At 55.9% G+C, this 230,686-nt stretch carries 195 protein-coding genes, 1 tRNA gene, 1 pseudogene, 1 riboswitch and 2 other annotated features (2 of these 200 running past the window's edge); of the genes and pseudogenes, 149 read left to right on the forward strand and 48 right to left on the reverse strand.

What is annotated here, in order from left to right:
- Positions 1–891, reverse strand: partial view of an aminofutalosine synthase MqnE gene (gene mqnE, locus NNL35_RS09450; protein WP_006676070.1) — the 5' portion only. Its footprint begins 216 nt before the window's first position; 891 of the gene's 1,107 nt are visible here — the first part of the coding sequence; it begins with the start codon at positions 889–891; the stop codon falls past the left edge of the window.
- 400 nt (positions 892–1,291) lie between these two features.
- Here mqnE and NNL35_RS09455 point away from each other — a divergent pair, with 400 nt between their 5' ends.
- Positions 1,292–1,651 (forward strand): HesB/IscA family protein, encoded by a 360-nt coding sequence (locus NNL35_RS09455; RefSeq protein ID WP_006676068.1) that lies wholly within the window; start codon positions 1,292–1,294, stop codon positions 1,649–1,651.
- Between the two features lie 518 nt (positions 1,652–2,169).
- Here the strand turns inward: NNL35_RS09455 and NNL35_RS09460 are convergent.
- The 4 genes from NNL35_RS09460 to NNL35_RS09475 form a co-directional block, all read right to left on the reverse strand.
- On the reverse strand, positions 2,170–2,580 hold the full coding sequence (locus NNL35_RS09460; RefSeq protein ID WP_006676067.1) for a DUF2871 family protein: 411 nt from the start codon (positions 2,578–2,580) through the stop codon (positions 2,170–2,172).
- A gap of 300 nt (positions 2,581–2,880) precedes the next feature.
- Positions 2,881–4,281: a sensor histidine kinase gene (locus NNL35_RS09465; RefSeq protein ID WP_006676066.1), complete on the reverse strand. Its 1,401-nt coding sequence runs from the start codon at positions 4,279–4,281 to the stop codon at positions 2,881–2,883.
- Entirely contained in the window at positions 4,278–4,958 is a 681-nt protein-coding gene (locus NNL35_RS09470) for a response regulator transcription factor (protein ID WP_006676065.1), read from the reverse strand. The genes NNL35_RS09465 and NNL35_RS09470 overlap by 4 nt, the downstream gene beginning before the upstream one ends.
- A gap of 111 nt (positions 4,959–5,069) precedes the next feature.
- Positions 5,070–5,276: a hypothetical protein gene (locus tag NNL35_RS09475; RefSeq protein ID WP_006676064.1), complete on the reverse strand. Its 207-nt coding sequence runs from the start codon at positions 5,274–5,276 to the stop codon at positions 5,070–5,072.
- Between the two features lie 251 nt (positions 5,277–5,527).
- Here NNL35_RS09475 and NNL35_RS09480 point away from each other — a divergent pair, with 251 nt between their 5' ends.
- On the forward strand, positions 5,528–6,190 hold the full coding sequence (locus tag NNL35_RS09480) for a YheC/YheD family protein (protein ID WP_006676063.1): 663 nt from the start codon (positions 5,528–5,530) through the stop codon (positions 6,188–6,190).
- 293 nt (positions 6,191–6,483) lie between these two features.
- Positions 6,484–6,633: a sporulation histidine kinase inhibitor Sda gene (sda, locus tag NNL35_RS09485; RefSeq protein ID WP_006676062.1), complete on the forward strand. Its 150-nt coding sequence runs from the start codon at positions 6,484–6,486 to the stop codon at positions 6,631–6,633.
- Between the two features lie 400 nt (positions 6,634–7,033).
- Here sda and NNL35_RS09490 read toward each other — a convergent pair whose 3' ends face one another.
- Complete coding sequence (locus NNL35_RS09490; protein WP_006676061.1) at positions 7,034–8,041, reverse strand: NAD(P)/FAD-dependent oxidoreductase; 1,008 nt, start codon at positions 8,039–8,041, stop codon at positions 7,034–7,036.
- 521 nt (positions 8,042–8,562) lie between these two features.
- Here NNL35_RS09490 and NNL35_RS09495 point away from each other — a divergent pair.
- From NNL35_RS09495 to NNL35_RS09505, 3 genes are all read left to right on the forward strand, one after another.
- On the forward strand, positions 8,563–9,759 hold the full coding sequence (locus NNL35_RS09495) for an NAD(P)/FAD-dependent oxidoreductase (protein ID WP_006676060.1): 1,197 nt from the start codon (positions 8,563–8,565) through the stop codon (positions 9,757–9,759).
- Between the two features lie 3 nt (positions 9,760–9,762).
- Positions 9,763–10,005, forward strand: coding sequence for a hypothetical protein (locus NNL35_RS09500; RefSeq protein ID WP_006676059.1), 243 nt, complete (start codon positions 9,763–9,765; stop codon positions 10,003–10,005).
- A gap of 212 nt (positions 10,006–10,217) precedes the next feature.
- Positions 10,218–11,636 (forward strand): MFS transporter, encoded by a 1,419-nt coding sequence (locus NNL35_RS09505; RefSeq protein ID WP_006676058.1) that lies wholly within the window; start codon positions 10,218–10,220, stop codon positions 11,634–11,636.
- A 43-nt stretch (positions 11,637–11,679) separates the two neighbouring features.
- Here NNL35_RS09505 and NNL35_RS09510 read toward each other — a convergent pair whose 3' ends face one another.
- The gene (locus NNL35_RS09510) at positions 11,680–12,558 is read right to left on the reverse strand and encodes a LysR family transcriptional regulator (protein ID WP_006676057.1); all 879 of its coding nucleotides are present in this window, start codon (positions 12,556–12,558) and stop codon (positions 11,680–11,682) included.
- A 142-nt stretch (positions 12,559–12,700) separates the two neighbouring features.
- Between NNL35_RS09510 and NNL35_RS09515 the strand changes: the two genes are divergently transcribed.
- Positions 12,701–13,867: a 2-methylaconitate cis-trans isomerase PrpF family protein gene (locus tag NNL35_RS09515; protein ID WP_006676056.1), complete on the forward strand. Its 1,167-nt coding sequence runs from the start codon at positions 12,701–12,703 to the stop codon at positions 13,865–13,867.
- Between the two features lie 76 nt (positions 13,868–13,943).
- Here NNL35_RS09515 and hemQ read toward each other — a convergent pair whose 3' ends face one another.
- A complete protein-coding gene (gene hemQ, locus NNL35_RS09520) occupies positions 13,944–14,696 on the reverse strand; it encodes a hydrogen peroxide-dependent heme synthase (protein ID WP_006676055.1) in 753 nt (250 codons plus the stop codon).
- 248 nt (positions 14,697–14,944) lie between these two features.
- On the opposite strand from hemQ, the gene NNL35_RS09525 reads away from it, so the two are divergent.
- Both NNL35_RS09525 and NNL35_RS09530 read left to right on the forward strand, forming a co-directional pair.
- Complete coding sequence (locus tag NNL35_RS09525) at positions 14,945–15,238, forward strand: YuiB family protein (protein WP_040730647.1); 294 nt, start codon at positions 14,945–14,947, stop codon at positions 15,236–15,238.
- Positions 15,239–16,450: 1,212 nt separating this feature from the next.
- Positions 16,451–19,612, forward strand: a complete 3,162-nt coding sequence (locus NNL35_RS09530) for a chitinase (protein WP_006676053.1) — start codon at positions 16,451–16,453, stop codon at positions 19,610–19,612.
- Between the two features lie 286 nt (positions 19,613–19,898).
- Here NNL35_RS09530 and NNL35_RS30350 read toward each other — a convergent pair whose 3' ends face one another.
- On the reverse strand, positions 19,899–20,024 hold the full coding sequence (locus NNL35_RS30350) for a hypothetical protein (protein ID WP_274380368.1): 126 nt from the start codon (positions 20,022–20,024) through the stop codon (positions 19,899–19,901).
- Positions 20,025–20,067: 43 nt separating this feature from the next.
- On the opposite strand from NNL35_RS30350, the gene abc-f reads away from it, so the two are divergent.
- The 5 genes from abc-f to NNL35_RS09555 all read left to right on the forward strand — a co-directional run bounded on the left by abc-f (position 20,068) and on the right by NNL35_RS09555 (position 26,580).
- A complete protein-coding gene (gene abc-f, locus NNL35_RS09535) occupies positions 20,068–21,798 on the forward strand; it encodes a ribosomal protection-like ABC-F family protein (protein WP_006676052.1) in 1,731 nt (576 codons plus the stop codon).
- A 160-nt stretch (positions 21,799–21,958) separates the two neighbouring features.
- The gene (locus NNL35_RS09540; RefSeq protein WP_040730612.1) at positions 21,959–23,470 is read left to right on the forward strand and encodes a DnaD domain protein; all 1,512 of its coding nucleotides are present in this window, start codon (positions 21,959–21,961) and stop codon (positions 23,468–23,470) included.
- Positions 23,471–23,540: 70 nt separating this feature from the next.
- Positions 23,541–24,497, forward strand: a complete 957-nt coding sequence (gene dnaI / locus NNL35_RS09545) for a primosomal protein DnaI (protein WP_006676050.1) — start codon at positions 23,541–23,543, stop codon at positions 24,495–24,497.
- 96 nt (positions 24,498–24,593) lie between these two features.
- Positions 24,594–25,019, forward strand: coding sequence for a MarR family winged helix-turn-helix transcriptional regulator (locus NNL35_RS09550; protein ID WP_006676049.1), 426 nt, complete (start codon positions 24,594–24,596; stop codon positions 25,017–25,019).
- Between the two features lie 169 nt (positions 25,020–25,188).
- Positions 25,189–26,580, forward strand: a complete 1,392-nt coding sequence (locus tag NNL35_RS09555) for an MFS transporter (protein ID WP_006676048.1) — start codon at positions 25,189–25,191, stop codon at positions 26,578–26,580.
- Positions 26,581–26,791: 211 nt separating this feature from the next.
- Here NNL35_RS09555 and NNL35_RS09560 read toward each other — a convergent pair whose 3' ends face one another.
- Entirely contained in the window at positions 26,792–26,941 is a 150-nt protein-coding gene (locus NNL35_RS09560; RefSeq protein WP_006676047.1) for a hypothetical protein, read from the reverse strand.
- A gap of 250 nt (positions 26,942–27,191) precedes the next feature.
- On the opposite strand from NNL35_RS09560, the gene trxA reads away from it, so the two are divergent.
- The 5 genes from trxA to NNL35_RS09585 all read left to right on the forward strand — a co-directional run bounded on the left by trxA (position 27,192) and on the right by NNL35_RS09585 (position 34,181).
- Positions 27,192–27,512 carry a thioredoxin gene (gene trxA, locus NNL35_RS09565; protein WP_006676046.1) on the forward strand — a complete coding sequence of 107 codons (321 nt, stop codon included), beginning with the start codon at positions 27,192–27,194 and terminating at the stop codon, positions 27,510–27,512.
- A 187-nt stretch (positions 27,513–27,699) separates the two neighbouring features.
- On the forward strand, positions 27,700–29,877 hold the full coding sequence (gene uvrC, locus NNL35_RS09570; protein ID WP_006676045.1) for an excinuclease ABC subunit UvrC: 2,178 nt from the start codon (positions 27,700–27,702) through the stop codon (positions 29,875–29,877).
- 935 nt (positions 29,878–30,812) lie between these two features.
- A complete protein-coding gene (locus tag NNL35_RS09575; protein ID WP_006676044.1) occupies positions 30,813–32,012 on the forward strand; it encodes a phosphoenolpyruvate hydrolase family protein in 1,200 nt (399 codons plus the stop codon).
- A gap of 106 nt (positions 32,013–32,118) precedes the next feature.
- Positions 32,119–33,351: a Tm-1-like ATP-binding domain-containing protein gene (locus NNL35_RS09580; protein WP_006676043.1), complete on the forward strand. Its 1,233-nt coding sequence runs from the start codon at positions 32,119–32,121 to the stop codon at positions 33,349–33,351.
- Entirely contained in the window at positions 33,348–34,181 is an 834-nt protein-coding gene (locus tag NNL35_RS09585) for a phosphoenolpyruvate hydrolase family protein (protein ID WP_006676042.1), read from the forward strand. Before NNL35_RS09580 ends, NNL35_RS09585 begins: the two co-directional genes overlap by 4 nt.
- A 106-nt stretch (positions 34,182–34,287) precedes the next feature.
- On the opposite strand, the gene NNL35_RS09590 is transcribed toward NNL35_RS09585, so the two are convergent.
- The gene (locus tag NNL35_RS09590) at positions 34,288–35,928 is read right to left on the reverse strand and encodes a CPBP family intramembrane glutamic endopeptidase (protein ID WP_006676041.1); all 1,641 of its coding nucleotides are present in this window, start codon (positions 35,926–35,928) and stop codon (positions 34,288–34,290) included.
- 244 nt (positions 35,929–36,172) lie between these two features.
- Positions 36,173–36,328: riboswitch (cyclic di-AMP (ydaO/yuaA leader) on the forward strand.
- Between the two features lie 57 nt (positions 36,329–36,385).
- Here NNL35_RS09590 and NNL35_RS09595 point away from each other — a divergent pair.
- Both NNL35_RS09595 and NNL35_RS09600 read left to right on the forward strand, forming a co-directional pair.
- Positions 36,386–37,744 carry a TrkH family potassium uptake protein gene (locus tag NNL35_RS09595; protein ID WP_006676040.1) on the forward strand — a complete coding sequence of 453 codons (1,359 nt, stop codon included), beginning with the start codon at positions 36,386–36,388 and terminating at the stop codon, positions 37,742–37,744.
- A gap of 61 nt (positions 37,745–37,805) precedes the next feature.
- Positions 37,806–38,474 (forward strand): potassium channel family protein, encoded by a 669-nt coding sequence (locus tag NNL35_RS09600; protein ID WP_006676039.1) that lies wholly within the window; start codon positions 37,806–37,808, stop codon positions 38,472–38,474.
- Positions 38,475–38,532: 58 nt separating this feature from the next.
- On the opposite strand, the gene NNL35_RS09605 is transcribed toward NNL35_RS09600, so the two are convergent.
- Together NNL35_RS09605 and NNL35_RS09610 are read right to left on the reverse strand one after the other, a co-directional pair.
- Positions 38,533–39,324: a hypothetical protein gene (locus NNL35_RS09605; RefSeq protein ID WP_254553317.1), complete on the reverse strand. Its 792-nt coding sequence runs from the start codon at positions 39,322–39,324 to the stop codon at positions 38,533–38,535.
- A 94-nt stretch (positions 39,325–39,418) separates the two neighbouring features.
- On the reverse strand, positions 39,419–40,333 hold the full coding sequence (locus NNL35_RS09610; protein WP_006676037.1) for a LysR family transcriptional regulator: 915 nt from the start codon (positions 40,331–40,333) through the stop codon (positions 39,419–39,421).
- A 332-nt stretch (positions 40,334–40,665) separates the two neighbouring features.
- Between NNL35_RS09610 and NNL35_RS09615 the strand changes: the two genes are divergently transcribed.
- The 4 genes from NNL35_RS09615 (at position 40,666) to NNL35_RS09630 (ending at position 45,007) form a co-directional block, all read left to right on the forward strand.
- Positions 40,666–41,340, forward strand: a complete 675-nt coding sequence (locus NNL35_RS09615) for a succinate dehydrogenase cytochrome b558 subunit (protein WP_006676036.1) — start codon at positions 40,666–40,668, stop codon at positions 41,338–41,340.
- A 15-nt stretch (positions 41,341–41,355) separates the two neighbouring features.
- The gene (gene sdhA, locus NNL35_RS09620; protein WP_006676035.1) at positions 41,356–43,122 is read left to right on the forward strand and encodes a succinate dehydrogenase flavoprotein subunit; all 1,767 of its coding nucleotides are present in this window, start codon (positions 41,356–41,358) and stop codon (positions 43,120–43,122) included.
- 2 nt (positions 43,123–43,124) lie between these two features.
- Positions 43,125–43,889 carry a succinate dehydrogenase iron-sulfur subunit gene (gene sdhB / locus NNL35_RS09625; RefSeq protein WP_006676034.1) on the forward strand — a complete coding sequence of 255 codons (765 nt, stop codon included), beginning with the start codon at positions 43,125–43,127 and terminating at the stop codon, positions 43,887–43,889.
- A gap of 728 nt (positions 43,890–44,617) precedes the next feature.
- Positions 44,618–45,007 (forward strand): hypothetical protein, encoded by a 390-nt coding sequence (locus tag NNL35_RS09630; RefSeq protein WP_006676033.1) that lies wholly within the window; start codon positions 44,618–44,620, stop codon positions 45,005–45,007.
- A 114-nt stretch (positions 45,008–45,121) separates the two neighbouring features.
- Here the strand turns inward: NNL35_RS09630 and NNL35_RS09635 are convergent, their stop codons facing one another.
- Entirely contained in the window at positions 45,122–46,489 is a 1,368-nt protein-coding gene (locus NNL35_RS09635; RefSeq protein ID WP_006676032.1) for an aldehyde dehydrogenase, read from the reverse strand.
- Positions 46,490–46,873: 384 nt separating this feature from the next.
- On the opposite strand from NNL35_RS09635, the gene NNL35_RS09640 reads away from it, so the two are divergent.
- From NNL35_RS09640 to NNL35_RS09650, 3 genes are all read left to right on the forward strand, one after another.
- A complete protein-coding gene (locus NNL35_RS09640) occupies positions 46,874–47,626 on the forward strand; it encodes a metallophosphoesterase family protein (protein WP_006676031.1) in 753 nt (250 codons plus the stop codon).
- A gap of 143 nt (positions 47,627–47,769) precedes the next feature.
- Positions 47,770–48,597, forward strand: a complete 828-nt coding sequence (locus tag NNL35_RS09645) for a MerR family transcriptional regulator (protein WP_040730608.1) — start codon at positions 47,770–47,772, stop codon at positions 48,595–48,597.
- Positions 48,598–48,692: 95 nt separating this feature from the next.
- Positions 48,693–49,178: an SAM-dependent methyltransferase gene (locus NNL35_RS09650; RefSeq protein WP_006676029.1), complete on the forward strand. Its 486-nt coding sequence runs from the start codon at positions 48,693–48,695 to the stop codon at positions 49,176–49,178.
- A gap of 232 nt (positions 49,179–49,410) precedes the next feature.
- Here the strand turns inward: NNL35_RS09650 and NNL35_RS09655 are convergent, their stop codons facing one another.
- From NNL35_RS09655 to NNL35_RS09665, 3 genes are all read right to left on the reverse strand, one after another.
- Positions 49,411–50,223: a histidinol-phosphatase gene (locus NNL35_RS09655; protein WP_006676028.1), complete on the reverse strand. Its 813-nt coding sequence runs from the start codon at positions 50,221–50,223 to the stop codon at positions 49,411–49,413.
- A gap of 12 nt (positions 50,224–50,235) precedes the next feature.
- Positions 50,236–51,138, reverse strand: a complete 903-nt coding sequence (locus NNL35_RS09660; protein ID WP_006676027.1) for a LysR family transcriptional regulator — start codon at positions 51,136–51,138, stop codon at positions 50,236–50,238.
- A 331-nt stretch (positions 51,139–51,469) separates the two neighbouring features.
- Complete coding sequence (locus tag NNL35_RS09665; protein ID WP_006676026.1) at positions 51,470–53,176, reverse strand: DUF4127 family protein; 1,707 nt, start codon at positions 53,174–53,176, stop codon at positions 51,470–51,472.
- A gap of 268 nt (positions 53,177–53,444) precedes the next feature.
- On the opposite strand from NNL35_RS09665, the gene NNL35_RS09670 reads away from it, so the two are divergent.
- Positions 53,445–54,764 carry an MFS transporter gene (locus NNL35_RS09670; protein ID WP_006676025.1) on the forward strand — a complete coding sequence of 440 codons (1,320 nt, stop codon included), beginning with the start codon at positions 53,445–53,447 and terminating at the stop codon, positions 54,762–54,764.
- A gap of 169 nt (positions 54,765–54,933) precedes the next feature.
- Here NNL35_RS09670 and NNL35_RS09675 read toward each other — a convergent pair whose 3' ends face one another.
- Together NNL35_RS09675 and NNL35_RS09680 are read right to left on the reverse strand one after the other, a co-directional pair.
- Complete coding sequence (locus NNL35_RS09675) at positions 54,934–57,630, reverse strand: calcium-translocating P-type ATPase, SERCA-type (protein ID WP_006676024.1); 2,697 nt, start codon at positions 57,628–57,630, stop codon at positions 54,934–54,936.
- A 65-nt stretch (positions 57,631–57,695) separates the two neighbouring features.
- The gene (locus tag NNL35_RS09680; protein WP_006676023.1) at positions 57,696–58,676 is read right to left on the reverse strand and encodes a zinc dependent phospholipase C family protein; all 981 of its coding nucleotides are present in this window, start codon (positions 58,674–58,676) and stop codon (positions 57,696–57,698) included.
- A gap of 77 nt (positions 58,677–58,753) precedes the next feature.
- Here NNL35_RS09680 and NNL35_RS09685 point away from each other — a divergent pair, with 77 nt between their 5' ends.
- From NNL35_RS09685 to NNL35_RS09715, 7 genes are all read left to right on the forward strand, one after another.
- Positions 58,754–60,580, forward strand: coding sequence for a cache domain-containing sensor histidine kinase (locus NNL35_RS09685; protein WP_006676022.1), 1,827 nt, complete (start codon positions 58,754–58,756; stop codon positions 60,578–60,580).
- The gene (locus NNL35_RS09690) at positions 60,577–62,193 is read left to right on the forward strand and encodes a response regulator transcription factor (RefSeq protein WP_006676021.1); all 1,617 of its coding nucleotides are present in this window, start codon (positions 60,577–60,579) and stop codon (positions 62,191–62,193) included. Before NNL35_RS09685 ends, NNL35_RS09690 begins: the two co-directional genes overlap by 4 nt.
- 242 nt (positions 62,194–62,435) lie before the next feature.
- Complete coding sequence (locus tag NNL35_RS09695; RefSeq protein ID WP_006676020.1) at positions 62,436–63,764, forward strand: extracellular solute-binding protein; 1,329 nt, start codon at positions 62,436–62,438, stop codon at positions 63,762–63,764.
- Positions 63,765–63,914: 150 nt separating this feature from the next.
- A complete protein-coding gene (locus tag NNL35_RS09700) occupies positions 63,915–64,799 on the forward strand; it encodes a carbohydrate ABC transporter permease (protein ID WP_006676019.1) in 885 nt (294 codons plus the stop codon).
- A complete protein-coding gene (locus tag NNL35_RS09705) occupies positions 64,792–65,625 on the forward strand; it encodes a carbohydrate ABC transporter permease (protein WP_006676018.1) in 834 nt (277 codons plus the stop codon). Before NNL35_RS09700 ends, NNL35_RS09705 begins: the two co-directional genes overlap by 8 nt.
- Positions 65,626–65,672: 47 nt before the next feature.
- The gene (locus NNL35_RS09710; RefSeq protein WP_006676017.1) at positions 65,673–67,052 is read left to right on the forward strand and encodes a sulfatase family protein; all 1,380 of its coding nucleotides are present in this window, start codon (positions 65,673–65,675) and stop codon (positions 67,050–67,052) included.
- A gap of 164 nt (positions 67,053–67,216) precedes the next feature.
- A complete protein-coding gene (locus NNL35_RS09715; RefSeq protein ID WP_006676016.1) occupies positions 67,217–68,542 on the forward strand; it encodes a glycoside hydrolase family 125 protein in 1,326 nt (441 codons plus the stop codon).
- Between the two features lie 322 nt (positions 68,543–68,864).
- Here the strand turns inward: NNL35_RS09715 and NNL35_RS09720 are convergent, their stop codons facing one another.
- A complete protein-coding gene (locus NNL35_RS09720; RefSeq protein WP_276540147.1) occupies positions 68,865–69,785 on the reverse strand; it encodes an IS3 family transposase in 921 nt (306 codons plus the stop codon).
- A gap of 11 nt (positions 69,786–69,796) precedes the next feature.
- Positions 69,797–70,117: a transposase gene (locus tag NNL35_RS09725; RefSeq protein WP_254552909.1), complete on the reverse strand. Its 321-nt coding sequence runs from the start codon at positions 70,115–70,117 to the stop codon at positions 69,797–69,799.
- A gap of 291 nt (positions 70,118–70,408) precedes the next feature.
- On the opposite strand from NNL35_RS09725, the gene NNL35_RS30355 reads away from it, so the two are divergent.
- Both NNL35_RS30355 and NNL35_RS30630 read left to right on the forward strand, forming a co-directional pair.
- Positions 70,409–70,543 carry a hypothetical protein gene (locus tag NNL35_RS30355; protein ID WP_276540127.1) on the forward strand — a complete coding sequence of 45 codons (135 nt, stop codon included), beginning with the start codon at positions 70,409–70,411 and terminating at the stop codon, positions 70,541–70,543.
- Between the two features lie 188 nt (positions 70,544–70,731).
- Positions 70,732–71,086: pseudogene (locus NNL35_RS30630) on the forward strand (transposase); the annotation flags it as partial.
- Here NNL35_RS30630 and NNL35_RS09735 read toward each other — a convergent pair.
- On the reverse strand, positions 71,083–73,044 hold the full coding sequence (locus NNL35_RS09735; protein ID WP_254553318.1) for a methyl-accepting chemotaxis protein: 1,962 nt from the start codon (positions 73,042–73,044) through the stop codon (positions 71,083–71,085). The pseudogene NNL35_RS30630 and the gene NNL35_RS09735 overlap by 4 nt on opposite strands.
- A 561-nt stretch (positions 73,045–73,605) precedes the next feature.
- Here NNL35_RS09735 and NNL35_RS09740 point away from each other — a divergent pair.
- Both NNL35_RS09740 and NNL35_RS09745 read left to right on the forward strand, forming a co-directional pair.
- The gene (locus NNL35_RS09740) at positions 73,606–74,082 is read left to right on the forward strand and encodes a chemotaxis protein CheX (RefSeq protein ID WP_006678813.1); all 477 of its coding nucleotides are present in this window, start codon (positions 73,606–73,608) and stop codon (positions 74,080–74,082) included.
- 82 nt (positions 74,083–74,164) lie between these two features.
- A complete protein-coding gene (locus NNL35_RS09745; RefSeq protein ID WP_006678814.1) occupies positions 74,165–74,941 on the forward strand; it encodes an SDR family NAD(P)-dependent oxidoreductase in 777 nt (258 codons plus the stop codon).
- 126 nt (positions 74,942–75,067) lie between these two features.
- Here NNL35_RS09745 and NNL35_RS09750 read toward each other — a convergent pair whose 3' ends face one another.
- Positions 75,068–75,322, reverse strand: coding sequence for a DUF2573 family protein (locus NNL35_RS09750; protein ID WP_006678815.1), 255 nt, complete (start codon positions 75,320–75,322; stop codon positions 75,068–75,070).
- Positions 75,323–75,667: 345 nt separating this feature from the next.
- Between NNL35_RS09750 and NNL35_RS09755 the strand changes: the two genes are divergently transcribed.
- From NNL35_RS09755 to NNL35_RS09815, 13 genes are all read left to right on the forward strand, one after another.
- Positions 75,668–76,951 carry a DEAD/DEAH box helicase gene (locus tag NNL35_RS09755; protein WP_006678816.1) on the forward strand — a complete coding sequence of 428 codons (1,284 nt, stop codon included), beginning with the start codon at positions 75,668–75,670 and terminating at the stop codon, positions 76,949–76,951.
- 183 nt (positions 76,952–77,134) lie between these two features.
- Positions 77,135–78,625 carry an ABC transporter substrate-binding protein gene (locus NNL35_RS09760; protein WP_006678817.1) on the forward strand — a complete coding sequence of 497 codons (1,491 nt, stop codon included), beginning with the start codon at positions 77,135–77,137 and terminating at the stop codon, positions 78,623–78,625.
- An 82-nt stretch (positions 78,626–78,707) separates the two neighbouring features.
- Complete coding sequence (locus tag NNL35_RS09765) at positions 78,708–80,201, forward strand: extracellular solute-binding protein (protein WP_006678818.1); 1,494 nt, start codon at positions 78,708–78,710, stop codon at positions 80,199–80,201.
- An 80-nt stretch (positions 80,202–80,281) separates the two neighbouring features.
- Complete coding sequence (locus NNL35_RS09770; protein ID WP_006678819.1) at positions 80,282–81,775, forward strand: ABC transporter substrate-binding protein; 1,494 nt, start codon at positions 80,282–80,284, stop codon at positions 81,773–81,775.
- A gap of 150 nt (positions 81,776–81,925) precedes the next feature.
- Positions 81,926–83,335, forward strand: a complete 1,410-nt coding sequence (locus tag NNL35_RS09775) for an ABC transporter substrate-binding protein (protein WP_006678820.1) — start codon at positions 81,926–81,928, stop codon at positions 83,333–83,335.
- A gap of 236 nt (positions 83,336–83,571) precedes the next feature.
- Positions 83,572–84,972, forward strand: coding sequence for an ABC transporter substrate-binding protein (locus NNL35_RS09780; RefSeq protein ID WP_006678821.1), 1,401 nt, complete (start codon positions 83,572–83,574; stop codon positions 84,970–84,972).
- A 207-nt stretch (positions 84,973–85,179) separates the two neighbouring features.
- Complete coding sequence (locus NNL35_RS09785; RefSeq protein ID WP_254553319.1) at positions 85,180–86,628, forward strand: ABC transporter substrate-binding protein; 1,449 nt, start codon at positions 85,180–85,182, stop codon at positions 86,626–86,628.
- Between the two features lie 207 nt (positions 86,629–86,835).
- The gene (locus NNL35_RS09790) at positions 86,836–88,239 is read left to right on the forward strand and encodes an ABC transporter substrate-binding protein (protein ID WP_040733516.1); all 1,404 of its coding nucleotides are present in this window, start codon (positions 86,836–86,838) and stop codon (positions 88,237–88,239) included.
- Positions 88,240–88,425: 186 nt separating this feature from the next.
- Positions 88,426–89,832 carry an ABC transporter substrate-binding protein gene (locus tag NNL35_RS09795; protein WP_040733520.1) on the forward strand — a complete coding sequence of 469 codons (1,407 nt, stop codon included), beginning with the start codon at positions 88,426–88,428 and terminating at the stop codon, positions 89,830–89,832.
- Positions 89,833–89,981: 149 nt separating this feature from the next.
- Complete coding sequence (locus NNL35_RS09800) at positions 89,982–91,388, forward strand: ABC transporter substrate-binding protein (protein WP_006678825.1); 1,407 nt, start codon at positions 89,982–89,984, stop codon at positions 91,386–91,388.
- 45 nt (positions 91,389–91,433) lie between these two features.
- Positions 91,434–92,897 (forward strand): ABC transporter substrate-binding protein, encoded by a 1,464-nt coding sequence (locus NNL35_RS09805; RefSeq protein ID WP_006678826.1) that lies wholly within the window; start codon positions 91,434–91,436, stop codon positions 92,895–92,897.
- 187 nt (positions 92,898–93,084) lie between these two features.
- Positions 93,085–93,870 carry an ABC transporter ATP-binding protein gene (locus NNL35_RS09810; RefSeq protein ID WP_006678827.1) on the forward strand — a complete coding sequence of 262 codons (786 nt, stop codon included), beginning with the start codon at positions 93,085–93,087 and terminating at the stop codon, positions 93,868–93,870.
- Positions 93,858–95,108 (forward strand): ABC transporter permease, encoded by a 1,251-nt coding sequence (locus NNL35_RS09815; protein ID WP_006678828.1) that lies wholly within the window; start codon positions 93,858–93,860, stop codon positions 95,106–95,108. The genes NNL35_RS09810 and NNL35_RS09815 overlap by 13 nt, the downstream gene beginning before the upstream one ends.
- Positions 95,109–95,188: 80 nt before the next feature.
- Here the strand turns inward: NNL35_RS09815 and glpX are convergent, their stop codons facing one another.
- On the reverse strand, positions 95,189–96,208 hold the full coding sequence (gene glpX / locus NNL35_RS09820; RefSeq protein ID WP_040733522.1) for a class II fructose-bisphosphatase: 1,020 nt from the start codon (positions 96,206–96,208) through the stop codon (positions 95,189–95,191).
- A 253-nt stretch (positions 96,209–96,461) separates the two neighbouring features.
- Between glpX and NNL35_RS09825 the strand changes: the two genes are divergently transcribed.
- The 6 genes from NNL35_RS09825 (at position 96,462) to NNL35_RS09850 (ending at position 101,371) form a co-directional block, all read left to right on the forward strand.
- Positions 96,462–96,635, forward strand: coding sequence for a GapA-binding peptide SR1P (locus tag NNL35_RS09825; RefSeq protein ID WP_085982260.1), 174 nt, complete (start codon positions 96,462–96,464; stop codon positions 96,633–96,635).
- Complete coding sequence (locus tag NNL35_RS09830) at positions 96,625–97,521, forward strand: hypothetical protein (RefSeq protein ID WP_006678830.1); 897 nt, start codon at positions 96,625–96,627, stop codon at positions 97,519–97,521. The genes NNL35_RS09825 and NNL35_RS09830 overlap by 11 nt, the downstream gene beginning before the upstream one ends.
- Positions 97,522–97,636: 115 nt before the next feature.
- Positions 97,637–98,290 (forward strand): helix-turn-helix transcriptional regulator, encoded by a 654-nt coding sequence (locus NNL35_RS09835; RefSeq protein WP_006678831.1) that lies wholly within the window; start codon positions 97,637–97,639, stop codon positions 98,288–98,290.
- A 24-nt stretch (positions 98,291–98,314) separates the two neighbouring features.
- The gene (locus NNL35_RS09840; protein WP_006678832.1) at positions 98,315–99,136 is read left to right on the forward strand and encodes a pyruvate, water dikinase regulatory protein; all 822 of its coding nucleotides are present in this window, start codon (positions 98,315–98,317) and stop codon (positions 99,134–99,136) included.
- A 525-nt stretch (positions 99,137–99,661) separates the two neighbouring features.
- On the forward strand, positions 99,662–101,107 hold the full coding sequence (locus NNL35_RS09845) for a transposase (protein WP_254553320.1): 1,446 nt from the start codon (positions 99,662–99,664) through the stop codon (positions 101,105–101,107).
- A gap of 96 nt (positions 101,108–101,203) precedes the next feature.
- Positions 101,204–101,371, forward strand: a complete 168-nt coding sequence (locus tag NNL35_RS09850; RefSeq protein ID WP_254553321.1) for a hypothetical protein — start codon at positions 101,204–101,206, stop codon at positions 101,369–101,371.
- Positions 101,372–101,669: 298 nt separating this feature from the next.
- Here NNL35_RS09850 and NNL35_RS09855 read toward each other — a convergent pair whose 3' ends face one another.
- Together NNL35_RS09855 and NNL35_RS09860 are read right to left on the reverse strand one after the other, a co-directional pair.
- Positions 101,670–102,617 (reverse strand): Gfo/Idh/MocA family protein, encoded by a 948-nt coding sequence (locus NNL35_RS09855; RefSeq protein ID WP_006679312.1) that lies wholly within the window; start codon positions 102,615–102,617, stop codon positions 101,670–101,672.
- An 86-nt stretch (positions 102,618–102,703) separates the two neighbouring features.
- Positions 102,704–103,999 carry an aminotransferase class I/II-fold pyridoxal phosphate-dependent enzyme gene (locus NNL35_RS09860; RefSeq protein WP_006679313.1) on the reverse strand — a complete coding sequence of 432 codons (1,296 nt, stop codon included), beginning with the start codon at positions 103,997–103,999 and terminating at the stop codon, positions 102,704–102,706.
- Positions 104,000–104,247: 248 nt separating this feature from the next.
- On the opposite strand from NNL35_RS09860, the gene NNL35_RS09865 reads away from it, so the two are divergent.
- Positions 104,248–105,033, forward strand: a complete 786-nt coding sequence (locus NNL35_RS09865; RefSeq protein WP_006679314.1) for a helix-turn-helix domain-containing protein — start codon at positions 104,248–104,250, stop codon at positions 105,031–105,033.
- Positions 105,034–105,110: 77 nt separating this feature from the next.
- On the opposite strand, the gene asd is transcribed toward NNL35_RS09865, so the two are convergent.
- The gene (asd, locus tag NNL35_RS09870; protein ID WP_006679315.1) at positions 105,111–105,929 is read right to left on the reverse strand and encodes an archaetidylserine decarboxylase; all 819 of its coding nucleotides are present in this window, start codon (positions 105,927–105,929) and stop codon (positions 105,111–105,113) included.
- A 162-nt stretch (positions 105,930–106,091) separates the two neighbouring features.
- Positions 106,092–107,180 (reverse strand): YheC/YheD family endospore coat-associated protein, encoded by a 1,089-nt coding sequence (locus NNL35_RS09875; RefSeq protein WP_006679316.1) that lies wholly within the window; start codon positions 107,178–107,180, stop codon positions 106,092–106,094.
- Between NNL35_RS09875 and NNL35_RS09880 the strand changes: the two genes are divergently transcribed.
- The 19 genes from NNL35_RS09880 to NNL35_RS09970 all read left to right on the forward strand — a co-directional run bounded on the left by NNL35_RS09880 (position 107,179) and on the right by NNL35_RS09970 (position 134,426).
- Positions 107,179–107,364, forward strand: coding sequence for a hypothetical protein (locus NNL35_RS09880; RefSeq protein ID WP_138985672.1), 186 nt, complete (start codon positions 107,179–107,181; stop codon positions 107,362–107,364). The genes NNL35_RS09875 and NNL35_RS09880 overlap by 2 nt on opposite strands.
- Positions 107,365–107,379: 15 nt before the next feature.
- Positions 107,380–108,528, forward strand: a complete 1,149-nt coding sequence (locus NNL35_RS09885) for a glycosyltransferase family 4 protein (protein WP_006679317.1) — start codon at positions 107,380–107,382, stop codon at positions 108,526–108,528.
- Between the two features lie 141 nt (positions 108,529–108,669).
- Positions 108,670–119,121, forward strand: coding sequence for a WIAG-tail domain (locus NNL35_RS09890; RefSeq protein ID WP_254553322.1), 10,452 nt, complete (start codon positions 108,670–108,672; stop codon positions 119,119–119,121).
- Between the two features lie 192 nt (positions 119,122–119,313).
- Positions 119,314–120,123 carry a glycosyltransferase family 2 protein gene (locus tag NNL35_RS09895; protein WP_040733653.1) on the forward strand — a complete coding sequence of 270 codons (810 nt, stop codon included), beginning with the start codon at positions 119,314–119,316 and terminating at the stop codon, positions 120,121–120,123.
- A gap of 127 nt (positions 120,124–120,250) precedes the next feature.
- A complete protein-coding gene (locus NNL35_RS09900) occupies positions 120,251–121,327 on the forward strand; it encodes a glycosyltransferase family 2 protein (RefSeq protein WP_006678943.1) in 1,077 nt (358 codons plus the stop codon).
- Positions 121,328–121,429: 102 nt separating this feature from the next.
- Positions 121,430–122,161 (forward strand): sugar phosphate nucleotidyltransferase, encoded by a 732-nt coding sequence (locus NNL35_RS09905; RefSeq protein ID WP_006678942.1) that lies wholly within the window; start codon positions 121,430–121,432, stop codon positions 122,159–122,161.
- Positions 122,158–123,150 (forward strand): dTDP-glucose 4,6-dehydratase, encoded by a 993-nt coding sequence (rfbB, locus tag NNL35_RS09910; RefSeq protein WP_006678941.1) that lies wholly within the window; start codon positions 122,158–122,160, stop codon positions 123,148–123,150. Before NNL35_RS09905 ends, rfbB begins: the two co-directional genes overlap by 4 nt.
- Positions 123,151–123,215: 65 nt before the next feature.
- Entirely contained in the window at positions 123,216–124,262 is a 1,047-nt protein-coding gene (locus tag NNL35_RS09915) for a GT-D fold domain-containing glycosyltransferase (protein WP_006678940.1), read from the forward strand.
- Positions 124,263–124,286: 24 nt separating this feature from the next.
- Positions 124,287–125,663, forward strand: a complete 1,377-nt coding sequence (locus NNL35_RS09920) for a glycosyltransferase family 2 protein (protein WP_100226428.1) — start codon at positions 124,287–124,289, stop codon at positions 125,661–125,663.
- A 161-nt stretch (positions 125,664–125,824) separates the two neighbouring features.
- Complete coding sequence (locus NNL35_RS09925; RefSeq protein WP_006678938.1) at positions 125,825–126,112, forward strand: hypothetical protein; 288 nt, start codon at positions 125,825–125,827, stop codon at positions 126,110–126,112.
- Between the two features lie 20 nt (positions 126,113–126,132).
- Positions 126,133–126,471: an alpha-helical endospore appendage domain-containing protein gene (locus NNL35_RS09930; protein ID WP_006678937.1), complete on the forward strand. Its 339-nt coding sequence runs from the start codon at positions 126,133–126,135 to the stop codon at positions 126,469–126,471.
- 6 nt (positions 126,472–126,477) lie between these two features.
- Positions 126,478–126,777: a hypothetical protein gene (locus NNL35_RS09935; RefSeq protein WP_006678936.1), complete on the forward strand. Its 300-nt coding sequence runs from the start codon at positions 126,478–126,480 to the stop codon at positions 126,775–126,777.
- Positions 126,774–127,070 carry a hypothetical protein gene (locus tag NNL35_RS09940; RefSeq protein ID WP_006678935.1) on the forward strand — a complete coding sequence of 99 codons (297 nt, stop codon included), beginning with the start codon at positions 126,774–126,776 and terminating at the stop codon, positions 127,068–127,070. The genes NNL35_RS09935 and NNL35_RS09940 overlap by 4 nt, the downstream gene beginning before the upstream one ends.
- A gap of 259 nt (positions 127,071–127,329) precedes the next feature.
- Positions 127,330–128,424, forward strand: coding sequence for a CgeB family protein (locus NNL35_RS09945; RefSeq protein ID WP_006678934.1), 1,095 nt, complete (start codon positions 127,330–127,332; stop codon positions 128,422–128,424).
- A 124-nt stretch (positions 128,425–128,548) separates the two neighbouring features.
- Complete coding sequence (locus NNL35_RS09950) at positions 128,549–130,033, forward strand: glycosyltransferase family 4 protein (protein WP_138985666.1); 1,485 nt, start codon at positions 128,549–128,551, stop codon at positions 130,031–130,033.
- Between the two features lie 153 nt (positions 130,034–130,186).
- Positions 130,187–131,344, forward strand: a complete 1,158-nt coding sequence (locus tag NNL35_RS09955) for an ABC transporter ATP-binding protein (RefSeq protein WP_006678932.1) — start codon at positions 130,187–130,189, stop codon at positions 131,342–131,344.
- Entirely contained in the window at positions 131,337–132,050 is a 714-nt protein-coding gene (locus NNL35_RS09960) for an ABC transporter permease (RefSeq protein WP_006678931.1), read from the forward strand. The genes NNL35_RS09955 and NNL35_RS09960 overlap by 8 nt, the downstream gene beginning before the upstream one ends.
- A 7-nt stretch (positions 132,051–132,057) precedes the next feature.
- Complete coding sequence (locus tag NNL35_RS09965; RefSeq protein WP_006678930.1) at positions 132,058–133,440, forward strand: GldG family protein; 1,383 nt, start codon at positions 132,058–132,060, stop codon at positions 133,438–133,440.
- The gene (locus NNL35_RS09970) at positions 133,437–134,426 is read left to right on the forward strand and encodes a DUF4340 domain-containing protein (protein ID WP_006678929.1); all 990 of its coding nucleotides are present in this window, start codon (positions 133,437–133,439) and stop codon (positions 134,424–134,426) included. Before NNL35_RS09965 ends, NNL35_RS09970 begins: the two co-directional genes overlap by 4 nt.
- 51 nt (positions 134,427–134,477) lie before the next feature.
- On the opposite strand, the gene NNL35_RS09975 is transcribed toward NNL35_RS09970, so the two are convergent.
- The gene (locus NNL35_RS09975) at positions 134,478–135,476 is read right to left on the reverse strand and encodes a ketoacyl-ACP synthase III (RefSeq protein ID WP_006678928.1); all 999 of its coding nucleotides are present in this window, start codon (positions 135,474–135,476) and stop codon (positions 134,478–134,480) included.
- A 154-nt stretch (positions 135,477–135,630) separates the two neighbouring features.
- Here NNL35_RS09975 and NNL35_RS09980 point away from each other — a divergent pair, with 154 nt between their 5' ends.
- Complete coding sequence (locus NNL35_RS09980) at positions 135,631–136,935, forward strand: YhcN/YlaJ family sporulation lipoprotein (RefSeq protein ID WP_254553323.1); 1,305 nt, start codon at positions 135,631–135,633, stop codon at positions 136,933–136,935.
- Positions 136,936–137,169: 234 nt separating this feature from the next.
- A complete protein-coding gene (locus tag NNL35_RS09985; RefSeq protein WP_006288225.1) occupies positions 137,170–137,394 on the forward strand; it encodes a helix-turn-helix domain-containing protein in 225 nt (74 codons plus the stop codon).
- 247 nt (positions 137,395–137,641) lie between these two features.
- On the opposite strand, the gene NNL35_RS09990 is transcribed toward NNL35_RS09985, so the two are convergent.
- The 6 genes from NNL35_RS09990 to NNL35_RS10015 all read right to left on the reverse strand — a co-directional run bounded on the left by NNL35_RS09990 (position 137,642) and on the right by NNL35_RS10015 (position 142,334).
- Positions 137,642–138,031: a retropepsin-like aspartic protease gene (locus NNL35_RS09990; RefSeq protein WP_006680121.1), complete on the reverse strand. Its 390-nt coding sequence runs from the start codon at positions 138,029–138,031 to the stop codon at positions 137,642–137,644.
- Positions 138,028–138,288, reverse strand: coding sequence for a hypothetical protein (locus NNL35_RS09995; RefSeq protein ID WP_006680120.1), 261 nt, complete (start codon positions 138,286–138,288; stop codon positions 138,028–138,030). Before NNL35_RS09995 ends, NNL35_RS09990 begins: the two co-directional genes overlap by 4 nt.
- A 147-nt stretch (positions 138,289–138,435) precedes the next feature.
- Positions 138,436–139,620 (reverse strand): N-acetylglucosamine-6-phosphate deacetylase, encoded by a 1,185-nt coding sequence (nagA, locus tag NNL35_RS10000; RefSeq protein WP_006680119.1) that lies wholly within the window; start codon positions 139,618–139,620, stop codon positions 138,436–138,438.
- A complete protein-coding gene (nagB, locus tag NNL35_RS10005; protein WP_006680118.1) occupies positions 139,613–140,341 on the reverse strand; it encodes a glucosamine-6-phosphate deaminase in 729 nt (242 codons plus the stop codon). Before nagB ends, nagA begins: the two co-directional genes overlap by 8 nt.
- Positions 140,342–140,351: 10 nt before the next feature.
- Positions 140,352–141,209, reverse strand: coding sequence for a MurR/RpiR family transcriptional regulator (locus tag NNL35_RS10010; protein ID WP_040734594.1), 858 nt, complete (start codon positions 141,207–141,209; stop codon positions 140,352–140,354).
- 267 nt (positions 141,210–141,476) lie between these two features.
- Complete coding sequence (locus NNL35_RS10015) at positions 141,477–142,334, reverse strand: AraC family transcriptional regulator (protein WP_006680116.1); 858 nt, start codon at positions 142,332–142,334, stop codon at positions 141,477–141,479.
- Positions 142,335–142,543: 209 nt separating this feature from the next.
- On the opposite strand from NNL35_RS10015, the gene NNL35_RS10020 reads away from it, so the two are divergent.
- From NNL35_RS10020 to NNL35_RS10045, 6 genes are all read left to right on the forward strand, one after another.
- A complete protein-coding gene (locus tag NNL35_RS10020) occupies positions 142,544–143,302 on the forward strand; it encodes a sugar phosphate isomerase/epimerase family protein (protein WP_006680115.1) in 759 nt (252 codons plus the stop codon).
- Positions 143,303–143,386: 84 nt separating this feature from the next.
- Complete coding sequence (locus NNL35_RS10025) at positions 143,387–144,469, forward strand: Gfo/Idh/MocA family protein (RefSeq protein WP_006680114.1); 1,083 nt, start codon at positions 143,387–143,389, stop codon at positions 144,467–144,469.
- Positions 144,470–144,530: 61 nt separating this feature from the next.
- A complete protein-coding gene (locus NNL35_RS10030; RefSeq protein ID WP_006680113.1) occupies positions 144,531–145,499 on the forward strand; it encodes a sugar phosphate isomerase/epimerase family protein in 969 nt (322 codons plus the stop codon).
- 119 nt (positions 145,500–145,618) lie between these two features.
- On the forward strand, positions 145,619–146,344 hold the full coding sequence (locus tag NNL35_RS10035) for a ThuA domain-containing protein (RefSeq protein ID WP_040734600.1): 726 nt from the start codon (positions 145,619–145,621) through the stop codon (positions 146,342–146,344).
- A 257-nt stretch (positions 146,345–146,601) separates the two neighbouring features.
- On the forward strand, positions 146,602–147,336 hold the full coding sequence (locus tag NNL35_RS10040; protein WP_006680111.1) for a class I SAM-dependent methyltransferase: 735 nt from the start codon (positions 146,602–146,604) through the stop codon (positions 147,334–147,336).
- Between the two features lie 142 nt (positions 147,337–147,478).
- On the forward strand, positions 147,479–148,492 hold the full coding sequence (locus NNL35_RS10045; RefSeq protein WP_006680110.1) for an MBL fold metallo-hydrolase: 1,014 nt from the start codon (positions 147,479–147,481) through the stop codon (positions 148,490–148,492).
- A gap of 462 nt (positions 148,493–148,954) precedes the next feature.
- Here NNL35_RS10045 and NNL35_RS10050 read toward each other — a convergent pair whose 3' ends face one another.
- Both NNL35_RS10050 and NNL35_RS10055 read right to left on the reverse strand, forming a co-directional pair.
- The gene (locus NNL35_RS10050; RefSeq protein WP_254553324.1) at positions 148,955–149,122 is read right to left on the reverse strand and encodes a hypothetical protein; all 168 of its coding nucleotides are present in this window, start codon (positions 149,120–149,122) and stop codon (positions 148,955–148,957) included.
- Between the two features lie 585 nt (positions 149,123–149,707).
- Entirely contained in the window at positions 149,708–150,277 is a 570-nt protein-coding gene (locus NNL35_RS10055; RefSeq protein WP_006678541.1) for a phosphatidylglycerophosphatase A family protein, read from the reverse strand.
- 302 nt (positions 150,278–150,579) lie between these two features.
- Between NNL35_RS10055 and NNL35_RS10060 the strand changes: the two genes are divergently transcribed.
- The 4 genes from NNL35_RS10060 to NNL35_RS10075 all read left to right on the forward strand — a co-directional run bounded on the left by NNL35_RS10060 (position 150,580) and on the right by NNL35_RS10075 (position 154,582).
- Entirely contained in the window at positions 150,580–151,587 is a 1,008-nt protein-coding gene (locus NNL35_RS10060) for a GerMN domain-containing protein (RefSeq protein ID WP_254553325.1), read from the forward strand.
- A gap of 85 nt (positions 151,588–151,672) precedes the next feature.
- The gene (gene rph, locus NNL35_RS10065; RefSeq protein ID WP_006678543.1) at positions 151,673–152,446 is read left to right on the forward strand and encodes a ribonuclease PH; all 774 of its coding nucleotides are present in this window, start codon (positions 151,673–151,675) and stop codon (positions 152,444–152,446) included.
- A complete protein-coding gene (locus NNL35_RS10070; protein WP_006678544.1) occupies positions 152,443–153,108 on the forward strand; it encodes an XTP/dITP diphosphatase in 666 nt (221 codons plus the stop codon). Before rph ends, NNL35_RS10070 begins: the two co-directional genes overlap by 4 nt.
- 178 nt (positions 153,109–153,286) lie before the next feature.
- Entirely contained in the window at positions 153,287–154,582 is a 1,296-nt protein-coding gene (locus NNL35_RS10075; protein WP_006678545.1) for a homocysteine synthase, read from the forward strand.
- Positions 154,583–154,720: 138 nt separating this feature from the next.
- Here the strand turns inward: NNL35_RS10075 and asnB are convergent, their stop codons facing one another.
- Positions 154,721–156,568, reverse strand: a complete 1,848-nt coding sequence (gene asnB, locus NNL35_RS10080) for an asparagine synthase (glutamine-hydrolyzing) (RefSeq protein WP_006678546.1) — start codon at positions 156,566–156,568, stop codon at positions 154,721–154,723.
- A 207-nt stretch (positions 156,569–156,775) separates the two neighbouring features.
- Here asnB and NNL35_RS10085 point away from each other — a divergent pair, with 207 nt between their 5' ends.
- The 3 genes from NNL35_RS10085 to NNL35_RS10095 all read left to right on the forward strand — a co-directional run bounded on the left by NNL35_RS10085 (position 156,776) and on the right by NNL35_RS10095 (position 157,672).
- Positions 156,776–157,078 carry a hypothetical protein gene (locus NNL35_RS10085; protein WP_006678547.1) on the forward strand — a complete coding sequence of 101 codons (303 nt, stop codon included), beginning with the start codon at positions 156,776–156,778 and terminating at the stop codon, positions 157,076–157,078.
- 29 nt (positions 157,079–157,107) lie between these two features.
- Entirely contained in the window at positions 157,108–157,455 is a 348-nt protein-coding gene (locus NNL35_RS10090) for a hypothetical protein (protein WP_006678548.1), read from the forward strand.
- Between the two features lie 76 nt (positions 157,456–157,531).
- On the forward strand, positions 157,532–157,672 hold the full coding sequence (locus NNL35_RS10095; protein ID WP_165980001.1) for a hypothetical protein: 141 nt from the start codon (positions 157,532–157,534) through the stop codon (positions 157,670–157,672).
- A 66-nt stretch (positions 157,673–157,738) separates the two neighbouring features.
- On the opposite strand, the gene NNL35_RS10100 is transcribed toward NNL35_RS10095, so the two are convergent.
- Entirely contained in the window at positions 157,739–158,041 is a 303-nt protein-coding gene (locus NNL35_RS10100; RefSeq protein WP_006678549.1) for a magnetosome magnetite crystal formation protein family, read from the reverse strand.
- 231 nt (positions 158,042–158,272) lie between these two features.
- On the opposite strand from NNL35_RS10100, the gene NNL35_RS10105 reads away from it, so the two are divergent.
- Positions 158,273–158,839 (forward strand): hypothetical protein, encoded by a 567-nt coding sequence (locus NNL35_RS10105; RefSeq protein ID WP_006678550.1) that lies wholly within the window; start codon positions 158,273–158,275, stop codon positions 158,837–158,839.
- A 131-nt stretch (positions 158,840–158,970) separates the two neighbouring features.
- Here the strand turns inward: NNL35_RS10105 and NNL35_RS10110 are convergent.
- Positions 158,971–159,047 (reverse strand) — tRNA-Arg (locus tag NNL35_RS10110).
- A 501-nt stretch (positions 159,048–159,548) separates the two neighbouring features.
- Between NNL35_RS10110 and NNL35_RS10115 the strand changes: the two genes are divergently transcribed.
- The 5 genes from NNL35_RS10115 (at position 159,549) to ispG (ending at position 165,307) form a co-directional block, all read left to right on the forward strand.
- Positions 159,549–160,496 carry a hypothetical protein gene (locus NNL35_RS10115; RefSeq protein WP_006678551.1) on the forward strand — a complete coding sequence of 316 codons (948 nt, stop codon included), beginning with the start codon at positions 159,549–159,551 and terminating at the stop codon, positions 160,494–160,496.
- Between the two features lie 198 nt (positions 160,497–160,694).
- A complete protein-coding gene (gene tig / locus NNL35_RS10120; protein WP_006678552.1) occupies positions 160,695–161,978 on the forward strand; it encodes a trigger factor in 1,284 nt (427 codons plus the stop codon).
- 333 nt (positions 161,979–162,311) lie between these two features.
- A complete protein-coding gene (clpP, locus tag NNL35_RS10125; RefSeq protein WP_006678553.1) occupies positions 162,312–162,908 on the forward strand; it encodes an ATP-dependent Clp endopeptidase proteolytic subunit ClpP in 597 nt (198 codons plus the stop codon).
- Positions 162,909–162,920: 12 nt separating this feature from the next.
- Entirely contained in the window at positions 162,921–164,168 is a 1,248-nt protein-coding gene (clpX, locus tag NNL35_RS10130; protein ID WP_006678554.1) for an ATP-dependent protease ATP-binding subunit ClpX, read from the forward strand.
- A 41-nt stretch (positions 164,169–164,209) separates the two neighbouring features.
- On the forward strand, positions 164,210–165,307 hold the full coding sequence (gene ispG, locus NNL35_RS10135) for a flavodoxin-dependent (E)-4-hydroxy-3-methylbut-2-enyl-diphosphate synthase (RefSeq protein WP_006678555.1): 1,098 nt from the start codon (positions 164,210–164,212) through the stop codon (positions 165,305–165,307).
- Between the two features lie 62 nt (positions 165,308–165,369).
- On the opposite strand, the gene NNL35_RS10140 is transcribed toward ispG, so the two are convergent.
- Positions 165,370–165,789 carry a bactofilin family protein gene (locus NNL35_RS10140; RefSeq protein WP_006678556.1) on the reverse strand — a complete coding sequence of 140 codons (420 nt, stop codon included), beginning with the start codon at positions 165,787–165,789 and terminating at the stop codon, positions 165,370–165,372.
- Positions 165,790–165,822: 33 nt separating this feature from the next.
- Positions 165,823–166,839 carry a M23 family metallopeptidase gene (locus NNL35_RS30360; protein ID WP_006678557.1) on the reverse strand — a complete coding sequence of 339 codons (1,017 nt, stop codon included), beginning with the start codon at positions 166,837–166,839 and terminating at the stop codon, positions 165,823–165,825.
- A 280-nt stretch (positions 166,840–167,119) separates the two neighbouring features.
- Between NNL35_RS30360 and lonB the strand changes: the two genes are divergently transcribed.
- The 19 genes from lonB (at position 167,120) to hemB (ending at position 194,054) form a co-directional block, all read left to right on the forward strand.
- Positions 167,120–168,850, forward strand: coding sequence for an ATP-dependent protease LonB (gene lonB, locus NNL35_RS10150; protein ID WP_006678558.1), 1,731 nt, complete (start codon positions 167,120–167,122; stop codon positions 168,848–168,850).
- Between the two features lie 89 nt (positions 168,851–168,939).
- A complete protein-coding gene (gene lon, locus NNL35_RS10155; RefSeq protein WP_006678559.1) occupies positions 168,940–171,267 on the forward strand; it encodes an endopeptidase La in 2,328 nt (775 codons plus the stop codon).
- A 206-nt stretch (positions 171,268–171,473) separates the two neighbouring features.
- Positions 171,474–172,781: a hypothetical protein gene (locus NNL35_RS10160; protein WP_254553326.1), complete on the forward strand. Its 1,308-nt coding sequence runs from the start codon at positions 171,474–171,476 to the stop codon at positions 172,779–172,781.
- A gap of 836 nt (positions 172,782–173,617) precedes the next feature.
- Positions 173,618–174,241 carry a ribosome biogenesis GTP-binding protein YihA/YsxC gene (gene yihA, locus NNL35_RS10165; protein WP_006676659.1) on the forward strand — a complete coding sequence of 208 codons (624 nt, stop codon included), beginning with the start codon at positions 173,618–173,620 and terminating at the stop codon, positions 174,239–174,241.
- Positions 174,242–174,480: 239 nt separating this feature from the next.
- Positions 174,481–175,062 carry a hypothetical protein gene (locus tag NNL35_RS10170; RefSeq protein WP_006676660.1) on the forward strand — a complete coding sequence of 194 codons (582 nt, stop codon included), beginning with the start codon at positions 174,481–174,483 and terminating at the stop codon, positions 175,060–175,062.
- 303 nt (positions 175,063–175,365) lie between these two features.
- The gene (gene speD / locus NNL35_RS10175; protein WP_006676661.1) at positions 175,366–175,764 is read left to right on the forward strand and encodes an adenosylmethionine decarboxylase; all 399 of its coding nucleotides are present in this window, start codon (positions 175,366–175,368) and stop codon (positions 175,762–175,764) included.
- A 277-nt stretch (positions 175,765–176,041) separates the two neighbouring features.
- Positions 176,042–178,489 (forward strand): DUF4855 domain-containing protein, encoded by a 2,448-nt coding sequence (locus NNL35_RS10180; protein WP_006676662.1) that lies wholly within the window; start codon positions 176,042–176,044, stop codon positions 178,487–178,489.
- 31 nt (positions 178,490–178,520) lie between these two features.
- Positions 178,521–180,122 (forward strand): type 2 periplasmic-binding domain-containing protein, encoded by a 1,602-nt coding sequence (locus NNL35_RS10185; RefSeq protein ID WP_006676663.1) that lies wholly within the window; start codon positions 178,521–178,523, stop codon positions 180,120–180,122.
- A 92-nt stretch (positions 180,123–180,214) separates the two neighbouring features.
- Positions 180,215–181,156: an ABC transporter permease gene (locus NNL35_RS10190; protein WP_006676664.1), complete on the forward strand. Its 942-nt coding sequence runs from the start codon at positions 180,215–180,217 to the stop codon at positions 181,154–181,156.
- 11 nt (positions 181,157–181,167) lie between these two features.
- Positions 181,168–182,064 (forward strand): carbohydrate ABC transporter permease, encoded by an 897-nt coding sequence (locus tag NNL35_RS10195; RefSeq protein ID WP_006676665.1) that lies wholly within the window; start codon positions 181,168–181,170, stop codon positions 182,062–182,064.
- A gap of 16 nt (positions 182,065–182,080) precedes the next feature.
- Positions 182,081–185,221, forward strand: a complete 3,141-nt coding sequence (locus tag NNL35_RS10200; RefSeq protein ID WP_158000446.1) for a heparinase II/III domain-containing protein — start codon at positions 182,081–182,083, stop codon at positions 185,219–185,221.
- An 8-nt stretch (positions 185,222–185,229) separates the two neighbouring features.
- Entirely contained in the window at positions 185,230–186,591 is a 1,362-nt protein-coding gene (locus NNL35_RS10205; RefSeq protein ID WP_238535326.1) for a hypothetical protein, read from the forward strand.
- A 148-nt stretch (positions 186,592–186,739) separates the two neighbouring features.
- Positions 186,740–187,279 (forward strand): hypothetical protein, encoded by a 540-nt coding sequence (locus NNL35_RS10210; RefSeq protein WP_006676668.1) that lies wholly within the window; start codon positions 186,740–186,742, stop codon positions 187,277–187,279.
- Between the two features lie 188 nt (positions 187,280–187,467).
- Positions 187,468–188,853: a glutamyl-tRNA reductase gene (hemA, locus tag NNL35_RS10215; protein WP_006676669.1), complete on the forward strand. Its 1,386-nt coding sequence runs from the start codon at positions 187,468–187,470 to the stop codon at positions 188,851–188,853.
- A gap of 27 nt (positions 188,854–188,880) precedes the next feature.
- Entirely contained in the window at positions 188,881–189,696 is an 816-nt protein-coding gene (locus NNL35_RS10220) for a cytochrome C assembly family protein (protein ID WP_006676670.1), read from the forward strand.
- A 15-nt stretch (positions 189,697–189,711) separates the two neighbouring features.
- Positions 189,712–190,452 (forward strand): precorrin-2 dehydrogenase/sirohydrochlorin ferrochelatase family protein, encoded by a 741-nt coding sequence (locus NNL35_RS10225; protein WP_006676671.1) that lies wholly within the window; start codon positions 189,712–189,714, stop codon positions 190,450–190,452.
- A gap of 58 nt (positions 190,453–190,510) precedes the next feature.
- Positions 190,511–191,431: a hydroxymethylbilane synthase gene (hemC, locus tag NNL35_RS10230; protein WP_006676672.1), complete on the forward strand. Its 921-nt coding sequence runs from the start codon at positions 190,511–190,513 to the stop codon at positions 191,429–191,431.
- A gap of 15 nt (positions 191,432–191,446) precedes the next feature.
- Positions 191,447–193,015: a uroporphyrinogen-III C-methyltransferase gene (gene cobA, locus NNL35_RS10235; protein ID WP_006676673.1), complete on the forward strand. Its 1,569-nt coding sequence runs from the start codon at positions 191,447–191,449 to the stop codon at positions 193,013–193,015.
- A gap of 34 nt (positions 193,016–193,049) precedes the next feature.
- A complete protein-coding gene (gene hemB / locus NNL35_RS10240; protein WP_006676674.1) occupies positions 193,050–194,054 on the forward strand; it encodes a porphobilinogen synthase in 1,005 nt (334 codons plus the stop codon).
- A gap of 85 nt (positions 194,055–194,139) precedes the next feature.
- Here hemB and NNL35_RS10245 read toward each other — a convergent pair whose 3' ends face one another.
- On the reverse strand, positions 194,140–194,817 hold the full coding sequence (locus tag NNL35_RS10245) for a Crp/Fnr family transcriptional regulator (RefSeq protein WP_006676675.1): 678 nt from the start codon (positions 194,815–194,817) through the stop codon (positions 194,140–194,142).
- 81 nt (positions 194,818–194,898) lie between these two features.
- On the opposite strand from NNL35_RS10245, the gene hemL reads away from it, so the two are divergent.
- The 3 genes from hemL (at position 194,899) to NNL35_RS10260 (ending at position 199,151) form a co-directional block, all read left to right on the forward strand.
- Positions 194,899–196,200, forward strand: a complete 1,302-nt coding sequence (gene hemL / locus NNL35_RS10250; RefSeq protein WP_006676676.1) for a glutamate-1-semialdehyde 2,1-aminomutase — start codon at positions 194,899–194,901, stop codon at positions 196,198–196,200.
- Between the two features lie 156 nt (positions 196,201–196,356).
- A complete protein-coding gene (locus NNL35_RS10255; protein ID WP_006676677.1) occupies positions 196,357–197,244 on the forward strand; it encodes an RluA family pseudouridine synthase in 888 nt (295 codons plus the stop codon).
- 143 nt (positions 197,245–197,387) lie between these two features.
- Entirely contained in the window at positions 197,388–199,151 is a 1,764-nt protein-coding gene (locus tag NNL35_RS10260) for a LysM peptidoglycan-binding domain-containing protein (RefSeq protein WP_006676678.1), read from the forward strand.
- 86 nt (positions 199,152–199,237) lie between these two features.
- Here NNL35_RS10260 and NNL35_RS10265 read toward each other — a convergent pair whose 3' ends face one another.
- Complete coding sequence (locus tag NNL35_RS10265) at positions 199,238–199,402, reverse strand: hypothetical protein (protein WP_167539899.1); 165 nt, start codon at positions 199,400–199,402, stop codon at positions 199,238–199,240.
- A gap of 157 nt (positions 199,403–199,559) precedes the next feature.
- Positions 199,560–199,845 (forward strand) — a binding site (T-box leader).
- A gap of 35 nt (positions 199,846–199,880) precedes the next feature.
- Between NNL35_RS10265 and NNL35_RS10270 the strand changes: the two genes are divergently transcribed.
- The 4 genes from NNL35_RS10270 to NNL35_RS10285 all read left to right on the forward strand — a co-directional run bounded on the left by NNL35_RS10270 (position 199,881) and on the right by NNL35_RS10285 (position 207,042).
- Positions 199,881–202,550, forward strand: a complete 2,670-nt coding sequence (locus NNL35_RS10270) for a valine--tRNA ligase (RefSeq protein ID WP_040731093.1) — start codon at positions 199,881–199,883, stop codon at positions 202,548–202,550.
- A 91-nt stretch (positions 202,551–202,641) separates the two neighbouring features.
- Complete coding sequence (locus NNL35_RS10275; protein ID WP_006676680.1) at positions 202,642–204,027, forward strand: bifunctional folylpolyglutamate synthase/dihydrofolate synthase; 1,386 nt, start codon at positions 202,642–202,644, stop codon at positions 204,025–204,027.
- A 6-nt stretch (positions 204,028–204,033) separates the two neighbouring features.
- Positions 204,034–205,410: a UDP-N-acetylmuramate--L-alanine ligase gene (gene murC / locus NNL35_RS10280; RefSeq protein WP_006676681.1), complete on the forward strand. Its 1,377-nt coding sequence runs from the start codon at positions 204,034–204,036 to the stop codon at positions 205,408–205,410.
- A 312-nt stretch (positions 205,411–205,722) separates the two neighbouring features.
- Complete coding sequence (locus NNL35_RS10285) at positions 205,723–207,042, forward strand: SPOR domain-containing protein (RefSeq protein WP_006676682.1); 1,320 nt, start codon at positions 205,723–205,725, stop codon at positions 207,040–207,042.
- 72 nt (positions 207,043–207,114) lie between these two features.
- Here NNL35_RS10285 and NNL35_RS10290 read toward each other — a convergent pair whose 3' ends face one another.
- Together NNL35_RS10290 and NNL35_RS10295 are read right to left on the reverse strand one after the other, a co-directional pair.
- Positions 207,115–208,065 (reverse strand): aldo/keto reductase family protein, encoded by a 951-nt coding sequence (locus NNL35_RS10290; protein ID WP_006676683.1) that lies wholly within the window; start codon positions 208,063–208,065, stop codon positions 207,115–207,117.
- A 50-nt stretch (positions 208,066–208,115) separates the two neighbouring features.
- Entirely contained in the window at positions 208,116–208,307 is a 192-nt protein-coding gene (locus tag NNL35_RS10295) for a hypothetical protein (protein ID WP_254553327.1), read from the reverse strand.
- A gap of 88 nt (positions 208,308–208,395) precedes the next feature.
- On the opposite strand from NNL35_RS10295, the gene NNL35_RS10300 reads away from it, so the two are divergent.
- From NNL35_RS10300 to NNL35_RS10335, 8 genes are all read left to right on the forward strand, one after another.
- Positions 208,396–208,998, forward strand: a complete 603-nt coding sequence (locus NNL35_RS10300; RefSeq protein WP_040731107.1) for a Maf family protein — start codon at positions 208,396–208,398, stop codon at positions 208,996–208,998.
- A gap of 73 nt (positions 208,999–209,071) precedes the next feature.
- Entirely contained in the window at positions 209,072–209,758 is a 687-nt protein-coding gene (gene radC, locus NNL35_RS10305; protein WP_006676685.1) for a RadC family protein, read from the forward strand.
- Positions 209,759–209,800: 42 nt separating this feature from the next.
- Positions 209,801–210,835 carry a rod shape-determining protein gene (locus tag NNL35_RS10310; protein ID WP_006676686.1) on the forward strand — a complete coding sequence of 345 codons (1,035 nt, stop codon included), beginning with the start codon at positions 209,801–209,803 and terminating at the stop codon, positions 210,833–210,835.
- A gap of 84 nt (positions 210,836–210,919) precedes the next feature.
- The gene (gene mreC / locus NNL35_RS10315; protein WP_040731095.1) at positions 210,920–211,822 is read left to right on the forward strand and encodes a rod shape-determining protein MreC; all 903 of its coding nucleotides are present in this window, start codon (positions 210,920–210,922) and stop codon (positions 211,820–211,822) included.
- Complete coding sequence (gene mreD, locus NNL35_RS10320; protein WP_006676688.1) at positions 211,822–212,343, forward strand: rod shape-determining protein MreD; 522 nt, start codon at positions 211,822–211,824, stop codon at positions 212,341–212,343. Before mreC ends, mreD begins: the two co-directional genes overlap by 1 nt.
- Before the next feature lie 219 nt (positions 212,344–212,562).
- Positions 212,563–213,219, forward strand: coding sequence for a septum site-determining protein MinC (minC, locus tag NNL35_RS10325; RefSeq protein ID WP_006676690.1), 657 nt, complete (start codon positions 212,563–212,565; stop codon positions 213,217–213,219).
- Positions 213,220–213,226: 7 nt separating this feature from the next.
- Complete coding sequence (gene minD / locus NNL35_RS10330; RefSeq protein WP_006676691.1) at positions 213,227–214,021, forward strand: septum site-determining protein MinD; 795 nt, start codon at positions 213,227–213,229, stop codon at positions 214,019–214,021.
- A 6-nt stretch (positions 214,022–214,027) separates the two neighbouring features.
- A complete protein-coding gene (locus NNL35_RS10335) occupies positions 214,028–215,179 on the forward strand; it encodes an FtsW/RodA/SpoVE family cell cycle protein (protein ID WP_006676692.1) in 1,152 nt (383 codons plus the stop codon).
- Positions 215,180–215,857: 678 nt separating this feature from the next.
- Here the strand turns inward: NNL35_RS10335 and NNL35_RS10340 are convergent.
- Entirely contained in the window at positions 215,858–216,775 is a 918-nt protein-coding gene (locus tag NNL35_RS10340) for a transposase (RefSeq protein ID WP_006676693.1), read from the reverse strand.
- Between the two features lie 647 nt (positions 216,776–217,422).
- Here NNL35_RS10340 and NNL35_RS30365 point away from each other — a divergent pair.
- The 9 genes from NNL35_RS30365 to obgE all read left to right on the forward strand — a co-directional run bounded on the left by NNL35_RS30365 (position 217,423) and on the right by obgE (position 224,123).
- Entirely contained in the window at positions 217,423–217,545 is a 123-nt protein-coding gene (locus NNL35_RS30365; RefSeq protein WP_276540128.1) for a hypothetical protein, read from the forward strand.
- Positions 217,542–218,495, forward strand: coding sequence for a M23 family metallopeptidase (locus tag NNL35_RS10350; protein ID WP_006676694.1), 954 nt, complete (start codon positions 217,542–217,544; stop codon positions 218,493–218,495). Before NNL35_RS30365 ends, NNL35_RS10350 begins: the two co-directional genes overlap by 4 nt.
- Positions 218,488–219,348, forward strand: a complete 861-nt coding sequence (locus tag NNL35_RS10355; protein ID WP_006676695.1) for a M50 family metallopeptidase — start codon at positions 218,488–218,490, stop codon at positions 219,346–219,348. Before NNL35_RS10350 ends, NNL35_RS10355 begins: the two co-directional genes overlap by 8 nt.
- A 135-nt stretch (positions 219,349–219,483) precedes the next feature.
- A complete protein-coding gene (locus NNL35_RS10360; RefSeq protein WP_006676696.1) occupies positions 219,484–220,731 on the forward strand; it encodes an Rne/Rng family ribonuclease in 1,248 nt (415 codons plus the stop codon).
- Between the two features lie 73 nt (positions 220,732–220,804).
- Positions 220,805–220,890: a sequence feature (ribosomal protein L21 leader region), on the forward strand.
- Between the two features lie 13 nt (positions 220,891–220,903).
- Positions 220,904–221,215: a 50S ribosomal protein L21 gene (rplU, locus tag NNL35_RS10365; RefSeq protein ID WP_006676697.1), complete on the forward strand. Its 312-nt coding sequence runs from the start codon at positions 220,904–220,906 to the stop codon at positions 221,213–221,215.
- A gap of 10 nt (positions 221,216–221,225) precedes the next feature.
- Complete coding sequence (locus NNL35_RS10370; protein ID WP_006676698.1) at positions 221,226–221,561, forward strand: ribosomal-processing cysteine protease Prp; 336 nt, start codon at positions 221,226–221,228, stop codon at positions 221,559–221,561.
- A 14-nt stretch (positions 221,562–221,575) separates the two neighbouring features.
- A complete protein-coding gene (gene rpmA, locus NNL35_RS10375) occupies positions 221,576–221,887 on the forward strand; it encodes a 50S ribosomal protein L27 (RefSeq protein WP_006284685.1) in 312 nt (103 codons plus the stop codon).
- Between the two features lie 154 nt (positions 221,888–222,041).
- Positions 222,042–222,797, forward strand: a complete 756-nt coding sequence (locus tag NNL35_RS10380; protein WP_006676699.1) for a Spo0B domain-containing protein — start codon at positions 222,042–222,044, stop codon at positions 222,795–222,797.
- A gap of 12 nt (positions 222,798–222,809) precedes the next feature.
- A complete protein-coding gene (gene obgE, locus NNL35_RS10385) occupies positions 222,810–224,123 on the forward strand; it encodes a GTPase ObgE (RefSeq protein WP_006676700.1) in 1,314 nt (437 codons plus the stop codon).
- Positions 224,124–224,180: 57 nt separating this feature from the next.
- Here the strand turns inward: obgE and NNL35_RS10390 are convergent, their stop codons facing one another.
- Positions 224,181–225,035, reverse strand: coding sequence for an aldo/keto reductase (locus NNL35_RS10390; RefSeq protein WP_006676701.1), 855 nt, complete (start codon positions 225,033–225,035; stop codon positions 224,181–224,183).
- Positions 225,036–225,283: 248 nt separating this feature from the next.
- Between NNL35_RS10390 and NNL35_RS10395 the strand changes: the two genes are divergently transcribed.
- From NNL35_RS10395 to pheA, 6 genes are all read left to right on the forward strand, one after another.
- Complete coding sequence (locus tag NNL35_RS10395) at positions 225,284–226,423, forward strand: GntR family transcriptional regulator (RefSeq protein WP_006676702.1); 1,140 nt, start codon at positions 225,284–225,286, stop codon at positions 226,421–226,423.
- Positions 226,424–226,755: 332 nt separating this feature from the next.
- Complete coding sequence (locus NNL35_RS10400) at positions 226,756–227,193, forward strand: ACT domain-containing protein (RefSeq protein ID WP_006676703.1); 438 nt, start codon at positions 226,756–226,758, stop codon at positions 227,191–227,193.
- Between the two features lie 66 nt (positions 227,194–227,259).
- Positions 227,260–228,546, forward strand: coding sequence for a homoserine dehydrogenase (locus NNL35_RS10405; protein WP_006676704.1), 1,287 nt, complete (start codon positions 227,260–227,262; stop codon positions 228,544–228,546).
- A 54-nt stretch (positions 228,547–228,600) separates the two neighbouring features.
- Positions 228,601–229,668, forward strand: a complete 1,068-nt coding sequence (gene thrC, locus NNL35_RS10410) for a threonine synthase (protein WP_006676705.1) — start codon at positions 228,601–228,603, stop codon at positions 229,666–229,668.
- On the forward strand, positions 229,668–230,633 hold the full coding sequence (gene thrB / locus NNL35_RS10415) for a homoserine kinase (RefSeq protein ID WP_006676706.1): 966 nt from the start codon (positions 229,668–229,670) through the stop codon (positions 230,631–230,633). Before thrC ends, thrB begins: the two co-directional genes overlap by 1 nt.
- A 16-nt stretch (positions 230,634–230,649) precedes the next feature.
- A protein-coding gene (pheA, locus tag NNL35_RS10420) for a prephenate dehydratase (RefSeq protein WP_006676707.1) crosses the window boundary here: on the forward strand, positions 230,650–230,686 show its 5' end (the start). It continues 824 nt past the right edge of the window; only the first 37 of its 861 coding nucleotides appear in the window; it begins with the start codon at positions 230,650–230,652; the stop codon falls past the right edge of the window.

The raw sequence follows: 230,686 nt of genomic DNA on the forward strand, positions 1-230,686 counted from the left end.
ATACGCCTTGATATGCTGAATATTGTCCAGCATGAGACGGCTGATCGCGATCGTCTTCAAGTCCTCGTACGCGGAGTTGCGCCGCTTGATGCTTGCTTTCGGACTCTTCGGCTGCATCGAGAGTGGTATGAATACCTGGAAACCGTTCGTCTCGTCCTGCAATTCACGAATACTCATCATGTGGCGCACCCGATCCTCATGCGATTCGATCGCGCCGTAGAGCATCGTGGTGTGCGTCTTCATGCCCAACTGGTGCGCCGTGCGGTGCACCTCCAGATACCGGTCGACGCCGGCCTTCTCCACGCGCATCTTCTTGCGGTATTCATCCGATAGAATCTCCGCGCCGCCCCCCGTCAGCGACTCCAGACCGGCGTCCATCAGCTGGCGCAGCACTTCTTCGATGCTCAAGCCGCTGATGCGGGTGAAGAAGTCGATTTCGGCAGCCGTATACGCTTTGAGCGTGACTTGCGGATATTTCTCCTTCAGCACGCGCAAGGAATCGACATAGTATTGGAACGGCACATGCGGGTTATGGCCGCCCACGATGTGGAATTCCCTTACACCCGGATGAATGTGCTGGTCGACATAATCGATCATTTCCTGCCCCGACAGCGTGTACGATCCTTCTTCTCCCTGATCCTTGCGGAAATTGCAGAAGGCGCAGTGCGCTTCGCAGACGTTGGTAAAATAGAGAGACATATTCTCGATGAAATATACTTTCTTCCCATTCTTGCGCAAATTCGCGAGATTCGCCAATTGACCCAAGGTCAACAAGTCGTCCGTCTCATACAAATATACACCGTCTTCCAGCGTCAAGCGTTCCCCACGCTCGACCTTGTCCACTATTTCGGCCATGCGGGTATCCGCATGACGGGCGATGACCGTTGTCATGCACAGGCCTCCTTCTCATTCATCTGCTCCTGGCCATCACTGGCATTCGGATGCGGGCACTGCATTCGGCGCTTGCGCGAACGCAGGAGCGGCGCATCGGATCCGATAGGCCGGTTACCGCCAGACGTTCGGCACGCGTCCGCCTTGCCCGGCCGAGCAGTCGTGCGCCAGCCGGTGGGCCGGCGCGGTCCATTTCCGAACAAAATAAAAACTCCTCGGCGAAATGTTGATTCCGTCGGAGGATTCAGTGAAACATATCACAGCTTCCGTAGTCACCTTCATTATACTCTTGCCTTCCAGAAGGGGCAATACATGATACGGGATAGCGGGAAACGGGAGATCGTTCTCTTGTAACGATCCGATGGGATGGGTATACTTAATACTACAAGGAGGGATTAGAATGATTACAATCAGCGATCAAGCGGTTGAGAAAATAGAGGAAATGATGGCCCAGGAGGAGAATCCGGCTTTGTTCCTGCGCATCGGCGTGCATGCCGGCGGCTGCAGCGGCTTCTCTTACGGCATGGGGCTGGACGATCAGGAGAGCGCCGATGACGTGCATATGACCTTCGGCCAGGTGAAGGTCGTCGTCGACAAAGAGAGCATCCCTTTCTTGAACGGACTCGTTATTGACTATAAGGAGTCGGGAATGTCCGGCGGCTTCACGATCGACAACCCGAACGCCATCGCCACCTGCGGCTGCGGCGCGAGCTTCCGTACCGCCCTTGCTCAGGGCAAGGCGGAGAAGTGTGACGATTGACGCCACGTCGTATTAGTACGGTTAATCACGGCCTCTCTAGCGGTAGATTCGTTACATTACCGTTACGGGAGGTTTTTGTTTGCTGATGTTCTGCCTATTTTGCGATATACCTGCATAAAAGAAATAGACCGCCCTCAGAAAAGGTTAATGGTCTATTCCTTTACTACTTTTCACAGCCACCGCCTTTGAAGCGGCTATTGCACTGGAGTCGTGTTACCGCACGGCTCCTTTTCTATTTATACGATAACATAGCGGTTTGTATACGCCACCCGTCGGGAACGTTTCCAATCGTTATGATCGTATACCATCACTATCGAACATCAACTTCACTTTCGGATACGGTATCCACAAAACGAAGCGAGTCGCTTGAAAAATGAAAAGGAAAAAGTTGCTCTTAGCCTTCCGTGGGGGCAATGCCTGCGCCTAGGGAGTTTTCTTATAAAAAACCTCCAGTTCCCGTGAAAAGGGCTGGAGGTTCTTCGCATCGTGTCGGCCCAGAATTGGGGAAGGGGAGAGCGCTATTGCCGCGCAGGCTCCTTGAGCGTCTTGCCGAGCAGGACCATGAGCCAGATGATGGCGGCGCCCACAATCGCATGCCCCAGTCCGGCCATATGGTTCAGGCCGTTCATGTCCCGGCCGAGCACCTGCAGGATGCCGCGCGTTGTCATCGTGCCGATCGTCATCAGCATGCCGGCATTGTACACATAGTACCACGCTGTGAACGAGCGGACTTCGTGCACGCGGAACAGGCGCGCCAGGATGAGGAGCACGAGGAAGAAGAGGAAGCCGAGCACGAGCAGATGGGTATGCAGCGGCTTCAGCATCGTATAGTCCGTAAAACCGTTCAACTTGGTGAACTCTCTGAAAAAAACACCGGCTAATAGCCCGAGCACAGCATAAATAAATGATGTCACATACAGCTTTTTCATGGTGCATTACCTCTCTCCATGTCATTTTGGGGGAGCTGCTTGCTGCCCGGCATCAGATTGCCCAGGGCAGCGGCCGAGGCGGGAGCAAGCTGCCGGAGCTCCTATCGACTCTGCGTTCGCGCTGTTCTGACGGGAGGGCAGCAGGCTCCGTCCCCTGCTTGTATTTTCGCGTCTCTACCAGACATTGTAACTGCCTCGTATGAACGGAATATGAACGGAAGGTAACAAAATCGGGGGCTCGGAGCCGCGGCGCCGCCGTATGGAATGCTGCCTGCGAGGATCCGGACAGGCCATGCCTCGCTAGGCGGAAGCGCCGGAAGGCTTGGCCGGCAGCAGAACGGTGAACGCCGTCCCTTCCCCGACGGCGCTCGCGGCGCGAATCGATCCGCCGTGCAAGTGAACGATGCGCTCGGCGATGGAGAGACCGAGGCCGGTTCCGCTCTGCGATCCCCGCTCCGGAGAGCTTGATTTGTAGAAGCGGTCGAAAATATAGGGAAGATCCTCCGCGGCGATGCCTTTGCCGGTATCGCGAATGACCACCTCGGCGCTTCCATGCTCATTTATTCCACATTGTACATAAAGGCCTCCGCCCGTATCTGTAAACTTGATCGCATTGGCCAGCAGGTTCATCCACACTTGATGGAGCAGGCCGGCATCGCCGGACATCTCCGTCTTCTCAAGCTCGAGATGGAGCTCCAGCTCCTTCTCCGACCATTGGGGCTCGAGCGTAATCAACAGCTCCCGGAGCTGCTCATCAAGCCGGAACGCTACCCTCTTGAGCGCCTCCTGGCCGCGATCAAGCGAGGCGAGCGTCAGCAGCTGCCGGCTGAGCCCGGACAAGCGATCGCTCTCCACCGCGATAATATGGAGATAGTTGCGTTCCTCTTCCGGAGGCAGCGGATGTTCGAGCAATTGGACGGCCAGCCCGCGAATTGACGTAAGCGGGGACTGAATCTCATGGGACACGTTGGCGACGAACTGCTTCCGCATCGTGTCCGCCTGCTCGATCGATTGGGCCATTCGCGTGAACCGGCGGGCCAGTTCTCCGATCTCGTCCTGGCGGTGGACGTCAAGCCGCACATCATATTGGCCGCGCTCGAGCTCGGTGGTTGCCTTCGCCAGCCGGTTGACCGGGCGGACGATGTACCGGGACTTGATGGCGATAAGCACGAGGCTGAAGCCGAAGGTTACGGCCAGCAGCACGGCCAGCAGCAGGCGGATCTCCTCTGTCTGCTGCACCATATCCGGGCGGATGAACAGCGCATGGCGGCCGGCCTGCGCTTCCAGCAGGAGACCGTAACTGAACTCCAACTTGTTCTCGAAAATATTCGGGATGAACCACCGCTGCTTGTTCTCCAGCAGTCCCTTGTATACTTGGCCGTCAAGCACGCGCCGCACGACTCCCTCCGGCAAGGAGGCATCCTTGAAGGCGCGGCCGAATGCGGCCGCTTGCCCGTCCTCGTTGAACACATAGAGCTGGTACCCCATCCCGGAGAGATGCTCCATATAGGATGCGAGCTTGTCCGGGGGCGATTCCTTGGCGAAAAAGGTGATGGAACGCCCGATATCCTGCATCTTCTCCTCATAATGGAGATTGAGCGTATGGCTGTAAGCCAGATTGGCCGTCAGGAGGCCAACCGCGAAGCTGAGCAGCACAATGACGACGGAGCTGGTCACAATCGTCGCATATAAGGATCTCATGCGTCGCGAACCTCCAGCTTATAGCCGAGTCCCCGGATGGTGACGATGCGGAAGTCATCTGTTGCCTCATGCAGCCGCTCCCGCAGACGCTTAATATGGACATCGATGGTCCGGCTGTCGCCGGTGAAGTCGGCGCCCCAGATCTGATCGAGCAGCTGGTCGCGCGTGAACAATCTTCCGGGATGGCCGGCCAGCTGCGCCAGCAGCTCGAATTCCTTGCGGGGCAAGGTCCATTCCTGCCCGCCGGTCGTCACCAGATAGCTCGCTCTGTCGATGATCGTGCCGTGGAAGCGGATCGTTGAGGCCGAGACGAGCTGATAGCGCCGCAGGAGCGCCTTCATCCGGAACAGAAGCTCCTTCGGCTCGAACGGCTTTACCAGATAATCGTCGGTACCGGCTTCATAGCCGGCGGCCTTATCCTCCAGCTCTCCGCGGGCCGTGAGCAAAATGACCGGAATATCGTAATGCCGGCGGATATCGGCGCAGAGCGTCCAACCGTCCACGCCGGGCATCATGACATCGACAACGGCGATATGCACCGTTTCTTTTTCCAACAGTAGAGAAGCCTTCAGGCCGTCAGCCGCCTCAACTACCTCATATTGCTCCCGTTCGAGAATCAAGCGCAGCAGCGCGCGAATATGCGGATCGTCGTCCGCGACAAGCACTCGAATGCGCATCCGTAGGCACCACCTTGAATGTAATTATTTTCACATAATACGGAGACGACGGCTCTCCATATAGCAAATCCTTGGAACCGCGAATGGCGGCTCCAAGGATCTCGTTGTTCGCTACAAAAACGTTTTGTCGATCATTAACGCAATCAAATAAAAGCAAAATAAGGAAAATAACCAGCATCCTGTCCCAAGCAAGCGATGTTGCTTTTTCCAAAATTGAAAACCGAGTGCCAATATTCCGGCATTGGCCAGAATCAGCACCACGGACATGCCTACAATGGCAATCCAATACAGCACTTCAAATACGGCGGCCGTCGTCATGGAAAGTCGCTCCCATCTTCATTATTGCAATCCCTCTCAACCTTATCCATACGATACCATCCCGCATGCGGCAATGACAAGCCGATGAGACGGCGAAATGTGTCGATGTGAAGCGCTTCGGACGAACGAAGCGGAAGCGGAGAGGGCATGTTCCCAAAATAAGGCGCGCGCCGTGGACAATCATCCAAGAATCATCAGGCGACATTGAGTATGTATAAACGAGAAGCACGTAGACGAAAGGGGATAGACGCATGGAAGGACGGCAGTTGGCCAGCAAATGGCTGAAGACGGAAGCGCTGCTTGGACATTCGCAGGTTGCGGATCATATCCCGGCCACGAGGGTGTACAACACCTCCAATTTGCATCAAATGTTGAACCAATACGGATTTGTCGTCATCAAGCCGGTCGTGGGCGGCGGCGGAACCGGCGTCATCAAAGTCACCCTGGAAGACGGAAATTATGCGTACACCTATATGTCGAAGACGCGCTCCTTTACCGGGTTCGATGCGATGGTCCGCTCGCTCTCCACGGTGAAGAAGAAGCGCAGGTACATTATTCAGCGCGGCATCCGGCTAGCTTCGATTAGCGGGAGACCGATCGATTACCGGGTCAAATTCGTGAAGACGAGGGGAAGATGGATCTGCCGGGGCGTCGTCGGCAGGCTCGCGCGCCATGGCCTCTTCGTGACGAATCTATGCAGAGGCGGGACGCAGCTCAGCGGGGCTGATGGCATTCGCCGCTCCTTGTCCGGCCGGATGGTCCGATCGAAGAAGCGGGAGATGATGCATATTTCGCGGATGTGCACCCGCATATTGGAGGGGAAGTATCCTGGCATTAGCCAGCTCGGCTATGATTACGGGATCGACAAATCCGGACATATCTGGATCTTTGAAGTGAATACGCGCCCGCAATAGCGAACATTCGCGAAGCGGGCGGCTTCCGCGCTTACGGCCAATAGAGTGATAGATTTCATTTAGGATGAACAAGATTATGATTAAAGATTTTTATCCAAAATTCAACAAAAATAGATGTGAATAAAGCTATCCACATCATCCCCAATGATTCAAGTCCTTTTTCGACGGTTATCAACAAGTTAAACACATATCTTCCACAGGTGGCTGTGGATAACGGAACGCTTGTTCCTGAGAAATCACCATGATATGATGATGGGGCATTAAGGAAACTTTTAGGAAAGGTTGTGATTAGGATGGCTTTGCTCTCCGATGAATTGCTTATGGATTCCTATGAGCAGGCAATCAAGCTAGGTCTAGATGATGACTTCATCGCGCTGCTGCTTGCCGAAATTCAGAAACGCCGCCTGCATCCGACCCTCTTCCATAAACCGGTGCGCAGATAGAATAGCCGGTTATTCGTGATCCTTACTCCCAAGACAGGCCATTGACGGTTGAGGACGTATTACAGTGCTCACAATATAAGATATGCACGCACAGCCGTCTGCTAGAACGATCCTTGATATGGATCGGGAGCGTCTCATGGTCGTCCTCCGCTTGGAAATAAGGAGAGTAAGGTCCATAATAATCTTCCAGTTTGCCGCTGTCGACGGCTGGGTTCAAACAGTTCGGACATTGAAAAAGCATGTGACTGGTTATGCCGTTGCATAGTGGACAAACATGAAACAAGGGTATCCTCCTCCGTTACATACAGAATAGGAGTAGGATACCCTTTCTTTCCTTTTCTCATGACAAGCCGTAATGAGTACGCGATCTGCGAGGTTATGCCGCCGTCAGGCCGGCAGCTTACATCTTCATGTTGCTGCTGTGGCCCGGGGACAGCTTGGCCGTCGGATCGATATACACCTTCGCGTTGTTCACCGCTGTTGGCGCTTCGCCGAAGCCGACCGCAATCAATTTCAGCTTGCCGGGATATGTCGTAATATCGCCTGCCGAGAATATGCCTGGAATGTTGGTCTCCATCCGGGTATCGACGATAATCGATCCGCCTTCAATGTTCAATCCCCATTCGGCAATCGGCCCCAACGAGGATACGAATCCGAAGTTAACGATGACCGCATCGACATCGATATCCATCGAGCCCTTGCTCTTCGTATCGGTGATGGTCACCCGTTCCACGCGTCCCGCGTTTCCGTGCAGGGCGGTAATCTCCTTCGGCGTCAGCACTTGCACCTTGGAGTTCATCAATTGCTCGACGCTGTGCTCATGGGCGCGGAATTTGTCGCGGCGGTGAATCAAGGTCACCTGCTCCGCGATCGGCTCCAGCATCAAGGCCCAGTCTACGGCGGAATCGCCGCCGCCGCTGATCAGCACGCGCTGACCTTTGTACTGATGCAGATCGCTGACGAAATAGTGCAGGTTCGACTTCTCGTACTGCGCGGCTTCCGGCAGTTCGAGCCGGCGCGGTTCGAAGGCGCCCACGCCCGCGGTGATGATCACGGCCTTGGCGTGATGGACCTGCTTATCCGTCGTAATCGCGAAGAGGCGCTCGTCGAGCTTCTCGACCTTAAGCACTTTCTCTTCCAAGCGCACATCAGGGTGGAAATGATCCATCTGCTGCTTGAGCTGATTGACGAGTTCCTGAGCCGTAACCTTCGGGAATCCGGCTACGTCGTAAATGTATTTCTCGGGGTACAGGGCTGCTAACTGTCCTCCTAATTGAGGCATGCTCTCAAGCAGCCGCACGGATGCTTGGCGCATGCCGCCGTAGAAGGCGGCAAACATTCCGGCAGGACCGCCACCAATAATAAGAATATCTACAATATCTTGTTGTGAAGCTGGCTGTGTATCCAAGGCAGAGCACCTCCAAAATGACGATGTCTGACCACGTGATCATGGTCATTGTGCAATCCGGCACATTATCCATTATAAACCTAGTACGGAGAGAAGGAAACAATGCATTTGAAAATGTTTCAAGTCATGTCAGCGGTTTTCACAAATGAAATGTGGTACAATATAGGAAAGAAGGAAGAACACGAAAATTCCGACCCATTAATTGACAGTCCAAAAAAAACAAACATATAAAACGCTTTCATTTAGGAATAAGTAAAAATGATGCTTGTATTTTAGCTGGAAACTCGATATCATTGCATGTGGATTGTATACAAAGTTCGATAAATTGTCGATGATGCAATTCACAGCGGCGCTTCTTTTATACAACATCGCGCAGGCAATCGTTTGTTTTTTTTTGTGGGGATTTTCACATTTCCACTACAACTTATTATAAATGGGCGTCGAAGCACAGCCGATTCTTTTCCTGCGGGTCCACAGAGTCGGCTCAAGTTGATTTACCCGACTGGAAGGAGCAAATTACGATGAGCAACATACCTAAAATCGTCATTTTAGGCGCGGGTTACGGTGGCATCATGGCAGCTCAGCGGCTGCAAAAAGAATTGAATTACAATGAAGCGGATGTAACGCTGGTCAACAAACATGACTACCATTACTTCACGACTCATTTGCATATGCCTGCTGCCGGTACAGACTCCTATGATAATGCGCGCGTATCGATTTCCAAGCTGATCGACGAGTTCAAGATTGATTTCGTCAAATCGACCGTCAAAGAAATCCGCGTGCAAGACAAGAAGGTCATTTTGGAAGACGGAACGCTATCCTTTGATTACTTGGTCATCGGCCTGGGAGGCGAGCCGGAGACATTTGGCATTCCGGGTCTGGGCGAGTATGCGTTCAGCATTCGCAGCATCAACTCGGTTCGCGTCATCCGCGAGCATATTGAGCATCAATTCGCTCTGTTCAAGCAGGATGAGAGCAAGAAGGAGCGCCTGAACTTCATCGTCGGCGGAGCGGGCTTCACCGGCATTGAGTTCGTAGGCGAATTGTCCGATCGCGTTCCGCAGTTGTGCAAGCAGTTCGATGTCGATCCGCAGCTGGTCCATATTTATAACATTGAAGCGGCGCCAACAGCGCTCCCTGGCTTCGATCCGGAGCTGGTCGAATACGCGATGGACGTGCTGAAGAAGAAGGGCGTAACCTTCAAGCTGGCGACCGCAATCAAGGAATGCACGCCGGATGGCGTCGTGCTCGCGACCGGCGAAGAGATCAAGGCGTCCACCGTCGTATGGACCGGGGGCATCCGCGGCAACCGTCTCATCGAGCAAGCCGGCTTCGAAGCGATGCGCGGCCGTGTCAAGGTGGATGAATATTTGAGAGCGCCTGGCCATGACAACATCTTTATTATCGGAGACAACTCGCTGATGATTAACCCGGCGAACGATCGTCCATTCCCGCCGACGGCGCAAATGGCGATGCAGCAAGGTCCGGTATGTACAAGCAATATCGTGGCTTCCATTCGCAATCAACCGCTCAAGAAATTCGAGTTCCATAATAAAGGAACGGTAGCATCCTTGGGCAAAGGCGAAGCGATCGGTGTCGTCGGCTCGAAGAAGCTGAAAGGCTTCTGGGCGGCACAGCTGAAAAAAGTGATCGATATTCGCTGGCTGTTCATCATCGGCGGCATTTCCTTGGCGCTTCGCAAAGGAAAGTTCTTCTAAGCGATGCGTCATTGCAGCGTGCAGGTGCGCGGGCTGCTGACCCGCCCCGAATTGGATCGCTACAACGCCTTGATGGAGGTCGGATCATATCTGGAGCAGCAGAACCGCCACGATCTGGCCTATACGGTTCAAAAAGAAGTCGATCTGCTCATTCAACCGGCGATCGAACGGCTGAAGGAAAAAGGCCGCATGCGGGATCGCATGACGGCGGAATATTTGGCTTCTTTGCAGGATGAAGAAGATTGATTCAAGATGGGACACCGTCGCCGCAGTTCGATGCGGCGGCGTTTTTTTTATCCAGACATAAATATTTTTGATTGATAATGATTTAAAACAACTATTTTTTTTGATATCAATGGTCCGTGCTATAGTGTAACCAATCAGCTGATGCCTATGAGCTCATCCTTATCTGTTCGATTGCCCATGAGGCGGAAATCCTATTCGGAGGTGGAAGCAGTTTGCGTATTACGCCAAATGAAAGCGGTGCCAACTTATCTGGACGCCTGGATCGGCTGCCTGTCAGTTCGATTCATCGCAAGACGTTAGTGACGCTGGCCATCATTTATTTTTTTGAATATGCGGATTTGAATACGTTTTCTTTCGTTGCCCCGGTTTTGAAAAAGGAGTGGGGGATGTCCGTCACCGAGATCGGCTGGATTACATCCAGCTCTTTTCTCGGGATGTTCATCGGTTCGGTATTTGGCGGATGGTTCGCGGACCGATACGGAAGAAAGCGGGCCATTATGATGATGACCTTATTTTTTTCCGTGTTCTCTATGCTTACGGCTGTGGCATGGAATCCGGTAATCCTCGGAATCTTCCGCTTCTTGACCGGCATGGGCGTGTCGGCTGCCTTGATCAATTCGAGCACATATATCAGCGAGTTTTTCCCTTCCGCTTCCCGAGGCAAATATCAGGGCATCGCGCTCGTCGTCGGCTTGCTGGGCATTCCGGTTACCGGCTGGGTGTCGACCTTGCTTATCGGGTTGGGCCCCTTCGGATGGAAATTCGTCTTCATCTGGGGCGGGATGGGTATCGTTGGCGTATGGTTTCTGCGCCAGCTACATGAAATTCCGCGCTGGCATGTCGCCCGGGGAGAAACGGCAAAAGCGGAGGCGATTGTCCGGCAGGTGGAAGAGCAGGTGCGGCGCGAGAAAGGGGAGCTTCCTCCCGTCCCGGAGCCTGCCTATCGGCCGCAAGCGCATAGGGAAGCCAAGGGCTACCGCGAATTGTTCAAGGGGAAATACCGCAACCGGACGCTCATCCTCGCCATGGCCTGGATTTTCCAGACACTCGGCTTCTATGGCTTCGGATCCTGGGTTCCGACGCTGCTCGTTCAGAACGGGATTATGCTCGATAAATCGCTGTTGTACAGCACGTTGATTACGATCGGTGCCCCGCTTGGAGCTTTGCTGGGCGCGATGATCTCCGACCGCTATGAACGAAAGTGGAACTTGGTTGCCTCATCACTCTTTATCGCGATTTCCGTATTCTTGTACGGCATGACCGTCAATCCGCTGTTCCTGATCGCGTTCGGCTTCCTCGTGAACCTGATCGAGCGAACCTATTCCTCCAATTTATACACGTATACGTCTGAAATGTATCCGACATCGATTCGCGGGACGGGCTACGGGTTAACGTACGGGTTGGGGCGGTTCTCCAATGTGCTCGGGCCGATGCTGATCAGCTTGCTGCTGATTGAGTTCGGAAGCTTCAGCGTATTCGCCTTCATCTCGCTGTGCTGGATCGGTTCGGCGCTTGCCTTGAGCTTCGGTCCCGCCACCAACCGGCGCAGTCTGGATGAGTTAGAGAGCGGCGAAGAGTTCAGACCGTACGAGCGAACCCGGGCGGTAACGGCGATGGCCAAGAACGATTGAGCAGGAAGCGAAGAAGATAGAGAGAGGCCGCGCAGGTTTCGCTCTATCTTCTTTTTGGCGTTTCCAAGTCTCTGCTTTTCATAAAATCCACGAATTCCTTAATGAGCGTCAAGTTAAGCGACTCTTTCCGGTAAATCATCCACGACTTCCGCTTCCATGGCTCGCCATGCTTTGAGGTCAAATTAATTGTGTATAAATCCTCCTGACCGCCGAGCACGATAGTCGGCAATATGGCATATCCGAGCCCGTTCAACACCATTTCTTTGCCGGTCTCCATCTTGTCCACCTCCATCGCGATGTTCGGAGGCAGCGAATACCGCTCCTTCCACCACAGTTCGATCGTATTTTGCAGGGAAGGCTCTGTTTTATAATTGATTCGCGGGAGGCTGGGCAGGTCCTGAAGATGAATTTCGTGCTTGGAGACGATGCAAATGTTCTCCTCCATCATTAAATGCTTCTCGTCCGGCCAATCATAATCGCCCCGAAGCATGCCGATATGGACATGCTGGCTGTAGACGGAATGAACGAGATTCGAGCTCCAGTCCGTCATGACCCTCACTTCCACGTCCGGGTACTGCTCCAGAAATTGCTTCAGAATGGAGGGGAGAATATAGGTCGCAATATTACTGGCTACACCCAAGCGAAGAATTCCCGTGACCTTATTATCCATATTGCGCAAAAATTCCTTCGTCTGACGAAGCTGCAGGCGCATATCTTTGGCGTATTTGACGAGATGCTCCCCCTGAGGCGTAAATTGAATGCCTCTTCTTCCCCGGTTGACGATTTTAACGCCGAATTCTTTTTCCAGCTGTTGTATCCGGTACGTTAGTGCCGGCTGAGAAATATAAAGCTTCTCCGCGGCCTTGGTAATGTTCTGCTCGTGGTGCAGCGTCTCCAAAATGATCCAATCTTTATCCTCCATTATATTCTCCTCGCTTCAGACATCGAAAAAACTTATCGAAAATAATAAAAGTTCGATATTTCATTTATTGCAAATACAGTAATACACTGAAATTAAAAAGTCAATTGAATCGACTGCAGCGACAGACAAGGAGTGAGGGGCAATGTATGGCTTTGGACAAGTGGTCGGCATACCGGCGGTGATGATGCGGGGAGGAACAAGCAAAGGGCTTATATTGCGGACATGCGATCTTCCGTCCGATCGCGCGCTGCGGGATCAGGTCATTTTGCGCATGTTCGGCAGTCCGGACAGCAATCAGATCGACGGGCTCGGAGGAGGCAGCAGCCTGACCAGCAAGCTGGCCTTGGTCGGCCCGCCTTCCATTCCAGAGGCGCATATCGATTATACCTTCGGCCAAGTCAGCCTCGACAAGAACGTCATCGATTATAAAGTCACGTGCGGCAATCTGACGGCGGCGGTCGGGCTGTATGCCGCGGAAGAAGGTTACGTCGCCTTGACCGAACCGATCACGGAAGTGAGGATATACAATACCAACATCGATAAACTAATTATTGCCGAGATTCCGGTGGAGAACGGGGCCATCCAATATGAAGGCCGGTTCTCGATCGCCGGCGTTCCGGGCGAATCGTCCAAGATTATGCTGAATTTCCCCGATGCGGGCGGCACGTTTACGGGCAAAACGCTGCCGACCGGGAATGCTGTCGACGCGGTGCAGGTGAGCGGCGGGCGGCGGATCGAGATCAGTATCGTGGACTGCGTCAACACGATTGTCTTTGTCCACGCGCGGGATGTCGGGCTTGCGGGCACGGAGCTTCGGGAGGGCATCAACGGCAATGCGGCGCTGCTGGACACGCTGGAGCAGGTTCGCGTCGGGGGCGGCATTCTCGCCGGTCTGATCCGGCCGGACGAACCGGTCGGCCCGGGAACCCATTCGCTCCCCAAGCTCGTCCTCGTCGCGGAGCCGGCCGATTATGTCACGTCGGCTCATGAGATGATCCGGGCGGCGGACATCGATATTTTATCGCGCTATATTTCGATGGGAGGCCTTCATAAGGCGCATGCCGTCGGCGGGGCGTTGGCGCTTGCGGCCGCCTGCCAAATACCGGGGACGATCCCCAACCGGTTGGCTGCCTCCTCCGGTTCGGCCGTGCGCATCGGCCATCCGTCAGGCACGATGTATGCGGAAGCCGCCGTCGCCCGGACCGCTTCGGATTGGCTTGTCACGCGGGCGGCTTGCGGCCGAACCGCCCGCAGATTAATGGCCGGCGACGCCTATATTCCGGCAGCCGTGCTGGCCTCCGCTACCTGAGCGGCTCATGGAATAAAAAAACGGGAAGCCCCTGCGGGCTTCCCGGTCTGCGTTTATACGGCTAGCGCAGGCAACGTTATACCTTCATGATGTCGTTCAGCTTCTCCGGCGTGAGCAGGTTCCCGACGTAGAAGGAGCCGAATTCGCCGAAGCGGGCGCTCACTTCATCGAAGCGCATCTCGTAGACCAGCTTTTTGAATTGCAGCGCGTCGTCGCTGAACAGCGTGACGCCCCATTCCCAATCGTCCAGGCCGACGGATCCGGTAATGATCTGCTTCACCTTGCCGGCATAGCTGCGGCCGATCATGCCGTGGCTTCGCATCATGGCGCGGCGATCGTCCATCGACAGCATATACCAGTTGTCGGCGAGATCGCGCTTCTTGTTCATCGGATAGAAGCAGATATGCTTGCTCTTCGGCAGCGTCGGCTTCAGGCGGGCCGCCACTTCCGGATTATCCATCGGATCGCCGGTCGCCCCCGGCTTCGCCATATAATTGCTGAGCTCGACAATGCTCACGTACGAATAAGTCGGAATCGTATATTGTGCGAAGGAGGTTTTATTGAAGGCATGCTCCATCGCGTTCAATTCTTCCAAGGTCTCGCGCAGATGGAATTGAACGAGATCGGCCTTCTGCCCGACGATGCTGTATACAGCGGTGCTTCCCCGCTTCTCTTCCTCAGCCTTAGTCCAATCGGACCAGAGCGATTGCAGTTCGTCCAGCGCATGTGCCCGCTCCTCGTCATCCGCCTTGTTCCACTTCGTCCAGTCGATTAAGCGAAAATCATGGAGCGCATACCAGCCTTCCAATGTTAATGCGGCTTCATTCATGTCGTGAACCTCCAATGCTTTATTATATGAAAATGTCTTCATCATCGAACATGCACAAGGCCATTGTAGCTTATCTGTCGGCCCAGGAGCAACTTGAAGGTGATAAATGTCACTGAATGTTCGTTGATTTTTGGCTTCTGTGCCAGTACACTAATACTAATCAAGGCAAATTAGTGAATTTTGGATATGCGGCAGGCCGTCGGAGTATCCATGTGGAGATAGGTTACAGGGGGATGATGATAGACATGATGGGATGGATTATGGTCATCATTTTGATGATGCTGTTCTTCGTCATGATGTTCGGGATCGGGTTTATTTTGAACATGCTGATGAAGACGACCTGGTTCCCAATCGGATTTTATATCGTTATTGTGCTGCCGGCGACCATTTGGATGCTGTGGAAGAGCGATCTGACCTTTATCGGCAATATCGGAAGCTATGGTCTTGTCGATTATTTGACGGCATTGGCGGGACTGGCAGGAGCCTTCGTCAGCGGCAAGACGATAGACTTGCTTCGCAAGAGCGGCTACAAAATGTTTTGACTTGGTTTACTGGGCGTGGAACGGGGTTCCGCGCCTTTTTGGATCGGAGTGGAGCCGCGAGGGTGCGAAGCGCTGAAGCCCGAGGGTTCAACCGCTGAAGGGGAGGCTACAGCGGTTTTTTGCGGCATCATGATGGCGCTTATGGGGCGCGCTCTCGCGCATCCGGATGCAGTTCGGCGGCGGTAGATGCCCGCCAGCATCATCATATCCGCCTGTGCGCAGAGCTCGCCTGTACCCTTGTCCACCTGCACACCCTCATGCCTTTATGAAGCACGGACAGCGCCGGATGAGGCACAAATGGAAAAAATCCTGCGAAAGCGCAGTAATTTTGGTGTTTAAAGGGGGAAATTACAGAAATTCCTGCAAAAGTGCAGGAATCCGCCCCTCTCACTCCATTTGAGCCCGTTATCAGCCGAAATTGATGTATATTTGCAGGATCTTCTATTTCGAATAAGCGCCTCGGTAAGAATACTGCATTGTTGCAGTATTTCCATAGAACCGCAATGACAGAAAGCACGACCTTACAGTGCCGGGGTCAGCAAAACAACAAGCACAATCCGTTGAAGGAAGCAAGAACGTATATTTCTCCGGACGCATTCTCTCTCAAAGCAGTTTTCCGAACTAGCTATCTCGATAGCTGCAATTTTCAAAGCAGTTCTCCGAACTAGCTATCTCGATAGCTGGAATTTTCAAAGCAGTTATCTCCGAACTAGCTATCTCCAAAGCTGCAATCTCAGAACAGTTATCTCCAAAAGCATCCATTACAAATGGAGCAAACTCCAAAGAACCTATCTCGAATGCATTAATCTCCAATGCAGTTATCTCTAGAGCGGCAATCTTTCAAGTAGTTATCTCTAACTGCAGCAATCTATAAAGCAGAAATTTTTAAAGTGATGATCTTTTTGAATTGATCTCTTCTAAGTTGTTCTCATCAAAGTCTTTCCCCCGCAGGGTAGAGTTCCTCTCCAGCGCCGTTATCCCGAATATAGAATAGTATCCCTGTGTGTAGATATTTATCCTTGTAGCCGGCCCGCATAGGGTGTTTTATTGGAATTATAGAGCTCCTGGGAATATTTTGCTCGGTATTGCTCGGTGGTAACAGAGACTGCAGCGGCCAGGAGGGGACGAAGTTGGAGGTGATGCAGCGAAGACGGAGACGTTGGCCTTCCCGAAGGCTTGATTCATGTTGATAAAAAGGAGGAATGTAATGAAATGAGGGCAGCGAACCGCAAAGCTCTGGTTTTTCTATTCGTGCTCGCCTTGCTCTGTTCCGTATTCCCCGCAAGCGTATTTGCGGCGCCGTCATGGGCGCCGAATACCGATTATCGGGCTGGCGATGTCGTCACCTACGGCGGCGCCGACTACAAGTGCATCCAGCCGCACACCTCGCTAAGCGGATGGGAGCCGCCGAATGCGCCGGCGCTTTGGACTCCTCATGCAGGCCCCGGACCGGACCCAGATCCGGATCCGGATACCGAGCCGCCGACGGCTCCAGCGAATCTGGCCGTGACTGGCTTCACGTCCACGGCCGTGTCGTTAAGCTGGGACGCAGCGAGCGATAATGTCGGCGTCACCGGCTATGAGGTGTACCGGAACGGAACGCTCGCGGGAACGACCGCGATCACGTCGTATACCGTGACGGGACTGACGCCGGACACGTCGTATTCGTTCACCGTGAAGGCGAAGGATGCGGCTGGCAATGCTTCTGCTCCGAGCGCGGCCGTGACCGCCACGACCGCGCCGGGAGGGCCTGGCCCGAACCCGGCTCCCGGCAAGCTGCTGATTGGCTACTGGCATAACTTCGACAACGGCTCGACCGCCCTGAAGCTGCGCGACGTATCGCCGCAGTATGACGTCATTCATGTCGCCTTCGCCGAGACGGTAGGGGGAGACCGCTCGACCTTGAGCTTCACGCCATACAACGCCACGGTCGAGGAATTCCGTTCGGATGTCGCCTATTTGCACAGCCAGGGGAAGAAGGTGCTGATCTCCATCGGCGGGCAGAACGGCTCGGTTGAGCTTCACAGCAATCAGGACGTCCAAAATTTCGTCAATTCATTGGCAAGCATCATCCAGACCTATGGCTTTGACGGACTGGATATCGATTTGGAGGGCGGCTCCGTCTCGCTGGGCGCCGGGGATACGGATTACCGCCATCCGACGACGCCGAAAATCGTGAATCTCATCGCCGCCGTCCGGCAGCTCAGCGATCGCGTCGGCCCGGGCTTCATGCTGACGATGGCGCCGGAGATCGCCTACGTCCAGGGCGGCATCGTCGCCTACGCCGGTCCATGGGGCGCTTACCTGCCTGTCATTCACGGGCTGCGCGACAAGCTGGATTTCATTCATGTCCAGCATTATAACGCCGGCGGCAACGAGGCGCTGGACGGCCGCGTCTACACGCAGGGGACGGCCGATTTCCAGGTGGCCATGGCGGAAATGCTGCTGCGGGGCTTCCCGATCGGACGCAACCCGAACAATCTGTTCCAGCCGCTGCGGGAAGATCAGGTCGCAATCGGCCTCCCGGCCGTGCCTAGCGCCGCTCCTTCGGGCGGCTACACCTCGGGGGCGGATATCGCGAAGGCACTCCGCTATATAGTGAAGGGCACATCCTACGGCGGTGCGTATACGCTGCAGCAAGCCGGGGGCTATCCGAACTTCCGCGGCGTGATGACATGGTCGGTCAATTGGGACGCTACGAGCGGCTATGCCTTTGCCAATCAGGTCCGATCGGCCTTCAACGGATTAAGCAGCGCCTCCGGTCTTGCCGCTGGCCCGGAGCAGGCGGTCCGCATTCTGTCGTCGCCGTCAGCAATCGCCGAAGCGTCGCTATCAGCAGTCGTAAAAGCGCCGCCGGCTGCTGACGGTGCTCTCGCCGCTGCCGCCTGGGCTCCGGGGGTGAGCTACGCCGCCGACGATCTCGTCTCGTATCAAGGGAAGATATACCGCTGCCGGCAGCCGCATACGTCCCTGGCGGGCTGGGAGCCGCCCAACGTGCCGGCGCTCTGGAGCTACGTCAGCGAGGGGGAAGAGCCGGAGGATAACGAACCACCCAGCGCTCCGGCCGATCTGAGGCTGATCGGCAAGACGGCGACCAGCGTGTCGCTCGCCTGGAGCCCGGCGACAGACAATATCGGAGTAACGGGATATGAGGTGTACCGGGATCAGACGTTGGCCACCACGACGAGCGGCACTACCGCGAATGTCACCGGATTGGCGCCGGAGACGGCGTATTCCTTTGCGGTGAAGGCGAAGGATGCGGCGGGCAATGTGTCACCGCCCAGCGCCGCCTTGAGCGTGACGACCTCCGCTGCCGGCGGGCCGGGTCCGCTGCCCGGCAAAGTATTGGTCGGCTACTGGCATAACTTCGTGAACGGTGCGGGCTTCCTTTCGCTGCGGGAGGTCTCCGCCAATTTCGATGTTATCCATGTCGCATTTGCCGAGCCGGCGGACAACAGCGGGAACATTGAATTCACGCCTTACCAATATACCGATGCCGCCTTCAAGGAAGATGTCGCTTACTTGCAGAGTCTAGGCAAAAAAGTGACCATCTCGATCGGCGGCCAGAACGGCCACGTCGAATTGACGACTCCCGCCGCTCGCGACCGGTTCGTCCAATCGATGATCGCGATTATCGAGAAGTACGGCTTCGACGGATTGGACATTGATTTCGAAGGGCAATCGCTTTATTTGAACCAGGGGGACACCGACCTCGAGCGCCCGACGACACCGGCTGTTATCCATCTGATTGAGGCGCTGCGCGCCATTCATGATCATTTCGGATCGGATTTCCTGCTGACGATGGCGCCGGAGACGTTTTTCGTCCAGGTCGGGTATACGAATTATGGCGCCGGCCAATGGGGCGGCGATCGGCGCGCCGGGGCATACTTGCCCGTCATCCATGCCTTGCGCGACATCATCGCTTGGGTGCAGGTGCAGCATTACAATTCCGGACCGGTGACCGGCCTGGACAATCGGTATTATACGATGGGCAGTGCCGACTTCCATGTGGCGATGGCCGACATGCTGGTGACGGGCTTCCCGCTCGCCAAAGATCCGAACCGGGTCTTCCCGGGGCTGCGCCCGGATCAGGTCGTCATCGGCCTGCCTGCTGACAGCCAGGCGGGCAACGGCTATACGGGCGTCGCAGAAGTGCATAAGGCGCTCGATTATCTCATCAAGGGGCGAGCGTTCGGGGGCAGCTATACGCTGCGGAACCCGGCCGGTTATCCCGAGCTCCGCGGCTTGATGACGTGGTCGATCAATTGGGACCGCTTCAATCGATTCGGCTTCTCCAATCCGCATCGCGCTTATCTGGACCAGTTGAATGGATTGTCCTCCGGAAGAGGAGGGCCGAACGGAGGGGACTTTTGACAGAAGGCGGCCGCATCGCATACAATGAAGATATGCCTGCCGCAGCGAGACGGGCGGGCAAAACATTCGAAGGAAAGGGAAAGGTACATCGCCGATGATTAATTAATCCGAACTGAAGCGAATCATTTTGACTATATCGATCTCAAAATGTACGTTCAGAGAGGATAGATCTGCCTGCTGGCGGATTGTCACCGGCTATGTCTTGACCGAAATTCAAGGATATGATTGCTGCTGCGCGCTTCGGCGCAGTGAGACCCTGCGCTGACACGCGCGGAGGACTGGCTGCCTAAGCGGTGCAGGCGCTGCAAGATGCAGGCGGCTTCGGCCGCTTGCGAAGAGACGCTGCCTCTGGGGCACGCGCCGTCTTGCGGCTTGCCGGCAGCATGGCCAGCGGCCAGACATCCTTGAGCATTGCCGTAACATCTATCCTCTCTGGAATCCAGGGAGGTTTTTTTATGAATTCAATCAGACATACCGAAGGCAGGCAGATGCCGCCTGCCGGCAAGCTTGTATTAGAGGCGAGCGGCCTGGCCGCCGAGGCCGGAGACCGCCGCCTGTTCACGATTCCCGAGACGCTGCGCGTCTATTCCGGCGAACGGATCGGACTGATCGGGGCAAACGGCGCTGGCAAGACGACGCTGATCCGGATATTGGCCGGGCTGCTGGAGCCCGCGCAAGGGAGTGTGCGGCAAATGGCGTCCTGCGCCTTCGTGCCCCAGCTCGACGATATTCGTGATGAAGTCTCGGCCGAGGCAACGCTTAGCGGCGGAGAACGGACGAAGCAGCGGCTCGAACAGGCGCTGCAGGGCGGCGCCGAGCTGCTGCTGCTCGACGAGCCGACCAGCCATCTCGATATGGAGCAGATGAAGCGGATGGAAGACCGGCTGCTCGATTTCTCACGGACGGGCACGCTGCTGCTTATCTCGCATGACCGGACGCTCCTGAACCGGGTCTGCACGAAAATATGGGAGATGGAGAACGGGACCCTCCATATTTATGCCGGCGGCTACGACGATTACTGCGTAGAGAAGGAACGGCTGCGTACGGAGCGCCAGCGCGAGTATGACCAGTACATCGCGGAGCGGGACCGGCTGCAGGAGATGATCGTCCAGACGAGGGTCATGGCGCAGGGCGTCGGCACCCCGCGTCCGCGCAAAGGATTGACCAGCAAGGAGATTCGTTCTGCGCGGCCCCACTTCAACCGCAAGCAGGGAAAGATGGACAAACGGGTCAAGGCGATGGAGACGCGGCTGGAGAAGCTGCCGCAGGTGGAGCGCCCGTTCGAGCTTCCGCCCGTCGCCTTCGATGCGGAATGCCATCGGCCGCTCCGGAGCAAGAGCGCGCTTGAGGTCAAGGAGCTGCGGCTGTGCGCCGGGGAGCGGGAACTGGTGCGGGACGGCAGCTTCCGCATCCGTCCGCAGATGAAGGTGGCCTTGCTCGGGCCGAACGGATCGGGGAAAACGACGCTGCTGCGGCTGCTGAAGCAGAGAAGCGAAGCGCTGGACGGCGGGCCGGAAGAGGGCGCTTCATCCGCTATGATCCGGTTCGCGCCGAATGCGCGCGTCGCCTATTTCGATCAGAAGCTGTACTCGCTTGACCTGCAGGAGAGCGCCTTGGCGAATGTGCAGAAGTCAAGCGCCTACGACCAGACCGCCATTCGCACGGCGCTGGCCCGGCTGCGGCTCCGCCGGGACGAGGCGTTGAAGCCGGTCTGGCAGCTGAGCGGCGGAGAGAAGGTCAAGACGCAGCTCGTCAAGCTGTTCTTGAGCGAAGCCAATGTGCTGCTGCTGGATGAGCCGACGAATTACCTCGACATCGAGGCGCGCGAGGAGCTGGAGCGGGTGCTGGCCGCCTATCCGGGGACGCTACTGTTCGCGACCCATGACCGTATGCTGCTGGAACGGACGGCCACGCATGTCCTCCGCTTCAGCGGACAGTCGCTGGAGCTGCTGCCGATCGAGATGCTGCATGCCGAGAAGAAGTCGCCGCAACAGCCAGAGCCGCAAGCCGAAGGCTCCGCCCGAGAGGAAGCGGCCTGGACGGAGGAGCAGCGGATGATGGTCGAGCTGGAATGGTCCGAGCTGCTGTCCCGGCTGTCCCAGCCGGTTCGCCAGGACGAGGCCGAGAAGGAGCGGCTGGAGCGGCGTTATGCCGAATTGCTGGAGCTGCGCCGGGCGATGCGATGAGCGGGAGATCCGAACCGGCTGCCGCGGCTGCGGCGGCCGGACTGGACTTGTGCACGGGGCATCCCCAATAGCGGAACACCGGATTTTTCCCCGGACGGTTCGTCTCAAGTATGTTACAATAGGTGAACGTGACGTGCACGGATGAAAAGGAGAGAGTGTCATGCGAATGTCCAACATGCATCATTTTACAGAGCACCATCGGTATGTGGCTTACCGGGAATTCAGCCTCAGCGAGCTGGATCGGAAGATGCTGTCCCACGTCTATCAGCCGATGGTCGGAGCATTCGCGATTGGGTTATATCATTTATTGTACCAGCATGCGCCTGCGGACCGTGTCGGCTACTCGGGCGTCGATGCGCAGCGCCGGCTGTTTCTGCTGCTTGGGCTGGAGCCAAGCGAGAAGGGACGGACCTATTTCGTCGAACAGACCTCGAAGCTGGAGGCGGTCGGATTGCTGCAGACGTCGCGGATGCTGCTTCCGGACATGGAGGAGCATATGTACGAATACGAGCTTCAGCCTCCGCTTTCGCCTCATGAATTTTTCCGGACACAGCATCTGACCCTGCTGCTGCGCGATTTCGTCGGCAAGTACGCCGTGCTGAATCTGAGGGAGCAATTCAGTACGGGCGAGCCGTTCGATGCGACGGTGAAGGAGGCGGATCGTGAAAATATTTCGATTCCGTTCTATGAACTGTTCCGCTTGAATACGCAGGTGATCGACGTTGAGCTGGAGCAGGCGCTGGATGAAGTGGCGCCGAGCCGGGCAACCGTCCGCCCTCCGGCGGTGAGCGAGGAATCGGAGACGCCGGCCTTGAACTATGCCGACATTATTATCCGCTTCCCGAAGCAGTCGGTTAACCGCAGTTTCGTCGAACGGCTGCGCTATGACCAGGAAGGGATCGGCGTCATCAATTATGTCGTCCGCAAGTTCGGGCTCACGCTGCAGGAGACGGTCCGGCTTCTCGATGAAGACGGCATCTTTGCGCAGGACGGCCGCATCGTCATCGATGAGCTGCAGCACCGGGCGCATCTGCACTTCCGTCAGAACAAGCGCCGCGGGGAATGGCAGGAGCGGGAGCAGCAGCGCATCGGCCATCTCGGGGAGGAATCCGCGGCCCCGCAAGAGGAGGTCGCGGTCGAGATGGAGTTCTATGTTGACGTGCCCCCCCAGTTCAGCGGCAAATGCGATATTCACCAATACAATATGATGCTTCGCAATACGCCGTACACCCAGCTGCTGGAGCGGTTTTTCCCGGGCGCGGTGCCGGACTCTTTTCTGGATATGTTCACCAAGATGGATATCAATTATAAGCTGCCGGATGAAGTCATTAACGTACTCATTCATTATTTGATGACCATGCTCGCACAGGGGGCTGAGCAGCGGTTGAACCGCAACTTCGTCGAAGCGATTGTGTCCAATATGCTGGTGAAGCAGGTCAACACTTACGAGCAAGCGGTAATGTATATCCGCCAGCAATCCCAGGTGCAGGAGGCGGGCGCGGCCCGTTCGGGCGGGAAGGCCGCTTCGCAGCGGACGCGCAGCCGCTACGGGAAATCGGCGAAGCCGGCGATTCCGATCGTGACCCGCTCGCAGGATGCCCCCTCCTCGCTGTCACAGGAGGAGATCGACGCCGCACGGGCGCTCGCCCGCAGATTGGACGGACAAGCCTAAGGCCGGCAGGCATGCTTGCAGGCTTCCCACACGATGAATATCGAAGACAGAAGATAAGGAGGGCTCCCGCATGGAATCGATAGGCGAACTGTTGAAGCAGCTGCCGCTTGGCAGCCGGCGCGCGCAAGCGGAGCAGAAGATGGCCGAGCTGATGAACCATCCGCTCGTCGCCGAATTCCGCAGCTCCCACCCCGAGCTGGACGAGCGCAGCCTTCGCATGAATATGAACAAATTGTACCAGTACGTGAAGGAGGCGGGGCATTGCAGCCAATGCCCGGGCCTGGAGCAGTGCCCGAACGATTTCCACGGGCATTACACCCGGCTGAGCGCGGAGGAGGTCAACGGTCAGGCGTTCATTTATGACCGCAAGGTCCCGTGCCAGAAGTGGCTTGCACATGAGCGCCAGCAGTCGATCCATAACCGCGTCCGTTCCTTTTATGTGGATGAGACGGCTCTCAAGCAGGGATATTCCGCCCGGGAGATGCTGGAGATCGACATGGAGCGTGTGCCTGCGGTCAAAAAGGTGATGGAATATGTGATGCAGGCGAAGGAATCCGGGCTGACGCCGCATGGATTGTACCTGGTCGGACCGTTCGGGACCGGGAAGACCTTCCTGATGAGCTATGTGCTGTACGAGCTGGCCCGCGCCGGATATACCGGGGTCATCGTCTACATGCCGGAATTCGTCGAGGAGCTCAAATCGATGTTCCAGGAGCCGCAGAAGCTGCGGGAGACGATCGAGCTGATGAAGGAGACCGACCTGCTCGTATTTGACGATATCGGAGCGGAGAACATGTCGGCCTGGGTGCGCGATCATGTGCTCGGCTCGATTTTGAACTACCGGATGAACCGGAAGCCGACCTTCTATACGTCGAATTATGACACCAACTCGCTGCTGAAGCATTTCAGCTACACGCGCGACGGGGAAGATATTTATAAGGCGGAGCGCCTGATGGACCGGATTAAGCCGTTTACGGACATCGTCCATGTGAATGGGCGCAACAAACGGGGAATGGAAGACACGTGATGAGCGTGTCTTTTTTTATGCTGCGTTGACAGGATGAGCAAGACGAAATTATAATGGTCATAGCAACTATCGTCACATCAATAATGGAGGCCCGCTTTGGAATTAGAAAAATATATTGGCGTCATCGTGAGCCGTGCAGATTTGAAGTTGAGCAATTATTATCAAAAAGTAGTCAGCCCGTTCGGCATCACCGTCGATCAATGGGAGATTCTTGTCGTGCTGTGGGAGCAGGAGGGCATCACGCAAAAGGAGCTTGCCGAGCGCTTGTACAAGGATCAGACGAACATTGCGCGAATGTTGTTCAAGCTGGAGAAAAAGGGTTTTATCCATCGTGTCACCCATGAGACGGACAGAAGAGCTTTGCGCGTCTATTTAACCTCCAAAGGACGGGATATCAAGGACGAGATTATGGAGCCTTCGATTGAAGCCTATAAAAAAACGATAGCCGGTTTAACTGAAGAGGAGGTAGACAACTTCAGACGGACGCTTGCGGTGATGTACAACAATGTCAAGGATCTGTAGCTTGCTTGTCTGGGCGAGGTCCTTCGTTTTATGGACAAATAGTTGCTATGACCATTATCATCACAACAAATAGATAGGCGGAGGTGAGGGCTGTTATTTTCAATTGAGCGGGAGATCCGATTATTTTTTTGGAAAATTAATTGCTATAGCAATTAAGGATGTGACAAGTATGGTGGGTACACAGGTGGACACGGAATCGAAAAAGGCAGGGATCCTCGATGCTCCCTACCGGGCGTTAACCATCGGCATCGTTTTGATCGTTACGACGATGGCGTTTGAAGGGCTGGCCATCACGACCATTGCCCCCAAATTGGCGCAGCATTTAGAGGGCATCCATTTATATGGGTGGATATTCAGCGCCTTTCTGTTATCTCAAATTATCGGCACGATGATCATGGGGCAGCAGATTGACAGGAGGGGAGTCACTCGCTCCTTTATGGCGGCCATTATCATGTTTGTTATCGGCATTGCCGTCGCGGCATCAGCGGTCAATATGTATATGCTTATTGCCGGGAGAGCGCTTCAAGGCTTTGGCGCGGGCGCCAGCATCACTTGCGTGTATTACAGCATCACGCTGCGCTATCCTGATGCCCTGCGGACCAAAATCCTTGCGGCATTTTCCGGGGCCTATATCCTTCCTGCATTAATCGGTCCTTATCTGGCAGGAGTTATCGCCGAGCTCGCCTCGTGGAGATTTGTATTCTGGTTTGTGCTCCCTTTCGTTGTGCTGGCCGTGATTTTGACGATTCCCTCCTTTCGGCACATGCAGCAGACCGGGCGCACGTCATCGGGACAACGCCATCATAAAGAAATCTATGCCCTCATTTTGACGCTGGGCACGGGGCTGCTGCTGACCGGCTTAGGTTCTATATCCGAGTGGGGCGGCATCGCGTTGACGGTGGCGGGCATTATTCTGTTGGTGCATCCTTTGCGCAAGCTGCTCCCTTCCGGGTCCTTTCTTCTTCGCAAAGGCTTGCCTGCCACCATTGTATCCAGAGGGTTCTATGTTGCCTGTTATGTCGCTACGGAGAGCTACGTTGTCTTGGCCTTGATCGAGGTGAAGGGTCTGTCTGCGGACATTGCCGGCTTAATTGTGGCTGCCGGAGCGTTGAGCTGGTCCACCGCGGCTTGGCTGCAATCCAAGCTTGACGAACGGGATGCCGGCAAGGGCAGGAAAAAGAGAGTGGTCACCGGGGTCGCCATGATGGTTAGCGGAGTGATGTGCGTAATGGCGGTAATCGGGCTGCCTGGCGGCATCATTGCCTTGGCGATTCTCTCCCAAATATGCACCGGATTCGGCATCGGGCTGGCCAACCCGACCACGGGAGCCATTGCGCTGCAGCATGCAGAGCCCGGCCAGGAAGGCGAGGTGTCGTCCCAGCTCCAATTCGTCGATGCGTTCGGGCCCGGATTAAGCGTAGGCATTGGCGGGGCGCTGATCGCCATCAGCGATTCGCTGCAATTGGGAATCTTTGCGGGCGTCATGCTTGCCTTAACCGCCCAGTTGTTGTTCATCGTTATCAGCTTGGCCGCCGCCTGCCGCATTGCGGTCAAACGTTGAAGCTAACCATTCGCCTTTGTCCGTTCGCATCGCGATGGATGCTGGAATGGCTTCGATAGCAGCAAAAAAAGCATGCATCGCTGCATGCTTTACCGGTATTGTTACTTGTGCAAGAACGGGTTGAACGGTTCGGACGCTTCCGCTTGACGCGGTTCCCGGCAGGCGGAACCAATCCGGACCTGCCCGCGGAACGACGTATGGCGATTGGATGTTACGATATCATGAACTTAATGATCACCATACCGAAGAAGACGACGAACATAAACCCGAACATGGCGTTGAACCCGAACAACACGTCTGAAAAATCATTTCTCGGCTCTTCGTTGACATGTTCGCGAGGATCCATCGTATTGGCTTCCATTAGCGCGTCCTCCCATCTGTCCGTCACGTTGCAATGATTCAGATCACAACATAGACAGGTAGTAAAACCCATTTTAACGCCTCTAGTATATCGAACGGCGGCGGAACTGTAAAGTCCGGGCTTTCTTATCCTGTGACAAATTCCTAACAAAATGCATCCCGCTCTGATTTCACATAAAAGTCCGACTTGTGGTATACTTTACTTGTTGACTCAGATATTCTGTTTTTCACGATAAAGGAGGTTCTCTAACATGGCTATCGTAAATGTGTCCGACCAGTCGTTCAAGACCGAGGTAGAAGGTCAGCAGGGCGTTGTATTGGTCGACTTTTGGGCGCCTTGGTGCGGCCCTTGCAAGAGATTGGCTCCGATTCTTGAAGAATTGGACGGAGAAGTAAGCGGTCAAGCCACGATCGCGAAGGTGAACGTGGATGAGAATCCGGAATCCGCTTCCCGCTTCGGCGTGATGAGCATTCCGACGATCATCGTGTTCAAGGACGGCCAGCCAGTGGACAAAGTGGTCGGCCTGAACTCCAAGGATGCGCTCAAAGGCTTGATTGGCAAGCATCAATAAGCATCCGTGCGGATGAGCATGCGATAGAAGAGAAGCCTTCCTGTTTCAGGAAGGCTTCTTTGCGTTGAGCAGAAGCGCAGCGCCCTCTTTTTTGATAAAATAGAAGAGTCATGCATCTAAAGTGAACGGCGTGAGCCTTCACGCAGGGTGCCGAGGCAGGAACAATGATGGTAAGGAGGGAGCTCGCGTGAGCGACTCGGACAAGAACCGCCCGAACTGGCGCGCAGAGCGGTGGAAGGCCCGCTGGAATGAACGCTATGCCCCGGAACAGGAAGACGAACTGGATGCCGAAGCGTTGGCCGAACGCGCCCAGGCGCTGGAGAAGATTCACCACAAGCTCGCCTTGCTGCCCGATGCGCCAGGCTGCTATTTGATGAAGAACAGAGAGGGCACAATTATTTATGTCGGCAAGGCCAAGGTGCTCAAGAACCGTGTCCGCTCCTATTTCTCGGGCAGCCATGACGGCAAAACCCAACGACTTGTAGCGGAAATCCGCGATTTTGAATATATCGTCACCGGCAGCAATATGGAAGCCCTCATCTTGGAATGCAATCTTATTAAGAAGCATCACCCGCGTTACAATGTGCTGCTGAAGGATGACAAGACGTTCCCTTATATCAAAATAACAAATGAACGCCACCCGCGGCTGGAGGTGACGCGCCGGGTGCTGAAGGATAAGGCGAAATATTTCGGCCCTTATCCGAACGGCTTCGCTGCCCAGCAGACGAAGAAGCTGCTCGATCGCCTCTACCCGCTGCGCAAATGCTCCACGCTGCCGGACCGGGTCTGCTTGTATTATCATATTGGCCAGTGCTTGGCGCCGTGTGAATACGAGGTGACCGAGTCCGAATACGAAAACATGGTGCAGGAGATATCCAAATTTCTCAGCGGCGGACATGAAGAGATTAAACGCGAGCTGCAGCGGAAGATGGAGGAGGCGGCCGAAGAGCTGCAATTCGAGCGGGCCAAGGAATATCGCGACCAACTGATGGCGATCGCGGCGATTATGGAGAAGCAGAACATCAATACATCCGATCAGGTCGATCGGGATGTGTTCGGGTTCGCGGTGGACAAAGGCTGGATGTGCGTGCAGATTCTATATATCCGTCAAGGAAAAATGATCGAGCGCCATACGACCCAATTCCCGTTCTATGGGGAGCCTTATGCCGACTTCATGTCATTCGTGACGCAATATTACAGCGAGAATCCGGCGGTGCCGAAGGAGATTCTGCTCCCGGATCCGGACGGATTGGCTGCGCTGGCGGCAGACGCGGCCGCTGAAGCCGCTCTGGCGGCGGTGGAGGCCCGGCAAGAGACGGACGGAGATTCGGATGAATCCGCCCGCATTCCGGATGCAGGCCAACCGGAGGATTCGACAGACGGCGACGACGCGGAAGAGGGGGCTAATCCGAAGGGTCTGGACGCCGTTCCGCATGCCGAAGAGAGCTTGGCGACGACAGAAGCGCTGCAGCAATGGCTGAAGGTGAAGGTCATCCTGCCGAAGCGCGGGTTGAAGAAGCAGATGATCTCGATGGCGATGGAAAATGCGCGCGTTGCCCTGGAAGAGAAGTTCAAGCTGGTCGAGCGGAGCGAGGAGCGGACGCAGCGGGCAGCCCAACGGCTCGGGGATGCGCTCGGGATCGGTGCGCTTCGCCGGATCGAAGCGTTCGACAACTCCAATATCCAGGGGGCCGACCCGGTCTCTGCGATGGTCGTCTTCACCGACGGCAAGCCGGACAAGAAGGAGTACCGGAAATACAAAGTGCGCACCGTCGTCGGCCCGGATGATTACGAGACGATGCGCGAAGTCATCCGCCGCCGCTATGAACGGGTGCTGAAGGAGCAGCTGGATATGCCGGATCTCATTATCGTGGACGGCGGCCGCGGTCAGATGTCGGCGGCGCTGGATGTGCTCGAGAATGAGCTTGGCCTCGACATCCCGGTATGCGGGCTTGTCAAGGACAACAAGCATAAGACGGCGCAGCTGATGGCCGGATTCCCGCCCGCCATCGTGCCGCTTGCGCGGGACAGCCAGGAGTTCTACCTGCTGCAGCGAATTCAGGATGAGGTTCACCGCTTCGCGATCTCGTTCCACCGCGAACGGCGGGCCAAATCGATGGTGACGTCGGCGCTCGATTCCATTCCGGGCATTGGCGAGAAGCGGCGGAAGCTGCTGCTGAAGCACTTCGGCTCCTTGAAGAAAATCCGGGAAGCATCGGTCGAGGATTTCCGGGAGATCGGGATCGGCGAGAAGCTGGCGACTACGATCTTGGCCTCGCTCCGGCAAGAGAAGGAACCGCACGAAGCGGAGCAGGATGCCCCGGACATGGAGGCTGCCGATGTGGACAACGATAACGATGAATAACAAGACTCAAGCGAAGCTTTGCAGGCTGTTCCTGCAAAGCTTCTTTTTTGGGGACGGTTCCGGTTGAAACGTACTTGCTTCCGCTTGGCCGTAGAACCGGGTTGACTCGGTCCCTCTTCGCAAGGGTTCGGAGTTCCTTATAAGCAATCTCCCCTCCGCTCAGAATCGAAGCTCGGCACGACTTGCTTCCTGTTAGCACCTTGCCGCTTCAACCTTGTTGATATGGGTGAAGATGCCGAAGACTCTGGCCTAGGGAAATGGGAAGGGGAGGCGGGAACCGAGGACTATAGCTGCCCCGAACCAGCTGAAGCTGATGGAATCGGATCCGCAGGAATCTGGAAGAGGAGCCTCCTGAATAGATGGGATAGGTTCCGAAGAAGTGAAGAGCGGGAAGCCTTCTGACTGGATGGGATAGGACCCTAAGGAATGCGGAGCGCGAAGCATTTCTGACTGGATGGGATGGTCACCCTAAGGAATGCAGAACGGGAAGCCATCTGACTAGATGGGATAATCGCCCTAAGGAATGCAGAACGGGAAGCCTTCTGACTGGATGGGATAACCGCCCTAAGGAATGCAGAGCGGGAAGCCTCCTGACTGGATGGGATAGCTACCCTAAGGAATGCGGAGCGGGAAGCCTTTCTGAGTGGATGGGATAGCTACCCTAAGGAATGCAGAGCAGGTAGCCTCCTGACGAGATGGGAGAGTGCGCAAAAGGAAGCGGAAAGGCCCCCCGGGACGGAAACTGAGCCAAGGGGAGAATGTCTCTAAGGATAAAAGATGGGATGAACCTAACCTTGGGGAAAGAAAAGAAGGCAGAGAGGCGGTGCTGCTCTCTAGCGGTCAGCGCGGCCTTTCACGTTTATAGACCGTTCATCCGGGGAATGTTATGATGTTGGTCAAGAAATAAGCATTGAGCCGGTAAAGGGTGTGTTGTCGTGTATTTCGACCGCGGGACGATAAGAACGAAGCTGCAATCACAGATCCAGGCGAACGGGCATATTATTGGCGTAGCAGCCGGGGCGGGCATCACCGCGAAATATGCGGTAAAGGGCGGAGCGGATTTCATTTTAGCCTTAAATTCAGGCCGGTTCCGGCAGATGGGATTGAGCTCGCTTGGCGGGCTGCTTCCCTTTTCGAACAGCAACGATCTCGTGATGGAATTCGGAACGAGGGAAATTATCCCTATCGTCAGAGATGTTCCCGTTATCTTCGGGCTGTGCGCGACGGATCCGACTATTGAGTTAGAGCCATATATTGAATCGATTCGGGAACAGGGCTTTTCTGGAATAAATAACTATCCGACCGTCGGATTAATGGGTGGTCTTTTTGGTGAGGCTTTGAAGGAAGAAGGGACTTGCTTCGACATCGAAATCGAGGCGATTCAGATAGCGCATGAGAAAGGCTTGTTTACGATCGCGTTCGTGTTCGAAGAAGAGCAGGCTCGGCGTATGGCCAATGCCGGAGCGGATATCGTGTGCGCGCATTTGGGCTTTACGAAGGGCGGCGTTCTCGGCGCCAAAAAGGTATTGTCGCTCAAAGCGGCGGCGGAGCTGGCAAAAGCTATTTTTAAAGCCTGCGATGAGGTCAATCCCGGCGTTATGAAAATGGTCTACGGCGGGCCGGTCAACACGCCTTCCGACGTGGAGTATATGTACGACAATACCGGAGCCGTGGGCTATTTGGGCGGATCGTCCTTCGAGCGAATCCCTTCCGAAGCGGCGATTACGCAGACGGCCAGCGAGTTCAAGGAGGCGGGGCTGACCGAGCAGGACAAGCTCCTTCGCCATATGCTGGAGGGCGTGGCCAAGCATTATGATTATGTGCAGTTCGTGAAGGAGTATGTGGCCGCGAATTACATGAATGAGATTTCGTTTACGGAACTCGCTTTGGTAGCCCATATTTCGCGTACGCATTTAAGCTATTTGTTCAAAAAAGAGGTGGGGTGCACGTTCCCCGAATACGTGACGAGATTCCGAATCAACAAGGCCATGGAGTTCATGAAGCAGGACCATATCGAGCTGTCCGAGGTGTCGGCGCTGGCCGGATATAATGACTACGCCCATTTCAGCAAAACATTCAAAAAACTGACGGGGCTGTCCCCGCGAGAATATCGACGTCAGTACAAAAACACATAAACGCCGTACAAATTCACATGAATTGCCCCTTTGAAAGCTCTATACTTGAATTGTAAGCAAGTTCAGCAATCTTGAATACTTCCACTTTACCGAGGAGGTTATGCCATTGAAAACAGTCGCGATAGTCGGAACGTTTGATTCCAAAGGTACCGAGTTTTCTTTTGTCAGAGATATGCTTCAAGGTCTTGGGCTGAATACGCTTATGATCCATAGCGGAGTGTTCGAGCCTATGTTCGTCCCGGACGTCTCGAATGAGGAAGTAGCGAGGGAAGCTGGAGCGGATATTCGTGAAATCGCCTCCAAACGGGACCGATCGTTAGCAACGGAAGTACTTGCGAAGGGCATGGAAAAGCTGGTTCCGAGACTGTACGCGGAAGGGAAATTCGATGGAATCATCTCCTTCGGCGGCAGCGGCGGCACATCTATCGTTACGCCCGGAATGAGAGCGCTCCCAATCGGCGTGCCGAAGATAATGGTGTCGACCGTCGCTTCCGGGAACGTCTCGCAATATGTCGGGACGAGCGATATTATGATGTATCCATCTATCGTCGACGTGTCGGGCCTGAACTCGATTTCGACCAAAATATTTACGAACGCGGCCCTGGCGATAGCCGGCATGCTGAAGTTCGAGGTGGAGCATGCCGTGGAGAAAAAGCCGCTCATCGCCGCGACGATGTTCGGGCTGACGACGCCTTGCGTCAATCAAGCCCGCGAGTATTTGGAGGAACAAGGCTATGAAGTCGTCGTGTTCCATGCCACCGGCGCCGGCGGCAAGACGATGGAACGGTTGATCGATTCCGGATTCTTCGATGGCGTTCTCGATATCACCACTACGGAGTGGTGCGACGAGCTGGTCGGCGGCGTGCTCAATGCGGGACCGAATCGGCTCGAAGCAGCCGTGCGGGCGCGCGTGCCTCAAGTGGTCTCGACAGGAGCATTGGACATGGTGAACTTCGGCCCGTTCGAGACGGTGCCGGAGAAGTTCGCGAATCGAACGTTCTACAAGCATAATCCGACCGTCACGTTGATGAGAACAACCGTGGAGGAAAATACAGAGCTCGGCAAAATTATCGCCGGGAAGTTGAATGAGGCGATCGCCCCGACCGCGCTCATGCTGCCCTTGAAGGGCGTATCCGGTCTGGATGTGGAAGGGCAGCCATTCTACGGACCGGAAGAGGATCGGGCGTTGTTCGATACGCTTAGACAGGAGATTGACCGCAATGCCATAGAGCTCATCGAACTGGATGCGGACATCAATGACAAGAGCTTTGCGCTGGCCGCAGCCCGGAAGCTGGTCGAACTGATGCGGAAGCACACACAAGAGGAGGATGCAAAATGAAACAAACTCGTCAGGAAATCATCAGCCAACTGAAAGCGCAAGTCGCCAAAGGCGACATGATCTTGGGCGCCGGAGCGGGAACCGGCATCTCCGCCAAGAGCGGCGAAGCGGGCGGCGTCGATTTGATCATCATTTACAACTCGGGAAGATATAGAATGGCCGGCCGGGGCTCGCTGGCGGGATTGATGCCTTACGGGGATGCCAACCAGATCGTGGTCGATATGGGGGCGGAAGTATTGCCGGTCGTGAAGCGCGCTCCGGTGCTGGCGGGCGTGTGCGGCACCGATCCGTTCCGCATCATGGATGTGTTCCTGAAGCAGTTGAAGGAACAAGGCTTCGCGGGCGTGCAGAACTTCCCGACCGTCGGCTTGATCGACGGCGTCTTCCGGGCGAATCTGGAGGAGACAGGCATGGGCTATGATCTGGAAGTAGACATGATTCGCAAGGCCCATGAGCTTGATCTGCTCACGACGCCGTATGTGTTCGACGAAGAGCAGGCGATCAAGATGGCCAAGGCGGGCGCGGATATTTTGGTCGCGCATATGGGCTTGACGACCAAAGGGACGATCGGCGCGAAGACCGCGCTCACTCTTGACGATTGCGCCAAGAGAATTCAGGCCATCGCCGATGCGGGCCGTTCGGTGAATCCGGATATTTTGGTCATCTGCCACGGCGGTCCGATTGCGGAGCCGGAGGATGCCCGCTATATTTTCGAGCATACGACCGGCATTGATGGATTTTTCGGCGCTTCCAGCATCGAGCGGTTCGCCGCCGAGGTTGGCATCCGCCAGCAAGCCGAAGCGTTCAAACATGTTAAATTGAAATCGTAAATAAAGAAAAACAGCATTGCTGGGCCTGTCCCGCAACGCTGTTATAAATAAGACGTGTACACGGATAACCCCGCCGCAAGGAGGTTACGCCGTACACGTCTTTTTTTCATAGCAGCCTTGTTCTATACCGATGGAGACGGCGTATGCCGTACACGATCAATACCGGCAGCGCCAGATAGAATACGCCGAGCCCGAGGCCGGCTGCCGTTCCCTCCAGCAGGTAAGAGATGCTCATCAGCACGTTGTCGAGCATGAGATGGGCGAACATGGCGGTCCAGAAGCCATGGCGCAGCATGATCGCGAGGAACAGGAAGCCGATAATGAGCAGCTCCACCGGCCGTGAATAGTACGGGTATATCGGATACGTCACATGGCCGAAAGCCCACACCAAGGTCGGGATGACGCCGGCTGCCCATGGGTTCCGAATCCAGCGGTTCAGCAGGCCGGTCCCGAACCAGCGGAATACGCCTTCCTCCGAAATCGCCGCCATCCAGGCGAGGAGCGGATAGAGGGCAGGCACGGTCAGATTGAGCGGCGACATGGAGGCGTCGGTAGCCGACCAGGCGCCGAAGCCCGTCTCCAGCGTCAGGAAGATGACGCTCTGTATGCCGAGCAGTACGCCCGCGTACAGTGTTCCGAGGCGGAAGGACCCGGTCAAGACCGTGCCGAAGGACGGATCGCGCCAAGTCGGCAGCAGATCGGTTCGCCCCTCCTCTCTCCACAAATAGGAGCCTGATACAAGCGAAAAATAGAGGAACAGCCCTTGGGTGACCATAATGGCCCCTTGCAGCACGAGCGCCGCAGTCAGGTTCAGTTCCGTACGGGGCACTCCGAACTGCAGGACGACCAGCCCGGGCATCATATTCCACATATGGAGCACAGAGATCGCGCACGACAGGATCGACAACGCGATCAGCGTTCCTGAGCTGAAGCGGATCCGCCGCCGGTAATAGATGCAGGCCCAGAGGGCGAGCATGCTGAGCATGATCGACATCCACCGGTAGCCGAAGCGGTATACGGAGCCGGCGGTCTCGATCTGTGTCTGGTCAAGTGCCTGATAGTCGGGCGGAACGCTCCAGACGGGATGCAGCGCAACGACGCGATCTGAGCGCATGCGCACGACCAGTTCGAGCCGGGCCGCTCCGATCTCGCCCTGCTTGACGGTATAGCGCAGTTCATCTGGCCGGGACGGGTGAACGTTCTGCAGCACCAGCTTGGAAGGGTCCCAGCCGAGCGCGCTCAGCTCGCGGGCGGCAATCGGCCGTGCCTTCTCTTCTGCGAGCGCGGGCAGCTCCGATTGTGGCCTCCCCGGCATCGCGGCTAATTCATACCCCACCACGCTGCCGCTTGTCATATGTACGTCAATCTTCAAAATGTCCTTCCCGTCGGGTGTCGTGACGCCGAGCAGGACTTGATAAATGTCAATCGGGGCCTGGCTGTCCCAGTCAGCATAGCTTGCGGCCAATCTTTCCCGGTTCATATAGCCTGCCGCCAGCCTGTCGGTCTTGTAGACGACCGTCGGCTCCTGTTCCGACACCATCATGAGGCTTCTCCACGGCTCGCGACTCACAAATTCAAGTGCCCGTTCGGCAGCCTGTCGCTTCGTCAGAAGCGTTCGCTCCTGCTCTGGCCCGGTCCGGTTCGCTTCCTGAAGCGAGGGAATAACAATCTGCAGGAGCACAAACACTATAAATCCAATGATCGAAGCCAGCAATAAACGTTTCGTTGAATGATGGGACACAGGCATAGCGCTACCTCCGTTATCCATTCCGGTGCTTTTCATTATTGTATCCACTCTCTTGGCGGAAAGTCCAGGCATGCAAATTATGGAAGAAAACAGCTACACGTTGAAATAGTAAGCGTGAAAGACACAGTGGGAGATTAGGATAGGATGTAAGCGCTATTTGAAGTCTTTTTCCTGTATTTTTTGTTTATTTTGTGGCTGCATCGACTTTGTGCCCTTGTCATGAAACGTATATAATCTCGTTATGAATTGAATACAGCCGAATTTCGTGAATACGAAAGCGGGGGACCCGATCATTGGGGTGAATTTTGCGCCGATCCGCGTTAAGGATCGACGCAAATAGGGCGGCCTGGACGCGCCCGAATCCGTCAGCTAACCTCGTAGGCATTGAACGTCAGGATACCAGCGTTAGCATTGGATTTCCAGTGCTTTTTTTCGTGCTGAAAATGAGGTGATTTCGATGAAATCCATTAAAAAAGCATCCCGGTGGCAGCTCACCCCGCCGCAAATTCTGGTGATGGGGTTCGGGACGATTATTCTCATCGGGGCGCTGCTGCTGATGCTTCCGATAGCCAATTCGGATGGTCAGCCTCTCCCCTTCATCGATGCGCTGTTCACAGCCACGTCGGCAACTTGCGTAACGGGGCTTGTCGTGGTGGATACGGGCACGCATTTCACCTTGTTCGGGCAGATCGTCATTATTACGCTGATTCAGGTTGGCGGACTCGGCTTCATGACGATGGCGACGCTGTTCGCTCTTGCTTTTCGCAAGCGTATTTCGTTGAAGGAACGGCTCATTTTGCAGGAAGCGCTGAATCAAGGCAGCATGGAGGGCATCGTCCGCCTGATTCGCAAGGTGCTGCTGTACGCGTTCTGCATCGAAGGGGCAGCAGCGGTCCTGTTCACGCTGCGCTGGGCCTTTGACCTGCCGTTCGGCAAGGCACTGTACTACGGCATTTTTCACGCAATCTCGCTATTCAATAACGCCGGCTTCGATCTGTTCGGCTCCGTCTCGGGACCGTTCAGCAGCCTGACCCTGTATGTTGGCGACCCGATCGTGAATATCGTCGCGATACTGCTTATCGTGCTGGGCGGAATCGGGTTCATCGTCCTGTCCGATGTGGCGGATTACCGGCGCACCCGCAGGCTATCGCTGCATTCCAAGGTCGTGTTGACGATGACGGGCTTGCTCATCGTATTGGGCGCCATCGTCATTCTCGTCTTCGAATTCACGAATCCGGCGACGCTGGGCGGTCTGAACGGCTGGCAGAAGATGTGGGCGGCGCTCTTCCAATCGGTCAGCCCGCGTACAGCCGGAGCGAACACCGTCGACATCGGAGCAATGCGGCAGGCAACGCAGTTCTTCATTGTCGTGCTGATGTTCATCGGCGCCTCTCCCGGTTCGACGGGCGGCGGAATCAAGACGACGACGTTCGCCATTCTTATCGGCGCCGTCATCACGATGATTCGCGGGAAGGAGGACATCGTCATCTTCCGTCATCGGCTGGGCAAAGACCGGATATTTAAGGCGGTCACGATCACGTTGATGGCCTTGTTCATGGTAATCGGGGTAACGATGGTATTGTCCACGACCGAGGATCATCCTTTTTTGATGATATTGTTCGAGACGACCTCGGCCTTCGGCACCGTCGGATTGACTGCGGGCCTGACGAGCGATTTGACCGTGGTCGGCAAATTATTGATCTGTCTGATGATGTTCGCGGGGCGGCTCGGTCCGATCACGCTGGCCTATGCCTTAGGTCCGAAAAGCGAACGTGAGCTATACAAGCACCCGGAAGGCAAAATTACGATTGGATAATCGGTGTGCATTCCGGGGTTACCTATAAAAGAAGAGTAATGGGCGAAGGAGCAATACGAACATGGAGTTACAGCAATTTGCAGTCGTGGGGATGGGCAGATTCGGGTCGAGTCTGGCGCAGGAGCTGGTCGAGCTTGGCCATCAGGTGCTGGGGATCGACAAGGATGAAGAGGTTGTGTCGGAGATGAACAACGTCTTGACGCACGCCGTCGTTGCCGATGCGGCGGATGAGGATGTGCTTCGTTCGCTCGGCATCCGGAATTTCGATTGCGCGATTGTCGCGATCGGGAATGATCTGCAGACGAGCATTCTCGTCAGTATCCAGATGAAGGAGCTTGGCGTCAAAAAAGTGGTGGCCAAAGCCGTCTCGGAGCTGCACGGGCGCGTGCTGGAGCGAATCGGCGTCGACCGGGTCATCTACCCGGAACGGGATATGGGGATCCGGGTGGCCCACCAGCTGGTGTCGCCGAACCTGCTGGATTATATCGAGCTGTCCAAGGATTACACGATTGCGGAGCTGAGTGTTCCCGGCACCTTGAGCGGCAAGACGCTCAAGGATGTCAACCCGAGAGCCCGGTACGGCTGCAGCATCGTGGCCTTGCATAAGCCGAACGGCGTTATTATTGCTCCGTCGGCTGAGGATGTCCTTCAGGATGATGACGTCATGGTCGTCATCGGGACGAATGCCCAGATTGATCAATTCGAAGATTCGATTGGGAAGCGCAGATAGATAGAACAAAGCCCTCCAGGCCATTCCGGCGGAGGGCTTTGTTGTATGCAGAACGGGATTAGAACAAAATTTTGGTCATGATCAATAAGAGCAGGAAGTAGCCGCTGAGGCTGGCCAGCACGTATACGAAGCGGTTGTTCCGTGACACTTGGGCTTGCTCCAGCGATTCATAGATGGTCATCATGATCGATACGAGCCAGGCGAGGCCGGCGATGGAGAGCGCCAAGGAATAGAATGACAGCAGCGTGATGATTCCGGCGATCGCATAGATTGGCCCGTAAGGCATTTGCATCGCGGCTAATTGCACGAAGAAGGTCTTGGCGTCGAGCTTCCGACCGCCTTTCCAGCGGTTCACGAAGTAGAGTGAGCCGAAGAGGGCGGCCAAGGCAACGAGATGGAGCAGCATCAGCTGCAGAAAATACGAAAACGGCGGAGCCGTGCTGCCCAGTCCGATCGGCAGGGAGCCGAACAGAAACTTCGCGAATTGGTTCAGGAATAGATACCCGAAGAGCGCAAATCCGATCGCAGACGCGGCAGCCCCGATCACGCCGTACAAATAATCGGCTCCCGTCGTCATATAGCTTGCCGCCTGCGGCTCTTTCATGAGGCGGACGACGCGCGCCATGTCGATATTCGGCGTCGATGTCTTCGGCGAGCCATAACCCGGCGCCGGCGGCTGTACAGGTTCCTGCGCGGGGCGGATCGGGAACGGCTGCTCCGCCGCAGCGGCAGTCTCCCGCCGATCCGGCGAGGACGCCGGGTCTTCGTCTGCCGGCCGTCCGTCATGAACCCGGCACGTATGTACTTCGTGGTCCTGCAGCGGTTCGCCGCATCGATTGCATACTTTCATCTTATCTACCTCCTAGATTTCCCCCATCATGCATGAACATATCGGGTTTCGTTTCTCTGTATGTGTAACAAAATTAGATTCGACACATCCTCTCCTATTCCTGCTTCGATTGGATATTCCATCCGGAGGCAGCCCGGGCCGTCTCTTCAATGAACCGCCTTGCGGTCAGACTGAGGGCGGCTTGCTTCGCATAGACAAGGGAGGTGATTCGCTCCGTCTGCACCAGCTCCTTCAGATGAATGGCCACGAGCCCGTTGTCGTCCAGCCATTCGGAGCGCAAGTACGATTTGGGGAGCAGCGCTGCGGCATGGCAGGGGGACAGCAGGCGGACGATCGCTTCGAAGGAGTCGATCTCCATCCGGATGTCGGGCACGATGTGGTGGCGCCGGAACAGATCGTCAATCAGCTTGCGGTACCAGGTGCCTTTGGAGAACAGCAGCATCGGAAGACCGTTCAGCCGGGCGATCGAACCATGAACGCCGGAGGCCAGCTCATGCTCCCGCGGCACGACCAGTTCCAAGTGGTCGGAGAACAGAGGGAGGCAGACGAGGCTCGGATCGCGGATCGCGTCGGCGACCAATCCGACATCGACCTTCTGATCCCGGATGAAGGAAATGATCTCGTGTGTCTTCCCGGTTACGGTTTTCAATTGCGCTTCCGGATATTTTTCTACAAATAAAGAAACAAACAGCGGCAGCGTCGTCTGGAGCGTCGTCAAGCTCGCCCCGATCGTAACGGAGGCATGGCCTTCGATCTTGTAATCCGCGATCGACTTCAAGAAGTCAAGCTGCCGATTGCGGATGTCGAGCGCGAACTCATACGTAATCTGACCGACCCGGGTGAGCTCCAGCCGCTTGCCGTTCCGGATGAACAGATCGACGCCGAGCTCGCTCTCCAGCTTCGCGATCTGGCGGGAGAGCGCGGGCTGAGACAGATTGAGACGCTTGGACGCCTGATTCAAGGTTGATAACTCAACGACGGTAGCGAATGATTCCAGCAAATCGAGCACCGGGATTCCTCCTCATGTCACGTAATAAAATGATAGAATTCCAGATAAATGAATTTGATATGCATAAAAGTTATTAAAATTATAAAAACATTGCAATACCATTATAAGAGAAAAAGAGGTAACATGAGAAGTGTCACAACTTAGTCACAAGTATGGAGAGCGGTTACATCGGCATCACCCTAGAGATTCCGTCGTATGGCATAATGTGGATCGCCTCCGATTTCGCAAAAATGACAAAATGTTGACGCTTTCGACAGGCACGAGTAAAATGAGGGTTGTTTCAATTACCAAAATCTACTGGTACGTACATGGAAAGGGGAAACGGCACGCTTATGAAACGAGGTTATTTTTACTCGCGGAAGTTGCATTCGCTTCTCGGGATTATCCCGCTCGGCTTCTTTCTTGTGGAGCATATGCTGACCAACTTCGCGGCATTTGACGGCGGGAAGGAAGCGTTTCAGAGCAGCGTCAAGATGTTGAATGATCTGCCGCTCATATTCTTCCTCGAGCTGTTCGGCATCTGGCTTCCGCTTCTGTATCATGGAGTGTATGGCCTCTATATCGCCTACACGGCGCGGAACAATGTAGGGAATTTCAATTATGGGCGCAACGTGGCATTTCTATGGCAGCGGATTACGGGGGTCATCACGTTTATTTTCGTCACATGGCATGTGTTCGAGACGCGCTTCCAGATTACGCTCGGCAATGTGACGCATGAAGAGCTGGGCACCCATATGAACAGCATCGTGTCTCAGCCGCTCATGTTCGCCGTCTATACGATCGGGGTCATCTCCGCGTCGTACCATTTCACGAACGGACTGTGGGCCTTCCTCGTCAGCTGGGGAATCACGATTGGCCCGCGCGCGCAGAAGGTGTCGGCCAAGATTTGCATGGGCTTGTTCGTGATTATGTCCGTCTTGTTCGTCTTGTCGCTGATCGGCTTCCGCGGAGAAGAGTTCCAGGCGGCTTCCGTTATGATGGATACAGTGAAATCGGTTATTGGTTAAGGGGGAGGACGCATAATGGCTAAGCAGAAAATCATCGTCGTCGGCGGCGGTCTCGCCGGTCTGATGGCTGTCGTAAAAGCAGCGGAGGCAGGCGTGCACGTTGACCTGTTCTCTCTGGTTCCCGTCAAGCGGTCCCACTCCGTATGCGCTCAGGGCGGAATCAACGGGGCGGTCAACACGAAGGGGGAAGGCGACTCGCCATGGGAGCATTTTGACGATACGGTATACGGCGGGGACTTCCTCGCGAACCAGCCTCCGGTCAAGGCAATGTGCGAAGCGGCGCCCGGCATCATCCATTTGATGGACCGGATGGGCGTCATGTTCAGCCGCACGCCGGAAGGGCTGCTTGATTTCCGCCGCTTCGGCGGCACGCAGTATCACCGGACAGCGTTCGCCGGAGCAACGACCGGCCAGCAACTGTTGTATGCACTTGACGAGCAGGTGCGCCGTTGGGAAGCCGCCGGTCTCGTCACGAAGTATGAGCATTGGGAATTCCTGTCGGCCGTTATCGATGAGGATGAAGTGTGCCGCGGCATCACGGCGCAGGATCTCCGCTCGATGGAGGTCAAGTCGTTCGCGGCCGATGCGGTCATTCTCGCGACTGGCGGTCCCGGCATTATTTTCGGCAAGACGACGAACTCGGTCATCAATACCGGCACGGCAGCCAGCGCCGTCTACCAGCAGGGCGTCCGCTATGCGAACGGGGAATTCATTCAGATTCACCCGACGGCCATTCCGGGAGACGACAAGCTGCGCCTCATGTCCGAATCGGCGCGCGGCGAAGGCGGGCGGATCTGGACCTACAAGGACGGCAAGCCATGGTATTTCCTCGAGGAGAAGTACCCGGCATACGGGAACCTCGTGCCGCGTGATATCGCGACTCGGGAGATTTTCCATGTCTGCGTCGATTTGAAGCTCGGCGTCAACGGCGAGAACATGGTCTACCTCGATCTGTCGCATAAGGATCCGAAGGAGCTTGACGTCAAGCTCGGCGGCATTATCGAGATTTACGAGAAGTTCATGGGGGACGACCCGCGCAAGATTCCGATGAAGATCTTCCCGGCGGTCCACTATTCGATGGGCGGCATGTGGGTCGACTACAACCAGATGACGAATATCAAAGGCCTGTTCGCTGCAGGGGAATGCGAATACCAGTATCACGGGGCGAACCGTCTCGGCGCCAATTCCCTCCTGTCGGCCATTTTCGGCGGCATGGTCGCGGGGCCGAAGGCCGTGGAATATATTCGCGGACTGGATAAGTCCGTTGAGGATATCTCCTCCAGCGTATTCGACCGTGAAGTCAAGCTGAGAGCGGACCGGTACGATAATCTGCTCAAGATGGACGGCAGCGAGAATGCCTATGTTCTCCATAAAGAGCTGGGCGAGTGGATGACGAACAATATGACCGTCGTCCGCTACAATTCGAAGCTGGAAGAGACCGTCGTGAAGATTAAAGAGCTGAAGCAGCGCTATGCGAACATTAATATGTCGGATACGGCACGCTGGAACAACCAGGCCGCCAGCTTCACCCGCCAGCTGTGGAACATGCTCGAGCTGGCCGAAGCGATGACGAAGAGCGCCCTGCTTCGCAACGAGAGCCGCGGCGCTCACTACAAGCCGGACTTCCCGGAGCGGAACGATGAGGACTTCCTCAAGACGACGATTGCCGCCTGGACGCCGGAAGGACCGGAGATCAGCTACGAAGAGGTAGACGTATCGCTTATTCAACCGCGGAAGCGCGATTATACGACGGATAAAAAAAGTAAAAAGAAAGGAGAATAACGATGGCGGAAGCAGTGGCATCATCCAAGAAGATTAAGTTCATTGTGACGCGTCAGGATTCGCCTGATGCGGCTCCTTATACCGAAGAGTTCGAAATTCCGTATCGTCCGAACATGAACGTCATCAGCGCCCTGATGGAGATTCAGCGGAATCCCGTCAACGCATCGGGCAAAGAGACGGCCCCGGTCTGCTGGGAGTCGAACTGCCTGGAAGAAGTGTGCGGGGCCTGCTCGATGGTGATCAACGGCAAGCCGCGCCAAGCCTGCTCGGCCTTGATCGACAAGCTGGAGCAGCCGATTCGCCTCGCTCCGATGAAGACGTTCCCGATCGTTCGCGACCTGGTCATCAACCGGGAGCGGATGTTCAATGCGCTCAAGCGCGTCAAGGCCTGGATTCCGATTGACGGCACGTATGATCTGGGGCCGGGGCCGCGCATGGCGGAGACGAAGCGGCAGTGGGCGTATGAGCTGTCCAAGTGCATGACCTGCGGCGTATGTCTCGAAGCTTGCCCGAACGTGAATGACAAGACAAGCTTCATCGGACCGGCGCCGATATCGCAAGTCCGTCTGTTCAACGCGCATCCGACGGGCGAGATGAACAAGGATGAGCGCCTGGAAGCGCTGCTGGACGATGGCGGCATTGAAGGCTGCGGCAACTCGCAGAACTGCGTCCGCTCCTGTCCGAAGGAGATTCCATTGACCACATCCATCGCGGAAATGAATAAAGACACGACCAAACTGATGTTCAAGCGCTGGTTCAAAATGTAACCAAGGCTGCGTCAGGCCACAGGGCGTCCCGGGAGCGGGGCGCTCTTTTTTGTTCCGTGCCTCGGTATGCGGGCCTTGGTGGTCATAAGTTTTCCCTCCGCCTCGTGCTGTGATAGGCCGCCACGCGATAGGCCGGCACCGCGAACTGCGTGCCGTGGATAGGCCGCCACGCGATAGGCCGGCACCGCGAACTGCGTGCCGTGGATAGGCCGCCACGCGATAGGCCGCCACCGCGAACTGCGTGCCGTGATAGGCCGCCAACGCGATATGGTGAGGCATGCGATATAGGAGGGGACGATGCTGTCAATCCGATCCCCGTCGGGCAAAATGGTAATCGGCGAGGCAAGAACGGGTGAATCCTGCAAATCTGCAGTATTTTTCTCCTTTGGAAGCTGGTTTCGATGAAATTGCTGCAAATATACATCTTTTCGCCCGTCGAATCTCAAATCCAAGCCTAAAAGCATAAAATTGATGCGCTTTTGCAGGAATCTATTTTTCAAAATAGAGCTTCACCGGGAATGCTGTATTTCTGCAGTATTGGCCCGGGGATCGCAAGCTGCGCGGAGCAATATGCTTCCGGCCGCAGCAATAATTTTGACGAATTCGTGAATTTCATATTTCCGTAAACAGCAATTTCCTTTATAGTAATGGTAAATATAAGCAGCACCTTTGCAGCACCTCTGCATCACCTTGAGTCTGGAACAGACAGGATAGAGGAGGGATTCTCATTGCGTGAATCATTTGCGAACTGCGAAAGCGCAGCTACGGCGTGCTCCCGGTTGTTCTTCCCGCACATTAAGGAAGCGGTTGATCGGTGGGATCCTATCGGCCTGCTGTCCCTGGGCGCGCCGTCTGACGAGTATGACAGCTTGTCGCTGCATATTACGCTGCTGTACGCAAAGCGTCCGGAGCCGGATGGCATGGCTGCGCAATTGGAGCGATACATGGAGGAGCAATTCGGCCTCGGTCCGGCAGCCATGCCGCGAGAGCGAGGGGAAGCGTGGACGCGAAGCATTCGGACATTTTGTCAGCGCTTACTTCAGGATGAACGGCTGTTCGAGCGGTATGAGCATTGGCAGCTTCACCGCGGGCGCTGCCATACGACCGAGGTATGCTGACAGCTGACGGCTGCAGGCCAGCCTGTCTGGAAATGAAGAAAGCACTCTGCCCTCCCGGCCGGATATCGGCATCGGGTAGGGCAGGGCTTGCATGCCGTTGCCGCGGCTGTCCGGTTAACGGAACAGCCGCTTGATGATATCCAGCCTCCGGGCGGCACCCGGATAGCGGAAGGAGAAATCAAAAGCCGTCGTCTGATAGAGGACGCTCTTCCGATGGCTGAACGTATTGAAGCTGTGAACGCCGTGATAGCTGCCGATTCCGCTCTCGCCCACCCCGCCGAACGGGAGATAAGGCGTAGCCAGATGCATGAGCGTATCATTGATGCAGCCGCCGCCGAAGGACAGCTGCCGGACGACGCGCTGCTGCAAGGCCCGATCGGCCGTGAACAGATAGAGCGCGAGCGGCTTCGGCCGATCGAGGATCGCTTGCTCGGCTTCCTCGTACGACTCGTAAGTGAGAATGGGCAGGATCGGGCCGAATATCTCCTCCTGCATGACCGGCGACGACCAGTCCGCTTCCGTCATGACGGTCGGGGCCAAGCGGAGCCGCTTCCGGTCGGATTCGCCGCCGAAGGCGATGCGGCCGTTGTCCAGGAAGCCGTGCAGCCGCTCCCAATGCCGCTCGCTGACGATGGATGCGTACTCTTCGCTGTCGAGCGGCGGTGGCCCGAAGAATTGGCCAACCGTCCGCTCCAGCTCGCGGATTAGCTCATCGCGGCGGGATTGATGGACATATACGTAATCCGGCGCGACACAGGTCTGCCCGGCATTCGTCCATTTGCCGAAGGCGATCCGCCTGGCCGCGAGCTTCATATCGGCGTCATGATGGACGATGCAGGGGCTCTTGCCGCCAAGCTCCAGCGTGACCGGAATCAGGCGGGAGGCCGCCGCCTCCATGACAAGCTTGCCGACCGGGACGCTGCCGGTGAAGAAAATATAATCGAACGGCCAGGCCAACAGCTGCCGGGCCGTCTCGGCGTCCCCTTGCACGACGGTGACATGACCCGGATCGAACGTCTCCCGAACGAGCCGTTCCAGCACCGCGCCGGTGTGCGGCGTCAGCTCCGACGGCTTCAGCACCGCTGTATTGCCGGCGGCAATCGCGCCGATAAGCGGGGCAAGGGCCAACTGGAACGGATAATTCCAGGGCGCGATGATGAGCGCGCTGCCGTACGGCTCGGGCACGATCATGCCCCGGCTTCCCAGATGGGTGAGCGCCGTCTTGGCACGGCGCGGCTTCGCCCAGCGGCTGACCCGCCGAGCAGCCAGCCGCGCTTCCTCCAGCACGATGCCGATCTCGGTCATGTACGCTTCCGACGCGCTCTTCCCCAAGTCCTGCCGAAGCGCGGCGGTAATATCCTGCTCCATCCCGCGCACACGGTCAGCGAGGCGGATAAGGGCTGCGCGCCGCTCCTTCACGTCACGGGTGCGCCCTTCACGGTAATACGTTTTTTGCATTTCCAACAGAGCCGGATCTGCCATGGATGACGCCTCCTCTTCCCAATCGCAATGCTTCATGACCTCATTACATCATATTTTATTGCGGTTTGCATTGAACTTCTTGCTGATTCATAATAAAAGTACATAATTCAATGATATTTCGATTATTTTTTCCTGGCGATTGCGGCACGCATGGCGATTGCGGCACGGTTATGGAATGCGGGAGGGGAATGTCGATCGCCCAGCTTCGCTGCCCAATCGGAACCAAATGCGCGTCGGCCTAGCCGCCGCCGATTCGCTTGTTCTGTCCTCCGGAATGGGCGCTGCTTACTTTGACAAGAGAAAGGGTATCATAACTCGGATTGCCCGCGCATAACACAGAACAAGACACCGACATTCATAGTCTAGAGAGGAGACAATAACATTATGCAATCCATCGCTATCATTTCAGATATACATGGGAATTTGCAGGCATTGGAAGCGGTGCTGCAGGATGTGGAGCGCCAAGGCGCCGACCGGATCTACTGTCTTGGCGATGTCGTCGGGAAGGGCCCGAATCCGGCCGAGGCTGTCGATCTCATCTGGGAGCATTGCGATGTGATCGTGCGCGGCAATTGGGATGAACTTGTCCTGCGGATGGAAGAGGACATTCAATTCCGCTGGCATGCCGAACGGCTGGGCGAGAAGCGCCGGAGCATGCTGGCCGCGCTGCCGTTCTCTCATGACTTCATCATGAGCGGCCGGCATATCCGTCTCGTCCATGCGTCTCCGCAGAGCGTCTATCATCGGGTACAGCCGTGGGATGCGGAGGAGAGAAGACTCGGCATGTTCGAATTCACCTCCTCCCTGAACGAGCCTCTTCATCCGTGCCAATCGCCGGATGTTGTTATATACGGGGATATTCATAATGCTTATTTACAGCATCTTCAGGGCCGTACGCTGGTCAATTGCGGCAGCGTGGGCAATCCGCTCGACATTACTCAGGCGTCCTATATTATGCTGCAAGGCAGCTTGGGCCAGGTGACGACAAGCGAATTTTCGATTCATTTTCACCGGGTGCCCTATGATATCGAACGGGCCGTCAGGGCTGCCCAGGAGGCGGATATCCCGGGCCTCCAGCCGTATGTGCGGGAGCTGCGCACCGGAGTATACCGGGGGCTTCAGAGCGGAGAAGCATAGACTCGGAAGCGCGGCATCACCTGACATGCGAGCCTGAGCGGACGATGAGGACAGCCCGGAACGGTCTGTCCTGTTTGTCATGCGGCGGCCGAAGTCATGGACTCCTTTTCCATATCATGCTATGCTGTGTAGCGGTGATATCGATGTTCCGAATCGGAGAATTTTCAAAATTAACGCAAGTGTCCATCCGAATGCTGCGATATTATGATGAAGTCGGTCTGTTGAAGCCGGCCCGGGTTGACAAGCTTACAGGCTATCGGCTCTATTCCGTTGACCAAATACCCGTGATACAGCAAATTATCCTTTTGCGGGATATGGAATTCAATGTTTCTGAAATCGCTTACGCCCTTGCCAACTGGGACGAGTCCTTCATTATCGGGCTATTGGAGAATAAAAAGAAAGAAATACAAACGGCGATCCGGCGGGAATTAGAGCACATCGCCAAAATCGACGTCGCGATAAAAGATATCCGGGAGGAGAATCTGGCGGTTCATCACAATGTAACGGTAAAAAACATACCGAGCTATAAAATATTGTCCCTGCGAAAAGTCATTCCCAACTATGATCGGGAGGGCGAGTTGTGGAAGGAGCTATTTGCATTTATTGAAGAAGAACGGATTGATATACCAAAAGGAGCGGGCAATATCGCTATTTTTCATGATTCGGATCGTAAGGATGCCGATGTGGATGTGGAAGTAGGCGTGATCGTCAATCAACTGGGCGAGAATAAAGGCGGATTCGAGTACAGGGAGACCGAAGCGGTCGATACGATGGCTTGCGTCATGGTATATGGCCCGTTCGACAACATTGCCCGCGCGTATCATTCCTTCGCTCATTGGCTTGAACAGCACCAGCAGTACCAATTGGCAGGATTGACCCGTCAAATTTCCCATAAAGGTCCCTTTAACGAATCCGATCCCGCATATTATCTCACGGAAGTTCAAACGCCTGTCTTGCGCAATACGAAATAGATTTTCTTGCTCTAACCGGCGATATTTCAGGATTGACTCTCACACGATGTGAGGGCATAACGTAAAATGGCATCATAAAACGAGGAGGACATGCTATGAAGCCATTGATGTTGAATCCGATTGGAAAAATCCGTATCGGCCGTGAGGGGATGAGGATCGAAGTCGAGCAGAAGTATACCCCGGCATTAAAGGAACTGGATGGATTCAGCCATCTTCAAGTGCTGTGGTGGTTCGACGGCTGCGACAACGCAAGTGCCAGAAATACGCTGGAAACGGAAAAGCCCTATAAAAAAGGGCCTGACACGCTTGGAATCTTTGCGACCCGCTCCCCGTACAGACCGAATCCAATCGGCCTGTCGACCGCTCGAATCCTAGCGATTGACGAGGAGAACGGGATCATTCAGCTTGCGTATCTTGACGCGCATGAAGGCAGCCCGGTCCTTGATCTGAAGCCTTATACTCCTAGCCTCGACAGGGTGGAAATCCCGCATGTGCCGGAGTGGTGCGCCCACTGGCCACAAAGCCTGGAGGAATCGGCCTCGTTCGATTGGTCCAATGAGTTTCGCTGGAGCGATGAATGAGAGAGCGTCAATTGGACGCCACAGACTACGAAAAGCGATTCGATCATCGAATTTTCATCATTTGTTACACAACGGTAATATTTCTGTTAACGGAGGTTAATGTTGAGAGGGTATATTGATAACAAGACCCCCTTTTGATGAATATATATCCCTTGAGTCGGACCTGAATGTTCAGGTCCTCTTTTTTTTGCCTCCTGACGGTCAGGAGCGGCCGGAAGGACCCCACGCCGCTCTATGCGAGCGGCACTTCTTGTCTCTTTTTCTGTTTGTAGTAGACCCAGGACGTGAAGCCGATCTCCAGGAGCCGCTTGCGAACTTGCTCCCATTCGTCGCCGACGCGGAACGGCTTGTGGGCATCGGAGCCGAACGTGACATCGACGCCGAAGTGAAGGGCCCGTTCGAGAATATCGTCGGATGGATACCAGCCGCCGCTCAGCTTCGTCTTGCCTGATGTATTGATCTCAATCGCCACGCCGCAATCGGCGATGACGGACAGCGTCTCATCGATCGCCTCGGCGGCCACGATATCCGAGAATTCTGGATAGTTGCCTTTCATCGCGTCGATGTGGCCCAGAATCTGGAACATGCCGGTGCGGGCCGAATCGCGGATGAGTTCATAATACGTAATCTTCTGGGCGACGCGTTCTTCCTCGGACAGCTTTTTCCACCGGTTCTTGTTGAAAATGCTGATCCCGTTCGTATAATGAACGGATCCGATAATATAATCGAACGGATACCGGTCGAGCATCTGCCGGTATGTCTCGGCATGCGGGGGAAAATAGTCGGACTCGATGCCGAGCAGCACGTCGATGCGTCCTTCATATTCCCGCTTCAGATCCAGCACTTCGTTCACGTAATTCTCGAAGTCGCTCTTGGCCATCGCGATATTGGGAAAGGCCTGATCTTCCTCTCTGCCGAAGTACGGGGTATGATCGGAAATGCCGATCACATCCAGCCCGTTCGCGATCCCGGCTTCGATATAATCCCGGATATTCCCGTCCGCATGCCCGCAGCGGAAATGATGTGTATGCAAGTCGAATTTCATCTTCTCTTCCTCCTATTCTGACCCGATGAATTGCGTTTCCGGCATGCCTTTCAGGTCATTCAGGAACTGCTGCATCGCGGAATTCAAATATCGGCCCGTACGGTACATGACGCCGACCGGGTGGGCGATCTCCAATTCATGGATATGTACAATCTGAAGGGTTCCCCGCCTCAGCTCGTTGCTGACGGACAGCTTCGAGATGATAGCGGCCCCAAGATTCAGCTCCACCATCCGCTTCACCTCCTCGCTGCTGTTCAATTCCATCACAATATGAGGCTGAATGCCGTGACGGCGGAATGTCTCGTCCGCGAACCGGCGGCCGAGCGTGTCGGTGGACAGCATGATGAGAGGGATATCCCGGAGCAGTTCCATGGTGCCGTGCTTATGCTCGGCTAGCGGATGGTTCGGATTGACAACCAGTTCGAACGTGTCGTAGTAGAGAACGGATGAGACAAGATTCGGATTCTGCTCATTCAAATACCCGATTCCGATATCCACGGTGCCGTTTTCGATCTGGCTCATGACTTGGGTTGAGGACATGGACAAGATGGTGGTCTTGATGAGCGGGAACTGATCCTGGAAATAGGAAAGCACCCGCGGGAGAATTTGAATGGCAATCGATGTCGTCGTTCCGAGCACGATATGTCCCTGCGGAATTTGCTGCAAGTCGGTCAGCTTCTGCTTCAAATCATCGACGATTTGGAGGATGCGCTCGGCATGTTCAAGAAACAATCGGCCGCTGTCGGTCAGCGTGACCGGCTGATTTCGATCAATGAGAATGGTTTTGAACTCATCTTCCAAGCTTTTGATTTGCGCGGATACGGCGGGCTGAGTCAGGTTCAGCAATTCGCCGGCTTTGCGGAAACTCATTGTCTTGGAGATCGTGATGAGCGTTTCCAATTGGCTCAAATTCATTGAAGCTCTCCTTTCCCGTGCAATGAAATGAATCATAAATGCCGGAATTATAAAAATTTTTATCAATAATAACATAGCAATAAATTTGTTTTGTCATTATATCTTAGATTATAGAGGAAGCCGCTGGCCGGAGCAATGTTTGCTCCTGTTTCCATGCTGCCGCAAGAAGGCATGTCCGAATTTTTCCCCATAACGCGCGATATGATTCCACCGGAAATTTTTGGCCGGACAAACGCTCCTGCCTAACGCCTTCCCTTTTGCACCGGCTTGGACGGCGAGCATCAAAAACAGCCCGTTCCAGTCAACGGAACGGGCTGCTGCGGTTCTAGGGTCAATGCAGTGCTATGGCAGGATACAAGGTGATTTCGAAGGCGCGCCCCCACAGGAAGTCCGGGTTGTCATAGTCTAGCGACGCATGGGCATAGGCCGCCAGCGACCAGAAAGCTCCGCGAATTTGTCGTATATTATGCGAAGCCCCCGGGCAGCCGATCCCAAATGCGTTTTTGCCGGCAAGTACGGCGCTATGCGTCTGCATCCGCTTGCGGAGCATCGCCAGGAGACAGGCATAATCGGCCCCCGTGTTGAAGAGGATCATGTTTTGGTCAGCCATTGCCGCCACATTGGAATACATGCAGCGGTCTCTCGAATAAGTTCGGATTTCGCCGATTGCGGTTGCTTTATAATAATAGTCTTTCAAGAAACGCTTGAAGAGCAGCGAGCCATGCGCATTGACGGCCCGGGCGAGGGCGGCCGGACGCCTCTCTGTAACGAGGAAGGCATAGCGCGCTTGCCCCATGCCGAGCGCAATCCCGATTTTATTCCCCGGAGTGTTCCATGCGCTGTAGCCAAGCAGGCATCCCGTATCCGGGCTGTCCAGCAGCGCTTCGGTCACGGCCGCGTTGGCCGGGCCACGTCCCACGAAATCGATGGCGACCGTCGGAACGCGGTTCGACACATTCGCCTCCATCCGGCTTACGGCGGCGGACACCTGCTCTGAAGCGGTAATGGCAATGATCTCGATGTCAGGTGAACCAGGGACAAGCTGGCCGCCGATAATATCGATATGGCGACGGATATTGTCATCTACATTCATATATTCGTAGGGGTTCGTGATGGTGGAGCCGTCAGGCCCGTAATATTGCACCGCGTAGCGCGGCTTGGCCCCGCCACGATACAATTGGTTCGCCATGCGGGCCATCAGCGCATGCCCCAGTCCGTCCGCATCCGGAAGAATAATGGCGCGGTCGGGATTTTGACCGCTGGCTCCGCCGCCCAGCCAAGCATTGATACGCCCTTCGACGAATCGGATCTCGTTGAGCTGCACGCCTTGCGTATAAGCATCATCCACGCCAATCGCCAGGAAGTCGATATAACCTGACCGGGCAAGCTGCTCCAGAATATAATAGTTCGTTTTGAATTTATGCCGGCGTGCATTGTAATACTGTTCCTTGTCGAAATGGACGGTGCTTCCGTACGACCCGTCAGGGGACAGGTCATAACCCTGCACAATATCGTCAAACTCGGTAAAGCTTCTTCGGGGCTGCTGCATGAAGCTGCGCGCCTCCGTATAAGCCTCGTAGGTCAGACCATCCACGAATGTCGTCGTCGCCAACCGCATGATGGTGTCGAGAACATAGACCGGCTTGCGCGGATATGATTGCTTCACGAGGCGAATCACGTCCAGCAGCTTCGCAGCAGCGGGATCGTAGTAAGGGTACATGCCGCCCCCGCACGCTCTTAACCGCCGGCTGCCGATTAATCCCCCATAGACGAGCATGTCTGCGGAGATAATGAAGCCGTCAACCGCTCCTGCCTGATGGAGAATAAAGCGCCGAATGTTGTTCGGATTGCCGACGGCCGGGGAAGACGTGCTTTCCAGGATGCCGTCCGCTGCTGTTTTTTCCGAGTCCAGCCGGTTGCGAATATCGCTTAGGCACGGGGTGATGACGTTGAGACCTGCCGAGCGCCCTTGCATCATCACATCATCCACATTGACGGGCCGGTCGTCGAGCGGCACATACAGAACGGTTTTCATCATTTGATCAGCTCCCTGACATTGATAGGCTGCGCCCAATTTCATTATCTTGGCCTATGTGTGCTCATGCCTTCACTTATATAGGCAATGCAGGAACAACCAATACAACCAATCGGGCAAAAAAATATTGGGAAGACGCGGGCCCGGTTCGTTGCGAAAACTTAATATTTGAAACAGTTGACCCGCCAGCCTGCGATGCCTCACAATAAATGAAGACGCTCTCATCGGAGCGGAATGCGGAGATGATAAGTTGAATTTAGGGGGACACGCAATGCGTACGAAAGAAGTTCGCAGCTGGATGATGTACGATTGGGCGAATTCCGCTTTTGCGACCACGATGCTGGCGGCGGTGCTGCCGATTTTTTACCAGACGGTCGCCGCCTCGAATCTGCCCGGACATCAGGCGACAAGCTACTGGGCCTTCACCCAGACGGCAGGCATGATTCTCGTCGCGGTGCTCTCGCCGATACTGGGGGCGATGGCCGATCTGTCGCAGCGGAAGATGGCGTTCCTCCGCGTATTTGCCTGGATGGGAGCCTTGGCCTGCATCCTGATGGTGTTCGCGGGCGAGGGAGACTGGCTCTATGTATCGGTGCTGTTCGTCTTCGCGACGCTCGGCTTTTCCGGCGGCAATACATTCTATGACTCGCTCCTTCCGGATATCGCTCCGCCTGAAGCACGGGACGAGATTTCTGCCAAAGGCTATATGTACGGCTATATCGGCGGCGGGGCCCTGCTGGCCGTCAATATTGTGATGCTGGAAATGTGGGAGACGTTCGGCTTCGCCAGCAAGGTGGCGGCGACCCAGGCGGTGTTCCTCACGGTCGGCGTCTGGTGGCTTCTGTTCTCGCTGCCGTTGTTCCGCACCCTGCGCGACCCGGCCCGAATCGAACGGCGATCGGTGGTTTATTACACGAAGCATGGGTTCGGCCGTATTTTCTACACCTTGAAGCGGGTGAAGCATTATCCGGAGCTGTTGAAATATATTTTGTCCTTCTGGTTCTTCAATGACGGGATATCGACCATCATCGCCATGTCGGCCATCTATGGAGCCGAGATCGGCATCAAGACGAGCCATCTCATTATTGCCCTGCTCATTACGCAGTTCGTGGGCATTCCGTTCACGTTCCTGTTCGCGAAGTTCGCCAGACAGCTCGGCTCGAAGCGATCGCTCTATATTTCGCTCAGCACGTATATCGTAATCGTGTTCCTCGGCTACTTCATGATGTCAGCGCTTCATTTTTATATTCTGGCCTTCCTCGTCGGCATGGTTCAAGGGGGCAGCCAGGCCGTGGCCCGCTCCGTCTTCAGCCAGATGGTGCCGCGCAGCCGGGCGTCCGAGTTCTTCGGCTTCCTGAGCCTGTCGAGCAAAGTGTCGGCCTCCATCGGTCCGGCCGTATTCGGGATGGTCGGCCTGTTGACCGGATCCACCCGGTTGGCGATCTTATCGATTCTCGCCTTCTTCATTATCGGTATTCTGCTCCTCGTCTTCGTCGATATCGAGAAGGGGCGCAGAGAGGCGGAACAGGAAGAGAGTCGGTTCACGGGAGGCTCGATCAACTCGCCAGCCCCCGGCGTTCCGGTGAAATGAGGCGGAGCGGGCGGGATCCTTAGTTGAATGGAAGAAAGAGCAGGGCGTCATCCCGCGATTGCGGTATGACGCCCTTGGTGCCGTTCCTGAAGCCAGGCCGCCACGTCCTGCCGGCTTGGCGGTGTGAGGCTGTCAGTCGAATCGGACGACGGAGATTGCTGCTGCCGTATTACTCCCGGTTCGTTCTGACTGCCCGTCTGCGGGAGAACAGCTTCACGATCTCCACGATTGGAATCATGGACAGCGATGCGGCGACGACGATGAGCCACTGCTCGCGGTTCAACGCCACGACACTGAACAGATCGCGCAGGAACGGAAGCGCGATGACGAGCACGATAAGCAGCCCGGACACAATCACGGCGAAATTCAGCTTCCGGTTCGTGAACCATCCGATTTGGAACAGCGACTGCTTGCTGGAACGGACATTGAACGCATGCGTAAGCTGGATCAAACCTAATGTGGCGAAGGCCATCGTAATGGCTACATCCTCGGAATAATGCGTATGTCCCCAGTAGTAGGTGATCAGCGTCAGCAAGGCTTCAAGCAGCCCCTGATAGACGAGGCTGACGCCGATTCCGCCGGCGAAGATGCTGGCCGAGGCTTGGCGCGGCTCCTGCTTCATCAGGTCTTCCTCGGCCCGTTCGAAGCCGAGTGCCAGCGCGGGCAGCGTGTCGGTGACGAGATTGACCCATAAAATATGGATCGGAAAGAGAATTTTCCAGTTCAGCATCGTCGCCACGAACAGGGTGACAACTTCACCGAGATTGGCAGACAGCAAATATTGAATCGTCTTGCGGATGTTGCTGTAGACCTTCCGCCCTTCCTCGACGGCGAGAACGATCGTCGAGAAATTGTCGTCCGCCAGCACCATATCCGAAGCGCCCTTCGCCACATCCGTGCCGGTAATGCCCATTCCGACACCGATATCGGCCGCCTTCAAGGCCGGAGCATCATTCACTCCGTCCCCCGTCATGGCTACGATTCTGCCTTTCTTCTTCCACGCCTTCACGATCCGCACCTTATGCTCAGGCGACACGCGCGCATAGACGGAGTATTGCTCCACCTTCGCTTCGAATTCTGCGTCATCGAGGCGGCTCAGCTCCGCTCCAGTCAGCACGGCGCCTTCCTGGTCGATGATGCCCAACTCCATCGCGATCGCGGCGGCCGTGTCCCCGTGATCGCCCGTAATCATCACCGGACGAATGCCGGCCAGCTTGCAGATGCGCACCGCTTCCTTCACCTCTTCGCGCGGCGGATCGATCATGCCGACGAGGCCGGCGAAGACGAGATCGTTCTCAAGCGCATCTACCGTCAGGCTGTCCGGTACCCGCTCCGCATCCCGGTAGGCGAGCGCCAGCACACGCAGCGCCTTGTCGGCCATCGCTTTATTGGCGGCGGCGATGTTCCGGAGGTGCTCCTCTGTCATCGGCTCAACGCGGCCGTCCCGGAGAATATGGGTGCACCGGGCCGTCAGCACGTCAGGCGCGCCCTTCGTCATGATGCGGCATCGGCTCCCGTCCTCCCCGTTCTCTTCAGCGGGAAGCTGATGAACGGTCGTCATCCGCTTGCGGTCCGAATCGAACGGCAGCTCGGCGATGCGCGGCAAGCGGCGTTCGGCCTCGCGCTTGTCGATGCCGTTCAACAGCGCATAGTCGATCAGCGCCGTCTCGGTCGGATCGCCGATCGCTCCGGCAGTCTGCCCGCCGGCGGCTTCTGCCAGCCGGGCGTCATTGCATAGCACCATTACTTGCATGAGCCGTTCGGCCGCGGGAGTCCGGATCCAATCATCTCCGGATGGGCGGAGGGTGTTCTCGGCGTAGATCTCCTTGACGGTCATCCGGTTCTGCGTCAAGGTTCCCGTCTTGTCCGAGCAGATAATATCCGTGCTGCCGAGCGTCTCCACCGCAGGCAGCTTGCGGATAATCGCTTTGCGTCGGGCCATCGTCTGCACGCCAAGCGCCAAAATAATCGTGACGATGGCAGGCAAGCCTTCCGGAATGGCCGCGACCGCAAGCGAGATGGAGGTGAGCAGCATGTCGAACAGCTCCCTGCCTTCGATAAGCCCGACGGTGAACATAACGAGCGCCACAGCCACGATAATGATGGTGAACGTTTTGCCCAGCTCGTTCAGCTTGCGCTGAAGCGGCGTCACCTCATCCTCTTCCTGCGACAAAAATCCCGCGATCGAACCGACCTCGGTGGCTCCTCCGGTGGCCGTAACGACACCGAGGCCCCGGCCGTAAGAGATTTGGCTCGTCATATACGCCATATTGATGCGATCCCCGATCACGAGATCGGCCTCGTCTAACGGCTCCGTCCTTTTTTCAACCGGGACCGATTCTCCGGTCAAGGCCGCCTCTTCAATCTTCAGCGAGGCGGATTCGATAAGTCGCAGATCGGCAGGCACGACATTGCCGGCCTCCAGCAGGACGATGTCGCCGGGGACAAGCTCTTCGGCCTTGATGTCGCGCGCCTGCCCCTCGCGCATGACGCGGGCATGGGGCGTGGACATCTCCTTCAGGGCGCTCAACGCCTGCTCCGCCTTATACTCCTGAATGACGCCAAGCACGGCGTTCAGGACGACGACAACGAGAATGATGACAGAGTCGGTCCATTCGCCCAACAGGCCGGAGACGATGGCGGCGGCAAGCAGGATGAGAATCATGACGTCTTTGAATTGGGCGAGCAGCTTCGCCAGCAGGGACGGGCCGGCGGCTTCCTGAAGCGCATTGCGCCCATATTGCTGCTGCCGCTGCTCCGCTTCCTGCCCGGTCAGGCCTTCCCGTCGCGAGCCAAGCCGCTGTATAGCCGCTTCGGCGGTCAATGTATGAAAAGCGGCCGGTTGATGTTCTTGTTCCTTCTTCATGTTCCTCAGCTCCTATCAAGGCTAGTGTGAGAGAACATGCGGTAAAATATGTATGCGATCGCCCCTCATCTGCGGGCGGCGTCATCCCATATCGGATCCTCGACGGTAATGGCCCGGTTCCGATCCAGCGGCAGCCCGGTCTCATAGGAGCGGTTGCCGATAGCTGCCGTCAACGCGGCATCGGCCTGGCGCGCGCCGGCGCTGTCGGCGCCCTCCGTCCTGCGGGCGTGCCAATAGTTCTTCACGGCCTCCAAGGCGACGGCCGCATCCGTCCGGGCGGCTTCCCACATCTCCCATACCGTCGTCGCGAAGCGCTCGCCGCTTCCCGTCGGGTCAAGCCATGGACGGCGGGCGAGATTCATTACATCGTAAGGCGGCGTGACCTTGCGGTAGACGAACGGATCGAGGTGCTTGCCGGCGAGACGGAGCTTCATGCCAGTCGGATCATGGAATAGCTTCTGCGCGCGAATCATCGCCCGGTAAGCGGCATTCCACGAAGATGGCGCGACGCCTGCGGCCAGCTTCGGATAATAGGTCCGCGACAGCGCGGACAGATGGCCAATGACATCCGCCGGCAAGGTAGGGCCTGCGTGGATCTCCTTCCATACGGGAATCTTCCACGAGGGGATGCCCCTCTTTTCCCGCAGCACATGCGTATCCATCAACACTTCGAACCGCTGATGATCCCACTTCCGGAATCCGGAGCGGGAGAACACGTACGGGTGCATATTCCGATCCAACACATGATGAAGCAGGAAGCCGAGCGCGTATAAGCGGCTGTCCTCCCCGGCTGTGAGGTCCGGGCTTGCCGCGCGGATCAGACCGGTAAGGAACGGCCCGCAATGCTCATTATGCATTGCGCTTCCCAACTCGTTCATGACGCTCGCAGGCTGCCACGGGAAAAAATGATGGTAAAATAAAAAATCAGGCCCCTGGCAGCCGAGATTGAACAGCCGCCGGCTCCGGTCCTCTTCAATGGAACGGCCAAGGCCCGCCGCGGCGAGCGCCTCCTGGCCGAACAGCAAATGCGTCCACACATTCGGCATCGATATATCTCCTTTGTCAGTTCAGCGTTAAGTTCAAGATGACGCTTTCTAGGCAAAGTTGTCAACCTTTTTGTATAATGGGAACCGTTGATGTATATGCCGGGCCGCAGAAGAAGGATACGGCCTCGCGTGCAAGCTTGGAAAAGGAGACGATGCATATGGGGCGCATCAGGCCCTTTGTCAGTCTGCAGTCGAAAATATTGAGATTTACCGTCTTGCTCGTCTGTATTCCCATTCTGCTCATCGGCCTGTTCTCTTATTGGAAATCATCCGAGATCGTAGAGCAAAAAGTATCGGCGTCCGATCTGAATGCCGTTACCCAGGTCGGGTTGAATATTCAGTTCATGACGGACTATGTGCATGATACATCGCTGTTCCTGATTCAATCGGATGAGGTGCGCCGCTTCCTGCTCAGCGGAACTCAGTCGCAGGACAATATCGCGAAGGAGCAGGCGGTCATGGAACGCTTTTTTCTCCATCTTATCAATATGAAAGATTTCATTCATTCCATCTATTTGCGAGGGGAGAACGGCATGACCTTCTCTACCTCGCCCGAAGCCGTCGGCTTGGACGGCCTGATGCTCGATGAGGTGAAGCGGCTGCGCGGCAAGCCGCTCTGGTTCGTGCAGAGGCGGGGCGGGCATGAGACGCTGTCCTTCATACGCGAGATCCGGGATGTGAATAATGTTGGCCGCCGGCTGGGCATGGTTCAGATCAACATCGACCTGCCGTATGTGCGCGATCTGATGAAGCAGCAGCGTATCGGTACGCAGGATAACTATTATTTGCTCAATGAAGAGAGACTCGTGCTGGCCTCGACCGGGGACGCACATGTCTATTCCCGGCTCCCGGCGGCGCTGGACTACGATAATGAGGCCGAGGGCGGGCACGGATATTATACGGTCGCGATGGGCGGTCAACGCTATCTGGTAACCTACGCCGGCATGGGCAAGTCCGGATGGCAGATCGTCCATGCGGTGCCGCTGAATGAAGTGCTTCAGGAGAATAGCGCGATCCCGCAGCTGATGCTGCTGGCGATGGTGATCTCCTTCGTCTTATGCGTCATTACCGCGCTTCTGTTCTCCCGCCGCATTATTCGCCCGATTAGGCAGCTGCGCAGCATGATGCTGAAGGTCGAGCGGGGCCAGTTCCAGGGACGGGTTGAAATCGGCAGCAACGATGAGATTACACAGCTCGGCCGCAGCTTCAACCGGATGAACGAGCGGCTGCATCAGATGATCAAGCTCGTCTATGAGGCGGAGCTGAAGAAAAAGGAAGCGGAGCTCAAGGCGTTCCAGGCGCAGATTAACCCGCATTTTCTCTATAATACGCTCGATACGATCTACTGGATGAGCCGCATGGAGAAGGCGTACGATACGGCGCAGCTCGTCGAGGCGCTCTCCAAGCTGTTCCGCCTCAGCCTGAACAGCGGCAAGGAGCTGACGACGGTGCGGGATGAAGTGAATCACGTAACGAATTATATGATTATTCAACGCAAGCGCTATGAAGAATTAATTGATTTCGCGCTTGAGGTCGATGAAGAAGATACACTGAACGGAATGACAGTGAAGCTCATTTTGCAGCCGTTCGTGGAGAACGCAATCGTTCATGGCATCGAGAAGCTGGGCGAACCGGGAACAATCCGCGTTCGCATCTTCCGGCGGGACGAACAGCTCGTCTTCCGGATCGAGGATACGGGCACGGGGGTCGATATCGCGGAGATGGAACGGCTGATGCGCGAGAGCGGCGGCAATAACCGAGGGTTCGCGATCAAGAATGTGAACGATCGCATCCAGCTCAATTACGGTCAGGAGTATGGGGTAAGCTTCATGAACAGGAAGGAAGGCGGGACGATCGCAGAAATCATCCAGCCTTGGCGCTACGGGGAGGGCAAGCCAGCATGAACAGGGACAGGATCAAAGTATTGATCGTTGACGATGAGTTGATTATCCGCAAAGGGATACGAACGTCCATCGATTGGGAGCAGCTCGGCATCGAGATCGTCGGCGAGGCGAAGAATGGGCAGGAGGCGTTGGAGCTGTCCAGCCGTCTGGAGCCTGATATCGTCATGACAGATATCCGGATGCCGGTCATGGACGGACTCGCCTTGGCCGGGGCGCTGCGCGAACGGCAGGCGCAAGTCAAGATTATCATCGTATCGGGCTATGATGATTTTGACTATGCGCGGCAGGCGCTCAAAATCGGCGTCAGCGAATATTTGACCAAGCCGGTCGGCGCCGAGGAGTTAACGAAGCTGATGCTCAAGCTGGGCGATCAGATTCACGAGGAACGGGATCGTTCTTACGACGAGCGGAATAAGGGCATGCTGCTGCGCGAGAGCCTGCCGTTCATCCAGAGCAAATGGCTGCTCCGTCTCCTGCAAGGAGAGGCGAAGCTCGATGAGGAGATGCTGGACCGGGCGCGCCAGCTTCAGATTACGCTCGAAGGCCCGGAATATGCCGTCGCCGTCGTCGATATGGACGATTACTTGCTCCTGATGGGCCAGGCGTCCGACCGGGAAAAGGAGCTGCTTATGTTCGCACTATATAATGTGGCGGACGAGCTGTTAACGGAACGGTATCCAAGCGCCCTCTGCCAAATGGATGAAAGCTCGATCGCGATTCTTCTCAACGTCAATATAATGAACAGGCACCGGATCCTGTCCGTGTGCGAGGAACTGAGCGACTGCATCCGCCGCTACGTCAAAGTCTCCGTCACCATCGGCATCGGAAGCGTCGTTCCTTCGCTCCATCAGGTGAACGAGAGCATGAACGAAGCGCTTAGCGCCCTCTCGGGCAAAGCATATCGCGGCAAAGGGCAGGTTATCCCCTTCCAGCCGGGGGAGCATGCGGATAATGATGAACCGGTGTTCGTATCCGCCAAGGAGGAAGCCGAGCTGCTTCAATGTCTGACGGCGTTGGATACTGCCGGCATACAGGAGCGGCTCAACACCTGGTTCCGGCATTTTGCGGAAGCGGGCGCATCCTATCCGCATGTGCGGTCGCTGTGCGTGAAGCTGATCGTGCTAGCGACGAATCATGTGGAGCAGATGGGGGTGCAGCGCAGCGAGCTGGAGCCGGTGCTGCTGCGGCCCTACGAGGAGGTTCACAAGTACGAGACGATCTTCGATCTGCGAAGCTGGGTCGGCCGTATCTTCGATTCGTTCGTCGATCATCTTACCCGCCACAAGACCGGGCGTTACCGCAATATCGTCGCGGTGGCGATCCAGTATATGCAGGAACACTATGCCCAGGATCTGAAGCTGGAGGACGTGGCCGGACAGGTGTATGTTACCCCGAATTATTTCAGCCGTGTATTCAAGGAAGAGACCGGGGAGCATTTCTCGGAATGGTTGAACAAGCTCCGGGTGGAGAAGGCGAAGCAGCTGCTGAAGGATGTCGGGCTCAAGGTATACGAGGTCGCCGAGCGAGTAGGTTATAATGACTATAAATATTTCGCGCATATCTTCAAAAAATATACCGGCATCACTCCAAAGCAGTACCGCAATGAATTGTAGAGGCAGGAGAAATGATGCGGCCGATGGGGCAGAATACAATAAGGCAAGGCTGGCGGCGGCGCCGGCTTTGCCTTATTTGCGTCTTCCTACTTCGCCGCAGTTCCGCATGAGGCGGGAAGAAGGTTAAAAAATCGGATAATTTGATATAATCCTCTACTTACGAGCCGGGTCCGATTACCTATACTTAAGATTGTAAACGGTCGCACACATAATGATTGCACAACTTAAAGGGGTGTACACAAATGAAAAAAGGCATCAAACGTTGGACCTCGATTCTGCTGATCAGCTGTCTGGCGGTAGCGGTCGCTGGCTGCGGCTCGTCCAAGCCGGCTGCAGAGACGGGCAAGGACAAAGGCCCGTCCGATCCGATTACGTTCATGCACATGTTCGACAAGAACGCCGAAGGCGGGGGGCTCCATCAAGCGGAGCTGCTCGACAAGTTCACGGCGGATAATCCGGACCTTAAGCTGGATCAAGAGATTCAGTCGCATGACAACTATGAGACGAAGATTAAGACGCTGGCCGCTGCCAACGAACTGCCGGACGTATTCTTGATGAAGAGCTCGATGGTAACGACCTTCGTCGAGAACGGATTGGTAAGACCGGTAGACGATCTGCTGGATAAAGATCCGGATTGGAAGAACGGCTTCGTAGACGGGGCGCTGGATACGTACCAAGTCGACGGCCAAACATACGGCATTCAATTTTCGGGCGGACCGACCCATGTCATTTATTACAACAAAGATTTGGTTGCCAAAGCCGGCTTCTCCGAATTCCCGAAAACATGGGATGACTTCCTGAAGCTGATCGACAACCTGAAAGCCGAGAACATTACGCCGATTGCCTTCGGCAACAAAGGCAAATGGCTTGCGAACTCGAGCTACATGTCGACGCTGGGCGACCGCTTCACCGGAACGCAATGGTTCGAGAGCCTCGCGAACCACAAGGGCGCCAAGTTCACCGATAAGGAGTTCGTGCAAGCGATGGCATTGTTCCAGGATCTGGCCAAGCGCGGAGCGTTCAACAACGACATGAACTCGATCGACAACAATCAGATGAAGACGCTCTACTATAACGGCAAGGCGGCGATGTTCATCGAAGGCGCCTGGGCGAGCAACGCGGTGGAGACCGGCGGCCCGCAAGAGATTTTGGACAAGACGGAATTGGCTGTCTTCCCGGCTATCGACGGCGCCAAGGGCGACCAGAACGGCGTGTCCGGCGGCGGCGGATGGGCCTATGCCATCAATGCCAACATCGACGAGTCGAAGCTCGACGATATCGCCAAGCTGATGAAGACCTTGTCCGACAAGGAAGCAGCCAAAGTCATTCTGAAATATGGCGACATTCCTTCCAGCAAGGTGGACAATATCAACGAGCTGGATCTGTCTCCGCTCACCAAAAAAATGGTGAAGCTGCTTGAAACGACGAAATATGTTCCTATCTACGATTCCCGTCTGTCCCCAGGTCTGACGGAAGCGATGAATTCCGCGATGCAGGAAATGCTCATCGGGCAGCTGACGCCGGAAAAAGCGGCCGAAGTGATGCAAAAGGAATACGAGAACGAAATGTAATCCCGGCTTGGCAGGCAAGCTGGCTTATAACCAAGATAGAGATGCAACAGTTGGATAGAAGACGGACGGACCCTTCTCCTGAACGCCATGTTCGGGAGGAGTCTGTCTTGTCTGTCGTTCTGCATGTGCAAAAGAGAGGAGAGAGCCGTGATGAATAACTCCGCGATTCGGCCCAAGCGCTGGACATTTTTCGCCTATTTGCTGCCGAGCGTGCTGCTGTACGCGTTCATGGTCCTTGTTCCGTTGGTGCTCGCCTTGCGATACAGCTTCTATAAATGGTCGGGCGGACCGAAGATGGAATGGATCGGGCTCCGCAACTATGAGGTGCTTCTTCAAGATGCGAAATTTTGGGGCGCTTTTCTCAATAACTTAATTATTGTCGGCTTCAGTGTCGTCGGCCAGATCGGGATCGCGTTCATCATCGCGGTCTTCCTGATGAACAAGTGGGTGAAGTGGCGCGAATTCCATCGGACCGTCATCTTTATCCCCGTCGTCCTGTCCTCGGTCGTCATCGGCTTCCTGTGGTCCATGATCTTCAACAATGACGCGGGACTGCTGAACTGGCTGCTGACTTCCCTGGGACTCGAATCCTGGATCAAGCCGTGGCTGGACGATCCGAACGTCGTCATGTACTCCGTAACAGCACCGATTGTGTGGCAATATATCGGTTTCTACCTGATTATATTTATGGCTTCGATGCAAAGCATCAACGGGGAAGTGTACGAGATGGCGGAGATCGATGGAGCCACCGGCTTCAAGAAGACGATGTACATTACGCTGCCCCTGCTTAAGGATACGATGAAAATTGCCGTGATGCTCTGTATTGCGGGGAACATGAAGGCGTTCGACAGCATCTTCGTCATGACGGGAGGCGGACCGGGCAATTCCTCCACAGTCATGGCGCAATATGCATATGACACGTCGTTCAAAGCGTTCAAGCTTGGATACGGCAGTGCGATCTCCATCGGCATTATGGTGCTCAGCGTCTTCCTTATCCTGTTGAGCCGCCTGATTGGAGGGAAGAACAATGACTAAAGCGATGCGGTTCATTCCGCGGTTCTTGATTAACCTGTTCCTGTGGGTCATGTCGTTGTCCTGCATATTCCCGGTCATCTGGATGATCTATTCCTCGCTGAAAACCCAGCAGGAATTCAATCTGAATATTATTTCATTGCCAACGTCGCTGAATTTCCAGAACTATATTGACGCCTTCCGCATCGGGAAGATGGATACGTATTTCGTGAACAGCGTATTCGTCACCGTGCTGACGGTTATCTTCACGGTCGTATTGAGCTTCCTGGCCGCCTATATTTTGGCGCGCTTCGACTTCCCGGGGCGCAATCTGGTCTACTTCATGTTCCTGGCAGGAATGCTCATTCCGATTCACGGGCTGCTTATCCCGGTCTTCGTCGAGTTCAAGGCGCTGGGGCTGCTCGATCAGCGGATAACGCTCGTGCTGCCGTACGTCGCCTTCAACCTGTCGATGGGGATATTCCTGTTCGAGAACTTCATCAAATCGGTTCCGCTCGAGGTCGAGGAAGCGGCGGCGATTGACGGAAGCAGCACGACGCGGCGGGTGCTTACGATCGTGCTCCCGATGTGTCTTCCGGTCATCTCGACGGCCATCATCCTGTACTTCCTGGGCGCCTGGAACGAGTTCCCGTTCGCGCTCGTGCTGATTAAGAGCCCGGAGCTGCGGACGCTTCCGGTCGGTCTGACGAATTTCAACGGACAGTTCACCGTGAACTATCCGCAAATGATGGCAGCGATGGTCATCGTCGTATTGCCGGTCATTTTGACTTATCTCGCATTCTATAAGAAAATTATGCAAGGAATGACGGCGGGGGCCGTCAAAGGCTAACGGACTCCCGTCTATTGACATAATGAGCAGATAGGGGCGGATGAATGATGGATAAGCATTCTGCGCGGCGGCCGAATGTGATCGTGCTCGTCGCCGATGACCACCGGTATGAGTCGATTCGGGCGCACGGCAACCCCGAGGTGCTGACTCCGACGCTGGACCGATTGGCCGAGCGCGGCGTCAGCTACCAGAGCACGAACATCATTGGCGGGATGGACGGAGCGGTATGCTCGCCATGCCGGGCCTGCCTGAACACCGGCTCCTCGATATTCGGGGCGACGGTGAAGCAGGAGCTGGGCGACACGGTGGAGAAGATGACGCTGTCTCCGGAGAAGCGCACCTTGGGCGAGACGTTCCAACAGCATGGTTACTATGCGTATGCGGTCGGGAAGTGGCATAATGACACCGCCAGCTTCAACCGCAGCTTTGCCGGCGGCAACCGCATCTTCTTCGGCGGAATGAGCCATCATCGGGAGGTCCCTGTCTATGCCTATGATCCGGCGGGAACTTATTCGTCCTCCCAGCGCACCGTCGAGAGCACGTTCTCGACCGAGCTGTTCACGGATGAAGCGGAGTCGTTCATCCGGAGATATGACCGGGAGGATCCGTTTTTCCTCTATGTCGCCTATACTTCTCCTCATGATCCGCGGACGGCGCCCGAGCCGTATGCGTCGCATTATGAGGGCGACCGCGTCACCGTGCCCGGCAATTTTTTGCCGGAGCATCCTTTTGACAATGGAGAGATGCATATCCGGGATGAAGGGCTCGCGGGCCTGCCGCGCACGAGGGATGAGGTTCGGCGCCATATCGCCGATTATTACGCGATGATCACCCATATGGATGCGCAGATGGGGCGGTTAATGCAAGCGCTGGAGGAGACCGGACGAATGGACGACACGATCGTCGTCTATACGTCTGACCACGGGCTCGCCGTCGGGCAGCATGGCTTGATGGGCAAGCAAAATTTGTACGAGCACAGTATCCGCATTCCATGGCTGATGGCAGGGCCTGGCGTGCCGGCCAAGGGGCCGATACGCGGGCAAGTGTATCAGATGGATATTTATCCGACCTTATGCGAGCTGGCTGGCATTCCAGTTCCGGCGTCCGTGGAAGGACGCAGCATGGCAGGCCTGATGCGCGGAGAAGCCGGCGCGGAGGAGCGGAATACCGTCTATGCGCTGTACAAGGACACGCAGCGGATGGTGAAGGACGGCCGCTACAAGCTCATTCGCTACCGGAAGTCCGGCGTAACCGGCGAAGGTACGGACATGGTGCAGCTGTTCGACCTGCTTGAAGATCCCTTGGAGCTGCGCAATCTGGCGCAGGAACCGGAGATGCAGCAGCATATCCGCCGCTTGGACGAGGCGATGCAGGCGTGGATGAGGCAGGTCGGCGACCCGTTCGCGGATTCATTTGCGATAAGCTGATGAAGTTCCGGCGCAGAGGGTAGCGATAACCTGCGTTTGCATGTAAACTAAGAAGAGCCGCGGGCAGGATAAGGCAGAGGAGCGGCTTCGCTCTTCCCGCTGTCCGTGCCGGCGCATATCATCCCAATATATACATCAAGTGGAACAGGTGGAGGATACCCAAGATGGAACAATTCCGATTGCCCAAAATCGACGTGCCGAAGTTCGAGCTTCCCCAAGCGGTGAAGCAGGTGCTGGCGGAGGCAGAGCAGAAGCTGGCGCATCGCCCGAAGCTGTTGAAGCAGTTCAAGAACTGCTTCCCGAATACGCTGGAGACGACGACGAAGCTGCTGGAGGACGGCACGACCTTCGTGCTGACCGGAGACATTCCGGCTATGTGGCTGCGCGACTCGGTGGAGCAAGTCATTCACTATGTCCCGTTCGCCAAGGATGACGCCGATTTGCAGCGCATCATCGGCGGCCTGATTAAGCGCCATATGTTCTATATCAATATCGATCCGTATGCGAACGCATTCAATGAAGGCCCGAACGACTGGCACTGGGATGCGAATGACCAGACCGACATGTCCCCATGGGTATGGGAGCGCAAATATGAGCTCGATTCGATGTGCTTCACGATTCGTCTTGCTTATATGTATTGGAAAGAGACGGGGCGCACCGATATTTTCGATACGAACTTCAAATCCGCCATGCGCAAAATCGTCGACGTCTGGAAGACGGAGCAGCGCCATTTCGAGCAATCGCCGTACCGCTTCATGCGCGAGAATTGCCCGGATATCGATACGCTGCGCAACGACGGCCTTGGCATGCCGGTCAACTATACGGGGATGACGTGGTCCGGCTTCCGTCCGAGCGACGATGCCTGCGACTTCCATTATAATATTCCTTCCAACATGTTCGCGGCCGTCTCGCTGCGCCAGATGCAGGAGATTGCGAAATACGGCTTCCGCGATGAAGCGTTCGTGAAGGAAATGCACAAGCTCGAAAAAGAAATCGAGCACGGCATCCAGCTGTACGGCACCTACAATCACCCGGCCTACGGCAAAATGTACGTGTACGAGACGGACGGCTTCGGCAACTTCTGTCTGATGGACGATGCGGGGACGCCGAGTCTGATGTCGATTCCGTATCTCGGCTATACGGACGCTGCAGATCCGATCTACCAGAATACGCGCCGCTTCATCCTGAGCAAGGAGAATCCGTACTACTTCGAAGGCAAGGCCGCCTCGGGAATCGGCAGCCCGCATACGCCGGACGGCTATATATGGCATATGGCGCTCTCGATGCAGGGCTTGACGGCGATCAGCGATGAGGAGATCGTGTCGCTCATCGCCACGTTGGAAGCGACCGATGCCGATACCGGCTTCATGCATGAAGGCTTCCACGCGGACGATCCGGCCATCTTCACCCGCCCTTGGTTCGCTTGGTCGAACAGTCTGTTCTCCCAGCTCGTGTGGAAAGCGATGCAGCGGGGATTGCTGGACAAATAAAGGACAAGCCGAAGTTCCTGAGATACGAACAAGGCGGAGCAGGTTTACTGCTCCGCCTAAGACTGTCGACAAAGTCCTGTCGACAGTCTTTTTTTCTTAGGAAGGGCGGGGCCGGGGGAGGCAGGACAGGTTATGTTATGGCAAGCAGGTCCGCGCATGAAGCAAGCTAGTCCCCGCTTGAAAATGCTGCACAGGCGCAGCATTTTTAACCTCAAGAGGCTAAATTCCGAGAAAATCCTGCAAAATCGGCTAGGCCCCTCATATCTGGGGTCATGCCCACCAAAAAATATGCGTTCTTAGAATTGCTTCCTATTTCGCGTGATTACATGGCCCGATGATATTTTGATCGGTCTTCCAGCGTCATGACCCACTTCGAGAATTGCGATGGTGACATGCTCTTTAGGCTACCATGCATTCTGCGGTTGTTGTAGAAATCCATATAACGATCAAGTGCTTCATAGGCCTCTTCAAATGTCATAAATTCCGTCAGGCTGAACAGATCACGTTCGAGTATGCTATGAAATGACTCAATGTACGCGTTCATATTCGGGCTACGCGGCGGGATCCGTTCATGGACGATCTCCAGACTCTCGCACGTATCACCAAACAGCTTGCTGACAAACTGAGGCCCGTTGTCGGTGCGGATGGTAGGTAAGTCATCGCCGGGATTCAGACGTTCTTGCAGCGCACGGCATAGTGTCTGCACGACGTGCTTGGCCTCACAGACGGAACCCCGGTATTGTCCGACGACGACGCGGTCAAATACGTCGATGATACTGAGCACGAAAAAGAATCGCTGACGCCCAACCACGTACCCATATTTAATGTCAATTTGCCATAGCTGATTCACCCCGGTTACCGTTCGGTTTCTCGGTACTCTGCGAGGATGTTTGCTTGTTTTCTTTCGTTGTTTCTGAAGAATTCCTAACTCCTTGCAAATGCGGTACGCCTTTTTCTTGTTTAGGATCAAGCCACGTTGTCTGCGGAGGCACAGCGCCAAATTCTTGTACCCATACACGTGCTCTTCTCCTTCCAGGAGTTCGAGCATCCATTCTTTAATCTGTTCATCTGCAACTTTCCGGCCCGTGTTCGTAGAGGAAAATCCAGGTACAGGACGCCCTTTTAGGCCGCATGAAGCACGTTCTTCGGTGTTGGATGCCTCTCGTTTCTTCCGGCCATAGTACGTCGATTCGTGAACTTTTAGGATACGCAGAACCTTAGCTGTTGCATGCCCCCGCTTAATAAACGATTCTGCTACTTCAAGTCTTTCAGATAAGCGGGGTTCTTCTTTTTTACGAGTTCTCGCAGGATTTCGATCTCAAGTTCTTTTTCACCCAGGAGCTTTTTTGCCTGTTCGAACTTGGCCTCCACCTCTTGAAGTCGACGGAGTTCTTGCAGATGCTCGTCTGCTGCAGGTATCTCCTCTTGACTAATTTCGTCACGGTGGTCTCTAACCCAAACACGTATAGTCTCCGGATGTACACCGTACATTCGGGCGAGAGTTCCCACCTTAATGCCGGCCAGTGCTTCCTTTACGATTTCCAAGCGTATTTCTTTGCTAAAGTGCTTTCCCATACTTATTACCCCCTCTGATAACAGCTTATAATATTGGGGCCAAGAGCTCCAGTTTAATTAGGGGGCCTAGGAGAAATTACATTATTTCGCCATTTTGAACGCTATATATGCTTTGCCGTAGGGGAATTGCTGTATTTTTGCAGCAATCTTATTTTCGCAACCTCGTGTCAATGAAATTGCTGCATTTTTACAGTATTGGCGGAGCAGGTGCATAGAGTGTCGGGAGATAATGCAGCTTTGGCGGAGCAGGTGAATAGACTGGCGGGAGATAATACAGCTTTGGCGGAGCAGATGAAAAAGCCATCGGCCACCGATTTTGCGTTCAATTCATCCAGCGCGCTGAGGATCATCAATCCGTATTTGCAGCGCAGCCAATCGCTTGGTGCAGCGGATGATGATATTCTCGCGGCGGGAGAGTACGCCTGAGAAGTGGACCTCTCCGTCCCCGGCGAGCCGAGCCGGCATACGTGGAAGCCGTTGATCACGATCGGCAAAGCCAAGGAGGCTTGCATGCCGATGTTCAGGATCAACTGCGGCATGTGGAGAGGGTGTGCCCCTTTCGCTATTTGCGAGCTCATAGCATCTTCGACGATGAGATGATGGTATACGATGAAGACGAGGCGGATCACCTTCGCCATAGAGAAGAAAACAAACGGATTTATGCGCAGAGGAAAGAAACAATAGGGCGGGTTTTTGCTGATTTAAAGGAGAAGCATGGGATGCGGTGGACGACCTTACGCGGGTTAAAAAGAATGTCTGTGCAAGCGATGCTTGTTTTTGCTGCCATGAACTTCAAAAAAATGGCGACCTGGCTCTGGAAGACCGGTCGCACCTCTCCTGAGTTCTCTTTCGTATTTGTAAATATGGATAAAAAACGTAAAGAACTCCCGCGGTTGCAGTATTTCGCGGGAGTTTGTCTTCGATCTGGGCGGAGCTGGTTTCCTGCTCCCCCTTGCTGCGTTCTCTTAAATTTTATACCGGCTTATCATCTCGTTCAGCGTTTGCGCCATTTGATTCAATTGCTCCGCGTTCTTCAACAGTGTGCCCATATCGAGCAGCTGCTGATCCGTGAACTTCACCAGCTTCGTGGCATGCTCCGCGTTCTTTTCGGCGATGTGCGCAATCTCATTCACGGAAGCAAGCACTTCCTCGGAGCCGGCGGACATTTCTTCCGTCACGGCCGACGTGTCCTGAATCTGGCCTGCAATATCCGTAATGTCCGTTAAGATGCGTTCGAAGGTCGCGCCCGAATTTTGCACTTTTTCAATGCCGTCGGCGACGCTATCCCGCACGAGATCCATCGATTCCACGGCTTTGCGGGCATCGTGTCTCGTCTCCTCGATCAGATCGGAGATTTCACGGGCCGATTCGGCCGAGCGCTCCGCCAGCTTCCTGACTTCATGGGCGACGACGGCGAAGCCTTGGCCATGTTCTCCGGCCCGGGATGCTTCAATCGCCGCATTGAGGGCAAGCAGGTTCGTCTGCGATGCGATCTGGGTGATGACATCGACGATATGGGCCATCTGCTCCGACCGCTCGCCGAGAGTCTGCACCAATCCTCCCGAATGCTTCACCGATTCATCGATCGTATTCATCTGCCGCACCGCTTCCTGGAGCAGCATATTGCCCTGCTTCGCCTGGTCGGTCGTATCGATGGACGTCTCGGATATGTTGGTTGTGCTTTCCGCGATGCGCTGAATGCCGATGGCCATCTCTTCCATCGCCTTGGCTCCTTCCTCCGTGCCCCGCATTTGCGTCTCGGCGCCGCTCGCGACGATCTTGACAATGGAATCGACTTCCTGAATCTGAGCCGTGCTTGCCGCCGTATGGGCTGACAACTGCTCCGAAGATGCGGCCAATGTATTCGCGGCGCTGCGTATCTCTCCGACGAGATGGCGGATGGAGGCTTGCATCACTTGGAGCGATTGTCCCAGCACGCCGACTTCATCCTTTTTCCGCTGAATAGAGGCAGGGACCTCGCCTGTGAAATCCCCGGCGCTGATTTCCTTCAGATTGGCGACGACGGTCTGAATCGGCTTCGTAATGTTCGATGCCACTCCAAGCGCCAGCAGCACGGATAAGAGGGCGCATATCGAGCTGGTGATCAGATTGATCATTCCGATCTTGTCGGCTTCTTGTGTCAGCTCGCTTTTTTCAACGATAGACAAGTATTTCCACCCGGTCGTCTGTGACGTATACAAGTTGGTCATATAGTCTGTGCCATCGACTTGAATCTCGAAATGATCCGCCGTTTTTTCTTTGATATCCGCAAATTGAGGGACGCCGATGTCCGCAATGTTTTTGGAGATCAGCTCCGGGTTGCGGGGATGCGCGAGAATCGTTCCGTCTTTGGAGAGCAGAACGACATAGCCGGTCTCCCGGATTTTGATGCTCTGGAGCTGTTCGGCCAGCTTGCTGAGGCTCGTATCCATCCCGAGTACGCCCAGCGGCTTGCCGTTATCGTCGTGGACGACCGCTACGCTGCTCATATTCAAGTCGCCGGTTACTGAATCGACATACGGATCGGTAATCGTCACTTGGTCCGGCTTCGCCATCGCGTTCGTATACCAAGGACGGGTGCGCGGGTCATACTTGGCGGCCATTTCTTTTTCCGGCCACTGCACGTAACCGCCATGATTAGCGGCCAAAAATACGGTAGAGGTGTTTGGATGCGTCTGGGCAAAGCGTTCAAATTCCTTATAAATTTGACTTTCAATGCCGCCATTTTGCGCAAATGTCGATTTTTTGTTCTCCGTTTGCTTCATGTATGAGGTGATGCTGTCATCGGCTTGATTGATAATCGGGCTGTCCGCCAGAAACTTGACATTCTCTTTTACCGTGTCGAAAAAAAGCGACATTCTGCCGTCCACCTGCGCGACTTCGTTGGTCGTCGACGTCACGAATGCGGAGGTGATTTCTTTGATCATACTATTATTAACAATAATGCCAATAATAGAAATTGGAATCAGGATCGTAACTAAAAAGGCAAGAACCAGTTTCATTTTAATGCTTTTTAACATAGCTGCCCCTCCTCTAAGATGTTTGCACAAACAGATTCGACATTAATTAAGGAAATTCGACATCCTCTCTATTCTATTTATCGCCCAAAAAAAGGTCTTTCTTAATACCTATTATAAGTAGAAGGGAGTTTTCTCCTGAATAATTTTGCATTTCATATTTTGCTTGAAGATTAGGTCTTTGGTCATGATAGACAGCTTGATGGAAACAGCGGCAATCTTTTCGGAGCAGCGTCATCCGCGATTGCATAGGCAAAAGCGATTGGTTGTCCAGCAATATAAAGCTGGAGGAATCGTTCTTTATGCTCGGAAATATATAAATATACAAAATTAATGAAATTGAGATAAATGTTTTAGTGATCGATGCGAGTGTTTTTAGTATAATAGTCATATAAAAGTGGGTATGTAGGACGTTCGAATGAGGTTCGGACATTACTCCCTTACTGTCGGAAAGGGGCGAAAGATACAAAGATGAAAGCCGAGTGGATTCATCCTTTTTTGCAATCGGCGTGCACGGTCATTGAGCAAGTCGTGCAAGTCCGTCCGGAACGGGGAGAACTTGAGATGCTATCTTGGAGCGGGTCTCATGATTTTCGTATCCAGATAGGGATGACAGGGCAATTATCGGGCCATGTGGCGTTCGGATTAAATGAAGATGTTGCGATTAAGATGGCTTCTGCGATGATGGGAGGCTTCCCGCTGGAAGCGCTAGACGCCATTGGAGAAAGCGCGATTTCGGAGCTGGGGAATATGATTAGCGGCAATGCGACGACGTTGATGTACAATCAAGGGCTGCGCGTTGATATTACGCCCCCTCAATTGCTGGTCTCCTCCAACTCGGGACCGATTCAACAGGCGATGGCGGTGCCGCTCATTATTGGAGACATCGGACGGTTTGATGTGCTCATGCATATCGGATATAGTGATAAGGTCAGTGTTGTATCCTGACGCATGATGCAAGGTCTGCGGCGAGCTGCAGCGCCAGGAATGGCGGACTGCAGGCGAGGCAGCGCCAAAGGAGCAGCAGGAAATGGATTTGAAAGGGAAAATTGTGCTCATCACAGGAGCATCGAGCGGCATCGGGGCTCTGACCGCCCAGGCCGTAGCGGCAAAAGGTGCTATTCCGGTGTTGACGGGACGTTCGCGGAAGAAGCTGGAGGCTGCCGTTCTGGGCATAACAGCGGAGCATGCCGTCTATACGATGGACGTGACGAGCGACGATGATGTGGAACATGTCGTAACCGATGTCATGGAGCGGTTCGGACGTATCGACATCCTGCTCAACAATGCGGGATATGGGGAATTCGAGCGCGTTACGGACATGAGCGTGGCCCGATTCGCCGGCATGATGGACGTTAATTATATGGGGGTTGTGCGCTGCACGAAGGCGGTGCTCCCGCATATGCTGGCACGCCGCGACGGACATATCGTAAATATTGCCTCTATGGCAGGCAAGATCGGATCTCCCAAGTCGGCCGGCTACAGCGCGACGAAGCATGCCGTGCTCGGGTTCACGAATGCGCTGCGGATGGAGCTGGCGGGGACTGGCGTGGCCGTATCGGCCGTCAATCCGGGACCTGTCGATACGCCCTTCTTCGAACTGGCCGATCCGTCAGGCCAGTATGTTCATAATGTCCGCTGGTTCATAATGCCGCCGGAGAAGGTGGTGCGCCACCTGCTTCGCATCATGGAGACGCGCAGACAGGAAGTGGACCTGCCGTGGCTGGGAGCCATGGGAATGCGCCTCTATTCTCTCTTTCCCCGCATATCCAATCGAATCGCAGCCAGATTGCTGAACAAAAAATAAGCGCCGCTATGGGCGCTGGACGAATGTTATCGGCTCGGGGAGGACTGCAGCCGGTCCGCTCATACTATGCCGCAACCGAATGCGGTATCGCGGGAGCGGACTTGCCGCGGCAGCCGGCACATAGCGTCAGGAACTGGAGCCGCCCTGACGATGCGCCTCGTTCATTTGCTTAATCTCCTCGAAGAGCGCCCGTATTTCCGCCTTTCCTTCCGGATGGGCATCGTTCCAATGCCGAGTCAGGTTCGGCATCGTCTTATGCATCTGATTATACAGGGCCCACCGCTTCACCTTGTCGACGGTGGCCGGATCGGAATGTCCCGTCAGCAGCTCGGCATATTTTTCAACTAACCGTTCGAATGCGGGTTGCGCAGCTTCACTCATAGTAGGTCCTCCTTTTTCTTGTTACGCTCATGATCAATGCCTCACCATTACGTTCCGCGTTTTGCGGCCGCTTCGATTGCTTCGATATTTCCACTTTATATTCCAGCATGTCACGAAATATGGACGATGATGCATCACGATGGCTTGGGCCAACTTCGGGAGCTGCCCTGTTTTTGCGCAGAATCTGCATATATGGTTAATTGTACCACATTTCACCGCCAAGACGGGCCGGTCAAGGACGAAAAGTTTGGTGACCGCGCTTCTTTTCGTTATAATAGAGCCATGGATGCCGAAGTTGAGCTAGATATACATACATGAACGGATGTCATGTCATAGAGAGGAACGATGCAGTTGAGCACCACGTTTGCTTCCTTGTCGATTACCGAGGAATTGTTAGCCAAGCTTCAAGCGAAAGACATTACCGCTCCGTCGCCCGTACAGGCGGAAGCGATTCCGGCAGCGCTGGAGGGCCGTGATATTCTGGCCCAGTCGCAGACCGGAACGGGCAAGACACTGGCTTACCTCTTGCCGGTATTGATGAAAATAGACGCCTCGTATCGAGGCACGCAGGCGGTTGTGATTGCCCCGACGCAGGAGCTGGCTATGCAGATCGTGCGCGAGGCGGAGTACTACGGCGAGGGAAGCGGCATTCACGTTGCTGCGCTCATTGGCGGAGCCGCGCTGAACCGCCAGGTGGAGCGGCTGCGCGACAAGCCGCAGCTGGTTGTCGGCACGCCCGGCCGAATCCGGGAACTGATTGAAATGCGCAAGCTGAAGATGCATGAGGTCCGCATGATCGTCGTGGATGAAGTCGATCATTTGCTGCAGAAGGGCGGAGCCCACGATACGGATATGGCGATACGCAGCGCTCTGCGCGATCGGCAGCTTCTCTTCTTCTCGGCGACTCTCCCTCAGGAGGTTCGGGAACTGGCCGGCCGCTTCATGCAGACGCCTGCGGAGATCGGAATCGAGCCGGACAAGCGGATGGCGGACACGATCCAGCATTTATATGTGGCCGTTGAACGCGACAAGATCGATATGGTCCGCCGTCTCATTCGGCTGTGGAACCCGAAGCGGGCGATCGCGTTCGTCAATGACACGAACCGCATCGGGGAATGGGAGGCGAAGCTGGCCTATGTTGGCCTGTCGGTTGCTTCCCTGTACGGCGATGCGCCGAAGCAGGAGCGGGCAGCTGTGCTGCGGCGCTTCCGCGAAGGCCAGGTCCAGGTGCTCCTGGCGACCGATGTCGCGGCCCGAGGATTGGATATCCCGGATCTGCCGCTCGTCATTAGCATTGAGCCGGCGCTGGATGCGGAGCATTATATCCATCGCGCCGGCCGGACCGGCCGGATGGGCCGCCGAGGCCTGTCCGTCAATCTGATTACGCCGCAAGAGCGGTTCATTATGCGCAAGTTCGAACGCGAGCTTGGAATTACGATCGCCGAGCGCGTGTTCTACGAAGGGCGCCTGCATGACCCGAACGGGAACCGGGGCAGCAAGCCGAACCGCAAGCCGCCCGGCACGCGCGATTCCGCAGTCTCCGCTAAGAAGGCGGAGTCCAAGTCGGAGCGCCACCGGGAGCGGAAGGACAAAGGCGCGCCGAAGTGGCTCAAGGACAAACGAACGTAATGATGAGGAAAAGGCCGAGCACCGCTGAATGGACATCATTCGGCGGTGCTTTTGCATTTGCAAGGAATTGGAAACTAGTCTAGCAAAAACATAACAAAAACATAAAGTTTCCTGTATATGGTTGAACCCGGCTATGTCAACCGATATACTGGATTTGGAATGGGAAAAGGAGGAGAACGGACTGTGGTAAGGAAATGGAAGATTGCTCTGCTATTGACTCTGGTCGTTGCCATGCTCAGCGGCTGCTTCGGCGAGAAGCCGGTGCTTGAGGAGCTGGGGAAGGACGGCAAGGGGAAAATTAAAGTTGTCTATTATAGCGAAGAAGGCTTTTACTCGGAGTATGGCAATAGTTTTAATGTGAAATATCCGGATATTGAATTTGAAGTGATCGATCAGCAAGAAATGTACCGGGAATTGCAGAATAATGAAGATGCCGATTATCGGGAAGAAACGCGGAAGTTCCTGGACAAGCATAAGCCGGACGTATTGATGGTTGATTTGTCCACGATGGAGAAGATGGCCCAGGAAGGCAAGCTCTATAATCTGGACGCCGTTATCGCTCAGGAGCAATTCGATTTGGACGGATTTATGCCGGGCCTCATCGATATGATTCGAGCCAAGGGAGGCGGTTCGCTCTACGGACTGGCCCCTAATTTCTTCACGAGTGTGATCTACTATAATGCCGGGTTGTTCCGGGAGCATAATATCGAACCGCCGCGCAATAAAATGACTTGGCAGGAGCTGATCGATCTGTCGAGCCGCTTCTCGGGCATCGGATCGGGCGAGAATCAAATTTATGGCTATTACGAACGATATGGCACTGTGGACCAACTGCTGAATAAAATAGCGCAAGCCTCCTCGCTGCGCCTGTTCGACGCCAAAGGGGAAAAGCTCGTCTTCAATACGGATGGGTGGAAGCAAGCGATGAAGCTGGCTTCAGACGCGATCCGGAACAAGTCGATCTATACCCAACCAATGGATGAAGGCAATGAACGTGTATTTATGGGCGACGACGATCTCTTTTTCAAAGGCAAGGCAGCGATGATTATCGATGGACCTTGGATGGTATCCCAATTCAAGAATCGCATGATGTGGGATAAAGAAGCAAAGGAAATCGACTGGGGCATGGTGACCGCGCCTGTCGATCCGGCGAATCCGGATGAATCATCGTATTCGAGTCTGAACGAAGTATTCGCTATCGCGGCGGATTCCCCGAACAAGCGGGCGGCGTGGGAGTTCGTCAAATTCGTGAACGGGACGGAAATGGCCAAGGCGGCCTCCCGCTCTTCGCGGGGATATCTGCCGACACGGAACCAGTTCATGAAGGAAATTGAGGGCAAAAGCACGGAGCCGTTCTATTTGCTGCGGCCGAAGGCGGACTACGAGTCGATGTGGGGCGGAGCAAATGTGAAAATGCCGCGAGAATTCTACGAAGACTTCACTAAGATTCTGGCCAAAGAAATGAAAGCCGTGGTCGACAACAAGAAGTCGGTGGAGGAAGCCGCTGCCGCCATACAGGCGGAAGGCGAGGCAGCGCTGCAAAAGGGCAGAGAAGCGGAAAAAGCGCGCAAAGCGGCCCAAAAGGGCGCAGAAGGCGACAGCGGAAAAGCCGCGGAGGATAACAAAACCGAGGATTCAGGCAGTGCGGAGGCAACTACATCCGAAGGGAATTGACTAGCATAGAGTGCAAGACATGAGTTATGGCCGCTGACACAAGTTGGCGGCCTTTTCATTTTGTAAAGGAGGAGAATCTATTTTGCTTAAAAAATGGAAAATTGCTTTGCTTCTTACTACGGTCGTTGCCATGCTTGGCGGCTGCTTCGGCGAGAAGCCCGTGCTTGACGAGCTGGGGAAGGACGGCAAGGGGAAAATCAAAGTTGTCTATTATGATGAAGATAGCTTTTATCGGCAATACGGCAATCTTTTCAATGTGAAATATCCGGATATTGAATTCGAAATCGTGAATCAACAAGAGATGTACCGGGACCTGCAGGGCAAAGAAGATGTCGATTATGAAGAAGAGCGAATGAAGTTTCTGGACAAGCATAAGCCGGACGTGTTGATGATCGATTTGGAAATGATGGAGAAGCTGGTCCAAGAAGGCAAGCTGTATAATCTGGATTCCGTCATCGCCCAGGAAAAATTCGATTTGGAAGGGTACATGCCGGGACTCGTCGACATGATTCGTGAAGGTGGCGGCGGTTCGCTGTACGGACTGGCTCCGTATTTCTATACGAGTGTTATTTATTATAATGCCGAGCTGTTCCGGGAGCATAACATCGAACCGCCTCGCAATAAAATGACCTGGCAGGAGGTGCTCGACCTGTCGATCCGCTTCGCCGGCGTCGGCTCGGGCGAAAATCAAGTCTATGGCTACTATCAGCGCTTTGGAGGAGATCCTCAGGAACTGCTTTTAGATGTGGCGAACACTTCCTCGCTGCGGTTTTTCGACGCCAAAGGGGAGAAGCTCGTATTTAATACGGACGGGTGGAAGCAGATGGTGAAGCTGATAACGGACTCGATCCGGAACAAGGGGGTATATACCCAACCGAGGGATGAGGGGAACGCTCGAACATTTTCGTCAGATGACGATCTCTTCTTCAAAGGCAGGGCGGCGATGATCATGGAGGGCCCATGGTTCATATCCCAAATCAAGAACCGTGCCATGTGGGATAAAGATTCCAAGAACATCGACTGGGGTATGGTATCCGCGCCTGTCGATCCGGCATCTCCTGACGAGTCTTCTTACGCCGGTCTGAGCGAAATCTATGCCATCGCGGCGGATTCCCCGAACAAGCGGGCGGCGTGGGAGTTCGTCAAGTTCGTGAACGGGCCCGAGATGGCGAAGGCAGCCTCCCGTTCGATGGACGGCAACCTTCCGACAAGGAACCAATTCATGAAGGAAATCGACGGCAAAAGTACAGAGGCCTTCTACTCGCTGCGGCCGAAGGCGAAGTACGATTCGATATGGGGCGGACCGGATGTGGAGGTGCCGTCCGAATTCTATAGGGACTTCCGACCGATCCTAGACAAGGAACTGAAAGCCGTGATAGACAACAAGAAGACGGTGGATGAAGCCGTCGCCGCGATCCAGGCAGAAGGGGAAGTTGCCCTGCAGAAGGGCCGGGAAGCGGACAAAGCGCGCAAAGAGGCTGAACAGAAAGCGAAAGGCGAGAGCGGCAAAGCAGAAGAAGAGAACAAAACAGAAGGCTCTGGCAGCGCGGAGGCTGGAACAGCAGAAGGAGATTGACCAGCATAGAATTCAAGACATGACATTGGCCGCTGACACAAGTTGGCGGTCGTTTCGTTTATAGAGGAGGAGAATCTATTTTGGTTAAAAAATGGAAAATTGCTTTGCTTCTTACTACGGTCGTTGCCATGCTCAGCGGCTGCTTCGGCGAGAAGCCCGTATTGGACGAGCTGGGAAAGGATGGCAAGGGGACAATTAAAGTTGTCTATTATGATGAGGATAACTTTTATCGGCAATACGGCAATTATTTCAATGTGAAATATCCGGATATTGAATTCGAGATCGTAAGTATGCAGGAAATGTACCGGGATCTGCAAGACAAAGAAAATGTCGATTATGAAGAAGAGCGGTTGAAGTTTCTGGAGAAGCACAAGCCGGATGTACTGATGGTTGATTTGTCGATAATGGAGAAGCTGGCCAAGGAAGGGAAGCTGTATAATCTGGATTCGATCATTACTCAGGAAAAATTCGATTTAGAAGGGTATATGCCGGGCCTTGTCGACATGATTCGGGAACATGGCGGCGGTTCGCTGTACGGACTGGCTCCGTATTTCTATACGAGTGCCATTTATTATAATGCCGAGCTGTTCCGGGAGCATAACATCGAACCGCCGCGCAATAAAATGACCTGGCAGGAGGTGCTTGATCTATCGAGCCGATTCGCAAGTGTCGGCTCAGGCGAGAATCAAGTCTATGGCTACTATCAGCGCTATGGAGGAGGACCTCAAGATCTCTTTTTGGATGTTGCACACGGATCCTCGATGCGGTTTTTCGACGCCAAAGGGGAGAAGCTCGTCTTCAATACGGACGGTTGGAAGCAGTTGGTGAGGCTCACAACGGACGCGATCCGGAACAAGGGAGTATACACGCAACCGAGGGAGGAGGGGAACGCTCGAACATTTTCGTCAGATGACGATCTCTTCTTCAAAGGCAGGGCGGCGATGATCATGGGGGACTCATGGTTCATCTCTCAAATCAAGAACCGTATCATGTGGGATAAAGAGGCCAAGCCAATCGACTGGGAAATGGTATCCGTACCTGTCGATCCGGCTTCTCCTGACGAGTCTTCGTACGCGAGTCTGCACGAAGTCTATGCCATCGCGGCGGATTCGCCGAACAAGCGGGCGGCGTGGGAGTTCGTCAAATTCGTGAACGGGCCGGAAATGGCCAAGGCAGCCTCCCGTTCGATGGAGGGCAACCTTCCGACGAGGAACCAATTCATGAAGGAAATCGACGGTAAAAGCACGGAGGCATTCTACTCGCTGCGGCCGAAGGCGAAGTACGATTCGATATGGGGCGGACCGGATGTGGAGGTGCCGTCCGAATTCTATAGGGACTTCCGAACGCTCCTGGATAAGGAACTGAAGGCTGTAATAGACAACAAAAAGACGGTCGATGAAGCCGCCGCCGCCATCCAGGCGGAGGGCGAAGCAGCCCTGCAGAAGGGCCGGGAAGCGGATAAAGCGCGCAAAGAGGCTGAACAGAAAGCGAAAGGCGAGAGCGGCAAAGCAGCGGAAGATAACGAAACAGAAGGCTCAGGCAGTGCGGAGGCAGGCGCATCCGAAGGGGAGTGACCTGCGTACGCGAACTCAGGGATTTATGGCCGCTGACATAAGTTGGCGGTCTTTTTTTACAAAGGTTAGAATATGTCTACTTTTTCATATAGGAATTGCCGATATTACTCTTTTACTACTCTTTGTATAGGAAGAAGGAGGAGAACGCAATTGGGAGGAAAATCGAAGCTTGCTCTGCTTCTGACTACAGTCGTTGCCCTGCTTAGTGGCTGCTTCGGCGAGAAGCCCGTGCTGGATGAGCTGGGTAAAGACGGCAAGGGGAAGATCAAAGTTGTTTATTACAATGAAGAAAGCTTCTATTCGCAATACGGCAATTATTTTAACGTGAAATACCCGGATATCGAATTTGAAGTCGTAAATTTACAAGAAATGAACCGGGAGCTGCAAGACAAAGAAAATGTCGATTATGAAGCTGAGCGGTTGAAGTTTCTGGACAAGCATAAGCCGGATGTGCTGATGGTTGATTTGCCTATGATGGAGAAGCTGGTCCAGGAAGGCGAGCTGTATAATCTGGATGCCGTCATCGCTCAGGAAAAATTTGATGTGGAAGGGTTTATGCCCGGCCTTATCGACATGATTCGGGAAAGGGGCGGCGGTTCGCTGTACGGGCTGGCTCCTATTTTTTATACCAATGTCATTTACTATAACGCCGAGCTGTTCCGGGAGCATCATATCGAACTGCCGCGCAATAAAATGAGCTGGCAGGAGGTGCTCGAGCTGTCGGGCCGCTTCGCTGGCATCGGCTCAGGCGAGGATCAGCTCTATGGATACTACCAGCGATTCGGAGCGTCTGAGCAGATGGTGTTCGATATGGCGAACGCTTCGTCGCTGCGATTGTTCGATGCCAAGGGGGAGAAGCTGGTCTTCCATACGGATGGCTGGAAGCAGGCGGTGAAACTGGCAACGGAATCGATCCGGAACAAGGCGGTCTACACCCGATCGATGGATGAGGGGGACTCCCCCCAGGAATTTTCGTCGGATGACGATCTCTTTTTCAAAGGCAGGGCGGCTATGATCATGGATGGCCCATGGTTCCTGTCCCAATTGAAGAACCGTGCCATGTGGGATAAAGATTCAAAGAAAATTGACTGGGGCATGGTGACAGTGCCCGTCGATCCGGCTTCTCCAGATGAGTCTTGGTACGTGCGACTGAACCAAGTGTATGCCATCGCGGCGGATTCCCCGAACAAGCGGGCGGCGTGGGAGTTCGTCAAATTCGTGAACGGGCCGGAGATGGCCAAGGCAGCCTCCCGATCGATAGACGGCCATCTGCCGACACGGAACCAGTTCATGAAGGAAATTGACGGCAAAAGCACAGAGGCATTCTATTCGCTGCGTCCGAAGGGGCAGAACGAATCGATGTGGGGCGGACCGAATGCGGATGTCCCGCAGCAATTTTACTCGGAGTTCAGAACGATCCTGAGGCAGGAACTGAAAGCCGTTATCGACAACAAAAAGACGGTAGATGAAGCTGTCGCCGCGGTGCAGGCGGAAGGCGAAGCAGCCCTGCAGAAGGGCCGGGAAGCGGATAAAGCGCGCGAAGCAGCCGAAAGGAATTGAGAAGGCACAGCCTAAACGAACGGAGCCGATATTCAGGGCCGCTGACTTATGTCAGCGGCCTGTTCCGTTGGAACGGGCATCCTTGCAGCGATATCTCTCAATGTCACATCTAAGGCTAACGGTTCGTTATACCAGGATAGAGAGCGTTGATGGCATGAGACCAACAACAAAGCATCCGCGCACGGCCGCGAAATCTAGAAAGAGAGGCGAAGATTTTGAGAAGGAAGTGGAGGTATATGACGCTGCTGGTGATTACCGCTGCCATGCTCAGCGGCTGCTTCGGAGAGAAGCCGGTGCTGGAAGAACTGGGGGCAGACGGCGCCGGGACGCTGAAAGTAGTCTATGCCGATGAGAAAAGCTTCTACTCCAGATACGGAAATGCTTTTCAAGTCAAATATCCGGGCATTGAAATCGAAGTGGTGAGCTGGGGCGAGATGCACCGTGAACTGAGAGACAAGGATGATGCCGATATGAAGGCGGAACGGCTGGAGTTTCTCCGCAAGCATAATCCCGATGTGGTCATCGTGAGTCTGGATGAAATGGGGGAGATGGCGCAGGAAGGCAAGCTGTATAATTTGGATGCCGTCATTGCGCAGGAAAAATTCGATCTGGAAGGGTATATGCCGGGTCTTATCGATATGATTCGGGGCAAAGGAAGCGGTTCTTTATATGGATTGGCCCCTGAATTCAGCACGAGCGCCATCTATTACAACGCTGATCTGTTCCGGGAGCATCATATCGATCCGCCGCGCCATCAGATGACCTGGGAAGAGCTGTTGGAGCTGTCAAGCCGGTTCAAGGGCCTCGGTTCGCGCGAGAACCAGATTGCCGGCTACTACGAACGGCATGGGAAGCCGGATCAACTGCTGCTGAGGATGGCGGACGCTTATGCGCTGCGCCTGTTCGACGCGAAGGGAGAGAAGCTCATGTTCGAGACCGATGGCTGGAAGCGGGCGATGAAGCTGGCGGCCGATTCGATCCGCAATCAATCGGCCTATATGCAGCCGCCGATCGAAGACGAGCAGGGCAACCTGTTATGGGGCTCCGATTCTCTCTTTTTTCAAGGCAAGGCGGCAATGATCATGGAGGAGACATGGTTCATGTCCGACCTCAAACATCGCCCTGCGTGGGATAAGGAAGCGAAGTCCTTCGATTGGGGCATCGTCACGGCCCCTGTCGATCCGGCCTCGCCCGACTCGTCTCCGTACGTAAGGCTGCACCAAGTATTCGCCATTGCGGCAGATTCTCCGAACAAGCGGGCGGCATGGGAGCTCGTCAAATTCGTGAACGGGCCAGACAGGGCCAAGGCCAACTCCCGCAAGACAAAGGAAACTTTGCCGACAAGAATCCATTTGGTAGAGGAAATCGAAGGCAAAAGTCTGGAAGCCTTCTATTTGCTGCGGCCGCGGGCACAGTCCAAATCCATCTGGGACAACTTCTTCAACATCGGGATTCCCCATGAGTTCTTCTGGGAATTCAGAACGATATTGTCGCGGGAGATGGAGGCTGTGATCGGCAAGATGAAGACAGTGGAGGAAGCCGCCGCTGCGGTGCAGGCGGAAGGAGACGCCGTTCTTCGCAAGATTAGGGAAGAGGAGAAGGCGCGCCGTCTCACGACAGAGGACAGCAGTCAATAGGATAGAACACTTGAACGACCGTCGGCCGGATAAGCCGGCGGTCTATTTTTCGGCAGGCAAGGACATTCCTACAGGGCGCAGGAACATGTGGAGATTCTTAATATTCTTAACATTCTCTGATCGATTCGCTTAACTTTTCCTTTATCTGGTTGAAGGGTCAGGGAACGGCCGCTATACTTGGTCTGGAATAAAAGGGAGGAGAGCGGATTGAGACAGAAATGGAAGGCGGCCATTTTGCTCCTTGCGGTGATTTCTATGCTGGGGGGCTGCTTCGCCGAGAAGCCGGTGCTCGAAGAGCTTGGACCGGAGGGCAAGGGGAAAATCAAAGTGCTCTATTATGACGAGGACAGTTTCTTTAAGGAATTTGGCAACCAATTTAATTTGAGCTACCCCAATATTGAGTTGGAGGTGGTAAGCACCGTTCCAATCGGCCGGGAAATGCAGGTGAACGGCACCACCTACGAGGAAGAATATATAAAATTTATCGAGAAGAACAAGCCGGATGTTCTGATTGTGAGCAGACGAGACCTGTTCGATAAGCTGGCGGAGGAGGGCAAGCTGTACAATTTGGAGGCGATTATCGAACAGGAGAAGTTCGATCTTGACGGCTATTTGCCCGGGTTCGTCGATTTGCTGCGGGAACGCGGGAGCGGCTCGCTCTACGGCCTGGCGCCGTACTTTTGGACCTCGGTCATTTTCTATAATGCCGATCTGTTCCGGGAGCATCACATTGAACTGCCGCGCAACAGGATGAGCTGGAAGGAGCTGATCGAACTGGCGAGCCGGTTTGGGGAAGGCGGTTCCGAAGACGATCCGATCTATGGTTTGGTGAATCAAGACGGACGAGCCGACAGCATTTTTTTTGGTGTGGCCGAGAGCATGTCGTTGCGGCTGTTTGATGCGAAAGGGGAAAAAATCGCGTTTAATACGGACGCCTGGAAGGAAGCGATGGAGCTGACGGCCAATGCGATACGCGACCAAGCGGTTTTTTCGACGCTGTTGGATCCGGGCTTCCGCTATGGTGAGGTTGAAGTTGTACAGAGCCAGAATTTTTTCAAAGGCAAGGTCGCGATGGTGCTCGGAACGCCCTGGTTCATGCATGAGCTTAGGGACTATCCGAACTATGATAAAGAAGCAAAGCCAATCGATTGGGGCATCGTGACCGCGCCTGTCGATCCGGGGAATCCGGATGAATCACAATATGTGTCTCTTCACGAAGAATTCGCTATCCTGGCCGATTCCCCGAACAAGCGGGCCGCTTGGGAATTCGTAAAGTATGTGAACGGTCCGGAGAGGGCGAAGGCCGATTCCCGTTCCTTGCGGGACTTGCGGGACGAGCTCCCGACAAGAGGGGATCACGTCAGAGATCTGGACGGCATAAGCCTGGAGCCTTTCTTTATGCTGAGACCGAAGGCATCGAGCGGAACGGTATGGGGCGGACCGAACGGGAAGATCCCTCCAGGCTTCTACTGGAACTTCGCGAACCTGATTAAGCAGGAATTGAGAGACATGATCGAGAACAATAAACCGGCCGAAGCCGCCGTTGTCAAGATCGACGAAGAAGGCAACGCAATCCTGAAGCAAGAGCGGGAGAGAGAGAAGGCGGAGGCAGAGGAGATGCGGAGGAAGGCGCTAGAGAATGCCGCGAAGAAGTAAGAGATGGAGAAGCTTGATCGGAGGCCGCTGACTTAAGTCGGCGGTCTTTTTTTCGGCAGATAAGGACCCTTAAGAGAGCGAAAAGGAGTGGAGATTCTTAATAATCTTAACATTCACGTTGTGATTCGCTTAAGATTTCCTTTATCTGGTTGAATGGTCTGGGAGCGGCCGATATACTTGCTCTGGAATGAAAGGGAGGAGAAGGAATTGAGACAGAAATGGAAGGCAGCCATTCTGCTGCTAACGGTAATCTCTTTGCTGGGAGGCTGTTTTGCCGAGAAGCCGGTGCTCGAAGAGCTGGAACCGGAGCGCAAGGTGAAAATTAAAGTCATGTACCACAACGATGAAAGCTTTTATAGGGATTATGGCAATGGCTTTGATGCGATCTTTAATGAGAAATATCCCAACCTTGAGTTCGAATTCATCAGCCTCATTGAAATGTACCCGGATATCGAGAAGAATGGGACGAGCTTTGAGGAAGAGTATCTCAAGTTGATTGAGAAGAACAAACCGGATATCCTGTTTTTCACCAAAACCGACCTGTTCGAGAAGATGGCGCAGGAAGGCAAGCTGTACAATCTGGACCCGATCATCGCACAGGAGAAATTCGATGTTGACAGTTACATGCCCGGACTTATCGATATGATGCGGCATTATGGGGACGGCTCGCTATACGGCTTGGCTCCGTCCTTTTATACGAACAACCTCTACTATAACGCCGAGCTGTTCCGGGAATATCAGATTGATCCGCCGCGCAATCAGATGAGCTGGAAAGAGGTGCTGGAGTTATCGCAACGCTTCGCCGGCTTGGGCTCCAAGGATAAGCCCATTTATGGGCTGACGGAGGATTTCGGCCGGGTGGAAGAGCTTCTGTTCGGGATAGCGGCGACCTCGTCGCTGCGCGCGCTCGACCCGAAGGGAGAGAAGCTGGCATTTAACACGGAGGGCTGGAAGGAAGCGATGGAGCTGGTGGCCGATGCGGTTCGCAGCAGAGCGGTATTTGCGTCTCAAGAAGACGTGAGATATTTGCAGACTGAGCCGCTTCTCAGGGGTGAAGTCGCGATGGTGCTCGGGTCAGGCATGTTCCTGAATCAAATGTTGGAAGGTCCGATGCAGGATGATGGGAAGAAGATGGAGTGGAACATGGTCACGGTTCCCGTCGATCCGGCATCACCGGACGAATCGCCATTCGTGGAATTGAACGGCATCTATGCAATTGCGGCTGATTCCGCGAACAAGCGGGCGGCGTGGGAATTCATGAAGTACGTGAACAGCCCGGAAATGGCGAAGGCCCTATCCCGCTCTCCGCATGCTGGCCTGCAGACAAGATCCGGCTTCACCAAAGAAGTCGCGGGCAAAAGCACGGAAAGCTTCTACCTGCTGCGGCCGAAGGCCGGGGGCGGTTCAATCTGGGGAGGCTCGAACGTGAACCGGCCGGATGAGTTCAGATTTGGCTTCCCGAGTCTGGTGGAAAAGCAATTGTACGAAATGATCGAGAACGGGAAGTCTGCCGAAGCGGCGGCGGCTGCCATCGAGAGCGAGGGCAACGCGCTCCTCGAGCAGGCGCGGGCGGCGCAGAAGGCGAAGAAGGCGAATGCCGGCACGAAGTAGCATACAGAAGCGCGGAGAGCCCGATTCCAATGGAAGTCGGCCATTGGATAAGGCTTCTCATTGAACTCAGAGTCTGCGGCCGTCGACGCAAGTTGGCGGCCGTTCCTTGTATTGCGTCACGAAGAGCGTCATTCCAAAGGGGAGCGGCCGATATATTTGCTCTGGAATGAAAGGGAGGAGAAGGAATTGAGACAGAAATGGAAAGCAGCCATTCTGCTGCTGATTGTGATTACTTTGCTCGGGGGCTGCTTTGCCGAGAAGCCGGCGCTTGAAGAGCTGGGGGCGGATGGTGAAGGTAAAATTAAAGTGCTCTATTATGATGAGGGCTACTTTTATAGGGAATATGGAAACACCTTCAATGCGAAGTATCCCAATATTGAATTCGAAGTCATTACCACCCTCTCCATCCAAAAGGATATGAAAGAAAACGGAACGACCTATGAGGAAGAGTATCTCAAATTGGTGGAGAAACATAAGCCGGATGTCATTATGGTCGGTTCGGCCAGCTTCGAGAAGCTGGCGCGGGAGGGCAAGCTGTACAATCTGGATCCGGTGATTGAGCAGGACAGCTTCGATCTTGACGGATATTTGCCCGGGCTCATCGATATGCTTCGGGAGCCCGGTGGCGGTTCATTATACGGCTTGGCTCCGAACTTCAATACCTCGGTTGTCTACTATAACGCCGATCTGTTCCGGGAGCATCATATTGACCCGCCGCGCAATCAGATGAGCTGGACAGAATTGCTCGAATTGTCGAGCCGCTTCGCTGGCCTCGGTTCCGGGGACGATCGGATTTATGGTCTCTCGGATGAATACGGCTTTGCCGACGACTTGCTTTTTACGTTGGCAAGGAGCTCATCGTTACGAGTGCTGGACGCGAAGGGGGAGAAGATCAACTTCAATACGGAGAGCTGGAAGGAGGCGTTGGAGGTGACAGCCAACGCAATTCTCGGCCACACGGTCTATACGGTTCCTCTGAAGCCGATCGGTGAAGGCACGATCCTTCATTCGCAGACAGAGCAGTTTTTCCAAGGCAAACTGGCGATGATGATCGGATCGTCCTCGCTCATCGGCGATCTCCGCAATCGATCGAAGGATAAAAACGGAACAGAAGTCAATTGGAGCTTCGTTACGGCGCCCGTCGATCCGGCTGCCCCGGAGGAATCCGGTTTCGCGTACGTGTACGATATTTATGCGATCGCGGCCGATTCTCCGAACACGCGGGCTACCTGGGAATTCGTGAAATATATGAACGGTCCGGAAATGGCGAAGGCCAAGTCCCGTTCCTTCCGGGGCGACCTGCCGACAAGGGTGGACTACATGAAAGAGGTGGACGGCAAAAGCATGGAGCCTTTCTATATGCTGCGGCCTAAGGCATTGAGCGCGCACTTATGGCGGGGGCTCGACCGTGAATTCATGTCCGGCTTCCGTACGAAATTTTCGAATCTGGTCCTCAAGGAATTGAAGGAGATGGTCGAGAACGGGAAGTCCGCGGAGGAAGCTGCGGCCGCGATCGAGATCGAGGGCAACGCGCTCCTCAAGCAGGCGCGGGAAGCGGTCAAGGCGGAGAAGGAGAAGGCCGGGAAGAAGTAGGCGCGATCCAGGACGGAGCGGAAGGCTTCCCGTTTTCTTAATAGTTCTTAACATCCCCTATCGATTTGATTAAGATTCCCTTTATTTGGTTGAATGATGCGGGAACTGCCGATATACTTGCTTCTTGTAACGAAAAGGAGGAGAACGGAATGAAAAAGAAATGGAAGGTTTCCATACTGCTGCTTGCTGTCATTTCTTTGCTGGGAGGCTGCTTCGGCGGGAAGCCCGCGCTTGAAGAGCTGGACTCCGAGGGCAAGGGGAAAATTAAAGTGCTCTATTATGACGAGGGCAGCTTTTATAGCGATTACGGGAACAACTTCAATGTGAAGTATCCCAATATTGAGTTCGAGGTCATCAGCACGGGGACAATCTATCAGGATATGCAGGAAAACGGGACGAGCTATGAGGAGGAATATCTCAAATTTATCGAGAAGCACAAGCCGGATGTCATTATGACGAGTTCGGACAGCTTCGAGAAGCTGGTGGAGGAAGGGAAGCTGTACAATCTGGACACGGTAATCGAGCAGGAGAAATTCGATCTGGACGGTTTTATGCCCGGATCCGTCGATATGCTTCGGGAACGCGGCGGCGGCTCGCTATACGGCTTGGCTCCGTACTTTCATGCCTCGGTCATCTACTATAATCCCGATATGTTCCGAGAACATCATATTGACCCGCCGCGCAATCAGATGAGCTGGAAAGAATTGCTCGAATTGTCGAGCCGCTTCGCGGGCCTCGGTTCCGGGGACGATCAGATTTATGGTTTGGCTGATGAGTTCGGCCAAGCCGACGGCATGCTTTTTAATGTGGCACTCAGTTCGTCGCTCCGGGTGTTCGACGCGAAGGGAGAGAAGATCACCTTCAACACGGACGGCTGGAAGGAAGCGATGGAACTGACAGCCAAGGCGATTCGCGACAAGGGGATCTATACGGCTTCTCTGGAGCCGGAAAAAGAAAATACGATGTATTATTTGCAGACCGAGCAGTTCTTCAAAGGCAAAGTCGCGATGATACTCGGATCGAGCTGGCTCATGAGCAATCTTCGGAATCAGGCGGTGTATGCCAGCGACAGTGAAGAGATCAATTGGGATTTTGTGACGGCGCCCGTCGATCCGGCTGCGCCGGAGGAGTCCGCCTTTACCATGTTGAGTTCCATCTATGCGATCGCGGCCGATTCCCCGAACAAGCGGGCGGCTTGGGAGTTCGTGAAGTTCGTGAACGGTCCGGAAATGGCGAAGGCCGCTTCCCGTTCCTTCCGGGGCGAACTGCCGACTAGGGCGGACGCGATGACAGAAGTGGACGGCAAAAGCATGGAACCCTTCTATATGCTGCGGCCGAAGGCATCGAGCGGTTCCTTATGGGGGGGGACGAGCGTCAATATCCCGGACGGATTCCGCATGACCTTCTCGAACATTATCATTAAGGAATTGAAGGCGATGGTCGAGAACGGAAAGAGCGCGGAGGAGGCCGTGGCCGTGATCGAGACAGAGGGGAATGCAGCCCTCCAGCAGGCGCGGGAGGCGGCCAAAGCGAAGGAGCAGGCCGGGAAGAAATAAGCTGCCGCTTAGCAAAGGGCGAATGACAGAAGGAGAGAAGGCGGAGTGACAGACAAATGGAGGTCCGTCCTGCTGCTAGCGGTGATTGCTATGCTGGGCGGGTGCATGGGCAAGGCTCCCGTACTGGAGGAGCTAGGGGAAGACGGCGCGGGGAAGCTGAAGGTCATGTCTTACAGCGAAGCGTTATTTTATGAAGAATACGGCAATTCGTTTCATATGAAGTATCCCAATATTCAGTTCGAAGTCGCGAGCATCCAGGAGATCTATAAGGATATGGATGAGCTGTCTCTCAGCTATCAGGATGCGTTCATGAGGTTCGTCGAAAAAAACAAGCCGGATGTCATTATGTGCGAATACGGCCAATTCGAGCAGTTGATTCAGGAGGATAAGCTGTATAATTTGGATACGATTATCGCCGAGGAGACATTCGATCTCGATGGGTACTTGCCCGGGGTCATCGATGTGCTTCGGGAGTCCGGCGGCGGATCGGTATACGGGCTCGCCCCGACGCTGGATACCGCAGCGGTCTTCTATAACGCCGAGCTGTTCCGGGCGCATCATATCGAGCTTCCGCGGAATAAGATGACCTGGCAAGAGCTGTTCGAACTGTCGGAGCGCTTCGCGGCGCTCGATTCCGGAGAGGAGAGCTTGTATGGCTTGTCCGAGCAGCACGCCTCGCCCGTCATGTTGTTCTATGAGATCGCGGAGACATCGTCGCTGCGTCTCGTCGATGCGAAGGGAGAAAAGGTTATCTTCAACACGGAGGGGTGGAAGGAAGTGCTGGAGATGGTGAGCGGGGCCATCCGGAGCCACGCTCTGCATGCCCCGTCTCCGAAGCCGGACTCGGATACATCCGTTTCTATGCTCACGGATTCACCGTTCTTTCGCGGCAAAGCCGCGATGGTCATCGGCAACTTCTTCTTCTTCACGGATCTGCGCAACCGGCCGCAATATGATAAGGACGCGCAAAAAATCGATTGGGGCGTCGTGACCGTCCCCGTCGATCCGCAATTCCCGGATGTATCGCCTCATATTCGTCCGGCCGCCATCTTCGCGATTTCTGCCGATTCCCCGAACAAGCGGGCGGCCTGGGAATTCGTGAAGCATGTCAACGACCCGGAAAAGGCGAAGAAGGAATCGCGGACGCTGGGCAAGGGACTTCCGGCAAGAAGCGAGTTCTTCACCGAAGTCGACGGAAAGAACGTCGAGGCATTATATATGCTGAAGCCAAAAGGAAAATGGGGGCTCTGGGGGGAATCGGCCCGGAACATCCCAAGTTCGTTCCTTCCTTCCATGCACGACCTGCTGGAGCGAGAAATTATGGCGGTAGCCGACGGCAAGAAAACGGTCGAAGAAGCGGCCGCCTCTATCGAAAGCGAAGGCAACGAGGCGCTCAAGCAAGCGCGGAAGGCGGCGGAGATGAAGCGGGAGGCCGCGAAGCAGAAGAGCGGCCAAGACGCAGGCTCGGCGCCGCAAGAGGACCAGGAAGGGGCGGCCGAAGGCGTGTAAGGAGCCAGGCAGCGGGATGTCGTGGCATCCCCGCGCTAAAGAGCGTGTCCCGAGCCGAAGCTCCTGGCTAAAGAATCGTGCCCCGAGCCGAAGCTGCAGACGAAGCTTCTGTCAGCGCCCGGATGATCCCCGTTCCATTCGCATCCCCTCTCCGTGTTCGGTATAATAGGCGGTGAGGTGACGATATATGGAATCTTTATTACATATTGAAAGGTTGACCGGCGGCTACAGTGTCGGCAGACCCGTTCTCCACGATATTAACTTCACGGTCGAAGCCGGCCAGATGATCGGATTGATCGGGCTGAACGGCGCCGGGAAGAGCACGACGATGAAGCATATTCTCGGGCTGCTTGAGCCGCAGTCCGGCAAGGTAACGCTGCAGGGACGTACGCTGGCGGAAGCGCCGGAGCAGTACCGGGCGGCATTGGCGTACGTTCCCGAGACCCCGCTGCTGTATGACGCCTTGACCGTGCGTGAGCATCTGGTCTGGACGGCCACCGCTTATGGGGTGGACAAGGCCCGATTCGAGCAGCGGGTGGCCGAGCTCGCGCAGTTGTTCCAGATGGAGCCGCATCTGGATAAGGCGGCTCAGCATCTATCCAAGGGCATGAAGCAGAAGACGATGCTGATGTGCGCATTTGCGGTTCGCCCTCCGCTCTATATCATTGACGAGCCGTTCCTTGGCCTTGATCCGCTAGGCATCCGTTCGCTGCTTCAATATATGAAGAGCGTCAAGGAAGAAGGGGCGGCGCTGCTCGTCAGCTCGCATATTTTGTCCACGATCGAGCAATATTGCGACGGCTTCGTCCTCCTGCACCAAGGAAGAGTGCTGGGCGCGGGCAGCCAGGAGGAGCTGCGGAAGCAGTGGAGCGGCCACTCCGGCCGGCCTGCCGAAGAACGGCTGGAGGATCTCTTCTATACGTGGGTGACCGACGTGCAGCAGGGGGGCGGTGATCGTCCATGGAACGGATAACCCGGGAAGCGGACGGAACCGCGACGTTCGACGCCGGCCGGTTATGGAGGGAGCGCCGGCAACGGTTCTGGAGGCAAGTGCTCCCTTATTTAGGCTATGTTGCACAGAGCGGCCTGGCCATTGTGCTCGTTTTAGGATTTATAACCGGGACGGCTTTTTACGCCAACTTTTTAGATCAAATCCCGTCCGACTTCCCGGTCCGCGAGCTGGTGCTGCTTCTGGTCGCGCCGGCGACGGCTTACATGACCTACCGCACGTTCCTGGAGCCGCCGGATCTGGTCTTCCTGCTGCGGGTGGAAGGGAGGTTGGCCGATTACATGAAGCGGAGCATCCGCTACAGTCTCATCCCGAGAATGCTGCTGCCGCTGGCGGTATGGACCGTGCTATGGCCGTTATATCACCGGGCGGACCCGCAGCCGAAGCATTATGGTCTGATGCTGGCCGTCATCATCCTGCTAAAGTGCGTCGCTGCCGTCGGCAGTTGGAGCGAACGGCAGATGAGCGACCCGTCCATCCGCGGAACGAGCCGATGGCTGCGCTATGCTTGGGTCTGGGGAGCGACGGCGAGCTGGCTGTGGCTGAGTGTTCCGGCGGCAGCGCTGATTACGGGAGCTGCAGGACTAGGCTACATCGGCTGGACGGTTACCCGGAGCAGGCTCCGTTTTCCATGGGAGCGCCACATCGAGACGGAGCGGGTTCATGCGAGCCGGGTATTTCTGCTCCTCTCGAACTTCGTCGACATCGCCGTCACGGAAGAGCGCCGGTATATGAGGCCTTGGCTGAAGCGGTTCGGCGACCGCCATGCCTACCGTCCTCAAGCGGCTTACCGCTATTTGCTGGCGAAGACATTCGCCCGCAGCGAACTGCTGGGCATTCTGGTGCGGCTCACCGTCATCGGCCTGCTCGCCTTATTGTGGGTCCGGGATTCCGTCTGGAGCGCAGCGGCCTACGGGCTGATCCTGCTCGTTATCGGAGCCCAGCTCCATACTTTGTTCACGTATCACCGGCATGACGTCATGCGAAGCATTTACCCGCTGCCGCCTCACGCCCGCCATGAGGCCGCGCTGCGAATGAGCACTGCCATCCATCTAAGCTGCGCCGTCATCCTGCTGATCCCGCTCTTGCTGGGCGCGACGGCTTGGAGCTTCAAGGGAGCCGCCGCGGCGGGCGGATTCGCGCTTGTGCTCTTGTTCCGGCTCAAGCGCGCCAAGCGGCGGGCAGATGATGATGAAGCCTAGAGACAGCAAGAAGGGAATCCGGTGCTTGAGGGCGCAGGGATACCCTTCTTCGTTATTTTGCGGCGGAGGAGCGCCGCCATCTATATCACATCGAAGCGTCTGTCTGCCGAGGCAGACGCGACCTCCGGGATAACGGCATCCGGCTGCAGGGAGCAGGGATCCATCGCGTGCAGCGTTCGGACGAAGCGCAGAGTTCCGGTCTTCGAGCGCAGCACGAGCGAATGCGTCTCCGCGTAATTGCCCGATGTGTTCCGCACCCCTTGCAGCACATCCCCCGGCGTGATCCCGGTCGCCGCGAAGATGACGTCTCCGCGCCCGCATAGATCCTCCGTATGCAGCAGCCGATCGGGAGGATGAACTCCCATCGCCAGGCACCGGTTCCATTCTTCTTCGCCGGCCGGCATAAGGCGAGCCTGCATCTCTCCGCCCATGCAGCGCAGCGCGGCTGCGGCCAGCACGCCTTCCGGGGCGCCGCCCGAGCCGACATACAGATCGACGCCGGACTCCGTGAAGGCCGTGGCCAGCGCGCCTGCGACATCGCCCGCCTCGAGCAGCTTCAGCCTGACGCCGGCACGCCGCAGGGCGGCGATCTCGGCAGCATGGCGTTCCCGATCGAGAATGGACACCGTCAACTCCGATACATCTCGCCCCAATACGGTGGCAGCCTTCCGCACCGTCCATTCGAGCGGATCATCCAGATGGAGATGGCCTCTGAGCCGCGGTCCGCAGGCAAGCTTGCGCATATACATATCGGGTGCATGAAGCAGCTGCCCCCGGTCCGCTATCGCGATGACGGACAACGCTCCGTTCAATCCTTTGGCTACCAATTCCGTACCTTCGACGGGGTCTACCGCGACATCCGCCTCCGAGCCTTCGCCGGATCCAACCGATTCTCCGATGGAGAGCATCGGCGCCTCGTCCATTTCGCCTTCCCCGATGACGACCGTACCTTGAATCGGAACCGAAGCGAACATGCTGCGCATCATGCGGGTCGCCGCGTCATCCGCCTCATCGGAACGCCCCCTGCCAATCCATTGCGCCGATGCCAAGGCAGCCGCTTCGGTCACGCGAACACATTCCAAACTTAATTGTCGATCCATATTCATTCACCACTCCTGATTATGACGTATTAAATAATTAAATATTGTGTGTTATTAAATAATATGATATATAATATGGAAAAGCAATCCGTTATTTTGTCCAGTCAAACGAATTGTTGCAAGAATATGATGGATTATGCCGTCATATTTATAGGGTATCAGCCAGAAGCTTCCGCGATCACCGTCATTAATGACACCATAATGCATCGCGTTAGGATACCCGTCACGATGACTGAGGAGAGGTGGATGTGTGATGGAACAAACCCAATGCAAGCCGTTATTGGGCGCCATTCTATGCAAACAATGCAACCGGTTTATCGCAGAACAAGATACGGAGCGGGTAACAGTCTACTACATGGACTGCAAATCACATGGCTGTCACGAGGATGCGGCACCGGAAAGAGAGGTACAGCACATTGAAGTCTAGTGCGCAGCCGGCATGGCATCAGGAAGCGGAATGGAGCGAGGGCGGGCAGGCAACGTATTTTCGCCTCATCCGCCGTACCGGTTCCGCATGGGGACATATATGGGATGAAGACAGGTTAGGGCAGAGAGCAGCGTTCAGCCGTACGGTTATGCGCTGCAGCAAGCGTTCAGACATTCATGCTGCTCTCAGCCAAGAAGCGGCCCACATCTTGCTCAATGCGGGCGCAGAACCGCTCTTGACGACGGAACGAATCCGGCTAGTGAGGGAGATGCTGCAGGCGGTCCATGCGCCTGAGCGAGACGCCGCTCTTAATAAGCTGGTTCCGTTCATGACGTCAGAATATGAGTCTTTCATCAAGGCAGCCGCATCATCCCGCCCCGTGCATCTCTATATGATACTGGCGGATGCCCGCTTGAAGGAAGCGCTGCCCAGCCTGACGGATATCGAGCAGCGGATGGAAGTGCTGCAGCGCCTGGCCGCAGAATCAGAGGGGCGCAGTCTTGACAAGCTGAATCAGCAGTGGTTCATGATGCGCCGCTGGAAGGAATGGCTTCTTGCCGATGAGGACCGGACGCCGGCGTTCATCTCGGACGCCGTGCCGGATTGGATAGACATGCAGGCGGAGGCGCTGTTCCGGGCGGTCGATCGTTGTTACCGGACCGGGAGCAAAGCTCATGTCACCGTCATGCTCCCCTATCACCCGGAGGCATGGGAGAAGCATGTCCGCATGGCCCGCTCCGCCGCCGAGCAGATTATGGGCGAGACGGCCAAGCGAAGCGGCCCGTTAGTCGGCCTCTGGATTACGGGCGATGAAGCGGGGGTAGATGAAGATGAGCGGATTGCGGATGCGGATATCGTATGGAGATGTTCATTCTCCCCTTATTGAGCCTGGAGACGATCTTCCTGCCCGTCGGCGAAGATCGTCTCTTCTGTTGGGCATTGATGGAAGCCGCCGAATTGCAGTACAATGTAGGGAACGAAGATGCGCATGAACATGAATCATGTCCAAGGAAAAGGGGGGATGCGCCATTCAACTTACGCCGCGCCAATCAGAAATTGTACAGCTCGTGCAACGGTCCGCGCCGATTACCGGCGAGCAGATCGCAGAGCAGCTCGGGATCAGCCGGCCGACGATTCGCTCCGATCTTTCCGTGCTTGTTATGCTGGGGTATTTGGATGCCAAGCCGAAGGTCGGTTATTTCCCGGGAAACATAACGGCAGGCGCTCCTAGCGAGCCATTGAACATTCGAGTACAGGACGTCCAGAGCATGCCCATCATCGTCCGGGACACTTCCACTGTTCATGATGCCGTAGTCGCGTTATTTTTGGAGAATGTAGGAAGTCTGATTGTAGCTGATGATGAGGGGATGCTGCTTGGCGTCGTCTCGAGAAAAGACTTGTTGAAGGTTACGCTCGGCAATGCGGTGGCAGGGACGATGCCCGTCAGCTTCGTGATGACGCGAACGCCGCTGATTACCGTGAAGCCGGAGGATTCGATTATCGAGGCCGCCAAAAAGCTGGACGAGCATGATATCGATACGCTGCCTGTCGTTGTACAGCGTGGAGATGCCGCCAACGACAAATGGGAGGTCGTTGGACGGATATCCAAGACGACGATCTTGAAAGTATTTCTTCGCCAGGTGAAGGGCAGGTAAAGGAAGGGAAGGGGAAGCGCAAGCATGGGAGAATCGAGCCAACAATCTCCATACATTGTGACGGTATGCTCCGATTCGCTGGGAGATACCGCTGAATCCGTCGTACGGGCGGCAGCACGACAATTCCATGGACAGGAAATTATGATTCAACGGAAGAGCCATGTGAAGCAAGAGGATGAAATCAGAGCGTTGATGGAGCAGGTGAGCCGCGAAGGCGGCTTCGTCGCCTATACGCTGGTGCAGCCCGAGCTTCGGGAAATGATGAAGGAAGAAGCGATTCGGCTCGGCGTGCGGGCGGTCGATATTATGGGGCCGATGATGCAAGCATTCATCGATACGTTCAACGACTCTCCGATACGTCAGCCTGGATTGCTTCATACGATGGATGACGATTATTTTCGCCGCATGGAGGCCATCGAATTCACGGTCAAATGCGATGACGGGAAGGATACGACGGCGATTGCCGAAGCGGATATCGTGCTGATCGGCCCTTCCCGCACCTCGAAGACGCCGTTGAGCGTCTTCTTGAGCCACAAGGGCTACAAAGTCGCCAATATTCCGTTATCGCCGGAAGTGAAGCCGCCGCAGGAAATATACCGAATGCCCGGCGAGCGCATCTTCATGCTGACGATGCCGGCTGAGCGGCTGCTTCGCATCCGGGAAGAGAGGCTGAAGAATCTGGGCCTTCCGCACAGCTCTATGTATTGCTCCGCCGAGCGGATACAGGAGGAGCTGGATTATGCGGCCATGCTGGCCGACAAATGGAATTGCCATGTATTCGATGTATCCGACAAAGCGATTGAAGAGACGGCGAACGCCATTATCCGGCTGCTTCCGTCTTCGTAATAGAAGGGGTTGTCTCATCAGTAGTTTGTAGCTCCAGTGAGACAGCCCCATCCTGCTTTTTACCGCAAGCGGTTGAAATCACGCAAATTCCTGCACAATTCAGGCTGTTGGAACCCCCCTGTTTTTTACGAAGGGGTGGAGATGTCCATTTACCTAATCAAAACTTGGCACTCAAAGCGTTTTAAGTCGTTTTTTTCTACTGAGAGACGAGATCCACCATATAAAAAATGAAGTGGAGAAAATCCCCACAGACTTCTCAACGGCCTGATTTTACGGGATCCAAGAGACCGCGTCGGATCCTGGGGGCATCATCGCCTCCAGGAGGTATCATCGCCTCGTTGCCTTCAGGAGGCATCGTTGCCTCTCGGGGCTTGAACGTGTGGAGGGAATTGCTGCTATTTAAGTCAATTTCATAATTCGAAACCCTTGCGGTTGCTGGAGTTTTAGGCACAGAAAAAAGGAGTACCTCCCCATTTTCTCGAAGTTATAGGTGACTAAACCAAAAACTGAGAAAGGAGTACTCCCATGTATCATATTCGACAAGAAGAGCTATTTTCCTTTGAGGAAATGATGAAAATGGCGCCTTCCCCTAAAGCGGATTTCGTTTTAGAACATCTGCCGATCGGAAAAATTCTTCACGCCATTAGCAGCTACAATCGTCGGGGCCGTCCTGAAAGTTTAAATACAAGAGCGATGATATACTCACTCGTCATCGGCAAAATGGAGCACATCCGCTTTACCAAGGATTTGGTCAGCCGTTTGAAGGAAAGTCTTGAATTTCGTACTCGCTGCCGTTTTACCGGTTCCGATCGAGTGCCCAGCGAAGCAGCCTATTCCCGGCTCACTACAAAGCTCAGTCAATGCGGTTTCTTTCGAACGACACAGGAGGACCTTGTAAACCAGGCGATCACGGAAGGGTTTCTTGAGGGAAATGTACTGGCCATAGATTCTTCTCACATCGAGTCCTTTGATCGCAATCCCCATTTGGACGCCGGTAAATCATTACCGAAGCTCACGCCCGAAACCGATGAACCTACTTTTCTGGACGAGTCTGCCAGCAAGGCACAAGAGAAACCTAAACCAGAGAAACCCAAGCGTGCAAAGCGTGGACGCGTTCCGAAAGCCGAAGAAGCGGCTTGGCGTGCCGAAGTTGAAGCGTACGAGGCCTCGCTCAGCCTATTTGAACGGGAGGTCGCCGATATGTTGCCCGCCACTTACGAGCAGCTTCTCGCTGATATGCCGCAACACGCAAGTGTAGGTGCAAAGGGTGACCCACGGGGAGGGCGGCGCCGGGTGAAATATTGGCATGGCTACAAACAGAATCTCTTGGTGGATTGCCAAAGCCAGTACATTGTGGCCGGAGTGACCTGTTCTGCTCATGTGAACGATCAGCGAGCGGCGATTGTTCTTCTGAAATATATGAAGGAGCGATTTCCCTCTCTCAAACCAAACTATGTGCTAGCTGATAAGGGGTATGACAGCGAACCGGTTTACCGCCAAATCCGGGATATTGGTGCGTTACCGATCATCCCGCTTATCCATCGTAGCAAGCTACCTGAAGGGGTGGATAAGCACTTTCGCCCGACTTGCAAGCAAGGTCATGCGTACGTCTACGACAGCTACGATGCCAAGCGAGATACCATAAAATTCACAAGGCCAAAGGAATGTGCCTCCTGCCCGTTTCAAGCGGACGGCTGCCAGAAAGTTTTCAAATTTCGCATTGATGAAGATGTTCGGAAATACACTGCACCCGGACGTGGAAGCAAAAAGTTTACTGAACTATTCAAGCAGCGAGTAGCGATTGAACGTGTTTTTGCCTATTTGAAGCTGTACATGGAATTGGGCTCAAGCAGAAAACTTAAGAAACGTGCTTTTGTCGATCTAGACTTGAGTTGTCTGACATACACCCTATGCAAACTTGCGTTAGACCGCCTAAACAAAAGCATCCTTGGAGCTAAGAAGGTTGCGTAATATTCAAAAAAAATGAATCTGCAATTTTGGCCTGGTCCAACCCCTTTGAACGAAAGGAATTATGAAATTGACTTATTTTACAGGAATTTCGGCTCAATGAGTCCACATCCCGAGGAATTGCTGCAAATCTACATCATTTATGGCCCTTTTGCTTCAAGTCGAAGCGACACGGGTGAAATTCCTGCAGTTTTGCAGGATTCCCTTTCTGGTAAAGTCGTCCATATCGAATTGCTGTATTTGCGCAGGATTTCGCTTACCGAATAAGCGTAGAAATCGTGCAGTTTTGCAGATTTCGCTTACCGGATAGACGTGTCTGGAGAAATCGTGTAGGTTTGCGGATTTCGCCTACCGGATAGACGTGTCTAGGGAAATGGTGCAGGAATTGCAGGCTTCGCGCCCCATCCATCTTCCTCTGCTTTGCCCGCCTCCACATTCGCTGTTGACCCGTCTTGTCCTGCATCATCTTGCAATGCCTATAGGATAGTTCCTTCTATGTTCCCCCATCGGGCAAGGGATCGGCCGGCAATCAGGCTATTGGAAGCCCCTTAATGGAAGCATGCTGTCACTCCTCGTCTGCGATGACCGCTTCCGCAGCCAGGGCGTGGACAAGCGCCTGGGTCTCGCAGGCTTCCCGGCCATCGGTAAGCGGCCGGCCGCCGTGGGTGATGCAGCCGATAAAGTGGAGTACCGCATCCTCGAAGCCTCTAATCTTCGCCACGGAAGTCCATGAACCCGCGGATTCGATGCGGCTTGCTCCGTTCTCCTCCACCGTCAGTTCCGTCAGATTGCGCACCCGGTGGGTCGATACGGGGCCGATCCGTTCGGCCAGCTCCATATCGATGCCAGCGTGGCGGTGCATGGCTGCAAATATGGACGGGCCTTTGCCGGCGGCAGGCGCGAACAGATGATGGACATCGAGCAAATGCCCTTGGGAATTAATATGAACCCGTCCTGTCCAACGCAGCCCATCGCCGGATGCGCGGCTGAAATGGCGCACCAGATCGATGACGTGGATATAATCGTCCAGCAGCGTGTCCAGGTAAGGCACAGGCTTCACCTTGCCGGCGCGGTGCTTCTCGATGCGGATCCAGGAGGCTTGCGCAGCTTCCGATGCCAGCGCTTCATAGCGCGGGGCGAATCTGCGGTTGAAGCCGACCATCAACGTGCGTCCCAGCTTTTCGCTCAGCTCAGCGAGTGTCTCCGCCTGCTCCAGCGTGGCGGCAAGCGGCTTGTCGACATAGACATCGATGCCGCGCCGGAGCAGCTCGGCGACAATCTCGTAATGGGAAGCCGTCGAGCTGTGAACGAACATGGCGTCGCAATCTTCGGCGAGGCGCCCGATGCTCGTATACGGCGTTATTCGATGCTGGGCGCATACGGCGAGACGCTTCACTTCGTTGGGCGTGTACGCGCCGACGAGCGTCCATTCCTCGGCGCGGCTGAGCACCGGCAAATAGGCCTTTTGCGCAATGCTTCCCAAGCCGACGATGCCAATCCGGGGCACTCTCATATTGATCCTCCTCCCTGTCATGTCGAAGCCGGCAGCATATCGGGCTGCCGGCTTCTTTGTCATCTGCGCGCAGGTCACGCAGTTATTTATTGGCTAATATCAAGCACGCCTTGATAAATGGTGTCGAACAGCTTCTCGAGATCCGCTTCCTCGATGCAAGAGAAGGCAACCCGCAGGTCGGTGTCGCCAAGCGCGATCGTCCCGACGCCATACGCGTCAAGCAAATGGGTGCGAAGCTGCTCCGCAGGCACGGTGTTCAGCTTGAGGCACATGAAGTATCCGGAATTGAACGGATAGTAGCTCCATACATCCCCGTATTTCCCGCTGTCGAGCAGCGCTTTGACCTTGTTGGCCCGCGCCTTCATGATGCGGTACTTCTCCTGCTTCTGCGCTTCGAATTCCGGTGATTGCAGGGCTCGCAGGATGAAGGTCTGGGAAGGATGGGGACCGCTGGAAATCGTCGCGCGAATGATGCCCATCGTCTTCTGCTCCAACGCCGCGAGCAGCGCTTCCGATTCTGCCGCATAGGTGATGAACCCGACACGGAAGCCCCATACATACTCTTCCTTGGTCGCTCCATCGACTTTGACCGGCAGCACATTCGGATGCAGGGAAGCGAGAGATGAGAAGAGGGACTCATGCATCGAATCCTCGAAGAACAAGCCGAAATACGCGTCATCCGTGACGACAACGAGGCGCATGCCGGCTTCCGCCGCCTCAAGAATGGCCTTGACGATCGCCTGGCCCTCTTCCCGGCCCGGCGTATATCCGGTCGGATTGTTCGGGAAGTTCAGCACGACGATGGCTTTGCCTTTGTCGCGATGGGCGAACAGCGCTTCGCGAAGTCCGGCGCTATTGAACATCCAGTTATCGTCGTACAACGGATAGTAGACCATCTCGGCCCCGCGGCGGATGCTGAAGGTCAACTCGTAGTTCTCCCAATTTTTATCCGGCATAATGACGACGTCGCCTTCCTCGGCGAACAAATCGGCGACAATGCTTAACCCGTGCGTCAACGCATTGGTCGCGATCGGCATGCTGGTATGCTTGTCAGCAAGCGACGGATTCTCCTTGAGCATCTTCTCTTTCCACAGCTTGCGCAGCTCCGGCTTGCCTGCCGGCGGCGCATACGGGTAGATATCCTTCGGGTTGTAGGCCGACAGCGTCTCCTGGATAACGTCCAGGTGCATCGGGATGCCGCCTTCCGTCGCGATGCCAATCGTCGCATTGAATTGCTTCGCCTTGCTCCCCGCTTCTGCGGATTGGCTTAATATGCCTTCCTTCGGGAAATAGATCTGGCGGCCGAGGCGCGAAAGCATGGCGTGAATGTTCGGGTTGTCTCTTTGAATCGTGTCATTCAATTGCTGAGCCAGTGGGTTCATTTCGTCCATCCTTCCAACATCATTCTAACTTGATTTTTCCTATTATATCATCAAATTTCCGCTTTCGTCACGGGGGTGGAGCGAAGATGTCCAAATCAAAACGACAGATCCGCGGTCGGCATGATTGTGTTCAGGAAGCGATTTGTAGTAGAATAGTGCAAATGATAACAGGCGTTGAATGAGGTGCCGTATATTTACTACGATAGAGAATTCCCGAATGGAATCCGGGAAGGAGGGAGGAACCATCCGTGTTGAACGCCGAACCGAACCGATATGTTATTAAGCCAGCCTGCGCGAAGATTACATGTGAGCCGAACTGGAAATGGCATAAGCGCGAGAAGGCGATGCCGAATTATGATCTCTTTTATGTATGGAACGGAGAAGGAGAACTGCAGTTGAATGATGTATCGTATCATCTCAGCAAAGGCAGCTGCTTCCTCTTCCGGCCAGGCGACAATACGGTCGCTTCCCACAATGCCCAGAAGCCGCTGACGCTGACGTATATCCATTTTGACGTGGAAGATCCTGTCGACGAGATACCCGAACCATATCGTATTCTGGAGGAGACCGTCGATTTTGAGCATCTGCTGGCCCGTTACGTCCGCTTGTTCCTGTCCCGATCCTATGGGGCGGAGGAAGAGGCGAAGCTGGTCCTCAAGCAGCTGATGATTCATCTGCTCCGCATCGATCGCGAAGGAACCGGAGAACGGAAGACAAGCTATCATCTGTCCGAGGCGATTCATGAGATTGCCAACTATATCCGGCAAAATCCGGGAGCCAGTCACCGCATTCAGGATTTGGCGCAGCGCGCCCAATTGTCGCCGCGTTATTTCTCGGTCAAATTCAAAGAGCTGATCGGTACCTCAGTGCAAACCTATATTATCCGCTCCCGTATTGAACGGGCGGAGCATCTGCTGCACCATGCGGGGATGAATGTAACGGAAGTCGCGGATGCGCTTGGATACCGGGATATCTTTTTTTTCAGCAGACAGTTCAAGCAGTACACCGGGCGAAGCCCTTCCGAAATACGTTGACGGAATAGAAAAAAGGCCGCTTATCGTGAACGTTCCTCTGTTCTTCGATAAGCGACCTTGATTCGGTTGCGGGGATATCAAGCTTCCCCTGTTCGCGGACGGGTCGGTACGGCTTGAAGCCGGCCCAAGCCTTCTCCCATCTTCACGACGGATTCGAGAGCCAAATCGCTCCGCGGCTCAAATGTGCCGTTCTCCATCAATAGAACAACGGTCGATCCAAATGCGAAATAGGCGAGTTCCTGCCCCCGCTCGTATGCGGGAAGCGGCGCTCCGTCTGTATAGTGGATGCTGCTTACGTTCAGCGCTCCGACCTTCACGACCGCCACTTCACCATGCGCATGGCGAAGATACGTAATCAACCGCTCGTTGCGGCTCAGTACGCGGGGCATGTGGCGCAGTCCGAAGTCATTCACCGGATATACCCGGCCCGGCACGTGCTCGCTCTCTACCAGCTTCCCGGTGACCGGCGAATGAATGCGATGATAGTCAGTAGGGCTTAGATAGAGCACGAAATAGTAGCCATGCATGTATTTCTGCTGGTAAGGCGAACGGTGCAGCAGTTCATCCAACGTGTAATCTTGCCCCTTGACGTTGAGAATCGTGCCTTGCTGGATCGGACCCATTCCGGTAATCAATGCGTCCACCGGGCTAAGCAAAATATCGTCGCCGGCGGCAAGCGGCCTCATCCCCGGCTTCAGGCGGCGGGTGAAGAATTCGTTCAGCGTTCGGTATTCAGACATCGGCTTCTCCGCCTCGTCTACTTGTATGTTATAGGCCTTGGCAAAGGAAGGAATCCATCGCCGGCTCCATCCCGAGCTTGCCGCACGGCCGGCTGTACGCGATACCCATTTGCGCGAGGACAATTCGGTCAGCAGGCGCATCCATCGTTTCTTCATGATTGTTCATCACCTAGTGGCAGGTGCCATTTCTCCCGGGAGCGGGACAGGCGTCCTGTATATTTGTATTCCGCAGAAGAGAGCGCAAACCGCTCTTCTGTGGACTATCTTGACACAGAATGCCTGTTTTTTCAATATGATAATCCATACGCCGCCGCCTGGCTAACTCTGCAGGAAAGAGGCCCCGTAAGCGATGGGATTGAAGTAGGTGGCCTCCCAAATGTCGTACAGTCCGGCTTCGCGGAAGCTGTAGCGTTGGTCGCGCCCGTTGCATTCAATGAATAACGGCTTGCCGTCGGACGTCAACCCGATATCGAGTCCGACATCAGCCATATGGCTCAAGCTGTGGGAAAGCCGATTCACGATATGAAGAGAGAATGCGCTGACGCGCTCCACCACCTCCGCGACGGAGCAATGCGGTAAAGCGGCGGCAACAAGCTCTTCGAGCCGATGAACCGTCCCTCCCTGCGCAACGTTGGTAACGAAGGTATGCTGAGGCGCGACCCGGCCGACGATTCCGGTGATTTGCCACTCTCTGCTTCCGTCGCGTTGAACAGAGACCCGCAAATCAAAGGGACGATCGTGGTACCGGGCGAGTGGAAGCAGCTCCTGCACAAGATAGGGAGTCCGCCGCAGTTGGGCAAGCACGAATCGCGGCAGCCTGCCGCCCGGGAGATTCGCCTTCCTCCACTTTCTCGCTCCGCCGGCTGTTCGTCTGGAATAGACAATGGTCCAGCCGGTGCTGCTGCGTTCCAGCTTCATAATGCCGCGTCCGACACTGTTGTTGTCCGGCTTCAGCACGACAGCGCCGCAGTTGTCCATCATCGCCGCGACGGTGCCCTTCCGGGCAGGCGCAGTAACCGGCAAATGAGGCACGAGCGCGGGATCTTGCTGGAGCAGAACGTGGAGCTTCCATTTTCCGTATCGATTCACCTGATTGAAAATAACCGTGCCGCGGTTCACCATCGACTGGACTCGTGCATGCGCTCCGGAACGGAAATAGATAGCCCGGTTATGAATGACGGACGGGACGGGAATGCGCCGTCTCGCGTAGCCCGTACCGTCTCTTATATAGGCAACGGCCTCCATCTTCCTCACATTCACATCTTCCACGCGCATGAAGCAGGGAATAACGCCGTGGCGCCTCCCGGCTTCCTCGTAGAAGGCAATGGCTTCATGCCCTGTCTTGTTCCGCAGCAATCCCCGCAACATGTTCGAATTGAACAGGATGCCGATGCGGTTGTCTGCCATGGAAGCACCTCCTCTGAACTACTGGTCCACTGACTCTCTCTCGCTGCTGTATTGTATGAACGCCCCTTGGGACGCGCATGGACGAGTGCAGACGGATGTTAGTCCAAATTACGGCTCCAGCTTGACCGGTGTCGTCTGGCAGACCTGTCCTGCCGCAAGCCGGCATGTCCGGCAAGGCAATTAGAAAGGAGAAAGCTTTATGCACAAGGTTGCAATCCTAACGCCAGGATCCTATCCTTATCCGTCAGGTTCCAGCAGTTCGGTGGAGCGAGTCGTCGAGAATGTCGCTGGTCTCGTGTCGTCCCGTGCGGACATTCGCGTGTACGGCCGGAGATGGCCGGGGCAGGCTGAGTCGGAATCGGTGCGCGGCGTCAAAGTCGAACGGGTCGGACCGGTTTCCTTGCGGTTTTATGTGTATGAAGCGATGCGGCGCATAGCTCAGTTCCAGCCCGATATTATCCAGATTGAGAACCGGCCCCGATACATTCCGCTAATGAAGCGGCATTTTCCGCACGCGCACATCTGGCTGCAGCTTCATTCCACCACCTTTATGCACAGACAGGCGATCTCGCCAGCCGGGCTTCGGCGGGCGCTGTCTGCTGCCGACCAGATATTTGTGAACAGCCGCTATTTGGAAAGGCGGGTGACACGGGCATATCCTGGATGCAGGGAGAAGACGGCCATCAATTTGCTAGGCGTGGACGTCGAGCGCTTCCCGTCACGCTGGACAGAAGAAGGGATCCAACGTTATACGGAAGGGAAACGGGCCCGCGGATGGGAAGGGCGGGACATTGTTCTGTATGTCGGTCGCCTCATCCCGCAAAAAGGCGTCTGGGAGCTGCTGCAGGCTGTACCGCGCGTCATCCGCGAGCATCCGCGGGCGCTGTTCGTCATTGTCGGGGGCGCTTCTTACGGATTGAACCGGAAGACGGCGTACGTGCGCCGCCTGGAACGGTTCGCGAGCAAGTACCCGCATCATATTCGGATGGTCCCTTTTGTCCCGCATGAGGAAGTTCCGGCTTGGTACGCGCTGGCCGATCTTCTTGCCGTCCCGTCGCTTCGCCGGGAAGCGTTCGGTCTGGTCAATCTGGAGGCGATGGCTTCAGGAGTCCCGGTCGTGGCATCCAGGGTAGGAGGAATTCAGGAGGTCGTCCGGGACGGAGAGACCGGGCTGCTCGTCCCGCCGTACCGTCTGCCTGTCCGGTTGGCCTCGGCCCTTGTCCGGCTGCTTCGGGATCGGGAAGCGCTGCGGCAGATGGGAGAGACCGCTGACCGGCATGTACGCAGCACGTTCACCTGGAAGCAGACGGCGGAGCGCTGGGCCAGCTTCATTGACGGCCTCGGCTGATTCAAGCCTTGCCCGTGGAATCGCTGTGTGTGTTGTCCGCTCCTAGTCATGTCAATCCCTCAATATAGGCGAGTGACGATATGAGCCTATAACGCATATGATGCTCTATATGTTGGGCATAGAACGGAAAGGAGAGAGCACATGAAAAGGAAAAATGAAAAGCGGACAACCAAGGGACAGAAGCCAATAAAGAAATCGTCCAGAAAGCCGCTATACTTTGTCGACAATCCGAACCAGTCGGAGTTATCGCTGCTGGACCGTCTTAGTTCAACGAAGAAGCCGCCGGAAGATTCCCCAAAAGCAAGCGTCAATGCGCTGGCTGCCCTTGAAGCCATAGAGCCGGAGCAGGAGAATTCGATGCCGCCGATCACGGCAGTATCCGAGCGAGACCCTGACGACGGGATCGGGGAGGAGTTGGAAGCAATGACGGAGGCGGCAGAGGCCAAAGAGGAACCGCTGCCTCCCGAGAACCCGACCGCTGCGGTTGAGCCGGAAGAAGTCGAAGGGGCAGATGATCTTATACCGCCGGGAAGGCCAACGTCCCGTCAAGCAGGGAGCAGCCGCCGCAATGAGCGAACTGCGAAGCGGCATGCTGGTACGGAACGTTCCCGATCAGGAGAAGAGGAACGTCCATCGCCTAAGGAAAGCAAAGAAGATCATCCGACCTATACGTCGGCATTCAACATGCCGGGGACGTTGCCGACTGGACCTGCAGCGCGCGATGCTGCCGCACGGCCAGGCTCGGACGAACCGGCCGCACCGACTCCCCCGCCGGCTGCTCAGCCTGAAGTCAATGCCGCCGATGCCCGCAAGGCGAAGGAGAAGCTGCTGGCAGAGAAGCGGAGTTCGGCACGATCGACCGCCTTTATCTATACCGATGATATCGCGGATGAAGCGGTGACGGAGGAGAAGCTGGCCGCCTATTCGATCAGCGGATCGAAGCTGCGGCGCGAGAGCATTGGCACCGACATGCTGATTGACTATGCCGTTACATCCTTGAAAATTGCGGAGGAGGCGGTAACTGGCTCTAAAATTGCTCCCAACTCGATCGCCGGGGAGCATTTAATCCGCAACGCCGTGTCCGGCGGCAAGCTTCGCGACCGCTCGGTTACGGGGGAGAAAATTAAGGACGGCAGCATCACTTCCGAGAAGCTGGCGGACAAAACGATCGATTCGTCCAAGATCGCGGAAGGATCGATTCAAGCGAAGCATCTGAGCGAGCTGCTGATTTCGGGCAATCTGATTCAAGATCAAGCGATTACCGCGGAGAAAATCCGCAGCGGTGCCATTCGCACGGAAAATCTGGCGAACGAATCGGTTGACGCCTCCAAGCTGGCGCCTGAGTCGGTTACGAACTCCAAGCTGCGCGCCGGGGCGATTACCGGCGACAAGCTGGCGCCAGGGAGCATCGACGCCCGTCATTTCAGCGAAGGGGCTGTTGAAGGCCGTGCTATCGGAATGCAGGCGGTGGAGGGCCGCCATATCGGCCCCGGGCAGATCGACAGCACTCATATCGCGCTCGGCACGCTCTCCGGAGCGATGCTTGAAGCGAAGAGCATCACCAGCGAGCCGCTAGCTGACGAGGCGGTGCAATCCCGTCATCTGGCAGAAGATAGTATTCGCGAGGGGCATATCGGCCCAGGACAGATCAGCGGCCGCCATCTGGCCGACAGAGTCATTACCACCGCCAAGCTGGCGGATCAATCCGTCAGCACGATGAAGCTTGTCGAACACGCGGTCACCTCCTCCAAGCTGGCGGATCAAAGCGTGCTGTCGACGAAGCTGGCGGATGAAGCGGTCCGTTCCCGGCACCTCGGCAAGCAATCGGTCGACGGGCAGCATTTGGCCCTTCAGGCCGTAGAGTCCCTTCACATCGCTGAGGAGGCCGTCAATGAGATACACATCGCCGCCGGTGCTGTAAATGGAATTCATCTTATGCCGGAAGCGGTTCATGGCGCGCATCTTGCCGATGAAGCGGTGGAAAGCCGGCATGTAGGCTACCAGGCGATCGAGAGCCGGCATCTTGGCGATGAAGCGGTAACCACCGCCAAGTTGGCTCCGGCCGCCGTATCGTCCGATCAACTGGCGGATGAAGCGGTTATAGCCCGGAAGCTGGGTGCTGCCAGCGTCACGCCGGAGAAGCTGGCCTATGCCAGTGTGCAGCAGCATCATTTGGCGGAAGGAGCGGTTGGCCCGGAAGCGATCGGCCCGCATGCGGTGCAGGAGGAGCATATTGCCATTGGAGCGATCCGGTCGGGACATATTTATCCGCAGTCTATCCAGTCTACCGAGCTGGCTCCGGAGGCCGTCACGAGCGAGAAGCTGTCGGTGAATGCCGTCTGTGAGCGCCATATCGGAACGGGAGTCATCTATTCCCATCATCTGGCCGACCATATTATTACATCTTTGAAATTGTCTCCGGAGAGCGTATCGACCGATAAACTAAGCGATTTGTCCGTCACGACCGCCAAGCTGACGAACGGTAGCGTAACCGCAGACAAACTGGCGGAGAACAGCGTGACAACTGCACATCTCGTCGCTGGAGCCGTCACGTCCGACACTCTGGCTGACGAGAGCGTCCAGGCGCAGCATCTCGCACCGAATTCGGTAGGGGCGGGGCAACTGCAGCCGGATTCGGTCTCAGGGGCGACGATTCAAGAATCAGCGATTCGCGCGGAGCATGTGCATCCCGGCAGCATCGGCTCGGTTCAGCTTGATGCAGCCAGCGTAGGCAGCGAGCACGTGATTGAGGGAACCATTCACGCCCAGCATATCGCAGGCGGGAGCATCGGGTCCGAGCATCTCGTCGATGCGGCCGTTACAGGAGATAAATTGGCAGATGACAGCGTCGGGGCCCGGAATCTCCAAGCGGCAAGTGTAGATACCGATCATCTGGCGGAGGAAGCCGTCACCGGTTTGAAGCTGGCTCCCGGTTCGATCGGCTCTCACCATGTACGGGAAGGAGCGATCCGGTCCGTCCATCTGGCATCGCATTCTGTCGGCGAGGATCAGCTTCAGCCGAAATCGATATCTTCAGGAATGCTGCAGGAGGACAGCATAACTGCGGCCAGTATCGCTCCCCAGTCTATCACGGAGAAGCATGTGGCGCTGGAAGCGATATCCGGCAAGCATCTGCAAGCAGAATCGATTCAGGGGTACCATTTGCGCAAAGGAACGATTACGATGGCGCATTTGGGCTCCGATGTGCTCTCCAGCGATATTATCCCGGAGGGCAGTCTGGCCGGGAGCAAGCTTCAACCTCGGGCCGTGACGAGCGGACATATGGCGGATGCCGCCATCCAAGCCAGCCATCTGGCCGACGATGCGGTTCACTCCCGCCATATTGCGGTTCAAGCGATCCGTGCGGAGCATCTTTCCGCCAGCTCGGTGTCCGGCGAGCATCTTGCTTCCGACTCGGTCGGCGGCGAGGCGATAGCGGAAGGCGCTGTCAGCAGCGGCCATCTCTCGGCAGGCGCGGTGCAAAGCCAGCATGTCGCTTCCGGAGCGATTCAAGCAGAGCATTTGCAGAAGAACGCGATTACAGGCGAGCATATCCGGCAGACAGCGATCGGCAGTCATCATTTGCAGCCGGGATTGATTGACAGCCAGCATCTCCAGCCCGGCGTGATTGTATCCGCTCATTTAAGCGAAGGGGCTGTGCTTCCGCATCATTTGCGGGAGCAGACAATCGGAGAGCAGCATCTGCAGGCCGCAAGCATCCGTGCGGATATGCTTCAGGATGGTGCCGTGACGGAACGGAGCCTGAGTGACGGCTGTGTGACGAGCGGCAAGCTGGACGTGGGCAGCATCGCGCGTGAGCATGTGCAACCGGGAGCTATTGGCAGCACGGAGCTGGCAGGCGGCACGGTTCATTCGTCCCATGTGCAGCATGGTGCCATTGGCAGCGCCCATATTGAGACAAATGCGATCGGAAGCGAGCAATTGGCAGAAGGAACGGTCGGCTTGTCGCATCTGAATGAAGAAGTAATGGAACTGTTAACCTCGGCGACAACGCCGAAGCCGGCGGAGGCCGTTGTGATTGAGGAAGAATCGATCGCAACGGAGATGCTGCATTCCGGGGCCGTTACGGCAGAGAAGCTGGCTCAACAGAGTGTCGGATCGATTCATCTGCAGGAGCAGGCGATCAATTCCTCGCATTTGGAGGAAGCGGCGGTGGAGGGGCGGCATATCCGCCCGCAAGCAATCACCAGTGAGCATATCGGCACGGGTGCCGTCCAGTCCGAGCAAATCGCGAGCGGAGCCGTGCTTGGCAGCCATCTGGCTGCAGGCGAAGTAACGGGGCACCATATTGCCGAAGGGCAGGTAGCCGGCCAGCATATGGGAGCGGGCGTAGTCACCGGCCATCATATCGCTAAGGGCGAAGTAGCCGGTTGGCATATTGGTTCGGGTGAAGTAAAAGGCCGCCATATCGCCGAAGGCGAAGTAGCGGGATCGCATATCGGAGCGGGCGTAGTCACCGGCCATCATATCGCTGAAGGCGAGGTAGCCGGCGAGCATATCGGGGCTGGGCAAGTTACCGGCCGTCATATCGCCGAGGGCGAGGTAGCCGGTCATCATATCGGAGCGGCTGAAGTCACAGGCCGTCATATCGCGGAAGGCGAGGTAGCCGGCGATCATATCGGAGCAGGAGAAGTCAGAGGCATCCATATCGGAACGGGCGAAGTTACCGGCCGTCATATCGCTGAAGGCGAGATAGCCGGTGATCATATCGGAGCAGGAGAAGTCACCGGCCGTCATATCGCCGAGGGTGAAGTAGCCGGTCACCATATCGGAACGGGTGAAGTCAGAGGCCGTCATATCGCCGAAGGCGAGGTAGCGGGTCGCCATATCGGAACGGGGGAAGTTACCGGCCGCAACATCGCTGAAGGCGAGGTAGCCGGCGAGCATATCAGAGCAGGAGAAGTGACCGGCCGTCATATCGCCGAGGGTGAAGTAGCCGGTCGCCATATCGGCACGAGTGAAGTCAGAGGCAGCCATATCGCCGAAGGCGAGGTAGCGGGCTATCATATCGGAGAAGGAGAAGTCACAGGCCGTCATATCGCTGAAGGCGAGGTAAGTGGCTATCATATCGGAGCGGGCGAAATCACCGGCCGCCATATCGTGGAAGGAGAAGTAGCCGGTCATCATATTGGAACAGAGGAAGTCACCGGCCGTCACATCGCCGAGGGCCAGGTAGCCGGCCGTCATATCGGGGCAGGAGAAGTCACCGGCCGTCATATCGCAGAAGGCGAGGTAGCCGGTGAGCATATCGGAGCAGGTGAAGTCACCGGCCGTCATATCGCCGAAGGCGAGGTAGCTGGTGATCATATCGGAGCAGGAGAGGTCACAGGCCATCATATCGGCGAGGGCGAGGTATCTGGCCGTCATATCGGAGCAGGAGAAGTAACGGGCCGTCATATCGCCGAGGGCGAGGTATCAGGATGGCATATCGGTGCCGGCGAAATAACGGACCGCCATATCGCTGAAGGCGAAGTCGCGGGTTATCATATTGGCAAGGGCGAAATAGCCGGTGAGCATATCGGGGCCGGAGAAGTAAAAGGCCGCCATATCGCCGAGGGCGAAGTAGGAGGCCAGCATATTGGAACGGGAGAAGTAAAAGGCCGTCATATCGGCGAGGGCCAGGTAACGGGCTTTCATATCGGAACGGGCCAACTCACCGGCCGTCATATCGCCGAGGGCGAGATCGCGGACTATCATATCGGAGCAGGGAAAGTCACCGGCCGTCATATCGCTGAAGGCGAGATAGCAAGTGAGCATATCGGAGCAGGCAAAGTTACCGGCCGTCATCTCGCTGAGGGTGAGGTAGCGGGTCGTCATATCGGAGCAGGTGAAGTCACCGGCCATCATATCGCCGAGGTTGAGATAGCCGGCCGTCATATCGGAGCGGGCGAAATCACCGGCTGTCATATCGCCGAGGGCGAAGTAGCAGGCCATCATATCGGAGCAGGAGAAGTCACCGGCCGTCATATCGCCGAGGGCGAAGTAGCAGGCCATCATATCGGAACGGGCGAACTCACAGGTCGCCATATCGCCGAAGGCGAGGTTGGAGGGCATCATATCGGAGAGGCAGAAATAACGGGCCGCCATATCGCCGAGAGTGAGGTAGCGAGTCGTCATATCGGAGCAGGAGAAGTCACCGGCCGTCATATCGCCGAGGGCGAAGTAACGGGCCATCATATCGGAACGGGCGAACTCACAGGTCGCCATATCGCCGAAGGCGAGGTTGGAGGGCATCATATCGGAGAGGCAGAAATAATGGGCCGCCATATCGCCGAGAGTGAGGTAGCGAGTCGTCATATCGGAACGGGAGAAGTCACCGGCCGCCATATCGCCGAGGGCGAGGTAGCGGGCTATCATATCGGAACGGACGAAATCACTGGTCGTCATATAGCCGAAGGCGAGATAGCGGACCATCATATCGGAGCAGGGAAAGTCACCGGCCGTCATATCGCCGAAAGTGAGGTAGCGGGTCGTCATATCGGAACGGGAGAAGTCACCGGTCGTCATATCGCCGAGGGCGAGGTAGCGGGCTATCATATCGGAGAGGCAGAAATAACGGGCCGCCATATCGGCGAATGCGAGATTCTGGGCCATCATCTTGGAGCAGGAGAAGTCACCGGCCGCCACATTGCTGAAGGCGAGGTCGTGGGCCATCATATCGGAACGGGCCAAGTAACGGACCGTCATATCGGTGAGGGTCAGATCACCGCTCATCATATCGGTTCGGAAGAAGTGAATGGCCGCCATATTGCCAAAGGTGAGGTAGGCAGTCATCATATCAGAACGGGCGGAGTAACGGGCCGTCATATCGGAGAAGGAGCGGTCGCTGACCATCACATCGGTTCGGGGGAAGTGACCGGCCGCCATATCGGCGAAGGCGAGGTAGCGGGCCGTCACATTGGTTCGGGTGAAGTAACGGGCCATCATATCGGCGAAGGCGAGGTAGCGGGCCGTCACATTGGTTCGGGTGAAGTAACGGGCCATCATATCGGTGAAGGCGAAGTAGCCGGCCGCCACATTGGTTCGGGTGAAGTAACGGGCCATCATATCGGTGAAGGCGAGGTAGCCGGCCGCCATATTGGTTCGGGTGAAGTAACGGGCCATCATATCGGCGAAGGCGAGGTAGCGGGCCGTCATATTGGTTGGGGCGAAGTAACGGGCCATCATATCGGCGAAGGCGAGGTAGCCGGCCGCCATATCGGAACGGGCGAAGTAACGGGCCGCCATATCGGCGAAGGCGAGGTCACCGCCCAACATATCGGTTCGGGTGAAGTAACGGGCCGCCATATCAGCGAAGGCGAGGTGACCGCCCAACATATCGGTTCGGGTGAAGTAACGGGCCGCCATATCAGCGAAGGAGAAGTAGCCGGCCAACATATCGGGGCAGGCGAAGTAACGGGCCGCCATATCGGCGAGGGTGAGGTTAGAGGCCAGCATATCGGAGAGGCAGAAATAACGGGCCGCCATATTGCCGAGAGTGAGGTAGCGCGTCGTCATATCGGAACGGGCGAAATCACCGGCCGTCATATCGCCGAGGGCGAGGTAGCGGGCTATCATATCGGAACGGGCGAAATCACCGGCCGTCATATTGCCGAGGGCGAGGTAGCGGCCTATCATATCGGAACGGGCGAACTCACAGGTCGCCATATCGCCGAAGGTGAGGTTGGGGGCCAGCATATCGGAGAGGCAGAAATAACGGGCCGCCATATTGCCGAGAGTGAGGTAGCGGGTCGTCATATCGGAACTAGCGAAATCACCGGTCGTCATATCGCCGAGGACGAGGTAGCGGGCTATCATATCGGATCGGGTCAACTCACAGCTCGCCATATCGCCGAAGGCGAGGTTAGGGGCCAGCATATCGGAGAGGCAGAAATAACGGGCCGCCATATTGCCGAGAGTGAGGTAGCGGGTCGTCATATCGGAACTAGCGAAATCACCGGTCGTCATATCGCCGAGGACGAGGTAGCGGGCTATCATATCGGATCGGGTCAACTCACAGCTCGCCATATCGCCGAAGGCGAGGTTAGGGGCCAGCATATCGGAGAGGCAGAAATAACGGGCCGCCATATTGCCGAGAGTGAGGTAGCGCGTCGTCATATCGGAACGGGCGAAATCACCGGCCGTCATATTGCCGAGGGCGAGGTAGCGGCCTATCATATCGGAACGGGCGAACTCACAGGTCGCCATATCGCCGAAGGCGAGGTTGGGGGCCAGCATATCGGAGAGGCAGAAATAATGGGCCGCCATATTGCCGAGAGTGAGGTAGCGGGTCGTCATATCGGAACTAGCGAAATCACCGGCCGTCATATCGCCGAGGGCGAGGTAGCGGGCTATCATATCGGAACGGGCGAACTCACAGGTCGCCATATCGCCGAAGGCGAGGTTAGGGGCCAGCATATCGGAGAGGCAGAAATAATGGGCCGCCATATTGCCGAGAGTGAGGTAGCGGGTCGTCATATCGGAACGGGCGAAATCACCGGCCGTCATATTGCCGAGGGCGAGGTAGCGGCCTATCATATCGGAACGGGCGAACTCACAGGTCGCCATATCGCCGAAGGTGAGGTTGGGGGCCAGCATATCGGAGAGGCAGAAATAATGGGCCGCCATATTGCCGAGAGTGAGGTAGCGCGTCGTCATATCGGAACGGGCGAAATCACCGGCCGTCATATCGCTGAGGGCGAGGTAGCGGGCTATCATATCGGAACGGGCGAAATCACCGGCCGCCATATTGCCGAGAGTGAGGTAGCGGGTCGTCATATCGGAACGGGTGAACTCACAGGTCGCCATATCGCCGAAGGCGAGGTTGGGGGCCAGCATATCGGAGAGGCAGAAATAATGGGCCGCCATATTGCCGAGAGTGAGGTAACGCGTCGTCATATCGGAACGGGCGAAATCACCGGCCGTCATATCGGCGAAGGAGCGGTAGCCGGCCAGCACATTGGAGAGGCAGAAATAACGGGGCGCCATATCGCGGAATGCGAGATTATGGGCCACCATCTTGGAGCAGGAGAAGTTACCGGCCGCCACATTGCTGAAGGTGAAGTAGGGGGCCATCATATCGGAACAGGCGAAGTAACGGACCGTCATATCGGTGAAGGTCAGGTCACCGCTCATCATATCGGTTCGGAAGAAGTGAATGGCCGCCATATTGCCAAAGGTGAGGTAGGCGGTCATCATATCAGAACGGGCGGAGTAACGGGCCGTCATATCGGCGAAGGAGCGGTCGCTGACCATCATATCGGTTCGGGCGAAGTGACCGGCCGTCATATCGCCGAGGGCGAGGTAGTCGGCCGTCACATTGGTTCGGGCGAAGTAACTGGCCGTCATATCGCCGAAGGCGAGGTAGCCGGCCATCATATCGGAGCAGGAGAAGTCACCGGCCGCCACATTGCTGAAGGTGAAGTAGTGGGCCATCATATCGGAGCAGGCGAAGTAAAGGGCCGCCATATCGGCGAAGGAGCGGTCGCTGACCATCATATCGGTTCGGGCGAAGTGACCGGTCGCCATATCGGCGAAGGCGAGGTAGCCGGTCATCATATCGGAGCAGGAGAAGTCACCGGCCGCCACATTGCTGAAGGTGAAGTAGTGGGCCATCATATCGGAGCAGGAGAAGTCACCGGCCGCCACATTGCTGAAGGTGAAGTAGTGGGCCATCATATCGGAACAGGAGAAGTCACCAGCCGTCATATCGGTGAAGGTCAGGTCACCGCTCATCATATCGGTTCGGAAGAAGTGAATGGCCGCCATATCGCCAAAGGTGAGGTAGGCGGTCAGCATATCAGAACGGGCGAGGTAACGGGCAGTCATATCGCCGAAGGCGTAGTAGCCGGCCAACATATCGGAGCAGGCGAAGTAAAGGGCCGCCATATCGGCGAAGGTGAGGTCACCGCCCAACATATCGGTTCGGGCGAAGTAACGGGCCGTCATATCGGCGAGGGCGAGGTAGCCGGCCGTCATATTGGTTCAGGCGAAGTAAAGGGCCGCCATATCGGCGAAGGTGAGGTCACCGCCCAACATATCGGTTCGGGCGAGGTAACGGGCAGTCATATCGCCGAAGGCGTAGTAGCCGGCCAACATATCGGAGCAGGCGAAGTAACGAGCCGCCATATCGGGGAAGGCGAGGTCACCGGCCAGCATATCGGAGCAGGTGAAATAACGAGCCGCCATATTGGCGAAAGAGAAGTCACTGGCCAACATATCGCAGCGGGGAGCATCCGGGCCGAGCACCTGGAAGAGGAAGTCTTAAATTCGATTGTGCTCCAGCCCGGAACGGTTACACCGGAATCCTGTTCCTTCGTCCCAGTTCGAACCTCGATGCCGCGCGCCGGAGCGCTGCAGCAATTCGGGATGAGCGCATTTCTGCTTCAGGGGGCGACAGACCGGGTAGACGTTCGCATTGCCTTCGATGAGCCGTTCCCGAATAATCAATATGTTCTTGTCGCGATGACCAACCACCCGGAATGCCATGCGGTGCTGAAATCGCAAGCAACGCACAGCGCCGTTCTGGAAATACACCGCAAAGATCCGCAGTCACAGCCTTTCGGCTGCGTATCCTGGATTGCGATCGGCTAGCTTGCGGCCGATACGCCGGTGAAGCAAGGAAGCCGCCAGATGCCAACTGGCGGCTTTTTACACATCTGAGGCGATCCGTCGGGTTATGGAAGAAAGCGGGCCGAATGTGTACATGAGCCGTTGCACTCTGGACTATGCCTCATACAATGGGATGTAAATACATGTGCAATTTGCCCGGGAGGGAGACGTGCAATGGCTCATTCCAAAAGATATCGTTCTGCGCGAACACGTACCCGCCGGCAGGTACGACGATATCGAATCCATAGTTCTTCCGATCCCTTTGTGTCGGTCATCATCCCGGTTTTGAATGAACGGCGGACATTGGCTCGTGTCATTGAACGGGCGGCACAGGTGCATCCGGCCACTGAGGTCATTGTTGTAGCGAACGGAACGACCGACGGCTCAGACCGCATCGCGGCAGAGATGGGAGCCCGCGTTCTTCGTTATGCGATCCCGCTTGGCCACGATAAGGGCAGAGCCGTTGGAGCCGAGGCCGCGGCGGGACGCATTCTGCTGTTCATCGACGCCGATATGGTGCTGTCTGCTGCAGATTTGCGCCCGTTCATACATGCGGTGAACAATGGCGTTGATGTCGCTCTCAATAATTATCAGGGGCCTGTCCGGAAGCATGATGTACACGGAGTTGTCCTGGCAAAGCACGCATTGAATGCCATGCTGTCCCGGCAGGATCTGGGGGGAGCCTCCATGACTGCCGTTCCGCATGCATTGAGCCGTCGGGCGCTTGCTCTGATCGGTGCGGACGCGCTGTCCGTCCCCCCGCTTGCGCATACGATGGCCGTCGTATACGGGCTGGATATCCGCGCAGTGCACACGATTAATGTCGGGCGCATGAATCGGATACGTGTTCGGGGGCTGCGCGAGGATCCGCTGGAGCCGTTGATATGCCAAGATCATTTGCAAGCGATACGCTGGCTGATGGAACAGCGGGGCCCTCGGGGCGGCCACTCGGATTTGACCAGACAACGGGAGCGGGTGACATGATGCCATGAGAAGGAAACGATCCTTCCGCAGAACAAAGAACGTTATCCGGGGGCTTCGCAGATCATCACGTCGCCGCCAGTCGAGCCGGGGAAGAAGAAGAGGCTACCGCCGCCTGCGGGCTGGCCGCATGACAAGACGCAGCCGGCTCCGGCAACGCGGACATAAGCAGCTTCCGCATAGGAAGCGCCAGCTGCATGAGCCGCAGACAAGAGGAGCGTGGCGCCATGCTGCACAGGATGCGGGAAGGCGGCATGGCGACGAATATGCCGCATTGGGCGGACAGGAAACGTACAAGGACATCGTCCGCTTCATGCAAAGCCGGTTCACCGAGTTCCTCGCGCCATATCGGCTTGCTCCCTTATCCTACTCGCAAATCAGAGAGTTGGCGGAAGCGTACAGAGCTGGATTTACGAGAGGAAGGTATCAGAACGGGAGGGAAGCCGTACTGATTCCGACCACAAGGCCGATCGATGCAATCGTGTGCGCCCAAAATGAAGAAGATAGCATCGCAGGAGTGTTGAAGGAGCTCGGACGCCTGCCGCTGTCGCGCACCATCGTCGTGGTGAACGGCTCCTCGGATGGGAGCTTGCAGGCGGTGCATGAAGCTTCGGAGGACGCCTGCATCGTTCACTACCCGGAAGCGCTTGGCCATGACGTTGGCCGCGCTATCGGGGCGACTCTGTCTCAAGCGGAGATTCTGTTGTTCGTGGATGCCGATATCCCGATTGCCGCTGAGGAGCTCGGCGCTTTTATATGGGCATGCGACAATGGCATCGATGTGGCGCTCAACGACATCAGTCCGTTCCTGGGACCCTTCTTCAACCGTGATGGAATTACGCACTGCAAGGAGTGGCTGAACCGCAGTCTGGGCCGCGCCGACTTGCATGCCAATTCACTGACCGCTGTCCCTCATGCCATTACCCGCCACGCGCTGGAGACCGTAGGCGTGCAGAATTTGATCGTTCCTCCCAAATTCCAGACGCTTGCCTTGGCCCGGGGCTTGCGCACGGAAGCGGTGCATGCGGTCGACGTTATCGGAAGGAATCGGATACGCCGCACGAACGTAGGCGCATTGAATCCGGTTGCCGAGCTTATCATCGGGGATCATGTGGAGGCATTTCATTCCCTGTGGGAGGAAAATGCATCATTTTTCAGCGAGACGCACCAACGTGAGCAGATTGCCGAGAGGAGGAACGGAGGATGATATCCATCTTCCGCCCGACAGGTGACGCATTAGGAATGTTTTTGTGTAAGCCATACCGCTCACAGAGCGGCTTTACTAACTTGGCTAGAAGGAGGGAATCGAGTGAAAGGAATTATTTTGGCGGGAGGCACAGGCACCCGTCTATATCCGTTGACGAAGCTGATGAATAAGCATTTGCTGCCCGTTGGCCGGCATCCGATGGTCAGCTATGGCATCGAACGTCTGCGTGCGGCGGGCATTACGGATATTATTATGGTTATTGGGAAAATGTCAGCATCTTTGTTTACCGGCTATTTCGGGAGCGGGCAGTCCTGCGGCGTTCATCTGACCTTTGCCATCCAGGAGGAAGCAGGCGGCATCGCCCAAGCACTCTCGCTGGCGAAGCCGTATATTGCTCCTGGCGAGAAATTCGTCGTACTGCTCGGCGATAATTTGTTCCGCGACGATCTGGCTCCATATGTAGCGGCATTCGGCGATCAGAGGCCAGGCGAAGCACGCGTTCTGCTGCGGAAAGTGCCCGACCCGGAGCGATATGGAGTGCCTGTCTTCGACAGCGCCGATCGGAAGCGGATAGTCCGTATTGAAGAGAAGCCCGAGCATCCGTCGTCTTCGTATTGCGTAACAGGCATTTATATGTATGATACCGATGTCTTTCATCATATTGAGGCAATTGTACCATCCGAGCGCGGGGAATTGGAGATTACGGATGTCAACAACCGGTACGCGGCCGCAGGCAAGCTGCACTACGATGTGCTTCGATCATGGTGGACGGATGCGGGAACGTTCGAGTCGCTGCATGAAGCAGCTCATGAGTTGAAGGAGGTTGAGTTATGAACCGGCTTCTCGTAACCGGAGGCATGGGGTTCATTGGCAGTAACTTCATTCTCTATATGCTGGCCCGTCGCCCGGAAATCCACATTACGAATCTGGATGCGCTCACTTATGCAGGCAATCCGGATAATTTGCAGCATATTGCCGATAGCGGAGCCTACCGCTTCGTACGGGCTGATATAACGGATGCGGGGGCTGTGGAACAGATTATGGAGGAGGGAGCATTCGATGCGATCGTGCACTTTGCAGCCGAATCCCATGTCGACCGCAGCATTGCGGATCCGGAGTCATTCGTCCGCACGAATGTGCTGGGCACGTTCCGATTGCTGGAATCGGCACGGCGCCACAGCATTTCCCGCTTTATTCACGTGTCGACCGACGAAGTGTACGGGACGTTAGGATCGACCGGCTTTTTTACGGAAGACTCCCCGCTCATGCCGAACAGCCCCTATTCTGCCAGCAAGGCCGGATCGGATATGTTGGCACGTTCGTATGCCCGCACGTATGGCCTGCCTGTCATTATTACCCGCTGCTCGAACAATTACGGTCCGCGCCAATTTCCGGAGAAGCTTATCCCTACAATTATTACGCAAGCGATTCAAGATCGGCCGATTCCCGTATATGGGGACGGTTCCCATGTGCGAGACTGGCTCTACGTCGATGATCATTGCGCAGCGATTGACGCAGCGCTGCGGCATGGGCAGCCTGGCGAGGTCTATAATATCGGCGGCCACCAGGAGCGCACGAATCTGGAGGTTGTCCGGATGGTGCTGAATCAGTTGGGGAAGCCGGAGTCGCTGATTGCCTTCGTTGCTGATCGCCCGGGTCATGATCTGCGTTATGCGATCGATCCCGGCAAGACCGAACGCGAGCTCGGCTGGACTCCGAGCGTAAGCTTGTCCGAAGGAATGAAGCAGACGATATCCTGGTATGTGAACAACCGCGCATGGTGGGAACGTGTCCTGTCCGGGGCGTATTTGCACGGTAGATAGTCTGATCCCGAAGCCGCCTCGCCATCATCGCCATGCAGATGAAGCCAGGAAGGGAGGAGACACGTATGGCAAAAATTACGGTTCGCCGCCGGCGCGCTTCCTTTGTACGGAAGATGCGGGCTAGCCGTAAGGGACGCCTGTCCCGCAGAGCAGGACGTCTGTATCGCAAGCGGCAGCAGGCGCTCGGGGAGAGGGCGGCACGGGAGATGAAGCGCAAGCATCGGCCTGCTGCTGAGCCGGCTGCCAGCACGAAGCAGGAGACGCCGCCTGACGTGGAGACCGAACGGCGGCTCAGTTATGAGGACGGGTTCCGCAAAGGAAAGTATGAGGGAGGAGAACGCATCGTGGCCCGGCTCCTACCCGTCATGACCCTGCTTCCGGATATGTCGGTGGAGCAGGTCATCTCTTTGGGAGTGGAGCAGGTCCGCCATTTGCTGAAGCCGCTGATGGGAGTGGCGGAAGTGTTCCAGGAGCTGGAGACGGCACTGCAGGAGAGGACCCCGTGCTCGCTCGTGCGGCTGGGCGACGGCGAACTGTTGGCATTGGCGCACGATACCGTGCTGAGCGCGGAATTAGTCCGGAGAGAGGGCGCCTTCCTCGAATATTCAGGCATGAGTATTCCGGATCACGTCCACCGGGATCAATTGGCGGAGGCCGTACGGAGAGCATCGATCATCGGCGTTCCGGTTGCCCCGGAGCCGAACTTCCAGGGGCTGCTGTCCCCCGTCTTTCAAGCGCACGGCATCGAAATCGCGCCACGGCGGTTTACTTTTTCTACCATTAACTATTCGTTGGCTGAGGAAGGCTACTTGCTTCGGATGATCCAAGGCCGGCGTGCGCTCGTCATCGGCAATATGGCCCATTCGCTTGCCACGGCTCTTGCAGGCAAAGGAGCTGTCATCGCTGGCGCGATCTCCCCGGTTAAAGGCATCCATGACATTCCTGCCGTTCTGCAGGAGGCCGCCGAGCATGATTATGATTTGGCCGTTGTCGCTGCAGGCATTCCTGCAGTCATCCTGGTTCAGCGCCTTGCCGAACAGTTCGGCAAGGTCGCCATTGATTTCGGACATTTGGCGAATCGCATAGTAAACGGCAATATCCAATTATCTTAACTCGAATGAAGGAGGTGCGCCGAGATGCCACGAATGCGTTCCCGCCGCAACATTCGCCGTGTGCGCGCAGGCAAGCGGCGCGTCCCCGCATCTTCCATGCGGGCTGCATCCGGACGGAGCAGACAACAACGATACGATCGGGGTTATGCCTGCGGCTATGCGGAAGGATTGCGTGTCGGGCAGGCCCAATACGAAGTTCCCTTCGATGGCACGAGCATCATCATCCCGACGTATAACAAGGCCGAACTGTTAGAGCAGTGTATTGCCAGCATTGAGGCCCATACGCCCATCCCCCATGAAATCATCGTCGTCGACAACGCCTCGACAGACGGCACCACTGCCTATCTCCTCCGGAATACCGGGAAGCTTCGCTTCCATATCCATGAGCATAACCGCGGCTTCGCTGGAGCAGTCAATACGGGGCTGATGATGGCGAAGGGGCGTACGATCTGCATACTGAACAACGATATTCTCGTAACTCCGAACTGGCTCAAGAACCTTCTTAACTGCCTTCAGAGCGATGACACTATCGGAATGGTCGGGCCGGTGACGAATTTCATCAGCGGAGAACAGCAGATTGAAGTTCCTTATCACAGCATTAAGGATATGTATTCGTTCGCAGCGGCACATAATGTGCCGAATGCGGGAAAATGGCAAGGAACGGATCGGATTGTCGGGTTTTGCCTCGTATTCCGCCGGGAACTGTTCGAGACGACCGGCTATTTCGACGAAGGCTTCGAGATTGGCAATTTCGAAGATGAAGATTATGTGCTGCGCGTGCGCCTGAATGGACGCAAGCTCGTGGTTGCTCGGGATACGTTCATCCATCATTACGGCAGCGTAACGATGAGGGAGCTCGGGGACCAGTTTTTGGACATCAATGAAAAAAACGCGGCATTTTTCCGTGCCAAATGGGGAAATTCATTCAACTTGGTGCAGCGCGCGAGAGAAGCGAGCAGGGGCTCGAACCTTACCCGCTGCCATGATTTCTACCCGACGCATGTAGCGGTTACCGGATTGACAGATACGGTGTATTGGGTCGAGCACGGTACGAAATATCCGCTTGTCGGTCATATCGGCGTTCCGATCGTATCCGTCCCGCAAATCGATCTGCGGGGCTGGCCGACAGGGCCAGCCATGGATGCGGGGACTGCCCGCGACAAGTGGCATCGACAATCCGAGCCGAACGGGGTTATCGCAGACGGGGCCGTCTTCGCGACCGAAGCAGGAAAATGGTACCAGCGTCAAGGAGAGGAATACCGCGAAATCATCAGCGAGCATGCCCTTCGCAGATGGCAGCTGGAGAATCGGGTCCAGCCGCGAACGGATAAAGAGAGACGCGAATTGAAAGAGGGGCTTCCGATCATTCCAGCGCCGGTTATTGCCTCCTTTCACTTGTAAACTTTGACCGCCTCGATGAGGCCGGCCGCAGAAATGGCTGGGTTGAGGGCAGTTTTGGGCGTATGGCCCGTATACGCTCGCCTGTGGCCCGCATATGTTAAGACAAGGAAGCGGAGTTAACACCTGTGCGCGATCCGTTATTTTGCCGGGGAGGAAGAAGCATGCATAACGTCGTGGACGAAATTATTATCCATATGTCCCATACGCATCAGCATATGGCCCGCGTTCTGGACGCGGAACGTCAGGTTGCGGTCCGGATGGCACAGCTCATTCACGCCCTGCCGGACGTTAACCCCGATTTTGCCGGCCTGAGCGGACTGAAGGAGCAATCCGCTGCGTTAACGAAAAATATCGTCGCTTACTTGAACGGAATCGCGGAGCTGGAAGAGGCATTGGCCGAGCAGCTTGAACATGTTATCAAAGAATTGAACGACGATGGCGAAGAATGAATCGATAGGGGGGAGACGGGTTGAGCAGAGAGCGCTCCTATCATCTTATATTGGATGCCATAGCCAAGATGCAGTGGAACGTCGCCATGATTTTGGAAGCCAAAGCGGTGGAAGCAGAAAAAACGCGAAATTGGATGCTAAATCATTTGACGGAGACCGCTTTTGTCAACCATAAAGAGCAAATCAGCGATCCGTTGGAGATTCATAACCAAGTTGTTGAAGTCCTTGACGGATTGACCAAAATCCAGCTCAGTCTCGCCCGGAACATGAAAGTCGTCCTTGACCGGGGAGAATCGGGTTCGATGGGAGACGGACTAGGAGACGGATCTTTCAGCGGAGAATATGATTTGGGGAGATAAACGGTCATGATGCATAGATCGCAGGAGGATGAAGTCAAGCTTGAAATGATCCAGGCCATCGTCCGCAGCCAGTCTGCTCTGGCCCGGATGTTGGAGCACCTTGCGGATGTGACCGAGCATGCGGAAGGCTCCGTCAAAGGAATTAAAGAGGATATCCGGCTGCTGTCGAACTATCAGCTGGCGCTATGCGGCATGATCACCGGCTGGCGTTCCCGTCACAAGACAACCGGAACTCCTGCAACGCCCTGGTTCAATCCAGCTTATTTCGACAGAGCCGTACTTGACCCGAGGAGTACAGGAGAGTGAATCAATTGAAAAAGCGTTCACCTACACCGAAACTGGGGCGCAAGACCGTACGCAGCGGCCCCATTCGCGCCCGCAAAGGGGCGCGGCGCGAGGGAGTGAGCCGGCGTCTGTCCCGGCGTTCCCGCAAGCTGCAGAAACGCGGGCTGCGAATCGCCCGCCGGAGGAGGAGAAGAGGCTCTCCTCAAGCCTATAAGAAGGGCTATGACGAATCTTATCAAGCAGGATTCAATGCCGGCTTTGCCAAAGGCTTCGAGGACGGTCACCAGTTGGCCTATTCCGAACATGCCGGTTAAGGCTTATGAACAGTCAGATGCACGCCGCAAGCGGCGGACGCTGGCTGTTTTTTGTCTGTCCGGAAGCCCTTTTTGACCATGGATGGATAACCGTCCATGATGCACCTGACGGAGCGGCATATGATGAATGGATGCTAGACCATGCAGCATTTGCGAGGCCGTGTCTACCGGATCGTGGCATGCCAACGAGAAACGAATGTAAAAAAGGAGCGATTCCATGCGTACCTCACGCTCACGAAGGCAGCAAGCCCGAATTCATATGAATCATCAATTCCGATACAACGCCCTTCATCAAGGACGCATCGCAGGGTTCAATGAAGGATTCCAGGAAGGTTATTTACGCGGACGGGCGGATGTCATTATGAAGACGCCGAGGGAGCCGATACCGATGCGGCCGCTCCATATCTGCTATGTGACAACCGGCAAAGGGTATCCTTATGTCCCGATGGATGAAGGCATGCGTAACACATGGAAGGAGTTGGTCGCAAAAGTGTCGGTCTGCGGGCCGCGGGATGGCGTTGCCGCCGTCGCCGGCCAACAGCGGCCCGATTTGGTTTTTGCCCTGGACGGCATGGACCTTCCGGTGGAGCAAGTCGATGCCGTGCGGGCGCTGGGGATTCGCACCGCTCTATGGATTACGGATGATCCCTATTACACCGATATAATGAGCTCCATAGTGACGCATTATGACTATGTTTTCACTCTGGAAGCGAACACCGTCCAGTATTACCGTTCGCTTGGGGCGAACGTGCACTTTTTGCCGTTTGGCGTCTATCATGGCCATTTCCGGCCTCTTCGCAGCCCAGCCAAGGTGCGAAGGGGGATCAGCTTCATCGGATCCGCCTATTGGAACCGGATTCGGATGATAGAGCCGATTCTGCCTGAACTGATGAAGCGAGGCTTGATCCTGACCGGCTTATGGTGGGAACGGCTGCCTCAATATCCTCAATACGCCCATCAGATCGAACTGAACCGCTGGATGGATCCGTACGAGACGTCGGAGGCGTACAACGGCAGCAAGATTGTCATTAATTTGCACCGCGACCATGACGAGTCGATCAACCAGAACCGGGTCAATATTACGGCCGATTCCCCGAACCCGCGCACTTTCGAAATCTGTGCCTGCGGAACGCTGCAGCTGACGGACGTTCGTTCGGATATCTCCCAATTCTATACTCCCGGCGAGGAAATAGAGACCTATTCTTCCCCGGAAGAGATGCTGGCCAAGATCGACTATTATTTAGGCCATGAACAAGAACGGCGGGACATCGCGCTCCGCGCTTTGGCCCGGACGATGCGCGAACATACGTATGCGCACCGTTTGAACCAGGTGCTGGCTACCATATTCGGGTAGAGCGGCACAATCTCAGGACGGCGTCATCCTATGCCATTCCACTGCATCTGGAGGTGAAGGCTTACGTACCTCTTACGAGGAACGGGCCACGAAAATGAGACCGACTATGATGTTATTTTCGCATATGTGCAACCAAGATTATATTACCGGGGCGGAGAAGCATCTTCTTTTTCTCGCTCATGAGTTAAGCATCTGGTATGAATGCATTATCATCGTGCCGCAGGAAGGTCGATTATCGGCTCTGGCCAGGGCTGCCGGCATTCGAAGCGAGATTATGCCCTGCCCGCTCATGTACTCTCTCATCCGGCCGGACGCCGATCTCCCGGAGGAGTGGGAGCGTTGGAAGCGGGCTCCCGAATTCGAGGCCATCGTCGAGCTGCTGAGGCATATGCAGCCCGACATCGTCTTGACGAATACGGCGATCCACCCGCTTCCGGCCGCCGCAGCCGCATCGCTGGGAATTCCAGCCCTGTGGGTCATCAATGAGACCATCGCCGACACTCCGCACACTTCCCTCGCGGCGGCGCTTATCAGCTCGCATGCCGATGGCATTATCGGTACATCGGAAACGACGCTTCAACCGATCCGCCCTGCGGCGGCCCCAATCTATTTGCTGCCTCCATCCTGGCACCCGAACTCGCTTCAGATCCGATCCTGGCCCCACTTCCGCCGCAGCAAAAGAAAAGAACTGGGGATAGCGGCGGGACATGTGCTGATTGGATATATAGCGGCTGCCATCTATCCCGAAAAAGGGCTGGACCATTTTGTCCGAATGGCGCTTCAAGTAGCCAATCAGAGGCCGTTCGCCCGCTTCGTCATCATCGGAGAGCCGACGGATCACGGTTATTATGACGCCTGTCTCGGGATGATTGCGAATTCTCCTTACGCCGATCGGTTCCGGGTCATTCGCTTCGAGGCGTCGGTGCAGCATGTGTACCCGGCGATGGATATTGTCGTGGTGCCCAGCTTGCTTCCGGAAGGCTTTGGATTAACGGCGCTGGAAGGAATGATATTCGGTAAGGCGGTGATTACGTACGCGTCAGGCGGATTGGCCGAAATACAAGCGGCGACGAGGAACTCTGCTTACTCGATAGAGACCGGGAACGTGGGGAGACTGGCACAGGCCGTTGTTGATGCGACCCGCAGCCCTTTGGTATGGAAAAAGGCGGGCATTCGCAACCGGAAGAACGCTGCCCGGGTGTATGGGCATACCGTGTTCCGTGATCGGCTGAAGAAGTTGCTGGTTAGCCATGTCCTTCACCATCGGCCAAAATACCAAGTCATCCAAGGGGATGCTCCCGATGTGTTCGTCGCCGATTCGGATAGCGGAACGTACCGCCGCGTTGCTCCCGGCATGCCGGAATATGAATCACTGCTGCCCCAGGCACGGCGGATTCCCGCCGACATCCTGTACGGCGTCATTTCTTCCGAAGGCTCGCCGGGCGACAAACTGCGGCGTCCCTTGTCCCGTCACCCTCATCTGCGCGGCAGGCGGAGGACGAAGCGGGGCCGGCGCCATTCGCCCCGGGCCATACGATCCGGCAGGAGGAAGAGAACGGGGCTCCATCGTTCCCGGATACGCCGAAGCAAGCGTCTTCGAAAAAAATGATGTTCGTTCACAAAATAGACATATTATTTTAAGTTTCGTTTCATTTCCGTTTAATCTTGCTTTAGATATCGCGGCTTATGATCGGGAGAGAGACTGCGGCGCGCCGCCGGCAGGCGGTGCGTCCGTTATCGTAAATGAAACGGGAGGTCTACGATGTTAGAAGTGAACAACGTCAGCAAATGGTATGACGACCGCCGGGGCGTGGAGGATCTTCAATTCGCCATCGAGCAGGGCGAGATAGTCGGCTTCCTGGGGCCCAACGGGGCAGGCAAGACGACGACGATGCGCATGATTACCGGGTATTTGAACCCGACTCGCGGGAGCATCTCGATCGGCGGCTTGACGATGGCGGAGCACGGCGCCCAGGCAAGAAGCAAGATCGGCTACTTGCCCGAGACGCCGCCCCTCTACCCTGACATGTCGGTGAAGGCGTATTTATCGTTTATCGCCGATCTGCGGGGAGTCCCTGTACGGGAGCAGAAGCAGCGCATCGCGGAAATGCTGGACAAGCTGGGGCTGCGAGGAAGAGAAAAGCAGATCATTCGCAGTCTGTCCAAAGGGTACAAGCAGCGGCTCGGCTTGGCGCAAGCGATTATGCATAAGCCTGATCTGCTCGTGCTGGACGAGCCGACGTCCGGGCTGGACCCGAACCAGATTATCGAGATACGCGAGCTGATCCGCGAATTGGGAGAGCAGCATACCGTTCTGCTCAGCACTCATATTTTGCCTGAGGTGAATACGTTGTGCAATCGGGTCCTTATCATCCATCAGGGACGTCTTGTGTTGGATGAACGGCAGGACCGGCTTGGGTTAGTGATGGGCCAGACCTCCTCGCTGCAGCTGGAAGTGAAGGGACGGGAGTCCGAGATCATTTCCATTTTGACAGCCCTTCCCGAGGTAGCGTCCGTCGATGTCCTTGCTGAGGCCGAAGAGCCTGGAGCCGGAATCGGGACGGATCAGGAGAGAGAGACTGACGATGAAGAGACTGAATCCCGTGCCGGCGCATTCTCTGTCAGCCCAGGCGCGGAGGCGGGAGCAGAATCCGGGATCACGGCGGAACAGGCGGGCGCGGATGAAGCTGGCGTCGTTCCAGAAGCAGGGGAAGAGCAGACCGGAGCGGCGCAGCCGGATTCCGGCGCCCAGATCGTTGCGCTTCGGGTCATTCCGGCGGAACAGTCGGATGCACGGGAGTCTATTTTTTTCGCACTTGCGAAGGCGGGTTATCCGATTCTCGAGATGAAGCGGGATGGTACCAGCCTCGAGGACGTGTTTATTCGGCTTACGACCGAGGAGGAGGTGCAAGATGCGTAGATTTCGAGCGATCTTTCGCAAGGAGCTGCAAGCTTATTTCACCTCGCCTGCCTCTTATGCGGCGTTTGCAGTCTATGTGCTGATTTCCAGCATGATGTTTTATTTGAATTTCGTGATGTTCCAGCCTAGTATCATCGATTTCCGTCTCGTCTCGGGCAACGCGGTATTCATGTATGTGTTCGTCATTCCGCTGTTGACGATGCGGCTGCTGGCGGACGAATTCCGCCAAGGCACGGATGAGCTGCTGTTGACCTCACCGGCCCGGCTGAGCCACATCGTGCTCGGCAAATATGCGGCGGCGCTTGTCGTCATGGTGCTGCTGGTCTGTCTCAGCCTGCTGTACCCGCTTATCATGTCGTTCTTCGGCCCGCTGGATTGGCCGGTGCTGCTTACTTCCGTTCTCGGGATGCTGATGTTAAGCGCAACGATGGCTGCCGTCGGCTTGTTCGCGTCCAGTCTGTCGCAGCACCAGATGGTGGCGGCGATAGCGGGCGTGGTCATGCTCCTTGCCTTCTGGCTGCTCGATATGCCCGCATCCACCTCCCCGGAATGGGGAAGCTGGCTTGCGCCATTTGCGATGAATCTTCGTCTGGAGTCATTCATGAAGGGTGTGATCAGCGCGGCGGACATACTCTTTTTTGTGACGCTGTCCGCCGTATTTATCGTGCTGAGTATTCAAGTGTTGGACAGAAAGCGGTGGAGGTAACATGAAGATGAAAACATGGCTGCGTCGTGGCAATGCGGCAATGATCTCGGCCGCGGTAGTAGGGATTTTCGTGCTGATTACTTATATATTCCAATCCTTCTCGGGATGGCAGTGGGACGTGACGAAGAACAAATCCTTCACGCTGTCGGAGCAGACGTTATCGGCGTTGGCTTCCATCGAGAAGCCAATCGCTATCAAGCTGTTCACGACCCCGAACGATGATGAAGTGCTGGTTCGGGAGGTTGCCGACATGGCAGAGGAATATGCGAAGCGCAACCGGAATATTTCATTCAAGCGGTATGATCTGCTGAAGGAGCCTTCGCTTGCGGAGCAGTACAAGCTGACGGCAAGCTCGATCGTATTCGAGCAGGGAACCCAGCGGAAAACGGTTGGCTTATTTGAAATGTTCCAGGCCGGGCAGGGGTATTCGTATCAGTTCAGCGGTGAAGAAAAAATGACACAGGCGCTGCGAAGCCTGGCGTCAGATAAAAAATCAAAGGCTTACGTTCTTAGCGGCCACCAGGAATTGCCGCTGGCGCAAATGAATGTGCTCCGGACAAGCTTGGGAGAAGATAATGTGGAGCTTGAGGAGCTGAACCTGCTGCAGAAGGGCAGCGTGCCGGAGGATGCCGATCTTGTTATGCTAATCGGTATGAAGCAGGATGTGAGCGATAAGGAAGCGGAACTGCTGCAGAAGTATGTGGAAGGCAAAGGAAAGCTGTACATTGCGCTTGGGTTCGATGAAAAGATGGCCACAGAATGGCCGAATATTCATGGGCTGCTGAAGTCTCTCGGCGTCGAAAGCACGAACTCGGTCGCCGTGGAGCCGTCCGAAGGCTTGCTGTACGATCCGTTCACGATTATGCCTGATTATAACGAGCACGAGATGACAGACAAGCTTATTCAGTACCGGATGATGATGACCTTGTCGTTAAGCATTCCGCTGAAGATTAGCGAGAATGATACGTATGAAGCGCAAGAAATATTGCACACGACGGAACAAGCGTATGGTGAGACGGATATCCCGCGCTTGGTTCAAGAAGGAAGCGAACGGGATGACAAGGATATCGCAGGTCCCCTGACACTCGGAGCGGTCGTCCAGTCGAAGGATGGGCAGCCGAAAGCTGTCGTCATCGGCGGTTCCAGCTTTATGGCGGATGCTTATATTTATACCCAGGGCAATCGGGACTTCGCGTTGAACAGCATCCACTGGCTGGAGGAGAATCAGGATCAGGTTACAATCCGGCCGCGCGAGAAGGCCGCCTACCAGCTTGCGTATTTGACCCCGGCTCAGGGAAAAACGATTTTGTGGGTGACCGTCATCGGATTCCCGGCCGTGCTGCTCTTTATTGGAGCGGGACTGTGGTGGAGAAGGAGACATGCGTCATGAAAAAGCTGATGCCGGCCGCTCTGCTGGTTATTGTGTTCGGCATACTGTATTGGTATGCATCGTCCAACCATTTCTTTATCGAGTCGGACAAGGAAGCGGAAGTCGCGCCTGCCCTCGTGAAGGCGGAAGCGGAACAAGTGGACGCCATTGAATTGGATACCGATGGCAAGCCGTTGAAGCTGGTTAAGGTGAAGGATGATTGGAAGGTGCAGGGAAATGAGGATTATCCGGTAAGCTCTTATGCGGTTACCGATTGGATTACGACGTTTACCGGCGTGGCGGGGCAAGCCGTGGTCGAAGAGGAGGCGGCGGATATGGCCAAATATGGCCTTGATCATCCCGCTGCCGTGTACTCCATTCGTGAAGGCGGGAATGTTCACCGGATTGAAGTCGGAGGGAACACTCCGGTTCCCGGAACGGTCTACGCCCGGACAGATGGTACGAAGACGGTCTATCAAGTAGCCGAATCCGGCTTGTCGGGCCTCAAGCGCTCTGCCTTTGATTTTGCCCGGAAGGAACCGTTGACATTTGCGTTAGAGGAAGTCCGGGAATTCAAGTGGTCATGGGATGGACAGTCCTATGATCTGAAAAAGCAGCCCACAAAGGAAAATTCGGCTGATAAAGCGGAGAATTGGAGCTTGAACGGCGGGAAAGTTACGCAAGAGAAAGCGTCCTCGCTTATCAATGCCTTCCGCTTCCTGATGATTGATCGCGAGCCGGAACGGGCTGACGCCCTGTCGGGATCCGGAGCGAAGCAGGACTGGTCGCTGACGATTACGCTGCAGCCGAAAGCCATTGACCCGGGACAGCCGCAAGAAAAAGCGGTAACGAAGCGATATGGCGGTTACATGAAGAAGGAGCATATGTGGATCATCCCGGATGGTGAGGGATGGGCCTATCCGGTCGATGAATCCTCCTTCCATGAAGCGGTTCAGACATGGCAGGATGACGAGAAGCAGGATGAACCTGAATCCAATCAAAAGTAAAATGAGACACGGCTCCCGTTCGCGGGAAGCCGTGTCTTCTTGTTGCTCTCATTACAATTCAGGCCAACGAAGCAGAAGCGCCGCTTGAGAGAAGCCTCCTCCGAAGCCGTACAGGAGCGTCATGTCGCCGGGCTTCAGCTTCCCTTCGGCCAAGGCAAGGGAGATGGCCAGCGGAATGCTTGCCGCCGATGTATTGCCATAATAGGTCACGCTCGTTAATGTCCGTTCCATTGGAATGCCGCTTCGTTCACTAATCGCTTCAATCATTCGGAGATTGGCGCTATGCGGAATGAACCAGTCCACTGCATCCGCATTCATTTGAAGCAGGGAGAGGATGTTCCCGACGCCGACAGGGATTTGCTGCAGCGCCCATTTATATAGTACGCGGCCGTTCTGCACCAATTTGCCATCTTCCCGGAGTTCCACTTCTCCAATCCGGTCGGCGGTGGCGCGACGGTATAAGACCGCCTCCGTATCCCCCGTCGTGGCCGATAAGGAGGCCATAAAGCTGTCTCTTCGCTCATCCGCCTCGAGCAGCATCGCTCCGGCGCCATCGCCGAACAGTATGCAGGTGCTGCGATCGGTGTAGTCTACGGTCCGGCTCAACACTTCTGTTCCGATAACGAGGACGCGCTGATGCATGCCTGCCTCGATTAAGCCAATCCCCACCTGAAGTCCGCTGACGAAGCCTGCGCAGGCATTGGAAATATCGAGAGCCAGCGCATCACGCATTCCGAGCCGAGCCTGGACAAGAGCCGCCGTATTCGGGAAAAAAGCATCCGGAGTGGACGTGGCAACCAATACCGCATCCACCTGCCGCAAGTCAATTCCGTGACGCTCCGCCAGATCATTGGCGGCCTTCACCGCCAGATCGGAGGCGTAGACGCCCGGATCGGCGATCCGGCGTTCCTTCATTCCGGTACGGGTAACGATCCATTCATCATTCGTGTCCACCATCGCGGCCAGATCATCATTGGTCAATCGACGCTCGGGGACAAAGGAGCCAAAAGCGGTAATGCGGGCTTTCGTATGCAAACGTGTTATTGGCATAAGTTTCCCTCCGGTATGCTAATATTAGTACCTGGTACTAAATAATAATGCTCCGATGTACCGTTGTCAACGAAAAGGTATGTCGGCAATCCAGGCGGTCCTATAAATGAAGCGCTCCTGCCTTGCTGCGGAAAATTGCAAAGGGGAGAAAGGAGTGGCAGGGGCGGTAAAACCTATCGGCATAACATCCCGGCCTCGGCGCATGCTAAGTGTGGTGATAATCCAATTGAAATCATCTACACAAGGAGGAAAAGCGATGCGTAAAAAGATGGTCCTGCTCACGTTGGCAGCGGCAATGGTCCTGTCCATGGGGTTGACGGGCTGCGCGACGAATCCCGATAACGTGACAACGAGAGGCGCCCAAAACAACATGCGTACCCGTACCGCTCAGGACGGAATCTATCCGCTCGGCATGAACCCGAATTTGGATACGAACGCGAACAGATATAACGGCGACCGCTACGGAACACGAGGCAATGGAGTAGACGGAGTTCGCGGTTATGGCGTTGACGGTATCGGAACTCGCGGCACGACTCGCGGGAATGGTCTCGATGGTTTCGGTACTCGCGGCACGACTCGTGGAACCGGCATGAACGGGCTTGGCCGGAATGGATTCGGAATCAACGACGACCTGACCGGCTTGGGCACGAATGGCAACCGCTTTGGCATGAATGGGTTAGGCACGAATGGCAACGGCTTTGGCATGAATGGGTTAGGCACGAATGGCAACGGCTTTGGCATGAATGGGTTAGGCACGAATGGCAACCGCTTTGGCATGAATGGCTATGGCACATACGGCTATGGAATGAATGGCCTGAATGGCTTTGGGACTTACGGTACCGGAAATTATGGCATGAACAACTTCACGGGTTTTGGCGTTGACGGCAACCGGCTGAACGGTAACGGAACAGGCTATGGCAACGCGCATTCCATGACGAATATGCAGATGAGCAAAAAAATTGCCGACAAGATCGCCCGAATGAAAGGCGTGAAAACGGCAAACGTAATGCTTACCAATAATAACGCCTACGTTGCGGTAACAACCGATACGCAAGGTAACGCCAAAGGAACGACACGCGGCAACGGCATGAACAAAAGCATGGGACGCGCAGGCGGTACCGGTAATCTGGATGCCCGCTCCAAGAGCCATGCACTCAATAACAGCGCGGATATGAGCGCCAATGGAGTATCTTCGGATCTGAAGGGACGAATCGCCCAAATCGTCAAAAAAGATGCGCCACAATGCGATCAAGTATACGTGTCAGCCAACCCTGACTTCGTCCAACGGATGAATCAGTTCATGAAGAGCTCGAGAGAGGGCCGTCCGTTATCCGGATTTGCTAATGAATTCCAAGAAATGGTTTATCGTATCTTCCCGACACAAGAATATGGAACCACGAGACAAATGACCAATACTCATCCGAGACGACTGAACAATATGGCTCCCGGGTTGAGATAACAACGGGAAGGAACCGCGTTCTGCGCTATTGGCAGACAGGCGCGGTCCTTTTCGCTACATACGATTTATCGTGCAGCATTTAGCCCGAATTTATGCAATAGTGACGGGGAGCGCAGAGGACAGGCCCATTTTTGAGAAGCACCGCACCAAGTTAGAATGCCCTTCATACTATAACTTTGACTGTATCCCTTAACCTTGTTAAATAACAAAAATTCGGGCAAGGAGGGGTGACACTTGAAGGGTAGCGATCACAAAAGCAAGTTCCTGTTGACGAACCGTGAACGCGAAGTCTTTGAATTGCTTGTTCAAGACAAAACGACCCGCGACATCGCGCAACTGCTGTTCATTAGCGAGAAGACCGTCCGAAACCACATCTCCAACGTCATGCAAAAATTAAATGTGAAAGGTCGGTCGCAAGCGGTTGTCGAACTGATCAAGCTTGGGGAGTTAAAAATCTGATGATAAGCCCATCGCCCTGACCATTGTAAACTTCTGCTCCTGCGGCAGACCCTTACCCAAGGACAGAAGTTCTTGAATGAGCAAGTCCTTACGGCTTGCATTCAATAGATCACAGCGTCGTCTGCCGGCTGCCCTTATACAGGGTCTGGCAGTTAGACGCTAATTTTTTTGCCATGTCCCGTAACGGAGAAGTTGTTCCTGGCATTCGGCGATTCTTACTAACTTCGGTTTGGAGTTTTCTTGAAGGCTATGATGAGTAAAATATCTGCAATGATTCAAAATCGGCTTTTAGTTTTGCCCTTAACATAAAATCGATGCCCAATATGCCGTCAAAGCCATACGGTTCTTGAATGGAACCTAGCTGTATAGGAAACGAAGTAAATTGAATAGTATCAATCTTTAGATTAGGAATAATTTGTTCGTAACATATTTCGCTTGTGCCGCCAATACCATACATTCTTTTAGCCTTACCGTTCATAAAATCAATCTGAATTCCGATTCGGGAAAGTAAATCCGTATCAAATACCGTTGCTGCACAGCCTGTGTCGAACAGAACATTCGTTAAATGGATGGATTTCTGATCTTGTTTCAAGGTCATAGAGACGATAGGCAGCCCATTTTGAATCTGAATCCTCATGATGGCCGCCTTATCCCCGAGAAAAATTCTTCAACGATTTCTACATCGGTCCGGCTGGTATGAAAGACATATAATTCACGCGACGGGTGCAGTTTGTGAAAATGTTTATAACCATTCCAAGCTTCCTGAGGGTTATCATAATCTTGAATTACCGCTAAATCTTCTAGATAGCGCATTTGATTATTTGAAGTAGCCTTAATCGCTTCGACCAAAACAAAGCGATCTGGAAGTGTTTCCGTAATTTCTCCCCATTTCATCAGCTTCACCTCACCCTTTAACTGCTTAGATTAAGTATACCATAATCAATGGGACGAATTGGAATGAGGGGAGAATCTGCGTAAAGACAGAGAAAGCCCATGCTGCAGGAGCACGGGCCTTGATCATAGCGTGAATGTGATGCGGGTTTAGGCTTGCTGCATATGGCTGCGGCCCTTGACCCAGACTTGCCGGATATTCAGATCGCGGTCGGTCCAGACGAGATCGGCTTGCTTGCCGACTTCGATGCTGCCGGTCACGTCATCGATGCGAAGCTGCTTCGCCGGATTGATGCTCGCGAGACGGGACGCTTCCACGAGGGACAGGCCTACCTGCTCGATGACGAAGCGGACGGCGCCGATCATCGTCAGCGTGCTGCCTGCCAGCGAATTGCCTTCCGTCAGCCGGGCCACTCCGTCCATTACAGTCACGGGAAGACCGCCCAGCTCGTAAGCTCCGTTCGGCATGCCCGCCGCGGACATCGCGTCGGTGATGAGCACAAGCTTGCCCGGCGCCTTGGAGCGGGCGAGCAGCTTGATGCATGCGGGATGCACGTGATGGCCGTCCGCAATGACTTCGGCCGTAATCCGATCGTCGGTGAGGACCGCACCGGCGACGCCCGGATTGCGGTGATGAACCGGGGACATCGCGTTGAACGTGTGCACCGCCTGGTTCAGGCCGGCATTGACCGCCTCGGTCACCTGCTCGAACGTCGCATCGGTATGGGCGGCCGCCACGTTGATGCCGTGAGCCCGCGACCAACGGATCGCTTCGATGGCTTGCTCCCGTTCCGGAGCGAGGCTCAACTGCTTCATGACTCCCGGATGGTTCTTATCCCATGCTTCCAGCCACTCGATTTGCGGATCGAGCATATAGGCTTCGTTCTGCGCCCCTTTGTACTTCGGATTGACGAACGGCCCTTCGAGATGGAGGCCCGCCAGCTGCGCATAGGGCATATCCTGCTTCATATAGGCGTCGACGGCAGCGACCACTTTGTCCAGCGCTTCGCGGGACTGGGTCATGGACGTGGCGAGCATCGCCGTCGTGCCATGCTCCATGTGGAAGCGCGTGATCGTATCGTAGGCTTCCGCTGTCGCGTCCATGAAGTCGGCGCCGAAGCCGCCGTGCACGTGCACATCGATGAACCCGGGCAGCACATACCCGCCTTCGGCATCGATGGCCTCGTCAAGCCATCCATGATCCTTGTCCGATAGTTGTTCTGGTGTGCCGATGAAGACGATGCGCCCTTCCTCAACGCGGATGACGCCATCCGCCAGGATGCCGTTCGGCGTTACGACGTGCGCCTGCTTCACCGTAAATGCTGACTTATTCATGGAAATGTTTTGCCGCCTCCTTGTCGAGTAATACGACGACGTTCGGGTGAGTCTGAAGAAGAGAAGCCGGAATATCCGTCGTAATCGGGCCGGTCAGCGCGCGGTGAACGATATCTGCCTTGTCCGCGCCGCGGACGACGAGCATGATCATCTTGGCCTTCAGGATGGATCCTACGCCCATCGTAATCGCCTGTGTAGGCACTTCGTCAATCGAGTTGAAAAAGCGTTTGTTCGCCTGGCGCGTCTCTTCCTTAAGCGTGACGACATGGGTTCCGCTCTGCAGGTGGCGGTCCGGCTCGTTGAAACCGATGTGGCCGTTATGGCCCAGACCCAGCAGCTGCAGGTCGATGGAGGCGTCGAAGAGCATTTGGTCGTAGCGCTTGCTCTCTGCCTGCAGATCGGCTGCGTTGCCGTTGGGCACATGCGTATTCGCTTTATCAATGTCAATGTGATCAAATAATTGCTTGTTCATGAACGTGCGGTATGTCTCCGAATGATCGGCAGGCAGACCGACATATTCATCCAGATTGTACGAGGTGACCTGCTTGAAGCTGACATAACCTTTCCCGCAGAGCCGGATCAGCTCCTGGTAGATGCCGATTGGCGTGCTTCCCGTAGCGAGGCCGAGCACGGCATGAGGCTTCGTCTGCACGAGGCTCGCAATAATGCTGGCCCCGTTCTGGTTCAATTCTTCATTGGTCTCGAACGTCAAAATATTCATTGTGTTCGTGTTACCTCCCTTTAGCTTTGCGATACTTCCGTACCATGCGGTACGAGTGTTCCAGCATCGGAATACGCTCGTGGAACTGCTCACTCGTCATGCCCGCGAACAGGATATCGATGATATGCAGCTGCGCGATACGCGATGCCATATCCCCGCGCCGGATGCCCTCCTCCAACGAGGAAGCGAAAAGCCGGATGTCCGCCAGCGAGGCGAGACGGCTCGCTCCGACCTTCGTCAAGGAAATGGTGGTCGCTCCCTGCTCCTTCGCGCACAGCAGCGCCTCGATCGTCTCCGGCGTCTCGCCGGAATAGGAGATGGCGAAGGCGACATCCCCCGGTCCGAGCCGGGAAGCCGATGTAATCTGCATGTGCGGGTCGGAGAAGCAGGATGCCTGCTTGCCGATGCGAATGAGCTTCTGATAAAAATCCAACGCCACGATTCCGGAAGTGGCCATGCCGTAAAGATCGGTTTGCCGGGCGTGAAGAAGCGCATGCAGGGCCTGCTCCAACGTCTCCAGATCCAACAATCCGGTCGTATCGGAGATCGAGCGGATATGGTTGGTCTCGATAGCGGCTATGATGTCTGGCAGCGGGTTGCCTGCAATGATGTCTTGGTAGGTGAGCGGAACGCTCTGTTGGGCCAGGTCGGCAGCGAGCTTCGTCTTGAAATCGGGATATCCCCGGAAGAGGAGCGATTTGCAGAATCTCGTTACCGTCGCGGGCGAGGTGCCTGACTGTTCGGCCAGGTCCGTAATGCCCATCGTCACTACATTTCCCGGAAATTGCAAAATGTAATCGGCTACCTTTCGCTCCTGCGGGTGATATTCTTCGAATTTTTGCCGGATCGCCTGCAATATTGTGGACAAACCAATCATCCTTTTACGGTCAGATAGAATGAAAAAAATTTTGATAGATTCATGCTCTGACATGAAAATTATTTCACTATTATCATAGTCAATCGGCAAGGAGAATACAAGGCGAACGGTTGGAAATACACAAATATATCGGTTTTTGCTCGAATTCGTAATGGGGGTTCGGAAAAGGCGTTCCAACGCCCTAGCGAAAGAGGGGGTAAGAAAGAGCGGAAGACTCGATCTTCCGCTCGTGCGGCTGCCGGCGGGAGGGGCAGTTCCTCAGGATTCGGCGGACAGCTGGCGCTGATCCCGGAATTGGCGCGGGGACAAGCCCATCCGATTCTTGAAGGTGCGGTAGAAATAGGTGTAGCTCTGGAAGCCGCACATCTCGGCAATCTGCTCCAGCGGCATATAGCCGTGCAGTATTCGTTCGCAGGCGAGCGTAATCCGAACCTGGATCGCATAATCCATAATCGATTGCTGGAAGGTCTCCTTGAACACATGGGACGCCCGCGATACGCTCAGTTGAACCGAATCGGCTGCATCCTGAAGCGAGAACGGCTCGGTTGCATGCACTTCGACATATTGCTTGATGCTATGGGCAAGCTGCGCCGTCCGGTTCATGTTCAAGAAGGACGGATGCGTCCGTTCCGTCAGTGTCCGCCCCAGCATGCCGAAGAAGGCGAAGGTGAGATGCTTAACAATATCGTTCACCTTGATCGAGCCGAAGAGGCGCTGCTCCTGCATAATCTCGCGCCAGAGCGACAACAGATGGTCGTCGATGCCGATCGCAGACTTGCCGGGGCGCTCCTGCTTCGCCCACCATTGTTCGACCCAGGGACCGTTGAGAATCATATAATAATCCAGACTGTGCACTTTGCGAAGCGGATCGGATGCGTCCGGATTGCGGTAGCCAATCTTCAGATCATAATACTCGCCCGGGGCGAGCATCAGGAGATCGCCGGGCTTCAACTCCTGGTACCCTCCGTCCAGCCAGGCGTGGCCGCTGCCCTCCAGCTGGATCCGGACCAGGTAGTGCTTCAGATCGGGAATGACGAGCGTCATCGCTTTGCTGTGCCGGGCATGTCCGGCGAAGAGCAAGGAGATGTCCTGCCGCGGTTCACTGGACTGAGACATGTGAATCCCCCTATTTTCTATGTTGTCGTACACCTCGATTATAGCAGACAATAGCAAGATTGTTCATGTAAAAATGATATCCTTCATTCACAGCCCGGATGCAATGTGGCACAATGAATGAAGTCCGATGTAAACCTTTTCAGAGGAATGCTCGGCGAATACAAAAAGGCAGCCTGTCCAATATTGAATTTAAAAGAGGTGCTTGGTCCATGAAAATCGGAGTGCAGCTTTATACGGTGAGAGACGAGACCGCAAAGAACTTCATCGGCACGCTGGAAAAAATCGCGGAGATGGGCTACGAAGGTGTGGAATTTGCCGGCTATGGCGGATTGAAGGCGCAAGAACTGGCGGACGCACTCAAGCGTCTGAATCTTGCTGCCGCAGGTTCCCATGTCAGCATCGAGCAGCTTGTCGATCATCTCGACGAGCAGATCGAGATGAACACGGCGATCGGCAACCGGTACATTGCGTGCCCGGGGATTCAGGAATCGCGCTACAACTCTCTCGAAGCGCTGCTGCATACGGCAGAGCAGCTGGCGAATGCATCCGACCGGCTCGCTGAGCATGGAATTAAGCTTGGCTATCATAACCATGATTTCGAATTTACGAGAAAACTCGGAGACGATACGGTATTCGATACATTGTTCCGGTTAGTTCCCGCAGAGAAGCTTTTCACCGAGCTCGATGTTTGCTGGGTGCAGTATGCCGGGTACGATCCGCTTAGCGTCATTGCAAGCTACAAGGGACGAATTCCGTTGGTCCACTACAAAGATCTGCGGCGCGATGAGCAGGGACGCCCGCTTACCGTCGAACTGGGAGAGGGCGAGCTCGATCTTGTTTCCATTGCCCGCGCGTCGAAGGAAGCTGGTGCGGAGTGGCTCATTGTCGAGCAGGATGAATGCCAGCGTCCAAGCCTGGAGAGCATCCGCAACAGCAGACAATGGATTAAGAACAATCTGGGCCAATAAGACTGCCGCATACAATCAGTTCATGAAAATGGCCATACCAACCAGTTAATTATACTGAACAATGCCTATAGGAGGAAAATGAATATGTCTAACATCTACAAGATCGCAATTATCGGCTGCGGGGGAATCGCGAACGGCAAGCATATGCCAAGCCTCAAGAAGCTGGACAACGTGCAAATGGTCGCATTCTGCGATATTATCCCGGAGCGTGCGGAAGAAGCCAAGGCGAAATACGGCACGGAAGACGCGAAAGTATACAGCGACTATAAGGAGCTGCTGAAGGACGGCAGCATCGATATCGTTCACGTCTGTACCCCGAACGACTCCCATGCGGAGATTACGATTGCCGCCTTGGAGAGCGGCAAGCATGTCATGAGCGAGAAGCCGATGGCGAAGACGGCAGTGGATGCGCGCCGCATGGTAGAGGCTGCGAAGCGCACGGGCAAGAAGCTGACGGTCGGGTACAACAACCGCTTCCGCTCGGACAGCCAATATTTGAAGCAGCTGTGCGAGGACGGAACGTTGGGCGACATTTATTATGCCAAAGCTCATGCGATCCGCCGCCGCGCCGTTCCAACCTGGGGCGTGTTCCTGGACGAAGAGAAGCAAGGCGGAGGCCCGCTTATCGATATCGGCACACATGCGCTTGATTTGACGCTGTGGATGATGAACAACTACGAGCCTAAGATTGTGCTCGGATCTTCCTTCCACAAGCTCGGCAGCCGTCCGAACGCGGCGAACGCATGGGGATCCTGGGATCCGGAGAAATTCAAGGTCGAAGATTCCGCCTTCGGCATGATCGTCATGAAAAATGGCGCCACGATCGTACTTGAATCGAGCTGGGCGCTGAACGTGGCGCAGTCCGGAGAAGCGAAGTGCACGCTGTGCGGCACCGAGGCCGGGGCCGACATGTGGAACGGCCTCAACATCAACGGCGAGAAGTACGGCCGCCTGTATGATCAGAAGATCGAATTGACCGCCGGCGGGGTCGACTTCTATGACGGAGAGGCCGAGAACGCTCCTGACCTGGAGATGCGTCTCTGGATCGATGCGATCGAGCAGGACAAGGAGCCTGTCGTTACGCCGGAGCAGGCCTGCGTCGTCTCGGAAATTTTGGAGGCCATTTACGAATCGTCCCGTACGGGCAAAGCCATCTATTTCGACTAAGCCATAGATTAGACAGCGAAGACATTCATGAGGAAGCAGCATAACTGAAGGAGGCAGCGACGTGAAATTAGGCGTATTTTTGGTACTGTATGGACAACTGTCATTGGAAGAGGCGCTCGATACGGTAGCGGCCAAAGGGGTCGAAGCGGTAGAGATCGGAACAGGAGGCTACCCGGGCAACAAGCATTGCAATCCGCACGAGCTGCTGGCTGACGAAGCGAAGCAGCGGGCATTCAAGGAAGCGGTCGAGTCCCGGGGCTTGATCATCAGCGCGCTGAGCTGCCACGGCAACCCGCTGCATCCGCAGAAGGATATCGCCAAGGCATACCATGACGATTTCATGGCGACGATCGATCTGGCAGCGAAGCTGGGCGTGCCGGTCGTCAACGGCTTCTCCGGGTGTCCGGGAGATCACGAGGGCGCGAAGTACCCGAACTGGCCTGTAGCGCCATGGCCGAACGATTACCAGGAGATTCTGGACTGGCAATGGAACGAGAAGATCATCCCTTATTGGAAGGAAGTCGGCAAGTATGCCCAGGATCGGGGCATCAAGATCGGCCTGGAGCTGCACGGCGGGTTCTCCGTGCATTCCCCGGGCACGATGCTTCGCCTGCGCGAAGCGACTTGCGACGCGATTGGGGCGAACCTGGATCCGAGCCATATGTGGTGGCAGGGCATCGACCCGGTACAGGCCGTCCGCATTCTCGGCAAGGAAAATGCGATTCATCACTTCCATGCGAAGGATACGACCATCGATCCGATCAATGTGAACAAGCATGGGGTTACGGATATGCAGTCGTATACGATGATGCTCGATCGGGCATGGCAGTTCCGTACCGTAGGTTATGGACATGACGTGAAAACGTGGGCGGATATCGTCAGCGCGCTTCGTCTCGTCGGCTACGATTATGTCGTCAGCATCGAGCATGAAGACGGCTTGATGTCCATCGACGAAGGCTTCACCAAAGCGGTGCAAAACCTGCAGCCGCTGCTGATGAAGGAGCCGCTCGGCGAGATGTGGTGGGTGTAACCCGCCAGTAGTCAGCGCAACGGAGTATCCCAACATACAAGATGGAAGGCGCGATCCGCAAGCCCGTCATCAACCCGATGCATGGCGGGCGCTGCGGGACGCGAAAGGAGCAGACAACGATGACACAGCGACGCAAAGTAACGATTTGGAATGAGTACCGGCACGAGCAGAACAATCCCAAAGTCGCCGAAGTGTACCCGAAGGGCATTCATCAAGCGATTGGCGAGGGGTTGGGCTCGGGTTGCGATATCCGATACGCGACTCTCGACATGCCGGAGCACGGCCTCACCGAAGAGGTGCTGAACGATACCGATGTCCTTATCTGGTGGGGCCATATGGCTCACCACGAGGTGGATGACGCCATCGTGGAGCGCGTGCACCAGCGGGTGCTGCACGGCATGGGGCTTATCGTTCTGCACTCGGGCCATTTCTCCAAAATCTTCAAAAAGCTGATGGGAACAGGCTGCGATTTGAAATGGCGCGAAGCGAATGATAAGGAGCGGCTATGGGTCGTAGCTCCGAACCATCCGATTGCCGAAGGAATCGGGGAATACTTCGAGCTGGAGCGGGAGGAAATGTACGGCGAGCACTTCGACATCCCTCAGCCGGACGAATTGGTATTCGTCAGCTGGTTCACGGGCGGCGAGGTATTCCGCAGCGGCTGCTGTTATCACCGCGGCATGGGCAAAGTGTTCTACTTCCGCCCGGGCCATGAAACGTATCCTACGTATTACAACGAGAACGTGAAGCGGGTCATCGCCAACGCGGTGGAATGGGCGGCGCCGACGAAGCGGGCCTATCCGGTGTACGGCAATGCGAAGCCGCTGGAACCGATGAATGAATAGCAGGACAATACCATTTTGGCACGCAATGAATGCCTTGGGCAGTGAGAAGGACGAGCTCCGTTCTTTCCGCCCAGGGCTTTTTTTGCTGATCCGGGGAAGTAAAAATATGGAGGTGATTCCAAAGTTGTTCTATGTTCTGAGATACATCGTCGTTATCCCGAACGGTCAGGACAGTCCGGCGCACGAGTAGCTGCCACACCTATGCAAAAGCGGATGCAGCCGTTACAATGAGGTAGAGAATAGATGAGGTGATTGCTGTGACAGAATGGTATGAACGAAGCTTCGGCCGCGATTATTTGCTCGTATACCGCCACCGGGATTTTCAGGGCGCGACGCAGGAAGTGCACGGGATGATGGAGTGGCTTCGGCTTCCGGCGTCCGCATCGATCCTCGATTTGTGCTGCGGCATGGGCCGGCATGCGCTGGCTCTGGCGGAAGCGGGCTACCGGGTCACCGGGGTCGATTTGTCCGAGGTGCTGCTGGAGGAGGCGATGGCGCACGACACCCGCGGCCAGGTGAAGTTTCTCCGCGGCGATATGAGAGAGCTGCCTGTAGACGGACCGTTTGATGCCGTCGTGAATTTATTTACGTCTTTTGGCTATTTTACAGACAATGAGGACAATGCCCGCGTCTTCCAGGAGATCCATCGCGTCTTGAAGCCGCAGGGCCGCTTTATCGTCGATTTCCTGAATCCGTCCTATGTCCGGCAGCATCTGGTGCCGCATTCGGAACGGGTGGACGGCGGGACGCGCATCGAGGAGCGGCGCCGCATCGAGAACGGCTTCGTCAAGAAGGCGATCACGCTGACGGATGCTTCCGGCGGGGAGCAGCGGGAATATGAAGAGCGTGTCCGGCTGTATGAATTGGCGGATTTCCGGAACATGATGGATGAGGCCGGGCTTGTCATCGATCAGGTCCATGGCAGCTATGACGGGGCCGCCTATGACGAGGAACAGTCCAAGCGCATGATTATGGTTGGACACCGGCCATAGCGAGCCGTTCGTCTGCGGACACCGGACCCCACTTCCGTCGTCTAGCCGGCGGCGATGGTTCATATGGAAGAGGGTTTTGCCGGATACTTCCGTAGAGCGCTGCTGGAGGCAAACTTCGGGCAGGAAAGCGAGGTATACATAGATGAACGATATCCGACATACGCAGGGGGAAGGAGCCGATCCGGTCCAGCTGCACCAGCCGGCCGACGGCGTGCTGCAGGCGCGCATTCCGGTTCCGTACTCCCTTCGCTGGGTGAACAGCTATCTGTTGACAGGGCCGGAAGGGTATACGATTGTCGATCCGGGCTTGGGAACTGAAGAGGCGGAAGCCTGCTGGGCGTCGCTGCTGAGCGAACTGGAAGGGCCTGTCGCCCGCATTGTCCTGACCCATTACCATCCAGATCATCTCGGGATGGCCGGCCGGCTGCAGCGGCAGTTGGACATCCCGGTATCGATCTCGGAGACCGGGTGGGAGCATGCGCTGCGCATGTGGGGGCCGGGGCAGCGGATGTCCGAAGCGATGATGGCTTTGTTCGCGCAGCATGGCGTTCCGGCCCCGATCGTCGCGTCCATCGAGGCGCATATGGACGGCTTCCTTCCGCTCGTCGCGCCGCTGCCTGAGGTGGAGTTCCTTCGCGACGGCGAGCAGGCGGCGTTCGGCGGACGGACCTGGGACGTGCTGGAGACGGCCGGTCATGCCCCCGGGCATCTCAGCTTCTATCATGCGGCCAGCGGCTTGATGCTGGCAGGGGATCATGTGCTGCCGCAGATTTCGCCGAATGTGAGCTATATGCCCGGGAGCGACCCGCAGCCGCTCCAATCGTATTTGGAGGGCCTCACGAGGCTGAGGAGCTGCCGAGTGGAGCTGGCGCTGCCGGGCCACCGCCACCCGTTCCGCCATTATGCGGCCCGCATCGATGAGCTGCTGCGCCACCATGAGGAGCGGCTGGCAGCCATTGCATCGCTGCTGGCGGAATCGCCTACCGCTTACGACGTATGCGTGCGATGCTTCGGCAGTCCGGAACGCCTCACCATCCATCAATTCCGCTTCGCGATGGGAGAAGCGCTCGCACATCTGCTGGAGTTGGAGCGGAGGGGACTAGCGCGGCGAACTCCGCCGTCCGCATCCGCGCCTATCCGCTTCCGAACCGGCTGACGCGATGTGGGTGCCTCATAGGCATTGCCAAAAGTTTGGGGCGGCGAGCGAACAGAGATTGTGAAGGCGGAATAACGGCGGCGGGCAGACCAAGATTGTGCAGGCGGGAAAAAGGGCGGCGCATAAATCGGTTGAAAATGGATGAGGCAGTGAAATCCTGCGTGGATGCAGCAATTTTCGCTCTTTTGGCCGCACTTTAATGAAATTCCTGCAAAAGTCAGGCTGTTGAGAAAGTCAAGGGATTTTTTGGCACTTCATTTTTTATGTGGTGGATCTCGTCTCTCCGTAGAAAAAATCGATTTAAAACGCTGTGCGTGCCAAGTTTTGAGTAGGAAAATGGACAATCTCCACCCCTTCGAAAAAAACAGGGGGTTTCCAACGACCTGAAAACTGCACCATTTCCCTAGACACGTCTATCCGGTAGGCGAAATCCGCAAAACTACACGATTTCTCCAGACACTTCTATTCGGTAAGCGAAATCCTGCGCAAATACAGCAATTCGATATGGACGACTTTACCAGAAAGCGAATCCTGCAAAACTGCAGGAATTTCACCCGTTTTGCTTCGACTTGAAGCAAGAGGGCCATAAATGATGTAGATTTGCAGCAATTCCTCGGGATGTGGACTCATTGAGCCGAAATTCCTGTAAAATAGCAGCAATTCCCTCCACACGTTCAAGCCCCGAGAGGCAACGAGGTGATGATACCTCCTGGAGGCGATGATGCCCCCAGGATCCGACGTGGTCTCTTGGATCCCGTAAAATCAGGCCGTTGAGAAGTCTGTGGGAATTTTCTCCACTTCATTTTTTATATGGTGGATCTCGTCTCTCACTAGAAAAAATCGATTGAAAACGCTCTGAGGGCCAAGTTTTGATTAGGAAAATGGACAATCTCCACCCCTTCGCAAAAAACAGGGGTTTTCCAACAGCCTGAAAAGTACAGTATTTTCATTGATCTTTGTCCCTAATCTATGGAATAGTCCAAAATTGATGAAGTTTTGCAGCAACTCCTGTAACCGAGCACACGTCATATAGAAATGCTGCAGATTTACAGCAATATCTGTAGGGTCGGCCGCGAGTAACAGGGGCAGGGCTGTCTCGTTGCGTGCTGAAAACGGCTTGCGGGAGCTTCTGCCGTGCAAGTCCTCAAGCCCGGTTCATAGGAACCGGGCTCTGTTCGCGTGCCCAGCGTTCCTAGAACGCCCGGAACGGCGGGGTTACGGCTCCAGCGCCTTCATCTCTTCCTCGCGCTCCGCCTGCTTGCGGTGGGCGATGCGGCTGCTGGCCGCCGCGGCGATGGCTCCGACGATATCATCCAAGAACGTATGGATTTGACCGTCGCTTTTGTCGTTCAGCTTCTGCAGAATGCCCGGCTTCATTTTGTCCACATATCCGTAGTTGGTGAAGCCGATGCTGCCGTACACGTTCACGATGGAGAAGGCCAACACTTCATCGACGCCGTACAGGCTCTCGTCGTTCTCGATCATTTCCTGCAGGGCCGGAATGAGCTTGCCCTCCTCCGCCAAAATATCGAGCTGGATGCCGGTCAGCACGGCATTCTGCACTTCCCGCTTCAGAAGCACCTGCTCGACGTTATATTTGCAATATTCTATCGTCAGCTCCGGGAAGTACTGCCGCTGCAAAAACATGACCAGCTCGGCAATCTGGTCCACCGTAATACCCCGCTTTTGGAGCCATTCGCGAGTGGCCTTCTCGATTTTATCACTGTCCAGACTATAAGGCTTTTTGGCCTCGGCGGGCACGTTCATATCTGTCGGTTGATTCATCGTTGAGCACCTCTTTTTTGTTCATTTCCATAGCGTGTGGATTCGTCACATCACTTATGTATTCGACACCGAGTACCCATAACCTTCCTTCCCCGCCATGAAAAACGCGGGCGAATGCCCGCAACCGAAATCCGGCCCAACAACTTGTCATGAAGCGGACAGCCTGCTCGTATACATAGGACAAACGGGGGGAGACTTCACCGTCTCCTGCAACGAACTTGAAGGAGGTTGTATCGCTCATGAGGCGGACAAGTGGTTGGCGGCAAGGAAGTCTGGCGGTAATACTGACACTCCCTTTACTATTGAGTGCCTGCGGAGGCGGCGATGGGGCCATTGACGCGCCTCCGTCCGATATTGAAGCAAGGATGATGGCGGAAGCGGAAGGCGGATTGGGTTCCCCCGGCACGAGTCTGACTGGGCAGGAGGATGCGCAGACGGACGCCAACATGACGGTCTATCTGCGGGACCGGAACGGCTATCTGGCCCCGATCTCCTACCAGTGGGATGCGGCGGACGGGAAGGGCCTCGCGCAGGCCTCGCTGGAGCTGCTCGTGAAGCAGGGCTTGCACAGCGCCAAGCTTCCTGCCGGATTCGAGGCGGTGCTGCCCCAAGGGACAGGCGTTACGAATGTGACGTTGAAGCCGGAGCAGAAGCTCGCGATTGTAGAGCTGTCGAAGGAGTTCGCCAATTATGAGCCGGCAGAGGAACGGCAGATGCTAGAAGCGATAACGTGGACGCTGACCTCGCTGCCGGACGTGGAGAACGTCCAGCTGTGGATGGATTCGCATAAATTGAACGAAATGCCGAAAAACGGCACGCCATTGGATATCCCGTTGAACCGCCAGTTCGGAATCAATGTGGAGAAATCCGATTCGGTTAATTATTTGCGCTCGATGCCGGTGACCCTTTATTTCTCCAGCTACAGCGAGGAGGGCAAGTCCTATTTCGTGCCCGTCACCCGGCTCGTCGAGCCGTCGAGTAATCCGATTGAAGCGACACTGGAGCAAATTATTGCGGGGCCGCTCAATCCGAAGAGGCTGGAGCGGGTCGCTTCGGACGAGACAACCGTCAGCGCGATTGCCCAGGAGGGCGATACGCTGACCGTCGATCTGGCCGATACAATGTTCGAGGCGGGCGAGCCGGTGCCGGCCGAGCTGTTGAAGGCCGTCGTTCTGTCGCTGACCGAGCGGGAAGGCATTGCCAAGGTGAGAATAAAGATGAACGGCAACGCGGATATTCAAGGTACCGATAAGAAAAACTATTCGGAGCCTGTGGCGCGGCCGGTCATTAATCCGGCCTGGAAAGGGTAGAACAGGTGATTTTCGCCAAGGTCTTTGATAGAATAAGAAAATGTTCCCTATCGGACGACAGAGCAATGTCAGGAGGCATAAATTCATGAGAAGCAACGGACGACAGGCGGATGAACTCCGCCCGATTACGATTCGGACGAATACGAATAAATACGCGGAGGGCTCGGTCCTCATCGAAGTGGGCGACACGAGGGTCATGTGCACGGCATCGATTGACGAGAAGGTTCCCCCGTTCATGAAAGGGCAGGGGAAGGGCTGGATTACGGCCGAATACTCGATGCTGCCCCGGGCGACGCAGGTTCGCAATCAGCGTGAATCGGCCCGCGGCAAGCTGACGGGACGCACAATGGAGATACAACGGCTGATCGGCCGCGCGCTCCGCTCCGTCGTTGATCTGCATGCGCTGGGCGAGCGCACCATCACGCTCGATTGCGACGTGCTGCAGGCGGACGGAGGCACGCGTACGACATCGATCACCGGATCGTTCGTTGCGATGGCGATGGCGGTCAACAAGATCGCAACCCAGCACAATCTGTCCAAGTTCCCGATTACCGATTTTTTGGGCTCGGTCAGTGTAGGCATCCTGCAAGGGAAGACGCTCCTCGACTTGAACTATGATGAGGATTCGACGGCCAAGGTCGATATGAACGTCGTCATGACCGGCAGCGGCAAGTTCGTGGAGGTGCAGGGCACCGGCGAGGAGAGCCCGTTCTCGCGTCAAGAGCTGAACGATCTTCTTGCCGTGGCGGAGAAGGGCATATTGGATATCGTCAAGCTGCAGAAGGAAGCGCTCGGACCGATTGCCGACAAAATTTCCGCTCAAGCCGAAGCAGCCGAAGGAGAGACAGCGAAGCCATGAACACAGGGGAAGCCATGATACCGCAGCAAGATACGATTATTATCGCGACACAGAACAAGGGCAAGCTGAAGGAATTTCAGCTTGCCTTCCAATCGCTCGGCAAGCGTGTGCTGAGCATGGCCGATTATCCGCAGCTTCCCGACATTGAGGAGGATGGCGACACGTTCACGGCCAATGCGCTGAAGAAGGCGAAGACAATGGCCGAGGCGCTGAATCTGCCGGTGCTGGCCGATGATTCCGGCCTATGCGTCGATCGGCTGGACGGGGCGCCAGGCGTCTACTCCGCCCGATACGCGGGCGGGCATGGGGATGACCAGGCCAACAACGCGAAGCTGCTGACGGAGCTCGGGAAGCTTCCTCCGCTGGAAGCGAACGCGGAAGCTCCGGCCGGCTGCCGTATTCTGAGCCCGGCCCGGTTCGTCTGCGTCCTCGTCTTGTATGATCCGGCGCGGCAGTCCTTCGTCGAGGCCGCCGGCACCGCTGACGGCTATATTATCGACCAGCCCCGGGGCAATCATGGATTCGGCTATGATCCCCTCTTCTATCTTCCGGAGCTGGGACGCACGATGGCCGAGTTGACGCCGGAGGAGAAGGAGCGCATCAGCCATCGCGGCGCAGCCATCCGCCTGATGCTGGATAAGCTTCGCTCCGGGACAGCCTGACGGCTTCGGGCGGGGAAGGAACCGGCGGAGACCGCATTTTTTGGACCGCATCGCTTGCTGCGATGCGGTTTTTTATTTAATTTTATATTTTTGATAAGAATACTATGGATTAATACTAGGCAACGAACGGAAAATATGAGAAAATACGGTCAACACATGTTGAGGAGGATGGTTGACGATGACGGATACACCCCGCTCTTATGGATTGGAGACCTTGGCAGTTCATGCCGGACAGGAGGTTGACCCGACAACCCTGTCGCGCGCGGTGCCTTTGTATCAGACGACGTCGTACGCGTTCCGTGATCCGGATCATGCGGGCGATCTGTTCGCGCTGAAGGAGTTTGGCAATATTTATACTCGTATTATGAACCCGACGACAGATGTGTTCGAGAAGCGGGTTGCCGCCCTCGAAGGGGGAGCCGGCGCATTGGCTACCGCTTCCGGGCAGGCGGCCATCACCTACGCGATCCTCAATATTGCCGGAGCCGGCGACGAGATCGTATCGGCCTCCAGCCTATATGGCGGAACGTACAATCTGTTCTCGACAACGCTGAAGAAGCTCGGCATTACCGTCCGCTTCGTCGATCCAAGCGATCCGGACAATTTCCGCAAGGCGATTACCGACAAGACGAAGGCGCTATACGCCGAGAGCATCGGCAATCCGAAGGGCGACCTGCTCGATATTGAGGCGGTCGCTGCCATAGCTCACGAGCATGGCTTGCCGCTCATCGTGGACAATACGTTCCCGAGCCCGTTCCTGCTCCGCCCGATCGAGCATGGCGCCGATATCGTCGTGCATTCCGCGACGAAGTTCATCGGCGGACATGGCACCTCTATCGCCGGCGTTATCGTGGACAGCGGCAAGTTCGATTGGGCCGGAGGCAAGTTCCCGGGCCTTACCGAACCGGATCCGAGCTATAACGGCATTATCTACACGGAAGCGGTCGGATCGGTCGCCTACATCACGAAGGCGCGGGTTCAACTGCTGCGCGATATGGGAGCCACGCTGTCGCCGTTCAACGCGTTCCTGCTCCTTCAAGGGCTGGAGACGCTGCATCTGCGCATGGAGCGCCACAGCGAGAACGCGCTGCGCGTAGCGCAGTTCCTCGAGGCGCATGATGCCGTCGCTTCGGTCAGCTATTGCGGTCTGCCTAGCCATCCTTCCTACGAACTGGCCAAGAAGTATTTGCCAAAGGGCCAGGGCGCGATTCTGACCTTCGAGATTAAAGGCGGCGTCGAGGCGGGCCGCCGCGTCATCAATCATGTGAAGCTGCTGTCGCATCTGGCAAACGTCGGCGATTCCAAGTCGCTCATCATCCATCCGGCCAGCACGACGCATCTTCAGCTGAGCGAGGAAGAGCAGCTTGCGGCCGGAGTTACGCCAGGCCTCATCCGGTTGTCTATCGGCACGGAATCGATCGATGATATTTTGAACGATCTGGATCAGGCGATCCGGGCAAGCCAATCGAAATAAGCCGGATACCCGGATAGCAGGCGCTGTCTGTCCGGGATTCGGGCCACACAAAGACACACGCCGCGGGGCGAGGAACCCGTTGGCGTGTGTTTTTGGCTTCTTGCCGGGGAGCATGGAGGGTGCCGTTGAGACATGCCGTTACCACGCGACCCTGATATTGTACTCGCGGAGCCAGCTGTCCACTTGAAGCAAATAAGCGAACAGCTGCGGGCCAGACATCAGCTGCCCGAACCAAGGAAGATGAGAGCTCGCTTCTTCGGAGGCGGCGATCTCGCGGATTCGATCCGGTTGAACGAACTGATGCAGCGGCGAGGCCGGATCGTCGAGCCGCGCCAGGGCTTGGCGACGCACCGCCTGCAAATAATTCGGATTATGCGTTTTCGGGAACGGGCTCTTTTTCCGGTACAGCACCTCCTCCGGCAGAACACCTTCCAGCGCTTTGCGGAGCAGTCCTTTTTCCCGGCCGCCATACATCTTGATGCTCCACGGAATATTGTAGACGTACTCGACAAGCCGATGATCGGTATACGGGACGCGCACCTCCAGCCCTACCCCCATGCTCATCCGGTCCTTGCGGTCGAGCAGGGTCGGCATGAAGCGGGTAATATTGAGATAGGACATCACCCGCATTTTGGCCGCCTGCGCCTCTTCTCCCGGCAGGGGCACCACTTCCCGCACAGCGTCGGCATACCGGTCCGCGACATATTCTTCGGCGCGAATCTGCTTCGCCACTTCCGGATGAAGAAGGCTGGCGCGGAGCGGAGTCGCCAGCGCCCAAGGGAAGGTGTCGGCGTTCAATGCATCCTCCCTGTGGAACCACGGATAGCCGCCGAACACTTCATCCGCCGCTTCGCCGGACAGAGCGACCGTGGCGCCTTTCTTAATCTCCTCACAGAAGAGCAGCAGGGAGCCGTCGATATCGGCCATTCCGGGCATATCCCGCACGCGTACCGCCTGCTGCAGCGAGTTGACCAGCTCCGGCGTATCGAACTGTATCCAATGATGGGCTGTGCCGAGCGTCTCGACCATGCGTTCAATCCATGGCGCGTCTGCATTCGGTTGAAACGCGTGAGCCTTGAAAAATTTATCATTATCCACATAATCGACGGAATACGTATGGAGAGGGCCTAATCCGTGACGTTCATAGTGACGGATAGTCAAGGCCGTCAACGCGCTGGAATCCAGGCCTCCGGAGAGGAAGGTGCAGACAGGCACGTCGGAGACGAGCTGACGCTCTACGGTGTCCTCCAGCAGTTCGCGAACCCGCTGCGCCGTCTCCTCCGCGGTTGCTTCATGCGGCATGCTCTGCAGCGTCCAGTACGCCTGAATGCGGACGCCGTTGCGGTCATAGCGGAGCGTATGTCCCGGGCGAAGCTCCGCCAGATCGCGATATACCCCGTGTCCGGGTGTCCGGGCGGGGCCAATCATCCATACTTCAGCGACGCCTTCCGCATTGACCACCGGCTCGATATCCGGATGGGCGAGCATCGCCTTCGGCTCTGAACCGAACAGGAGGAATCCATTCCCGCGGGCATAGAAGAGCGGCTTCACCCCGAGCCGATCCCGGGCCATGAACAGACGCTGTTCCGCCTCATCCCATATCGCGAACGCGAAGATGCCGTTCATCCGCTCAACGCAGCTGTCCTTCCATTCCTGATAAGCGAGAAGGAGCACTTCCGTATCGCATTGGGTCCGGAAGCGGTAACCGCGGCTGGCCAGTTCATCTCTTAGCTCCTTCGTATTGTACAATTCCCCGTTATACGTAATGGCATAGGTCCCTCGTTCCGTATGGCGAATCATCGGCTGAGCGCCATTTTCCGGATCAATGACGGACAATCTGCGGTGGCCAAGCGCGCACGGACCGGAGATCCATGTTCCTTTGGCATCCGGTCCGCGTGCGGATAACGTTTCGGTCATATGCTCCAAGACGCTGGAATACTGCGTCAAGTCCCTTTTCCAATCGATCCATCCAGTAATTCCACACATGTAACGTTCATCCTCTCCGCACCAATCTCTCCCCGGAAGAATGATGAACCGGGTTCATCGGAAGATTGAGATAATAACATGGTTATGCGAAAAACAGCATAAGATGTATGTCCATCGGGAGAAGATAAAGAAAAACTCCTGCCTGTGCCGGACGAAGGGCATGAATCGAACGCCCGGTCGGGCGGTGGGAAAAAAGGAGGGGTGACGATGGAACGCCGTCCGATGTATGTATCCGTGCAACGGCGGACCATATTTTCCGACCCGGAAGCGGAAAGCTATGAGTTCAAGGTGGACGCCAACGAGGAGGAGATTCAGCATCTTCAGGGCTTGATGGATCAGCTTGGCGAAGCGGAAACCGATGTCTTTCACAACGTCTTGGCCCTTACTCCGACCGGGACGGAGGAGAAGTTGAACATGCCTTATAAGCAGCGGTTGAATGCTGTCTATATGTGTATTCATAAATTGGGCACGGCAGATACGAAGCGATTTATCGAGCAAATGCTTGATTAAAAGATGAGACACGACAGGAGGAAGCACTCATGACATGGAAAGCAACCAAATTCCGGCGTCCGGTTGAAATCGACGGTCGGCTGTGCGCCGAAATCGGCATGATTCCTGCGGATGAAAAGGCCACGCCGATCCTCGCTTATATTGCGCCCGTACGCAACGGAGGCTATGAGCTGGTCCGGGCCGTGCGCAACGATGCGAACTATGAGACGGATTGGTACGACAATCCGATGCATACTGCTTTTGAGGAATTCGCCGCCGAGGATTTCGGGGCAGACACGCTGGGCGCGGAAGTGAACGGCAAGGATATGCTGCTGGATGCCGCACTCGGCTCGACAGAGGTCAGGGATGCCGTCGACCATCTGTTCCAGATGGATTAACGGGCCGATCCCGGATCGGACGAAGCGGAAAGCCCAGTCCGAGGGCGAGGACTTGAGAAGGGGAGGTGACAAGAAGATGGCAGGTTCCAAGGATAACAAAGGCAATAAGTATGAGCAGCAGCCGAATCATGCCGATGCGGTGATCAAGGCCAACCCGAAGCATCCGGCTCAGAAAAACCCGTGGGATGACAGCGGCCGAAAATCCGGCTACGAATAAGGAGCACGCGCGCCCGGACCCGGCACGCATGGCGTGCGGACCCGGGCGTCCATTTCCGTTTGTCCTTTAGAATACACGGCCTTCGCGCAGCACGCGTATCCCCATATATACATTCCACACGACGAGAATGAGCGCGATCGCTCCCAGCAGCAAAATGATCCCGATGCTGAAAAACGGATGTACCGCAAATAAGCTGAATAACCCTACGACCAAAAAGAAGTACGGCAAAATATGCGAAATAAGCGCCCGCCCTGCATGCTTTCTTACATAATCATCATTCGTTACGAGCAGGATGATGAGCGGCAGGATCACCCCGGCAAAAAAGATGCTGAAATAGCTCAGAGAAGCTAAAATATAGCGTGTCGACAAAGAAACTCCCTCCTCTCGGACTCCGATTCATTCGTACGCGTAGTGTGCGCGGACCTGCATCATTCTATTACCCGCATCCCCTGAAGGCGACGACATCCCGCGATAGGCAGCTATGGCCTAGGCAGTTTGGGAATTAACAAGATTTTATCATCAAGGGCGGGGAAAATATTTTTGATTTTTTATGAATTCCGCGCATGGTAAAATTACCCTAACCAAGCGGGGAGGTCCTGGATGAATATATTTCGAATGATGCTTACTCTTATGGTTATGGTGCTGTTGTCCGGGTGCGGCGATGAATGGAAGCCGGATACGATGTCCATCGAAGATCTGAGTATCGTCAAGGTGGATGATGAGAATTTGAAAGTCGGCTACGGAATGAAGAGAAGCGACGCAGAAAAGGTATTAGGGACGGGAGAAAAGTTCACATCTAACATTGATATCTATGAACATGGTGTGTCCGTCGTTTACCGGGTAAATCCAGATAGCGGGGAAGAAACCGTCGTGCTTATCGGGCTTACTGAAAACTCACAAAATGCGTACCGCACCATGAGGGGGGTGCAAGTCGGAGATCGGACAAGCGACATCCTCGCCTTATATGGCGAGAAATATCTGATTTCAGGCGGCTTGTCCTATGCCTACCAATACGATCTCCAAAACAAAAAGTTCATCGATACGGTCGTTACCGGCTCCAAAGAAGACGCTTATGAACAGATCAGGACAGAGTTTATTGTTGGTAAAGACGGACATGCGAATAAAATTTACCTGTTCGATCTGCATGCGGGTCTCTATTTGGAATAGTACAAAGCCTCGGATGCTCCGAGGCTTTGTGTCCTTCGTATGAACATGTGCTTAATAAAGTAAAAACACTCCAATCCCTTGTCTCGCAAGGTGCCGGAGCGTCCCAATTGAATAGCTATGTAAAAAATAACTGGCGTCCCAGGAGGGATTCGAACCCCCGACCGACGGCTTAGAAGGCCGTTGCTCTATCCAGCTGAGCTACTGGGACAAAAGAAGATAATCTGTTTTTGCAACATTAATGATTTTATCAAAAATCTTCTTACCTTGCAACCATCAAACCGAAAAAAATGAGAAAAAAATAGGAGCAGCTTTTTTTGGGCGGAAATCTTCCCCCCTCGTTATGGACGAAGGCATGCGTGAGAACTAGATTCCGTAACTATTCACCCGCATGACACGTATAAAGGAGACAAAAGATTTGGAGATGCCTTTACATTCGCCGGTTTTGTGCCGATTTTATTCCCAGTATGTTTTGCATCCAGCCGATTTGCACAGGCTGTTCATAAAGGGGAACGGGAAGGGGTACTCTGAAAAGAGTATCCGGGGCTGAGTCGGCATATCCGGGTGATTCGCAGGGGGAGAACTGCATGGCGATATGGTATAATGGCTTATCGGCATGACGGATGCCGCCGCTCCCGCATCCCGTACAAATCATACATAAGATCGATGGAAGGCTACTGTAGTCGGCTTGATATAGAAAGAAGGTGCTTGCATGACGGACGATCAGATCCTGCCGGAAAAAAACAATGTCGTTCTGTTTCCGAAAACGCATGATTATTACCAAATCGAATTGACACGCATGCTGGAGTCCGAGCGTTACGGAGAAGCGATCGCGCTGCTCCGCTTCCTGCTGCAATGCGGAGGAGAGGACGATCAGATTAGAGCGGAGTGGAACGCGCTGATGCAATGGTTAATAACGGCGTTCCCGGAAGCAGAGCGGGCCGCTGAAGAAGGCTTCCCGGAGGCGGGGCCTTGGACCGAGGAAGCCGAGGACAGCGGAGAGACGGAACGGGATATGTTGAAGCAGCAGATCCATCAGAAGCTTCAAGCAGACAGTGAATATATCGCAAGGCTGCTCGCCTCGCTGACCGAAGGCGATATGGATGATCGCAAGCTCCTTGTCCTGGAGCAGCTGGCGGCGGCCGAGGATGATTCTATCGATCCTTCGCTGATTCGGATGCTGGAGCATGAGCGGCTTCATCCGCTCTTGCAATTCGGCATTTTGCAGACGCTGAAGCGGCGGGGAATCGAAGGGGAGGTATTTTTTACCCGCGGCCAGGAGCGCGTCGTCGTCGATATCGAAGCGACGCCGCTCGATCTGGAGTCGTATCCTCCGAATGCGGTTGCTCCGGCGGAGAGGGTGAATGAATCCGCGGCGGTGCGGGAGCCGTCGCTCGCCTACTTCGCATCCGAGATGTGGCAGCAGTTCCTTAAGCTGATATACGGCACTTCTACGTACCGCCGTCTCTGCGAAGGGGATGAACGGGAAGCGGATGCTTGGGCGGCCGCCCTGCACCGGATCGTCGCCCGGCTGCTTCATATCGAAGAGGAGGAAGCGGAGGTTAAGACGATCTACGGACTGACCGGGGAGCTGCGGATTAGCTATGAGCGGGCGCTGCGGGCGATTACGCGATCGCTGAGCGGGGAGCAGGATACCTGAACCGGCGATGGGGCGGGGAATTCTATCCGGCGGCCCCGTCTCTATGACAGCCGAGAAAAAACATATAATGGCACATAGGAAATGCCTGTAAGCATTGCCTTGAAAAACTTTTCGTAGTCGGCTATACTATAGTGGTTATTCCGGACGTATAATGGTACACTCTAGCCATGTGATCTTTTTTGGAGGGGAAGGCATAAAATGAAAGCAACCTGGGAAAAAATAGAGAAGAACGTTGGGGTATTGGAAGTAGAGGTCGACGCGGAGCGCGTGACGGAAGCGCTGGACCAAGCGTTTAAAAAAGTGTCCAAGCGTGTGAACGTTCCTGGTTTCCGTAAAGGAAGAGTGCCTCGCCCGATTTTTGAAGCGAAATATGGCGTGGAAAGCCTGTACCAAGACGCCATTGACATTATGCTTCCAGAGGCGTATACCCAAGCGGTAAAAGAAACCGACATCAAGCCGGTCGATCAGCCGGATGTCGAAGTGGAACAGATTGGCAAAGGCCAAACGTTCAAATTCAAAGCGAAAGTAACCGTGAAGCCGGAAGTACAGCTTGGCGAGTACAAAGGCCTTGAAGTGGAAAAACAATCGGTAGAAGTGACGGAAGAAGAGCTTGACGCTGAACTGAAGCGCATGCAGGAACGTCACGCAGAGCTGATCATCGTCGATGAGGATGTTGCCGCGACAGGCGACAGCGTCGTTATTGACTTTGAAGGCTTTGTAGACGGGGAAGCATTCGAAGGCGGCAAGGCGGAGCGTTACACGCTTGAGCTGGGCTCCAACAGCTTCATCCCAGGCTTCGAGGATCAACTGGTCGGCATGGGAACAGGCGACTTCAAGGATGTCGAAGTGACATTCCCTGAGCACTACCATGCAGAGAACCTGGCCGGCAAGCCAGCCGTTTTCAAGGTAAAATTGCATGAAATCAAGCGCAAGCAGCTGCCTGCACTTGACGATGAGTTCGCTAAAGACGTAAGCGAGTTCGATACGCTTGAAGAATATAAGGCAGACTTGAAGCAGCAGCTTCAATCCCGCAAGGAAAAAGAAGCGGAAGGCGCACGCGAAGCGGCTGTCGTTGACAAAGCGGCAGAGAACGCCGAAGTGGAAATTCCGCGCGCGATGATCGAGTCTGAAATCCAGCATATGGTGAAAGATCTGGACAACCGCCTGCGGATGCAAGGCATGAACATCGATATGTTCCTGACGCTGTCCGGCCAGACGATTGCGGATCTGCGCGAGCAAATGCAGAAGGAAGCGGACAAGCGCGTGAAGAACAATCTCGTCCTGGAGCAAATCGCCAAGGAAGAGAACCTGTCCATCTCGGACGAAGAGTTGTCTGCTGAATTGGACAAGATGGCCGAAATGTACCAGCGCACAGCTGAAGAAATTCGCGACATCCTGACCAAGAACGGTACGCTCGAGAACCTGCGCGAAGAAGCATTGATCCGCAAAACGATTGCATTTTTGGTGGAAAACAGCAAATAATCCAATCACATACGATGTCGCAGCAATCTGCTGCTAACAGGATAAGGCACGCACGTTTATTTTTAGCGTGCCTTATTTTTTCCTCTGTCGCTCCGTTCTCCCATCATCGCTTCTTGGCATCACGTAACGTTTCACTGTTCCGTATCGAGTGGTACATATTTATAGGCAGTCTGACGCATGATGAACATAAGCTGCGCCGGATACATATACGGTTGGCGGGAATAGGCCCCGCTGCCATACATACACTAGTGGTAACTGCTGTGGAAATGACATCTTGTTCAGAAAATGATAAAATAGAAATGTATAGCTTTGTAAAGAAAAGAGGTCGGTACCATGAATTTAATCCCGATGGTCATCGAACAGACAAATCGCGGCGAACGCTCTTACGATATTTATTCGCGCCTGCTGAAGGATCGCATTATTTTTCTGGGAAGCGCCATTGACGATGATGTGGCCAACAGCATTATCGCGCAGATGCTCTTCCTTCAGGCAGACGATCCGGAGAAGGATATTCATCTGTACATCAATTCTCCGGGCGGTTCCGTTACGGCGGGGATGGCGATTTATGATACGATGCAGCATATCAAGCCGGATGTATCCACCATCTGCGTCGGTCTGGCGGCAAGCATGGGCTCGCTGCTGCTGACGGCAGGAGCGCCAGGCAAGCGCATCGCGCTGCCGAATAGCGAGATTATGATTCACCAGCCTCTAGGCGGCGTCCGCGGGCAAGCGTCCGATATTAAGATTCATGCCGACTGGATTATTAAGACAAGACAGAAGCTGAACCAGATCTATGTAGATCGAACCGGGCAACCGTATGAGAAAATCGAACGGGATACCGATCGCGACTACTTCATGAGTGCGGATGAAGCGAAGGCATATGGTCTTGTAGACAGCGTTCTGCATCCGGGAATTCCGGGTTTGAAGTAAGGGGGGATAGGAATGTTCAAATTTAACGAGGAGAAGGGCCAATTGAAGTGTTCTTTTTGTGGCAAGTCCCAGGAGCAAGTTCGTAAGCTGGTCGCGGGACCAGGCGTATATATATGTGATGAGTGCATCGAGCTCTGCACGGAGATCGTGGAGGAAGAGCTCGGTCACGAGGAAGAGATCGATCTGAAAGACATTCCGAAGCCGAAGGAGATCCGCGCGATTCTGGATCAATATGTCATCGGCCAGGATCAAGCGAAGAAATCGCTGTCGGTAGCGGTATACAATCATTACAAGCGAATTAACAGCCAGAACAAAACCGAGGATGTCGAGCTGCAGAAGAGCAACATTTTGCTTGTCGGACCGACCGGGTCCGGGAAGACGCTGCTTGCGCAGACGATGGCCAAAATTTTGAATGTGCCGTTTGCCATTGCGGACGCGACGTCGTTGACCGAAGCCGGATATGTCGGCGAAGATGTCGAGAACATTTTGCTGAAGCTGATTCAGGCTGCGGACTACGATGTTGAGAAGGCGGAGCGGGGCATCATTTATATCGACGAGATTGACAAGGTGGCGCGCAAGTCCGAGAACCCTTCGATTACGAGAGATGTGTCCGGGGAAGGCGTACAGCAGGCGCTTCTCAAGATTTTGGAAGGAACGGTTGCTTCGGTGCCGCCTCAAGGCGGACGCAAGCATCCGCATCAAGAGTTCATCCAGATCGACACGACGAATATTCTGTTCATTTGCGGCGGCGCGTTCGACGGGCTGGAGCAAATTATTAAGCGCCGTGTCGGCAAGAAGATTATCGGCTTCAATGCGGATGGCATGCAGAAGGATCTGAAGGCGGGCGAGTACTTGACGTTGACGCTGCCGGAAGACCTGCTCAAATTCGGTCTTATTCCGGAATTCGTCGGCCGCTTGCCGGTCATCTCGACCTTGGAGCCATTGGATGAGAATACACTGGTCCGCATCTTGAGCGAGCCGAAGAACGCGCTGACGAAGCAGTATCAGAAGCTGCTGGAGATGGACAACGTGAAGCTTGAATTCGAGCCGAGCGCGCTGGAAGCCATTGCTCTGGAAGCGATCAAGCGGAATACGGGAGCACGCGGACTCCGTGCCATTATCGAAGGCATCATGCTGGACGTAATGTACGAAGTGCCGTCGCGGGATGATATTACGACCTGCGTCATTACCGAGCAAGTCGTGCGCGAACGAATGATTCCGGAACTGACGACGGATAAGAAGCAGGAGGAAAGCGCCTAATCGGCGCTTTTCCGTCCGTTTCCGGCATGGGAGAGAATGATATGTATTTGCGACATCAGACAAGACCTGTACAAGTAGGCAACGTTACGATTGGCGGAAGCAATGACGTCATCATTCAGAGCATGTGCACCACGAAGACGGCGGATGTTCAGGCGACCGTAGCCGAGATTCACCGGCTGGAAGAAGCGGGATGCCAGATCGTGCGCGTCACGGTGAACAATGAAGAAGCGGCGGAAGCGATCAAGGAGATTAAGAAGCAGATCTCGATTCCGCTTGTCGCTGACATTCATTTCGACTATCGCCTGGCGTTGAAGGCGATTGAGAACGGCATCGACAAGGTCCGCATCAATCCGGGCAACATCGGCCGCCGCCACAAAGTCGAAGCTGTCGTCCAAGCATGCAAAGAACGGGGAATTCCGATCCGGATCGGCGTCAATGCCGGTTCATTGGAACATCATCTGCTGGAGAAATACGGGTATCCAACGCCTGAAGCGATGGTCGAGAGCGCGCTGTTTCATATCGGAATTTTGGAAGAGCTGGATTTCCACGATATTATCGTCTCGCTCAAGGCTTCGGATGTGCCGATGGCCATTGCCGCTTACACGAAGGCTGCGGAAGTCATTCCTTATCCTCTTCATCTGGGAATTACGGAAGCCGGAACGCTCTTCTCCGGAACGATCAAGAGCGCTGCCGGTCTCGGCGCGCTGCTCTCGCTGGGCATTGGATCTACCGTGCGCGTCAGCCTGAGCGCCGATCCGGTCGAGGAAGTGAAGGTGGCCCGCGAATTGCTCAAATCGTTCGGGCTCATCTCGAATGCGGCGACGCTGGTCTCTTGTCCGACCTGCGGCCGTCTGGACATCGATCTGTTCTCGATTGCCAATGAGGTCGAAGAATATATATCGAAGATCAAGGTGCCGATCAAAGTATCGGTGCTCGGATGCGCCGTCAACGGGCCGGGTGAGGCTCGCGAGGCGGATATCGGCATTGCCGGGGCGCGCGGCGAGGGATTGTTGTTCCGGTACGGAGAGATGATCCGCAAAGTGCCTGAATCGGAAATGGTCGCGGAATTGAAAAAAGAAATCGATCACATTGTCGCGGAGTATGAGCGGACCGGTCAGATTCCGGGACGCAAGCATTAAGCGAATTGATATACAGAGAAGCCGGCGCATCGTGCGCCGGCTTTCTTGTTCGTATGTAAGGGCTAGGCGCCGTTCTCACTGGCGGATACGGCCGCGGTGCTGTTGGGCGTGACGGAAGCTGAGGCGGAGGCCTTCTTCGCATCGCCCATGGAGCTCGTTCCATTGAATTGCCCGCCGTCCTTAATAATGAAGGCGGAGCAGGTCGCGTTGCCGTTCAGCTGCCCGGTCGATTCGATGAGAAGGGAGCCGGAGGCAATCACATCACCGGTCAGCGAGCCGGCGATAACGACGCTCACTCCTTCCACGTCAGCGTATACAACGCCCGTCTCCCCAATCGTAATATTGCGGCTGCACCGGATCGAGCCGCGTATGCGCCCCTCTATTCGCAGATCCGTCTCGCAATCCACCGTTCCTTCCAATGTGGTCGCCTGACCGATTAACGTGTCTGTGCCAGGCGGTCTTTTTTCTTTTCTGGAAAACATGTCTCTGCCCCTCTCTTGTCATTTGACATTTCTCTACTTGTCTCCGGAACCGATATAGATGGCGGGATCGACCGCCTCTTCGCCTTGGCGGACCTCGAAATGCAAGTGAGCCCCGGTACTTCTGCCGGTCGAGCCCATCTTGCCGATTACCTGCCCCTTTTTCACCTGCTCTCCGGAACGGACGCCGCGCTCGCTGAGATGAAGGTAGCGGGTAGTCAGCGATGAACCGTGATCGATGATAAGGTAGTTGCCCTTCATCTTGTCGTGATTCGAAGCGATGACTTTGCCGTCTGCCGCGGCGTAGACGGGATCCCCCTTGTCCCCTCCAATATCGAGCCCGGCATGGAACGCGCTGCTTCCATAGAACGGGTCGGAGCGGCTGCCGAAGCGGGATGTAATATAGGTGCTGTCCGTCGGCCAGAAGGTAGGGGTGGAATCGAGCCGCTGCTTGAATGTCTCGGCTTGCGCCAACAGGGCGGGAATCGTCGTCATCCAGTCCCGCCATGTCGCTTCCATCCGGCGCAACTGCCGATGTGTATCTGCCAATGAATTCGAGGTAGCAGTCAGCGGATGAAGGCGGGAATCAGAGGGCGCGTCATCGGACAGCCTCTGAATATATTCACCGCCTACGGGAAGCCGACCAGCTTCGCCCAGCGAAAATGTCTTGCCGGTGGAAGAACCTGCCGGCGACTGTACCGCTTCTCCGGAGGCGCTCAAGTATTGCTTCAACTGCTGCTCCCATTTCGCCACTTGATCCATTCGCTCCTTCATCCGATTCGATTCGGTCATAATCGCGGATAATTGGCGGTGGGCGGTCGCAAGCTGCTCCTGCTTCTCCGTTATATCTGATTCCAGCTTCGCCTGCTGCACGCGCATGGCGTTCATCGATGCCGTCTGGGCGATGACAAGAGTTATTGCTGCCGTGATCGAGACAATGATCGCAATGCCGGCAACCGTGATGAGCAGCGCCGGAATGCTGAACTGAACCGCCGGGCGGTCAGCCCCGCGAATCAGCATCCACGTCCAACGCTTGCTGCGCTTCGTAGCCATTTGCCATATCCTCCTGGATGGATAAAGATAATCGGGAAAACGGAACGCTCTCCTTACAACACTCCTATTGTACATGAGGTGTAGTAAAATGTAACCAATTTCTTGGAAAGTTTTGACGATTGTTCACGATACATGCGGAGATTTGTCTTGCAGAGAGCTTATCATTTCTCATTCCCACTTCGGGAGCCACTTATAATGCACCCGGCAAAGGGTAATACTACCAAGTATTGAACTTTACCGGATTTCTTGCGCCATGGGGCCGCTACGGGAGGATGAAACGATGAATTTAAGTATTATATTGATGTTGATTAACGCGTTTTTTGCCGTTGTAATCGGGATATATTTCTGGAATCTGCTGCGGAACCAGAAGGGCAACCGGACTGCTGTCGACCGCGAATCGAAAAAGGAGATGGATAAGCTGAACAAGCTGCGCTCCATCTCGCTGACGAAGCCGTTGGCAGAGAAGACGAGACCGACCACGATGAACGACATCGTCGGACAGCGTGACGGCTTGAAGGCGCTCAAGGCCGCGCTGTGCAGCTCGAATCCACAGCATGTGATCGTGTACGGCCCGCCCGGCGTCGGCAAGACGGCGGCTGCCCGCGTCGTGCTGGAGGAGGCGAAAAAGAATCCAAGCTCTCCATTTACGAAGGAAGCCAAATTCACCGAGATCGATGCGACGACCGCCCGGTTCGACGAGCGGGGAATCGCCGATCCGCTTATCGGTTCCGTTCATGATCCGATCTATCAGGGAGCCGGAGCGATGGGCGTCGCCGGCATTCCCCAGCCGAAGCCGGGCGCCGTCACGAAGGCGCATGGAGGGATGCTGTTCATCGATGAGATCGGCGAACTTCATCCGATTCAGATGAATAAGCTGCTCAAGGTGCTCGAGGATCGGAAAGTGTTTCTGGAGAGCGCCTACTACAATTCGGAGGATTCCAATATTCCGACATACATCCATGACATATTCCAGAACGGCCTTCCGGCCGATTTCCGCCTCGTCGGCGCGACGACGCGTTCCCCGCAGGAACTGCCCCCTGCGCTGCGTTCGCGCTGCATGGAGGTCTATTTCCGCCCGCTGCTGCCTGCGGAAATTGAGTCGATAGCCGAGCATGCGGTGCGCAAGATCGGATTTCCGCCGTCTGAAGCTGCGGTTAATATGGTGAAGCGCTATGCCACGAACGGCCGGGAAGCGGTCAACATGATCCAGCTTGCTGCCGGTCTGGCGATGTCCGAGGGGCGTTCGGCCATTGAGGGCGCCGATGTGGAATGGGTCGCGAACAGCAGCCAGATTCCGCCGCGCCCGGACCGGAAGGTGCCCTCTGAGCCGCAGATTGGCCTGGTGAACGGGTTGGCTGTCTACGGACCTAGCATGGGCGCGCTGCTGGAGATCGAGGTGAACTCGATTCGGGTTAAAAATGGCACCGGCACCTACACGATTACCGGCGTCGTGGATGAAGAGGAGCTGGGCGGCGGCAGCCGCACCCTGCGCCGCAAAAGCATGGCCAAAGGCTCGGTCGAGAATGTGCTTACGGTGCTGCGCAGCCTGGGCTACGAACCGTCCAATTACGATCTGCATATCAATTTCCCGGGAGGATCGCCGGTTGACGGCCCTTCGGCCGGGGTAGCGATGGTCATCGCGATCGCGTCCGCGATGAACCAGTGGCCGGTAGACAATAAGCTGGCGATGACCGGGGAGATCAGCATCCATGGCCGGGTCAAGCCGGTTGGCGGCGTGCTGGCGAAGGTGGAAGCCGCCTTCCAGGCGGGGGCGACGCGCGTGCTTATCCCGAAGGAGAACTGGCTCGAAATATTCTCCGACCTGGAGGGAGGACTGCAGGTCATTCCGATTGAGCATGTGGACGAAGCGTTCGCTCACACCTTCGGCCATGTGATGGAAGAAGGGGCGCATCCGGCGGCGAAGCCTTATGAACGGGCAGCGGGGGCGGCAATGCCGCTGCTTCATGCGGAAGCATCCGAGAAGGGAGCCCATCCTGAATCGAAGGGATGAGGGCAGGAAATTGGAGTTTTGCTTGAACATTTGATAAAATATTGGTTACATGTGCATTTACAACAAGCATAACCATGGGGGTGCGATCGATGGGGCTTAAACCTATAAAAAGTCGGCGTCTGCCTCTTCTGCCGCTGAGAGGATTGCTCGTATACCCGAGCATGGTGCTTCATCTTGATGTCGGGCGTGACAAATCGGTCAAGGCGCTGGAGCAGGCCATGATGGAGGATCAGATGCTGCTGCTGTGCTCCCAGTCCGAGGTGAGCATCGAAGAGCCGTCTCAGGAAGACATCTATCGCATTGGAACGATAGCCAAGGTGCGCCAAATGCTGCGTCTGCCGAATAGCACCATCCGGGTGCTGGTCGAAGGCGTGGAGCGTGCGGAAATCGCAGAATATGTGCCGAATGACGAATATTACGAGGTCAACGCGACGCCGCTGCAGGATGAAGATCACGGGACTTCATCCGAGACGGAAGCCTTGATGCGAATGGTATTAACGCAGTTCGAGAACTATGTCCATATGTCGAAGAAAGTGACACCGGAGACGCTGACGGCCGTGACCGATATTTCGGAGCCGGGGCGTCTGGCGGATGTCATCGCCAGCCATCTCCCGTTGAAGATGAAGGATAAGCAGGAGCTGCTCGAGACCGTCTCCGCCGCCGGGAGGTTGAACAAGCTGCTCCAAATGCTGAACAACGAGAGCGAAGTGCTGGAGCTGGAGAAGAAGATCAACCAGCGCGTCAAGAAGCAGATGGAGAAGACGCAAAAAGAATATTATTTGCGGGAGCAGATGAAGGCGATTCAGAAGGAGCTCGGCGACAAGGAAGGACGTGCCGGCGAGATCGAGGAGCTGCGTTCGCAGCTGGCTGAACTGGAAGCCCCCGACAAGGTGAAGGACAAAATCCAGAAGGAAATCGATCGTCTGGAGAAGATGCCTTCCACTTCGGCGGAAGGATCGGTAATCCGCAACTATATTGACTGGTTATTCCTTATTCCATGGTCCAAGCGCACGGAAGACGATCTTGACCTCCACAAGGCGGAATCCATCCTGGATGAAGATCATTACGGCCTTGATAAGCCGAAGGAGCGGGTGCTGGAGTATTTGGCTGTGCAGCAGATGGTGAAGCGGATGAAGGGCCCGATCCTGTGTCTGGTTGGCCCTCCGGGTGTCGGGAAGACTTCGCTTGCCCGCTCCATCGCCAAGTCGCTCGGGCGCCAGTTCATTCGCATCTCGCTCGGCGGCGTGCGCGATGAAGCGGAGATCCGCGGCCATCGGCGCACCTATGTGGGGGCGATGCCAGGACGCATCGTGCAGGCGATGAAGAATGCAGGGACGATGAACCCGGTCCTGCTCCTAGACGAGATCGACAAGATGGCTTCCGATTTCCGCGGTGATCCGGCTTCCGCCCTGCTAGAGGTGCTGGATCCGGAGCAGAATAATGCGTTCAGCGATCACTTTGTCGAGCTGCCGGTCGATTTGTCTCATGTCATGTTCGTAACGACGGCCAATGCAGTACATAATATTCCGCGTCCGCTGCTGGACCGGATGGAGCTGATCTCGCTCTCGGGATATACGGAGCTGGAGAAGCTCGAGATAGCGTCCCGCCATCTGCTGCCGAAGCAGAAGCGGGAGCATGGGTTCGAAGACGAGCAGCTGCATGTCGAAGAAGGCGTCGTGCGCCGGGTCATCCGGGAATATACCCGGGAGGCTGGCGTAAGGCAGCTGGAGCAGCAGTTAGCCGCGCTGTGCCGCAAAGCGGCGCGGATGATTGTATCGGATGGCGTAACGGAAGTGACGATTCAAGCCGATGAGCTAACCGACTACTTGGGCGTTCCCAAATACCGTTATGGCCTGGCGGAGCAGCATAATCAGGTGGGTACGGTCACCGGACTGGCCTGGACGGAGGTTGGCGGCGACACCCTCAATGTTGAAGTGAGCGTCGTGCCGGGCACCGGCAAGCTGCTGCTGACCGGCAAGCTGGGCGACGTGATGAAGGAATCCGCCCAGGCCGCGTTCAGCTACATCCGTTCCAGAGCAGCCGAATTCCATCTGGAATCCGATTTCCATGAGAAGGCCGACATTCATATTCACGTGCCCGAAGGAGCGATTCCGAAGGACGGCCCGTCGGCGGGAATTACGATGGCGACGGCTCTCGTCTCGGCGCTGACGAACCGCTATGTCTCGAAAGATGTGGCGATGACCGGGGAGATTACGCTCCGCGGCCGGGTTCTGCCGATCGGGGGCTTGAAGGAGAAGTCACTTGCCGCTTTGCGCGCCGGCATCAAGACCGTCATTTATCCAGCTGAGAATATGCGGGACTTGAACGATATACCGGAGAGCGTGCGCCAAGAGATGACATTCATACCGGCGGCGCACATGGATGAAGTGCTGCAGCATGCCTTGCTGGCGCAGTAAGGCTAAGCCTAGGCCAGTGCAGCGGGAACCTCAGAAGAGGTAGCCCAGCAGAGGCCGAGGAAGCGATGGACGCATATTTATCCTAATTGATGAATAGTCGCATACGCACCATCACGTACCGTCCGGCACCAATCCGGACGGTATTTTTTTCGATAATAAGATGCTGTTGGTCTGTAGAGGAAAGTGAATAACTTGTCTGCCTTCTTATGGCCAATATCCCCGTCGCGCAGGAAGCGGGAAGAACCCGGCTACTCCTTATGGTCAATATCCCCGTCGCGCAGGAAACAGAAAGCCCCCGCTTGCTCTTTATGATCAATATCCCCATCGCACAGGAAGTCGAAAACTCCTGTCTGCTTCTTATGGCCAATATCCCCGTCGCGCAGGAAGCGGGAAGAACCCGGCTACTCCTTATGGTCAATATCCCCGTCGCGCAGGAAGCGGAAGAACCCCAGCTGCTTCTTATGGCCTATATCCCCGTCGGGCAGGAAGCGGAAGAACCCCAGCTGCTTCTTATGGCCAATATGCCCGTCGCGCAGGAAGCGGAAGAACCCCAGCTGCTTCTTATTGCCAATATGCCCGTCGCGCAGGAAGCAGAAAGCCCCCCCTTGCTCTTTATGATCAATATCCCCATCGCACAGGAAGCGGAAGAACCCTGTCTACTCCTTATGGTCGATATCCCCGTCGCGCAGGAAGCAGAAAGCCCCCGCTTGCTTCTTATGATTAATATCCCCGTCGGGCAGGAAGCGGAAGAACCCCAGCTGCTTCCTATGGTCGATATCCCCATCGCACAGGAAGCGGAAGAACCCTGTCTACTCCTTATGGTCGATATCCCCGTCGCGCAGGAAGCAGAGGAACCCCAACTGCTTCTTATGGCCAATATCCCCGTCGCGCAGGAAGCGGAAGAAGCCCGGCTACTCCTTATGGTCAATATCCCCGTCGCGCAGGAAATAGAGGAACCCCAGCTGCTTCTTATGGCCAATACCCCCGTCGGGCAGGAAATAGAGGAACCCCAGCTGCTTCTTATGGCCAATATCCCCGTCGGGCAGGAAGCGGAAGAACCCCAGCTGCTCCTTGTGGTCGATATCCCCGTCGCGCAGGAAGCAGAAAGCCCCCGCTTGCTCTTTATGATCAATATCCCCATCGCACAGGAAGCGGAAGAACCCTGTCTACTCCTTATGGTCGATATCCCCGTCGCGCAGGAAGCAGAAAGCCCCCGCTTGCTCTTTATGATCAATATCCCCATCGCACAGGAAGCGGAAGAACCCTGTCTACTCCTTATGGTCGATATCCCCGTCACGCAGGAAGCAGAAAGCCCCCGCTTGCTTCTTATGATCAATATCCCCGTCGCGCAGGAAGCGGAAAAACCCCGGCAGCTTCTTATGGTCGATATCCCCGTCGCGCAGGAAGCGGAAAAACCCCAGCTGCTTCTTATGATCAATTTCCCCGTCGCGCAGGAAGCGGAAGAACCCCAGCTGCTTCTTATGGCCTATATCCCCGTCGGGCAGGAAGCGTAAGAACCCCGGCTACTCCTTATGGCCAATATCCCCGTCACGCAGGAAGCAGAGGAACCTGCCTACTCCTTACAGCCAAATATCCCCATAGCACAGGAAAGAGAAATAACTGCGGCAGTTTGTTTATGAGGAGTTTCCGATAAAAAATGGGAACGTCAAAGACAGAAGTTTCATTAAATAAGCGAGTGTAATTGGGTTACTTCACCAAATATCCGCTTGCTAACTTATCGAGAAAGGCGCGAAACTGAAGTGATTTGTTGGGTTGAGGCTCCTCCTGACCGTTTGGGATAATGGATAAGAGGAAGGCGTGCCCCTAAGTGCTGGGGAAAGCTGAGCAAAAGGAAGGTGTGTTCCTGAGAACTGGGGAGACTGAACAAAAGGACGTTGAGCCCCTAAGTGTTGGGGAAAGCTGAATAAAAGGAAGGCACGTCTCTGAGTGTTGAGGAGACCGGACAAAAGGACGTTGGGCCCCTAAGTGCTAGGGAAAGCTGAGCAAAAGGAAGGTGTGTCCCTGAGAGCTGGGGAGACTGAACAAAAGGATGTTGTGCCCCTGAGTGCTGTTGAAACTGGAAAAAAGGAAGCAGCACTCCTGAGCGCAAGGGAGACTGCATATAAGGATGCCCGCGGCACGAATCACGGGGCAATAGCGCTGGCCAGAATCAGGCAAGTCACGTCATTGGCTCATGAGCTTGTTTTTGATCTGCTGTATTAAGTGGCTGTCGTAAAGCAGGCCAGCCGGATTCGCTTAGCCAGGGGGCGCTTTGTGCTGAGTGAATGAAGTAGTGTACAATAGAGGCACGATTAAGACAGATATATACATCGTTAAGGGAGCACGGAATATGAAGATTACGAATGCCGAATTCATTATTAGCGCGGTCGGTCCGGCCCAATATCCGGATGACGGTTTTCCGGAGATCGGTCTTGCCGGCCGTTCCAATGTAGGGAAGTCGTCCCTCATTAATAAGATGATTATGCGTAAAAATCTGGCCCGTACCAGCTCGCAGCCAGGCAAGACTCAGCAGCTTAACTATTACCGGATTAATGATAGTATGTACTTCGTCGACGTTCCGGGATACGGTTATGCCAAAGTATCCAAAGTGCAGCGCGCCGCTTGGGGCAAAATGATCGAGGCTTACTTCCGCGAACGCGACGCGCTGCGGCTCGTGCTGCTCGTCGTCGATCTGCGGCATCCGCCTACCGAGGACGACTGCATGATGCATCAGTGGCTGACCCATTACGAGGTGCCGGTCGCCGTCGTCGCCACGAAGGCGGATAAAGTGCCGAAGAGCCGCTGGCCCAAGCATTTGAAGCAGGTCCGGACGACACTCGGTCTGCACGCGGATACGCCGCTTGTTCTGTTCTCGGCCGAGACCGGGCAGGGCCGGGAGGAGCTGTGGGATATTATTCTGTCTCACCAATCGTCCGGGGAGACGGAACAAGAGCATTTGCATCCGGATGAATAATTATGCACCTCGGGTGGATAGGCTATCGCCCATAAAATCGGTGATCGCATGCGGGAGACTGCGCTGGAACAGTTATTTAGTGAGGATCAAGGGAGAAACATTGGCTGAATTCCGGCTGATTGCGATTTTTTCAAAAATCCACTCGTATTTGGCGGCTCGTAAACAGGAATTCATTTTGACGTTGTAGTATAATAAGAGTATGATTTTCAGGCAGTAAAAACGAATTAAGGAGAGTTTTTATGGCTCGGCGGTTAGCCACAGAGTATGTGAAAGCCAGTTTGCAGTTGACGGAAGCTCAGTTGACCCGATTTTTACAGTCGCTTGCCCTGCATTCCGTTGGGGTAAAAGTATTGGAGAACGGCAATCAAGAGGTGGTTCTTGAGGACGGCCAGGGTGATGAGATTACCTTCCTGTTCGAGAAGCAAGGCAATCGGTATGTCTGTGTAACGTCTTGCCGCTTGGTTCATCCGAAATTGACGCAAGTGATGCATAAGCTTGTGGCGACATTCCGTGGCGAAGCGGTAGTCAATCGCATCTTTGCCGGATTTACGATGACTTATTATTATGAAGACGGTGCAGTACGCAAGATTGAAGAACGGAAGCATCAAGAGTCGCGTATCATTTACGAGCATAAGGATACCGTACGCGACCTGCAGAAGATGTTCCAGAAGAACGGCGCGGAGCTTCGAATCGATTCCGTGCAGAAGCAGGTAAATATGCTGCTGGATGAGCGGAATCAGGCGCATTCCACTGAATTAATCCAACACATCGACGCGCAATTAAGCCGTCTCGCACATCAATTGTTCATACTTGAAGCATAGAAGCATACGATCAAGAGATCATCTTGCTGAAGACCCTGCGCTCCTTACGGGAGAGCAGGGTTCTTTTGTGCTTGCAGGAAGGACAGGTGACCGTACACAGCAGGCTGACAAGTTGCTGAAAAAAAGGGTTGCATTTATGTGCGGAAGATGTTATTTTTAATCTCGTTGAAAACAATATAGGAACCAGGATTCACTCAGGACATTGCATGTTGCGAGAGATTTTTCCCTCGAGAAGTGAATGACGTAGGTCCTAGCGGATGAAATTTTTACAACATTTTATTCCTAGGAAGGGGGAACCGAAAGATGGAATACTCAACTTTCGGAAGACACGTTGCTGTTGATACATGGGGAGTCGACTTTGATTTGCTGAATAATGCGGAATATTTGCAGACCCAGCTGGTTGAAGCCGCCGAGGCATGTGGAGCAACCGTCTTGTCCGTTCAATCCAAGCAGTTTGAACCACAAGGGGCAACCGTCCTTGTCATGTTGTCTGAAAGTCATCTTTCTATCCACACATATCCTGAACGTGGATTTGCAGCCATCGATTGTTATACTTGCGGCGAGACCGTCGATCCGCAGTTGGCCATTGATTACCTGGTCTCTGTATTGAAACCGGAACGTACCTATGCCAAGAAGTTGATTCGCGGCCTGGGGGAAATGGAAGTCGTCACACCAGACATGAATGTAAAGCAATTCGTATAAAATGGCGTTCAGCCCGTTTGCCTGCGATGATGCAGGGAACGGGTTTTTTTATTTTGCTTTGATTTATCGTCCTATTTTTCTCATTGAATTGGAGGACTTATCCGAATACGATGGTAACAAATAAATGATTTATTCATTTATCCGGAGCGGTACATTCTGTTTTGCTCGCCTTCCATCCGATGAGCCTGATTCGTATGGACAGGGAGGGGAAAGCAATCGGTTCCGGGACAGTTTTGAAAACGCTTTCATTTAAGCGTACAACTTGTCGAAAAGGGGGTTGATTTCTATTCGATCGCAATACAAGCACAAACGGATCGTATCGCTCGGTCCCCGCTTCCTTATTCTCTGCCTGCTTCTGCAATGGCTGGCCGTGTCTGGCGCGCATGCGGAAGCGGCGGATTCCGATCCAGGGAAGACGCTGGTGAATCTGGCGTTGGACAAGCCTGTTACGGTGTCCGAGCCGAATGCCATCTTCGATACGATTCAGGGGATCGGGAAATACGGAAAAGAAACCCCGCTCGATCAGTCGGGGATGCTGACCGATGGCCGCTACGGAGATACCGCGGACTGGCAAAATACAGAAGACTGGTTCGTATTTTACCGCAAGCTGAAGCGGGAGGTCATCGTCGATCTGGAGGAGATCTCCACCATTGAGCGCATTGCAACCGGCTTCGGCCAGCGGAACGATGTCGGCATCGCGCCGCCGCTCTATATTCGATTCTTCGCGTCGCAGGATGGGGCGACTTACCGTTATCTGGGCAAAGCGGGACCGGATGAGCCGCTCTACTTCGCCGATGCGCGCACAGCGACGGATATGCATCGGAAGGCGTACGTGCTCGATACGCTGACTGACGGAACGAAGCTGGCGGTACAAGCCCGCTACATCAAGCTCGAATTCGCGATCAACTTTTTCGGCTGGATGGATGAGATCGAGATATGGGGCAAGCAGGGCGCTTCGGAGCCGCTCCAGCCGCTGCCTGAGATCAGCGATGATTGGGAGCCTGGGCACTATCCTTCACCTGGCAGCCAGGAAGCCGCAGGCGTGAAGGACCAGTTCCTCTGGTATTCCGGCCCGATGAAGCCGGGCAGTGAGAGGTTCACCGATTGGACCCCGGAGAAGGCGGAAGCGTTCCTTGCGTACAAAGATATTTACGGGACGATCAAGGATTGGTTCTTCACCGATATTTTGGCACTGCCGGTCACGGCGATGGTGACGCCTTCCGGCGTCGATGCGAGCGGCAATGCCCGATTCGTGACGATGGACGATCTGAAGGCGTACCTCGATTTTATTTTTGCCCCCGGCTCTCAACTGGCCGCCATCGACGAGGCCGCTGGCACCATCAACGACACCTTGAAGACGGAGCAGACGGTGCGCGTGACCGTGGCGATACCGCAAATAGAGGAAAGCTCGAACTTCGGCGACATGAACGGAACCGGAGAGCCGTTCAGCTTACGGGCGGCGGATTTCGCCGGCATGGTGGACGACCCGCAGTCCTACGAAGGCCGCAAGCAAATGAACGAGCTGGCATTCCGCAATAAGACGGCCGCCGTCCAATGGTACATCGATGAGGTGGAGCGCCGTTTCCTTGAGAGGGGATTCGCCCATCTGAAGCTCGACGGCTTCTACTGGTACCATGAGCGGATTGGGGAGACGACAGGCGATTCTGAGCTTATCCGGGAGACGGCGAAGCTGCTCCATGACCGGAACCGCTGGTTCACGTGGATTCCGTATATCGGCCCGGGATCGGCGTACCAGTGGCGAGACTTGGGCTTCGATGCCGCTTCGATTCAGCCGGGGTTCGCCTTCGGCGTCTCGAAGAAGGCCATCTTCCCGCATGTGGCCGAGCTGGCCCGCAAGACCGGCGCTTCCGTTGAAGTCGAGTATGACGATTACCGGACGCTGGCTCAATATTTGAACTATGGCGTCTTCGAACGCTATATGAGTGACGCGCCGAACACCTACTATTTGGGCGCGATGCCGATCGTGGACGGGGCTTACGCCTTGGCGCCGCTGGATGATCGGGCACCGGATGCGATGTCCTCCATCCGCCGCAGCGTCTATGACCGCCTGTACGAGTATGTGAAGGACCGGTATGAACCGCGTTTTACCGTAACGCTGGAGACGAATGCTTCACAGCCTGCGGACATCCGGGTCAAGGCTACCGTGCCGCTGGCGGATGGATTCACCGAAGGGGAGATCTCCATCCGCTACAACCCGGAGACCGCGAAGTTCGACCGGCTCACGCTTCCGGAGAGCCTTGGTCCTGAGATGAATGTCCAGGCGGAGGATGATGGCGACGGGCAGGTAACGGTCCGGTTCCATACCGATCCGGACCATGCCCTGGAAGCGGATCTGCTCGCGAAGCGCAGCCCGATGACGGGGGCTCCCGAGCTGGCGACGCTTCACTTCTCTGCGATCGGGCCGGATGCCGGAGCCCGGGATTTCGTCCTCCAGCCGGACGGCACAATGACGAACCGGGACGGCGTCGTGTACCGCAACTGGGGAGCCGGCGATATCGTGCCGGGTTCGGCCGAGGATCAGCTGGTTCAGGCAACGGAGGCGGTCAAGCGCTTCGAGAGCACGCATCTGAAGGCGGATTGGAAGGAGGGGAAGAGCCGGCTGAAGCAGCTTCCGAAGAGCCCGGTACGGGAGCGGCTGGAGGCGCGGCTCGACGCGGCCAAGCGGCAAGCGGGCTTCCCGGCATTGGAAGCCGATGAGCAATAAACAAACATAACCAGCACAAGGGGGATTCACAATGCGAGTGCGATGGAGAGAGAGTCTGATACTGCTTCTCATCCTGTCGGTAACCTGGAGTCTTGCCGCTTGCAGCGGCTCTACGACGGAGAGAGAGGCGAAGAATGGCGAAGGTGCGAAGCAGGAGGACGACAGCCAGCAGCCGCTTACGATCGAATGGCTGACTTACCAGTACGGTCCGGTTGACGAGGAGGCGCCCAACAAAAAGTTCCTGGAAGACAAATTCAACGTCAAGTTCAACATCTGGTATCTGGATGTGACGAAGCGGGAAGAACTGCTTGGCGCGAAGCTCGCCGGCGGCCAGGTGCCGGACTTCATGACGGTGTATTCGGGGGCCGACCTGCAGAAGTTCTATAAGAGCGGGGTCACGACCAGCTTCACTCAAGAAGAGCTGGAGCAGTTTATGCCGAATTATAAAAAGCTGGTCGATTCCATCGATCCGAACATTTGGAGCTATGCCAAATTCAATGGCGAGTACATTGGCATTCCAAGCATCAACGGCGACGGGGAATTCAGCCTCGCGACCGCGTGGCGGAAGGATTGGCTGGACAAGGTGGGCATCACGAAAATTCCGGAGACGCTGGACGAGTTCGAGGAGGCGATGTACAAATTCCGCAATGATGATCCGGACGGCAACGGCCAAAAGGACACGTACGGCATGTCCCGATCGGCGATGACGAGCGTGTACGGCGCATATGGCGTCTATCCCGAGTTCTGGGCCGTACGGGACGGGAAAATCGTCTGGGGCGGCATTCTTCCGGAGACGAAGCAGGCGCTGGAGCGGCTGGCGAAGTGGAAGAAGGACGATGTCATCAGCCCGGAATGGGTGCTGGAGACCGGAGAAAATACGGGCGGCTACTGGGCGCTGTCCAATGATTTCATCAACGGCAAAATCGGCGTCTCCAACCATGGCAGTAACTATCACTGGACGCCTCCGATCCCCGAGATCAAATCCGAAGGCGGCGTGAACTGGGTGGAGCTGATGAAGGTGAACCCGCAGGCCGAGATCGGCTTCGGCAAGCCGCCGGTCGGTCCGGAGGGCAAGTTCGGCAACATTACGCCGGGCTTCGTCGGAGGGACCTACATGGCCTTCGGCAAAAGGGCGGGCGACAATCCGGAGCTGAAGCATACTATCATGCGCATCTGGGACGAGGTCTACGGCAACTTCGATATGTGGCAGCGGATGAAGTATGGAGAGCTGGGCGTTCATTCGGAGAAGGCGGACGACGGCATCACGATCGTCTGGAAGGAAGAATACGCCGGCAAGAACGAGATGCAAGCCAAAATCGGCGCTAATATTACGTTTGCGCCTTTTGACCAGCCGGAGTTCCGGGCCCGGGTGAACAATCCGAAGCTGAAGGAAATCAATACGAAGCTGTACAAATTCGAGGGCGCGGGCTATGAGAACGCCGTCAAGACGGCCCTTCCTTCTGAGGGCCAGTATATGGCCAATTTGATTCAACTGCAAAAAGAGGCCTTCGCCTCGATCATTAACGGGGAAAAGCCAATCGACGAGTTCGATGCCTTTGTCGAAGCCTGGAAGCAGAACGGGGGCGACAAGCTTACCGAGGAAGCGAACCAGTGGTATGACAGCCTAAAATAAGCGACAAGCAGATGAGGATTGGCGGTCGTATCCTGTTCGGGGAACGCCGCCTTTCTTCCATCCCGCATGATGGGATAGAAAGGGTGGACGCAATGAGACAACCGGGTTCCGTCACATCAGACAGCCGCTTCCGCACCCAGTGGAAAGCATACTACCGGCATCGGTATTTGCTGCTGATGCTGCTTCCCTGTGTACTGTATTTTCTCGTTTTTAAATATTTGCCGATGTACGGCATGGTGCTGGCCTTCAAAAACTATCAGTTCCTGGACGGCATTCTCGGCAGTCCGTGGAACGGGCTGGACAATTTCCGGGTGCTGTTCGAAGGGCGCGATTTCCCGCGGGCCCTCCGCAACACGCTCATCATCAGCCTATATAAGCTCGTCTTCAATTTCCCGGCGCCGATTATTTTGGCGCTGCTGTTGAATGAGCTGCGGGTCGTCTTCTTCAAGCGGTTCGTGCAGACGCTGAGCTATTTGCCGCATTTCCTGTCCTGGGTCATCTTGGCCGGCATTTTCATGGAAGTCTTCTCGCCGACGCGCGGTGTCGTCAACTACATTATCAATCTGTTCGGGGGCGAGTCGATCTTCTTCTTCGGCGACAAGGAATGGTTCCGAACGCTGCTGGTCAGCACGGAAGTATGGAAGAGCGTCGGCTGGGGATCGATCATTTATCTGGCCGCCCTGTCCTCGATCGATCCGACGCTGTATGAGGCCGCGATCGTCGACGGGGCAAGCCGCTGGCGGCAGATGGTCCACATTACGGTTCCTGCCCTGGCGCCGGTCATTACGATCATGTTCATTTTCGCGGTGGGCGGCATTATCAATGATGACTTCGACCAGGTGTTCAACTTCTACAATGCGAATGTCTATGAAGTGGGCGATGTACTGAGCACGTATACATACCGGATCGGGATTAGCCAGATGGAATACGGCCTCTCGACGGCCGCGGGGCTGTTCACCAATGTAATCGCGCTCGTCCTCATTCTGGTCACGAACCGTGTCGTCAAGCGCTTTAGCGATTATGGAATTTGGTAGGAGGGACATCCATGTCATTAACGATCGGCAAAAAATCAATCGGCGAGAAAGTGTTCGACACCGCCAACGTGGTGTTTCTCATTCTGTTCTCGATCACGGCGGTATATCCGTTTCTTAACGTGATGTCTGTCTCGTTCAGCACGTCATCCGCAGCCAATGCCTACGGCTTGAAGCTGTGGCCGCAGGAGGTGTCGCTGGACGGATACCAGGCCGTCTTTGCGAACAAGCTCATCTGGACCGGCTATTATAATACGATTTTCCGTACGGTCCTCGGCACGTTTTTGAACGTCATTTTCTCGGTGATGTGCGCTTATCCGTTGTCCAAAAAATATTTGCCTCACCGCAATCTGTTTACGGCCTTCATCGTGTTCACGATGTTTTTCAGCGGCGGCTTGATTCCGAATTATTTGCTGATTAAGGAGCTGGGGCTGCTCGACAGCCGCTGGTCGCTGATTCTGCCGGGACTGATTGCCGCATTTACGATGATTATCGTGCGCAACTACTTCATGTCTCTCCCGGAAGAGGTGGAAGAATCGGCGCGCATCGACGGCGCCAACGACATGCGCATTCTGTTCTCGATCGTGCTGCCGATGTCCATGCCGATTATCGCGACCATCTCGCTCTGGTATGCGGTCGCCCATTGGAATGCATGGTTCGATTCGCTGCTCTATATTTCCGATCCGAACAAAGCGGTGCTCGGCAATGTGCTGCGCAAGATCGTCATCGAAGGCTCGTCCCAATTCCAGCAATTCGACCAGGGCTTCAATCAGAACGGGCAGGCAACCGTCACGCCGGACATAATTAAGGCCGCGACGATCATGGTAGCCACCGTCCCGATCATTTGCGTATATCCCTTTGTCCAAAAGTATTTCGTAAAAGGCGTAATCGTCGGTTCATTGAAAGGATAGGTGATGGAATATGAACATGGAGCAGACACGAGCGGCCCGGCCCCGCCGCCGGCGTGAACCGCAAGGCTTCTATATCGGGGCGGAGCAAGTAAAGATTGCGCAGGAGCAGATCGGCCGCTTCGCCTGGGCAGAGCGGATGGTGCAGGAGATAAAGCGGGATTGCGATGAATTTGTGAAGCTGGAGGACGCCTTCGTCTATGACGTGGTCCTCAGCATGCGGGGGCAGACCTTCGCCTACGGCATTACGGGCTGCCCGTCATGCGGCTCCGCCTATCCTTCGCGACCGGAGGAGCTGAAGCCGTGGCTGTCCGGGTGGGAAGCATTCCCGGCCAAGAAGGTGACCTGCCCGGCCTGCCGCCTCACGGTGCCGAACGAGCGCTACCCGGATGACGGGAGCGGCTTCGAGCAGGAAGGGAAGGCATACTATCCGATCGGCATGTGGAATTTTGCCGTTGCCGGAGAATGGCTGGGCGGCGTGCGCAATCATGAAGGCCTCGTCACGAAGCTGACCTATCTGTATATGCTGACCGGCGAGGAGCGGTATGCGCGCAGGGCGATTGTATTGCTCGACGCGTTCAGCGCCATCTGGGAGGGTACTATCGGGCCGCGCGATTTCACGCCGTTCGGAAGCTCTTACGAGATCGGCAGGCTGCATCTGCTGTCAAGCATTGTCTTCCGCATCAAAGTGTTCCTCGCGCATGACTATGATTGGCTGTCCCGTCTGCCGGAGATGGACGAGCCCTCGACCGGGTGCCGGCTTGCCGGAGCCGGGGAGGGGATGTCGGTGCGGGACAATATCGAGCGCATGCTGGAAGAATACTTGCTGGATGAGCCAGGAGGTCCGGTCTATGATCTGCGCGGAGGCCGGCTGACGCTGCTCAACAATCATGAAGCGGACGGCGTGCGCGCCATGCTGGCCGTCGGTCTCGCGCTGGATGTCCCGTTGTATGGCGAGTGGGGCATCGAGGCCGTAAAGGGATTTTTCTACAATGCGATCGGACGCGACGGCATGTATTTCGAAGGCTCGTTCGGCTATGCCTTGTTCACGATCGGGGTGCTGCTGGATATGGCCCTGCTGGCGCAGCAGGCGGCCGCGGCGAAGAGGATGGAGGAACCATTCCAGCCGTTCAACAGCCGGCGCTTCTTCCGCTTCGCTGTTCAGAATCCGCTCGCGATGTGCTGCCAGGGGCATCTGCCCAGCTACGGAGATTGGGGCCGAGATGAGACGACAGGCACGGAGCTTCGGCCTGAAGTGCTGTCTGCTGCCTACCGAGCCGCCCTTCATTTCGCCTACTACGCCACGGATGCCGATCTCCGGGCGGAGGCCCGCGCCATGCTGGCCGCCTGGCGCGCACAGGCGGAACCGCTGCTCGGCTCGTCGGGCCTGGAGCTGTTCCTGCCCCATGAGGGCGGAGACGAGCCGGGAGGCGCAGCAGCCGCTCCGAAGTCCGGCGGCGTCATGGTAGCCGGCCAGGGCGGGTACATCGTGCTGCGCGACAAGCATGACATGACGTTGCTGACACGCTACGGACCGAACTTGACGCATGCCCACGACGATGTGCTGAGCTATCAATGGTATGCTGACGGCAGAGAGATTACGGCCGATTTGGGCTACGGCATTTATGGGACGAACAGCCATTTCGGCTGGGCCTCCAAGGCGATCGCACACCCGACGGTCGTTCTCCGCCAGGATGAGCAGATGGAGCGCGGCCAGCTGTATAAGCCGTTCGCCGGAGGCGAGGCGGCGTTTATTTATGAGCGGGACGGCTGGGCGGCCAGTGAATGCGCCGCGCCTGCGCTGTATGGGGCGGAGCGGTACCAGCGGCTGCTGGCTGCGGTTCCGCTCAGCCGGGGGCGCTCCTATGTGCTCGATATCTTCGATGTCGTGGCGGAGGGGGACAAAGATTTGGCGCTTCATGCCTTCCACGAAGCGAGCCGCCTAGAGGTCGCCGGCTGGGAGGAGACAGAGACCGCCGCCTGGACGCTGGCCGGGGCGCTGAACCGGGAGCGGTCCGGGGGCGGGCTCTATTATGACCGTCCCGGATTAAGCTTCGGGGAGCGGCTGACGACAGGGGAGACCTTCAATTCGCTGCAGCCGGGGGAAGAAGAGCGGCTCTGGACGACCGAGCCCAACAATGGCTACGGCTATATTTACGGTATCCGTGAGCTGCAACCGGACGTGAGCCGGGCCAAACATAGCAGCCCTGTCGTCCACGCCCGCTGGAAGACGGCGGACGCCGAGGCGCATTGGCATATCATGCTGGACGGGGAGGAGACGCTCTATACGGGCACAGGACCGAATCTGGACGGGAGCGCGGTTCATCCGTTTTTCATTATTCACAGCGGGAAAGAAGCGAAGCGGTTCGTCTCGGTCTCTTATGCGGGGGATGATGTCAAGCTAGTCTCTATCCAGAAGGAAGCGGTGTCCGGCGCCCGTGGCGGCACGGCTTCCGTCCTGACGCTGACCTGGTCGGACGGCACGCAAGACCTGTGGCTGTACAGCGCCGCGAGCGATGTGTATGAGTGGCAAGCGGAGGAAGGCACGGCTGCCGCTGCCGGCCGGTGCGGATGCATCCGCCTGCGGAGCCCGAAGCAGAGAAGCCCGCAGCTGCATCCGGTTCGAGCGGAAGAGCTTCGGTTCACCCCGGCCCCCGGCAGAGCTCGGGGATTGGCCGAACCATGCGCAGCGTACGGGTATGGCGAGGAGGAATATGAGGTCGCGCGGATCGATTGGCCGAAGGCGCAACTGACCGTCCGCGGCTTGAGGCTGGCTGCCGGACAGGAGCCCCGGTTCGTCGGTCTCCGGGGAGTTGGGCGAGAAGCCGCTACGGTGTATCCGGCAAGGCTGGAGGCAAGCGGGCCGGACGAGCACATCGTTCACCTGTTGGACGATATGATCGTATCGACAGGCGTCATCGCCGAAGCGGAGGGAGACCGGCTCGTGACGAAGATACCGCTTCCCTTCGCCGCGCCTGGAGCGGGCAGGAGCGCATTTTGCGGCATGAGAGTCGTCGGCGCTTGCGGCGGACAGGCGGTTATCCGGGATGTTCCCGATCTGACGACGCTCCGCATCGAGCCGATCCATCCTTTCCAGGCCGGTGAAGCCTTTGACATCGTAGATACGGATGATGTGATGTTCATCCGCTTGAAGGGATGAGGTCGATCATGAACATACAGGAAAGGACGTGGATGGCCTTGACCAAGCTGCTGCATCAATTGCCTACCGAGATTCGAATCGGCGTCATCGGACCGCTGGAACTGCTGCCGCTTATTTTGCAGACGCTCAAAGCGTTTCCTTCCTTTATTCCTGAGGTCAGGGTCTATCGGCATGAATCGGAAGCGATTGATCATACGCGGGAGCTGATGCACAACGTGGAGGTGCTGCTATTCTCCGGGCCCGAGCCGTACCGGCTGGCGAGACAGCGGCTCACCCTGCCCGTTCCTGCGCTCTATGTCCCGAGGAGCGGAACCGGGCTGTACCGGGCCTTGTTCCATCTCGATCATAAATGCGACATGCAGGCCTGTACCGCCGATTCGCTCTCGAAGCTGGCCGTGGAACGGGTGTTCACCGAGCTGGGCATACGCGGGATCGATATGTATTATTGTGAAGGAGATCTGCTGCTCTCGCGGGATGACGTCCTGCAATTTCATGTGCGGCACTACGAACAGGGGAAGAGCAGCGCGGCGCTGACAGGGAGCCGGGAGGTGTCGGAGATGCTCAGCATTTACGGCGTTCCGAACGAATGGGTGATGCCCACCGAGCAGGACATCACGGTCAGCCTGGAGCGGGCGCTGCTCTCGACGGAGACCCGGCGCAGCAAGGAAACGCAGTTCGTCATCGGACTCATTCATATGGAAGGAGCGGATATTGAGGGGCCGCAGCAGGACGCAGGCCGAACGAAGGAGCGAATACACCGGACGGTCCAGGGCTTCGTCGAATCGCTGAACGGGCATGTCACCCAGATCAATGATTATGAATATTTGTTCGTGACGACGCGCGGAGCCTTCGAGGCGGTGACCGGAGGCTATAAATCGATCCAGCTCGCGAAGGAAATGGGAACGGCGTACGGCGTGACGATGAGCATCGGCGCCGGCTTCGGCACGAGCGCGAGCGATGCGGGCGTGCATGCCGAGCTTGCGCTGCGCCATGCCAAGGACGCCGGCGGCAATATTTGCTTCATCGTGCGCGAAGACCGCAGCATTATCGGCCCGCTGGAGATGGCCGAAGCGAACGAGTGCGATATGTCGCTGATCGACTTCAAGCTGGTGAAGGAAGCGGAAGCCGCCGGCTTATCCCCAATGCATCTGAGCAAGCTTGTCGCCCAAGTCGCCCGCACGGGAAGGACGGAATACAGTGCCTTCGAGCTGGCCGTCATTTTGAATATTACGGTACGGAGCACGCATCGCCTGCTCTCGCTCTGGCTGGATGGCGGCCTCATCGAGATTGCGCGCGAGGTCAAGGCTCCGTCCAAGGGGCGGCCGAAGCAGATATACCGCTTCCCGTTCCTGGAGGATCTGGTGCGCTGACAGCGCCGGCGGCAGGCCCGGCCTGTCCCGTCATCGAATGCAACAAATAACCATGGATGTCCCTATCCATGGTTATTTGTCCTACTGCCTTCCCATACGATTAAAGTAAACCACTATTAAAGTAAACCACTATGGATAGGAGAATTCGATGAGACCACGCCAATTTCGGACCGGCCCCGTTCTGGCCGTATTACTGTTTTTGCTCGTACTGTGGCCTGCCATGCAGCTGTATGGAATGTTGAAGCCGTCCCACACTTCATCCGATCCGCTATCGATGCTGTATGAGGTTGCCCAGTTCCAGATGAGTCTCTGGCAAGGAACGATGCAGGAGGCGAAGCGGTACGAGTCGACCGCTCCGCTGAACAAAGTCAAGCTGGTCGCCTATTCGGCCGGCTATACGCATGACCGGCTCGTACGGGCGGTTGGAGGCGATCGGCTGGCTCCGCTTCCCGGTCTAAGCCGGTTCGTAGAATTCATCACGGTCCTGCAGATTAGCGGCGATCGGCAATTGACCGATCTGGAGCGGGAGGTTCTCGAGCAGGCCGCAGCCATCGCGCCTCAGCTGTCGGACAGCTACGCCGGCCTGTTCCATTCGTCAGGCAAGATTATCGGCTCGAAGAACGAGGCCCTTCAAGCGGCCGATCAGCGCCTCGCCGAGACCCTGGAGCGTTACTTCCATCCTGAATAGCAATCAATCATTTGCGTGACATCCCTCGCAAGGAATGATAGTATAAGGTTCGCACGGCAAGTACAGACTAATTTTGACATGCATTTCATAATATCTTCAAATTACGCTCCGACGGGCATGTTCAACTATGTTATAATGATTATCAATTGATAATATTCAAAATTTTATCAAAAGCAGGTGAATGAGCAATGCACATCGTGGTCGTCGGCATGAATTATCGTACGGCGCCTGTGGAGATACGGGAGAAGTTCGCGCTGCCGGAGAAGGATTGGCAAGAGGCCATCCGGCAACTGCGGAACACGAAGAGCGTCATGGAATGCGTGATGGTGTCGACATGCAACCGCACTGAAATGTACGTTGTCGTCGATCGTCTGCATATGTGCGGTTATTTCATCCGCAGCTTCATGGAACAATGGTTCGGAATTCCAAGGCAGCAATTCACGCCTTACTTATATATATATGAAGATGATCAAGCGGTGGAGCATTTGTTCCGGGTCACATCCGGTCTCGATTCGATGGTTATCGGCGAGACGCAGATCTTGGGGCAGATTCGTACGGCCTTTTTGTTCGCGCAGCAGGAAGGAACGACCGGCACCTGGTTCAATACGCTGTTCAAGCAGGCGATTACGCTGGCCAAGCGGGCTCATGCCGAGACGAACATCAATGACAATGCGGTCTCGGTCAGCTATGCCGCGGTCGAACTGGGCAAGCGCATCTTCGGCTCCTTCCAGGGCAAGAAGGTATTGATTCTCGGAGCGGGCAAGATGAGCGAGCTGACCGTCAAGCATCTGTATTCGAACGGCGCGGCCGAAGTGATGGTCGTGAACCGGACATTTTCTCGTGCCCGGGAGCTGGCCGACCAATTCCATGGCCGGGCCGGCACGCTGGAGGATGCCGGGGAGTTCCTGCGCGATGCGGATATTGTGATCAGCTCGACCGGAGCCCAGCAGTACATCATGACTTCGCAGGATGTGGAGCGGGTGATGAAGCAGCGCAAATCGCGCCCCCTCTTCCTGATTGACATCGCCGTGCCGCGGGATCTCGATCCCGAGATCGGCAGCGTGTCGAATGTGTTCCTGTACGACATCGATGATCTGGAAGGCATCGTAGAGAGCAATCTGGAGCAGCGCCGCAAGGAAGCCGCCAAGATTGAAGCGATGATTGCGAGCGAGCTGGACGAATACCGCCAATGGTTGAAGATGCTTGGCGTGACTCCGGTCATCCGCGCCCTCCAGACGAAGGCGGAGCGCATCCATCAGGATACGCTGGAGAGCCTGTTCAACAAGCTTCCGGACTTGTCCGAGCGGGAAGTGAAGCTGATTCGCCGTCTTACGAAGAGCATGCTGAACCAGATGATGCATGATCCGATCTTGCAAATCAAGGAGCTTGCTGCAGAGAAGAACGGGGAAGAGGCGCTTCATCTGTTTACCCAACTGTTCTCCCTGGAAGAGACGATGGCTGCTTCCGAGCCGGACAAGGGAACGAAGCGGGAATCCGCTGCGCTCTCCTCCCGGCGCGAGGAAGAGCCGGAACGAACCAAGCCGGTTCTGTCATGGGCCGCGGTAACTTGGTAGACGGCGTTCAGGAGGCGGCGGGTTCATATGTTGACGAATAGCTGGATTTACGATGCGATTATTTACACATATGCCCTGAGCCTTCTGTTTTATTTTTCCGATACCGTGGGGAGGAATCGGAGAGCGAAGCGGATGGGCACAGGGCTTCTTGTTTTTGTATGGGTGCTGCAGACCATATTTCTCGTCGTGCGCATTATCCGTCATCAGGATGTCCCGATCATCAGCAGCTTTGAGTTCATGTTTCTGTTCTCCTGGCTGCTCGTTACGGCATCCTTGGCGATCAACCGGTTTTTTTCTATCGAGTATGTCGTATTTTTTGTCAATCTCGTCGGGTTTGCGCTGCTGATTATCAATATGCTGAATGATCCGACGTCTTCTTCCGTCATGGCGGATTGGGAGATGATGCACAATTTGCTTGTCTTTCATATTGCGCTTGCCGCCTGCGGGTTCGCGGCCTTGACCGTGGGCGCGATCTTTTCGGGGATGTACGTCTTTTTGCACCATCGTCTCAAGAGAAGGCAATGGTCGGAAGCGGTGCGGCGCTTGCCCAGCCTGGAGCGGATAGAACGAATGTCTTATTTCGCCGTCATCGTCGGGATACCGTTCTTCCTGCTCTCCTTGGCGGTCGCCATCGGCGTTGTCTTGCTGGGCAACCGGATCGAGCTCTTGACCGATTTCAAGATTTGGTTCACTTTGATTGCCCTTGCTCTTTATTGTTCTTATTTTTGGGTACGATCCCGTGCCGTGCTGACAGGATTTCGGCTCGCCTTGTGGAATGTAGGATGTTATGCGTTTATGGTGTTGAATTTCAGCTTGAATTCCTTATCGGCATTTCACCGCTAGATGGGAGTGGAGAACATGGAGCATACGGATGAGCCCTATCCGCTGTATCCGATGATGCTTCGGCTGGCCGGGCGCCGGTGCGTCGTGGTCGGAGGCGGGCCCGTTGCCGCGCGCAAAGTATCATCATTGCTAGCCAGCGGCGCCGAAGTCACGGTGGTCAGCCCGAGGTTGACGCCGGAGCTTGGGCGCTTGGCATATGAGGGCCGGATCGTTCATCGGGAACGCGAATATGAGCCGGCCGACGTGAAGGGAGCCCTGCTCGTATTCGCGGCCACGGATCGTCCGGCCGTGAACGAGCGGGTGGCGGAGGATGCCCGCCGGGCCGGAGCGCTGGCCAATCTGGCGCATCATCCGGAGGGCAGCGACTTCGCCAACCCCGGTTCCGCGCGCAAAGGGATGATTCAGGTGGCGGTCTACGCAGGCGGAGCGAGCCCGACGTTGACCCGCCGGCTTACGGCGAAGCTGGCCGGGCAGGTGGATGACGGGCTGGCCGATCTGGCGGCCCGTCTCTCGTCGGCCCGCCGGGATACTAGAGCCCGCGTCGAGGCGCCGGAACGCCGTCACGAGCTGCTGCGCCGGTATGCCGGCGTCTGCTGGCAGGCCTATGAGCAGGGCAAGGAAGCTCCCGCTTGGGAAGAGTGGCTCGAACGCCAATGTCCGGATTCGAGGCGCTCGCCTGGAACGGACGAAGCACCTGGCATGGAAGGACTGTCTGGCGCGGAAGCCGGGCCGAACGGCAAGGCGCGGCGAAGGTGAGGCGGCAGCTGCTGGACAGGAATAGCAGGCTATCAGGCAGGCAATAAGGAGGATTCATATGCGTACAATTATCGTTGGAACCCGGCAAAGCGCCTTGGCGCTTACCCAGACCGGCCACGTCATCTCCGCGTTGGAAGCGATCTGCGCGCGGAAAGGCTTGCCCTACCGGTTCGAGATTCGGAAAATCGTGACCAAAGGGGACCGTATCCTGGATGTTACGCTCTCGAAGGTCGGCGGCAAGGGGTTGTTCGTCAAGGAGATCGAGCAGGCGTTGGCGGATCGCGAGATAGATATGGCGGTCCACAGCATGAAGGACATGCCGTGGCAGCTTCAGGAAGGGCTAATGGTTGGAGCCATTCCGAAGCGGGAGGATCCGCGCGACGGCTTGATCATGAAGACGGGAAGCTCCTTGGACGATCTGCCGCAGGGCGCAACGGTAGGCACGAGCAGCCTGCGCCGCTCCTGTCAGCTGCAGGCGCTGCGGCCTGACTTGAAGATTGAACCGCTGCGCGGCAATATCGACACCCGCCTGCGCAAGCTGGAGACGGAGGGGCTGGATGCCATCGTGCTGGCGGCGGCAGGGCTCCACCGCATGGGATGGCAGGATCGCATCACCTCCTATTTGTCTGAGGAGGAATGCGTGCCTGCGGTAGGGCAAGGCGCCCTCGGCATCGAATGCCGCGAGGAAGATGAAGACCTGCGCAAGCTGCTGGAATGCTATCATGATGCGGATACCGCCCGCACGGTGCAGGCGGAACGGGCTTTTCTCGGCCGGCTCAACGGCGGCTGCCAGGTGCCGATCGGCGCGCACGCGGTGCTTGTCGGGGCCTGTGGCACGGTGCGGCTGACCGGATTGGTCGGTTCCGCCGAAGATGGAACGATATTGAGAGAAACGATGGAAGGGGAACATCCCGAATCGCTCGGTGTTGCGGTCGCTCAGCGGCTGTTGGATCGCGGCGCGGACCGGATGCTGCCTTAAAAGGGGAGATATCGGATGGAGCAGCACCCCCGCCCGAAGGGCGTCGTCTATTTGGTCGGCGCCGGGCCCGGAGATGCCGGATTGATTACGGTAAAAGGACTGCGCTGTCTGCAGGAAGCGGATGTTGTCGTCTATGACCGCTTGGCAGGTCCGCGTCTGATGCAGTACGCCAAGCGCGGAGCCCGCAAAATATATGTAGGGAAGCTGCCGGATCGCCATGCGATGAAGCAGGAAGACATCAACCGGCTGCTCGTCGAGTTGGCCTTGGAGGGGCATACGGTGACCCGGCTGAAGGGCGGGGATCCTTGCGTATTCGGACGCGTGGGCGAGGAGGCGGCCTTGCTGGCGGAGCATGGCATCCGCTATGAGATCGTCCCCGGCGTAACCTCCGCCGTGGCGGCGCCGGCGTATGCCGGAATTCCGGTGACCCATCGGAATCGAGCGTCGTCCTTCTGCGTCGTTACCGGCCACGAGAGTCCGGACAAGCTGGACGAGATGATCGAATGGGACAAGCTGACGCAAGCGACAGGGACGCTGCTCTTTCTGATGGGCGTGGCGAAGCTGCGCTATATCGCGGAGCGGCTGATGACCTGCGGGCGCGCTCCGGATACGCCGGTGGCGCTCGTCCGCTGGGGAACGCGGGCGGAGCAGGCGACGATAACCGGCACGCTGGCCACGATTGCCGATGAGGTGGAGCGGGCCGGCTTCGGATCGCCGGCCGTCATCGTCGTCGGCGAGGTCGTGCTGGAGCGGGAGCGCCTGCAATGGGCGGAGAGCCGCCCGCTGTTCGGCCGGCGCGTGCTGGTGACGCGCGCCCGGGACCAAGCGAGCGAGTTGACGCGCCGGATTGAGGATGCCGGCGGGGAGCCGTATGAGTATCCGGTTATCGAGCTCAGAATGCCGGAATCGCCGGCTTCCCGCGAAGCGCTGCGCAAGGCGCTCACCCGGCCGGACGCGTATGATTGGCTCGTGCTGACGAGCGTCAACGGCGTCCGCTTCTGGTTCCGCCACCTGCGGGAGCATGGAGCGGATATCCGTCAGTGGGCCCATGTCCGCATCGTCTCGGTAGGGCCGAAGACGACGGAGGCGCTGCAGGAATATGGAATCCAACCGGATATTGCCGCATCCCAGTTCAGCCAGGAAGGCGTCTGGGATGCGCTGCGTCCTCATGCCGCAGCCGGGCAGCGGGTGCTGCTCGCGCGCGGAGACTTGTCCCGATCGTGGCTGAGGGAGACGATGGACGCGCATGGACTGCATGCGGACGAGGTGGATCTGTACGAGACAGTGCTGCCGGAGGAAGACGACCCGGAACTAATCGAAATGCTGGAACAGCAGATGATTCATATCGTGACCTTCACCAGTTCCTCGACCGTGACCAACCTGATGGCGGCGCTGCGCCGGATGGGGATGGACGATCCTGCGCAGGCCTTGCGCGGCGCCAGCATCGCCTGTATCGGAGAGATTACGGCGCGGACGGCCCGGGAAGCCGGACTGCACGTTGACGCGATCGCGGCTTCCTCGACGATCGATGGACTGATGGAGGCCATGTTGGAGTTAGGCAAGATGAAGAATAAGCTTTTTTGAACAACCCCGATAACTTTCCAAGGAGGCAATCAGTATGGCATATCCGACAACACGGCTCCGCCGCCTGCGCGGGACGGCGGCCATTCGCAATATGGTGAGAGAGACGGTGATTACTCCGCATGATCTCATCATGCCTGTATTTGTAACCTGCGGCACCGGAATCAAGGAAGAGATTGCATCGATGCCGGGCGTATACCATTTCTCCCTCGATCTGCTCGATGCGGAAATCGATGAGATCGCGGCGCTCGGCATTCCGGCAATCGTGCTCTTCGGCGTGCCGGAGACGAAGGATGCGGCAGGCAGCTCCGCGTTTGAAGAGGATGGAATCGTGCAGCGGGCGACGCGCCAGATCAAGGCCCGCCACCCGGAGCTGCTCGTTATCGCGGATACGTGCCTGTGCCAATATACGGACCATGGCCATTGCGGGATGATTCATGTGCATGAGGCCAACGGGGTGAAGACCGGAATCGTGGACAATGACGAGTCGCTCGCTTATCTGGTGCGCACGGCGGTATCCCAAGCCGCGGCGGGCGCCGATATTATCGCTCCCTCCAATATGATGGACGGCTTCGTGCACGCCATTCGGGCCGGCCTGGACGAGGCGGGCTTCGAATCGGTTCCGATTATGTCCTATTCGGTCAAATACGCCTCCGCCTTCTATGGCCCGTTCCGGGATGCGGCTCATTCCGCTCCGCAGTTCGGCGACCGCAAGACGTATCAGATGGATCCGGCCAATGCGCGTGAAGCGCTGCGCGAAGCGGAAGCCGATGTCGCCGAAGGGGCGGACATGCTGATGGTGAAGCCGGCGATGGCCTATATGGATATTATCCGTACGCTGAAGGACCAATTCGATCTTCCGGTCGTCGCTTATAATGTCAGCGGCGAATATTCCATGATCAAGGCGGCTGCCCTCCAGGGCTGGATCGATGAGAAGGCAGTGACGCTGGAGCTGCTGGTCGGCTTGAAAAGAGCGGGAGCGGATACGATCATTACTTACCATGCGAAGGACGCGGCCCGCTGGCTGAAGGAAGCGGAGTAAGGCACCGGGTTCTCCCGTCATCAAATAACCCCCGGACGGTCCGCCTTGGCGGCCATCCGGGGGTATGAATTATCGGATAGAGCGGTCAGTTCACATACGGGCTCTGGAACAGCTTGGACACGTCAATCGTGTATTGCGAGTGGCCAAGCGATAAGATGCGCTGCTGTTCCAAGTCGCGGATTACCTGTTCGAGCACGGTACGGTGCACGCCGGCCAGTCCAGCCATCGCGTCCGGATCGAACGCGTGGGGAATGTGGATTTTGTCGCCCTGCCGCTTCCCTTCATGCTGGGCGATGCGGACAATGTTCTTGACGACTCGGCTCGGCGCGTCAAGGAAGGTCAGCTCCGAGACATGGCCGTTCGTCGAGCGCAGACGGCTGCAGAGCTGGATCATAATCTGCTTGGCGATGTCGTAGTGGGCGCGCATCATCAGATGGAAGCTCTCGGAGTTGACGGTGAGCAGCACGGTCTCTTCCAGCGTCTCGGCCGTCGCGGAGCGCGGCTTGCCGTCGATGAGGGCCAGTTCGCCGAAGCTGTCTCCCGCCTGGAAGACGGCGAGCGTCTTCTGCAGGCCTTGCCTGCTGGAAGTATAGATTTTGACCGTCCCCCGCATGACGATACAGAATGTATCGCCCGGCTCGCCTTGCTGGAAGAGCGTCGTATGCGGGTGATATTCGCGGCGAGAGGTGATGGAAGCGACGATATCGAGCTGTTCATCGCTGAGATCAGTGAATAATGGAACCCTTTTCAGTAACTCTATCATGTCTACTCCCTCTTTTGTCCGTAAGCATTTTGTACTAGTGTATCACACATCTGATGAATAAATATAGAAGGAGCGATTCCCATGACGGAAAATTTATCTACGCGCCGCGATGCCCGTTCCCGGGCCGCATTCGAGGAAGCCAAGCAGTACATACCGGGCGGCGTGAACAGTCCGGTCCGGGCCTTCAAATCGGTCGGCTTGACTCCGGTCTACGTGGAGCGCGGCAGCGGCTCCCGCATTTTTGATATCGACGGCAATGAATTTATCGATTATGTCTGCTCCTGGGGGCCGCTTATCGTCGGGCACGCCCATCCGCAGGTCGTGCAGGCGATCCAGGAGACGGCGGCCAAGGGTACGAGCTTCGGCGCTCCGACCGAGTTGGAGACGATGATGGCCAAGACGGTGGTGGAGCGGGTCCCTTCCGTCGATATCGTGCGCATGGTCAATTCCGGCACGGAAGCGACCATGAGTGCGCTTCGTCTCGCCCGCGGGATTACGAAGCGGAGCAAAATTTTAAAGTTCGAAGGCTCCTATCACGGACATGCGGACAGCTTGCTTATCAAGGCGGGCTCCGGCGTAGCAACGTTGGGCCTCCCCGACAGTCCGGGGGTGCCGGAAGGCGTGGCCAGCAATACGATTACAGTGCCTTACAATGATCTGGAGGGCGTCAAGCTGGCCTTCGAACGCTTCGGCGAGGAACTGGCATGTGTCATTGTTGAGCCGGTCGCAGGCAATATGGGCGTCGTGCCGCCGCAGCCGGGCTTCCTGGAAGGGCTTCGGGCATTGACGGAGCAATACGGTAGCCTGCTTATCTTCGATGAGGTCATGACCGGCTTCCGCGTTGGCTACCACTGCGCGCAAGGACGCTTCGGCGTTACGCCGGATCTGACCTGCTTCGGCAAGGTCATCGGCGGAGGCTTGCCGGTCGGCGCGTACGGCGGCAAGCGGGAATATATGGAGCAGGTGGCGCCGAGCGGGCCGATTTATCAGGCGGGCACGTTGAGCGGCAACCCGCTGGCAATGGCGGCCGGCTATACGACGCTGTCGCTGCTGACCCCGGACGTGTACGAGGAGCTGGAGCGCAAGGCGGCCAAGCTCGAGGAAGGCTTCCTGCGCAATGCGCGGGATACGGGCATTGCCTGCACGATCAATCGGGTCGGCTCGATGGTCTGCCCGTTCTTCACGGAGCAAGCGGTCACCAATTTCGATTCCGCGCGCACGTCCGACCTGGATCGCTTCCGCAGCTATTTTGCCGAGCTGCTTCATCGGGGCGTCAACATCGCGCCATCCCAGTTCGAAGGGATGTTCGTATCGACGGCGCATACCGATCAAGATCTGGATGCGACGATCGAAGCGCACTATGAAGCGCTGAAACGTCTGTAAGAGCATATCCGGCCCCGGTGTCAGTCGAAGTTGACACGGCGGCCGGTTTTTTGTGAGCCGGATCGAGCAGCGGCTCCCGTCGCGGGCTAGTGCCGTGTAACGGCAAGCAGCGCGGGAAGCCCAATTTGATCCCGATAAAAAAGGAGGCCGTTGAAGATGGCGATCGGATGGAAGCGGCGGGGCGAGTGGGCGGAGTTCATGCCGGAGCGCCGCATTCTGGCGTCGGAGGATGCGCTGCGCACATGGCTGCTGGAGACGCTTCGCATGCCGCCGAACATGCTGCGCCGGATGCTGGCGCAGGACCAAATCCGGACAGCCGGGGATCGGCTGCGGATGCATCTTTTCCCGGAGGAAGCGATGACGACGGAGCCGGCGGATGAACCCGCCGAAATTCTATATGAAGACGATGCGGTGCTGGTCGCTTACAAGCCTGCCGGGATGGCGGTGCATGCGGCGACGGCAGAGCAGGAGCAGAGGCGGGCCAGTCTGGCGCATGCCGTCGCATGCCATTACGCATGGACGGGCCAATCGCTGCGCGTCCGCCATATTCACCGCCTGGATACGGATACGACAGGCCCGGTGCTGATCGCGAAGCATGCGCTGCCGCACGCGGTATTGGATGCCGACATGCGAAGCAAGGCGATTCGCCGCAGCTATGCGGCGATCGTCCACGGCTGCCCGCGTATGCGCGCGGGGACAATCGATGCGCCGATCGGCAAGGATCGGCATCATCCGTCGCGCCGGCGGGTAAGCCCGACCGGCTCCCCGGCCGTCACGCATTACGCCGTTGAGCAGGCCGGCCGGGAGCTGTCGCTGGTGAAGCTCCGGCTGGAGACCGGAAGGACGCATCAGATTCGCGTCCATATGAGCCATATCGGCCACCCGCTGGCCGGAGACACGCTGTACGGCGGGGATGGCCGGCTGTTCGGGCGGCAGGCGCTCCATGGGGAAGCGCTGACCTTCCGCCATCCGCTATCGGGCGAATGGCTGGAGATTCAGGCGCCGTGGCCCGAAGACATGGCGCGTCTGCGCCAAAAAATATAGTCATGCTCCTCCTTTTCCGTCCATATACATGAAGTAGTGAACCGAGTCTGATCTCGCGCCAGCCAGCAAGACATGCATCCGGGTCAGGGGAAGATTCGCGATCACGGCGGAGATCAGAAGTACTGCGGGAGGAGGAGCAGTCCGTGTATGAGGAAGCATATGGCTTAAGATTTGATATTTATGAACGGGTTCATTTATCCGACGAATGTGTCGGTATCGTCGAATTGGAAGAGGTTGAACTGACGCCCCACATTCAGGTGATCCCGGCCGGAGACCAAGTGACGGTGCGGGGCAGCCTGCTGCTGGCGGGCGTCTATGAGGGAGATGACGAAGGCCGAGGCAGTCAGTCGCTGGAGCATTGGATTCCGGTGGAGATCACGCTGCCGCTCAACCGGATTCGGAGCTTGGAGGATATTTCCGTCGACATTGAGCATTTCGATGTCGATCTGTTGTCTGCCCGCTCTCTTAACATTACGGGCATTTTGTCGCTTAAGGGCATTGCGATGGAGCCGGCCGAACCGTCGAGCTGGGAGCCGGAGCAATTCACTGTCGTCCATCAGACGGAGGAGGAGCGCGGATCGGATGAACCGGAGTGGCTTCGGGATTACGGAGAAGAAACGTCGCGGCCTCCGAGCCCGGAGGCGCTTGATGCCGTGGCCCGCATCCGTTCCTTGGCCGACGGCACCGAGCAGCGCGAAGAAGAATGGCAAGCTGTCCCCGAACCGGCGGCCGAACCTGTACGCGAGAAGACGTATTCCGAATACATTGACCAGATAGGAGAATCGAAGAAGGCTGCGGCGAATGCGGAAGCGGAAGAGGCCGAGCCAGAGCAGGACCCGGGCGGGACCGGGCTCACCTGGGATCATGCGCCATGGGCCTTTCCAAGCGTAACGGATTTGCCGCCTGCGGCGCCGAAGGCCGAAGCGGAGGCATTCGGCGCGGACAACGGTCAGGAGGGCGAGCCGGAGCACCGTGGGCTCGACGAGGAGTTGGCCGCTGAGCCGGAAGCGGAGGAGATGCCGTCCGAAGCGTCTGCAGACCGCACCGGGGAGGAGGCGGCGAAGTGGAATATGCCGCAGCCGCAGAGCTGGGCCGCCTCAGCTCCAGCGCCAGAACCGGAGCCAGAGCCTGCGTCCGCGCCGGAAGCAGAGGAAGTTGTACCGACGGGCCGCACCGGGAAGGAACCAGCGAAGTGGAATCTGCCGGAGCCGCAGACCGCGGCAGCATCTGCGCACGTGCCGGAGGCGAAGCCTGCGTCCGTGCCGGAGCCTGCAGTCGAGGCGCAGGCGGAGCCCCGGGCGGAAGAGAAGCCGTCCGAAGCGTCTGCATCGGTGGCATCCGCGGCACCCGCCGCCTCCGCACCCGCCGCCGAAGCCTCTATCGCCGAAGCCTCCGTCGGGGAGGCGGGCGGATCTGAAGAGCAGACGGCGGCGGAGGCGAAACCGCGCGAGGAAGCGGAGGCCGAGCCGGCTGAGGATGCCGCCGCGGCCGCCGCAAGCGCAGCGGATGCCAAGCCGGAGATGAAGATCGCGATCAACAGCTCCAAGCCGGCAGAGGCGCCGGCCGCGAGCGGTGTCGGCTTCAGCTCTCTGCTGCAGTCAAGCCGGCAGACGAAGGAGCGGGAGCAGCGGGAAGCCGAGACGAAGCAGGCCGAGGAAGAAGCGGCGCTGGAAGCGGCGAAGATGACTACAGGCGACGATGTGAAGTGGCAGTCCCTGTTCCTGCAGCGTGTGAACGAAGAGCAAGGCTTCAAAAAAGTCCGCATGTGCATTGTGCAGCGCGAAGAGACGCTGGATACGATCGCGGATCGCTATCAGATGAATTCGAATGAAATCGTGTTATATAACCGCCTGTCCGACCAGAATGTGACGGAAGGCCAGGTGCTGTATATTCCGGTGACCTCCTGAACCGGAACACAATAGACCCGTCCGGCGAAGTTCGCGGACGGGTCTTGTATTGCGGTATGCGCATGGTGGGAAAGCTTGCCGCGAACTCAGTATATATCGAGCAAAAAGCCGAGATACACGAGGAACAGCGCGAACAGCAAAAACACATCGAGTCCGGTTGGCAGAAGCAGCGTCCGGACAAACTGCAGGCAGATGAGCGGAAAGATGACTCCTTTTACCGAATGTCGAATACGCCACCACCAACGTTCCATGTGAGGACCACCTCCTATAGTACATGTTATGAGAGTGGAAAAACGGGATATGACTAATACAAGGAACGATTTCAAGCCCTCTATTGACTCATGTGGAGAGCGAAGGTAAAATATATCGTAAACATGTGGTTGTCAGCGCTTGTGCTGAGGCCACGGAGTAAAGACGTCGAACAGGAAGAGTAAGCGTCAAGGCCCCTTACAGAGAGCAGAGCGATGAGGTGTAACGCCTGCAGGAGCGTCCCGCTGAAGTCACCTGGGAGTTGCCCGTTTGAACGCGTCACGGCAGTGTATGAGCCCGGTGCTCGGCATGTGCCGCCGCGCGCTAGAAGGGGACGGCCGCATCCGTTACATGCAGTGGAGTGCCGCCGCGTTCATGCGATGATCATGAGACGCTTGGCGGAATTAAGGGTGGTACCACGGAAGTCGAACCTTTCGTCCTTTGCGGCGGAAGGTTTTTTTATTTGTCATAACGGAGGGAATGCTTATGTCAGAGAGTCAGGAACAGTTGACCATGCCGACCACATATGATCCGAAGGCGGCGGAACAGAAATGGTACGCCTATTGGCAGGAAGGCGAATATTTCAAAGCCGGAAGCCGGCTAGATGCCGAGCCATTCACGATCGTGATCCCGCCGCCGAACGTAACCGGGATGCTGCATATCGGGCATGCGCTCGATTTCACGCTGCAGGACATCATTATTCGCTCCAAGCGGATGCAGGGCTATGATGCCCTCTGGCTGCCTGGTTCGGACCATGCCGGCATCGCGACGCAGACGAAGGTGGAGCAGAAGCTGCGGGAAGAAGGCCTCAACCGCTACGATTTGGGCCGCGAGAAATTTCTGGAGCGCGTCTGGGAATGGAAAGGCGTCTATGCCGAGACGATTCGCGAGCAGTGGGCGAAGATGGGCTTCTCGCTCGATTATTCCCGCGAGCGCTTCACGCTCGATGAAGGGCTCTCCCGCGCGGTCCGGGAAGTATTCGTCAAGCTGTACGAGAAAGGGCTCATTTACCGCGGCAAATACATCATTAACTGGGATCCGGCAGCCCGCACGGCGCTGTCCGATATCGAAGTCGAATATAAGGAAGTGCAGGGCCACCTCTATCATCTGGAGTACCCGCTTAAGGACGGGAGCGGTTCGATCACGGTCGCGACGACCCGTCCGGAGACGATGCTTGGCGACACCGCGGTAGCCGTTCATCCGGAGGACGAGCGTTACAAGCATATGATTGGCAAGATGCTGGTGCTGCCGATTGTCGGCCGGGAGATCCCGATTATCGCGGACGACTACGTCGACAAGGAATTCGGCAGCGGCGCCGTGAAGATTACGCCGGCGCATGATCCGAACGACTTCGAGATGGGGCTGCGCCACGACTTGCCGCAGATCAATGTCATGGATGAGAGCGGCAAGATGAATGAAGCTGCCGGCTCCTACCAGGGACTGGATCGTGCGGAGTGCCGCAAGCAGATTGTCAAGGATCTGCAAGCGCAAGGCGTGCTCATCAAGATTGAAGACCATGTCCATCAGGTCGGGCACAGCGAGCGGACGGGCGCGGTCGTCGAGCCGTATTTGTCGACGCAGTGGTTCGTCAAGATGAAGCCGCTGGCAGAGGCCGCTATCGAGGCCCAGAAGAACGGCAAAGGTGTCCGCTTCGTTCCGGAGCGCTTCGAGAAGACCTATCTGCAGTGGATCGAAAATGTGCGCGACTGGTGCATTTCCCGCCAGCTCTGGTGGGGACACCGCATTCCTGCATGGTACTGTGAGGACTGCGGACATATGACGGTCGCGCGCGAGGATGCGGCTTCCTGCTCTTCCTGCGGCAGCGCGAAGCTGAGACAGGACGAGGATGTGCTGGACACGTGGTTCAGTTCCGCCTTGTGGCCATTCTCTACGCTCGGCTGGCCGGAGCAGACAGACGATCTGAAGCGTTACTATCCGACCAACGTGCTGGTAACGGGCTATGACATTATTTACTTCTGGGTTGCCCGCATGATCTTCACCGCGCTTGAATTCACGGGCGAGATTCCGTTCAAGGATGTGCTTATGCACGGCTTGGTGCGCGATGCCGACGGGCGCAAGATGTCGAAGTCGCTCGGCAACGGCGTCGATCCGCTCGAAGTTATCGAGAAATACGGCGCGGATGCAATGCGCTTCATGATCTCGACGAGCAGCACGCCGGGACAGGATCTGCGCTTCCGTTGGGAACGGGTGGAGCAGGCCCGCAATTTCGCGAACAAGATCTGGAACGCGTCCCGCTTCGCCTTGATGAACCTGGAAGGCTTCACTTATGAAGACATTGATCTGTCCGGCAAGCTCGGCACCGCGGATCGCTGGATTCTGCATCGTCTGAACGAGACGGCCCGCGACATTACGCGTCTCATGGACGCCTACGAATTCGGAGAGACCGGCCGTGTCCTGTACAACTTCATCTGGGACGATCTGTGCGACTGGTATATCGAATTCGCCAAGCTCAGCCTGTATAACGGGGATGAGGCGGCCAAGAAGACGACGCAATCGGTGCTTGCCTACGTTCTCGATCGGACGCTGCGCATGATTCATCCGTTCATGCCGTTCATCTCCGAGGAGATCTGGCAGCATTTGCCGCATCAGGGCGACACGATTACGTTGGCGGCCTGGCCGGAATACGACGCCGCCTTCGAAGCGCCGGATGCCGTGAGCGAGATGTCGCTCCTTATGGATATGATCCGGGCCGTGCGAAATATTCGGGCGGAAGTGAACGTGCCGATGAGCAAAAAGATCGAGTTGCTCGTCAAGCCGGCGAATGCGGAATATGACCGGAACATCAACAATAATATCGAGTACGTGGAACGCTTCTGCGGCACGTCCAAGCTGTCCGTCGACCTGAATGCGTCCGCTCCGGGCAAGGCGATGACGGCCGTCGTGACGGGTGCCGAACTGTATCTGCCGCTGGCGGGCCTGATCGACATCGAGCAAGAGATCGCCCGGCTGGAGAAAGAGGTCGAGCATCTGAACAAGGAAGTGGAGCGCGTTGAGAAGAAGCTGTCCAACGAGGGCTTCATGGCGAAGGCGCCAGAGAAGGTCGTGGCGGAAGAACGCGCGAAGCTGCAGGATTACAGCGGCAAGCGCGACAAGGTGATGGCGCGCATTGCGGAATTGAGAGAAGTGTAATCGAGACTGCCATTGAACGGCCGAACCGGTGGGGATTCGTCTCCATATCGGTTCGGCCGTCGATGAGTTCATAGGTAAGGATGAATTGCTTATGTCGGACAACCAACGAACGAACCTGTCTGCTGCCACGGACTCCTTTGCGACGGCGGAAGCTGCGATTGATTGGATTAATTCTTTGATTCCTTTTGGCATCCGTCCCGGATTGGAGCGGGTCGAGCTCATGATGGAGAAGCTCGGCCACCCGCATCGCCGCCTGAAGTTCATTCATGTAGCCGGAACGAACGGCAAAGGCTCCACCTGTGCGCTGCTGACCAGCATGCTGATGGCCAACGGCTACGATGTCGGTACCTTCACTTCGCCGTACATTGAGAAGTTTACGAACCGTTTCAAATACAATAATGAAGATATTCCGGAAGAGACGCTCCTCCGCCTGGCCAATGAATTGAAGCCGCTGGTGGACGAGATCGCGGCGACGCCGCTCGGCTCGCCGACGATGTTCGAGGTATCGACGGTGCTGGCGATTTGCTACTATGCGAAGGTAGCTTATCCCGACGTTGTCGTCCTGGAGACCGGATTGGGCGGCCGGCTTGACGTTACTAATATCGTGACGCCCATCGTATCGGTTATTACGAATATCGGGCATGATCATATGGATATTTTGGGCGACACGATCGAGCAGGTGGCGGCGGAGAAGGCCGGCATTATCAAGCCAGGCGTGCCGATTGTCAGCACGGTGGAACAGCCGGAGGCGATCGATGTTATCCGCCGTACGGCAGCGGAACGGCGCTCCACGCTCTACTTGATGGGCGAACAATTCCGCTTCGAGGCGCTGCATTCCGAGGAGAACGAGCAAACCTTCCATTTCCGCGGCCCGTTCCGTGAGCTGGAGAACTTGGCGATTACGCTGAACGGCGCGCATCAGATGAAGAATGCCGCCGCGGCACTGATGGCGCTCGAGGTGCTGAGACAATATATGGCTTTCCGGGTGGATGACGAGGAGCTCCGGGCGGGCCTGCGCAGCGCGGCCTGGCCGGGAAGACTGGAGATCGTAAGCGAGCAGCCGCGCATCCTGCTGGACGGAGCTCATAATCCGGAAGGAGCGGAGACGCTCGCTCAGGCGCTGCGCGACACGTACCGTTACAAGCGGCTGCATGTGATGATGGGGATGCTGTCCACCAAGAATCATCATGATGTGCTGCGTCATATACTTCCTTTAGCGGATACTCTCATTTTTACGGAACCTGATTTCCGCAAGAAGATGAGTGCGGAGAACTTGAGTCATATTGCAGAAGAATTGCTGGCAACAGCCTCGCGCCGCCCACAGATTGCAGTAGAGCCGAACTGGCGCGAGTCCCTAGAACGGCTCAAGGCGATGACCGAACCAGGCGATCTGGCAGTGGTTACCGGCACATTATATCTGATTGCGGACGTTCGCTCGTACGTCTTGCATCGGACCGATTCGGAAAAAGGTTGGTGAGTTCGTGTGAAGACGACGGAACATATTCATTTTATCGGCATCGGGGGCTATGGAATGAGCGCCATCGCCCGCGTCATGCTGCAAATGGGATACACCGTCTCCGGGTCCGACGTGGCCGCATCCGAGGCGACGGCGAAGCTGCAGGCGCAAGGAGCGACGGTACATATCGGGCATGATGCCGGTTATGTCGAAGATGCCGACATTGCCGTATATTCGACGGCTTGCCCTGTCGATAATGTGGAGCGCATCGCGGCGGAGCGGCGGGGCATTCCCGTCCTGCATCGCTCCCAGATGCTGGCGAAGCTGCTGAATGCGAAGAAGGGCGTGGCGGTCGCCGGGGCGCACGGCAAGACGACGACATCGTCGATGATTGCGTTCGTGCTGGAGCGCTGCGGCGCCGATCCAACGTATATTATCGGGGGAGAGGTGACGAACCTGGGCACGAACGCCCGGGCGGGCAGCGGCGAATTCGTCGTCGCCGAGGCCGATGAGAGCGATGGCTCGTTCCTCGCTTACCATCCTTATATTCCCGTGATTACGAATATTGAAGCCGATCATTTGGAGAATTATGATGGAGACTTCGAGCGGCTCAAAGCTGCGTATGTTCAGTTCCTGTCCCAGCGCAGTCCAGACGGGATCGCCGTGCTGTGCGCCGACGATCCGATCTTGCGCAGCATGGCTCCGCGGCTTGGCCAAGGGGTAGTCACTTATGGGATCGACGAGGCTGCCGACTATACGGCGGACGATGTCCAAGCCGAGGGTCGCGGGATGACATTCCGGATGCGTCATCGCGGCGAGACGCTGGGCAGCGTCCGCCTGTCCATACCGGGCCGGTACAATGTGCTGAACGCGATGGCTGCGCTGATCGTCGCGATGCAGGCGGGAGTCTCCTTCGAGCGCGCTGCCGGGGCGATCACCGAATTCATTGGCGCGAAGCGCCGCTTTCAAGTTGTCGGGGAAGAGGGCGGCATTCTGGTCGTCGATGATTATGCTCATCATCCGACAGAGATTGAGGCGACCCTGACGGCGGCCAAGGCGACCGGGCGCCGGCTCGTGGCCGTCTTTCAGCCGCAGCGGTATTCGCGGACCTATTTCCTGTTCGAGCAGTTCAGCCGCGCCTTTACGGAGGCGGATGAGCTGATTGTGACCGATATTTATTCGCCGGCAGGAGAGAAGCCGATTGAAGGGGTTACGGCTGCCGCGCTCGTGAACCGCATTCGGGAGAACAGCAACGGCCATGCGCAATATATCGCCAGCAAGGACGATGCGCTGGAGCGGCTGAAGGCGCTCGTGCAGCCGGGGGATCTGGTGCTGACGATGGGCGCGGGCGATATATGGAAGACAGCGTACGCCCTAAAAACATTGCTGCAGACGCAGGCATAACCGATCATCGAGAAGACCATTCCAATAGCGGAATGGTCTTTTGGCATTTCATGCGGCCGATATGGCAGCGGACGAAGCGGCGAATGCGTCGTACGCGTTGTAACGGCGCTCATCCTGCTCAAACAAGTTTTCCATGCTGAATCCCCCCCTTTCCGATGTTCTATCGTATGTTATGCCCCCTTGAGAGAGTACCTCGGCGAATCTAGCACGCGATATGCCATATTTCATTTTCATAGACAGAGAAGGTTCTAATGCCTTGGAATCTATCATAGATTTCATAGTAAAGAAGAGGACAAGGTGAGGTGGAGCAGGATGAATCGTTCGCACAGCAAAATGACATTCCGGTTCGGAGATTCCGGATCGGCATCCGGACGGGAGCAGAACGAGCGGGACGGCCGGGAGCAGGCGGACCTTGAGCAGACGGCTTATGCCATAGATACGATTGCCGAAGAGGCGGGGGCGCTGCCGGACGGTCCGGAAGCCGAAGAAGCAGCGGATGCGCATGGGCGCCCGCATTCGGAACGGGAGAGTGATCCCGTAATCCCTGCCAGCGGGGAGGAGGACGAGATACGCCGGATTGAGAGCTTCATCCGGGAGTCGGACAAGCAGTCGGCCCAGCGCTATCCGCTTCCGGTCTCTATCGCCGATCCGGCGGGCGAATCGATGAGCGAGCAAGGGGAATGGACGTGGAACGGGGTGCATACCCGTACCCGCAAGCCGTCTCTGTGGAAGGTGCTCGCTTCCGTGACCGGGGCGTTGGCGACGGGAGCGGTGTTCGGCTTCATCGCGCTCTCCCTGTTCAAGGGGGAAGTGAAGCTGCCGGATCCGACGGCGGGGCTGCCGAATCTGTCCGGGCAAGCGGAGCAGACGTCTGACGGCAGGAAGCAGGCTCAGACCGCCTCAGACAAGCAGCCGGCAGACTCTGCCGCCATTCCGGCCACCGCCCAGCCGGCCGGCAATGGGGACAAGTCGGAAGCGGCTTGGCAAGCGGCAGGCGTCTACGTCACTGACGTGAACATTCCGGAGAAGACATTCTATATGCTTCAATATGGAGTCTTCGACAAGCCGGAGGGAGCCAAGACGGCGATAGGGGAGCTGCGGGACAAGGGAATGGCGGCGATGGAGGAGCAGGAGGGCCAGCATCGCGTCTACGCGGCTATCGCTTCCGCCCGCGAGGATGCGATGAGCTTGAGCCAGCTGCTGAAGAACCGGCAGATCGACTTGTACGTCCGGGAGATGAGCCGGTCGGCCTTGACGCAGCTCGCCTTCCAGGGGAACGCCGCTGATGTGGAGCAGTTCATGGAAGACAGCGACAATGTCATCAGCTGGCTAACGGCGCAATCGGTTGCCCATCTGGAAGGAACCGAATCCGCGGCCTTCGCGGCAAAAGATACCGAGCAGCTGCGGAAGCAGCATCTGCAGTGGACCCAGCACATGAGCAAGGTGCAGAAGGGCCAGCCGAAGCAGTCGGCCGATGCCTGGACGAAGCTGGTGCAAGCAATGAACACGGCGATTAGCGCCGTTAATGAATACAATAAGCAGCCGTCCACCTCGCATCTGTGGAGCATTCAGCAAGCGGTAATGCAGTATCTGTCTGCAGAACGCTCCTGGCTGGATACGATGAAGGCGTAGCCTCTCGAGACGTACAGAGAAGAAGCCGGCATCAGCCGGCTTCTTCTCTGTACAGGCAGGATCGTTAGGAGATCAGTTGGCGGGAGGGGCCATGATTTGTTCGATGCGCGACAACACGTCCTGCGTCAGTTCGATGCCGGAAGCCAGCACATTCTCCTTCACTTGCTGCGGCCGGCTGGCTCCGACGAGGGCGCTGGCTACGCTGCTCTGGCGCAGTATCCAGGCGATGGCCAACTGGCCGACCGCAATATTCAGCTCCCCGGCCAACTCCGCGAGCATCCGGACCTGCTCGATCCGTTCCGGCGTAATTCCTTTGCGCATCCCTTCCAGCTTGGAGGCGCGGCTGTCTTCCGGGAATGCCGATTCGGAACTGTATTTTCCGGTCAGCAAGCCTTGGGCCAACGGCGAGTAGACGACTTGTCCAATCCCGTTCCGCTCGCCGAACGGAATGACTTCCTTCTCGATATGACGGTCGAACAGATTGTACACGGGCTGGTTGACGACGATCCGGTCCAGCAAATAGCGATCGGCGATGGCCAGCGCTTCCGCCATCTGGGCCGCCGTCCACATGCTGACCCCGACATATAAAATCTTGCCTTGGCGGAGGAGATCGTCCAGGGCGCGCAGCGTCTCTTCCATTGGCGTCTGATCGTCGAAGCGGTGGCAGTAGTACAGATCGATGTAATCATGCCCGAGCCGCTTCAAGCTTGCGTGGCATTGCTCCGTAATATGCTTGCGGGACAGCCCGCGATCGTTGGGGCAATCGCCCATGGCGCCGAATACTTTCGTAGCCAGCACATAGGATTCGCGCGGATAGGCCCTCAGCGTCTCCCCGACGACCTTCTCCGCCTCGCCGCGCTCGTATACATTGGCGGTGTCGAAGAAGTTCACGCCCAGCTCATAGGCGGTCTCTATCGCCTGCACGGCGTTTTGGCGTTCAACGTATCCTCCGTAGGTCAGCCAACTTCCGAGACTGATCTCGCTTACTTTCAGCCCGCTTGCTCCCAATCTGCGATATTGCATGCTTCCAACCTCCTAGACTCCGTTATGGATGATCATGGTTCAGATAGACCTCATTCTATTGTAAAAGAAGTCATCAGCGTTTGAAAAGCGGATTTATGCGAACGATTGGCGTTAATCTCAACATTTTCCTCCGTAACTTTGAGGTCTGCCGCACGTCTAACATAAGGATAAAACATGCCCCCTGCATTGCCCCGGCGCGCTTCTGGAACATTTCCACAAACTCCCGCCTTTTTTTGCGCCAAATGGAACAGGAAGCGTTTGTTTCAAAGTCAACTTCCGCGTATAATAAAAATGGTGTCAAAAAATGGCGAGGAGCGGATGAACATGGCAATGCAGACACAACTACAACCGGAATTGATTTTGGCTTCATCCTCCCCTCGCAGGCAGGAATTGATTCGCGCTCTGGGCCTTCCTTATTCGGTCCAGCCCAGTGATGCTGACGAGACGGTGCCTCCCGGATGGCCGCCCGATCGCATCGTCGAACAATTGGCCTTGCGCAAGGCCGAGGCTGTTGCCCGCATGCGGCGCAGCGAAGGGAAGGGCGGCATCGTCGTCGGTTCGGATACGATCGTCGTGCTTGACGGCGCGGTGCTCGGCAAGCCGGAGAACGAAGCGGATGCGGAGCAGGCGCTGACGGCGCTTCAGGGACGATCGCATGAAGTATATACCGGCGTCGCACTCGTCCATGTATCCGATGGGCGGACAGCCGTGAGCCATCGGGCCACGGTCGTACATATGAAGCCCTGCAGCGCGGAGCGGATCCGCCGCTATATCGCGACGGGAGAGCCGATGGACAAAGCCGGCTCCTACGGCATACAAGGCGTTGGAGCCACGTTAGTCGAGCGAATCGAAGGTTGTTATTTCAATGTAGTAGGTCTTCCGTTATCGCTCCTGACCGATATGCTTGAGTCATTCGGAATCAGAGTGCCATAGAATGCCGGGAGTCCGGCAGGCAAGAAGCTTGGGATAGGAATGCCGCAATCCACTATTCAGGAGGTTGTGCGACATGGAACATCACCCGCTTCTTCGCGATCTGCCCCATAGCGAGCGCCCGAGAGAGCGCATGCTGCAATACGGGGCGGAAGCGTTAAGCCATGCGGAATTGTTGGCGATTTTGCTGCGGACGGGGACGAAGGACGAATCGGCCGTCGTCCTGGCGCAGCGCATTTTGAACCGGGCAGGCCATTTGCGTTACCTGCCCGATCTGTCGGTGACGGAGCTGACGCAGACCCGCGGAGTCGGCCTTGCGAAGGCGATTCAGCTCAAGGCCGGATTGGAGCTTGGCAGGCGAATGGCGCGATCGCGCAGCGACGATGCGATTACGATTCGGCGGCCGCAGGATGCGGCGGAATGGCTGATGGAATCGATACGGTACTATCAGCAGGAGCATTTTGTTTGTCTTTTCTTGAATACGAAAAACCGGATTATTGCTCAACAAACGATTACGATCGGCATATTAGACGCCTCTCTCGTTCATCCGCGCGAAGTGTATCGCGCCGCCTTGAAATACGGGGCGGCTTCCATCATTTGCGCGCATAATCATCCGAGCGGCGATCCGACGCCAAGCCCGGAAGACGCGGCCATCACGAGACGGCTCGTCGAAGCGGGCGAGATTGTCGGCATCGATCTGCTGGACCATTTGGTCATCGGAGATAATCAATATGTGAGTTTGAAGGAACGCGGACTCATGTAATATAATGATTGAGATTGAGGCTATAAAAAGGAGATTGACAACATGCTAGGTGGCTTTACAAAAGACTTGGGAATTGACTTGGGAACAGCCAATACATTGGTATATATTCGTGGCAAAGGAATCGTTGTACGCGAGCCGTCTGTCGTCGCGATCCGTACGGATACGAAGACGATCGAAGCGGTTGGTGAAGCCGCCAAGAAGATGATCGGCCGCACGCCGGGCAATATTCGTGCTATCCGTCCGATGAAAGACGGCGTTATCGCCGACTTCGACACGACCTCCACGATGATTAAATATTTCATTCGGCAAGCGCAGAAGCAGCGTTCGCTCTTCCCGCGCCATCCGAATGTGATGGTCTGCGTGCCGTCGGGCATTACGGCCGTCGAGCAGCGCGCGGTGGAAGACGCGACGAAGCAAGCGGGCGCCAGAGACGCCTACACGATCGAGGAGCCGTTCGCGGCGGCGATCGGGGCCGATCTGCCGGTATGGGAGCCGACAGGAAGCATGGTTGTCGATATCGGCGGCGGTACGACGGAAGTCGCCGTCATCTCGCTAGGCGGGATTGTCACTTGCCGCTCTGTTCGGGTTGCGGGCGATGAGATGGATGAATCAATCATTCAATACATCAAGCGCCAGTATAATATGATGATTGGGGAGCGCACGGCGGAGCAGCTGAAGATGGATTTGGGCTCTGCGATGGAATTGGATGAGGTGGAGACGATGGAGATTCGGGGCCGCGATCTGCTGACCGGATTGCCTAAGACGCTGTCCATCTCTTCGAATGAGATTACCGATGCGCTGCTGGATACGATCAACTCGATCGTGGAAGCGGTCAAGGTGACGCTGGAGAAATGTCCGCCGGAGTTGGCAGCCGATATTATGGATCGGGGCATTGTTCTCACGGGCGGCGGAGCGCTGCTTCGCAATCTCGACAAGCTGCTTGCGCGGGAGACCGGGATGCCGGTCATCGTGGCGGAGAACCCGCTGGATTGCGTCGCTATCGGCACCGGACGCGCGCTCGACAATATTCACTTGTTCAAGGGACGCGGAAGCTCCGGCCTTCGCTCCAAGCGATAACCAAGCTATTGGCCCCGCGCTGGTCCGTTCCCTCGGCGCGGGCTCTGTTTCGAGGAGGAACGAGTACCGCTTTACGATGAGAAGGTGTTGATACTGTTTAAGCTGTTGGGGAACAAACGGTTAATCATTCTATTGTTCGGACTTATTTTGTTTATCGCATTGATGGGCTTTACCTTGGGCGGGCGGCTGAAGATGTCGTGGCCGGAGAAAATCGTGCACGATACGGTAACGTTCGTGCAGCAGCTGGTGTATAAGCCGGCTTCCTATGTATCGAATTTTTTTCATGATATCGCGACCTTGAAGGAACTGCATGAAGAGAATGAGCGTCTGAAGATTGTGGAGGCCCACTACATACGTGACAAGGCTTATTACAGCGAAGTTCAGGCAACGAACGAACGGCTCATGGAGGAGCTCAAGTTCACCGAGCGCCAGAAGCAGTTGAACCTGCCGTATGAGTACCGGATTGCGCAAGTGTCCTCCATTAACGTAGCCGATCCGTTCAACCAGACGTTGAACCTCAATCTTGGGGAGATCAACGGCGTCCGCCAAGGGATGCCTGTCATCTCTGTCGATGGCGTAGTGGGGACGATCAGCCGCGTGTACGAATTCTCCTCCACCGTGCAGCTGTTGACCAATCTGGACGAGAAGGATCCGAATTCGCGGCCGATTTCGGCGACAGTGCTTGGCAAAAGCGATTCCTTCGGCATGATTGAGTCGTATGATCACAGCAGCGGCACCTTCACGATGACACGGATAGAAGAGAACGACAAGGTGAAGGTGGGAGATACGATTATTTCCTCCGGCTTCGGCGGAGTATTCCCGGGCGGGCTAATTATCGGCACCGTCGTCTCTTTGCAGCAAGGAGACCTGGGACTGACGCGGACCGCTACTATCGAACCGGCAGCCACCTACCGCGACTGGCGCGAGCTCTTCATCGTCTTCACGCCGGATCCGGAAGAGAACGGATCGAAGAAAGAGGATAAGTGATGAACCGGAATTGGATGATTGGCTTCATGTTCGTGCTGTTCGTATTGGAGGGGACGCTGCTTCCGCTCATCATTCCGGATATGTGGCAGGGGCGCATTATTCCGCAGTTCATATTCATCGTAGTGCTCTATCACGGCATCTATCAGCATCGTCACACGGCGCTTATTATGGGACTTGCGTTCGGATTTTTGCAGGATATCGTATACTACGGGCATATGATTGGCCCGCATGCGTTCAGCATGGGGCTGCTCGGCTATTTGGCGGGGCTTCTCTTTCCCGGACGGAACATCACACTCATACCGATGATGGCAGCGGCAGTCGTGGGAAGCTTCTTGTACCATACGATACTGTTCGCTATCTATTCGCTGTTCAACTTGAGCAAAATGACGTATGAAGTTGCGCTTTTCGACTATTTGATTCCGAGTCTGTTCGTACAGCTGCTGTTTGCGCTGGCAATCTATGTTCCGATGCGGAAATGGTTCGAGCTTCAGTCGGGAACCGCTGAAAATGAACAAGACTAAGCAGCCGTCTTTGGGCACTTCGTCCAGGCGGCTGATGCTGTTTTCAAGCGCAGCTCGGGTGCTGAAGCCGGGTGGGGAAGGAGAGATGTTCACCAGCCTCGGTTGGCGATCGCTCCTTTTCGAGGGGCTTCGACAGAGGTTTTTCTTACGATTCACGGCTTTCTTGCAGGAACTTTTCTTATCCGTCACGAAAAAGATAACCGTGGGGAGGGACATTTCATGACGGCCAAGCCATTGGTAACGATTAAAGGCATGAAAGACGGCCTCGTGTTCCTGCTTGACGATCAGTGCGAATTTACAGACTTGTTGCAAGAATTGCGCGACAAGCTTGACCATACACCGCATTTTTTCGACGGACCGCTTGTGTATGTCGATGTCAAGTTAGGAGCCCGTACCGCTGCCGATGAGCAAAAGACAGAGATGCTCAACATTTTGCGGCAGCGGGGGAATCTGCTAATCCGATCGCTGGAATCGGACGCCGATGTCAAGAAGGAAGCGCAAGGGTACCGCGTTCATACGATGACCGGAATGGTTCGCTCGGGGCAGGTGCTCCGCCATGACGGGCATCTGCTGTTCCTTGGCGACGTCAATCCGGGCGGAATGATTATTAGCAGCGGAGACATATTCGTATTCGGAGCTCTGCGGGGCACAGCCCATGCCGGCGTCGATGGAGAGGCCGGGGCGGTTATCGCCGCCTCGCTGTTTGCGCCGACGCAGCTGCGCATCGCGGATGTCATCAGCCGCCCGCCTGACGAATGGGGGGTATCGCAGGCTCATATGGAATTTGCGTATATCCAAGACGGCATGATGCAAATTGACAAAATCTCGCAGCTTCATCGCGTCCGCAAGGACATTACTTTGTTCAAAGGAGTGTAGAAGAACTATGGGAGAGGCTATCGTCGTCACTTCGGGGAAAGGCGGCGTCGGCAAGACGACGACGTCGGCGAATTTGGGGACCGCGCTCGCTCTGCTCGGTAAAAAAGTATGCATGGTCGACACCGATATCGGCTTGCGCAACCTCGATGTCGTCATGGGGCTGGAGAACCGAATCATCTATGATATTTGCGACGTGGCCGACGGCCGCTGCCGATTGAACCAAGCGCTCGTCAAGGATAAGCGGTTCGATGAATTGTACATGCTGCCTGCCGCCCAGACCAAAGACAAGGATGCGGTCTCGCCGGAGCAAGTAAAGGATATCATTCTCGAATTGAAGAAGGAATATGAATATATTATTATCGACTGCCCTGCCGGCATCGAACAAGGCTTCAAAAACGCCATCGCCGGGGCGGACCGCGCGATTGTCGTTACGACACCGGAGAATGCGGCCGTGCGCGATGCCGATCGCATAATCGGTCTGCTGGAAAATGCGAATGTCGGCTCGCCGAAGCTAATCGTGAACCGGATCCGCTCCAGCATGGTGAAGAGCGGAGAGATGCTTGACCTGGACGATATTTTACAGGTGCTGAATATCGAGCTTCTCGGTATCGTACCGGACGATGAGCTCGTCATTCGGGCCGCGAATGCAGGGGAGCCGACGGTCATGAATCCGGATTCCCGCGCGGCGGTCGCTTACCGCAATATCGCCCGCCGCATTCTGGGGGATACGGTTCCGTTGATGCCGCTTGATCAGAAGAAGGGCGTGCTGACTCGGATGAAGAAGTTTTTTGGGATGGGTTGATGAGCATTGCTGAACAAACTAAAACGGATTGACTGGGTTATCGTTGGAATATTGCTTGTGTTTTCGGTTTTCAGCCCGCTTGTCATTTATAGTGCGACCCACGGGGGAGATCCGAGCTTTGCCAATACGGCGATGAAGACGGTTGTATTCTTCGCGGCCGGATTTGTCGTCATGTTCGCAACTGCGTTGTTCGATTACCGAATTTTGCTGAAAATATGGCCGATTACGTTGGGAGTAACGGTCCTGCTGCTCGTCGGCATCTTCTTCTTCGGCTCCAATCTGAACGGCGCGATTGGCTGGTACAATATTGGCGCGTTCTCGTTCCAGCCGGCGGAGATTGCCAAGATTGCTCTAATTTTCGCGCTGGCCCAGCTGCTCGGGCGGCGCGGCGGAGATCCGCTCACGTTCACCAAAGACTTGGTGCCGGTGGCGCTTGTGACGCTGGTGCCGTTCACACTCGTCGTAGTCCAGCCGGACTTGGGAAATGCTATCATTTATATTGTTATTTTCATCGGCATGCTCTGGATCGGCGGGATTAAGCTCCGGCATGTGCTGGTTGGTCTTGTGGCGGTCTCGTTGCTGGCCGGGTCGGTCTATGTCTCCTTCACGACATTCCGTGAAGAGACCAAAGCGTTTTTCACCGATGTCGTCAAGCATCAGCACTGGTTCACGCGCATCGATACCTTCATCAATCCGTCCTTGGCGTCGGACGATGCCAATCATCAATCCAAATACGCCATGATCGCGATCGGTTCCGGAGGCTTGTCCGGAGACGGGTATATGAAGGGGGAATTGAAGCGAAGAAGCTTCATTCCGTATACGTACTCGGACGCGATCTTCGTCGTCATCGGTGAGGAGTTCGGCTTCCAGGGCTCATCGATACTGCTGCTGCTCTACTTCTTACTGATTTACAGGATGATTCTCATCGCCTTCCAGTGCTATGACTTGAGGGGATCCTATATCATTATCGGAGTCGTGTCGATGTTCGTATTTCAGATTCTTGAAAATATCGGCATGATGATCGGTCTGATGCCGGTGACCGGAATCACGCTGCCCTTCATCAGCTACGGGGGAACTTCCCTGCTGATAAATATGTTTTGTATCGGTTTGGTGATGAGTATACGTATATATCAGGAGAAGTATCAGCTTGAAGATTAAAGATTAAGGATTGAAGTCGAAACGGAATAGGCTGTCAAGGAGAGGCTTTACTGTCTGCATCCGATTGGAGGATATAGACAGTAAGGCTTTTTTTGTGATTGAACCATAGGAGAGCCAAGCAGCTTCTGGGCCTCTTATGGTGAGTATCCCCATTATTCAGGATAAACCAAATGCTAACGTCCCCAAGGACAGGTGCAAGTAGCCGCAGGCAGTAAAAATAAGCCCCCCTGACTCCTTATAACCGATATCCCTAAAGCTCAGGAGCTTAGGACCACGAAGTCGCTAATAGATGCGCTCCGGTAGTAGTCAGGAGTCGAATGGACCACTTTAGTCCCTTATGCACAGTATTCCCGAAGCTCCCTCTAGCGGCATCCCATTTCTCTTCAGGAAAGGCAAGCATCCCCTTAAGTCAGGAATGATATCAGGAATGATGTCAGGAATGATGGTCAGGTATGATGGTTCAGAATAAAAGGTTCATAAATGGTTGATTTTGGGAAATAGTGGACTTAGAATGATGGAACGACAAAAACAAAATAAATTCTGAGCAGTATGCAAAGCGCAGTAGATGAATAAAAAGGTAATTTCAAAGGGGACGGATGTTCAAATGAAATAATTTAAGATTGTTGTGTAGTAATCAGATCGGCACAAGGGTAGCCCCTCTGTTCTGCTTGAATTGATTTAGGCTGCAGCAAGATAGCGAACGTAAGTCTTCGATGAGGCTGTCCTTGATAAGTACCGGCGTCTAGCCCCGTTATCTGCACAGCAAATCGCGGCTAAGGGCTCCCAGCCTGCTGCTTGGCGGGAGATGGCATTTTCCCGGTAACAAAATTCATCCAGATAATGCTGCAAATACTTCCCGCTTATCCCTCGGAACGTATCGCATAGCCAACGCTGAGCTCGCCGGAACACAGTATATAATGGACTGTTCTGCTTGACTCGAAATCGCTGACGGATGATAGAGATCATGGAATCAGGCGCAGAAATATGTTCTTCGATAAAACGATCGCGCCCGCAAGGAAGCAGCAGCTTGCCGGACATGTGCCGCCGATTCACCTGCTTCATTTTATATTGGAATTCCTCCCCGATCGGAGCCAGTGAGGCTGCCACGATAATCGGTTGCTCCCGCGGACCCAGCTCGACACTCGGATAAAGGCGAGGGCCATTAAAGGCAATAAAGCCATGCACGCGATGTTCGAGTCGCTCCTCTTCATCAGCGCAGCTAATCGCGGTACGAATTTTATGCAGCATCGCCCATGCTGTCTTGTAAGTAACGTTGATAATCGAGCGTAGTCTGACCGCATTAATCCCTACCTTTGGATTGGAGACGAGCCAAATTGCAGCAATCCATTTCCGCAAAGAGGTTCTGCTGCCTTCGAGGATCGTTCCTGCAGTCAAGGATGTCTGATGCCGGCAAGCGCTGCATTCATACAGTGGCAGCCGCCGGGTCCGGATTACATAGGCGCGGACGTGCCGGCAGTTCGGGCAGCGAAAGCCATGAGGCCATTTCAACGCAAACAGGGCAGGAATGCATGATTCTTCTGTAGGAAATTGATCCATTAACTCCTCTAACGAGCCAAAGTTCGTCCAGATATCCATCACAGCAGACCCTCCTAAATCAATATCAAACATATGTTCCTATTTTATATTACCAAACATATGTTTCCATGTAAAGTGTGTTACTGGAATATAACAGTAATTTTGTGATAAATCGCTGATTGCAGCATTGTCAGTCTACTCATTGAAATCCATTTAGTTACAAGCTTAATCAGCCTGAGTGCTCGGGAGGTTCACCGTCAAGGTGCTAGAGGATGCCTCGATACATCCTGAATGCTCGGGATACTTATGTAAAGGTAAAGGCTATTGGTTATTGGGTATGCATGAGTGACCTGAGTTCTTGGGAGATAGGTCGTAAGTTTGCCCGGGGACCCATTACAAATCCTGAGTGTTTGGGAGAATCATCGTAAGGCCGCACAAGGCGAAATGTTAAGGCGCAATCCTGAGCGATTGGGAGGGCGATCAAATGAGCACCGAAAGGACATTGAGCAGCCAAAAAAAGCATGCGGAGAAGCAAGAAAGCGTAACCTGAACGACTGGGAGACTGTGTAAAAGACCGCGATCAGCATGTATTCACGGGACTGCAAACAAAGGGTAACAGGTCCACAGGCAATTCAAAGAACGAATAAGTTTGAAGACAATCTGAAGGGCGAGGGCTTGTTCATAACCGGTGATAGCTTGTCATACACATGGGATATAAGCAGTTGTTTGTGCAGGATGAAGGCTTGATTTTGGATACAGCAGATATCATTACGTATGCAGGTCAATCTCAAGTGCAGGCAGATATAAAGGAAGGGATGAGAAAGCAATGATCGAGGACATTCGCCGTCGGCGGCAAGAACGAATTCGGGAAATCATCAGTCAAGAACAGCGGTCATCCGAGGCGGAGCGCCGGCATGAAGCCGGCACGTCCTTCCTGCCCGTCCAGCACACGGAGCATGAGCCGCCGATCATTCGGCCTGCCCAGACGGCTGCACCTAGGACGGTCGAGATTCCCGGCGATAGCGAAGAGTTGGGCGGGCATCCTCTGCTTCGCCTGGACGAGATGGAGATTCTCGCCGATTCGACTGATCCGGAACGGCTGTGGAAGGCATCGCAGCGGCAATGGCATGAACGCTACGGGTGGGAGCAGGAACGGAACGGCGGGTTCTGGCGATCTTTCCGCACGAGAATTGTGCTGTCCGTCCTGCTGTTCGCCGCCGGGTTCGCGATCTTCCGCTTCCCTGCGGACTGGAATGAGCCGGCGCGGCAATGGATCGGAAGGAGTCTGACCGAGGAAATGGATATGCGTCCGATCGCGGCCTGGTATGAACGGACGTTCTCCGGCTCTCCCTCCTTCATCCCGCTATTCCAAGGGAATCGGAATGAAGCGGCATCTGTTCAAGGGAGGCTGTCGCTGCATCCTCCTGTCAAGGGAACGGTGCTGCAGCCGTTCGATATGAACGGCAACGGGATCCGGATCGCTGCCGACACCGGGGCCGCGGCGGATACCGAGGTAGTAAGCGTGGCGACCGGACGGGTTACGGAAGTTAAGCGCCGGGCCGAGGATGATATCCAGATTACGGTTCAGCATGCTTCGGGCGTGGTCAGCATATACGGCGGTCTCGCCGCCAGCGAAGTGAAGGTGAACGATTGGCTCGAGGAGGGGGAAGTTGTGGGCGTGCTGGGGAATCCGGCGGAAAACCGTACGGCGGCGCTCTATTTTGCTCTCTTGCGGGATGGGGAGTACATTGATCCGACGGATGTGATCGCTTTTGATTAAATGGGGAGGAACCGTCTATACGCTGCATCCTTTGTTTATCCTCCTGCTGGCCATGGCGGCCGTGACGGGATATATTTTGGAGCTGGTTACCCTGTTCGTTATCGTGATTGTCCATGAAATGGGACATGTCACTGTGGCACGCATGTTCGGCTGGACGATAACGGAAGTGAAGCTGCTGCCCTTCGGCGGCGTGGCGGAGACGGAAGACGGAAGTCTGGCTCCGGCCTGGCAGGAGTGGCTTGTCATGGCCGCAGGACCGCTGCAGAACGGTATCATGATTGGACTTGCCCTGCTGTTCGAGCAGTGGGGGTGGTGGGGAAGCGCTTGGACGGACAATTTCATTCGGGCGAATGCGTTCATCGGATTGTTCAATCTGCTTCCGGTGCTGCCGCTGGACGGCGGACGCATGCTGCAAGCCGCCGCTTCGCTGTGGTTCAGCTATTACAAGACGCTGCTTATCGGGGCCAGAGTGAGCATGGCGGTCAGCGCTGCGATTGCGTTATATAGCGTTATTCCGCTCTTTACGGGCGGGAAAGTGAACTTGAACCTGCTCATACTGGGCATCTTCCTCTTGTGGTCCAACTGGGAGGAGTGGAAGAACGTGCCCTACCGTTTTCTGCGCTTCCTGATGACACGTCCCGCCCGGCTGCGCAAATGGGAACGGAGCGGCTGCCTCGGCCGGCCAATCGTGGCGGAGAACGGCTGGCCGCTGTCCGGGCTGCTGCGCTTGCTTCGCCGGGACGAATATCATTTTATTTATGTCATGGACCCGGAAGGGGCGATTAAGCGTATCATTCCCGAGCAGCGGGCGATTGATGCCTATTTCGATGAGCCCGGGGGAGGGCGGAAGTGAGCGGCCGGCGCAGCCGGGCGGCGGCTGCTTCCGTTTTTCTATTATTTTGATCGGAAAGCATATGGGTTTGGTATGTTCACTGCCTCCTGCTTCATGTTACAATGGAAGATGACGCGCTGTAGCAGAGGTGATACCATGAAACAAATGATTGTTCACTGCGAGGAACAAGTCACGCAAATGGCATTGTTGGAACATGGTCGGCTCGTCGAATATGCAGTCGAACAAGCCACGGGAACTACGTCGGTTGGAAGCTTTTACAAGGGCCGCGTAGTGAATGTTCTTCCGGGAATGCAGGCTGCATTTGTGGACATCGGTCAGAAGAAGAACGCATTTCTGTATGTTGATGATTGTTTGCACCCGCATTTGGAGAAGCAGCCGAAGCAGAAGCCTCCGATAACCAGCTTGCTTCGTGTTGGACAGGAGCTTATCGTCCAAGTGATGAAGGAGGCGCTGGGGGGCAAGGGCGCCCGTGTGACGACCCATTATTCGCTGCCAGGCCGCTATTCGGTCTATATGCCTAACGCCGATTATATCGGAGTATCCAAGAAGATTGAGCAGGAAGCGGAACGAACCCGCCTGAAGCAGCTTGCCGAAGAGCTGCGCGAGAACGAGGAAGGCATGATTATCCGCACCGTGGCGGAGGGAGAGTCGCGAGAGACGCTGCAAGGCGATATCGAGACGCTCCGCGAGCTGTGGAACCGGATTACGCTTCGTTCGGCGCAAGCGGAAGCGCCTGCCCTGCTGCACCATGATCTGAACATGGTGGAGCGGCTGGTGCGGGACGCGTTCTCGCGGGATGTCGATCAACTGCTGATCGACAATGTCCGTCAAGCCGAGCGGTTACATACGTTCGTCCGATCGGTCGCCCCTGATTTGGAGAACCGGATTCATACGTATAAGGAAGCGGAGCCGCTGTTCCGGCGGTATCATGTCCAAGAGCAGCTGGACAAGGCGTTCCAGCGCAAAACTTGGCTGGAAAGCGGAGGCTATTTGGTATGGGACCAGACGGAAGCTTTAACCGTTGTTGATGTGAACACGGGGAAATATACGGGGACAAGCCATCTCGAAGAGACCGTGTATCTTACGAATATGGAAGCTGCGGAGGAAATCGCGCGTCTCATCCGTCTGCGGGATATCGGAGGCATCATCATTGTCGATTTCATCGACATGGATACGGAAGAGCATCGGCAGCACGTGGTCGAACGGCTGGAGACGATGATGAAGAAAGACAGGACGAAATGTCTGGTCGTCGGCTGGACGAAGCTCGGCCTGCTGGAGCTGACCCGCAAAAAAGTGCGGGAACAGGTGATGAACCAGTTCCTTCAGCCATGTTCCTCATGCGGGGGAAGCGGATGGGAGCCGGCACAAATTCCTAACCGTTAATGGAACGCAAAAGGTTGTATTTTGGATTCAATTGTGCTACAATCTATAAGTATGTGTCTAGTGAAGTTGCTTACACATGCTGTAACCGCTCCGGACAGGTTCCAAGCATGAGGCTGCGAGCAGCGTCATCACCTGATTCAGGCGAGTCTGAGACATGAGGAGGTGCAACACAATGTATGCAATTATCGAAACTGGCGGCAAGCAGTACAAAGTTCAAGCGGGCGATGTATTGTACATCGAGAAGCTGAGCGCTGCAGAAGGCGACAGCGTAACATTCGATCGCGTATTGGCGGTATCGAAGGACGGCGGCCTCGTTACAGGAACACCGGTTGTATCCGGCGCTGCGGTAACGGCGAAGGTAGAGAAGCATGGAAAAGGCGCGAAAATTGTCGTGTACAAGTACAAAGCGAAAAAGAACTACCGTCGCAAGCAAGGTCATCGCCAACCGTACACCAAAGTAACGATCGAGAACATTCAGGCGTAAGAGGTGCCGGATGATTCGCGTTACAGTTAGGCGGAAGCCGGATCGATCTATCGCGGGCTTCTCGATTGAGGGCCATGCGGATTATGCTCCCCATGGAGAGGACATCGTATGTGCAGGTGTCTCAGCCGTGTCGGTGGGCGCAGCCAATGCCATTGAGGTTCTGACTGGCGTTGAACTGGAGTGCGAGATGAAGGACGGCTTCTTGAGCGGAACGGTTCCGTTCATCGAGCGGAAGGACATCGAAGCGCAGGTTCAGTTGCTGCTGGAGTCGATGATCATTGGGTTGCAAAGTATCGAAGCTTCATACGAATCGTATCTTCAAATAGAAGAACTAATGACAACATAAAGGAGGTAGACAACATGTTGAAACTGAATCTTCAGTTGTTCGCATCCAAGAAGGGCGTAGGCTCCACGAAGAACGGCCGTGACAGTATTTCCAAGCGTCTTGGCGTGAAGCGCGCAGACGGCCAAGTGGTTACAGCCGGCAGCATCTTGGTTCGCCAACGCGGCACGAAGGTCCATCCAGGCAACAACGTGGGCATCGGTAAAGATGACACGCTGTTCGCAAAAGTGGAAGGCGTCGTGAAGTTCGAACGATGGGGTCGCGACCGTAAAAAAGTGAGCGTCTACCCGGTGGAAGCTGCACCTGTTGCAGCAGCTGTGGAGAACTAAGACGATAGAAAGAAACCCTCGGCTAGTGCCGGGGGTTTTTTTTACCCGGCCGCAGTTCATTTTTCTTGGACGCCCTCCCTTGCGCATGATATACTGAAGATTGGGGAGTCTGTACATAAATGGAAGAATGGAATGATGAGCGGGGAGCCGGAATATGAATAGTTTGCGATTGAAGCTAGGAGGCTGCATCGCGGCAGCGGCCGCATGCGCCATCACTGTCATTGGATGGCCTTTATCATTCACTTGGAGATTCGTGCTTATTCTCGTCATGGCGGTGATGCTGAGCCTGTGCGGGTTCTTGTTATACCGGGAAGAGCGGATGCGACGGAAGCGTGTGGAGCGTTCGCTGGCGACGTCTGCCCTCGAGCTGATGAACCATCAGCGCCATGACTGGATGAATGATCTGCAGCTGGTGTACGGTTACGTTCGATTGAAGAAGTTCGATAAATTGCCGGAATGTGTAGAGACTATAAAAGAGCGAATGGCGGAGGAAAGCCGGATTGCCAAGCTTGGCGTGCCGGAGCTGGTGATGTTCCTGATGCAGCAGCGGCTGTCCGGCAGCATGATGCCGCTCCGAATCGAGATACCGGAACCGGTTGAATTGAACCGGATGGACTTGTCTGTCGATTCGTGCAAGTTGGCCGAGTCGGTCATTGCTTCGGTTCAAGCGTTTCGCTTTGCGGCAAAGGCGCCAAATGACGGGATGAACCCGCTCAGTGTCGAATTTGCCAAGGAGGAGGGCCGGCTCGTCATTCGTTATCAATACGAAGGCATCTTATTGAATCCGGATGAAATGGAATCCAAATTGAAGCATATCGCGTCTGTAGGCGGCCTGCGGCTGGACCAATCGTCAGCGCAGCAGAACGAAGAGCACGAAGCCTACCGCATTGTCGTGCCTTGCAACGCATAATGGGGTGACAGCATGTTTGTAGATAAGACGAAAATATACGTAAAAGGCGGCGACGGAGGCGACGGTCTCGTCGCGTTCCGCCGGGAGAAGTATGTGGCGATGGGCGGACCGGCCGGCGGCGATGGAGGGCATGGCGGCGACGTCATTTTCCGCGTCGACGAGGGGCTGCGCACATTGGTCGATTTCCGCTACCAGAAGCACTTCAAGGCGAGCCGCGGGGAGAAGGGGCGGAACAAGAGCCAGCACGGCGCCAACGCAGAGCATATGATTGTGCGAGTCCCGCCGGGAACGGTCGTGATCGATGACGATACGCAGGAGGTTATCGCCGATCTGACCCGTAACGGGCAAGAGGTTGTCATCGCCAAGGGCGGCCGTGGAGGCCGAGGAAATATGCGCTTCGCCACCCCGGCGAATCCGGCGCCGGAGCTGGCGGAGCATGGGGAAGAAGGCCAGGAGCGCTGGGTTGTACTCGAGCTGAAGGTGATGGCGGATGTCGGCCTGGTCGGCTTCCCGAGCGTCGGCAAATCGACGCTGCTGTCCGTCGTCTCGGGTGCGAAGCCGAAGATCGGCGCCTATCATTTCACGACAATTACCCCGAATCTGGGGGTTGTCGACATCGGGGACGGGCGAAGCTTCGTCATGGCGGACCTGCCGGGCCTGATCGAGGGCGCCAGCGAAGGAGTCGGATTGGGACATGAATTTCTGCGTCATATCGAACGTACCCGGATTATTATCCACGTCGTGGATATGGCGGGAACTGAAGGGCGCGATCCGTTCGACGACTGGGTCAAAATTAACGATGAGCTGAGGCAATACAATGAGAAGCTGGCGGAACGCCCGCAGATCGTGGCGGCGAACAAGATGGACATGCCTCAGGCGGAGGAGAACCTGGAAGCGTTCCGCGAGCAGGTGCGGGCGCTGAAGGGCGACGAAATCGAGATTATGCCGATCTCCTCCTTGACGAAGCAGGGAGTCCAGGAGCTGCTCTACAAGGCGATGGACATGCTGGAACAACTTCCTGACACGCATGTCGAAGAGGTCGCGGACGTTGAAGAGCGCAAAATCTACCGCTACAACAAGAAAGAAGAGAAGCCTTCTTTCACGGTTCGACGGGAGAATGACACATTCGTCATCGAGAGCGAGGCGATTGAAGGCATGCTGAAGCGGATGCAGATGACATCGCATGACGCGATTCTCCGGTTCGCGCGGACGCTTCGCCGGATGGGGGTAGACGAAGAGCTCCGCAAGCGCGGCGCAGAGGACGGCACCATCATCCGGATCGGCGACTTCGAATTCGAATTCGTCGAAGGCAGCAGCTATTACTGATGACATTGAGGAGACCGCAAGCCCTTGATCAGGCATGCGGTCTTTTCGCTGTTATCCCTATCGAGCCGAAGGGGTATCATGCGCATCCAGCTTCGCGAGATCTTCCGAAGACAGGCGAAGCCGGACCGCCTGAGCGCTATCGCGAATCGAGTCCGGCCGGGTCGCTCCCGGAATCGGAAGCAGCTGCGGGGAACGGGCCATCATCCACGCCAGCACGATCTGGTACGGGCTCGCCTCATAGGCGCTGGCCAGATCTTGCAGCAGCGGATCCTGCCGCAGCCTGGACGATTGCCCCGGGCCTCCGAACGGGCTGTAAGCGACGAACAGAATCCGGCGCGACTCGCAGAAGGCAAGCACGTCCGAGGAGCTTCGTTCGAACAAGTGGTAACGGTTCTGGACCGCCGCTACGTTGGCGATGTCCAAGGCCGCCTCGCATTCGGCGACCGACACGTTGGACAGGCCCAGATGCTCAATTTTGCCTTCCTCCTGCAGCCGGCTCAATTCGCCGAACGATTCCGCGAACGGGACTTCCGGATCCGGGGCATGCAAATAATACAGCGGGTGCACGTCCCGCCGCAGCAGGGTGAGACTGCGTTCGCATGCAGCGCGCAGCGATCGCGGATGTGCGCTCCGGGTCCAGGCGCCGTCCGGGCGCGCAAGCCCGGACTTGGTTGCAATCACGCATCCGGGAGCGGACGGGAGTGAGTCTGCGAACAACTGCTCGTTATGACCGAGATCATGCTCGTTCAAGCTATATGTATCTGCCGTGTCGAAGAAAGTGATGCCGTTCTCCCAGGCTTCCTTAATCGTCTTCATGGCACGTTCCCGATCCGGTCTTCCCGGCACCGAGAGCGGAGCTCCTCCGAAGCCGATAGCTGAGATTCGGTAAGAACCCAATTGTTTGTCCTGCATCGTTACCCACCTGCCTTGTTATTATCCAACCCGAACGATGATGCCAGAAGAACATCGATAGGTTTGTATACTTGTACGTCCCCATTGGGAAAAAGTTCCGGTTCAAAGACGGCCATCGTCGACTCGCGAAGGGATGGGGAAATAGGGTATGTCTTTGGCTTGCTGCACGACATTATATCCTATAATATGGTGCTAGCAGCGGCTTTTTAGCATGTACAATCCAGTAAGAAGCGGAGAAGTGAACAACTGTGGAACCGGGAAACAAACCGTTATATGCGCTCATCATAGACGATATAAAGCGGAAAATTGAAGAGGGGAGATATATTGTCCATCAGCAGATTCCGACCGAAATGGAGCTGGCCGATCAGTTCGGCGTCAGCCGCATTACGTCCAAGCGCGCTCTGCTTGAGCTGGAACGGAGCGGATACATTTACCGCAAGCGGGGAAGCGGCAGCTTCGTCAAGGAACGCGCCGAGGATAAGGAAGCCCTCCTTAGCGGCAAATCCGGCTCGCCGCAGCGCATCATCTCGATGATTCTGCCCTATATGGCGGCGAATGGACATTTGAATTACATCAGAGGGGCAACGGAATATTTGGAGAGCAAGGAATATTATTTGAGCATTCATTGTACAGATTGGAATCCGGAGAAGGAGAAGGAATTGCTGACACGCCTTCCGAAGCATGGATTCTCGGGCATCATATTGTATCCGATCAGTTCCATCCACAACATGGATGTGCTGAATCTTCAATACATCGATCAATATCCGATTGTGACGATGGACCAATATTACGACAGCATTCCGGTGCCGAGTGTATGTTCCGATAACTTCCGGGGCGGATATATCGCGGCCAAAAGATTGATCGAGCTGGGGCATCGGCGCATCGCTTTCGTGTCAAGCATCGGAATCGAATACCGGAGCTCGGTTCGCGATCGCTATTTCGGCTACTGCCAGGCGCTCAAGGACGGCGGCCTTCAGAGCGATGCTGAGCTGGTCATCACCGATTTCTACCGGCAGGTGAACGAGGCGAACAAGGAGGCATTCTTCGCGGAAATGATTCAGATTCTCCTGGCAAGAAAAGCGACGGCGATTCAAGCCGAGCACGACGAGCTGGCGCTTGATATGCTGAGAGTGTGCTTGGGATCGAATATCCAGGTGCCGGGGCAGCTGTCGATCATCGGCTTCGACGACGAGGAAGTGTCGCGGCATTGCGATGTTCCGCTCGCGACGGTCCTGCAAAATAAATACGAGATTGGACGGCGGGCAGCGGAAGCCGTCATCGATGCGGTCGAACGGCGGAAGCCGGGGAAGAAGCGGATGCTTGTCCCGGTCGTGCTGCAGGAAAGGCAATCGATAGGCCCCTTCGCCGGCGAGCGAATATTGTTGTAAGCGGAATCATAGAAGAAATGGATAGTAAATATAAGGATGTTGACCTTTCCTACATAGCATGGCCATCAGCGAGTTTCATACATAAAGAGCAAGAGCCTCATCCCGCCGTTGGCCGGGTGGGGCTTTTCGCTATCCGGGCGTCAAGTGCTGCGCCTAGTCCGAAGCGGTGAAAAAATGAAGTTGAAATGAAGGAAAAGGCATTGATTTCATTAAAATTCGTGTATAATGAATCCAATTTCAATTGTTGGCTCATCTCCTATTGCCAATTCGCATACGAATCCGCTATAATGTCCTCTATAAGAAAACAAAAGTCTTTTTACGGAGGACTGAAAATGGCAGAGCGTTACTACTTGGTACGGGAAGATATTTTACCGGATGCGGTGGTGAAGACGGTACGGGCGAAGCAGCTGCTCGCCGCGGGCGAGGTCAAGACCGTTCACGAGGCTGCGGAGCGGGTCGAGCTGAGCCGCAGCGCGTTCTATAAATATAAAGACGGCATCTTTCCGTTGAACCAGCTGGAGCGGGAGCGCATCGTGACGATTTCGCTTGATTTGGAGCACCGCTCAGGCATCCTCTCGAAGGTGCTCAGCTCGGTAGCCGCGTTCGAGGGCAATGTGCTCACGATCCACCAGACGATTCCGCTTCAGGGGATGGCGAACGTTGTTCTTTCGGTGGAGACATCCCTTATTGCCGAACCGTTCGGCATGATGCTTGAGACGCTGCGCGATATTTCGGGCGTGAAGCGGGTACAGGTCATCGGGCAAGGATAAGGCGGGCCGCTTATTTCTTTTTCCATACACATAGACAGTTTGCGTCAAGCGAAGGGGAGGAACGAGATGAAGCCAATCAAAGTAGGACTATTGGGGCTGGGCACCGTAGGTACAGGTGTCGTTCGGATTGTTGAAGGTCATCAGGAGGATCTGGCCAGCCAGGTCGGCTCGCCGATTCAGATCGGGAAGGTGCTCGTCAAGGATGTGAGCAAATCCCGCAGCATTCACGTGCCGGATCATCTGCTCACGGAAAATGCGTGGGATATTATCGACGATCCGGAAATCGACGTGGTCGTCGAAGTGATGGGCGGCATTGAGCCGACCAAGGAGTATATTATGGAAGCGTTGGATCGGGGCAAGCATGTCGTAACTGCGAACAAGGACCTGATCGCGCTTCACGGGCGGGAGATCAAGGCGAAGGCGAAGGAGAAGCGCTGCGATGTGTTTTATGAAGCGAGCGTCGCGGGCGGCATTCCGATCATCCGCACGCTGATGGAAGGCTTCTCGTCCGACCGAATTACGAAGATTATGGGGATCGTCAACGGGACGACCAATTATATTTTATCGAAAATGAGCCAGGAAGGGGCCGGTTACGAAGAGGTGCTGCAGGAAGCGCAGCAGCTTGGCTACGCCGAAGCGGATCCGACCTCGGATGTGGAAGGGCTGGACGCGGCGCGCAAGATGGCGATTCTCGCGACGCTCGGGTTCCATGCGGACGTCTCCCTGGAAGACGTAGAAGTGCGCGGCATCTCCCGAATTAAGAAGGAAGATATCGCTTTTGCCAAAAAACTGGGCTATGAAATGAAGCTGCTTGGCATCGCCGAACGGCAGGATGATCAGATCAGTGTCGTCGTGCAGCCGACGATGGTCAGCACGGCACATCCGCTCGCTTCGGTGAACGGCGTGTTCAATGCGGTATATGTGTACGGGGAAGCCGTAGGCGAGACGATGTTCTACGGCCCGGGCGCCGGCGAGATGCCGACGGCCACCTCGATCGTGGCGGATCTGGTCGCCGTCATTAAAAACATGAAGCTTGGCGTCAACGGACAGCGCGCCTTGACTCCGTACAAGGAGAAGAAGTTAAAATCCGACGAGCAGATCGCTTATAAAAACTTCATCCTGCTTCACGTCGAAGACAAGGCAGGGGTGCTCGCGCAAATTACGCAAGTGTTCGCCGAGTACGATGTGAGTCTCGATTCGGTTGTGCAGCAGCCGAATCCGAACAACCCGGATGCCGAGATTATCATTATTACGCATTACGCCAGCCGAGCGAACATGAATAAGGTGTTTGAGCATTTCGAGCAACTGTCCGTCATCAAGTCGATTAAGAGCGCTTATCGGGTCGAAGGTTAATCGAGCAGCTCCGCATGAATCGATTGAATCCATACGCAAAGAGGGGAATAGGAAATGAGATATATGGGATTGCTGGAGACCTACAAGCGCTATTTGCCGGTTAACGAACATACGCCCATGCTGACGCTGCAGGAAGGCAATACGCCGCTCATTCGGGCGGAGCGCCTGTCCGAGGAGCTGGGGCTGGATATGTATTTGAAATATGAAGGCTTGAATCCGACCGGATCCTTCAAGGATCGCGGCATGGTCATGGCCGTAGCGAAGGCGATGGAAGAAGGGAGCCGCACGATTATGTGCGCCTCGACCGGCAACACGTCCGCGGCCGCAGCCGCCTATGCTGCTCGGGGCGGACTGAACTGCATCGTCCTGATCCCGAACAATAACATTGCGCTTGGCAAGCTGGCTCAAGCGATGATCTACGGCGCCAAGGTGATAGCGATCGAGGGCAACTTCGACCGGGCGCTGGAGATCGTGCGCGAGATTACGGCCAAGCACCCGATTACGCTCGTCAATTCAGTCAACCCGTACCGGATCGAGGGGCAGAAGACAGCTGCCTTCGAGGTGTGCGATCAATTAGGGGCCGCGCCGGACGTGCTCGCCATTCCTGTCGGCAATGCGGGTAATATTTCCGCTTACTGGAAAGGGTTTAAGGAATATCATGCGGCAGGCCATACAGATCGGCTGCCGAAGATGGTCGGCTTCGAAGCGGAAGGCGCCATGGCGATTGTGAAGGGCGAGCCGATTCCGAACCCGGAAACGTTGGCGACGGCCATCCGCATCGGCAATCCGGCAAGCTGGAAGACCGCTGTCGAGGCGGCCGAGCAATCCGGCGGTCAGATTAATTATGTGACCGACAATCAAATTATCGAAGCGTACCAGCTGTTGGCGGCGAGAGAAGGCGTCTTTGCCGAGCCGGCCTCGGCGGCCTCGGTGGCCGGTGTGCTGAAGCTGCACCGGGAAGGGTACTTCACCGGAGGAGAGTCGGTCGTATGCGTGCTGACCGGACATGGGCTCAAGGATCCGAATATCGCCATCCAGACGGCGGCGAAGGAGCCGCTCGTCGTGCCGGACACGGAGGAAGCGGTCATGGCGGCGATTCGCCAGCTGGAGGGTGAACAATAATGTGGAAGGAAGAGGGCGTGCTCGTGCGCGTGCCTGCCAGCACGGCCAATCTTGGCCCCGGGTTCGATACGCTGGGCATGGCGCTCGAGCTCCATTTGTGGGTCGCGATGAAGCCGGCGGAGCAGATGCGAATTCGCCTTCACGGTACGGAGCTTCACGGCCTTCCTGTCGATGAGCGGAATTTGATCTACCGGACGGCTCAAGCGGTATTCCGGGAAGCGGGAGTCGAGGAGCGCCCGCTCGCCCTTGACGTCTACAGCGAGATCCCGCTGACGCGCGGGCTCGGCAGCAGCGCCTCCGCCTTGATCGGCGGGCTTGCCGCCGCCAATTGGCTCATCGGGCAACCGTTGACGGAGCAACGGCTGTTCGATATGGCGACGGCAATCGAGCGCCATCCGGACAATGTGGGGGCCTCTCTGTTCGGCGGAATTATTGCGGCCATGTGGGATGGAGAGCAGGCTCGCCATATTCGGCTGGATCCGCCGGCTGGCCTTGGAACCGTCGTGGCGGTTCCCCAGTTCGAACTCGAGACGAAGAAGGCGCGGCATGTGCTGCCGGAGCGCATTGATATGGCGGATGCGGTATACAATATTAGCCGCTCCTCCGTTCTCGTCGCGGCCCTGGCCAGCGGACGCACGGAGCTGCTGGCGGAAGCGATGCGAGACCGGCTTCATCAGCCGTACCGGGCATCGCTCATCCCGGGCATGCCGGGCATATTGGAGGAGGCGGTGCGGAACGGAGCGCTTGGCGTGGCGCTGAGCGGAGCGGGCCCGACGCTGCTCGCCTTCGTGGACAACCGTGGCGATCATGATTCATTGCAAGCATATATGAAGCAAGCGCTTCGCGATCACGGGGTCGAGTCCCGGGTTATGCCGCTCGGCATAAGCAAGGAAGGAGCCGTGCGCTGCGGAGTGTGGGACGATATGGCGGCGGTGGTCGCTGAACGTGCCGATTCATCACGATAGAAGGAGTTAACTCAATATGGCTAGAATTGCGCTTTTGCCTGAAGGTTCCGTGT

This window comes from Paenibacillus dendritiformis, from assembly GCF_945605565.1.
Lineage (GTDB): Bacteria > Bacillota > Bacilli > Paenibacillales > Paenibacillaceae > Paenibacillus_B > Paenibacillus_B dendritiformis_A.

What these genes read in the sequence shown, in the direction of transcription:
- NNL35_RS09455 (WP_006676068.1), top strand. Translation starts at nt 1,292, where the DNA reads ATGATTACAATCAGCGATCAAGCGGTTGAGAAAATAGAGGAAATGATG.
- NNL35_RS09460 (WP_006676067.1), bottom strand. Translation starts at nt 2,580, where the DNA reads ATGAAAAAGCTGTATGTGACATCATTTATTTATGCTGTGCTCGGGCTA.
- NNL35_RS09465 (WP_006676066.1), bottom strand. Translation starts at nt 4,281, where the DNA reads ATGAGATCCTTATATGCGACGATTGTGACCAGCTCCGTCGTCATTGTG.
- NNL35_RS09470 (WP_006676065.1), bottom strand. Translation starts at nt 4,958, where the DNA reads ATGCGCATTCGAGTGCTTGTCGCGGACGACGATCCGCATATTCGCGCG.
- NNL35_RS09475 (WP_006676064.1), bottom strand. Translation starts at nt 5,276, where the DNA reads ATGACGACGGCCGCCGTATTTGAAGTGCTGTATTGGATTGCCATTGTA.
- NNL35_RS09480 (WP_006676063.1), top strand. Translation starts at nt 5,528, where the DNA reads ATGGAAGGACGGCAGTTGGCCAGCAAATGGCTGAAGACGGAAGCGCTG.
- sda (WP_006676062.1), top strand. Translation starts at nt 6,484, where the DNA reads ATGGCTTTGCTCTCCGATGAATTGCTTATGGATTCCTATGAGCAGGCA.
- NNL35_RS09495 (WP_006676060.1), top strand. Translation starts at nt 8,563, where the DNA reads ATGAGCAACATACCTAAAATCGTCATTTTAGGCGCGGGTTACGGTGGC.
- NNL35_RS09500 (WP_006676059.1), top strand. Translation starts at nt 9,763, where the DNA reads ATGCGTCATTGCAGCGTGCAGGTGCGCGGGCTGCTGACCCGCCCCGAA.
- NNL35_RS09510 (WP_006676057.1), bottom strand. Translation starts at nt 12,558, where the DNA reads ATGGAGGATAAAGATTGGATCATTTTGGAGACGCTGCACCACGAGCAG.
- NNL35_RS09515 (WP_006676056.1), top strand. Translation starts at nt 12,701, where the DNA reads ATGTATGGCTTTGGACAAGTGGTCGGCATACCGGCGGTGATGATGCGG.
- hemQ (WP_006676055.1), bottom strand. Translation starts at nt 14,696, where the DNA reads ATGAATGAAGCCGCATTAACATTGGAAGGCTGGTATGCGCTCCATGAT.
- NNL35_RS09525 (WP_040730647.1), top strand. Translation starts at nt 14,945, where the DNA reads ATGGGATGGATTATGGTCATCATTTTGATGATGCTGTTCTTCGTCATG.
- NNL35_RS09530 (WP_006676053.1), top strand. Translation starts at nt 16,451, where the DNA reads ATGAGGGCAGCGAACCGCAAAGCTCTGGTTTTTCTATTCGTGCTCGCC.
- NNL35_RS30350 (WP_274380368.1), bottom strand. Translation starts at nt 20,024, where the DNA reads ATGCTCAAGGATGTCTGGCCGCTGGCCATGCTGCCGGCAAGCCGCAAG.
- abc-f (WP_006676052.1), top strand. Translation starts at nt 20,068, where the DNA reads ATGAATTCAATCAGACATACCGAAGGCAGGCAGATGCCGCCTGCCGGC.
- NNL35_RS09540 (WP_040730612.1), top strand. Translation starts at nt 21,959, where the DNA reads ATGCGAATGTCCAACATGCATCATTTTACAGAGCACCATCGGTATGTG.
- dnaI (WP_006676050.1), top strand. Translation starts at nt 23,541, where the DNA reads ATGGAATCGATAGGCGAACTGTTGAAGCAGCTGCCGCTTGGCAGCCGG.
- NNL35_RS09555 (WP_006676048.1), top strand. Translation starts at nt 25,189, where the DNA reads ATGGTGGGTACACAGGTGGACACGGAATCGAAAAAGGCAGGGATCCTC.
- NNL35_RS09560 (WP_006676047.1), bottom strand. Translation starts at nt 26,941, where the DNA reads ATGGAAGCCAATACGATGGATCCTCGCGAACATGTCAACGAAGAGCCG.
- trxA (WP_006676046.1), top strand. Translation starts at nt 27,192, where the DNA reads ATGGCTATCGTAAATGTGTCCGACCAGTCGTTCAAGACCGAGGTAGAA.
- NNL35_RS09585 (WP_006676042.1), top strand. Translation starts at nt 33,348, where the DNA reads ATGAAACAAACTCGTCAGGAAATCATCAGCCAACTGAAAGCGCAAGTC.
- NNL35_RS09590 (WP_006676041.1), bottom strand. Translation starts at nt 35,928, where the DNA reads ATGCCTGTGTCCCATCATTCAACGAAACGTTTATTGCTGGCTTCGATC.
- NNL35_RS09595 (WP_006676040.1), top strand. Translation starts at nt 36,386, where the DNA reads ATGAAATCCATTAAAAAAGCATCCCGGTGGCAGCTCACCCCGCCGCAA.
- NNL35_RS09600 (WP_006676039.1), top strand. Translation starts at nt 37,806, where the DNA reads ATGGAGTTACAGCAATTTGCAGTCGTGGGGATGGGCAGATTCGGGTCG.
- NNL35_RS09605 (WP_254553317.1), bottom strand. Translation starts at nt 39,324, where the DNA reads ATGAAAGTATGCAATCGATGCGGCGAACCGCTGCAGGACCACGAAGTA.
- NNL35_RS09615 (WP_006676036.1), top strand. Translation starts at nt 40,666, where the DNA reads ATGAAACGAGGTTATTTTTACTCGCGGAAGTTGCATTCGCTTCTCGGG.
- sdhA (WP_006676035.1), top strand. Translation starts at nt 41,356, where the DNA reads ATGGCTAAGCAGAAAATCATCGTCGTCGGCGGCGGTCTCGCCGGTCTG.
- sdhB (WP_006676034.1), top strand. Translation starts at nt 43,125, where the DNA reads ATGGCGGAAGCAGTGGCATCATCCAAGAAGATTAAGTTCATTGTGACG.
- NNL35_RS09635 (WP_006676032.1), bottom strand. Translation starts at nt 46,489, where the DNA reads ATGGCAGATCCGGCTCTGTTGGAAATGCAAAAAACGTATTACCGTGAA.
- NNL35_RS09640 (WP_006676031.1), top strand. Translation starts at nt 46,874, where the DNA reads ATGCAATCCATCGCTATCATTTCAGATATACATGGGAATTTGCAGGCA.
- NNL35_RS09645 (WP_040730608.1), top strand. Translation starts at nt 47,770, where the DNA reads ATGTTCCGAATCGGAGAATTTTCAAAATTAACGCAAGTGTCCATCCGA.
- NNL35_RS09650 (WP_006676029.1), top strand. Translation starts at nt 48,693, where the DNA reads ATGAAGCCATTGATGTTGAATCCGATTGGAAAAATCCGTATCGGCCGT.
- NNL35_RS09655 (WP_006676028.1), bottom strand. Translation starts at nt 50,223, where the DNA reads ATGAAATTCGACTTGCATACACATCATTTCCGCTGCGGGCATGCGGAC.
- NNL35_RS09660 (WP_006676027.1), bottom strand. Translation starts at nt 51,138, where the DNA reads ATGAATTTGAGCCAATTGGAAACGCTCATCACGATCTCCAAGACAATG.
- NNL35_RS09665 (WP_006676026.1), bottom strand. Translation starts at nt 53,176, where the DNA reads ATGATGAAAACCGTTCTGTATGTGCCGCTCGACGACCGGCCCGTCAAT.
- NNL35_RS09670 (WP_006676025.1), top strand. Translation starts at nt 53,445, where the DNA reads ATGCGTACGAAAGAAGTTCGCAGCTGGATGATGTACGATTGGGCGAAT.
- NNL35_RS09675 (WP_006676024.1), bottom strand. Translation starts at nt 57,630, where the DNA reads ATGAAGAAGGAACAAGAACATCAACCGGCCGCTTTTCATACATTGACC.
- NNL35_RS09680 (WP_006676023.1), bottom strand. Translation starts at nt 58,676, where the DNA reads ATGCCGAATGTGTGGACGCATTTGCTGTTCGGCCAGGAGGCGCTCGCC.
- NNL35_RS09685 (WP_006676022.1), top strand. Translation starts at nt 58,754, where the DNA reads ATGGGAACCGTTGATGTATATGCCGGGCCGCAGAAGAAGGATACGGCC.
- NNL35_RS09690 (WP_006676021.1), top strand. Translation starts at nt 60,577, where the DNA reads ATGAACAGGGACAGGATCAAAGTATTGATCGTTGACGATGAGTTGATT.
- NNL35_RS09695 (WP_006676020.1), top strand. Translation starts at nt 62,436, where the DNA reads ATGAAAAAAGGCATCAAACGTTGGACCTCGATTCTGCTGATCAGCTGT.
- NNL35_RS09700 (WP_006676019.1), top strand. Translation starts at nt 63,915, where the DNA reads ATGAATAACTCCGCGATTCGGCCCAAGCGCTGGACATTTTTCGCCTAT.
- NNL35_RS09705 (WP_006676018.1), top strand. Translation starts at nt 64,792, where the DNA reads ATGACTAAAGCGATGCGGTTCATTCCGCGGTTCTTGATTAACCTGTTC.
- NNL35_RS09710 (WP_006676017.1), top strand. Translation starts at nt 65,673, where the DNA reads ATGGATAAGCATTCTGCGCGGCGGCCGAATGTGATCGTGCTCGTCGCC.
- NNL35_RS09715 (WP_006676016.1), top strand. Translation starts at nt 67,217, where the DNA reads ATGGAACAATTCCGATTGCCCAAAATCGACGTGCCGAAGTTCGAGCTT.
- NNL35_RS09725 (WP_254552909.1), bottom strand. Translation starts at nt 70,117, where the DNA reads ATGGGAAAGCACTTTAGCAAAGAAATACGCTTGGAAATCGTAAAGGAA.
- NNL35_RS30355 (WP_276540127.1), top strand. Translation starts at nt 70,409, where the DNA reads ATGAAAAAGCCATCGGCCACCGATTTTGCGTTCAATTCATCCAGCGCG.
- NNL35_RS09735 (WP_254553318.1), bottom strand. Translation starts at nt 73,044, where the DNA reads ATGATCAAAGAAATCACCTCCGCATTCGTGACGTCGACGACCAACGAA.
- NNL35_RS09740 (WP_006678813.1), top strand. Translation starts at nt 73,606, where the DNA reads ATGAAAGCCGAGTGGATTCATCCTTTTTTGCAATCGGCGTGCACGGTC.
- NNL35_RS09745 (WP_006678814.1), top strand. Translation starts at nt 74,165, where the DNA reads ATGGATTTGAAAGGGAAAATTGTGCTCATCACAGGAGCATCGAGCGGC.
- NNL35_RS09750 (WP_006678815.1), bottom strand. Translation starts at nt 75,322, where the DNA reads ATGAGTGAAGCTGCGCAACCCGCATTCGAACGGTTAGTTGAAAAATAT.
- NNL35_RS09755 (WP_006678816.1), top strand. Translation starts at nt 75,668, where the DNA reads ATGCAGTTGAGCACCACGTTTGCTTCCTTGTCGATTACCGAGGAATTG.
- NNL35_RS09780 (WP_006678821.1), top strand. Translation starts at nt 83,572, where the DNA reads ATGACGCTGCTGGTGATTACCGCTGCCATGCTCAGCGGCTGCTTCGGA.
- NNL35_RS09800 (WP_006678825.1), top strand. Translation starts at nt 89,982, where the DNA reads ATGAAAAAGAAATGGAAGGTTTCCATACTGCTGCTTGCTGTCATTTCT.
- NNL35_RS09810 (WP_006678827.1), top strand. Translation starts at nt 93,085, where the DNA reads ATGGAATCTTTATTACATATTGAAAGGTTGACCGGCGGCTACAGTGTC.
- NNL35_RS09815 (WP_006678828.1), top strand. Translation starts at nt 93,858, where the DNA reads ATGGAACGGATAACCCGGGAAGCGGACGGAACCGCGACGTTCGACGCC.
- glpX (WP_040733522.1), bottom strand. Translation starts at nt 96,208, where the DNA reads ATGGATCGACAATTAAGTTTGGAATGTGTTCGCGTGACCGAAGCGGCT.
- NNL35_RS09825 (WP_085982260.1), top strand. Translation starts at nt 96,462, where the DNA reads ATGGAACAAACCCAATGCAAGCCGTTATTGGGCGCCATTCTATGCAAA.
- NNL35_RS09835 (WP_006678831.1), top strand. Translation starts at nt 97,637, where the DNA reads ATGTCCAAGGAAAAGGGGGGATGCGCCATTCAACTTACGCCGCGCCAA.
- NNL35_RS09840 (WP_006678832.1), top strand. Translation starts at nt 98,315, where the DNA reads ATGGGAGAATCGAGCCAACAATCTCCATACATTGTGACGGTATGCTCC.
- NNL35_RS09845 (WP_254553320.1), top strand. Translation starts at nt 99,662, where the DNA reads ATGTATCATATTCGACAAGAAGAGCTATTTTCCTTTGAGGAAATGATG.
- NNL35_RS09850 (WP_254553321.1), top strand. Translation starts at nt 101,204, where the DNA reads ATGAGTCCACATCCCGAGGAATTGCTGCAAATCTACATCATTTATGGC.
- NNL35_RS09855 (WP_006679312.1), bottom strand. Translation starts at nt 102,617, where the DNA reads ATGAGAGTGCCCCGGATTGGCATCGTCGGCTTGGGAAGCATTGCGCAA.
- NNL35_RS09860 (WP_006679313.1), bottom strand. Translation starts at nt 103,999, where the DNA reads ATGAACCCACTGGCTCAGCAATTGAATGACACGATTCAAAGAGACAAC.
- asd (WP_006679315.1), bottom strand. Translation starts at nt 105,929, where the DNA reads ATGAAGAAACGATGGATGCGCCTGCTGACCGAATTGTCCTCGCGCAAA.
- NNL35_RS09880 (WP_138985672.1), top strand. Translation starts at nt 107,179, where the DNA reads ATGGAAGCACCTCCTCTGAACTACTGGTCCACTGACTCTCTCTCGCTG.
- NNL35_RS09875 (WP_006679316.1), bottom strand. Translation starts at nt 107,180, where the DNA reads ATGGCAGACAACCGCATCGGCATCCTGTTCAATTCGAACATGTTGCGG.
- NNL35_RS09885 (WP_006679317.1), top strand. Translation starts at nt 107,380, where the DNA reads ATGCACAAGGTTGCAATCCTAACGCCAGGATCCTATCCTTATCCGTCA.
- NNL35_RS09890 (WP_254553322.1), top strand. Translation starts at nt 108,670, where the DNA reads ATGAAAAGGAAAAATGAAAAGCGGACAACCAAGGGACAGAAGCCAATA.
- NNL35_RS09895 (WP_040733653.1), top strand. Translation starts at nt 119,314, where the DNA reads ATGGCTCATTCCAAAAGATATCGTTCTGCGCGAACACGTACCCGCCGG.
- NNL35_RS09900 (WP_006678943.1), top strand. Translation starts at nt 120,251, where the DNA reads ATGACAAGACGCAGCCGGCTCCGGCAACGCGGACATAAGCAGCTTCCG.
- rfbB (WP_006678941.1), top strand. Translation starts at nt 122,158, where the DNA reads ATGAACCGGCTTCTCGTAACCGGAGGCATGGGGTTCATTGGCAGTAAC.
- NNL35_RS09915 (WP_006678940.1), top strand. Translation starts at nt 123,216, where the DNA reads ATGGCAAAAATTACGGTTCGCCGCCGGCGCGCTTCCTTTGTACGGAAG.
- NNL35_RS09920 (WP_100226428.1), top strand. Translation starts at nt 124,287, where the DNA reads ATGCCACGAATGCGTTCCCGCCGCAACATTCGCCGTGTGCGCGCAGGC.
- NNL35_RS09925 (WP_006678938.1), top strand. Translation starts at nt 125,825, where the DNA reads ATGCATAACGTCGTGGACGAAATTATTATCCATATGTCCCATACGCAT.
- NNL35_RS09935 (WP_006678936.1), top strand. Translation starts at nt 126,478, where the DNA reads ATGATGCATAGATCGCAGGAGGATGAAGTCAAGCTTGAAATGATCCAG.
- NNL35_RS09945 (WP_006678934.1), top strand. Translation starts at nt 127,330, where the DNA reads ATGAATCATCAATTCCGATACAACGCCCTTCATCAAGGACGCATCGCA.
- NNL35_RS09950 (WP_138985666.1), top strand. Translation starts at nt 128,549, where the DNA reads ATGTGCAACCAAGATTATATTACCGGGGCGGAGAAGCATCTTCTTTTT.
- NNL35_RS09955 (WP_006678932.1), top strand. Translation starts at nt 130,187, where the DNA reads ATGTTAGAAGTGAACAACGTCAGCAAATGGTATGACGACCGCCGGGGC.
- NNL35_RS09960 (WP_006678931.1), top strand. Translation starts at nt 131,337, where the DNA reads ATGCGTAGATTTCGAGCGATCTTTCGCAAGGAGCTGCAAGCTTATTTC.
- NNL35_RS09965 (WP_006678930.1), top strand. Translation starts at nt 132,058, where the DNA reads ATGAAAACATGGCTGCGTCGTGGCAATGCGGCAATGATCTCGGCCGCG.
- NNL35_RS09970 (WP_006678929.1), top strand. Translation starts at nt 133,437, where the DNA reads ATGAAAAAGCTGATGCCGGCCGCTCTGCTGGTTATTGTGTTCGGCATA.
- NNL35_RS09975 (WP_006678928.1), bottom strand. Translation starts at nt 135,476, where the DNA reads ATGCCAATAACACGTTTGCATACGAAAGCCCGCATTACCGCTTTTGGC.
- NNL35_RS09990 (WP_006680121.1), bottom strand. Translation starts at nt 138,031, where the DNA reads ATGAGGATTCAGATTCAAAATGGGCTGCCTATCGTCTCTATGACCTTG.
- NNL35_RS09995 (WP_006680120.1), bottom strand. Translation starts at nt 138,288, where the DNA reads ATGAAATGGGGAGAAATTACGGAAACACTTCCAGATCGCTTTGTTTTG.
- nagA (WP_006680119.1), bottom strand. Translation starts at nt 139,620, where the DNA reads ATGAATAAGTCAGCATTTACGGTGAAGCAGGCGCACGTCGTAACGCCG.
- nagB (WP_006680118.1), bottom strand. Translation starts at nt 140,341, where the DNA reads ATGAATATTTTGACGTTCGAGACCAATGAAGAATTGAACCAGAACGGG.
- NNL35_RS10015 (WP_006680116.1), bottom strand. Translation starts at nt 142,334, where the DNA reads ATGTCTCAGTCCAGTGAACCGCGGCAGGACATCTCCTTGCTCTTCGCC.
- NNL35_RS10020 (WP_006680115.1), top strand. Translation starts at nt 142,544, where the DNA reads ATGAAAATCGGAGTGCAGCTTTATACGGTGAGAGACGAGACCGCAAAG.
- NNL35_RS10025 (WP_006680114.1), top strand. Translation starts at nt 143,387, where the DNA reads ATGTCTAACATCTACAAGATCGCAATTATCGGCTGCGGGGGAATCGCG.
- NNL35_RS10035 (WP_040734600.1), top strand. Translation starts at nt 145,619, where the DNA reads ATGACACAGCGACGCAAAGTAACGATTTGGAATGAGTACCGGCACGAG.
- NNL35_RS10045 (WP_006680110.1), top strand. Translation starts at nt 147,479, where the DNA reads ATGAACGATATCCGACATACGCAGGGGGAAGGAGCCGATCCGGTCCAG.
- NNL35_RS10050 (WP_254553324.1), bottom strand. Translation starts at nt 149,122, where the DNA reads ATGAGTCCACATCCCGAGGAATTGCTGCAAATCTACATCATTTATGGC.
- NNL35_RS10055 (WP_006678541.1), bottom strand. Translation starts at nt 150,277, where the DNA reads ATGAATCAACCGACAGATATGAACGTGCCCGCCGAGGCCAAAAAGCCT.
- rph (WP_006678543.1), top strand. Translation starts at nt 151,673, where the DNA reads ATGAGAAGCAACGGACGACAGGCGGATGAACTCCGCCCGATTACGATT.
- NNL35_RS10070 (WP_006678544.1), top strand. Translation starts at nt 152,443, where the DNA reads ATGAACACAGGGGAAGCCATGATACCGCAGCAAGATACGATTATTATC.
- NNL35_RS10075 (WP_006678545.1), top strand. Translation starts at nt 153,287, where the DNA reads ATGACGGATACACCCCGCTCTTATGGATTGGAGACCTTGGCAGTTCAT.
- asnB (WP_006678546.1), bottom strand. Translation starts at nt 156,568, where the DNA reads ATGTGTGGAATTACTGGATGGATCGATTGGAAAAGGGACTTGACGCAG.
- NNL35_RS10085 (WP_006678547.1), top strand. Translation starts at nt 156,776, where the DNA reads ATGGAACGCCGTCCGATGTATGTATCCGTGCAACGGCGGACCATATTT.
- NNL35_RS10090 (WP_006678548.1), top strand. Translation starts at nt 157,108, where the DNA reads ATGACATGGAAAGCAACCAAATTCCGGCGTCCGGTTGAAATCGACGGT.
- NNL35_RS10095 (WP_165980001.1), top strand. Translation starts at nt 157,532, where the DNA reads ATGGCAGGTTCCAAGGATAACAAAGGCAATAAGTATGAGCAGCAGCCG.
- NNL35_RS10105 (WP_006678550.1), top strand. Translation starts at nt 158,273, where the DNA reads ATGAATATATTTCGAATGATGCTTACTCTTATGGTTATGGTGCTGTTG.
- NNL35_RS10115 (WP_006678551.1), top strand. Translation starts at nt 159,549, where the DNA reads ATGACGGACGATCAGATCCTGCCGGAAAAAAACAATGTCGTTCTGTTT.
- tig (WP_006678552.1), top strand. Translation starts at nt 160,695, where the DNA reads ATGAAAGCAACCTGGGAAAAAATAGAGAAGAACGTTGGGGTATTGGAA.
- clpP (WP_006678553.1), top strand. Translation starts at nt 162,312, where the DNA reads ATGAATTTAATCCCGATGGTCATCGAACAGACAAATCGCGGCGAACGC.
- clpX (WP_006678554.1), top strand. Translation starts at nt 162,921, where the DNA reads ATGTTCAAATTTAACGAGGAGAAGGGCCAATTGAAGTGTTCTTTTTGT.
- ispG (WP_006678555.1), top strand. Translation starts at nt 164,210, where the DNA reads ATGTATTTGCGACATCAGACAAGACCTGTACAAGTAGGCAACGTTACG.
- NNL35_RS10140 (WP_006678556.1), bottom strand. Translation starts at nt 165,789, where the DNA reads ATGTTTTCCAGAAAAGAAAAAAGACCGCCTGGCACAGACACGTTAATC.
- NNL35_RS30360 (WP_006678557.1), bottom strand. Translation starts at nt 166,839, where the DNA reads ATGGCTACGAAGCGCAGCAAGCGTTGGACGTGGATGCTGATTCGCGGG.
- lonB (WP_006678558.1), top strand. Translation starts at nt 167,120, where the DNA reads ATGAATTTAAGTATTATATTGATGTTGATTAACGCGTTTTTTGCCGTT.
- lon (WP_006678559.1), top strand. Translation starts at nt 168,940, where the DNA reads ATGGGGCTTAAACCTATAAAAAGTCGGCGTCTGCCTCTTCTGCCGCTG.
- NNL35_RS10160 (WP_254553326.1), top strand. Translation starts at nt 171,474, where the DNA reads ATGGCCAATATCCCCGTCGCGCAGGAAGCGGGAAGAACCCGGCTACTC.
- yihA (WP_006676659.1), top strand. Translation starts at nt 173,618, where the DNA reads ATGAAGATTACGAATGCCGAATTCATTATTAGCGCGGTCGGTCCGGCC.
- NNL35_RS10170 (WP_006676660.1), top strand. Translation starts at nt 174,481, where the DNA reads ATGGCTCGGCGGTTAGCCACAGAGTATGTGAAAGCCAGTTTGCAGTTG.
- speD (WP_006676661.1), top strand. Translation starts at nt 175,366, where the DNA reads ATGGAATACTCAACTTTCGGAAGACACGTTGCTGTTGATACATGGGGA.
- NNL35_RS10185 (WP_006676663.1), top strand. Translation starts at nt 178,521, where the DNA reads ATGCGAGTGCGATGGAGAGAGAGTCTGATACTGCTTCTCATCCTGTCG.
- NNL35_RS10190 (WP_006676664.1), top strand. Translation starts at nt 180,215, where the DNA reads ATGAGACAACCGGGTTCCGTCACATCAGACAGCCGCTTCCGCACCCAG.
- NNL35_RS10195 (WP_006676665.1), top strand. Translation starts at nt 181,168, where the DNA reads ATGTCATTAACGATCGGCAAAAAATCAATCGGCGAGAAAGTGTTCGAC.
- NNL35_RS10200 (WP_158000446.1), top strand. Translation starts at nt 182,081, where the DNA reads ATGGAGCAGACACGAGCGGCCCGGCCCCGCCGCCGGCGTGAACCGCAA.
- NNL35_RS10205 (WP_238535326.1), top strand. Translation starts at nt 185,230, where the DNA reads ATGAACATACAGGAAAGGACGTGGATGGCCTTGACCAAGCTGCTGCAT.
- NNL35_RS10210 (WP_006676668.1), top strand. Translation starts at nt 186,740, where the DNA reads ATGAGACCACGCCAATTTCGGACCGGCCCCGTTCTGGCCGTATTACTG.
- hemA (WP_006676669.1), top strand. Translation starts at nt 187,468, where the DNA reads ATGCACATCGTGGTCGTCGGCATGAATTATCGTACGGCGCCTGTGGAG.
- NNL35_RS10220 (WP_006676670.1), top strand. Translation starts at nt 188,881, where the DNA reads ATGTTGACGAATAGCTGGATTTACGATGCGATTATTTACACATATGCC.
- NNL35_RS10225 (WP_006676671.1), top strand. Translation starts at nt 189,712, where the DNA reads ATGGAGCATACGGATGAGCCCTATCCGCTGTATCCGATGATGCTTCGG.
- hemC (WP_006676672.1), top strand. Translation starts at nt 190,511, where the DNA reads ATGCGTACAATTATCGTTGGAACCCGGCAAAGCGCCTTGGCGCTTACC.
- cobA (WP_006676673.1), top strand. Translation starts at nt 191,447, where the DNA reads ATGGAGCAGCACCCCCGCCCGAAGGGCGTCGTCTATTTGGTCGGCGCC.
- hemB (WP_006676674.1), top strand. Translation starts at nt 193,050, where the DNA reads ATGGCATATCCGACAACACGGCTCCGCCGCCTGCGCGGGACGGCGGCC.
- NNL35_RS10245 (WP_006676675.1), bottom strand. Translation starts at nt 194,817, where the DNA reads ATGATAGAGTTACTGAAAAGGGTTCCATTATTCACTGATCTCAGCGAT.
- hemL (WP_006676676.1), top strand. Translation starts at nt 194,899, where the DNA reads ATGACGGAAAATTTATCTACGCGCCGCGATGCCCGTTCCCGGGCCGCA.
- NNL35_RS10255 (WP_006676677.1), top strand. Translation starts at nt 196,357, where the DNA reads ATGGCGATCGGATGGAAGCGGCGGGGCGAGTGGGCGGAGTTCATGCCG.
- NNL35_RS10265 (WP_167539899.1), bottom strand. Translation starts at nt 199,402, where the DNA reads ATGGAACGTTGGTGGTGGCGTATTCGACATTCGGTAAAAGGAGTCATC.
- NNL35_RS10270 (WP_040731093.1), top strand. Translation starts at nt 199,881, where the DNA reads ATGCTTATGTCAGAGAGTCAGGAACAGTTGACCATGCCGACCACATAT.
- NNL35_RS10275 (WP_006676680.1), top strand. Translation starts at nt 202,642, where the DNA reads ATGTCGGACAACCAACGAACGAACCTGTCTGCTGCCACGGACTCCTTT.
- NNL35_RS10285 (WP_006676682.1), top strand. Translation starts at nt 205,723, where the DNA reads ATGAATCGTTCGCACAGCAAAATGACATTCCGGTTCGGAGATTCCGGA.
- NNL35_RS10290 (WP_006676683.1), bottom strand. Translation starts at nt 208,065, where the DNA reads ATGCAATATCGCAGATTGGGAGCAAGCGGGCTGAAAGTAAGCGAGATC.
- NNL35_RS10300 (WP_040731107.1), top strand. Translation starts at nt 208,396, where the DNA reads ATGCAGACACAACTACAACCGGAATTGATTTTGGCTTCATCCTCCCCT.
- radC (WP_006676685.1), top strand. Translation starts at nt 209,072, where the DNA reads ATGGAACATCACCCGCTTCTTCGCGATCTGCCCCATAGCGAGCGCCCG.
- NNL35_RS10310 (WP_006676686.1), top strand. Translation starts at nt 209,801, where the DNA reads ATGCTAGGTGGCTTTACAAAAGACTTGGGAATTGACTTGGGAACAGCC.
- mreD (WP_006676688.1), top strand. Translation starts at nt 211,822, where the DNA reads ATGAACCGGAATTGGATGATTGGCTTCATGTTCGTGCTGTTCGTATTG.
- minC (WP_006676690.1), top strand. Translation starts at nt 212,563, where the DNA reads ATGACGGCCAAGCCATTGGTAACGATTAAAGGCATGAAAGACGGCCTC.
- minD (WP_006676691.1), top strand. Translation starts at nt 213,227, where the DNA reads ATGGGAGAGGCTATCGTCGTCACTTCGGGGAAAGGCGGCGTCGGCAAG.
- NNL35_RS10340 (WP_006676693.1), bottom strand. Translation starts at nt 216,775, where the DNA reads ATGGATATCTGGACGAACTTTGGCTCGTTAGAGGAGTTAATGGATCAA.
- NNL35_RS30365 (WP_276540128.1), top strand. Translation starts at nt 217,423, where the DNA reads ATGGGATATAAGCAGTTGTTTGTGCAGGATGAAGGCTTGATTTTGGAT.
- NNL35_RS10350 (WP_006676694.1), top strand. Translation starts at nt 217,542, where the DNA reads ATGATCGAGGACATTCGCCGTCGGCGGCAAGAACGAATTCGGGAAATC.
- NNL35_RS10360 (WP_006676696.1), top strand. Translation starts at nt 219,484, where the DNA reads ATGAAACAAATGATTGTTCACTGCGAGGAACAAGTCACGCAAATGGCA.
- rplU (WP_006676697.1), top strand. Translation starts at nt 220,904, where the DNA reads ATGTATGCAATTATCGAAACTGGCGGCAAGCAGTACAAAGTTCAAGCG.
- NNL35_RS10370 (WP_006676698.1), top strand. Translation starts at nt 221,226, where the DNA reads ATGATTCGCGTTACAGTTAGGCGGAAGCCGGATCGATCTATCGCGGGC.
- rpmA (WP_006284685.1), top strand. Translation starts at nt 221,576, where the DNA reads ATGTTGAAACTGAATCTTCAGTTGTTCGCATCCAAGAAGGGCGTAGGC.
- NNL35_RS10380 (WP_006676699.1), top strand. Translation starts at nt 222,042, where the DNA reads ATGAATAGTTTGCGATTGAAGCTAGGAGGCTGCATCGCGGCAGCGGCC.
- obgE (WP_006676700.1), top strand. Translation starts at nt 222,810, where the DNA reads ATGTTTGTAGATAAGACGAAAATATACGTAAAAGGCGGCGACGGAGGC.
- NNL35_RS10390 (WP_006676701.1), bottom strand. Translation starts at nt 225,035, where the DNA reads ATGCAGGACAAACAATTGGGTTCTTACCGAATCTCAGCTATCGGCTTC.
- NNL35_RS10400 (WP_006676703.1), top strand. Translation starts at nt 226,756, where the DNA reads ATGGCAGAGCGTTACTACTTGGTACGGGAAGATATTTTACCGGATGCG.
- NNL35_RS10405 (WP_006676704.1), top strand. Translation starts at nt 227,260, where the DNA reads ATGAAGCCAATCAAAGTAGGACTATTGGGGCTGGGCACCGTAGGTACA.
- thrC (WP_006676705.1), top strand. Translation starts at nt 228,601, where the DNA reads ATGAGATATATGGGATTGCTGGAGACCTACAAGCGCTATTTGCCGGTT.
- thrB (WP_006676706.1), top strand. Translation starts at nt 229,668, where the DNA reads ATGTGGAAGGAAGAGGGCGTGCTCGTGCGCGTGCCTGCCAGCACGGCC.